General features: G+C 66.7%; 203 protein-coding genes, 1 tRNA gene and 1 pseudogene (2 of these 205 cut by a window edge). 99 read left to right on the top strand and 106 right to left on the bottom strand.

Features of this window, described 5'->3' with window-relative positions:
- Positions 1-194, top strand: partial view of a tryptophan halogenase family protein gene (locus tag ACEN8G_RS02655; protein WP_413416418.1) — the final stretch only. The gene continues 1,330 nt to the left of window position 1, outside the view; the window shows 194 of its 1,524 coding nt (coding positions 1,331-1,524); the start codon falls outside the window, past its left edge; the stop codon is at positions 192-194.
- A gap of 256 nt (positions 195-450) precedes the next feature.
- Here the strand turns inward: ACEN8G_RS02655 and ACEN8G_RS02650 are convergent, their stop codons facing one another.
- A complete protein-coding gene (locus ACEN8G_RS02650; protein ID WP_413416417.1) occupies positions 451-1,659 on the bottom strand; it encodes an alginate export family protein in 1,209 nt (402 codons plus the stop codon).
- Between the two features lie 65 nt (positions 1,660-1,724).
- Positions 1,725-3,104 carry a cation:proton antiporter gene (locus tag ACEN8G_RS02645; protein WP_413416416.1) on the bottom strand — a complete coding sequence of 460 codons (1,380 nt, stop codon included), beginning with the start codon at positions 3,102-3,104 and terminating at the stop codon, positions 1,725-1,727.
- A gap of 205 nt (positions 3,105-3,309) precedes the next feature.
- Between ACEN8G_RS02645 and ACEN8G_RS02640 the strand changes: the two genes are divergently transcribed.
- The 3 genes from ACEN8G_RS02640 to ACEN8G_RS02630 all read left to right on the top strand — a co-directional run bounded on the left by ACEN8G_RS02640 (position 3,310) and on the right by ACEN8G_RS02630 (position 4,643).
- Positions 3,310-3,534 (top strand): type II toxin-antitoxin system Phd/YefM family antitoxin, encoded by a 225-nt coding sequence (locus tag ACEN8G_RS02640; protein ID WP_413416415.1) that lies wholly within the window; start codon positions 3,310-3,312, stop codon positions 3,532-3,534.
- Positions 3,534-4,031, top strand: coding sequence for a PIN domain-containing protein (locus ACEN8G_RS02635; protein ID WP_413416414.1), 498 nt, complete (start codon positions 3,534-3,536; stop codon positions 4,029-4,031). Before ACEN8G_RS02640 ends, ACEN8G_RS02635 begins: the two co-directional genes overlap by 1 nt.
- 78 nt (positions 4,032-4,109) lie before the next feature.
- On the top strand, positions 4,110-4,643 hold the full coding sequence (locus ACEN8G_RS02630) for a GAF domain-containing protein (protein ID WP_413416413.1): 534 nt from the start codon (positions 4,110-4,112) through the stop codon (positions 4,641-4,643).
- Positions 4,644-4,853: 210 nt separating this feature from the next.
- On the opposite strand, the gene ACEN8G_RS02625 is transcribed toward ACEN8G_RS02630, so the two are convergent.
- Together ACEN8G_RS02625 and ACEN8G_RS02620 are read right to left on the bottom strand one after the other, a co-directional pair.
- Entirely contained in the window at positions 4,854-5,243 is a 390-nt protein-coding gene (locus tag ACEN8G_RS02625) for a response regulator transcription factor (protein ID WP_307117820.1), read from the bottom strand.
- Positions 5,244-5,246: 3 nt separating this feature from the next.
- Positions 5,247-5,618 carry a response regulator gene (locus ACEN8G_RS02620; RefSeq protein WP_307117819.1) on the bottom strand — a complete coding sequence of 124 codons (372 nt, stop codon included), beginning with the start codon at positions 5,616-5,618 and terminating at the stop codon, positions 5,247-5,249.
- Between the two features lie 169 nt (positions 5,619-5,787).
- On the opposite strand from ACEN8G_RS02620, the gene ACEN8G_RS02615 reads away from it, so the two are divergent.
- Entirely contained in the window at positions 5,788-8,328 is a 2,541-nt protein-coding gene (locus ACEN8G_RS02615; protein WP_413419207.1) for an ATP-binding protein, read from the top strand.
- A 128-nt stretch (positions 8,329-8,456) separates the two neighbouring features.
- On the opposite strand, the gene ACEN8G_RS02610 is transcribed toward ACEN8G_RS02615, so the two are convergent.
- The 3 genes from ACEN8G_RS02610 to ACEN8G_RS02600 form a co-directional block, all read right to left on the bottom strand.
- Positions 8,457-9,611, bottom strand: coding sequence for an acyl-CoA dehydrogenase family protein (locus ACEN8G_RS02610; protein WP_413419416.1), 1,155 nt, complete (start codon positions 9,609-9,611; stop codon positions 8,457-8,459).
- 136 nt (positions 9,612-9,747) lie between these two features.
- Positions 9,748-10,635, bottom strand: a complete 888-nt coding sequence (locus ACEN8G_RS02605) for a crotonase/enoyl-CoA hydratase family protein (protein WP_413419093.1) — start codon at positions 10,633-10,635, stop codon at positions 9,748-9,750.
- Positions 10,635-12,053 carry an aldehyde dehydrogenase family protein gene (locus ACEN8G_RS02600; RefSeq protein ID WP_413419095.1) on the bottom strand — a complete coding sequence of 473 codons (1,419 nt, stop codon included), beginning with the start codon at positions 12,051-12,053 and terminating at the stop codon, positions 10,635-10,637. The genes ACEN8G_RS02605 and ACEN8G_RS02600 overlap by 1 nt, the downstream gene beginning before the upstream one ends.
- A gap of 145 nt (positions 12,054-12,198) precedes the next feature.
- On the opposite strand from ACEN8G_RS02600, the gene ACEN8G_RS02595 reads away from it, so the two are divergent.
- The 3 genes from ACEN8G_RS02595 to ACEN8G_RS02585 all read left to right on the top strand — a co-directional run bounded on the left by ACEN8G_RS02595 (position 12,199) and on the right by ACEN8G_RS02585 (position 15,302).
- Positions 12,199-13,374: an acetyl-CoA C-acetyltransferase gene (locus tag ACEN8G_RS02595; protein ID WP_413419097.1), complete on the top strand. Its 1,176-nt coding sequence runs from the start codon at positions 12,199-12,201 to the stop codon at positions 13,372-13,374.
- Positions 13,375-13,392: 18 nt separating this feature from the next.
- Positions 13,393-14,175, top strand: a complete 783-nt coding sequence (locus ACEN8G_RS02590; RefSeq protein ID WP_413419099.1) for an SDR family NAD(P)-dependent oxidoreductase — start codon at positions 13,393-13,395, stop codon at positions 14,173-14,175.
- Between the two features lie 110 nt (positions 14,176-14,285).
- Positions 14,286-15,302, top strand: coding sequence for a CaiB/BaiF CoA transferase family protein (locus ACEN8G_RS02585; RefSeq protein ID WP_413416398.1), 1,017 nt, complete (start codon positions 14,286-14,288; stop codon positions 15,300-15,302).
- Between the two features lie 110 nt (positions 15,303-15,412).
- Here ACEN8G_RS02585 and ACEN8G_RS02580 read toward each other — a convergent pair whose 3' ends face one another.
- Entirely contained in the window at positions 15,413-15,667 is a 255-nt protein-coding gene (locus ACEN8G_RS02580) for a hypothetical protein (RefSeq protein ID WP_413416399.1), read from the bottom strand.
- Positions 15,668-15,704: 37 nt separating this feature from the next.
- On the opposite strand from ACEN8G_RS02580, the gene msrB reads away from it, so the two are divergent.
- Positions 15,705-16,148 carry a peptide-methionine (R)-S-oxide reductase MsrB gene (gene msrB, locus ACEN8G_RS02575; RefSeq protein ID WP_413416400.1) on the top strand — a complete coding sequence of 148 codons (444 nt, stop codon included), beginning with the start codon at positions 15,705-15,707 and terminating at the stop codon, positions 16,146-16,148.
- A 184-nt stretch (positions 16,149-16,332) separates the two neighbouring features.
- Positions 16,333-17,229 carry a CPBP family intramembrane glutamic endopeptidase gene (locus ACEN8G_RS02570; RefSeq protein ID WP_413416401.1) on the top strand — a complete coding sequence of 299 codons (897 nt, stop codon included), beginning with the start codon at positions 16,333-16,335 and terminating at the stop codon, positions 17,227-17,229.
- Between the two features lie 48 nt (positions 17,230-17,277).
- On the opposite strand, the gene ACEN8G_RS02565 is transcribed toward ACEN8G_RS02570, so the two are convergent.
- The 4 genes from ACEN8G_RS02565 to ACEN8G_RS02550 all read right to left on the bottom strand — a co-directional run bounded on the left by ACEN8G_RS02565 (position 17,278) and on the right by ACEN8G_RS02550 (position 21,551).
- Entirely contained in the window at positions 17,278-18,420 is a 1,143-nt protein-coding gene (locus ACEN8G_RS02565; RefSeq protein ID WP_413416402.1) for an acyl-CoA dehydrogenase family protein, read from the bottom strand.
- The gene (locus tag ACEN8G_RS02560; protein WP_413416403.1) at positions 18,420-20,033 is read right to left on the bottom strand and encodes a fatty acid--CoA ligase; all 1,614 of its coding nucleotides are present in this window, start codon (positions 20,031-20,033) and stop codon (positions 18,420-18,422) included. The genes ACEN8G_RS02565 and ACEN8G_RS02560 overlap by 1 nt, the downstream gene beginning before the upstream one ends.
- Before the next feature lie 86 nt (positions 20,034-20,119).
- Positions 20,120-20,770: a TetR family transcriptional regulator gene (locus tag ACEN8G_RS02555; protein ID WP_413416404.1), complete on the bottom strand. Its 651-nt coding sequence runs from the start codon at positions 20,768-20,770 to the stop codon at positions 20,120-20,122.
- Between the two features lie 49 nt (positions 20,771-20,819).
- A complete protein-coding gene (locus tag ACEN8G_RS02550) occupies positions 20,820-21,551 on the bottom strand; it encodes a helix-turn-helix transcriptional regulator (protein ID WP_413416405.1) in 732 nt (243 codons plus the stop codon).
- 125 nt (positions 21,552-21,676) lie between these two features.
- Here ACEN8G_RS02550 and ACEN8G_RS02545 point away from each other — a divergent pair, with 125 nt between their 5' ends.
- The 3 genes from ACEN8G_RS02545 to ACEN8G_RS02535 are packed head-to-tail and all read left to right on the top strand — an operon-like array spanning position 21,677 to position 26,744.
- Positions 21,677-24,160 carry a TonB-dependent receptor gene (locus ACEN8G_RS02545; protein ID WP_413416406.1) on the top strand — a complete coding sequence of 828 codons (2,484 nt, stop codon included), beginning with the start codon at positions 21,677-21,679 and terminating at the stop codon, positions 24,158-24,160.
- 5 nt (positions 24,161-24,165) lie between these two features.
- On the top strand, positions 24,166-25,080 hold the full coding sequence (locus ACEN8G_RS02540) for an oxygenase MpaB family protein (RefSeq protein ID WP_413416407.1): 915 nt from the start codon (positions 24,166-24,168) through the stop codon (positions 25,078-25,080).
- On the top strand, positions 25,080-26,744 hold the full coding sequence (locus ACEN8G_RS02535) for a GMC family oxidoreductase (RefSeq protein WP_413416408.1): 1,665 nt from the start codon (positions 25,080-25,082) through the stop codon (positions 26,742-26,744). The genes ACEN8G_RS02540 and ACEN8G_RS02535 overlap by 1 nt, the downstream gene beginning before the upstream one ends.
- Positions 26,745-26,776: 32 nt before the next feature.
- Here ACEN8G_RS02535 and ACEN8G_RS02530 read toward each other — a convergent pair whose 3' ends face one another.
- The 3 genes from ACEN8G_RS02530 to ACEN8G_RS02520 are packed head-to-tail and all read right to left on the bottom strand — an operon-like array spanning position 26,777 to position 30,005.
- A complete protein-coding gene (locus ACEN8G_RS02530) occupies positions 26,777-27,925 on the bottom strand; it encodes a CaiB/BaiF CoA transferase family protein (RefSeq protein ID WP_413416409.1) in 1,149 nt (382 codons plus the stop codon).
- Positions 27,922-28,539 carry a glutathione S-transferase family protein gene (locus tag ACEN8G_RS02525; protein ID WP_413416410.1) on the bottom strand — a complete coding sequence of 206 codons (618 nt, stop codon included), beginning with the start codon at positions 28,537-28,539 and terminating at the stop codon, positions 27,922-27,924. Before ACEN8G_RS02525 ends, ACEN8G_RS02530 begins: the two co-directional genes overlap by 4 nt.
- Positions 28,536-30,005, bottom strand: a complete 1,470-nt coding sequence (locus tag ACEN8G_RS02520; protein WP_413416411.1) for an acetyl-CoA acetyltransferase — start codon at positions 30,003-30,005, stop codon at positions 28,536-28,538. The genes ACEN8G_RS02525 and ACEN8G_RS02520 overlap by 4 nt, the downstream gene beginning before the upstream one ends.
- Before the next feature lie 145 nt (positions 30,006-30,150).
- On the opposite strand from ACEN8G_RS02520, the pseudogene ACEN8G_RS02515 reads away from it, so the two are divergent.
- A pseudogene (locus tag ACEN8G_RS02515) lies at positions 30,151-31,696 on the top strand (acyl-CoA synthetase).
- Between the two features lie 178 nt (positions 31,697-31,874).
- Here ACEN8G_RS02515 and ACEN8G_RS02510 read toward each other — a convergent pair.
- Together ACEN8G_RS02510 and ACEN8G_RS02505 are read right to left on the bottom strand one after the other, a co-directional pair.
- A complete protein-coding gene (locus tag ACEN8G_RS02510) occupies positions 31,875-33,890 on the bottom strand; it encodes a hypothetical protein (RefSeq protein WP_413416412.1) in 2,016 nt (671 codons plus the stop codon).
- Positions 33,891-34,165: 275 nt separating this feature from the next.
- Positions 34,166-34,744 (bottom strand): DUF3617 domain-containing protein, encoded by a 579-nt coding sequence (locus ACEN8G_RS02505; protein ID WP_413419267.1) that lies wholly within the window; start codon positions 34,742-34,744, stop codon positions 34,166-34,168.
- Positions 34,745-34,863: 119 nt separating this feature from the next.
- On the opposite strand from ACEN8G_RS02505, the gene ACEN8G_RS02500 reads away from it, so the two are divergent.
- Both ACEN8G_RS02500 and ACEN8G_RS02495 read left to right on the top strand, forming a co-directional pair.
- Entirely contained in the window at positions 34,864-35,607 is a 744-nt protein-coding gene (locus ACEN8G_RS02500) for a helix-turn-helix transcriptional regulator (RefSeq protein ID WP_413419269.1), read from the top strand.
- Between the two features lie 226 nt (positions 35,608-35,833).
- Entirely contained in the window at positions 35,834-36,916 is a 1,083-nt protein-coding gene (locus ACEN8G_RS02495) for an acyl-CoA dehydrogenase family protein (protein WP_413419271.1), read from the top strand.
- 152 nt (positions 36,917-37,068) lie between these two features.
- On the opposite strand, the gene ACEN8G_RS02490 is transcribed toward ACEN8G_RS02495, so the two are convergent.
- Genes ACEN8G_RS02490 through ACEN8G_RS02480 form a run of 3 tightly spaced genes read right to left on the bottom strand, consistent with a single transcriptional unit; the run spans position 37,069 to position 40,053 of the window.
- The gene (locus tag ACEN8G_RS02490) at positions 37,069-38,271 is read right to left on the bottom strand and encodes an acyl-CoA dehydrogenase family protein (RefSeq protein WP_413414860.1); all 1,203 of its coding nucleotides are present in this window, start codon (positions 38,269-38,271) and stop codon (positions 37,069-37,071) included.
- 11 nt (positions 38,272-38,282) lie between these two features.
- Positions 38,283-39,272: an NAD(P)H-dependent flavin oxidoreductase gene (locus tag ACEN8G_RS02485; protein WP_413414861.1), complete on the bottom strand. Its 990-nt coding sequence runs from the start codon at positions 39,270-39,272 to the stop codon at positions 38,283-38,285.
- Positions 39,273-39,285: 13 nt separating this feature from the next.
- Complete coding sequence (locus ACEN8G_RS02480) at positions 39,286-40,053, bottom strand: SDR family NAD(P)-dependent oxidoreductase (protein ID WP_413740724.1); 768 nt, start codon at positions 40,051-40,053, stop codon at positions 39,286-39,288.
- Positions 40,054-40,129: 76 nt separating this feature from the next.
- Between ACEN8G_RS02480 and ACEN8G_RS02475 the strand changes: the two genes are divergently transcribed.
- The 7 genes from ACEN8G_RS02475 to ACEN8G_RS02445 all read left to right on the top strand — a co-directional run bounded on the left by ACEN8G_RS02475 (position 40,130) and on the right by ACEN8G_RS02445 (position 50,974).
- Positions 40,130-42,217: a 3-hydroxyacyl-CoA dehydrogenase NAD-binding domain-containing protein gene (locus ACEN8G_RS02475; protein ID WP_413414863.1), complete on the top strand. Its 2,088-nt coding sequence runs from the start codon at positions 40,130-40,132 to the stop codon at positions 42,215-42,217.
- 21 nt (positions 42,218-42,238) lie between these two features.
- Positions 42,239-43,381: an acyl-CoA dehydrogenase family protein gene (locus ACEN8G_RS02470; protein WP_413414864.1), complete on the top strand. Its 1,143-nt coding sequence runs from the start codon at positions 42,239-42,241 to the stop codon at positions 43,379-43,381.
- A complete protein-coding gene (locus ACEN8G_RS02465; RefSeq protein WP_413414866.1) occupies positions 43,378-44,046 on the top strand; it encodes a nitroreductase in 669 nt (222 codons plus the stop codon). Before ACEN8G_RS02470 ends, ACEN8G_RS02465 begins: the two co-directional genes overlap by 4 nt.
- 273 nt (positions 44,047-44,319) lie before the next feature.
- Positions 44,320-47,481, top strand: a complete 3,162-nt coding sequence (locus ACEN8G_RS02460; protein WP_413414867.1) for a TonB-dependent receptor — start codon at positions 44,320-44,322, stop codon at positions 47,479-47,481.
- 261 nt (positions 47,482-47,742) lie between these two features.
- The gene (locus ACEN8G_RS02455; protein WP_413414868.1) at positions 47,743-48,447 is read left to right on the top strand and encodes a SapC family protein; all 705 of its coding nucleotides are present in this window, start codon (positions 47,743-47,745) and stop codon (positions 48,445-48,447) included.
- The gene (locus ACEN8G_RS02450) at positions 48,444-49,481 is read left to right on the top strand and encodes a cupin-like domain-containing protein (protein WP_413414869.1); all 1,038 of its coding nucleotides are present in this window, start codon (positions 48,444-48,446) and stop codon (positions 49,479-49,481) included. Before ACEN8G_RS02455 ends, ACEN8G_RS02450 begins: the two co-directional genes overlap by 4 nt.
- An 11-nt stretch (positions 49,482-49,492) precedes the next feature.
- Complete coding sequence (locus ACEN8G_RS02445) at positions 49,493-50,974, top strand: tryptophan halogenase family protein (RefSeq protein ID WP_413414870.1); 1,482 nt, start codon at positions 49,493-49,495, stop codon at positions 50,972-50,974.
- Positions 50,975-51,004: 30 nt separating this feature from the next.
- Here the strand turns inward: ACEN8G_RS02445 and ACEN8G_RS02440 are convergent, their stop codons facing one another.
- Complete coding sequence (locus ACEN8G_RS02440; protein WP_413414871.1) at positions 51,005-51,403, bottom strand: DUF3597 domain-containing protein; 399 nt, start codon at positions 51,401-51,403, stop codon at positions 51,005-51,007.
- Between the two features lie 155 nt (positions 51,404-51,558).
- On the opposite strand from ACEN8G_RS02440, the gene ACEN8G_RS02435 reads away from it, so the two are divergent.
- Positions 51,559-52,125 (top strand): DUF4142 domain-containing protein, encoded by a 567-nt coding sequence (locus ACEN8G_RS02435; protein WP_413740723.1) that lies wholly within the window; start codon positions 51,559-51,561, stop codon positions 52,123-52,125.
- Between the two features lie 35 nt (positions 52,126-52,160).
- On the opposite strand, the gene ACEN8G_RS02430 is transcribed toward ACEN8G_RS02435, so the two are convergent.
- From ACEN8G_RS02430 to ACEN8G_RS02415, 4 genes are all read right to left on the bottom strand, one after another.
- On the bottom strand, positions 52,161-52,352 hold the full coding sequence (locus ACEN8G_RS02430) for a hypothetical protein (RefSeq protein WP_413414873.1): 192 nt from the start codon (positions 52,350-52,352) through the stop codon (positions 52,161-52,163).
- On the bottom strand, positions 52,336-52,635 hold the full coding sequence (locus tag ACEN8G_RS02425; RefSeq protein ID WP_413414874.1) for a hypothetical protein: 300 nt from the start codon (positions 52,633-52,635) through the stop codon (positions 52,336-52,338). Before ACEN8G_RS02425 ends, ACEN8G_RS02430 begins: the two co-directional genes overlap by 17 nt.
- On the bottom strand, positions 52,632-52,820 hold the full coding sequence (locus ACEN8G_RS02420) for a hypothetical protein (RefSeq protein ID WP_413414875.1): 189 nt from the start codon (positions 52,818-52,820) through the stop codon (positions 52,632-52,634). The genes ACEN8G_RS02425 and ACEN8G_RS02420 overlap by 4 nt, the downstream gene beginning before the upstream one ends.
- A 103-nt stretch (positions 52,821-52,923) precedes the next feature.
- Positions 52,924-54,009 (bottom strand): Gfo/Idh/MocA family protein, encoded by a 1,086-nt coding sequence (locus ACEN8G_RS02415; protein ID WP_413414876.1) that lies wholly within the window; start codon positions 54,007-54,009, stop codon positions 52,924-52,926.
- A 92-nt stretch (positions 54,010-54,101) separates the two neighbouring features.
- On the opposite strand from ACEN8G_RS02415, the gene ACEN8G_RS02410 reads away from it, so the two are divergent.
- From ACEN8G_RS02410 to ACEN8G_RS02385, 6 genes are all read left to right on the top strand, one after another.
- Complete coding sequence (locus ACEN8G_RS02410; protein WP_413414877.1) at positions 54,102-55,157, top strand: LLM class flavin-dependent oxidoreductase; 1,056 nt, start codon at positions 54,102-54,104, stop codon at positions 55,155-55,157.
- A 319-nt stretch (positions 55,158-55,476) separates the two neighbouring features.
- Positions 55,477-56,229, top strand: a complete 753-nt coding sequence (locus tag ACEN8G_RS02405) for a phytanoyl-CoA dioxygenase family protein (RefSeq protein ID WP_413414879.1) — start codon at positions 55,477-55,479, stop codon at positions 56,227-56,229.
- Positions 56,226-57,473 carry an MFS transporter gene (locus ACEN8G_RS02400; protein WP_413414881.1) on the top strand — a complete coding sequence of 416 codons (1,248 nt, stop codon included), beginning with the start codon at positions 56,226-56,228 and terminating at the stop codon, positions 57,471-57,473. The genes ACEN8G_RS02405 and ACEN8G_RS02400 overlap by 4 nt, the downstream gene beginning before the upstream one ends.
- Before the next feature lie 36 nt (positions 57,474-57,509).
- On the top strand, positions 57,510-59,063 hold the full coding sequence (locus ACEN8G_RS02395; protein WP_413414882.1) for a sulfatase: 1,554 nt from the start codon (positions 57,510-57,512) through the stop codon (positions 59,061-59,063).
- 92 nt (positions 59,064-59,155) lie between these two features.
- The gene (locus ACEN8G_RS02390; RefSeq protein WP_413414883.1) at positions 59,156-61,432 is read left to right on the top strand and encodes a TonB-dependent receptor; all 2,277 of its coding nucleotides are present in this window, start codon (positions 59,156-59,158) and stop codon (positions 61,430-61,432) included.
- 160 nt (positions 61,433-61,592) lie between these two features.
- Positions 61,593-62,762, top strand: a complete 1,170-nt coding sequence (locus ACEN8G_RS02385) for an SGNH/GDSL hydrolase family protein (RefSeq protein ID WP_413414884.1) — start codon at positions 61,593-61,595, stop codon at positions 62,760-62,762.
- A 45-nt stretch (positions 62,763-62,807) separates the two neighbouring features.
- Here ACEN8G_RS02385 and ACEN8G_RS02380 read toward each other — a convergent pair whose 3' ends face one another.
- From ACEN8G_RS02380 to ACEN8G_RS02360, 5 genes are all read right to left on the bottom strand, one after another.
- On the bottom strand, positions 62,808-63,374 hold the full coding sequence (locus ACEN8G_RS02380; protein WP_413414885.1) for a hypothetical protein: 567 nt from the start codon (positions 63,372-63,374) through the stop codon (positions 62,808-62,810).
- Positions 63,375-63,450: 76 nt separating this feature from the next.
- Positions 63,451-64,617, bottom strand: coding sequence for an exo-alpha-sialidase (locus ACEN8G_RS02375; RefSeq protein WP_413414886.1), 1,167 nt, complete (start codon positions 64,615-64,617; stop codon positions 63,451-63,453).
- Between the two features lie 229 nt (positions 64,618-64,846).
- Positions 64,847-67,567: a TonB-dependent receptor gene (locus ACEN8G_RS02370; protein WP_413414888.1), complete on the bottom strand. Its 2,721-nt coding sequence runs from the start codon at positions 67,565-67,567 to the stop codon at positions 64,847-64,849.
- Positions 67,568-67,685: 118 nt separating this feature from the next.
- Positions 67,686-68,495, bottom strand: a complete 810-nt coding sequence (locus ACEN8G_RS02365; RefSeq protein ID WP_413414889.1) for a FadR/GntR family transcriptional regulator — start codon at positions 68,493-68,495, stop codon at positions 67,686-67,688.
- Complete coding sequence (locus tag ACEN8G_RS02360) at positions 68,492-69,541, bottom strand: family 43 glycosylhydrolase (RefSeq protein ID WP_413414890.1); 1,050 nt, start codon at positions 69,539-69,541, stop codon at positions 68,492-68,494. The genes ACEN8G_RS02365 and ACEN8G_RS02360 overlap by 4 nt, the downstream gene beginning before the upstream one ends.
- A gap of 108 nt (positions 69,542-69,649) precedes the next feature.
- Between ACEN8G_RS02360 and ACEN8G_RS02355 the strand changes: the two genes are divergently transcribed.
- The 5 genes from ACEN8G_RS02355 to ACEN8G_RS02335 are packed head-to-tail and all read left to right on the top strand — an operon-like array spanning position 69,650 to position 76,933.
- Positions 69,650-70,714 (top strand): family 43 glycosylhydrolase, encoded by a 1,065-nt coding sequence (locus tag ACEN8G_RS02355; protein ID WP_413414891.1) that lies wholly within the window; start codon positions 69,650-69,652, stop codon positions 70,712-70,714.
- A gap of 38 nt (positions 70,715-70,752) precedes the next feature.
- On the top strand, positions 70,753-73,671 hold the full coding sequence (locus tag ACEN8G_RS02350) for a glycosyl hydrolase 115 family protein (RefSeq protein ID WP_413414892.1): 2,919 nt from the start codon (positions 70,753-70,755) through the stop codon (positions 73,669-73,671).
- A 5-nt stretch (positions 73,672-73,676) separates the two neighbouring features.
- On the top strand, positions 73,677-74,786 hold the full coding sequence (locus tag ACEN8G_RS02345) for a hypothetical protein (protein ID WP_413414893.1): 1,110 nt from the start codon (positions 73,677-73,679) through the stop codon (positions 74,784-74,786).
- A gap of 51 nt (positions 74,787-74,837) precedes the next feature.
- Entirely contained in the window at positions 74,838-75,962 is a 1,125-nt protein-coding gene (locus tag ACEN8G_RS02340; RefSeq protein ID WP_413414894.1) for a hypothetical protein, read from the top strand.
- Between the two features lie 29 nt (positions 75,963-75,991).
- A complete protein-coding gene (locus tag ACEN8G_RS02335; RefSeq protein ID WP_413414895.1) occupies positions 75,992-76,933 on the top strand; it encodes an alpha/beta hydrolase in 942 nt (313 codons plus the stop codon).
- A gap of 24 nt (positions 76,934-76,957) precedes the next feature.
- Here the strand turns inward: ACEN8G_RS02335 and betI are convergent, their stop codons facing one another.
- On the bottom strand, positions 76,958-77,554 hold the full coding sequence (gene betI / locus ACEN8G_RS02330) for a transcriptional regulator BetI (RefSeq protein WP_413414896.1): 597 nt from the start codon (positions 77,552-77,554) through the stop codon (positions 76,958-76,960).
- A gap of 50 nt (positions 77,555-77,604) precedes the next feature.
- Here betI and ACEN8G_RS02325 point away from each other — a divergent pair, with 50 nt between their 5' ends.
- Positions 77,605-78,786, top strand: a complete 1,182-nt coding sequence (locus ACEN8G_RS02325; protein ID WP_413414897.1) for an aromatic ring-hydroxylating oxygenase subunit alpha — start codon at positions 77,605-77,607, stop codon at positions 78,784-78,786.
- A 16-nt stretch (positions 78,787-78,802) separates the two neighbouring features.
- Positions 78,803-80,410 carry a phytoene desaturase family protein gene (locus tag ACEN8G_RS02320; RefSeq protein ID WP_413414898.1) on the top strand — a complete coding sequence of 536 codons (1,608 nt, stop codon included), beginning with the start codon at positions 78,803-78,805 and terminating at the stop codon, positions 80,408-80,410.
- Here ACEN8G_RS02320 and ACEN8G_RS02315 read toward each other — a convergent pair.
- Positions 80,396-81,697 (bottom strand): amino acid permease, encoded by a 1,302-nt coding sequence (locus ACEN8G_RS02315; protein WP_413414899.1) that lies wholly within the window; start codon positions 81,695-81,697, stop codon positions 80,396-80,398. The two genes, ACEN8G_RS02320 and ACEN8G_RS02315, sit on opposite strands and share 15 nt — an antisense overlap.
- A 306-nt stretch (positions 81,698-82,003) precedes the next feature.
- Between ACEN8G_RS02315 and ACEN8G_RS02310 the strand changes: the two genes are divergently transcribed.
- A complete protein-coding gene (locus ACEN8G_RS02310; RefSeq protein ID WP_413414900.1) occupies positions 82,004-83,584 on the top strand; it encodes a sulfotransferase in 1,581 nt (526 codons plus the stop codon).
- 184 nt (positions 83,585-83,768) lie between these two features.
- Positions 83,769-86,204 carry a TonB-dependent receptor gene (locus ACEN8G_RS02305; protein WP_413414901.1) on the top strand — a complete coding sequence of 812 codons (2,436 nt, stop codon included), beginning with the start codon at positions 83,769-83,771 and terminating at the stop codon, positions 86,202-86,204.
- A 150-nt stretch (positions 86,205-86,354) separates the two neighbouring features.
- Here the strand turns inward: ACEN8G_RS02305 and ACEN8G_RS02300 are convergent, their stop codons facing one another.
- The 5 genes from ACEN8G_RS02300 to ACEN8G_RS02280 form a co-directional block, all read right to left on the bottom strand.
- Entirely contained in the window at positions 86,355-87,947 is a 1,593-nt protein-coding gene (locus tag ACEN8G_RS02300; protein WP_413414335.1) for an alkaline phosphatase D family protein, read from the bottom strand.
- Positions 87,948-88,054: 107 nt separating this feature from the next.
- Positions 88,055-91,240, bottom strand: a complete 3,186-nt coding sequence (locus ACEN8G_RS02295; RefSeq protein WP_413414334.1) for a TonB-dependent receptor domain-containing protein — start codon at positions 91,238-91,240, stop codon at positions 88,055-88,057.
- A 299-nt stretch (positions 91,241-91,539) separates the two neighbouring features.
- Entirely contained in the window at positions 91,540-93,876 is a 2,337-nt protein-coding gene (locus ACEN8G_RS02290) for a transketolase (protein ID WP_413414333.1), read from the bottom strand.
- Positions 93,877-94,517: 641 nt separating this feature from the next.
- Positions 94,518-94,922 carry an Arm DNA-binding domain-containing protein gene (locus ACEN8G_RS02285; RefSeq protein WP_413414332.1) on the bottom strand — a complete coding sequence of 135 codons (405 nt, stop codon included), beginning with the start codon at positions 94,920-94,922 and terminating at the stop codon, positions 94,518-94,520.
- Between the two features lie 651 nt (positions 94,923-95,573).
- Positions 95,574-95,750 carry a DUF3606 domain-containing protein gene (locus tag ACEN8G_RS02280; RefSeq protein ID WP_413414331.1) on the bottom strand — a complete coding sequence of 59 codons (177 nt, stop codon included), beginning with the start codon at positions 95,748-95,750 and terminating at the stop codon, positions 95,574-95,576.
- A gap of 391 nt (positions 95,751-96,141) precedes the next feature.
- Here ACEN8G_RS02280 and ACEN8G_RS02275 point away from each other — a divergent pair, with 391 nt between their 5' ends.
- From ACEN8G_RS02275 to ACEN8G_RS02265, 3 genes are all read left to right on the top strand, one after another.
- Complete coding sequence (locus tag ACEN8G_RS02275; protein ID WP_413414330.1) at positions 96,142-96,435, top strand: hypothetical protein; 294 nt, start codon at positions 96,142-96,144, stop codon at positions 96,433-96,435.
- Positions 96,436-96,497: 62 nt separating this feature from the next.
- The gene (locus ACEN8G_RS02270; RefSeq protein ID WP_413414329.1) at positions 96,498-96,728 is read left to right on the top strand and encodes a hypothetical protein; all 231 of its coding nucleotides are present in this window, start codon (positions 96,498-96,500) and stop codon (positions 96,726-96,728) included.
- A 39-nt stretch (positions 96,729-96,767) separates the two neighbouring features.
- Positions 96,768-96,971, top strand: coding sequence for a hypothetical protein (locus ACEN8G_RS02265; RefSeq protein WP_413414328.1), 204 nt, complete (start codon positions 96,768-96,770; stop codon positions 96,969-96,971).
- A 43-nt stretch (positions 96,972-97,014) separates the two neighbouring features.
- Here the strand turns inward: ACEN8G_RS02265 and ACEN8G_RS02260 are convergent, their stop codons facing one another.
- The 3 genes from ACEN8G_RS02260 to ACEN8G_RS02250 all read right to left on the bottom strand — a co-directional run bounded on the left by ACEN8G_RS02260 (position 97,015) and on the right by ACEN8G_RS02250 (position 98,154).
- On the bottom strand, positions 97,015-97,182 hold the full coding sequence (locus ACEN8G_RS02260; protein ID WP_413414327.1) for a hypothetical protein: 168 nt from the start codon (positions 97,180-97,182) through the stop codon (positions 97,015-97,017).
- Between the two features lie 68 nt (positions 97,183-97,250).
- Positions 97,251-97,601, bottom strand: a complete 351-nt coding sequence (locus tag ACEN8G_RS02255; RefSeq protein ID WP_413414326.1) for a hypothetical protein — start codon at positions 97,599-97,601, stop codon at positions 97,251-97,253.
- The gene (locus ACEN8G_RS02250) at positions 97,594-98,154 is read right to left on the bottom strand and encodes a transcriptional regulator (protein WP_413414325.1); all 561 of its coding nucleotides are present in this window, start codon (positions 98,152-98,154) and stop codon (positions 97,594-97,596) included. The genes ACEN8G_RS02255 and ACEN8G_RS02250 overlap by 8 nt, the downstream gene beginning before the upstream one ends.
- Before the next feature lie 315 nt (positions 98,155-98,469).
- Between ACEN8G_RS02250 and ACEN8G_RS02245 the strand changes: the two genes are divergently transcribed.
- Entirely contained in the window at positions 98,470-98,751 is a 282-nt protein-coding gene (locus ACEN8G_RS02245) for a hypothetical protein (protein WP_413414324.1), read from the top strand.
- A gap of 56 nt (positions 98,752-98,807) precedes the next feature.
- Here the strand turns inward: ACEN8G_RS02245 and ACEN8G_RS02240 are convergent, their stop codons facing one another.
- Both ACEN8G_RS02240 and ACEN8G_RS02235 read right to left on the bottom strand, forming a co-directional pair.
- Positions 98,808-100,004, bottom strand: coding sequence for a DUF2252 family protein (locus ACEN8G_RS02240; RefSeq protein ID WP_413414323.1), 1,197 nt, complete (start codon positions 100,002-100,004; stop codon positions 98,808-98,810).
- 10 nt (positions 100,005-100,014) lie between these two features.
- Positions 100,015-100,521, bottom strand: coding sequence for a hemerythrin domain-containing protein (locus ACEN8G_RS02235; RefSeq protein WP_413414322.1), 507 nt, complete (start codon positions 100,519-100,521; stop codon positions 100,015-100,017).
- 288 nt (positions 100,522-100,809) lie between these two features.
- Between ACEN8G_RS02235 and ACEN8G_RS02230 the strand changes: the two genes are divergently transcribed.
- The 3 genes from ACEN8G_RS02230 (at position 100,810) to ACEN8G_RS02220 (ending at position 106,663) form a co-directional block, all read left to right on the top strand.
- A complete protein-coding gene (locus tag ACEN8G_RS02230; protein ID WP_413414321.1) occupies positions 100,810-103,974 on the top strand; it encodes a helicase-related protein in 3,165 nt (1,054 codons plus the stop codon).
- A gap of 207 nt (positions 103,975-104,181) precedes the next feature.
- Positions 104,182-106,326 (top strand): catalase, encoded by a 2,145-nt coding sequence (locus ACEN8G_RS02225; protein WP_413414320.1) that lies wholly within the window; start codon positions 104,182-104,184, stop codon positions 106,324-106,326.
- Positions 106,327-106,399: 73 nt separating this feature from the next.
- A complete protein-coding gene (locus ACEN8G_RS02220; RefSeq protein WP_413414319.1) occupies positions 106,400-106,663 on the top strand; it encodes a hypothetical protein in 264 nt (87 codons plus the stop codon).
- Positions 106,664-106,796: 133 nt separating this feature from the next.
- Here ACEN8G_RS02220 and ACEN8G_RS02215 read toward each other — a convergent pair whose 3' ends face one another.
- The 4 genes from ACEN8G_RS02215 to ACEN8G_RS02200 form a co-directional block, all read right to left on the bottom strand.
- Positions 106,797-107,336, bottom strand: coding sequence for a hemerythrin domain-containing protein (locus ACEN8G_RS02215; RefSeq protein ID WP_413414318.1), 540 nt, complete (start codon positions 107,334-107,336; stop codon positions 106,797-106,799).
- A gap of 102 nt (positions 107,337-107,438) precedes the next feature.
- Positions 107,439-107,750 carry a PQQ-binding-like beta-propeller repeat protein gene (locus tag ACEN8G_RS02210; RefSeq protein ID WP_413414317.1) on the bottom strand — a complete coding sequence of 104 codons (312 nt, stop codon included), beginning with the start codon at positions 107,748-107,750 and terminating at the stop codon, positions 107,439-107,441.
- Positions 107,751-107,834: 84 nt separating this feature from the next.
- Positions 107,835-108,713, bottom strand: a complete 879-nt coding sequence (locus ACEN8G_RS02205; RefSeq protein WP_413414316.1) for an NAD(P)H-hydrate dehydratase — start codon at positions 108,711-108,713, stop codon at positions 107,835-107,837.
- Positions 108,710-109,486, bottom strand: a complete 777-nt coding sequence (locus ACEN8G_RS02200; protein ID WP_413414315.1) for a histidine phosphatase family protein — start codon at positions 109,484-109,486, stop codon at positions 108,710-108,712. Before ACEN8G_RS02200 ends, ACEN8G_RS02205 begins: the two co-directional genes overlap by 4 nt.
- Positions 109,487-109,611: 125 nt before the next feature.
- Here ACEN8G_RS02200 and ACEN8G_RS02195 point away from each other — a divergent pair, with 125 nt between their 5' ends.
- The 7 genes from ACEN8G_RS02195 to ACEN8G_RS02165 all read left to right on the top strand — a co-directional run bounded on the left by ACEN8G_RS02195 (position 109,612) and on the right by ACEN8G_RS02165 (position 114,515).
- Positions 109,612-110,577, top strand: a complete 966-nt coding sequence (locus tag ACEN8G_RS02195) for a methyltransferase (RefSeq protein ID WP_413414314.1) — start codon at positions 109,612-109,614, stop codon at positions 110,575-110,577.
- Entirely contained in the window at positions 110,578-111,498 is a 921-nt protein-coding gene (locus ACEN8G_RS02190; RefSeq protein ID WP_413414313.1) for a dimethylarginine dimethylaminohydrolase family protein, read from the top strand. It begins immediately after the preceding gene.
- A 91-nt stretch (positions 111,499-111,589) separates the two neighbouring features.
- Positions 111,590-112,192: an SRPBCC family protein gene (locus ACEN8G_RS02185; RefSeq protein ID WP_413414312.1), complete on the top strand. Its 603-nt coding sequence runs from the start codon at positions 111,590-111,592 to the stop codon at positions 112,190-112,192.
- 34 nt (positions 112,193-112,226) lie between these two features.
- Entirely contained in the window at positions 112,227-113,417 is a 1,191-nt protein-coding gene (locus ACEN8G_RS02180; protein WP_413414311.1) for a zinc-dependent alcohol dehydrogenase, read from the top strand.
- Positions 113,418-113,422: 5 nt separating this feature from the next.
- Positions 113,423-114,205 carry an SDR family NAD(P)-dependent oxidoreductase gene (locus ACEN8G_RS02175; protein WP_413414310.1) on the top strand — a complete coding sequence of 261 codons (783 nt, stop codon included), beginning with the start codon at positions 113,423-113,425 and terminating at the stop codon, positions 114,203-114,205.
- Positions 114,206-114,210: 5 nt separating this feature from the next.
- Complete coding sequence (locus tag ACEN8G_RS02170; RefSeq protein WP_413414309.1) at positions 114,211-114,369, top strand: hypothetical protein; 159 nt, start codon at positions 114,211-114,213, stop codon at positions 114,367-114,369.
- A complete protein-coding gene (locus ACEN8G_RS02165; RefSeq protein ID WP_413414308.1) occupies positions 114,366-114,515 on the top strand; it encodes a hypothetical protein in 150 nt (49 codons plus the stop codon). The genes ACEN8G_RS02170 and ACEN8G_RS02165 overlap by 4 nt, the downstream gene beginning before the upstream one ends.
- A gap of 225 nt (positions 114,516-114,740) precedes the next feature.
- Here the strand turns inward: ACEN8G_RS02165 and ACEN8G_RS02160 are convergent, their stop codons facing one another.
- Both ACEN8G_RS02160 and ACEN8G_RS02155 read right to left on the bottom strand, forming a co-directional pair.
- A complete protein-coding gene (locus ACEN8G_RS02160; protein ID WP_413414307.1) occupies positions 114,741-114,878 on the bottom strand; it encodes a hypothetical protein in 138 nt (45 codons plus the stop codon).
- On the bottom strand, positions 114,878-115,141 hold the full coding sequence (locus ACEN8G_RS02155) for a DksA/TraR family C4-type zinc finger protein (protein ID WP_413414306.1): 264 nt from the start codon (positions 115,139-115,141) through the stop codon (positions 114,878-114,880). Before ACEN8G_RS02155 ends, ACEN8G_RS02160 begins: the two co-directional genes overlap by 1 nt.
- Positions 115,142-115,536: 395 nt before the next feature.
- Between ACEN8G_RS02155 and ACEN8G_RS02150 the strand changes: the two genes are divergently transcribed.
- Both ACEN8G_RS02150 and ACEN8G_RS02145 read left to right on the top strand, forming a co-directional pair.
- Positions 115,537-115,749, top strand: coding sequence for a hypothetical protein (locus ACEN8G_RS02150; RefSeq protein WP_413414305.1), 213 nt, complete (start codon positions 115,537-115,539; stop codon positions 115,747-115,749).
- Between the two features lie 53 nt (positions 115,750-115,802).
- Complete coding sequence (locus tag ACEN8G_RS02145) at positions 115,803-116,153, top strand: hypothetical protein (protein WP_413414304.1); 351 nt, start codon at positions 115,803-115,805, stop codon at positions 116,151-116,153.
- 150 nt (positions 116,154-116,303) lie between these two features.
- Here ACEN8G_RS02145 and ACEN8G_RS02140 read toward each other — a convergent pair whose 3' ends face one another.
- Genes ACEN8G_RS02140 through ACEN8G_RS02125 form a run of 4 tightly spaced genes read right to left on the bottom strand, consistent with a single transcriptional unit; the run spans position 116,304 to position 121,300 of the window.
- On the bottom strand, positions 116,304-117,422 hold the full coding sequence (locus ACEN8G_RS02140; RefSeq protein ID WP_413414303.1) for a glycosidase: 1,119 nt from the start codon (positions 117,420-117,422) through the stop codon (positions 116,304-116,306).
- Entirely contained in the window at positions 117,419-118,204 is a 786-nt protein-coding gene (locus tag ACEN8G_RS02135) for an SDR family oxidoreductase (RefSeq protein WP_413414302.1), read from the bottom strand. Before ACEN8G_RS02135 ends, ACEN8G_RS02140 begins: the two co-directional genes overlap by 4 nt.
- Before the next feature lie 50 nt (positions 118,205-118,254).
- Positions 118,255-119,409, bottom strand: coding sequence for a mechanosensitive ion channel family protein (locus tag ACEN8G_RS02130; protein ID WP_413414301.1), 1,155 nt, complete (start codon positions 119,407-119,409; stop codon positions 118,255-118,257).
- 4 nt (positions 119,410-119,413) lie between these two features.
- On the bottom strand, positions 119,414-121,300 hold the full coding sequence (locus tag ACEN8G_RS02125; protein WP_413414300.1) for a hypothetical protein: 1,887 nt from the start codon (positions 121,298-121,300) through the stop codon (positions 119,414-119,416).
- A 6-nt stretch (positions 121,301-121,306) separates the two neighbouring features.
- Between ACEN8G_RS02125 and ACEN8G_RS02120 the strand changes: the two genes are divergently transcribed.
- The 6 genes from ACEN8G_RS02120 to ACEN8G_RS02095 all read left to right on the top strand — a co-directional run bounded on the left by ACEN8G_RS02120 (position 121,307) and on the right by ACEN8G_RS02095 (position 128,879).
- A complete protein-coding gene (locus ACEN8G_RS02120) occupies positions 121,307-121,714 on the top strand; it encodes a hypothetical protein (RefSeq protein WP_413414299.1) in 408 nt (135 codons plus the stop codon).
- Positions 121,715-121,955: 241 nt separating this feature from the next.
- Positions 121,956-122,156 carry a hypothetical protein gene (locus tag ACEN8G_RS02115; RefSeq protein WP_413414298.1) on the top strand — a complete coding sequence of 67 codons (201 nt, stop codon included), beginning with the start codon at positions 121,956-121,958 and terminating at the stop codon, positions 122,154-122,156.
- Positions 122,157-122,330: 174 nt separating this feature from the next.
- Complete coding sequence (locus ACEN8G_RS02110) at positions 122,331-123,434, top strand: ATP-dependent DNA ligase (RefSeq protein WP_413414297.1); 1,104 nt, start codon at positions 122,331-122,333, stop codon at positions 123,432-123,434.
- A gap of 122 nt (positions 123,435-123,556) precedes the next feature.
- Positions 123,557-125,263, top strand: coding sequence for a histidine kinase famiy protein (locus ACEN8G_RS02105; RefSeq protein WP_413414296.1), 1,707 nt, complete (start codon positions 123,557-123,559; stop codon positions 125,261-125,263).
- Between the two features lie 264 nt (positions 125,264-125,527).
- Positions 125,528-128,407, top strand: coding sequence for a PAS domain-containing protein (locus ACEN8G_RS02100; RefSeq protein WP_413740722.1), 2,880 nt, complete (start codon positions 125,528-125,530; stop codon positions 128,405-128,407).
- Positions 128,408-128,687: 280 nt separating this feature from the next.
- Positions 128,688-128,879 carry a hypothetical protein gene (locus tag ACEN8G_RS02095; RefSeq protein ID WP_413414294.1) on the top strand — a complete coding sequence of 64 codons (192 nt, stop codon included), beginning with the start codon at positions 128,688-128,690 and terminating at the stop codon, positions 128,877-128,879.
- Positions 128,880-129,160: 281 nt separating this feature from the next.
- On the opposite strand, the gene ACEN8G_RS02090 is transcribed toward ACEN8G_RS02095, so the two are convergent.
- The 3 genes from ACEN8G_RS02090 to ACEN8G_RS02080 form a co-directional block, all read right to left on the bottom strand.
- Positions 129,161-130,648, bottom strand: a complete 1,488-nt coding sequence (locus tag ACEN8G_RS02090; RefSeq protein WP_413414293.1) for a phytoene desaturase — start codon at positions 130,646-130,648, stop codon at positions 129,161-129,163.
- 52 nt (positions 130,649-130,700) lie between these two features.
- A complete protein-coding gene (gene ispH / locus ACEN8G_RS02085; RefSeq protein WP_413414292.1) occupies positions 130,701-132,560 on the bottom strand; it encodes a 4-hydroxy-3-methylbut-2-enyl diphosphate reductase in 1,860 nt (619 codons plus the stop codon).
- 112 nt (positions 132,561-132,672) lie between these two features.
- The gene (locus ACEN8G_RS02080; protein WP_413414291.1) at positions 132,673-133,260 is read right to left on the bottom strand and encodes a PAS domain-containing protein; all 588 of its coding nucleotides are present in this window, start codon (positions 133,258-133,260) and stop codon (positions 132,673-132,675) included.
- A 116-nt stretch (positions 133,261-133,376) separates the two neighbouring features.
- Here ACEN8G_RS02080 and ACEN8G_RS02075 point away from each other — a divergent pair, with 116 nt between their 5' ends.
- Positions 133,377-134,312, top strand: coding sequence for an NAD(P)/FAD-dependent oxidoreductase (locus ACEN8G_RS02075; RefSeq protein WP_413414290.1), 936 nt, complete (start codon positions 133,377-133,379; stop codon positions 134,310-134,312).
- On the opposite strand, the gene ACEN8G_RS02070 is transcribed toward ACEN8G_RS02075, so the two are convergent.
- The 3 genes from ACEN8G_RS02070 to ACEN8G_RS02060 all read right to left on the bottom strand — a co-directional run bounded on the left by ACEN8G_RS02070 (position 134,309) and on the right by ACEN8G_RS02060 (position 139,307).
- Complete coding sequence (locus ACEN8G_RS02070) at positions 134,309-135,682, bottom strand: cryptochrome/photolyase family protein (RefSeq protein ID WP_413414289.1); 1,374 nt, start codon at positions 135,680-135,682, stop codon at positions 134,309-134,311. The genes ACEN8G_RS02075 and ACEN8G_RS02070 overlap by 4 nt on opposite strands.
- 127 nt (positions 135,683-135,809) lie before the next feature.
- On the bottom strand, positions 135,810-138,635 hold the full coding sequence (locus ACEN8G_RS02065; RefSeq protein ID WP_413414288.1) for a PAS domain S-box protein: 2,826 nt from the start codon (positions 138,633-138,635) through the stop codon (positions 135,810-135,812).
- 432 nt (positions 138,636-139,067) lie between these two features.
- Positions 139,068-139,307, bottom strand: coding sequence for a DUF6894 family protein (locus ACEN8G_RS02060; protein WP_413414287.1), 240 nt, complete (start codon positions 139,305-139,307; stop codon positions 139,068-139,070).
- 181 nt (positions 139,308-139,488) lie between these two features.
- Between ACEN8G_RS02060 and ACEN8G_RS02055 the strand changes: the two genes are divergently transcribed.
- From ACEN8G_RS02055 to ACEN8G_RS02030, 6 genes are all read left to right on the top strand, one after another.
- On the top strand, positions 139,489-140,208 hold the full coding sequence (locus ACEN8G_RS02055; protein WP_413414286.1) for a Crp/Fnr family transcriptional regulator: 720 nt from the start codon (positions 139,489-139,491) through the stop codon (positions 140,206-140,208).
- A gap of 453 nt (positions 140,209-140,661) precedes the next feature.
- Positions 140,662-141,558, top strand: a complete 897-nt coding sequence (locus ACEN8G_RS02050) for an iron-containing redox enzyme family protein (protein WP_413414285.1) — start codon at positions 140,662-140,664, stop codon at positions 141,556-141,558.
- Positions 141,559-141,830: 272 nt separating this feature from the next.
- Complete coding sequence (gene cphA, locus ACEN8G_RS02045; RefSeq protein WP_413414284.1) at positions 141,831-144,536, top strand: cyanophycin synthetase; 2,706 nt, start codon at positions 141,831-141,833, stop codon at positions 144,534-144,536.
- The gene (locus ACEN8G_RS02040; protein ID WP_413414283.1) at positions 144,529-145,425 is read left to right on the top strand and encodes an isoaspartyl peptidase/L-asparaginase family protein; all 897 of its coding nucleotides are present in this window, start codon (positions 144,529-144,531) and stop codon (positions 145,423-145,425) included. Before cphA ends, ACEN8G_RS02040 begins: the two co-directional genes overlap by 8 nt.
- Complete coding sequence (locus ACEN8G_RS02035) at positions 145,415-146,224, top strand: cyanophycinase (RefSeq protein WP_413414282.1); 810 nt, start codon at positions 145,415-145,417, stop codon at positions 146,222-146,224. The genes ACEN8G_RS02040 and ACEN8G_RS02035 overlap by 11 nt, the downstream gene beginning before the upstream one ends.
- An 85-nt stretch (positions 146,225-146,309) precedes the next feature.
- Positions 146,310-146,606, top strand: coding sequence for a DUF3606 domain-containing protein (locus ACEN8G_RS02030; RefSeq protein ID WP_413414281.1), 297 nt, complete (start codon positions 146,310-146,312; stop codon positions 146,604-146,606).
- A gap of 26 nt (positions 146,607-146,632) precedes the next feature.
- On the opposite strand, the gene ACEN8G_RS02025 is transcribed toward ACEN8G_RS02030, so the two are convergent.
- Complete coding sequence (locus ACEN8G_RS02025) at positions 146,633-146,920, bottom strand: UvrB/UvrC motif-containing protein (RefSeq protein WP_413414336.1); 288 nt, start codon at positions 146,918-146,920, stop codon at positions 146,633-146,635.
- 384 nt (positions 146,921-147,304) lie between these two features.
- Complete coding sequence (locus ACEN8G_RS02020; RefSeq protein ID WP_413414280.1) at positions 147,305-147,496, bottom strand: hypothetical protein; 192 nt, start codon at positions 147,494-147,496, stop codon at positions 147,305-147,307.
- 321 nt (positions 147,497-147,817) lie between these two features.
- Here ACEN8G_RS02020 and ACEN8G_RS02015 point away from each other — a divergent pair, with 321 nt between their 5' ends.
- Complete coding sequence (locus ACEN8G_RS02015; RefSeq protein WP_413414279.1) at positions 147,818-148,573, top strand: Crp/Fnr family transcriptional regulator; 756 nt, start codon at positions 147,818-147,820, stop codon at positions 148,571-148,573.
- 435 nt (positions 148,574-149,008) lie between these two features.
- Here ACEN8G_RS02015 and groL read toward each other — a convergent pair whose 3' ends face one another.
- Together groL and groES are read right to left on the bottom strand one after the other, a co-directional pair.
- Positions 149,009-150,628: a chaperonin GroEL gene (gene groL / locus ACEN8G_RS02010; protein WP_413414278.1), complete on the bottom strand. Its 1,620-nt coding sequence runs from the start codon at positions 150,626-150,628 to the stop codon at positions 149,009-149,011.
- 52 nt (positions 150,629-150,680) lie between these two features.
- Positions 150,681-150,995, bottom strand: coding sequence for a co-chaperone GroES (groES, locus tag ACEN8G_RS02005; protein ID WP_413414277.1), 315 nt, complete (start codon positions 150,993-150,995; stop codon positions 150,681-150,683).
- A 485-nt stretch (positions 150,996-151,480) separates the two neighbouring features.
- On the opposite strand from groES, the gene ACEN8G_RS02000 reads away from it, so the two are divergent.
- Together ACEN8G_RS02000 and ACEN8G_RS01995 are read left to right on the top strand one after the other, a co-directional pair.
- Positions 151,481-151,750 carry an usg protein gene (locus tag ACEN8G_RS02000; protein WP_413414276.1) on the top strand — a complete coding sequence of 90 codons (270 nt, stop codon included), beginning with the start codon at positions 151,481-151,483 and terminating at the stop codon, positions 151,748-151,750.
- Between the two features lie 53 nt (positions 151,751-151,803).
- Positions 151,804-152,142 (top strand): hypothetical protein, encoded by a 339-nt coding sequence (locus ACEN8G_RS01995; protein WP_413414275.1) that lies wholly within the window; start codon positions 151,804-151,806, stop codon positions 152,140-152,142.
- Between the two features lie 423 nt (positions 152,143-152,565).
- Here ACEN8G_RS01995 and ACEN8G_RS01990 read toward each other — a convergent pair whose 3' ends face one another.
- A complete protein-coding gene (locus tag ACEN8G_RS01990) occupies positions 152,566-152,832 on the bottom strand; it encodes a GlsB/YeaQ/YmgE family stress response membrane protein (RefSeq protein ID WP_413414274.1) in 267 nt (88 codons plus the stop codon).
- A gap of 317 nt (positions 152,833-153,149) precedes the next feature.
- Here ACEN8G_RS01990 and ACEN8G_RS01985 point away from each other — a divergent pair, with 317 nt between their 5' ends.
- A complete protein-coding gene (locus ACEN8G_RS01985; protein WP_413414273.1) occupies positions 153,150-153,845 on the top strand; it encodes a helix-turn-helix transcriptional regulator in 696 nt (231 codons plus the stop codon).
- Here ACEN8G_RS01985 and ACEN8G_RS01980 read toward each other — a convergent pair.
- On the bottom strand, positions 153,828-154,412 hold the full coding sequence (locus ACEN8G_RS01980) for an SOS response-associated peptidase family protein (protein ID WP_413414272.1): 585 nt from the start codon (positions 154,410-154,412) through the stop codon (positions 153,828-153,830). The genes ACEN8G_RS01985 and ACEN8G_RS01980 overlap by 18 nt on opposite strands.
- Before the next feature lie 91 nt (positions 154,413-154,503).
- Here ACEN8G_RS01980 and ACEN8G_RS01975 point away from each other — a divergent pair, with 91 nt between their 5' ends.
- Together ACEN8G_RS01975 and ACEN8G_RS01970 are read left to right on the top strand one after the other, a co-directional pair.
- On the top strand, positions 154,504-155,025 hold the full coding sequence (locus tag ACEN8G_RS01975; RefSeq protein WP_413414271.1) for an SOS response-associated peptidase family protein: 522 nt from the start codon (positions 154,504-154,506) through the stop codon (positions 155,023-155,025).
- 93 nt (positions 155,026-155,118) lie between these two features.
- Complete coding sequence (locus ACEN8G_RS01970) at positions 155,119-155,451, top strand: hypothetical protein (RefSeq protein ID WP_413414270.1); 333 nt, start codon at positions 155,119-155,121, stop codon at positions 155,449-155,451.
- 4 nt (positions 155,452-155,455) lie between these two features.
- Here the strand turns inward: ACEN8G_RS01970 and ACEN8G_RS01965 are convergent, their stop codons facing one another.
- Positions 155,456-155,683: a hypothetical protein gene (locus ACEN8G_RS01965; RefSeq protein ID WP_413414269.1), complete on the bottom strand. Its 228-nt coding sequence runs from the start codon at positions 155,681-155,683 to the stop codon at positions 155,456-155,458.
- Between the two features lie 75 nt (positions 155,684-155,758).
- Complete coding sequence (locus ACEN8G_RS01960) at positions 155,759-155,965, bottom strand: DUF3606 domain-containing protein (protein ID WP_413414268.1); 207 nt, start codon at positions 155,963-155,965, stop codon at positions 155,759-155,761.
- 75 nt (positions 155,966-156,040) lie between these two features.
- On the opposite strand from ACEN8G_RS01960, the gene ligD reads away from it, so the two are divergent.
- Together ligD and xth are read left to right on the top strand one after the other, a co-directional pair.
- Entirely contained in the window at positions 156,041-157,918 is a 1,878-nt protein-coding gene (gene ligD, locus ACEN8G_RS01955) for a DNA ligase D (RefSeq protein WP_413414267.1), read from the top strand.
- Positions 157,915-158,730, top strand: coding sequence for an exodeoxyribonuclease III (xth, locus tag ACEN8G_RS01950; protein WP_413414266.1), 816 nt, complete (start codon positions 157,915-157,917; stop codon positions 158,728-158,730). Before ligD ends, xth begins: the two co-directional genes overlap by 4 nt.
- A 171-nt stretch (positions 158,731-158,901) precedes the next feature.
- Here xth and ACEN8G_RS01945 read toward each other — a convergent pair whose 3' ends face one another.
- From ACEN8G_RS01945 to ACEN8G_RS01920, 6 genes are all read right to left on the bottom strand, one after another.
- The gene (locus ACEN8G_RS01945; RefSeq protein ID WP_413414265.1) at positions 158,902-162,213 is read right to left on the bottom strand and encodes an error-prone DNA polymerase; all 3,312 of its coding nucleotides are present in this window, start codon (positions 162,211-162,213) and stop codon (positions 158,902-158,904) included.
- Positions 162,214-162,692: 479 nt separating this feature from the next.
- A complete protein-coding gene (locus tag ACEN8G_RS01940) occupies positions 162,693-162,923 on the bottom strand; it encodes a hypothetical protein (protein ID WP_413414264.1) in 231 nt (76 codons plus the stop codon).
- A gap of 64 nt (positions 162,924-162,987) precedes the next feature.
- Positions 162,988-163,488, bottom strand: coding sequence for an Hsp20 family protein (locus ACEN8G_RS01935; RefSeq protein WP_413414263.1), 501 nt, complete (start codon positions 163,486-163,488; stop codon positions 162,988-162,990).
- A 251-nt stretch (positions 163,489-163,739) separates the two neighbouring features.
- Positions 163,740-165,296 carry a DUF6504 family protein gene (locus ACEN8G_RS01930; protein WP_413414262.1) on the bottom strand — a complete coding sequence of 519 codons (1,557 nt, stop codon included), beginning with the start codon at positions 165,294-165,296 and terminating at the stop codon, positions 163,740-163,742.
- Positions 165,217-165,948, bottom strand: coding sequence for an ImuA family protein (locus ACEN8G_RS01925; protein ID WP_413414261.1), 732 nt, complete (start codon positions 165,946-165,948; stop codon positions 165,217-165,219). Before ACEN8G_RS01925 ends, ACEN8G_RS01930 begins: the two co-directional genes overlap by 80 nt.
- A 151-nt stretch (positions 165,949-166,099) precedes the next feature.
- The gene (locus ACEN8G_RS01920; protein WP_413414260.1) at positions 166,100-166,285 is read right to left on the bottom strand and encodes a hypothetical protein; all 186 of its coding nucleotides are present in this window, start codon (positions 166,283-166,285) and stop codon (positions 166,100-166,102) included.
- Here ACEN8G_RS01920 and ACEN8G_RS01915 point away from each other — a divergent pair.
- Positions 166,284-168,818 carry a TonB-dependent receptor gene (locus ACEN8G_RS01915; RefSeq protein ID WP_413414259.1) on the top strand — a complete coding sequence of 845 codons (2,535 nt, stop codon included), beginning with the start codon at positions 166,284-166,286 and terminating at the stop codon, positions 168,816-168,818. The two genes, ACEN8G_RS01920 and ACEN8G_RS01915, sit on opposite strands and share 2 nt — an antisense overlap.
- Positions 168,812-170,923: an Atxe2 family lasso peptide isopeptidase gene (locus ACEN8G_RS01910; protein WP_413414258.1), complete on the top strand. Its 2,112-nt coding sequence runs from the start codon at positions 168,812-168,814 to the stop codon at positions 170,921-170,923. The genes ACEN8G_RS01915 and ACEN8G_RS01910 overlap by 7 nt, the downstream gene beginning before the upstream one ends.
- Before the next feature lie 45 nt (positions 170,924-170,968).
- Here ACEN8G_RS01910 and ACEN8G_RS01905 read toward each other — a convergent pair whose 3' ends face one another.
- The 13 genes from ACEN8G_RS01905 to ACEN8G_RS01845 form a co-directional block, all read right to left on the bottom strand.
- Positions 170,969-171,094: a hypothetical protein gene (locus ACEN8G_RS01905; RefSeq protein ID WP_413414380.1), complete on the bottom strand. Its 126-nt coding sequence runs from the start codon at positions 171,092-171,094 to the stop codon at positions 170,969-170,971.
- A 19-nt stretch (positions 171,095-171,113) separates the two neighbouring features.
- On the bottom strand, positions 171,114-172,889 hold the full coding sequence (locus ACEN8G_RS01900) for an asparagine synthase-related protein (RefSeq protein WP_413414381.1): 1,776 nt from the start codon (positions 172,887-172,889) through the stop codon (positions 171,114-171,116).
- Positions 172,886-173,536 carry a lasso peptide biosynthesis B2 protein gene (locus ACEN8G_RS01895; protein WP_413414382.1) on the bottom strand — a complete coding sequence of 217 codons (651 nt, stop codon included), beginning with the start codon at positions 173,534-173,536 and terminating at the stop codon, positions 172,886-172,888. The genes ACEN8G_RS01900 and ACEN8G_RS01895 overlap by 4 nt, the downstream gene beginning before the upstream one ends.
- 516 nt (positions 173,537-174,052) lie before the next feature.
- A complete protein-coding gene (locus tag ACEN8G_RS01890) occupies positions 174,053-174,682 on the bottom strand; it encodes a GntR family transcriptional regulator (protein WP_413414383.1) in 630 nt (209 codons plus the stop codon).
- Positions 174,679-175,584: a phytanoyl-CoA dioxygenase family protein gene (locus ACEN8G_RS01885; RefSeq protein WP_413414384.1), complete on the bottom strand. Its 906-nt coding sequence runs from the start codon at positions 175,582-175,584 to the stop codon at positions 174,679-174,681. Before ACEN8G_RS01885 ends, ACEN8G_RS01890 begins: the two co-directional genes overlap by 4 nt.
- The gene (locus ACEN8G_RS01880; RefSeq protein WP_413740721.1) at positions 175,584-176,147 is read right to left on the bottom strand and encodes an acyl-homoserine-lactone synthase; all 564 of its coding nucleotides are present in this window, start codon (positions 176,145-176,147) and stop codon (positions 175,584-175,586) included. The genes ACEN8G_RS01885 and ACEN8G_RS01880 overlap by 1 nt, the downstream gene beginning before the upstream one ends.
- A 123-nt stretch (positions 176,148-176,270) precedes the next feature.
- Positions 176,271-177,026, bottom strand: coding sequence for a LuxR family transcriptional regulator (locus ACEN8G_RS01875; RefSeq protein WP_413414386.1), 756 nt, complete (start codon positions 177,024-177,026; stop codon positions 176,271-176,273).
- Positions 177,027-177,637: 611 nt separating this feature from the next.
- Positions 177,638-178,525: an alpha/beta fold hydrolase gene (locus ACEN8G_RS01870; protein WP_413414387.1), complete on the bottom strand. Its 888-nt coding sequence runs from the start codon at positions 178,523-178,525 to the stop codon at positions 177,638-177,640.
- 269 nt (positions 178,526-178,794) lie between these two features.
- Positions 178,795-178,977: a DUF6771 family protein gene (locus tag ACEN8G_RS01865; protein ID WP_413414388.1), complete on the bottom strand. Its 183-nt coding sequence runs from the start codon at positions 178,975-178,977 to the stop codon at positions 178,795-178,797.
- 426 nt (positions 178,978-179,403) lie between these two features.
- Entirely contained in the window at positions 179,404-181,050 is a 1,647-nt protein-coding gene (locus ACEN8G_RS01860) for an FAD-dependent oxidoreductase (protein WP_413414389.1), read from the bottom strand.
- A gap of 19 nt (positions 181,051-181,069) precedes the next feature.
- The gene (locus ACEN8G_RS01855) at positions 181,070-183,988 is read right to left on the bottom strand and encodes a TonB-dependent receptor (RefSeq protein ID WP_413414390.1); all 2,919 of its coding nucleotides are present in this window, start codon (positions 183,986-183,988) and stop codon (positions 181,070-181,072) included.
- Positions 183,989-184,046: 58 nt separating this feature from the next.
- The gene (locus ACEN8G_RS01850; protein WP_413414391.1) at positions 184,047-185,057 is read right to left on the bottom strand and encodes a FecR family protein; all 1,011 of its coding nucleotides are present in this window, start codon (positions 185,055-185,057) and stop codon (positions 184,047-184,049) included.
- Positions 185,054-185,635: an RNA polymerase sigma factor gene (locus ACEN8G_RS01845; protein ID WP_413414392.1), complete on the bottom strand. Its 582-nt coding sequence runs from the start codon at positions 185,633-185,635 to the stop codon at positions 185,054-185,056. The genes ACEN8G_RS01850 and ACEN8G_RS01845 overlap by 4 nt, the downstream gene beginning before the upstream one ends.
- A 663-nt stretch (positions 185,636-186,298) precedes the next feature.
- On the opposite strand from ACEN8G_RS01845, the gene ACEN8G_RS01840 reads away from it, so the two are divergent.
- Together ACEN8G_RS01840 and ACEN8G_RS01835 are read left to right on the top strand one after the other, a co-directional pair.
- The gene (locus tag ACEN8G_RS01840) at positions 186,299-189,151 is read left to right on the top strand and encodes a TonB-dependent receptor domain-containing protein (protein WP_413414393.1); all 2,853 of its coding nucleotides are present in this window, start codon (positions 186,299-186,301) and stop codon (positions 189,149-189,151) included.
- 583 nt (positions 189,152-189,734) lie between these two features.
- Entirely contained in the window at positions 189,735-189,929 is a 195-nt protein-coding gene (locus tag ACEN8G_RS01835; RefSeq protein WP_413416538.1) for a LysR family transcriptional regulator, read from the top strand.
- Here ACEN8G_RS01835 and ACEN8G_RS01830 read toward each other — a convergent pair.
- The 3 genes from ACEN8G_RS01830 to ACEN8G_RS01820 all read right to left on the bottom strand — a co-directional run bounded on the left by ACEN8G_RS01830 (position 189,921) and on the right by ACEN8G_RS01820 (position 192,608).
- Entirely contained in the window at positions 189,921-191,243 is a 1,323-nt protein-coding gene (locus ACEN8G_RS01830) for a tyrosine-type recombinase/integrase (protein WP_413416539.1), read from the bottom strand. The two genes, ACEN8G_RS01835 and ACEN8G_RS01830, sit on opposite strands and share 9 nt — an antisense overlap.
- A gap of 169 nt (positions 191,244-191,412) precedes the next feature.
- Positions 191,413-191,487, bottom strand: a tRNA-Gln gene (locus ACEN8G_RS01825).
- Between the two features lie 23 nt (positions 191,488-191,510).
- Complete coding sequence (locus ACEN8G_RS01820; RefSeq protein WP_413416540.1) at positions 191,511-192,608, bottom strand: branched-chain amino acid aminotransferase; 1,098 nt, start codon at positions 192,606-192,608, stop codon at positions 191,511-191,513.
- A gap of 68 nt (positions 192,609-192,676) precedes the next feature.
- Here ACEN8G_RS01820 and ACEN8G_RS01815 point away from each other — a divergent pair, with 68 nt between their 5' ends.
- A complete protein-coding gene (locus ACEN8G_RS01815; RefSeq protein ID WP_307119952.1) occupies positions 192,677-193,162 on the top strand; it encodes a MarR family winged helix-turn-helix transcriptional regulator in 486 nt (161 codons plus the stop codon).
- Between the two features lie 113 nt (positions 193,163-193,275).
- Here the strand turns inward: ACEN8G_RS01815 and ACEN8G_RS01810 are convergent, their stop codons facing one another.
- Positions 193,276-193,938, bottom strand: a complete 663-nt coding sequence (locus ACEN8G_RS01810; protein ID WP_413416541.1) for an O-methyltransferase — start codon at positions 193,936-193,938, stop codon at positions 193,276-193,278.
- Between the two features lie 96 nt (positions 193,939-194,034).
- On the opposite strand from ACEN8G_RS01810, the gene ACEN8G_RS01805 reads away from it, so the two are divergent.
- Positions 194,035-194,667 carry a TetR family transcriptional regulator gene (locus ACEN8G_RS01805; RefSeq protein ID WP_413416542.1) on the top strand — a complete coding sequence of 211 codons (633 nt, stop codon included), beginning with the start codon at positions 194,035-194,037 and terminating at the stop codon, positions 194,665-194,667.
- Between the two features lie 121 nt (positions 194,668-194,788).
- On the opposite strand, the gene ACEN8G_RS01800 is transcribed toward ACEN8G_RS01805, so the two are convergent.
- The 10 genes from ACEN8G_RS01800 to ACEN8G_RS01755 all read right to left on the bottom strand — a co-directional run bounded on the left by ACEN8G_RS01800 (position 194,789) and on the right by ACEN8G_RS01755 (position 202,202).
- Positions 194,789-195,274 carry a DUF6941 family protein gene (locus tag ACEN8G_RS01800; RefSeq protein WP_413416543.1) on the bottom strand — a complete coding sequence of 162 codons (486 nt, stop codon included), beginning with the start codon at positions 195,272-195,274 and terminating at the stop codon, positions 194,789-194,791.
- A complete protein-coding gene (locus ACEN8G_RS01795) occupies positions 195,271-195,675 on the bottom strand; it encodes a helix-turn-helix domain-containing protein (protein ID WP_413740720.1) in 405 nt (134 codons plus the stop codon). Before ACEN8G_RS01795 ends, ACEN8G_RS01800 begins: the two co-directional genes overlap by 4 nt.
- Entirely contained in the window at positions 195,647-196,132 is a 486-nt protein-coding gene (locus ACEN8G_RS01790; RefSeq protein WP_413416567.1) for a hypothetical protein, read from the bottom strand. The genes ACEN8G_RS01795 and ACEN8G_RS01790 overlap by 29 nt, the downstream gene beginning before the upstream one ends.
- 485 nt (positions 196,133-196,617) lie before the next feature.
- On the bottom strand, positions 196,618-197,859 hold the full coding sequence (locus ACEN8G_RS01785) for a dienelactone hydrolase family protein (RefSeq protein WP_413416545.1): 1,242 nt from the start codon (positions 197,857-197,859) through the stop codon (positions 196,618-196,620).
- 276 nt (positions 197,860-198,135) lie between these two features.
- The gene (locus ACEN8G_RS01780) at positions 198,136-198,744 is read right to left on the bottom strand and encodes a hemerythrin domain-containing protein (protein WP_413416547.1); all 609 of its coding nucleotides are present in this window, start codon (positions 198,742-198,744) and stop codon (positions 198,136-198,138) included.
- A gap of 242 nt (positions 198,745-198,986) precedes the next feature.
- A complete protein-coding gene (locus ACEN8G_RS01775) occupies positions 198,987-199,772 on the bottom strand; it encodes a pyrroline-5-carboxylate reductase family protein (protein WP_413416549.1) in 786 nt (261 codons plus the stop codon).
- 72 nt (positions 199,773-199,844) lie between these two features.
- Positions 199,845-200,345 carry a YbjN domain-containing protein gene (locus ACEN8G_RS01770; protein WP_307119945.1) on the bottom strand — a complete coding sequence of 167 codons (501 nt, stop codon included), beginning with the start codon at positions 200,343-200,345 and terminating at the stop codon, positions 199,845-199,847.
- 106 nt (positions 200,346-200,451) lie between these two features.
- Positions 200,452-200,763 (bottom strand): accessory factor UbiK family protein, encoded by a 312-nt coding sequence (locus tag ACEN8G_RS01765; protein WP_413416551.1) that lies wholly within the window; start codon positions 200,761-200,763, stop codon positions 200,452-200,454.
- An 18-nt stretch (positions 200,764-200,781) separates the two neighbouring features.
- A complete protein-coding gene (locus tag ACEN8G_RS01760; RefSeq protein WP_413416553.1) occupies positions 200,782-201,339 on the bottom strand; it encodes a TspO/MBR family protein in 558 nt (185 codons plus the stop codon).
- A 128-nt stretch (positions 201,340-201,467) separates the two neighbouring features.
- Positions 201,468-202,202, bottom strand: coding sequence for a TlyA family RNA methyltransferase (locus ACEN8G_RS01755; RefSeq protein WP_413416555.1), 735 nt, complete (start codon positions 202,200-202,202; stop codon positions 201,468-201,470).
- A 93-nt stretch (positions 202,203-202,295) separates the two neighbouring features.
- On the opposite strand from ACEN8G_RS01755, the gene ACEN8G_RS01750 reads away from it, so the two are divergent.
- The 8 genes from ACEN8G_RS01750 (at position 202,296) to ACEN8G_RS01715 (ending at position 211,518) form a co-directional block, all read left to right on the top strand.
- Complete coding sequence (locus ACEN8G_RS01750) at positions 202,296-202,763, top strand: lysozyme (RefSeq protein WP_413416557.1); 468 nt, start codon at positions 202,296-202,298, stop codon at positions 202,761-202,763.
- Positions 202,764-202,872: 109 nt separating this feature from the next.
- Entirely contained in the window at positions 202,873-203,550 is a 678-nt protein-coding gene (locus ACEN8G_RS01745; protein WP_413416559.1) for an RBBP9/YdeN family alpha/beta hydrolase, read from the top strand.
- Positions 203,551-203,712: 162 nt separating this feature from the next.
- Positions 203,713-204,693, top strand: coding sequence for an alpha/beta hydrolase (locus tag ACEN8G_RS01740; protein WP_413416561.1), 981 nt, complete (start codon positions 203,713-203,715; stop codon positions 204,691-204,693).
- A 146-nt stretch (positions 204,694-204,839) separates the two neighbouring features.
- Positions 204,840-205,226, top strand: coding sequence for a MerC domain-containing protein (locus ACEN8G_RS01735; RefSeq protein ID WP_307119938.1), 387 nt, complete (start codon positions 204,840-204,842; stop codon positions 205,224-205,226).
- 37 nt (positions 205,227-205,263) lie between these two features.
- Entirely contained in the window at positions 205,264-205,722 is a 459-nt protein-coding gene (locus ACEN8G_RS01730; protein WP_413416563.1) for a Fur family transcriptional regulator, read from the top strand.
- 84 nt (positions 205,723-205,806) lie between these two features.
- The gene (gene dxs / locus ACEN8G_RS01725) at positions 205,807-207,732 is read left to right on the top strand and encodes a 1-deoxy-D-xylulose-5-phosphate synthase (protein ID WP_413416565.1); all 1,926 of its coding nucleotides are present in this window, start codon (positions 205,807-205,809) and stop codon (positions 207,730-207,732) included.
- A 241-nt stretch (positions 207,733-207,973) separates the two neighbouring features.
- Positions 207,974-210,331 carry a penicillin acylase family protein gene (locus tag ACEN8G_RS01720; protein WP_413419210.1) on the top strand — a complete coding sequence of 786 codons (2,358 nt, stop codon included), beginning with the start codon at positions 207,974-207,976 and terminating at the stop codon, positions 210,329-210,331.
- A complete protein-coding gene (locus ACEN8G_RS01715) occupies positions 210,328-211,518 on the top strand; it encodes a serine hydrolase domain-containing protein (protein WP_413419212.1) in 1,191 nt (396 codons plus the stop codon). The genes ACEN8G_RS01720 and ACEN8G_RS01715 overlap by 4 nt, the downstream gene beginning before the upstream one ends.
- 122 nt (positions 211,519-211,640) lie before the next feature.
- Here the strand turns inward: ACEN8G_RS01715 and ACEN8G_RS01710 are convergent, their stop codons facing one another.
- Together ACEN8G_RS01710 and ACEN8G_RS01705 are read right to left on the bottom strand one after the other, a co-directional pair.
- Positions 211,641-213,182 carry an N-acyl-D-amino-acid deacylase family protein gene (locus ACEN8G_RS01710; RefSeq protein ID WP_413417188.1) on the bottom strand — a complete coding sequence of 514 codons (1,542 nt, stop codon included), beginning with the start codon at positions 213,180-213,182 and terminating at the stop codon, positions 211,641-211,643.
- An 81-nt stretch (positions 213,183-213,263) separates the two neighbouring features.
- Positions 213,264-214,982: an arylsulfatase gene (locus ACEN8G_RS01705; protein ID WP_413417190.1), complete on the bottom strand. Its 1,719-nt coding sequence runs from the start codon at positions 214,980-214,982 to the stop codon at positions 213,264-213,266.
- A gap of 225 nt (positions 214,983-215,207) precedes the next feature.
- On the opposite strand from ACEN8G_RS01705, the gene ACEN8G_RS01700 reads away from it, so the two are divergent.
- The 7 genes from ACEN8G_RS01700 to ACEN8G_RS01670 all read left to right on the top strand — a co-directional run bounded on the left by ACEN8G_RS01700 (position 215,208) and on the right by ACEN8G_RS01670 (position 220,056).
- Entirely contained in the window at positions 215,208-216,236 is a 1,029-nt protein-coding gene (locus ACEN8G_RS01700; protein ID WP_413417216.1) for a COX15/CtaA family protein, read from the top strand.
- Positions 216,233-216,547 carry a divalent-cation tolerance protein CutA gene (gene cutA, locus ACEN8G_RS01695; RefSeq protein WP_413417192.1) on the top strand — a complete coding sequence of 105 codons (315 nt, stop codon included), beginning with the start codon at positions 216,233-216,235 and terminating at the stop codon, positions 216,545-216,547. The genes ACEN8G_RS01700 and cutA overlap by 4 nt, the downstream gene beginning before the upstream one ends.
- Entirely contained in the window at positions 216,547-217,311 is a 765-nt protein-coding gene (locus tag ACEN8G_RS01690) for a hypothetical protein (RefSeq protein ID WP_413417194.1), read from the top strand. The genes cutA and ACEN8G_RS01690 overlap by 1 nt, the downstream gene beginning before the upstream one ends.
- 45 nt (positions 217,312-217,356) lie before the next feature.
- Positions 217,357-218,304 (top strand): hypothetical protein, encoded by a 948-nt coding sequence (locus ACEN8G_RS01685; RefSeq protein ID WP_413417196.1) that lies wholly within the window; start codon positions 217,357-217,359, stop codon positions 218,302-218,304.
- A 143-nt stretch (positions 218,305-218,447) separates the two neighbouring features.
- Positions 218,448-218,927, top strand: a complete 480-nt coding sequence (gene rplM, locus ACEN8G_RS01680) for a 50S ribosomal protein L13 (protein WP_413417198.1) — start codon at positions 218,448-218,450, stop codon at positions 218,925-218,927.
- On the top strand, positions 218,927-219,484 hold the full coding sequence (gene rpsI, locus ACEN8G_RS01675) for a 30S ribosomal protein S9 (protein ID WP_413417200.1): 558 nt from the start codon (positions 218,927-218,929) through the stop codon (positions 219,482-219,484). Before rplM ends, rpsI begins: the two co-directional genes overlap by 1 nt.
- Positions 219,485-219,570: 86 nt before the next feature.
- Positions 219,571-220,056 (top strand): hypothetical protein, encoded by a 486-nt coding sequence (locus ACEN8G_RS01670; protein WP_413417202.1) that lies wholly within the window; start codon positions 219,571-219,573, stop codon positions 220,054-220,056.
- A 16-nt stretch (positions 220,057-220,072) separates the two neighbouring features.
- Here the strand turns inward: ACEN8G_RS01670 and ACEN8G_RS01665 are convergent, their stop codons facing one another.
- The 5 genes from ACEN8G_RS01665 to ACEN8G_RS01645 are packed head-to-tail and all read right to left on the bottom strand — an operon-like array spanning position 220,073 to position 223,731.
- On the bottom strand, positions 220,073-221,677 hold the full coding sequence (locus ACEN8G_RS01665; protein WP_413417204.1) for a DUF4166 domain-containing protein: 1,605 nt from the start codon (positions 221,675-221,677) through the stop codon (positions 220,073-220,075).
- Complete coding sequence (locus ACEN8G_RS01660) at positions 221,674-222,075, bottom strand: thiol-disulfide oxidoreductase DCC family protein (RefSeq protein ID WP_413417206.1); 402 nt, start codon at positions 222,073-222,075, stop codon at positions 221,674-221,676. The genes ACEN8G_RS01665 and ACEN8G_RS01660 overlap by 4 nt, the downstream gene beginning before the upstream one ends.
- Entirely contained in the window at positions 222,072-222,434 is a 363-nt protein-coding gene (locus ACEN8G_RS01655) for a hypothetical protein (protein WP_413740719.1), read from the bottom strand. The genes ACEN8G_RS01660 and ACEN8G_RS01655 overlap by 4 nt, the downstream gene beginning before the upstream one ends.
- Positions 222,435-222,466: 32 nt before the next feature.
- Positions 222,467-223,153: a DUF4166 domain-containing protein gene (locus ACEN8G_RS01650; RefSeq protein WP_413417210.1), complete on the bottom strand. Its 687-nt coding sequence runs from the start codon at positions 223,151-223,153 to the stop codon at positions 222,467-222,469.
- Between the two features lie 17 nt (positions 223,154-223,170).
- Positions 223,171-223,731: a GbsR/MarR family transcriptional regulator gene (locus ACEN8G_RS01645; RefSeq protein ID WP_307119921.1), complete on the bottom strand. Its 561-nt coding sequence runs from the start codon at positions 223,729-223,731 to the stop codon at positions 223,171-223,173.
- A 246-nt stretch (positions 223,732-223,977) separates the two neighbouring features.
- Here ACEN8G_RS01645 and ACEN8G_RS01640 point away from each other — a divergent pair, with 246 nt between their 5' ends.
- Positions 223,978-225,672, top strand: a complete 1,695-nt coding sequence (locus ACEN8G_RS01640) for a DUF1800 domain-containing protein (protein WP_413417212.1) — start codon at positions 223,978-223,980, stop codon at positions 225,670-225,672.
- Positions 225,673-225,683: 11 nt separating this feature from the next.
- Positions 225,684-226,327: the 5' end (the start) of a DUF1501 domain-containing protein gene (locus tag ACEN8G_RS01635; protein WP_413417214.1), read on the top strand. Its footprint extends 736 nt past the window's final position; the window shows 644 of its 1,380 coding nt (coding positions 1-644); it begins with the start codon at positions 225,684-225,686; its stop codon lies off the right edge, out of view.

Below are 226,327 nucleotides of genomic sequence, written 5' to 3'. Positions count from 1 at the left end.
AGAGCTTCGCCTTCTTCAATTACCAGTACATCCTCTACGGGATGGACTTCCGCACCGACCTGTCGGGCGGGCGCGGGGACTTCCCCAATGTCGCGGCGGCGGAGAAGCTGTTCGCGCGGATCCGGGGGTTTTCCGAGCGGGCGACCGAGGACTTGCCGACGCACCGCGCGCTGATCCGGGCGATCAACGGCTGATCTCAGGTGCGCGGCACCAGGAAGAATTGGTTCACGCGAAGACGCGAAGATTTTTGTTCGCGCAGAGGCGCAGAGAACGCAGAGATGCCTGTCGACACGTAGCGCGTGAATCACCGATAGGTTCAGCCTTGGCGCGCCGTTTCCGGGAGAGGCCGCTGCCGCGGCAAAGGTAACTCTGCGCTCTCTGCGCCTCTGCGCGAACCAATTCTCTTTTTCTTCGCGCCTCCGCGCCTTCGCGTGAATCGATCTTTCTGCCCTAGAGCGTCCAATCCAGCTGGAGCCAGAACTTGTCGGTGTCGGTCGCGAAGCGGTCCGCCTTGTAGTGGGCGTAGCGAGCCGACAGCGCGTAGTGGCCGCGCTTCACGCCGGCGATCAGGTCGAGCTCGTCGCCATAATGCTGGTCGAGCCGGTCGCTGCGGAAGCGATGCCAGGTCGCGCCGATATTGACCGCGTCGAGCGGGCCGACCTTCTTCCAGACATAGCCCGCCGTGCCGTAGAGATCGTGCAGGCCATTGGGCGGCGTGGTGGCGAACTTGCTTGCCCAGCCGTTGAACTTGAACAGCGAGGCAAGCGGCGTCTGGACGCTGGTGAGCGCCACGCCCTTGTCGGCGCCGAGCACTTCATAGCCGGCGGTGAGGCTGAGCGCTTTCGCGGTCAGGGTCAGCTCGCCGAGCCAGTAATCAGCGGCATAGCGATTGGGGTTGCGGTGCCAGTCGCTCTGGCGGGCCCAGCTGGCGGCATAGCCCAGCGCCACATCCTTTGCGAGCGCCTGCTTGCCGGCGAAGCGCACGCCGTAGGTCTGGCTCGACAGGCGGAAGCCCTGCAGCGCCGCCTCGTCCTGGTCGACCAGATAGGCGAAGGTGCTGAGCGTGCCTGCCCTGGTGCCATAGCCGAGGACCGCGAAGAGATTGTCGCCGCCGATCGCCTGGGGCCGCACGGGCGTGCCCTTGCGGCCGTTCACGGTGAGCGCGTTCCAGCTATAGGCGATGTCGGCATTCAGCCCGAGCGGCTTGCCATACTGGACGCGCACCGCATCGAAGGTCTGCTCGCTCTGGCGCCACGGCGCATTGCCGACGAAGCGGTCGTCGGCGAAATTGAGCCGCTGGCGGCCGGCGGTGAGCGCCAGCCCGTCCTTGCCGGCATAGCGGAGCTGGGCGCGGTTGAGCTCGATATTCTCGGCATCGCCGACCAGCGGATAGCGGGTCTTGCCGTTGAACCCGTCATTATAGCCGGTGGCGAGCGCGACCACGGCATCGGCCTCGACCAGCGCCGACCAGCCCTGCCAGCTCGCGGCCAGGCCGGGGCGGACGCGCAAGGTCAGCGCATCGGCGTCCTCGGGCAGCCCGTCCTGGTCGACATGCTCGTAGCGCAGCCGCACCTCGGCGGTGGGCGTGAGCTTCACGTCCTGCGCATGCGCCGTGCCGGCGGCGAGCAGCCCCGTGGCGCAGAGGAGCGCGTGTTTCATCCTGTGTCTCCGACAAAGAAAACCCGTCCCGCGCGGGTGGGCGCGGGACGGGGGAGGAGGACCTCTTAGGCGGCTGCGAGCTGCGGCTCGGGCTCGGCTTCGCCGCGGGCACCCAACTCGCCGGTCTCGCGGGCCTTGCGGCCATAGACCAGCTCGAACAGCGGGGTGGCCATCACGGTGGTGACGATCGCCATCAGCACCAGCATCGAGAACAAAGTCGGGCCGATGATGCCCTTTTGCAGGCCGATATTGATGATGATCAGCTCCATCAGCCCGCGCGAGTTCATCAGCGCGCCGATGCCGAGCGCGGTGCGGTTGTCCTCGCCGGCAAGGCGGGCAGCGCCCCAGCAGGCGCCGAACTTGGCGAGGATCGACACCGCCAGCACGCCCAGCGCGATCAGCAGCAGCTCGACCGAGTTGACCATGTCCATCCGGGTGTTGAGACCCGAATAGGTGAAGAACATCGGCAGCAGCAGGACGACCGCGATCGGCTCGACCTTGCGCTGGAGCTCGCGGACGAACAGGCCGCGCGGCATGCAGACGCCCATCAGGAAGCCGCCGAAGATCGCATGGATGCCGATCGCGTCCATGAAGAAGGCCGAGGCGCAGAACAGCATCATCGTGACCGCGAGCATGCCCGTGGTCATCTCGCCCTTTTCCTCGACGATACGGCCGAGCGGGGCGAGCAGCTTGCGGCCCCAGAGCAGCATGAAGGTGGTGTAGATCACCGCGCCGCCGATCGCGAGCACGGCCACGCCCGGGCCGGCGCCGAAGGTCGCCAGCACCAGCGCCAGCACGCACCAGGAGGCGGCATCGTCGAACGCGCCGGCGGTAAGAGAGAGCGTGCCGAGCGACGAGTTGGCGAGGCCGTTCTCGTTGATGATCCGGGCGAGCATCGGGAAGGCGGTGAGCGCGATGCAGGCGCCCATGAACAGCGTGGCATTCGACTGGCTGATGCCCGGCGTGAACAGGCCCGGCACGGTCAGCAGGAACGGCGTGATCAGCGCGGCGAGCAGGAAGGGTGCGGCAATGCCGGCGGCCGAGACGCCCGCGGCGCTCTTCGCCTTGGACTGGAAATGGTCGAGCCGCAGCGTGAGGCCGACCATGAACATGTAGAGGCCGACGCCGAGCTGCGCGCCGGTATAGAGCACGTTGCGCGTCTCCTTGGGGAAGATCGCGAGCTGCAGGTCGGGGAAGAACAAGCCGAACAGCGACGGGCCGAGGACGACGCCGGCGATCATCTCGCCGACCACCTGGGGCTGCTTGAGGAGCTTCTGGCCGAGCCAGCCGACCACCCGGCAGGCGAGGATGATGATCGCCAGCTGCAGGAAGAAATGGATGCTGTAGTCACCGGGCGCATAGCTCTTCGCGGCGTTCACCGCGGGGCCGTGCGGACTGAGCACATCGGTCAACGCATGCCAGGCACTGTTCAGTAGATCGAGCATTAAACCTCCCCCGAAATTCCGTCTGCGCGGCGCTTTGGCACCTGTCGCAGGCCCTCAGGGAGCGTTGGGCTGCGGGTTCGTGCAACTGTAATTTGTCGGGGCAGATGCATTTTTCCGGCTGCGGCGCGCTTTGTGTTGCAACCAGCGCACACAGTAGTAACGTACCTACATGACAACGCGGACAATCTAGGTACGTAGGTACGAAATGAAGGTCATCACCAGCCGCGAATTCAACCAGGACGTCAGCGCCGCCAAGCGACTCGCGCGGGGCGAACCGGTGTTCGTCACCGACCGCGGCCGGCCGACGCATGTGCTGATGAGCATCGACCAGTTCCGGCAGTTGAGCGGCCAGCGCGAGAGCATCGTCGACCTGCTCGCCATCGCCCCCGGCACGCCCGATGCCGAGCTGGCGCCGCCGGGGCGCTGGTGATGTTCCTGCTAGACACGCCGATCGTCTTCGAGCTGCGCAGGGCGCGGGCCGGCACCGCCGAGGCGGGGCTGACCGCCTGGGCATCGGGGGTAGCGCGCGAGCGGCTGTTCCTCTCGGCGATCAGCCTGGTCGAGCTGGAGACCAGCGCGGCGGAGACGGCACGGCGCGACAAGGCGGCGGGCGCTGCGATGCGGAGCTGGATCGACGCGCAGCTGCTGCCGGCTTTCGAGGGCCATGTGCTGCCGCTCGACGCGGCGGTGGCGCGGCGGCGCGGCCAGCTTGCCCTTGCCGAGACGCGCGACGCGCTGCTTGCCGCCACCGCGCTCGAGCATGGGCTCACTCTGGTCACCCGCAACACCGGCGCCTTCAAGGGCGCAAAGGTGAAGTTGTTCGACCCGCGCGGCTACACGCCCGATGCCGCGGAGGACGAAGGCGACTGGCGCGATGCGGCCAGGACCGGACCACTTTGGCTCAAAAATCTGTTCGTCCGGGCCTGATCCTGCATCCAATGCACGCGCAGGCGCGTATTTCCTGCTTCACCAAGAGTTAGAACAATCTGTGGCAAAGGAGCTGCCATGGGGCCCAAGCTTAAACCGATCTTCCATGCACTCGCACCGCTTTTGCGCGGCGAGAAGCAGCGCCAGGCCGCAGTGGACAAGCACCGCGACGCGATCGGCAAGCACTCGCCGGCGCTCCAGGTGATCGTCGACGAGGTGGCCGAGCTGTTCGGCGCCGAATCGGGCGTGGTCACGATGATCGACCGCCAGACCCAGCATATCCTTGCCTGCCATGGCCCCGAGCTGACCTCGGGCCCGCGCGATATTTCCTTTTGCGGCCACACCATCGCCAATCCCAAGGAAATCATGTGCGTGTTCGATGCGGCGAACGATCCGCGCTTCGCCGGCAACCCGCTGGTGCTCGGCACGCCGAACATCCGCTTCTATGTCGGCATGCCGATGATCTCGCCCGAGGGCGAGGCGCTGGGCGCGCTGTGCGCGATCGATTCGCATCCGCGGATGAAGCTGCTGCCCGAGCAGAGCAAGCGCCTGCGCGAGCTGGCCCTGCAGGCGGCCGAAGTGCTCGCGGCGGAGAGCCGGCAGGGGGATTAGGTCGTCTGGCAATCAGGATTGAAAGATTGTCACAGCCCCTATTCTACCGTCACCCCGGCCTTGTGCCGGGGTCCACGGTGCCGCACGCGCTGAACCGGAGCCTCAAGTCTGGCCCTCGCCGCCCGGTAGACCCCGGCACAAGGCCGGGGTGACGAGGTTTTTTTGCTCAGGAATGGTCCTTGAACTCGAGCGTCGATACCAACCAGGTTATCAGCCGCTACGTGCCGCGAAACTGTTGTTGCGCAGCACGTCGGCGACGCGGCGGACCAGTTCCTCGGGCTCGAACGGCTTGGGCAGATAGTCGTTCGCCCCCGCCCCCATCGCCTCGTCGATCGCCTGCTCGCTGCCCTTGGCCGAGAGCATCAGGATCGGGGTGAGGTAGAGCGCCGGCAGCCGGCGCAGCGCCTTGAGGATGTCGACGCCCTGCATGCCCGGCAGCGACTGGTCGAGGATCACCAGATCGGGCTTCTTGAACGCGATCGTGTCGAACGCCAGCGTGCCGTGGTTGATCACCCCGACGATGTGGCCCGCCGCGCTCAGCACCTGCTGGACCACGGCGCCGACCAGCTCGTCATCCTCGACATAGATGATCCGTGCCATGGCTCAGGCCGCCTTTGCCAGCATCTCCTCGACCCGGAAGACGAGCTCGTCCGGATCGAAGGGCTTTTTGAGATATTCGTTGGCGCCGGCGAAGCGCGCCAGCTCCTCGTCGCGCTCGCTGCGGCGGCCGGTGAGCATCATCACGGGCAGATCGGCGAAGTCCGGCATCTTGCGCAGCTCCTGGACCAGCAGAACGCCCGACAGCTCGGGCATGTTGCAATCGAGGATCACCAGATCGGGCCGGCGCGCCTTGATCACGCGCAGCGCCTCCGCGCCGTCCTTGACCAGACCGGCACCATGCCCCGCCGCGATCAGCGCGTCGCGGGCGATCTCGCCGACGATCTCGTCGTCATCCGCAATGATGATACGCGCCATTATTCCTCACATATCCGCACGGTTCGCCGTCATCCCAATCTAAATTATAACGCTCGGAACGGATATGGTTGCGCCCCTGTGCCGAAATTTGTGACGACTATGTCTTTCCGGCGTTTTGCAGGAAACCGCAGAACACGGCGTTAAGGCTTTTTTCCTAGGGATCGCATCGATGGCCGAGATACTGACGCGCCGCTCCCAATGGATTCTGGCCGCTGCGCTGGCGCTGCTCGCCTTCACGGCCGGTTCCGGCGTGTGGCTGTTCGCGCAGAAGCAGAATGCCGACAATTGGGTGCGTCACACCTTCCAGGTCTCCGACCGCCTCTCGCGCGTGCGGATTCTGACGCTGCGCGCCGAAGTCTATCGCCGCGGCTATCTGCTCACCGGCGATCCCGATGCGCGCAAGAATATCGAGGCGCTCAAGCGCGCGCTGCCGGACGAGTTGGCCGGTCTCGAGGACATGACCGACGACAATCCGCGCCAGCGCGAGCGCGTCGCCTATTTCGCCGCGCTGATCCGGCAGCGGCTGGTCGAGACCGAGCAGACGCTGGCGCTGCGCGGCGCCAATCGCGCAGCGGAGGCGACGTCGATCCTCGCAAGCGAGGCGAACCGCCAGGAAACTGCCCGGATGCTCGCGCAGATCAACCAGATCCGCGACGAGGAGCAGCGGCTGCTCCAGGAGCGCCTCGACCGGGCGCGGGGGTTCGAAGCGCCGATCCAGCTCGCCGGCATCGTCAGCGGGCTGCTCGTCCTGCTGCTCGCCTGGCTGATCTCGCGCGAGCGCCGCGAGCGGGTGACGATCCTGCGCGATGCCAATCGCCGGCTGCACGACGACATCACCCGGCGCCAGGTGGTCGAGGCCGAGCTGGCGCTGCTCGCGATGAACGCGACGGACGCGGTGCTGCGCTTCGACCTGGACGGCTGCTGCATCTATGCCTCGCCTTCCACCGAGCCGGTGCTGGGAGTCGAGCCAGCGCATATCCTCGGCAAGCAGATCGGCTTCGGCGTGTCGGCCGAGCACCGGGCCGAGATGTACGAATTCCAGCACCTGCTCACCACCGGCGAGCTGGAGCGCGGCGTGATCACCTATCGCACCCATATGCTCGACCCGACCGCGCCGGCGCAGTGGATCGAGGCGCATTGCGGGCTGGTCCGCGATCCCGCCACGGGGGCGCCGGCCGAGATCATCGCCTCCTTGCGCGACGTCACGCGCCGCAAGGAGCTGGAGCATGAGCTCGATGCCGCGCGCGGGCGGGCCGAGGCGGCGGTGCAGGCCAAGTCGAGCTTCCTGGCGAACATGAGCCACGAGATCCGCACCCCGATGAACGGCGTGCTGGGCTTTGCCGACCTGCTGCTCGCCAGCGACCTGCCGCCCGAGCAGCACCGCCATGCCCAGTTGATCGTCGATTCGAGCCGGGCGATGATGCGGCTGCTCAACGACATCCTCGACCTGTCCAAGATCGAGGCCGGGCAGATGCAGGTGAGTGCTGAGCGCGTCGACCTGCGCCATGCGCTCAGAGGTTGCCTGAAGCTGATCGAGCCCGCCGCCGCGCAGAAGGGGCTGGCGCTGGAGTTCCATATCGACCCCGCCCTGCCCCGCTTCGTGATGGTCGACGGGCTGCGGCTGCGCCAGATCGCGCTCAACCTGCTCGGCAACGCCGTGAAGTTCACCAGCCAGGGCCGGGTGACGCTGTGCGCGGACCGGGTGACGCGGGACGACGGCAGCGCAGGCATCGACATCGCGATCGCGGATACCGGCATCGGCATCCCGCCCGACCGGCACGCCGCGATCTTCGAGCAGTTCGTCCAGGCCGAGCAATCGACCGCGCGCCGCTATGGCGGGACGGGTCTGGGCCTGGCGATCAGCAGCCGGCTGGCCGGGCTGATGGGCGGCGAACTGGGGCTGAAGAGCGAGCCGGGCCAGGGCAGCATTTTCACCCTGTGCCTGCCGCTGGTCGTCGCCGAGGGCGAGGAGAGCGACGGGGCGGTCGCGCGCGGACCCGAGCGCGCCGTGCACGCGCTCAACGTGCTCGTCGCCGAGGATCACGACGTCAACCAGTTGCTGATGCAGGAGATGCTGGGCCGGCTGGGACATGACGTGACGATCGTCACCGACGGCGCCGCCGCGCTCGAGGCAGTGACGACGGCGGACGGCGGGGAGCGGCCTTTCGACCTGGTGCTGATGGACATGCAGATGCCGGTGCTCGACGGGATCGGCGCGGCGCGGGCGATCCGCGGTGCGGGGATCGCGGCGGCGCAGCTGCCGATCCTGGCCCTCACCGCCAATGCCTATGCCGACGACATCGCCGCCTGTCTCGAGGCCGGGATGCAAGCGCATCTCGCCAAGCCGATCCAGCTGGCCGATCTTGCGACCGCGATCGCGCGCTGGGCGCCAGCGGTTGCGGAGGCGCCGGCCGCGCCGGTTGCCGCGGTGGAGCCGGCGATGACGATCTCGCCGGCGCTGTGGGAGAAGTTCGCGGCGCGCAAGGCCGAGCTGCTCACGGCGACCGAGGCATTCCTTGCGGGCAAGCAGGGCGATACGGAGGCCGAGACGCTTGGCGGGCTGCTCCACAAGTTCGCGGGGTCTGCCGGGCTGTTCGGCCAGGCGGCACTGGGCAGCAAGGCGTCCGCACTGGAGGATGCGCTGGAGACGGCGCCGGCTGCAGAGCGTGGCGGGCTGGTCGGGGCGTTCCTCGCGGAGCTTCGGGATTAGGCTTTCCCCGGCGAAGGCCGGGGCCCAGACTAAGCAGTGCGCGGCGAAGACGCGCCAAGGCGCGTGACTTTCAAGTCTGGGCCCCGGCCTTCGCCGGGGTAAGAAGAGGAGTTCCTTCTACTTCTGGCCTACCCCGCCATCCCCGCCAGCGTCTCGCGCTTGATGCGCTTGGCGAGGCTCCATTTGTGGACCTCGGTCGGCCCGTCATAGATGCGGAAGGCGCGGATCTCGCGGAAGACCTGCTCGACGATCGTGTCGCCCGAGACGCCGGTGCCGCCCATCACCTGGACGCAGCGATCCGCCACGCCGAACAGCAGGTCGGACACCGCGACCTTGGCCATCGAGCTTTCGGCGATGCCCGGCGCGCCGCCGTCGAGCACCCCGGCGCACCAGTCGATCATCAGCCAGGCCTGTTGCAGCGCAATCCGGTTGTCGGCGAGCATGAAGCCGACGCCCTCATGATCGATCAGCGGCTTGCCGAAGGCGTGGCGCTTGACGGCATAGGCGCAGGCGATCTCGTGCGCGCGGGTGGCGGCGCCGAGCCAGCGCATGCAATGGGTGAGCCGTGCCGGGGCGAGGCGGACCTGGGCATAGTCGAAGCCCTTGTGGGGCAAGCCGAGGATCTGGTCGGCGGGGACGCGGAGCCCATCGATCGCCACGATCGAATGGCCGCCGGGCATCGAGCTGTCGATCGTGTCGAGCACCCGCTCGATGCGGATTGCGGGATCGGGCAGGTCGACGAGGAACAGAGTGGCACCCTCTTCGGTCCTGGCCATGACGATGCCGACCCTGGCACCCTGCGCGCCGGTGATGAATGCCTTGCGGCCGTCGATCACCCAGTGATTGCCGTCCTGCCGGGCGGTGGTCTGCATCATCGAGGGATCGGAACCCGCGCCGCCGTCGCTCGCGGGCTCGGTCATGAAGAAGGCCGAGCGGGCAGTCCCGGCGATGAGCGGATCGAGGAAGCGCTGTTTCTGCTCGAGGGTCGCAACCCGGCCGAGAAGATACATGTTGCCTTCGTCGGGCGCGGCGACGTTGAGCGCCACCGGGCCGAGCGGCGAGAGGCCGGCGGCGCGCAGGACGTGGGCGGTCTCGCGGTGGGTGAGATGGGTGCCGTCCGCAATGTGCGGGGTGAGCAGCCCGGCTGCGCGGGCCTTGGCGCGAAGTTCGGTGACAAGGTCCTCGGACGGGCCGTGCGGGGTGCAGCGCGGGTCGCGCTCATAGGGGGCGATGGTTTCGCGAACGAAGCTCTCGACCCGGGTGGCGATTTCGGAGGGGTTCATGGGCGACCTCTTACCTGGAAAAGCCCCTCCTCTTCAGGGAGGGGTTGGGGTGGGGGCTGTCCGCGCAGACTTCGGTCTCGGTGAGGCACCTGCCCCACCCCCAACCCCTCCCCTGAAGGGGAGGGGCTTATGGAAATCAGAAATACCCCGGCTCTTCCCACCAAGGGAAGAAATCCGGCATCCCGCTCGACACGCGGTCCGGGAACACCGCCGCGCGCTTCTCGAGGAACGCCATCACCCCCTCCCGCGCATCGCCGCTGCGGCCGCGCGCCAGCACGCCGCGGCTGTCGACCCGGTGTGCTTCCATCGGATGCGCCATCCCGAGCCCGCGCCACAGCATCTGGCGGGTGAGCGCGACCGAAACCGGGGCGGCATTGTCGACGATCTCCTGGGCGAGCGCGCGGGCGGCGGGGAGCAGGTCGTCGGGCGCGTGTAGCGAGCGGACCAGGCGACCGGCATGGGCTTCCTCGGCACCGAGCAGCCGACCGCTCATGCACCATTCGAGTGCGCGATCGATCCCGGCGATGCGCGGCAGGAACCACATCGACGCGCCCTCGGGAACGATGCCCCGCCTTGCGAAGACGAAGCCGAAACGCGCGGTGTCGCTGGCGAGGCGGATGTCCATCGGCAGCAGCATCGTCGCGCCGATGCCGACCGCCGGGCCGTTGACCGCCGCAATCACCGGCTTGAGGCTCTCGAAGATGCGCAGCGTCAGGCGGCCGCCATAGTCGCGGGCATGCGGGCTGGAATAGTCGATCGAACCATCCGCGCGGATCGGCGAGCCCGGGCCGCCGGCAGCATCGAACACCTTGGCACCCATTTCGAGATCGGCACCGGCGCAAAAGGCCCGCCCCTCCCCCGTCACGATCACTGCGCCGACTTCATCGTCCGCATCGGCGCGATCGAACGCATGGATCATCTCCTCCATCATCCGGATCGAATAGGCGTTGAGCTTGTCGGGCCGGTTGAGGGTGAGCGTGGCGATGCCGTCGACGACTTCGTAGCGGATCTGCGCGTACTCCATCACTTGCGCACCGAGATCGTCTGGGCGTTGGTATATTCGAGCAGGCCCTCGGTGCCGTTCTCGACACTGATGCCCGATTGCTTGTGGCCGCCGAACGGCGCCCAGGGGGTGACGTGCTGCGCCTCGTTGATCCAGACGGTGCCGGTGTCGAGCCGCTCGGCGATGGCGAACGCGGCGTCGGTGTCGGCCGACCAGACCGAGCCGGCCAGGCCATAGTCGCTGTTGTTGGCGCGGGCGATGACGTCCTCGACATCGTCGAAGCGGATCAGCGGGAGGACGGGGCCGAACGCCTCCTCGGCAACGACGCGGCTGCTCTCCGGCGGGTTGTCGACCAGGGTGACGGGGATGAAATAGCCCTTCCCTTCGGGCACCTCGCCGCCGGCGAGGAAGGCCAGCCCCTCCGCCTTCGCACCCTCGACCAGCGCCTTGACCCGCTCATACTGCGCGCGGTTCTGAACCGGGCCGAGATCGGTGCCCTGTTCCAGCCCGTTGCCGGTCTTCACCCGGTTGGCGATCGCGGTCAGCTCGGCGGCGAGCGCGTCATAGGCAGCGTCATGGATATAGAGCCGCTTGGTCGCGATGCAGACCTGGCCGTTGTTTCCGAAGGCCGACCAGAACAGCGGCTCGGCGACCTTGGCGACATCGACATCGCCGAGCACGATCGCCGCGTCGTTGCCGCCCAGCTCGAGCGTGACGCGCTTCAGATTGGCGGCGGCGCTGGCCATCACCCGCTTGCCGGTGGCGGTGGAACCGGTGAAGCTGATCTTGTCGATGCCGGAATGCGCGGTCATCCACGGGCCGAGCTGGTCGCCGCCGCTGACCACGTTGAACACGCCGGCCGGCAGGTGCGGGCGCATCAGCTCGCCGAGCTTGAGCATGGTCAGCGGGGTGAAGGGCGACGGCTTGATCACCAGCGTGTTGCCGGTGAGCAGCGCGCCGGCGATCTTCCACACGCCGAGCAGCATCGGGAAGTTCCACGGCACGATGCCGCCGACCACGCCGATCGGCACCCGGCGCGTCTCCGATCGGCGATCGGGCGTGTCCTCGTTCACCAGCACCGGGATTTCCTGTTTGGCGACGCTCGCGGCCCAGAAGGCGGCGCCCAGCAGTTCCTCGGTCGCCTTGGCGACGGGGCGGCCCTGTTCCAGGGTGAACAACCGGGCGAATGCGTCGAGATTGGTGGAAATCACTTCGGCGATCTTCGCCACCGCGACGCGGCGCTGGTCGATCGGAGTTGCGCGCCAGCCAGGAAAGGCGGCTCGGGCGGCGGCGACCGCCGCGTCGAGCTCGGTCGCCGTGCAATCCGGGGCTTCCGCTACGGCTTCCTCGGTTGCCGGATTGAGCACCGGGATCGTCGCGCTGCCGGGCACCGGCTGGCCGCCGATCGTCATGGTGAAATCGCGGTCGAACGCGGTCATTTCCCTCTCCTCCAGACTCTGTTTGGCGCGAGCATAGAGTTACCCCGCAAAGACGGCCACTATTTACTTAGTCAGGTGATTAACGCCGTTGATCGCGTTAGCCGGGGCTGGTACCGCTGATTCGAAAACACACAGGAGCAGGATGATGGCAGCACCTACCGCCTATATTGTCGAAGCCGCGCGCACGGCGGGAGGGCGGCGCGGCGGCAGGCTGGCCGGATGGCACCCGGCCGACATGGCGGGCGAGGTCCTCAACGCCGTCGCCGATCGCAGCGGCATCGATCCGGCGGCGATCGAGGACGTGATCATGGGCTGCGTGAGCCAGGGCGGCGAGCAGGGCTTCCAGGTCGGCCGCAATGCGGTGCTCGCCTCGCGCCTGCCGGAGAGCGTGCCGTCGGTTACGATCGACCGCCAATGCGGCAGCTCGCAACAGGCGATCCAGTTCGCTGCGCAGGCGGTGCTTTCGGGCACGCAGGACGTGGTGATAGCGGCGGGCGTGGAGAGCATGACCCGCGTGCCGATGGGATCGACCGGCGCCTTGTTCGCCCAGGCTGGGCTCGGCGGCCCCAAGTCGCCCAGGCAGGAAGCGCGCTATCCGGGCGTGCAGTTCAGCCAGTTCATGGGCGCCGAGATGATGGCCCGGAAGCACGGCTTCACCCGCGAGCAGCTTGACGCCTATGCACTGGAGAGCCATCGCCGCGCGGCGGCGGCGACCGAGCGCGGCGATTTCGATGCCGAGATCGTGCCGCTGGAAGTCGAGACGCCCGAGGGGCCGGCGCTCCACACCCGCGACGAGGGCATCCGCGCCGATGCGACGCTGGAGAACATCGGATCGGTCAAGCTGCTCGCCGAGGGCGGAATGATCAGCGCGGCCAATGCCAGCCAGATCTGCGACGGCGCCAGCGCGGTGCTGATCGTGTCCGAAGCCGCGCTCAAGGCCCACGGTCTGACACCGCTGGCGCGCATCCACAACCTGACCGTGACCGGCGGCGATCCTGTGATCATGCTCGAAGAGCCGCTGTTCGCGACCGACCGGGCACTCAAGCGCGCGGGCATGTCGATCGACGAGATCGACCTGTACGAAGTCAACGAGGCGTTCGCGCCGGTGCCGCTGGCCTGGCTCAAGCATGTCGGCGGCGATCCGGCAAAGCTCAACATCAATGGCGGCGCGATCGCGCTGGGGCATCCGCTCGGTGCCTCGGGCACCAAGCTGATGGCGACGCTCGTGCACGCGCTCCACAAGCGGGGCCTGCGCTACGGGCTGCAGACGATGTGCGAGGGCGGCGGCCTGGCCAATGTCACGATCGTCGAGCGGCTTTGAGATCATAGGAGGGGATGGATGAAGCTCGATAACAACGTGGCCGCGGTGGTGACCGGCGGCGCTTCGGGGCTCGGCGCCGCGACCGCGCGGGCGCTGGCGGCCAAGGGCGTGAAGGTCGCGATCTTCGACCTGCAGAAGGAAAAGGGCGAGGCCGTCGCCGCCGAGATCGGCGGGGTGTTCTGCGAAGTGAACGTCACGTCCGACGAAAGCGTCGATGCCGGCTTCGCCAAGGCGCGGGCGGCGCATGGCCAGGAGCGCGTGCTGGTCAATTGCGCAGGCACCGGCAATGCAGTGAAGACCGCGAGCCGGGCGAAGGAAGACGGATCGATCCGCCACTTCCCGCTCGAAGCGTTCAACTGGGTGATCCAGATCAACCTGGTCGGCACCTTCCGCTGTATCGCCAAGTCGGCGGCGGGGATGCTGACGCTCGATCCGATGGAGGACGGCGAGCGCGGGGCGATCGTCAACACCGCCAGCGTCGCGGCCGAGGACGGGCAGATCGGCCAGGCGGCCTATTCGGCGTCGAAGGGCGGCGTGGTCGGCATGACCCTGCCGATCGCGCGCGACCTGATGGGCGAAGGCATCCGCGTGAACACGATCCTGCCGGGCATCTTCGACACGCCGCTGCTCGCCGCCGCGCCGCAGCCGGTGAAGGACGCGCTGGCGGCCTCGGTCCCCTTCCCCAAGCGGCTGGGGCGGCCGGAGGAATATGCGAGCCTGGCGCTGTGCATGATCGAGACGGGCTATTTCAACGGCGAGGATGTGCGGCTCGACGGCGGCATCCGGATGGCGCCGCGGTAAAGCTCCCCTTCCGCTTGCGGGAGGGGCTGGGGGAGGGCCTGTCTCGTCGGTGGGGATTAACAGCCCCTCCCCTAGCCCCTCCCGCAAGCGGAAGGGGAACGAGGAGCGTCGTGATGCAGCCGCTAACCGGCATCCGGATCGTCGAGATGGGCGGGATCGGCCCCGCGCCGTTCTGCGGGATGATGCTCGCCGATCATGGGGCGGAGGTGCTGTACGTCCACCGCCCCGGCCAGCCGCCCAATCCGCGCGACCCGTTGCTGCGCGGGCGGACGCCGGTCGAGGTCGACCTCAAGTCACCCGAGGGGATCGCCCGGGTCCGCGAGCTTGCGGCGGGGGCGGACGGGTTGATCGAGGGGTTCCGGCCGGGGGTGATGGAGCGGCTGGGCCTGGGTCCGTCCGAATTCCACGCCGCCAACCCCCGGCTTGTCTATGGCCGGATGACCGGCTGGGGGCAGACCGGACCGCTCGCCCAGGCGGCCGGGCACGACATCAATTACATCGCACTGGCCGGCGCGCTCCACGCCTTTGGCCGGGCGGGCGAGAAGCCGACGCCGCCGGTGAACGCGGTGGGAGATTTCGGCGGCGGGGGCATGCTGCTCGCCTTTGCGATGAGCGCGGGGCTGCTTCAGGCGAAGACCCGCGGCCAGGGTAGCGTGATCGACTGCGCGATGACCGAGGGCGCTGCGCTGCTGATGAGCATGGTATGGGGATTCCGCCAAACGCTCGGTTGGCGCGACGAGCGGGGCGTGAACATCCTCGATACCGGGGCGCATTTCTACGACAGCTACGAAACCGCCGACAGCAAGCATGTCGCGATCGGGGCGATCGAGCCGCAATTCTATGCCCAGCTGCGCGCGGTGACCGGGCTGGACGCGGATCCCGACTTCGACGCGCAGATGAATCCGGCGGCCTGGCCGGCGCTCAAGGCGAAGCTCGCGGCGGTATTCCGGACGAAGACGCGCGAGGAATGGTGCGCGCTGATGGAAGGGACCGACATCTGCTTCGCGCCAGTGCTGTCGATGGCCGAGGCGCCGGCCCATCCGCACAACCGCGCGAGGGGTGCTTTTATCGAGCGGGAGGGCGTGGTGCAGCCTGCGCCAGCGCCACGGTTCTCGGCGCCCGTCTGATCCCTCCTGTCGTCATCCCCGCGAAGGCGGGGATCCAGGGCTACTCTGCCCGGACAGTCCTGCTTGGCTCTGGATCCCCGCCTGCGCGGGGATGACGGAAGAGAGAAACCTCAGCTCTCCACCAGCTCGACCACCTCGAAATCATACCCTTCCCAGCCGCGCTGCCTCGCCGCTTCGGCCAGCGCCGCCTTCTTGCCGGTCGCTTCCTTGAGCGACTTCGCATGCCCCCAGAACACCTCGGTCTTGCCGCCGCCCAGGTGCGCAACGATGCGCCAATAGTGGGTGAACGGCGCGTTGGTCGGGCCGATCGTCTTCACATAGCCATCGGCCATGGTTGCGGTGAGGAAGCGCTTCTTCTTTGCCATGCGGCACCCCACATAGCGCAGCGAAACGGAGATTTGCATGACCGACTATCGCAAGACCGACGAAGCCATCGCCGCGCTGACCCCCGAGCAGTTTCGCGTCACCCAGCAGAACGGCACCGAGCGCCCGGGCACCGGGCCTTTGCTCTACAACAAGGCGCCGGGCATCTATGTCGACATCGTCTCGGGCGAGCCGCTGTTCGCCTCGTCCGACAAGTTCGAATCCGGCTGCGGCTGGCCGAGCTTCACCAAGCCGATCGCCAACGTCACCGAGCTGCGCGACACGACCCACGGCATGATCCGCACCGAGGTCCGCTCGGCGCATGGCGACAGCCATCTCGGCCATGTCTTCGACGACGGCCCGCGCGATCGTGGCGGGCTGCGCTACTGCATCAACTCGGCCTCGCTGCGCTTCGTGCCCCGGGCCGAGATGGAGGCGCAGGGGTACGGCGCGTATCTCGACCAGGTCGAGGACGTCGCCTGACTTGAGTTGGCGCCGAACCCCAATCGGATTTGGGGATCAGCGCCAAGCGGCGGCGGATTTCACCAGAGACTGCACGACCCGTCAGCGCCGCCCCCAGCGCCGGCGGGTCGTTTCGCATGTGGCACGGGCCTTGCGAACGCTTTGGCAAACGTCACGGCATTCGCATTTCGAGGGGGGACACAAGTTGAGCATTTCTTCCGGCATTCCGATCGCGCTTGGCGAGCGGCGCATCCTGCAGCCCGGGCGGCTGCGCTGGCTGCGGGCAGTCGCCTGGATGGCCGGCATGGCCGTGCTGATCGGACTTTCGCTGCGTGTGGCGATGGTGCCGGTGCAGCAGTGGCTGCCCAAGGGCGATCCGGTGCTGGGCCTCGCCGCCAGCGGGGCGGCCTGCCTGATCGCGCTTGGTATCTACACGCTGCTCGTGCGGCTGGGCGAGGATCGCTGGCCAGGCGAGCTGGCGCTGAAGCCGGCGGCGGGCCAGCTCGCCATCGGCCTGGGGCTGGGCTCGGCGATGTTCGTGGCGGTGATGACGATCCTGATCGGGGCCGGCCTCTACAGTTTCGAGTGGCACGGCGTGGCGCCGGCATGGCGCGGGGCGGGCCTCGCGATGCAGTCGGCGGTGGTCGAGGAACTGCTGGTGCGCGGGGTGATATTGCGGTTGTTGTGGCGCGCCTTCGGGCCGGCGGTCGCCTTTGCCGCATCGGCGGCGCTGTTCGGGCTCGGCCATGCCTTCAATCCCGGCGCGACGGTGATGAGCGTGGTGTGCATCGCGCTCGAGGCGGGCATCATGCTGGGCGCGCTCTATGCGCTGACCGGACGGCTGTGGATGTCGATCGGGGTGCATGGCGCGTGGAACTTCACCCAGGGCTATGTCTTCGGCGCGGCGGTGTCGGGGAGCGACTTCGGGCCCTCGCTGGCGCGGAGCGTGGCGCGTGGCGACGCGAGTGTGTGGCTGAGCGGCGGCGGGTTCGGGCCCGAGGCTTCGCTGCCGGCGCTGCTGGTATGCGGTGCGGTCGGGGTGGTGACGCTGTTGCTGGCGGCTCGGGCCGGGCGGTTTCGGAGGGAGGCTGCGGCGGAATAGGCCCCTCTCCCCCGCCCCCTCCCCGCAAGCGGGGAGAGGGAGAAGTGGCTACAGTCCCCGCCCGATCACTTCCTTCATGATCTCGTTGGTCCCGCCGAAGATCCGCGAGACACGCGCATCGCGCCAGATCCGGGCGATCGGATACTCGTTCATGTAGCCGGCGCCGCCATGGAGCTGGAGCGCCGCGTCGATGATCTGCCACTGGGTGTCGGTATGCCAGAGCTTGGCGGCCGAGGCTTCCTCGGGCGTCAGCGCGTGGCGGAGGTGCCGGGCGAGCGCCCAGTCGACATGCGCCCAGCCGATCTGCAGCTTCGCCGCCAGGTCGGCCAAAGTGAAGCGGGTGTTCTGGAAATCGAACACCGTCTTCCCGAACGCCTTGCGCTCCTTCACGAAGCCGAGCGCCTCGTCGAAGGCGCGCTGGGCGCTGGCCTGGGCGCCGATCGCGATGGTCAGCCGCTCCTGGGGCAGGTTGCGCATCAGATAGGCGAAGCCCCGCCCCTCCTCGCCGAGCATGTTGGTCGCGGGCACGCGGACGTCCTCGAAGAACAGCTCGCTGGTGTCAGCGCCATGCAGGCCGATCTTGTCGAGGTTGCGCCCGCGCGCGAAGCCCGCCCGATCCGCCTCGACCAGGAACAGGCTGGTGCCCCTGGCGCCGAGCTCGACGTTGGTCTTGGCGACCACGATCACGACATCGGCGGTCTGGCCGTTCGAGATGTACGTCTTGGTGCCGTTGAGGACATAATGGTTGCCGTCGAGCCGCGCGGTGGTGCGGATCGCCTGCAGGTCCGACCCCGCGCCGGGCTCGGTCATCGCGATCGCCGCGACCTTCTCGCCCGAAACCATGCCGGGCAGCCATTCGCGCTTCTGCTCCTCCGAGCCATAGGCCAGGAAATAATCGGCCAGCACGTCCGACTGCAGCGTGATCCCCGAAGGCACCCGCGCATAGGCGTGCTCCTCGGTGACGATCGCATTGTAGCCGAAGTCGAGGCCCGGGCCGCCATAGGCCTCGGGCACGGTCGGGCAGAGCAGGCCGGCGCTCCCGGCCTTGGTCCAGAAGTCGCGATCGACGATGCCGGCTTCTTCCCAACGATCGAGATGCGGCACACCCTCGGCGGCGAGGAAGCGGCGGACGCTTTCGCGGAACAGGCCCTGGCTCTCGTCCTGGCCGGTGCGGCGGGCGGTATCGAGCATCAGTTCACCCCTCGGTCGCGGCCGGCCCAGTATGGATCGCGCAGCGCGCGGCGCATCACCTTGCCCGAAGGGGTGCGCGGCAGCGCCTCGACGAAGTCGACCGACTTGGGGACCTTGAACCCGCCGATCCGCTCGCGGGCATAGGCGAGGATCGAGGCCTCGTCGGCCTCGGCGCCGGGCCGGGCCACCACCACCGCCTTGACCTCCTCGCCCCATTTCGCGTGCGGCACGCCGATCACCGCGACTTCCTGTACGGCGGGATGGCCGTAGATCGCGCTCTCCACCTCGGCGGGATAGATGTTCTCTGCGCCCGAGCAGATCATGTCCTTGAAGCGGTCGCAGATGTAGAGATAGCCGTCCTCGTCGAGATAGCCGGCGTCGCCGGTGCGCAGCCAGCCGCCGCCGTCCACCGTTTCCGCCGTGGCCTCGGGCAGGTTCCAGTAGCCGACCATGTTGGCGACCGAGCGGGTCTCGACCTCACCGACTTCGCGGACCGCCAGCGGGGTGCGCTCGGTCGGGTGGACGACGCGGATCTCGACGCCCGGCATCGGCAGGCCGGCGCCGCGCATCCGCTCGTTGCCGGCGGGATCGTGATCCTCGGGCGGGAGGTAGACGATCGTGCCGCAGGTTTCGGTCATGCCATATTGCTGGGCGAAGCCGCAGCCGAACACTTCGGTCGCCTCGCGCAGCAGCTCGAGCGCGATCGGCGAGGCGCCGTAGAGGATGTAGCGCAGCCGGCTGAAATCGGCGTCGCGCACGCCCGGCAGCATCAGCAGCATCTGGAGCGCGGTGGGCACCAGGAACATCTTCGTCACGCCGCCCTTGGCGATCGCCTCCAGTACCGCGGCGGGCACGAACTCGCGGTGGATGATCGAGGTCGCGCCGTTGAAATAGCCGACGATCGCCCAGCCCACGCCGCCGATATGGCCGAGCGGCAGGGCGACGAGGTTGACGTCGCCTTCCAGCCACTCGTTCCACGGCATGGGCTGCGTCATCGAATCGGTGCGGCCGCGCAGCAGATTGGCGTGGCTGAGCATCACGCCCTTGGGCTCGCCGGTCGTGCCCGAAGTGTAGAGCTGGAGCGCGACGTCGCTCGCCTCGACATCGTCGGGGATGGGTTGGTCGGGCGCGGCATCGCGCCAGTCGGCGAAGCGGCGGAAACCCTCGGCGCCGTCCTCCATCGCGATCGTCTCGCGGATCAGGTCGTTGGCGCATTCGGCAGCGCGGCCGATCTGGTCGGGGCCGGCGAAGAGCAGGCTGACCTCGGCATTGCCGAGGATCTTGCAGATCTCGGCGGTGGCGAGTCGCCACTGGACCGGCACGATCACCACCCCGGCGCGGGCGGCGCCGAACAGCAGCTCGAAGAATTCGTCGCTGCCCTTGCCGAGATAGGCGATGCGGTCCCCTACCCGGCAGCCGGCGGCGCGCAGCGCGCGGGCGACCTGGTCGCTGCGCCGGTCGAGCGTGGCCCAGTCGGTATCGCGCCCCTCGAAGCGGGTGGCGACCGCAGCGGGGCGATGCCGAGCGTGATAGGCGGGGATATCGCCCAGCCGGGGCATCGCCTCGAAATCGATCCAGCCCGACGAGGCTTCCGCAACCAGTGACTCACCCATATGCCGCTCCTCTCCGAGCCGGTTCGAACCGCGGGGCGTTATCGCCCTCGAGCATTGTTTAATCGCTTGATTAAGCGATTCGCAAGTCAGGCGTCGGTTTCGGGCTTCACCAGCACGCTGCGCATCAGCAGATCGGTGACGTGCACGGCATAGGCCTTGCGCAGATCGTCATCGATGTCATCGACGCCGAACGCATATTTCAGCGAGTGGCGGCCGATGAAGAGATGGTCACACATGCCGATCAGCGAGAAATAGAACAGCATCGGATCGATCCTGCGAAACAGCCCCTCGGCCTCGCCCTGCTCGAGGATCGACTTCTGCGCCGCCGCCAGCGGGCGGCTGAACCGCTCCGAGATGAAGCGCGCCGTCTCGCTGTCGGTCTCCACCGCCAGCGCCGCGACCAGGCGGTTCATGTACGGGTAGCGATAATAGACCTTGATGATGCCGTGGATGTGGTGGCGCAGCTTCTGCCCGGCATCCATGTCGGCCTTCACCAGCCGCTCGAGATCGTCGAACGTGCCGCCGGCATCGCGCTCGAGCAGCGCCATGAACATGCCGAGCTTGCTGCCGAAATGATAGCGGATCAGCGCGGCGTTGAGCCCCGATTTCTCGGCGATGTCCGCGAAGGTGATGTCGACGGTGTTGCGCTCGATCATCAGCGCGCTGGTCGCGTTGAGCAGCTGATCCGCCGAGCTTGCCTCGATCCGCCCGACCGGGACTTTTGCGTTGCTTGCCATTTCCGTACCTTAACCGGCGCGACACCGCCGCGCCAACCTCCCATCCTTGTCAGTTCGGCCGCGCAAAGCCCAGCGCCACCGCGCGCTGCACCGTGCGCAGCCGGCCATTCTCGCCCAGCCGGCTGCTCGCGCGGCGCATGTGGAAGCGGATCGTCGGCACCGACAGGCCGAGGATCGTGCCGATCTCGCCATCCGTCTTCCCCGCCGCGGCGAGCTTGAGGCACTGGACCTCGCGCCGCGTCAGCCGGTGCTGGACGATCTCGGTCGAAGCGTCCGGCCCCGCATTGCAGGTGGCGATGAAGCGCAGCGCCAGCGGGTGCAGCACCGAAGCCTCGCGCTCGAAGATCGCCTCGACGTCGAGCCCCGGCGTGGTCGATGCCCACACCACCGCGCCGATCACCCCGGCGGGCAGGTGCACGGGCGCGACGATCGCGCTTTCCACCCGGTAGCTGCGCTGCATCGCCTCGCGCTCGATCTGCGGCTCGATGCGCAAGGGGCGCCAGCTGCGGATCCGGCCCTGGTCGTAATAAAAGGGCTCGGCGAGATGCCGCGCGACCGAGACGATCGCGTTGCGCAGCGCGAAATCGCCCTGCGCCCAATAGGCCCCGGCATCATGGGTGAATTCGAACAGCGCGCTGACCGGCGTGCCGTCCGCCAGCTGCACCGGCCGGGCGCTGCTGATGTCGGCGCAGGCGGCGATCAGCGGCAGGCCCATGCGGCGGCCATGCTCGACGATCCGCCCGGCCAATTCATAGGGCATGTTCTCTGTGTCGCCGGCCATATCCGCCCCTGTCACATGCGATAGCTGCACAGCGCCTTCCCTAAAGCTAATTATTCAAACAAACAACAGCCGGAAATCGACCCCGAAAACCTGGGCGGCGCGGCGACATGGAGGGGAAGAGGGATATGGCGATCAAGGCAGGCCTGCTGATGGGATCCGCGCTCGGGCTGCTGCTCGCGGTGCCCGCGCTGGCGCAGGAAACGCAAGAGGCGCCCGCGCCCAGGGCGGAGGGCCCGCAGAGCAAGAGCGACGAGATCGTCGTCACTGCCCAGCGCCGCTCCGAATCGATCAACAAGGTGCCGCTGGCGGTGCAGGCGCTGTCTGCCGACACGCTGAAGGACCTGCAGATCACCGATGTCGAGTCGCTGGCCAGCTCGGTGCCGGGCCTGCAGGTCGCCCCCGCCTATTCGGGCGTGCCGATCTTCACCCTGCGCGGCATCGGCTTCAACACCACCAACATCACCGCCACTTCGACCGTGGGCATCTACCAGGACGAGCTGGCCTATCCCTATCCCTCGATGGCGGGCGGGCCGATCTACGACCTGGAGCGCGTCGAGGTGCTCAAGGGGCCGCAGGGCACGCTCTATGGCCGCAACACCACCGCCGGCCTGATCGACTTCATCACCGCCAAGCCGGGCAAGGATTTCGCCGCGGGCGGCACGATCGAGGGCGGCAACTACAAGACCTATAATGTCGAGGCCTATCTGAACGTGCCGCTGGGCGACAATGCCGCGCTGCGCATCTCGGGCCGCGACGAGAATAGCGACGAAGGCTGGCAGATCGACCAGAGCCGCGGCGAGAAGCTGGGCAAGGTCAAGCGCTGGGGCGCCCGCGCCTCGCTGAGCTTCCAGCCGTCGAGCAAGTTCGAAGGGCTGATCACCGTCTCGGGCTGGCGCGATCGTTCGGACACCCAGGCAGGCCAGGCGATCAGCCTCAACCTGACCAACCGGCTCTCCGCCGCCTCCCCCGCCGTCGGGCCGGGCGACTTCAATTCGGCCGCCCTGCTCGCCTATCTGCAGAACAACCAGCCGACCCGCGCGAGCGACGCCGGCTGGCAGCCCGCCTCGGCACGTGCCGCCACGGTCGGCCTCGCCACCGGCATGGGGCCGCCGCGCGCCAAATCCGACTTCGTCTCGGCCCAGATGCGGCTGACCTGGTCGCCCAACGACCAGCTCTCGGTGATCTCGCTGACCGGATACAACGACTTCACCCGCAAGGACGTGGTCGATTTCAGCGGCGCGCCCTGGGAAATCGTCTCGACCCAATATGACGCGCGGATCAAGTCCTTGTCGCAGGAGCTGCGCTTCGAGGGGAACGGCCCGGGCTTCCGCTGGACGGTGGGCGGCTATTTCGCCCATGACGATCTGCGCGAGAACAGCCGCTTCCTGATCGGCGAGAACAGCTCGGTCGTCTATCTGCGCCTCGCCGCGCTGGGCATCCTCGCCAATCCGGTGACCAATGCGGTGTTCAACAGCGCCGGCTATACCCCCGCCCAGGTCGCCATCGGCTTCCGCGAAGGCGCGGGCCGGGCGAAGGGCTATAACGAGACCTATAGCGGCTTCGCCACCACCGAGTTCGACCTGGGCAGCGGCTTCAAGATCAATGCCGGCGCACGCCTCGGCATCGATCATGGCGAGCTGGACGGCTGCTCGGTCGACTATAACGGCAACTACCTGCCGATCGTGAACACCGCCGGCCGCGCCGTGATCTTCCAGAGCTATGGCGTGCTGGCGCCGATGGTACAGAAGGATGGCTGCACCACCTATGATCCGGCCACCAACTCGGACACGCTCGTCCATTCGGTGCTCGACGAGAGCAATTTCTCGGGCCGCTTCTCGCTCAATTACCAGGCGGCGCCCGGCACCCTGCTCTATGCCTCGATCGCGCGCGGCGTGAAGTCGGGCGTGGTGCCGATCGTGCCGGCCAACCGCGCGGTGCAGTTCACCCCTGCCCGGCAGGAGAAGCTGACCGCCTATGAGGCCGGCATCAAGACGGCGGTCGGCGGCCGCTTTGCCCAGGTCAATGTCAGCGGCTTCTATTACGACTATACCGACAAGCAGTTCAGCTCCTACGTCGCCGATCCAACCTTCGGCGCGCTGCAGCGGTTGGTGAACATCCCCAGCTCGCATGCCTGGGGCATCGACGGCGAGATCACGCTGCGGCCCTCGCCCGCCTTAACCCTCGCCTGGAACGCGACGTACCTGAAGACCAAGATCACCGACTATACCGGCGCCAATGCGGCGGGCATCCCGACCAATTACGACGGTTCGGAGTTCTCCTTCGCGCCGGAATTCTCGACCAGCGGCACCGCGACGCTCAACCTGCCGATCTCGTCGAGCCTGAACTTCCAGGCGACGGCCAACGCCACCTATCAGAGCGAGACGCACAGCGACTTCGGCGAGGATCCGCTGTTCCGGATCAAGGGCTATGCGCTGGTCAATGGCAGCATCGGTATCGCCAGCGCCGACGGGAAATGGGGCCTGACGATCTGGGCGCGCAACCTGACCAACGAATATTACTGGACCTCGGTGGTCGACAACCAGAACCTCAATGTCCGCTATGCCGGCCGTCCGCGCACCTTCGGCGCCTCGCTGACCGCCGGCTTCTGAACCCGATGCGCGAGCAGGCCATCCCGCTTCCGCCCGACCCCGCGCCCGCCGCGGCGCCGGGCGGAAAGCGTATCCTGCCGCGCATCGACTATACCAATCCGCCAGGCGCGGCGGCGCTCTACCCGGCAGACTCGGTGGCCTGGGCGGTGTTCAAGAACCCCGTCGCACTATTCGTCGGGGGGATCGCGGCGGTACTGCTCGAGCTGGGCGAGCCGCGGGTGCGCTCCGGCGCGTGGGAACATTCGATCTTCCCTACCGATCCGCTCACGCGGCTGCAGCGCACCGGCTATGTCACCCATGTCAGCGTCTATGCCCCCGCCAGTGTCGCCACCAAGGTAATCACCGGCGTGACGCGGATGCACGAGCGGGTGCGCGGGCAGACGCCGCATGGCGAGGCCTATCACGCCAATGATCCCGAACTGCTGAATTGGGTGCAATGCACGGTCGGCTTCGGCTTCATGGAAGCCTATTCGGCCTATTGCCGCACGCTGACCCGCGAGGAGAAGGATCGCTCCTATGTCGAGGCCAAGCCCTCGGCCGACCTGTTCCTCGCGCATGGGGCGCCACGCTCGGTCGCCGAGCAGCAGGCGCAGTTCGCGGCGATGCGGTCCCGGCTGGAGCCGCACGCGATCATCCGCGAGTTTCTCGATATCATGCTGCACACCAAGGGCGTGCCGCTGCCGCTCCGGCCCTTCCAGGGGATGATGGTCCGCGCCGCGATCGCGCTGCTGCCCGACTGGGCACGCAAGACGCTGGCGCTGGACGGCGAGGAATGGCGGCTGCGCGGCTGGGAGCGTCGCACCGTCCGCACGCTCGGTGCCCTGTTCGAGCGGCTCGCCATCCCCGGCACCCCGCCGGTCGAGGCAAGCAAGCGGCTCGGCCTGCCCGCCAACTATCTCTATCGCCGCCGGAAAGCCTGATGCCCGAGAGTTTCGAAGCCGATTATGTGATCGTGGGCGCCGGTTCGGCCGGCTGCGTGCTCGCCGACCGGCTGAGTGCCGACGGCCGGACCCGCGTGCTGCTGCTCGAAGCGGGCGGCGACGACCGCCCCCTGCGCGAGCGCGGGCAGTTTCTGTCCAACCTGATGATCCATGTCCCCGTCGGCTATGCGCAGACGCTGAAGGATCCCAAGGTCAACTGGCTCTACCGTACCGAGCCCGATGCCGGCACCGAAGGCCGTCGCCATATCTGGCCGCGCGGCAAGGTGCTGGGTGGCTCCTCCTCGATCAACGGGCTGCTCTATGTCCGCGGCCAGCGCGCCGATTATGACGGCTGGCGGCAGATGGGCTGCACCGGCTGGGCCTGGGACGACATCGCCCCCTATTTCCGCCGCTCAGAAGACCAGCAGCACGGCGCCTGCGAGACGCACGGTGCTGGCGGGCCGCTGAGCGTGACCGATCCCGCCGGCTCGCACCCGGTGTCCGAGGCAGTGGTCCAGGCCTGCGAAGCACTCGGCCTGCCCCAACGCGACATCAACGGCCCGGAGCAGGAAGGCGTGGCCTGGTACCAGCTGACCGTGCGCAACGGCCGGCGCTGCTCGGCGGCGGTCGCCTATCTCCATCCGGCGATGGAACGACCGAACCTCCGCGTTGTCACCCATGCCCAGGCGACGCGGGTGGCGATCGAGGAGGGCAGGGCGACCGGTGTGGAGTTCATGCGCGGCGGCGAGAAGCTGGTGGCGCATGCGGCGCGCGAAGTGATCCTCGCCGGGGGCGTGATCAATTCGCCGCAGTTGCTCCAGCTCTCGGGCATCGGCCCCGGCGACGTGCTGCGCGAACAGGGCATCGCCGTGGTGCGCGACCTGCCCGGCGTCGGCGAGAACCTTCAGGACCATCTGCTGATCTCGGCCAATTACCGGCTCAAGCCCGGCACCGTCTCGGTCAACGAACTGAGTCGCGGCCTCCGGCTGCTCGGCGAAGTCGCGCGCTATGCGGTGGCGCGCAAGGGGCTGCTGACCCTGTCCGCCGCGCATATCGCAGCCTTTTGCCGCTCGCGGCCCGATCTCGCCTCGCCCGACATCCAGTTCCACATCCTGCCCGCCACGGTGGACGGCGATGCGCTGGCGCGGCTGCAGAAGATGCAGCTGGAGAAGCTGCCGGGGATCAGCATCGCCGCCTGCCAGCTACGCCCGGAATCGCGCGGAAGCGTGCGCATCCGCTCGGCCGATCCGCTGGCACCGCCGCGGATCATGCCCAATTACCTCAGCGATCCGCTCGACCAGGAAGTGATCGTTGCCGGCCTGCGCTGGGGGCGACGGATCGCGGCGCAGCGGCCCCTCGCCGACTTCATTGAGCATGAGCTTCAGCCGGGCGCCGAGCTGCAGAGCGACGCAGAGCTGCTCGCCCATGCGCGGCGGGCTGGAACGACGCTCTACCACCCGGTCGGCACCTGCATGATGGGGCATGGCCCGCGCGCGGTGGTCGATCCGGAGCTGCGCGTGCACGGCGTGGCGGGGTTGCGCGTGGTCGATGCGAGCATCATGCCGCGGATCGTCTCGGGCAACACCAACGCGCCGACGATCGCGATCGCGGAGAAGGCCAGCGACATGATCCTGGCGGCGGCGAAGGCGCGGGTGGCGGCTTAAAGCCCTCTCCCCGGTGGGGAGAGGGAGAAGAGCTAGCTCAGCTCGCGCCTTATCGCGTCGCCGTCCGCATCGATGCCCGGCGGCACCGCGCCCTCAGGCACGTCCCGCACCCCGAAGCGGATCGGCAGCGGCATCTCGACATACGCCCCCTCCTCCGGATGCGTCCGCGCGCGGAAGAAGCCCGTTGCCGCGAGATGCGGATCCTCGCGGATCGCGTCGAGATCGCGGACCGGCATGCAGGGCACACCGCCGGCGTTGAGTATCCGCACCCACTCCGCGCTGGTCTTCGCCGGGGTGTACCGCGCGATCTCGCCATAGAGCGCGCTGATGTTGCGCAACCGGTCCATCGGCGTGGCGAAGCGTGAGTCCTCGAACACCTCCGTCGCGCCAAGCAGTTCGAACAGTTTGGCGATCGTCGCCGGCGTATAGGGCACGATGCTGACATGGCCGTCGGCGGTCGGGAAAGGCTGGCGGTTCGGGTCGATCTGGCGCGGATAGCCCGCAGGCTCGAGCGACGGATCGAAGGCGGCGCCGAACAGATGCTCCTGCAGCATGAAATGCGCGAAGCTCTCGAACAGCGGCACCTCGACGAACTGCCCCTCCCCGCTGCGCAACCGGTGGACCAACGCGCCGAGCACGGCCTGGGCGCCGTAGAGCCCGGCAACCTTGTCGGCGATCAGCGAGGGCAGATAGCGCGGGGCGGGATTGCCATCGGCTCGGGGCAGCAGAGTCGCGGTGCCGGTCGCCGCCTGGATGACGTCGTCATAGGCCTGGAGCCCCTCATACGGTCCGCCCGAGCCGAAGCCCTGGCAATGGGCATAGACGATGTCGCCGCGCAGCCCGCGCACCGCCTCGTATCCGAAGCCCAGTCGCTCCATCGCCTCGCCGCGGACATTGTGGATGAAGACGTCGGCGGTGGCGAGCAGGCGGCGCATCGTCTCGGCGTCTTCACCCACCTTGAGGTCGAGCGCGATCGCGCGCTTGCCGCGGTTGAGCGTGCAGTGCACCGGCCCCATCTGCCGCGCTGCCGCGCGCGAGCGACCGAACTGCCGGGTCTGGTCGCCGCCCGGCGCCTCGACCTTGATCACCTCGGCCCCCATGTCGGCGAGCATCTGCGTCGCGTAGGGGCCAAAGACGATCGTCGTCATGTCGACGATACGGATTCCCTCCAGCATTTTCATGACTGGGCCGCCTTGGCGCGGGCAAAGGCGGGGCGGGTGCGCAATCGCTCCCAATAGGCGGCGATGCGGGACAGGCCACCATCGCCGATGCGAAGGAACTCGGCGAGCATCAGCGCATAGCCGACCGAGATGTCCGCCGCGGTGAACCGATCGCCCGCGACATGGTCGGCGGAGGCGAGCATCGCGTCGAGGCCCCGCAGGCGGGCGAGATACCATTGGCGGTAATCGTCGGCGACCTGGGGCAGGCGCCGCGCCTCCGGCTCGAACATCGCGTAACGCAGCACCAGGGTCTGCGGGAAGGTCAGCGTCGCCTCGCCGAAGGAAAGCGCGTCGAGATAGGCCGCATAGCCCGGCTCGCCCGGGCCCACCGCGAACCGCCCGTCGCCGCGCGTCGTCGCCAGATAGTGGCAGATCGCAGCGGACTCGGTCATCCGGGCATCGCCTTCGAGGAAGAGCGGGATCGTGCCAAGCGGATTGAGCGCGAGATATTCGGGCGCGCGGTCGCGCGGCGGAAAGGGCAGCAGTTCGAGCCGGTACTCCGCCTCCAGCTCCTCGAGCATCCAGAGCACCCGGAACGAGCGCGCGTCGCGGCAGTGATAGAGAGTGGCGGTCATTTGGGGCTCCACGCGCCTTGCTCGGTGATCGTGCCGATCAGGCCGACCGGAAAGCGTGCATCGCCGGCGATCAGGGCGAGCGTCTCGCGATCCTCGGCCGGCACGGTGGCGAGGGTACGGGCGCCGTCGAGGGTGCGCAGCACCACCACGCCGCGATCGACCGAACCGTCACGCTGATAGAGGATCGTCGCGCTTTCGAGCGTCGCCGGGCCGGGCTCGGGCTCGACCAGTTCGGGCACCGGCCCGCGCCGGGAGTCGGCTGCAGCCTGGACCGAATAGTCCGGGGCGATCGGTGCGCCGGGTTCACCGGAAAGCACCAGCGCGTGATGCTTGGTGACGAACTCGCCCTGGCCGTAGAGCAGCCCGGTCCCGCCGCCGCGCAGCACACGCACCATCGCACAGGCGGCGTGCAGCATGTAGTTGCTGAGCGGCCCGCCGAAGAAGGTAAGCCCACCGGTGACGGTAGGTTCGACATCGGAGCCCAGGCCCAGACTGCGTCGCGCCATCTTCGGCACGCAGGGGAAGCAGGAATAGAGTTCGAGCGCGTCGAAGCCTTGGGGCGCCAGCGCGGATGCTGCGGCGAGCACCGCGTCCTGCGCGGGGCTGCCGGCAAAGCCGTCGCGGGCGAGGAAGTCGCGCGGCTCACTCGCCGCTGCGCCGCCGAGGATATGGACGAGGCGGTCCTCGGGAATGCCGGCTGCCCGCGCGACTTCGAGGCTGGCGACGATCACGGCCGCGCCCTGGTTCACCGCCGGATTGGCGACCATCAGTTTGGTATAGGGCCAGGCGATCAGCCGGTTGGCTTCGGTGGGCGTGACGATCTCGTCCGCGGAGGGCGCCTTGCGCATCCAGGCGCGCGGGTTCCCGGCGGCGACCTCTGCGTAGCGCGCCCAGAGGGTGCCCGATTCCGCCCGCGCCTCGGCAGGATTCTGGCCCCAGGCGGCGGCGCTCGCCATCTCGAACAGCGGATAGACCTGGGTGGGCGTCGACAGGCCGTGGCGCAGCGCCAGCGGGTGGGCGATGTCCGCGCCTCGTAGTGGCGAGGGCGCGTCCCTGGCAAAGGGCGTCCAGGGCGGCATCTCGCCTTCGCGCCTCGCCCGTGCTGCGCTGTGCTGCGCCTCGGCGCCGCAGACCAGCGCGACCTTGCTCTCGCCCCGCGCGATGCGCAGCGCCGCTTCGTGGATCAGGCGGACCGGCGATTCCCCGCCAACCGCGTGATTGGCGCGCAAGGCCGGCGCGATGCCGAGTTCCGCGCACAAGGACGCTGCAGCATCGGAATAGCGCCAGCTGACGATGCTCACCACGTCGAGCGCATCGACCTGGGCGAGCAAGCCGCCGCCGGCATCTTCCCCGGCGGCGTGCACTGCGTCCGCCATCAGCGCCAATGGCTCCCTGGCCGAGCTGATCGCGAAGGGGCGGTCGATCGATTCCCCGATGCCCAATATCACGGGCGTGTGTGGCGCCATCTTCCTCTCCCTGGTCGCCCGCCCGGTATCGCCGTGCGCACCTCCGCGCGGAACTATCACTAGCGATAGCAGCGCATTTCCGCGGTTCGGCTATGCTGCGCATCGGAGAGCGGAAACCGCTTCCGAGGAGAGGAGTAAGGGCCGAATGCATCCCTGCGTCCACGCCGAAACCGCGCCGGAGAAGCCCGCGCTGATCCTGGCCGAGACGGGCGAGAGCCTGAGCTATGGCGAACTGGAGGCGCGCTCGAACCAGGCCGCGCAGCTGTTCCGCGCCCTGGGCTTCCAGCCGGGTGACGCCGTGGCGGTGCTGCTCGAGAATCACTTCCGCTTCCTCGAGATCGCCTGGGGCGCGCAGCGCGCGGGGCTGTATTTCGTCGCGGTCTCCTCGCGGCTGACTGCGAGCGAAGCGGCGTTCATCCTCAAGGACAGCGGCGCGCGGGCGTTGATCTCCTCGGCCGCACTGGCATCGGTGGCGAGCGCGGTTGCCGCGGAGGTGGCGCTGGACGACGTCGCGCTGTTCATGCTCGACGGCACGGTACCGCCCTTCCGCAGCTGGGAAGCCGAGGCCGGCGCGATGCCGAGGACGCGCATCCCCGACGAGCGCGCCGGCACCGACATGCTCTATTCCTCGGGGACCACCGGCCGGCCCAAGGGCATCCGGCCGCAGCTGCCCGAGACCGACATCACCATGCCCAATGCGATGGTCGGCATCGCTCGGCATGCGGCGGTGGATGCCGACACGATCTACCTCTCCCCCGCTCCGCTCTATCATGCCGCCCCCCCTGCGCTGGTGCATGGCAGTGCACCGGCTGGGCGGCACGGTGGTGGTGATGGACAAGTTCGACCCCGAGCGCGCGCTCGCGCTGATCGAGCGGCACCGGGTGACGCATGCGCAGTGGGTGCCCACCCACTTCATCCGCATGCTCAAGCTGCCCGAGGAAGCGCGCAGCCGCCACGACCTGACATCGCTGCGCATGGCGATCCACGCCGCGGCACCCTGCCCGGTGCCGGTCAAGCAGGCGATGATCGACTGGTGGGGGCCGGTGCTGCTCGAATATTATGCCGGAACCGAAGGCAATGGCCTGACGATGATCGGCGCGAAGGACTGGCTGACGCATCCGGGTTCGGTGGGCCGTGCGGTGCTCGGTACGATCCGGATCTGCGACGAGGCAGGCGAGCCGCTGGCGCCGGGCGAGACGGGCCTGGTCCATTTCGAGGGCGGGCCGGGCTTCCATTATCACAACGATCCCGGGAAGACCGAGGCGGCCGCGAACAAGCATGGCTGGACCACGCTCGGCGATGTCGGCCATGTCGACGACGAGGGCTATCTCTATCTCACCGACCGCAAGAGCTTCATGATCATCTCGGGCGGGGTGAACATCTATCCGCAGGAGATCGAGAATCTGCTCGTGCTGCACCCCAAGGTGGCCGATGTCGCGGTGATCGGGGCGCCGCATGCCGATATGGGCGAGCAGGTGGTGGCGGTGGTGCAGCCGGCCGAGGGCGTGGCCCCTTCCCCTGCCCTGGCCGAGGAGCTGGCCGAGTGGCTGGCGCCGCAGCTCTCACGCGTGAAGCAGCCGCGGCGGATCGACTTCGTCGCGGAGCTGCCGCGGCATCCGACGGGGAAACTGTACAAGCGGCTGTTGCGGGATCGGTATTGGGAAGCGGCGACGGAAACCGCGGTCGGCTAAACACCGTCATCCCCGCCATCTTCAATCCTCCCCCGCCAGGGGGAGGGGGACCAGCGAAGCTGGTGGAGGGGGAGGTAAGCAACGCACCATCGGCTCGCTTACCTCCCCCTCCGTCGCGCTGCGCGCGCCACCTCCCCCTGGCGGGGGAGGATTTCTGCACGACGCTGCCTAAGCACCTTCACAGCGTCTTCAGATACTCGATCAGCGCCAGCCGTTCGGTGTCGGTGAGCGATTGGGTGAAGGTGTGGCCGCCATTGCCGTCGCCATAGAGGTTGCTGTTGAAGCTCATGCGCGAACGGATCTGCTGGTCGGTGATCGGCGGCGGCGTCTGGTACGCCAGGTTCAGATACCCCGCCGCCGCATTGGAGAAGGCCGAGTAGAGGCGATCCGGCGTCGCCTGGCCGTTGCAGGGCTGATAGGGCGGGACCGAAGCCGAACTGCTGCAGTTCAGCGTCTCGTACTTCCAGCCGAGCTTGGCGAAATCGTACGAGGCGTAGCTATAGTCATAGCCCTGGTTCTTGCCGCCGATGCCGGCGGGCGAATAGGGCCGCTTCCAGACCGCCGGGCGGTCCGCCGGCTTCAGGATGCCCCAGATATCGGGCACGCTGCCATTGTGGAGGAACGGGCCCGAAGCCCATGCGCCATAGAGCGGCGGCGAGACATAGCCCTTGGGCTCGACCCATTCATTCGGCCCGAGCGGCGAGTAGATCGGCCCGCCATTGTCATAGACCGCGCGATAGACCCGGCGGATCGAGCTCGCGAGCAGCGATTCGACCGGATAGCCATACCAGCTCGGGCTGAGTGAGTTGTACGCCCACCAGCTGCTGTTCCACGCCCGGCGCTGGCGCGGGTCGGCGAACAGGTTGAAGCGGCGCGGATCGGTCTGGATCGTCGCGATTGGCGTGACGTTGCCCGGCAGGCCCTTGAGCCGCGGATCAGGCAGATAGGCGGTGTCGTTTGCATAGCGCGGCGAATAGACGCCGTGGCAGCTCGCGCAGGAGCCGTTACCCGGCTGGCGCGGAATCTCGACATTGGCGCCGTTCGCCCAGAGGTCGCGCTCATGGAACACCACCGCGCCCTGCTCGGCCAGCGGCCGGTCGATCGTGCCCGGATATTTGGGTGCCGAGAGCGAGAGCAGGAAGTTGTTGATGTCCTCGAACTCGGTATCGAGCGCGCGCCGGCCCGAGGCGTCGCGGGTGATCGAGGCGACGCCGAACGCCATTTCCGAATGGACATTGTCCGAAGTGAGCGAGCCGTCCCAGAACTGCCGCGTCTTGAAGGCGCGGTTGAACCAGTTGGGCGCCTTGGTCATGCCGCCGGCCGGCGTGTCGGGCGTATATTCGAGCAGGCTCGGCGCCAGCTGCAGCGTGTCCATGTCGAACAGCGCAGGCAGCAGGGTGATCAGCCCGATCGCGTCGCTCGATCCGCGGCCGTCGCTCCACGGGATCGGCAGCGCGAGGCCGAGCCAGGTGACCGGGCTGGTGCGGAACAGGTCGGAGGCGAGCAGGCCCGCATCATTGGCGCTGTTGGCCAGGCCCCAGGTGAAGCCCGCCTCGTTCGTCGTGCCCAGCCGCGAATCATGGCAGGCCGAGCAGGAGGCGGTGATCGTGCTGGTCCATTTGCCGTCATCACCCTTGCCCTGGACCAGGCCGAGCGGGAGCTGGCCCGAGCCGCCATTGGTCCTGTTCGGATCCTCGCCGGGGAGCGGATAGGGGTTGCGGAACGGCGAGGGATAGAAGCCGTAGCGCTTCTCGACCTGCTCGTTGAAGTCGGCGGGCTTGGCGCTGAGGCCCCAGACCGCCCAGAGCCGGTCATAGTCCTGCGCCAGCGAGAAGGGCAGGAAATATTGCCGGGTCTCGAGGTTCTGGCGCCCGCGCGCGACGCTGGCGCGCCAGGCGCCGCAGGTGGTGGGGCGCGGCGGCAGGCGCTTCACATAGGGCGCCGGCGGATTGTGCAGATCGGTGAAGAAGGAATTGAAGCGGACCGCGCCGTTGGGATTGCTGTTCACGCTGGGGGTGATCAGCGTGCGCGGATCGACCGGCAGCGGCGTCGCATCCGACTTGCCGTTGCAGCCCGCGGCCAGCGGCGAACGGATCGCGGCTTCGTCGAGCAGCGGCTGGGTCTGTGCCAGCGCGGCGGGGGCAAGCGCCAGCGGTATGGCAGCGCTCGCGAGCAGGGCAGTCCAGTTGGCCATCGCACCTCTCCCATGTCGCCGGGCATCGTGCGGAAGCCGCATGTGCCGGCATTTGATCGGAAAATGCTGGGAAGGCGGCGGGGCAACAAGCTGGCGAACGTGGCAGGTTTGGGTGGCGAACAGCGGCGCCGCTATTCATATCCTCCCCCGCCAGGGGGGGGGGGCGCGCGCCGCGCGACGGAGGGGGAGGTAAGCGAATCGATAATTCGTAGCTTACCTCCCCCTCCACCAGCTTCGCTGGCCCCCCCACCCCCTGGCGGGGGAGGATAGATGCCCTACAACCGCGTCAGCGGCCTTCCTTCCGTCCCCAAACACTGCCCCGAACGCCGCGCATCCATCGTCATCGTCACCGAGACCTTGCCCGCGGCGCCCGCCTGCTGCGCGCTCTGGCTGTCTGTGGTGACGACGAGCTTGTAGGTGTCGCGGCCATAGCTGCCCGACATCGCCATCGAGCGGGTACCCATCTGGTCGGTGCAGCGCAGCACCCCGTCGATCCGGCCTTTCCCCATCGCGAAACGCTCGTAGCGGCAGGCCTTGTTCTCCTCGCCGACATAGAAGGCGCCCTTCTTCACGTCCTCGGCGGTGAGGCAGCTGGCGGCGGTCTGGGGCTGGCGCATCTGCGCCTTGAGCTTCTCGGTGAACGCCGCCGGCATGCCGGGCGCGTCGACCTGGTTGAGGGTGATCTTCGTCTCCCAGCGCCCGGGCTGGGCGAAGTCGCTACCGGTCGCGACCTTGCGGATCTGCTCGGCCACGACTGCTCCGGATTCATTGCGCAGATCGACGCTGGAACCCCAGTCACAGCCACCCAACAGCAACAGGAAGGGGATCGCCGATCCGAAACGAAACCGCGTCATCCAACTCTCCCATTTCGCTCCGTTTTCCGGCTTTCGGAGCCCGTTTATTTGCTGCAGACCATCGCCTGCCGGCAGAACAGATCAAGCTGGTACCCGTCACAGGGTTTCGGGAGAGAGGCATGGCGATCGAGCGCGACCGGGCGTGGGCGGAGACCAATTCGCTGATCGAGGCAGTGCGCGAGGCGGGGATCGAGATCGGCCTGCCCTTCGTCGCGGCGCAGGGCGACATCGCCGATCCCGAGCCGATGCGCGACGCCGATGGCCGTCCCTATGCCGAGACGCATTTCCAGTGGCTCGATCCGACCGACCATTATTGGCACAATCGCCGCCTCGCGCTGCACGCCCCTTTCCTCCAGGCCGCGCGGGTGATGGCGGAGCCGTGCTTCTATGCCGGCGGAAAGCTCGGCACCTGGCGAACCAGCGCGCTGCTCGACGCGATCGACTGCCGCCAGGTGACCGCGACCACCGGCATCGCCGCGGCGATCATCGCGCCGGTGCACCTGCCGCGCGCGATCGTCGGCGCGGTGGTATGGGCAGCGCGCGAGCCGGTCGCGGTCGAGACGGTGTTCGCGAACCACGCGGTGCGGCTGCAGGGGCTGGCGCTCAAGCTGGTCGCCAGCCATGCCGAGGCCTCGTCCCGCCTGCGCGCGCCCGCCGCGCCGATGGTGCTGACAAGGCGCGAGGTCCAGTGCCTGCGCTGGGCGGCGGCGGGCAAGACCGATGGCGAGATCGGCATCATCCTCTCGCTCTCGACTTCGACGGTGCGCTTCCATCTGCGCAACGCCGGCTCGAAGCTGGGCAGCACGGGGCGGGCCCAGGCGATCCAGATCGCGGCGGGGCTGGGGTTCGTCAGCGCGCGGTAGGCACACCAACCATTCCGCCCACCGTCACCCCGGCCTTGTGCCGGGGTCCACCGTGAGACGCCTACCGGACAAGAGGCTCCTGCCGCATGGGGTGAGGCTTGGTGGACCGCGGCACAAGGCCGGGGTGACGAAGAAGAAACAGACGGCGTCGCACCGAACCCGCCCTAGCACTTCTCGCAGTTGCCGCATCCGCCTGCTTCGCCAAGGCTTTACCGGTGGAGGACCGGTGGTGAATTTCGAGCTTTCCGAAGACCAGACGATGCTGCGCGACATGCTGCAGCGCTACCTGCGCGAGCAATACGACTTCGAGACGCGCCGCGCGCGGGTGCGCGCCGGGCGCGGACAGGACGCTGCGCTGTGGCAGGGCCTGGCCGATCTCGGCATCCTCGCCGTGCCGCTGTCCGGGACGGCGGGCGGGCTGGGCGGCGGGCCGGTCGAGACGATGGTGGTGATGGAGGCGCTGGGCGAGGCACTGGTCGCCGAGCCCTTTCTCGAGACCGTGGTGATCGGCGGCGCGCTGCTCCAGGCGCATGATGCCGAGCTGCTCCCCGGAATCGCCGGAGGCGCCGTCCGCATCGCGGCCTCGCTCGAGCCCGCCGCACTTGCCGCCGAGCCGGCGCCGGGCGGCTGGCATCTCACCGGCCACGCGCCGGTCGTCATCGGCGCGCCGGGGGCCAGCCACCTGATCCTCGCCGCGCGCACTTCGGGCGATGGACCCTCGTTGTTCCTGGTCGAAGGCGGCACGCCCGGCATCACCCTGCACGGCTACCAGTTGATCGACGACCGCCCGGCCGCCGATCTCGACATCAACGTGCACCTGCCCGCCGAAGCCCTGCTCGGCACCCCGGGCACCGCCGGTCTGCTGATCGAGACGGTGCTCGACACCGCCCGCGCCGCGCTCTGCGCCGAGGCGGTGGGGGTGCTGCGCCGGATGCTCGACGACACCGTGGCGTTCGCCAAGCAGCGCCGCCAGTTCGGGCAACCGCTGGCGAGCTTCCAGGCGCTGCAGCACCGGATGGTCGACATGTTCCTGGCGCTGGAGCAGGCGGTGTCCGCGAGCCATCTCGCGACGCTCAACCTCCCCACCCCGCCCGAGACCCGCGCCCGCGCGGTCGCCGCAGCCAAGGCGACGATCGGCAAGGCGGCGCGCTTCATCGGCGAGAATGCGGTGCAGCTCCACGGCGCGATGGGGATGACCGACGAGCTGGCGGTCGGGCATTATTTCAAGCGAGCGACGGTGATCGCGCAGAGCTTCGGCAGCACCGATGCGCAGGTGGCGCGCTATGCGGCGCTGATGCGGGCTGCTTGATCCTACTACCGGCAAACCAAATAGCCGTCATCCCGGCGAAAGCCGGGATCTCAGGCGAAGGCACAAGCGGCAGGACAAGAGCCGCACGAGATCCCGGCTTTCGCCGGGATGACGGTTTGGGGCGGCGTTGCCGGGCACAGCGGTTGGGGCGGCTATAGCCCCAACACCGCCTTCGCCAGGATGTTGCGCTGGATCTCGTTCGACCCGGCATAGATCGAACCCGCCCGCTCGTTGAGGTAGCGCAAAGGCGCCAGCGCCTGCCACGGCGCGCCGGTGGCATAGCCGTCCGCCGGCGCGGCATAGGCCGGCACCGCGCCGCCCGGCATCACCGCGTGCGGCTGATAGGCCAGCCCCTCCGCCCCCGCCGCCTCGAGGTGGAGCGCCGCCAGGTCCTGCGCCAACTCGGTGCCGAGGATCTTCATCATCGAGGCGAGCGCGCCGACACTGGCGCCTTCGCTGGCCGAGAGCAGGCGCAGCTCCATCATCTCGAGCACGTCGATGCGGATGCGCAATTCAGCCAGCCGGGCCGCGAAGAGCGGGTCGTCGAGCCGCTCGCCCGCGGCAGCTTCGATCTCGCTCACCCGCACCTGCAGCGCCGGCGCGTAAGAGCCGCCCCGCTCGAACTCGAGCAGATATTTCGCCACCGACCAGCCGGCATCGACCTCGCCCAGCACGTTCGCGCGCGGAGCGCGGACATTGTCGAAGAAGATCTGGTTCTGCACATGCTCGCCCGAAGTCATCAGGATCGGGCGGACCTCGATGCCAGGCAGGTCCATGGGGACGAGCAGGAAAGTGATGCCCTGTTGCGGGCGGCCCTGCTTGGACGTGCGGACGAGGCAGAAGATCCAGTTCGCCTCGGTCGCGTGGGTGGTCCAGATCTTGGAGCCATCGAGGAGGAAATCGTCGCCGTCGGGCTCGGCGCGCATCTGGAGCGAGGCGAGGTCCGATCCCGCGCCGGGCTCCGAATAGCCTTGGCAGAAGAACACCTCGCCGGTGAGGATGCGGGGGAGGAAATACGCCTTCTGCTCGGGCGTGCCGAAGCGGATGATGACGTGCGCGACCATGTGGATGCCCATCGGCGAGAGCGAGGGCGCCCCCGCCGCGATCCGCTCGCGATTGAAGATGTAATGCTGCGCCACCGTCCAGTCGCAGCCGCCATGCTCGACCGGCCAGTGCGGTGCGGCCCAGCCGCGTGCGTGGAGGATGTGCTGCCAGGCCATGCTGGCCTCGTGATCGGGATAGACGCTGGTCGCCAGCGTGCCGGCGCGGCGGATCTCGGGGGTGAGCTTGTCGACGAGGAAGGCGCGTACCTCGTCGCGGAAGGCGAGCTCGGCCTGGGTCCAGTTCATGTCCATGCGGAGTCTCCTCAGGCGGCGACGGGTTCGGGGACGAGCATCGCCGCCAGGCGCCGGGCGATGATTGCCTCGGCATCCTCGACGATCCGCTCGACCAGTTCGCGGACGGTGGGGACATCGTGGATCAGTCCCTGGATCATGCCGGCGGTCCAGATGCCGTGATCGGTATCGCCGCTCTCGAGCCCCTCGCGGCCGCGCGCGCCCTTCACCAGCGCCGCGACGTCCTCGAACGGGCGGCCCTCCCGCTCGATCGCGACGACCTGTTCGGCGATGCGGTTGCGGGCGACGCGGGCGCTGTTGCGGTAGGAGCGGAAGATCAGCGCGGTCGCGCGCTCGTCATTGGCGACCATCGCCGCCTTGAAATTGTCGTGGATCGGCGCCTCGCGCGTGGCGCAGAAGCGGGTACCCATGTTGATGCCGTCGGCGCCCAGCGCCAGCGCCGCCGCGAGCCCGCGGCCGTCGCCGAAGCCGCCGCTGGCGAGGATCGGGACCTTTACCTTGTCGGCAGCGGCGGGGATCAGGATCAGGCCGGGGATGTCGTCCTCGCCCGGATGGCCAGCGCATTCGAAGCCGTCGATCGAGATCGCATCGACGCCCATCCGCTCGGCGGACAGCGCGTGGCGGACGGCGGTGCATTTGTGGATGACCCTGATGCCGGCGGCCTTGAAATCGTCGACATGCTCCTGCGGCTTGTAGCCGGCGGTCTCGACGATCGCGATGCCGCTCTCGATGATCGCGCGGCGATATTCGGCGTAGGGCGGCGGGTTGATCGAGGGGAGGATCGTGAGGTTCACCCCGAAGACCTTGTCGGTGCGGTCGCGGACGCGGGCGATCTCCTTGACCAGCGCCTCGGGCGTCGGCTGGGTGAGCGCGGTGAGGAAGCCGAGCGCACCGGCTTCGGCGACGGGGGCGACGAGATCGGCGGTGCCGACCCACATCATCCCGCCCTGCACGATCGGATGCTCGACGCCGAAAGCCTCGGTGAAACGGGTGCGGATCATCGACTTTTCTCCCTTAGAGCGACTGGCCGTCATCGACGGTGACCACCGATCCGGTGACGAAGCGGCTCGCCGGGCCGCAGAGATAGGCGACCGCGCCGTCGAGCGCGTCGCCCTCCATCAGCCGGCGGCGGGGCCATTTGGCGATCTGCTTGTGCCCGGCTTCGGTGCCGAACCAGTCGGCGTTGAGATCGGTCTCGATATAGCCGGGGCACAGGATGTTGAGGTTGACGCCCTTGTTGGCCCAGTCGCGCGCCAGCACCCGGCCGAGCTGGAGCACCGCGGCCTTGGAGGCGCTGTACGCGGCAAGGCCGGGCGAGACCGATTGCGCGGTGATCGATGAGACGATCACAATCCGCCCGTCCGCCTCGACTGCGATCATCCGCCGAGCCCCTTCGCGCACCGTGAGGAACACGCCGCGGACATTGACCGCCATCACCTGGTCGAACGCCGCGACATCGAGGTCGAGCGCGGGGCCTTCCATGTTCATCCCGGCATTGGCGATCACCGTGTCGACCGGGCCGAAGGCGTTCTCCGCCTTGTCATAGGCCGCCCGGACAGAGGCTTCGTCGGTCACGTCCATTGACACGCCGAGCGCATGGCCACCTGCCGCCTCGATCGACTCGCGCACGTCGGCGAGCAGCGATTCGCGGCGCGCGCCCAGCACCAGCCGGGCACCGCGCGTGGCCAGGACGCGGGCGAACCGCGCGCCCAGTCCCGAGGACGCACCCGTCACCAGCGCCACGCGCCCTTCCAGATCGCGTTCCCCGTTGCCCACGCCCATCCACTCCGCTAGTTGTTCTTCGATTTAATTATCCGAATAAATGCGAACGAAACAAAGCGCGAGAGGAAATTTAGTCATGCAGATAAATTCGGTCGCACAGCTCGACACTGCGGACGGGATCGCGACGCTCACGCTCAACTCGCCGCCGGTAAACGCGCTGTCGGCAGCGGTGCGCGACGGGCTCGACCAGGGCTTCCGAGCGGCGATCGAGGACGCGGCGGTGCAGGGCATCGTGCTGATCTGCGCCGGACGCACCTTCATCGCGGGCGCCGACATAAGCGAGTTCGACAAGGCACCGACCGGCGCACCGCTGCACGACGTGCTCGCGCTGATCGAGGGATCACCCAAGCCGGTGGTCGCTGCGATCCATGGCACCGCGCTGGGCGGCGGGCTGGAGACGGCTCTGGTGTGCGACTACCGCGTCGCCACCCCTTCGGCGAAGCTTGGCCTGCCCGAAGTGGCGCTCGGCCTGCTGCCCGGTGCCGGCGGCACCCAGCGCCTGCCCCGCGTGGTCGGTGCCGAGGCGGCACTGGAGATGATGGCGATCGGCAAGCCGGTGCGCGCAAGGGATGCGCTGGCGATGGGACTGGTCGATGCGATCACCAGCGAAGACGCACTGCATGCGGATGCGGTGGCGTTCCTCATGGGCAAGCTCGACGCCCCGCGAACCCGCATCCGCGACCGGACCGACAGGATCGCCGGGCAGGACCCCGCGCTGTTCGATGCGTTCCGCGCCAGGCATGCCCGCGCCTTCAAGGGCTTCAAGGCGCCCGAGAACATCATCAAGGCGGTGGAGGCGGCGGTCACCCTGCCCTTCGAAGCGGGCATGAAGCGCGAGGCGGAATTGTTCTGGGAGCTGTTTCGCAGCCGCGAATCCACCGCGCAGCGCTACTTCTTCTTCGCCGAGCGCCAGACCGCCAAGGTGCCGGACCTGCCCGCAGATCTGCCCGAGATCCCGGTGAAGCGCGTCGGCGTGATCGGCGCGGGCACGATGGGCAGCGGCATCGCGATGAACTTCCTCAATGTCGGACTGCCGGTGACGATCGTCGAGCAGGCAGAGGAAGCGCTCGATCGCGGCGTCGCGACGATCCGGCGCAACTATCAGGTCACCGTCGACAAGGGACGGATGACCGCAGAGCAGCTGGAGCAGCGCATGGCCCTGCTCACCCCGAGCCTGGAGTTCGAGGCGCTCGGTGACGTCGATCTGGTGATCGAAGCGGTGTTCGAGAAGCTGTCGCTCAAGCAGGAGATATTCGCACGGCTCGACAAGGTGGCCAAGGCGGACGCGATCCTCGCCACCAACACGTCCTTCCTCGACGTCGATGCGATCGCTGCCGCCACCGAGCGCCCCGAAAGCGTGGTCGGCATGCACTTCTTCTCGCCGGCCAATGTGATGAAGCTGCTGGAGGTGGTGCGCGGGGCCGAGACCGACCCGCAAGTGGTCGCCGCGGCGATGGCCATCGGCCGCAGGATCGGCAAGGTCGCGGTGCTGAGCCGGGTGTGCGACGGCTTCATCGCCAACCGGATGATGGCGCCGCGCATGGCCGCCGCCCAAGCCTTGATCCTCGAAGGACCGCTGCCCTGGGAGATCGACCGCGTGATGCTCGATTACGGCTTCCCGATGGGGCCGTTCGCAATGCTCGACCTGGTCGGGCTCGACGTGATCGGCTGGGATGCCGCGACGAGCAGCTCGTCGAGCGTGGTGGAAATACTGTGCGAGATGGGCCGCTGGGGGCAGAAGAAGGGTGGCGGCTATTATGACTATGACGAGAAGCGCCGCGCCGCGCCCTCGCCGGTCGCCGAGCAGGTGATCCGCGACTTCGCGGCGAAGGCCGGGGTGGTGCAGCGCAGTTTCAGCGACTCGGAGATCGTCGCGCGGCTGCTCTACCCGGTGGTCAATGAAGGCGCGAAGATCCTCGAGGAAGGCGTGGCGATCCGCGCCTCCGACGTCGATGTCGCGCTGGTCTATGGCTATGGCTGGCCGGTCTTCACTGGCGGGCCGCTGTTCTGGGCGGACGGCGTGGGGCTGGCGAAGATCGCCGAGGCGCTGGAGGAAATGGGACACGTTCCTTCCCCGCTGCTGCGCGCGCTTGCCGAACAGGGCAAGCCGCTCCACCAATATCGCAGCGCCGCGCCGGCAGCGCGCGTCGTCGAAGTGGCCTGAGACCACAAAGGGAGACGGGATGTGCTGAACACCAATGGCCGCACCGCCTATGACGAGAACCACGCGCTGTTCCGCGATCAGGTGCGCAAGTTCTTCGATGCCAGGCTGACGCCGAACCTCGAGCGCTGGGAGGAGCAAGGCATCGTCGATCGCCAGTTCTGGCGCGATTGCGGCGAGGCCGGGCTGCTCTGCCCGACCATGCCCGAGGAATATGGCGGGCTCGGCCTCGACTTCGGCTACAACGCCGTGGTCGGCGAGGAGCTGGCCTGGTCGGGTTCGTCGGCCGGGATCACGCTGCAATCGGACATCGTCGCCGACTATATCCTTCACTACGGATCAGAGGAACAGAAGCGGCAATGGCTGCCGGGGATGATCTCAGGCGAGGTCGTCACCGCGATCGCGATGACCGAGCCGGGCGCGGGATCGGACCTGCAGGGCGTGAAGACCAGCGCGCGCAAGGACGGCAATCATTATGTCGTCAACGGCTCCAAGACCTATATCACCAACGGCCAGAATGCCGACCTGATCATCGTCGTCGCCAGGACCGATCCCGAGGCGGGGGCGAAGGGCATCTCGCTGATCCTGGTCGAGGCGAACCGCGAAGGCTTCGCCCGCGGGCGCAACCTCGACAAGATCGGCCAGCATAGTGCCGACACGTCGGAGCTGTTCTTCAACGATGTCCGCGTGCCGATCACCAACTGCCTGGGCGAGGAAGGGCGCGGCTTCGCGTACCTGATGAACCAGCTCCCCCAGGAGCGCCTGTCGATCGCGGTCGGCGCCCAGGCCGCGGCGCAGCGCGCGTTCGACGAGGCGCTCGGCTTCGTCAAGGAGCGCAAGGCGTTCGGCAAGACGGTGTTCGACTTCCAGAACACCCGCTTCGTCCTCGCCGACCTGGCAAGCAAGCTGCAGGTCGGCTGGGCGCATCTCGACTGGGCGATCCGGCGCCATGTCGCCGGCGAGCTGACCGCGGTCGAGGCCTCGGCCGCCAAGCTCTGGCACACCGACCTGCAGGGCGAGGTGTGCGACGCCGCGCTCCAGCTCCATGGCGGGGCCGGATACATGAACGAGTATCCGATCGCCCGGCTGTGGCGCGATGCCCGGGTGTCGCGCATCTATGGCGGCACCAACGAGATCATGAAGGAAGTGATCGGGCGGTCGCTTTGAACGTCAGCGAAGCCGTCGCCAGCCGCCGCTCGGTCCGGGCGTTCCTCGACAAGCCGGTCGACATCGCCCTGCTCGCCGAGCTGATCGAGCGCGCCGGGCGAGCGCCCTCGGGCGGCAATCTCCAGCCCTGGCATGTCCATGTCGTGTCCGGCGACGCGATGGCGCGGCTGAAGGCGGTCCTGCGCGCCCGGCTTGCCGAAGCCCCGTTCGGTGACCCGCCCGAATATCCCGTCTACCCCCAGCCGCTCGGCAGCCCCTATCGCGACCGCCGCTTCGCGGTCGGCGAGGCGATGTACGCCAGCCTCGGCATCCCGCGCGAGGACAAGGCGGCGCGCCTGCGCTGGTTCGCCGCCAACTGGCAGTTCTTCGGCGCGCCGGTGGGACTGTTCTGCACGCTGCGCCGCGATCACGGGCCGCCGCAATGGTCCGACTGCGGCATGTTCCTCCAGACGCTGATGCTGCTCCTGCGCGAAGCGGGGCTCGACAGCTGCGCGCAGGAAGCCTGGTCGGTCCACCACGCCACGGTCCGCAGCTTTCTCGACATCCCCGAGGAGCAGTTGCTGTTCACCGGCATGGCGATCGGCTTTCGCGATCCCGAGGCGCCGATCAATCTTTTCCCGGTCGAACGCGCGCCGCTCGCCGATTGGACGCGCTTCCACGCCTGACTGCGCCGACTCGGCAGCGGCGAACGGCACCGATCCGGACCGAAAAAGCCCGACTCTCCAGCAACCTGCGCCACAAAACCGGGCAACGACTCGTCACAATCTGTCGCAGCGATGCAACAGTTTGCATCAATCCGCACGTGGAAGCGGTTCCAATTTATTCGACCCGATTGACAGACGGATTGTCGATGATAGCGATAACATCCGGGAGGCATTTCGCTCGCCCGTAAATAATAAAATGTCGCGCCCTAACAGGGGGCGCGCTGAGGAGGGGTTATGACTAGCTTCAAGCGCACGCCTATACTTGCGCGTTCCGCATCCATCTTCGCCGTTGCCGTCGGGCTCGCCCTGCCCAGCTTCGCCCATGCGCAGACCGACAACGCTGTCAGTGCGCAGGCCAGCGACGGCGGCCAGGTCGCCGAGACGCCGCAGGACGACGGCGCGATCGTCGTCACCGGCATCCGCGCCAGCCTCGAGCGCTCGATCCAGATCAAGCGCGAGGCGCCGGGCATCGTCGACGCGATCTCGGCCGAGGACATCGGCAAGTTCCCCGACACCAACCTGGCCGAATCGCTGCAGCGCATCCCGGGAGTGTCGATCAACCGCACCAATGGCGAAGGCTCGCAGGTCACTGTCCGCGGCTTCGGCCCGACCTACAACATGGTCACGCTGAACGGCCGCCAGCTCGCCACCGCTGCCGTGTCCGTCGTCGGCGGCGACCAGAATTCGGACGGCGCCCAGGGCACCAGCCGCTCGTTCGACTTCTCGAACCTCGCGACCGAAGGCGTCCGCACCCTCGAAGTCTACAAGACCGGCCGCGCGGCCGTTCCCTCGGGCGGCATCGGCGCGACGATCAACGTCGTCTCGCGCAAGCCGCTCGATGACAACAAGACCGGCCTGCACGGCAGCATCGGCGCCAAGGCGGTCTATGACACCAGCGTCAACGACTGCATCGATTGCGGCTCGAAGGTCACCCCGGAATTCTCGGGCGTTGCCAGCTGGAGCGATCCGGAGCAGCGCTTCGGCGTGATGCTGTTCGGCAGCTATCAGAAGCGCAACTACACTTCGATCGCCGCCACGTCGAACGACTGGAACATCATCCCCTACAGCACCTTCCTGACCGGCGGCTTCGCCCGGTCGGGCGGCGCCTGCCCGACCTCGACCCCGGGGCCGACCTGCACCGTGGTCAACAACGCGCCGACCAACCCGAACCAGCTCGTCGCGATCCCGAACGACAGCCGCTACCACTATGCCGAGGGCTCGCGCGAGCGCATCAACGGCCAGGCGGTGGTCCAGTTCAGGCCCACCGACGCGCTGACCATCACCGCCGATGCGCTCTTCGCGCAGAACAAGCAGCGCGAGACCCGCTCGGACCTCTCCAACTGGTTCAGCCGCCCGTTCGACGTGGTGACCTTCGACGGCAACACCACCGTCGCCACCGCGCAATATCTGCACGAGACGATCAACGGCCAGAAGGACGAAGGCTTCGAGGCCCAGTCGCGCGCGCAGAAGGGCAAGCTCGAGGATTACGGCCTCAACCTGGAGTGGCAGTTCGCCAGCAACTTCTCGCTGAAGCTCGACGGCCATATCTCGACCTCGTCGAGCACGCCGGACAACGCCAATGGCAACTCGTCGACGCTGGTCGGCATGGGCGCCAACGTCGTGTCGGCGCACTCGGTCGACTATTCGAACGGCATCCCGCAGCAGGACATCACCCTGGGCGCGAGCGGCCCGCTCGACGTCAACGATGTCGGCTCGCAGGTCGGCCGCACCTTCCGCTCGACGCAGCGCCAGAAGGTGAAGGAGCTGCGTGCGGACTTCGGCTGGGATCTGGGCGGTGACAGCCGCTTCGACTTCGGCGGCAACTATCGCACCACCGACATGCACCAGACCTTCCAGGCCACCCAGCAGACGCTGGGCGACTGGGGCATCACCAGCCCGGGCGACGTCCAGGCACGGGCACCGGGTGCGCTCCAGGCCTTCTGCCTCGAATGCAAGTTCCACAAGTTCAATCCGGGCGGCGATCCCGAATCGCAGATCGCCTTCCGCGGCGTCGCCTCGGACCTCTACTCGATCCTCTCGCCCTATTATGCGGGCCTGGGCAAGGCGGTTGGCATCACCAGCAGCCAGGACAACCGGGTCAAGGAAGAGATCTGGGCGGCCTATGGCCAGCTGACCTGGAAGGGTGAGCTGGGCGGTGCGCCGGCACGCCTCGTCGCGGGTGTCCGCTACGAGCACACCAAGTCGACCACCACCTCGCTCGAAGCCATCCCGGCGGGCATCGCCTGGGTGTCGGACAACGACTTCACCGTGTCGATCTCGAACAACACCCAGTTCGTCGTCGATGGCGGCAGCTACAGCAACATCCTGCCGCAGGTCGACTTCCAGGTCGAGTTCGCACCCAACCTGATCGGCCGCCTGTCGTACAGCAAGACGATCGCCCGGCCGAACTACAACAACCTCTACACCGCGACGACGGTCGGCGGTCCGCCGCGTCCGACCAACAATGGCGGCATCCCCGGCGCATCGACCGGCAACGCCCGCCTGCGCCCGCTCGAATCGGACAACTTCGACGCTTCGCTGGAATGGTATTTCAAGCCGGACAGCTATGTGTCGGTCGCGTTCTTCGACAAGCGCGTGCGCAACTTCATCGGTAACGGCCAGTTCACGTCCGACCTGTTCGGCCTTCGCGATCCGAGCTCTGGCGCGGCGGGCAGCCGTTCGGGCCAGGCCAAGACCGCGCTGGGCGGCCTCGGCGCGGATGTCAGCGACGTGAACCTGTTCGTCATGTCGGCGCTGATCCAGGCAACCGGATCGGTGGCGGCGGCGACCGCGCAGTTCTCGGCGAACTACAACCCGGCAACCCGGTCGCTGAACGACTCCTTCGTCCAGTCGATCAACAACACCTATGATCTGTCGGGCAACGCCAGCGATCCGCTCTACCAGTTCCAGGTGACGCGGCCGATCAACAACAAGGACGCCGAGATCTACGGCGTCGAGCTCGCCGGCCAGTATTTCCTCGGCTCGACGGGCTTCGGCATCGCGGCGGCCTATACGCTGGTGCGGGGCGATGTGGGCTTCAATCTGGGTGCCAACCCGGCGGAAGACCAGTTCGCGCTGCTCGGCCTGTCGGACACGTTCAGCGGCACGCTGATCTACGAGAAGCACGGCCTCTCGGCCCGCGTGGCCTATAACTGGCGCGACAAGTTCCTCTCGGGGATCAACCGCCAGGGCTCGCGCAACCCCGAGTTCACCGCACCGTTCGGCCAGCTCGATGCAACGATCAGCTACGAGTTCACGCCGAACATCGCCGTGACGCTCGAGGGCATCAACCTCACCGAGACCGCGGTGCGGACCTATGCCCGCAACGAGAAGCAGCTCTGGTTCGCGCAGGAGCTCGACCGGCGCTTCCTGCTCGGCGCCCGCTTCAAGTTCTGATCGTAGCCGGTAGCGAGGTGAAGCCCCTTCTCCCTCTCCCCATCAGGGGAGAGGGTCGGGGAGAGGGGCATATCGAGGGGACGGCGCACTGCCCCTCTCCCGGCTTCGGCGACACCTCGCCACCCTCTCCCCGATGGGGGAGAGGGAGATAAAAAGGGGGAACTGGGGCTGCCGCCATGTGCGGCGGCCCCTTTCTCCTGATGATTGAGGCCCGGCGCGCTTTGCGCCATGCTGGCCTTCCACAGCTGGATTTCCATCACGATGACCCGACCGGTCGCGCTCGACAATGTCGCCCATGCCGATCTGCGCGTCGCGCTACGCCACGGCGCCGCCTATGGCGATTCAGTCAACCAGGCGCTGCTCTTCCCCACCGAATTCGCCGACGCCCAGCGCGACTTCCCGATCCTGTTCAACCGCGATCCCGCCGAGGGCCTCCAGGCGGTCGCCCTGCTCGGGCTCGACCGTGACGAGAATCTGTTCCTCGAAGGCGATCGCTGGGCGAGCCGCCACATCCCGCTGATCCTCCAGCGTGGCCCCTTCCTGATCGGCCTGACCGAGGAGGGCGCGGGCGCCGTGATTCAGATCGACTTCGACGACCCCCGGGTCGACGCCGAGGACGGCGAACCGCTGTTCCTGCCGCAGGGCGGGCAGACCCGCTATCTCGACCATGTCGGCCGCATCCTCGCCGCGATCCATGTCGGCATGGGCGAGGCCGCGGCGATGTACGCCGCGTTCGATGCGCTCGGGCTGATCCAGCCGGTCGCGCTCGAGCTGATGCTCGACGAGGAGCGCCGCTACATGATCGCCGATCACGAAGTGCTCGCCGCCGAGCGGCTCGACGCGCTCGATGCCGCGCAGCTGGGGGAACTGCACCGCGCCGGCTATCTCGGCCCCGCCTTCCTGATCGCCGCCTCGCTCGGCAACATGTCGCGGCTGATCGAGCGCAAGACCGTGGCAAGCGCGTGAACCTGGTCGCGGACAGCGCCCCGCGGGTCCGCGAGCTGCACGGCGTCTCGCTCGGCGCCATTCCCTATGCCGAGCTGCTCGAAGCGCAGGCGCCGGTGATCCTGCGCGGCGTGGCGCGCGACTGGCCGCTGGTCGCCGCCGCGCGCGAGGGCGACGCCGCCGTCATCGCCTATCTGGAGCGCTTCGATTCCGGCCAGCCGGTGGTCGGCTTCACCGGAGCCCCCGCGATCCAGGGCCGCTTCCACTATAATCCCCAGTTGACCGGCTTCAATTTCGAAGGCGCCCGGGTCGGCATGACCGATTTCCTCGAACGGCTGCGCGCCGGGCTCGACGCGCCCGATCCCGAGAGCCTCTATATCGGCTCTACCGATCTCGACCGCTATCTGCCCGGCTTCCGCGCCGAGAACGACCTGCCGCTCGGCGATCCGATGTTCGCGCACGGCGTGCTCGCCAGCATCTGGATCGGCAACCGCACCACCGCGCATGCGCATCACGACATGTCGCACAACATGGCGATCTGCGCGGCCGGGCGCCGGCGCTTCACCCTGTTCCCGCCCGACCAGGTCGCCAATCTCTATCCCGGCCCGCTCGAGCCGACCCCCGGCGGCCAGGTGATCTCGATGGTCGACTTCGCCGCGCCCGACTTCGCCGCCCACCCGCGCTTCCGCGAAGCGATGGCCGCGGCGCAGGTCGCCGAGCTGGAGCCGGGGGACCTGCTCTTCTACCCCGCGCTCTGGTGGCACCATGTCGAGGCGCTGGCGCGCTTCAACGTGCTGGTCAATTACTGGTGGAACGAGGCGCCGGCGTTCCTCGACACGCCGCAGACCACCCTGCTCCACGCGATGCTTAGCCTGCGCGACCGCTCGCCGGCGGAGAAGGCGGCGTGGCGGGCGATGTTCGACTATTATGTCTTCGGTCCCGCGGATGAGGCCGCGGCGCATCTGCCGGCGCATGCCCAGGGACCGCTCGCGCCGATCGACGCAACGTCTGCACGGCGCTTGCGCGCGCAGATCATCAACAAGCTCAATCGCTAAGGGGAACGGGGATGGACCAGGCACCGGTCAGGCGCGTCGTGATCGCGGGCGGCGGCACCGCCGGCTGGATCGCCGCGGCAGCGCTCGCCAAGACGCTCGGGCCGCTGCTCGAGATCACCCTGGTCGAGAGCGACGAGATCGGCACGATCGGCGTCGGCGAGAGCACCATCCCCACCGCGCGCACCTTCCACCAGCTGCTCGGCATCGACGAGAAGGCGTTCCTCCGCGAGACGCTGTCCACCTTCAAGCTCGGCATCCTGTTCGAGGACTGGGCGCGAGAGGGCGACCGCTACATCCACAGCTTCGGCCAGATCGGCAAATCGACCTGGATGGGCGACTTCCACCATTTCTGGCTGGAGGCGCGCGCGGAAGGCTGGGGCGGCGATCTCGGCGACTATTGCTTCGAGCTGCAGGCCGCCAAGGCCGAACGCTTCGCCATCCCCGAGCAGGGGCACATCAACTATGCCTATCATCTCGATGCCGGCCGCTATGCCCGGTTTCTGCGCGCTTTCGCGGAACCGCAGGGGGTAAACCGTATCGAGGGCAAGATCGAAAGCGTCGAACAGCACCCCGAAACCGGCTTCGTCACCGCCCTCAAGCTCGCCTCGGGCGAGCGACTGGAAGGCGACCTGTTCATCGACTGCACCGGCTTTCGCGGCCTGCTGATCGAGCAGACATTGCACGCCGGATACGAGGATTGGGGCCATTGGCTCCCCACCGACAGCGCGCTTGCGGTGCAGACAGAATCCGTAGGCCCCGCAGTACCTTACACCCGCGCGACGGCGCATGAGGCGGGCTGGCAATGGCGCATTCCGCTCCAGCACCGGGTCGGCAACGGGCTGGTCTATGCGAAGGATTTCCTCGACGACGAAAAGGCCCGCGCGCTGCTCGACAGCCGGATCGAAGGCAAGACGCTGATCGAGCCGCGCCTGATCCGCTTCAAGGCCGGCCGCCGCAAGAAAGTGTGGGACAAGAACGTCATAGCCCTTGGTCTCGCCAGCGGCTTCGTCGAGCCGCTGGAATCGACCAGCATCCACCTGATCATGATCGCGATCACCCGGCTGGTGCAGCTCTTCCCGTTCGGCGGGATCGGCGAAGGCGTCGCGGCGCGGTTCAATGCGCTCAGCCATGTCGAGATCGAGCGGATCCGCGACTTCATCATCCTCCATTATCACCTGAACCAGCGGAACGACGGCGGCTTCTGGGATCATTGCCGGACGATGGAGATCCCCGACTCGCTCGCCGAGCGGATCGAGGCGTTCCGCGACGGCGCGATCGCCTGGCAGGCATCGGACGACCTGTTCCGGGTCGACAGCTGGGTGCAGGTGATGCTCGGCCAGCGGCTGGAGCCGCGGAGCCATCATCACATGGGCCGGATGATCGTAGAGGGCGAGTTGCAGACCGCGCTCGGCGAGCTGAAGTCCGGCATCGCGCGCAGCGTGGCGCAGATGCCGGGGCACCAGCAGTTCCTGGACCGCTATCTCGCCGCCTGAGCGAACGGGACAGCGGTCCCGGCAGGCACGTCAGGCGTTGCGCAGGCTGTCCGGCACCACGCCGCCATTCTCGGCGAGCTTGGCCATCACCGCCTTGTGCAAGGCGATGTTCTGCTCGGCGCTGCCATGCTCGCCCGCATGCACGTTCAATTCCTCGGCGAGCTCCTTGCGCGCATCGAGGCTCGAATCGAGGTCGAGCAGCTTGAGCAGGTCGACGATCGACGTCTGGTAGTTGCCGCCGCCGCCCTTCATCTCGGCCATCTCGGAAAGCACCGCGCCGACATCGACCTGCGCGGCCGGCTCGGGCACCGGCGCGGGGGCCGGCGCAGCCGCCGCCTCGGCGGGGGCAGGCTCGGGTGCGGGGGCCGGTGCGGGCGTGGCCGATTTGTGCCCGAAGATCTTCCCCATGATGTTGCCGAAGATGCTCATCTCTTCCTCCCGTCCATGCGCCGACACGGCGCCCCTGCAGAACGCACGCACCATCAAAGGGTTCGGGCGGAACGGGCGATAAAGGTGGGCGTTCCCCTGACAGCCCCTCCTTGCGGGGCCATGCCAGGGAGGTACGGATGCCAATAGTTCGTTGGATGACACTGGGCGCCGCCGCGCTCGCGCTCGCCGGCTGCGGCTCGAAGACCGAGACCAGCAGCACCGACACCACCACGACGACCACGACCACCAACACCGACATGGGGATGATGGCCAACGGCACGGACATGGCGCCCGCGCCGGCAGTCTCGGCAGGCCAGGCCTTCGCCAATGCCGCAGCGTCCAGCGACGCCTTCGAGATCGCCAGCTCGCAGCTCGCCGAAGGGCAGGCCGCGTCGGCGGCAGTGAAGAAATTCGCCGCGGCGATGATCAAGGCGCACACCGAATCGACCGCCAAGCTCAAGACCGCCGCCGGCGCGATCACCCCCGATCCCACGCTGACCGCGGAGCAGCAGCAGACGCTGGATTCGCTGAAGCCGCTCAAGGGGCCCGACTTCGACAAGGCCTATGCCGCCGCCCAGGTCGATGCGCACGAGAAGACGCTCGCCGCGCTCAAGGTCAATGCCGCCGACACCAATGTGCCGGCCCCACTGCGCGACTTCGCGACCAAGCTGAGCCCCACGGTCGCCGCGCATCTCAACATGGCCAAGGGCCTGAAGCTCTAGGCCCGAAAAGGGCGGCCGCGCCTCGGCGGGCCGCCCTATTTGCGCTTGTGCTCCGAGCGCGCGAATTCCGCGACCACCTCGGAGAAGTCGCCGTCGCTCACTTCGGCCAGCGGATCCTCCTCGCCGGTCATCGGGATGTCGTCCGGCTCGGCGCCGGCGAGCGCATCGGCCGCGCCCTCGCGCGGCGGCGGCCCCTGCTGGTCGTTCGGCTTAGGGTTCTGCTCCATCGCTTCCTCCGTCAGGCACCCGCGGCGCCACCGGCCGCCCGCGCGCCCGCACCGGCTCGCCCCGCGCGGCGCGGCTCAGCTGGTTGAGCTGCCGGCGCAGCGACGGCCCGTCCAGATGCGACGCGACGTTCGAATAGCCTTCCGCATTCAACTGCCGTTCGATCTGATCGATCCGTTCATAGCTTCCCGATTTGGCCAGTTCGATGGCGCGCTCGATCAGGGTCTTTCCATGCATGCGCCCGTTGTGGACGCGATCGCCGGCGCTGGCTTCAACATAGGTCAAGATATGCGGGCGGCACGCGAGGACTGCATCAGGTTGCGGAGCTGCTTGCGGAAGGTGGGTGCCGAGAAATGCTGCGCAGCATTCGAATAGCCTTCGAACGACACTTCGCGCTCGATCTCCTCGATGCGGCGATAGGCGCCGGTATTGGCCAGCTCCAGCCCGCGCTCGATGATCGACTTCGACATGGCGTCCTCCCTGCATGGTCGCATATGCCCGGGAGAACTCGGTGCCCGGCATCGGGGTTCCTGCAAAACCGCCGGGATTCACATGGATCAGGCACGTTCCACGCTAGGCGCCCAGCAACTCCCGCAGCTCGACGACGCGGCGCTCCCGCGCGCTGATCTCGGCAGCGGCACCGATCGCGACCGCGAGCAGACCGTCCCGCGCGGTGACTTCGACCGCGCCTTCCCCGCGCACCGCCCGGGCAAAGGCTTCGTGCTGGTGGAAGGTCGCGCCGTGATGCGAGCCTGCCGCCATCGCGACCTCGTCGACTGCCACCAGTTCGCGCTCCACCTGCTTGGGTGCGCGCAGCGGCACCCGTGGCGAGAAGACCAGCTCGCCCGGCGGCACCAGCACGTCGAGCCGCGCCCGGTCGCCCGTCGCCGACAGCGCCTCCTGATGCTCCACCCCTTCGGCGAACATGCACAGGTCGAGCATCGCGCGCGTACCGTCGGCGAAATCGACCACGGTGAAGCTGTTGTCGAGGATGTCCGGCGTCTCGCCGCCATAACGCTCGTCGCGGTGGTTCACGTCCATCGCGCCCGAGCAATAGACGCGCACCGCCTCGCTGCGCGTGATCAGCCGCATCAGGTCGAAGAAATGGCAGCATTTCTCGACCATCGTCCCGCCGGTGTTGCGCGCGAAGCGATTCCAGTCGCCGACCTTGGGCAGGAACGGGAAGCGATGCTCGCGCATCGACACCATCTGCAGCTTGCCGACCCGGCCGCCATGGACCTGCTCGACGAAGCGCGCGACCGGCGGCATGTAGCGATACTCCATGCCCGTCCAGAACGGCGCGGCGCGCCCCTCGGCCTGCTCGACGATCCAGCGGGCATCCTCGATGGTCGTCGCCAGCGGCTTCTCGCACAGGATCGCCACGCCCCGGTCGAGCAGCGGCGGCAGCACGTCCCGATGGGTGTTGTTGGGCGAGGCGATGATAACAGCGTCGATCTCGCCCTGCTCCGCCAGCGCCTCGACCGAGCGGAACCGGGCGGGCCGTTCCTCCCCCAGGAACGCATCGGCCCAGCCGAGCGACGCCTCGACCGGATCGGCGATCGCGGTGATCTTCGCGCCCGGAATCAGGCGGATGTTGCGGATATGCTCGCAGCCCATCATGCCGGTGCCAACGATGCCGTAGCGGATTGTCTCGACCATAATTCCTATGCCCGTGCTGGGATTAAACTTCTTGGCGCGAACCGCCGGGGAAGCGCAAGACTGGCCCGGCGGACAACGGGAGAAGATTTTCTATGGGCAGGTGCGAAGTCAGCTGGTTCTCGGCCCTGTGCGACGATGACTACGAGTTTCTCGGCGTCCCCGAGCCCCGGCTCCAGTCGAGCTGGGAGCATTGCCGCGACATCGCCCTGCAGGCCGAGAGCCTCGGCTTCGACAATATCCTGCTGCCTTCCGGCTACGCGCTCGGCATCGACACCACGGCCTTCGCCGCCGCGATCGCCACCTGGGTCCGCCGTATCCGGCTGCTGATGGCGGTGCGGATCGGCGAGAACTGGCCGCCCCAGCTCGCCCGCCAGATCGCCACGATCGACCAGATGCTCGGCGGCAGGCTGGCGATCAACATCATCTCGAGCGACCTGCCCGGCGAGACGCTGGACAGCGCGCCGCGCTATGCCCGCACGGTCGAGGCGATGGCGATCCTGCGCACGCTGCTCAACGGCGAGCCGCTCGACCACGATGGCGAGTTCTGGAAGCTGAAGCTCAAGCCGCCGCGCATCGCCACCGTCTCGGGCCGGGCGCCCCAATTCTATTTCGGCGGGCTATCCGAACCCGCGCGCGACGCCGCCGCCAAGGGCGCGGACGTCTATCTGATGTGGCCCGACACGCTGCCGGCGGTGCGCGAGACGATCGACGACCTCCGCGCCCGCGCGGTAAAGGAGGGCCGCAGCCTGCGCTTCGGCTACCGCGTCCATGTCGTGGTGCGCGAGACCGAGGAAGAAGCGCGCGCCGCCGCCGACCGGTTCGTCTCGCACCTCGATGCCGGAACCGGTGCCCGCATCCGCGCCAACTCGCTCGACAGCAGCTCGGCGGGCGTGCGCCGCCAGGCGGAGCTGCGAGAGGCGGCGGGCGGCGAATATATCGAGGACAATCTCTGGACCGGGATCGGCCGGGCCCGCTCGGGCTGCGGCGCGGCGATCGTCGGCGATCCGGACCAGGTGCTCGCCAAGCTCCAGGCCTATCAGGCGGAGGGGATCGAGGCGTTCATCCTGTCGGGCTATCCCCACGCCGCCGAAGCCGACCTGTTCGCCCGCCACGTCCTGCCCCGGCTCGATCACGGCCCGCTGGGATAAACGCCCGTCCCAATGGCTCCCTCCCGCCTGCGGGAGGGGAACGCCTTTGATCAAGTCGCGACCAGGCGCCCCTCCTCCGTCATCCCCGCGTAGGCGGGGATCCAGGGTAGCGAAGGACAGCCGGCGGAATAGCAAGGCGATCGACGAAGCCGCCGAAACGCACCGCGGAGGTTTCGTACCTGGCCCTGGATCCCCGCCTTCGCGCGGATGACGGCAAGATAGCCTCTCGCCAGCCCAGCCCCGCAATCCCCATCGCACAACTAGGGATTGATAGATTTTCTTGGTGGCCCCGCCGCACCCGCGGCCTAGCATCCGCCCCATGAGCTATGCGCGCCAGTCAGAGCAGTTCGCGGAACAGGGCTATGCCGTGTTCGAAGGCCTGCTGAAGGGCGAGCTGCTCGAGCTGCTGCGCGCGCAGTGCGACGCCTTTGTCGCGCGCGAGGATGCGCGGATGGACGCCGCCGGCACCGACACGCTCGGCATCAGCCATCGCGGCCGGCGCTATTTCGCCAATGAATGCCAGCGCGAGCAGCCGGCGTTGCGGCGCATGCTGTTCAGCCCGCAACTGGCCGAGCTGTGCCGGGCGACGCTCGGCGACACCGCCTATTTCTTCTTCGACCAATATGTCGTGAAGGGGCCCGAGGGTGGCCTGCCGTTCAGCTGGCACCAGGATTCGGGCTATGTCGTCGGCTATGGCGGACCCGCCGACCATCTGCCCTATCTCACCTGCTGGTGCCCGCTCGACGATGCGACGGTCGACAATGGCACGGTGCGCGTGGTGCCGGGCAGCCATCTGCGCGGCATCGTCCCCCATGTGAAGCGCGAGGGTAGCAACGACCTCGCCGCCGAGGTCGACGAAGCGGACAGCGTCGCGATCGAGGTGCCAGCGGGCAGCATCGTCGCCTTTTCCAGCCTGACGCCGCACGCCACCGGCGCCAACCGCACCGACAGGCCGCGCCGCGTCTATCTCGCGCAATACACCGCCGAGGCAATGCTCAACCCCGGCACCAGGCAGCTGCGCCGCAACGCCATCCCGCTCGTCCAGGGCGGCCGTCAGGTGAGCTTCGCATGACGTTGTCGCCGGGACGCCGCTGGGCCCTGTTCGCGCTGCTGCTGGTGGCGGGCATCCTCAACCTGGTCGATCGCCAGATCATCTCGGTGCTCAAGCCGGTGATCTCCGCCGATCTCGGCTGGAGCGACAATGACTATGGCACGCTCGCCGCCTGGTTCCAGGGATCGGCGGCGGTCGCCTTCCTGTTCACCGGCTGGATCGTCGACCGGGCCGGGGTCAAATGGGCCAATCCGCTCGGCGTGGCGGCATGGAGCCTCGCCGCGATCGGCCATGCCTGGGCCGTGACGATGGGCCAGTTCGCCTTTGTCCGCGCGGCGCTCGGCGCGACCGAGGCGATGGGCACGCCGAGCGGCATCAAGACGATCGCGACGATCTTCCCGCCGCACCTGCGCTCGACCGGCTATGGCATCGGCAACGGCGTCAACAGTTTCGGCGGCATCCTCGCCCCGCTGCTGATCCCGCTGCTCGCCGCCGGCTATGGCTGGCGCGCGGCATTCGTCTTCGCCGGGGTGGTCGGCCTTGTCTGGGCCGGCGCCTGGCTGGTTGCGGTCCGCGGCGTGAAGTTCGAGGACACCCCGGCACCAACCGACGCGGCGGACGCACCGGTCTATGGCCCGATCCTCCGCGAGCGCCGCACCTGGGCGATCGCCGTCGCCAAGATCCTGTCGGATTCGACCTGGTGGCTGATGCTGTTCTGGATGCCCGACTTCTTCCATCGCCAGTTCGGCCTCCAGGGCACCGCGCTCGGCCCGCCGCTCGCGATCGCCTATACCGGCTCGGCGATCGGTGCGATGATCGCGGGCACGCTCGCCACCCGGCTGCTGGTCCGCGGGGCAAGGCTGGACCGGGTGCGCAAGGGCGCGATGCTGCTTTCGGGCCTGTTGGTGCTGCCGGTGCCGCTGGCGCTCTATACCGGCGAATTGTGGCAGGCGACGGCGATCCTCGCCCTCACCATGGCGGGGCACCAGGCCTTCTCCACCACGCTCTTCGCGACGATCGCCGATGTGACGCCGCGCGCCAAGGTCGGCCGGGTGACCGCGTTCGGTGCATTCTGCGGCAATGTCGGCGGCATGGCGATCGTCAAGGTGGCCGGCGCGGTGCTGGCGGCGGGGCTCGGCTATCTGCCGCTCTTCCTATTCGCCAGCATCTCCTATCTGCTCGCCCTCGGCTGGATCCATCTGCTGCTGCCGCGCATCCGCCGCGCCGAGCGCGATGCCGGGTCCGATATCGTCGTGGCGCATTGACGCCATTGTTTCCAGCGCACGTAATGAGGTGACGGGATGACGGACAGGATCGATCGCCGCGGGGTATTGCTGGCGGGAAGCGGCGGCGCGTTCGGGCTCTATTCCTGGCAGGCCGAGGCCAAGGCGAACCGACGGGAGCGGCGCCAGCAACGCCGTCTGAAGCGTCTGCCCGGCGTCAAGCCGCGCAACATCCTCTTCGTCCTGACCGACGACCATCGCTACGACGCGATGGGTTTCATGAAGGCCCAGGATTTCGGCGAGACGCCGACACTGGATCGATTGGCGCGCGAAGGCGTCCACTTCCGCAACGCCTTCGTCACCACTGCGCTCTGCTCGCCGTCGCGCGCCTCGATCCTCACCGGCCTCTATGCGCACCAGCACCGGGTGGTGGACAACAACCACCCGATCCCGCCCGGCCTTGTCTATTATCCCGAGTATCTGCGCGAGGCCGGCTACGAGACTGCCTTTATCGGCAAATGGCACATGGGCGCCGAGACCGACGCGCCCCAGCCGGGCTTCGATCATTGGGTGAGCTTCAAGGGCCAGGGCAGCTACCTGCCCGATGCGAACGGACTGAACGTCGATGGTCACACTGTTCCGCAAAAGGGCTACATCACCGACGAGCTCACCGAGTACGCGCTCGACTGGATCGGCAAGCGCGACGGCAAGCGCCCCTGGATGATGCACCTCGCCCACAAGGCAGTGCATTCCGAGTTCATCCCGGCGCCGCGCCATGCCGGCAAGTACGACAAGGAGACGTTCCGCTACCCGGCCTCGATGCAGCCTGGCGTGCCCGGCCGGCCGATGTGGGTCGAGAACCAGCGCAACAGCTGGCACGGCGTCGATTTCGCCTATCACGGCACGCTCGATGTCGCCGATTACTACAAGCGCTACATGGAGACGCTGCTCGCGGTCGACGAAGGGCTGGCGCGGATCATGGACCTGCTCGCGCAGCGCGGCGAGCTCGACGACACGCTGATCGTCTATATGGGCGACAACGGCTTCATGTTCGGCGAGCATGGGCTGATCGACAAGCGCACCGCCTATGAGGAATCGATGCGCGTGCCGCTGCTCGCGCGCTGCCCCGCTCTGTTCGGGCACGGCGCAGTGGAACAGGTGGTCGCCAATATTGACATCGCCCCGACGATGCTTGCCGCAGCGGGCCTCGAGGCACCTGCCGGGCTGGCCGGTGCGAACATGCTGCCACTGGCGCGGGGGCAGAAGCAGCTGCCGTGGCGCAGCGAGCTGCTCTACGAATATTATTGGGAACGCAATTTCCCGCAGACCCCCACCGTCCACGCGCTGCGCGAAGACCGCTACAAATACATGCACTTCCACGGCATCTGGGACCTGGACGAGCTGTACGACCTCGCCGCCGATCCGCACGAGACCGACAATCTCCTGGCGAGGCCGGGGCACGAGGCGCTCGCCCAGCGGATGAGCGAGCGGCTGTTCGGGATTCTCGAGGAAACCGGCGGCATGCAGATCCCGCTCAGCGCCGATGCCGGGGGCCGGAATGAACTTCGGAATGCGAAGGGACCGCTCGGCGCACCCTTCCCGCCACGTTTCCTCCAGCCGCCCAGGCCCTGACCCGAAGCCCGGCCCGCTGTCCCCCAAAGCAAAAGTTTATTTTCCTACCGAATTGGTAGGATATCTTCTCCCGGAACCTCAGGGAGTGAACAATGCAACGAAAGGGATATGGTCGGGTCCGCTCGGCGTCGCGCCTGGCCATGCTGGCGGGGAGCGCCCTGGCGGCCCTCGCGCCGGCGCATGCGCAGGAGACGAATGCGGCTCCGGCGGCGCAGGACAATGGCGAGATCGTCGTCACCGCGCGCTTCCGCACGGAGTCGCTCACCGATGTGCCGATCGCGATCACCGCGCTGAAGGGCGACACGCTCGCCGCCCAGAATCTCAATACCTTGCAGGACATCGCCCAGACGGTGCCGACGCTCGACTTCCGCGCGGGATCGTCGAACAAGGACCGCTCGACCTTCATCCGCGGCATCGGCACGATCACCACCTCGCCCGGCGTCGAGCCGTCGGTCGCAACGGTGATCGACGGCGTCGTCCTCGCCCGTCCCGGCCAGTCGACGCTCGACCTGCTCGACATCGAGCGCGTCGAGATCCTCCGCGGCCCGCAGGGCACGCTGTTCGGCAAGAACGCCTCGGCCGGCGTGATCAACATCGTCTCCAAGGAGCCCGCCAAGCAGCTCGGCTTCAACGCCCAGCTTGGCCTCTACGAAGGCGGCGAATACCGCGTCCGCCTCGGCGCCTCGGGCCCGATCGGCGACGACTGGGGCTTCGCCGTCACCGGCCTGGTCGGCGGGTTCAAGGGCAATGTCCGCAACGTCACCACCGGTGACTGGGTCAATGGCTATGACCGGCAGGGCGGCCGCGCCAAGCTGGTCTACCAGCCGGCGCAGAACCTGAAGTTCACCCTCGCGGGCGACTATGTCTTCACCTACGAGAATGTGCCGACCGGCGTGTTCATCGCGACCTCGCGCGTCGCCTATCCCACCGGCACTGTAACGCCCAACGCCGACCTCGCGGCGATCCTCGCCTCCTCCGGCATCGTGCCGAACGCGAACAACACCCGGGTCGCGCCGAGCTTCGACGCGGACGTGCGCGACAAAAATTACGGCGGCTCCTTCACTGCCGAGATCGGCATCGGCGACCACACGCTGACCGCGATCACCGCCTATCGCGGCTGGAAGAACCGCCAGCACCAGGACTGGGACGGCACCGGCACGCTCACCGCCGCGACTGCCCGCGGCGAGGATATCGGCACGGTCGATTCCGACCAGTTCTCGCAGGAGCTTCGCCTCACCTCGCCCAAGGGCAAGCTGATCGACTATGTCGTCGGCCTCTATTATTTCCACACCGTCGCCCGCGAGCGCTACCAGCGCGGCGTCACCCGCCTCGTCGCCGGCGCGCCCGTCTTCGACCTCGGCGTCGCCAACTACCGCACCGATCTCGACAATTATTCGGTGTTCGGCGAGGCCAATATCAACATCACGCCCCGGTTCCGCGCGATCCTGGGTGGGCGGCTGATCCATGACGACCTCGCCTATGAGCACGCCCGCGTCGCGACCACGGCCACCGGCGTGGCAGGCATCCGTCCCTCCTATTCGAGCTCGGGCGACACGAAGCGGACCGACTTCAGCCTGCGCGCAGGCCTGCAGTACGACCTGAGCGACCGCCTGAACCTCTACGCCACCTATTCGCGCGGCTATAAGGGCCCCGCCTACAACGTCTTCTTCAACATGCAGGCGTTCGACGTGAACCCGCTGGCGCCCGAGACCTCGGACAGCTTCGAGGCGGGCCTGAAGGGCAGCAGCGGCAACGGCGCGGTGACCTACAGCCTGGCCGCCTACCTGACCAAGTTCCACGGGTTCCAGGCGAACTTCCAGGACACCTATCTCGGCACGCTGGTCACCCGCCTGATCAACGCCGGAGACGTTTCGTCGCGCGGCGTAGAGGGCGATATCACCCTGCGGCCGGTGCGCAACCTGAGGCTGAGCGGCGCCTTCGCGTACAATGACGCGCATATCGACCAGTTCCTCTGCCCCGCCTCGGCAGGCGGCGCCTGCGCCAATGTCGACGGGCAGCCCCTGCCCTTCGCGCCGAAGTGGAAGTTCCACGTCGATGGCGGCTACCGCGTGCCGGTCACCGACACGCTGGGCATCGACCTCCAGACCGACTTCAGCTGGAAGGACGACACCCAATATTCGATCACCCAGACTCCCGACACGGTCCAGCCCGCCTATGGCATCTGGAACGCCTCGGTCGGGTTGGTGAGCGATGCCGGCAAGGGCTGGGAAATCCGCGCGGTGATCAAGAACATCGCCAACCAGCACTATTCGCCAGCGATCGGCTATGGCGCGGTGGCGGGCGGCTCCCGCTTCGTGCCGCGCGACAACAGCCGCTATGTCGGGATCAACGCCAACCTGAACTTCTGAAGCAAATGAAAATAGCGGGCGGGCGCATGTCCGTCCGCTTTTTGCTGTCCGTGGCGGGCCGCCCCAGCCCATAATTGGCATTCCATGCGCGTGCAAAAAGCAATATAAGACTGATCAGATAATATTGCTGCCAACAGCCTAGGGGAGACATATGCACTGGATGCCACGCGGAGCCTTGATCGCGCCGTTCCTTCTCGCAGCCGTTCCGGCCGACGCCCGCCCGGGCCCCGACACCTGGACTCCCGCCTGGACGGCAAGCATGTGGCAGGCGACCCAGCCCGCCCAGCGCGTCTCCGTCGAGAATGCGACACTGCGCATGCAGGTGCGTGTCGGCGCGGCCGGCAGCAAGATCCGCATCCGGCTGGCGAACGACTATGGCCCGGCGATGCGGATCGGCGCGGCGAGCGTGCGGATCGCCGGCGGCAAGCCGGTGCGCGTGACGTTCGACGGGCAAGGCGAAGGCAGGCTGCGCAACGGCGCGCCGCTGGTGAGCGATCCGGTGGCGCTGCCGGTCAAGGCCTTCGACCTGATCCAAGTCTCGCTCTACATGCCCGACAAGGTCGATATCGACACGGTGCACGGCGCAGGCGGGGCAAAGACCGCGATCTCGCCGGCCGGCGATTTCACCGACAAGGATTTTGCGCCCGCAAGCCAGTCGGGCCCGCGGCCGCTGCTCGCCGGAGTCGATGTGCTGGGCGCGAAGCAGCGCCCGGTGATCGTCGCCTATGGCGATTCGATCACCGACAATACCGGCTGCGCGGACGATGCCGTGCCGGTGTGCCGCTGGGGCGATGTGCTCGGCCGGCGGCTCGCCGCGGCGGGCATGCCGCATGTGGTGGTGACCCAGGCGATCTCGGGCAACCGTATCCTGTCGAGCGGTGCCGGCCCCAATGCGCTCGCCCGCTTCGACCGCGACGCGCTGGCGCTGCCGGGGGTGACGCATGTCGTGGTGCTCGAAGGGATCAACGACATCGGCGGATCGGGCCGCAACAATGGCCCGGTGGTCAGCGCCGAGGACCTCAAGTCGGGCTTCCGCCAGCTCGTCCAGCGCGCGCATGCGCATGGCATCAAGGTGATCGGCATGACGATCCTGCCGTTCGAAGGCGCGGGCTATCAGACCCCGGCGGGCGAAGCGCTGCGCGTCGAGGTCAATGACTGGATCCGCACCTCGGGGACGTTCGACGCGGTGGTCGACATGGAGAAGGTCGTCGCCGATCCGGCCAACCCGAAGCGGCTCGCCGCGCCGCTGCAGGGCGGGGACAATCTCCACCCCAATGGCGCGGGCGAGACCAAAATGGGCGAAGCGATCCCGCTGAAACTGTTCAAATAGGCGGGATAGGATGCGGCCGCCTGCCATCCTGCAGGCGGCCGCAGCTTATTTTGGGACCGGGGCGCGCCGGTAGTAGATGACGAACGCCTCCCGCACCCGGCCGGTCCCGAAGGTCGTCGCGTCGCGTTCCAGCCCCTCTGCCTGGAGGCTGGCGCTGGCGGTGTCGCGCTCGAGCACCTCCCAGGCCGGGTTCATCGACCCACTCGGGTCTTCCTCCGCCAGGCCCGAGACTTCGCACAGGCTGGTCGAGCACCTGGCCGCGAGGGAGCGGGCATCGACATGGGCGAGACCGCGCAGAAAGGCGAGCAGGCGCGCCTCGCTGCGGCTTGCCCAGGCGCGATCCCGTGCCTCGCGGGTGACCAGATACTGGTTCGCGTCGGCCAGCTCCGAATTGCGCTGCGGGGTGAGTGGGGGGCGTTTTGTGGCGAGTGGCGCCGGAAGGGGGGTGGCTGCCGGCTGCAAGCCGCTGTCCGCAATCGTGACCACGCCGGCTTCCCGGGACGCGGGTTCGGACGGCCATGCCATCCAAGCGAGCGCGATCCCCGCGGGAAGCAGGAATGCCGCACCCCATAGCCAGCGCCGGCCGCGCGTCGCATTCGCCAGGCTCTGCATGACTGCTCTCTCTCGATCGATTCCGATGCGAGGGACCGGCCACCGACAGGCAGCGACCGATCCCGATCTTCAGGCCTTAGTTGCTCGGCCCGCTCGCGAAATAGACATTGCATACGCCGCCCACGTTGCGCGTTTGCAGCTCGACAAAGGTGGCGCCGGTGCCCACCCATTGCAGCCCGGGCGAGAAGCCCTCGCAGCCATTGGTGACCGGAGTGGGCAGCGTGACCGGCGCGGCCAGCGTGGTCCAGGGACCGTTCGGATTGCCGCTCGCGCTCTTGAACAGCACGGTGCCGTTCAGGCCCGAGGGCGAGCCATCGGCGACGCGCATATATTGGCCGATCCACAGGATCGAGCCGTCGGGCAGCACCTTGTTCACCGGCGTGTTCGAGAAGAAGCGGTCCAGCGAGTCCTTCATCCGCGTGCCCATCACGTTGACAGGGCCATAGTTCCAGCCGTCGCTCGAGGTGCGATAGTAGCTCGCGCAATTGAGCGGCGCGGCCTGGCCGCAGATCTCATAGGTCATCAGCCGCGTGCCGTCGGCGAGGTTCGACACCACCGGCATGCCGGGGCGCAGCGGCCAGGTCGCGTCGGCATTGCTGTTGGAAAGCTGGACGTCGTTGGTCTGGTCGATCCAGTGGACGCCATCATAGGTGCGCCGACGCGCGATCTTCTGGCTGCAGCAGGGGCTGCTCTCATCGGCATAGTGCATCACGATCGCGCCGTCGGTGGCCATCGAGAAATCGGGTTCCCACAGGCCCTGGCTGTTGGCCGACTGGACGGCGATCGAGACGAAGCTCCAGTTCCGGCCGTTGTCGGTGCTCTTGTAGATGTTGATCTTGGCCAGGCTGCTCGCGGTCTTCTGGGTATCGACCACGACGCCGAGGATCAGCGTGCCGGCGGTCAGCGATCCCACGGTCTGCGGCACGCGGAACAGGCTGGGGCTGCTTGCCTTCAGCGTCTGGAATTCCGGGTCGTTGATCGTGCCGACCTGGGTGAAGGAGGCGCCGCTGTCGGTGCTGGAGAAGATCTTGATGTGATCATCGCCGGTGAACGAGAGCACCGAGGCGACGAGTTCGCCATTGGGGAGCAGGCGGATACGCGGATAGCGGGAATTGGCGGCAAGCAGGGTCTGGGCCTGGGCCGCGACGACAGATGCGCCGACAAGGGCAAGGCCGGCGAGGAGCCGCGCGGTGCGGCCGAAGGTGCGCGTACGGTTATGCTGATTCTGTGATCGCCTGATCATATCGCTCTCCTGTTTTCCCGCGGTTCACATCGGGGCGGCAGGAGCGGGCAACCTGCCACCTTGCCTCGAAGTCACTTGGGACGGGTCACCTCATTCGATCGGCGGAACTGTGGACGGCACGGCTCTCCTGCGCCGGAAGCAAAGGGCTCCGGCGGGGCGGGGTTTTCGGGAAAGGACGCCGCATGGGTTGGCCCATGCGGCGCCAAAGTTACCGACGGGGAGTCGGTTTTCAGAAGCGGAAGCGGACGCCGAGGCGGTAGACGGTCTCGAGGTAGCGGACCTGCGCGGCGTAGGTGTCACCCTTCGCGTTGAACGCACGGTAGGTGCGCTGCTGGGAGCCCAGCAGGTTCGCGATGGTGAAGTTCAGCGACACATTGTCCGTCGGATTGAGCGAACCCGAGAAGTCCAGCGTGCCGCGGCCCTTTTCGACCGTCGGCAAGGTGAGCTGGGTGGTCACCGCGGGATCGGTCACCACGCCATAGGTCTGGAAGCTCGAGCGGTAATTGTACGAAACGCGCAGCGACAGCGGCTTGCTGTCATAGAAAAGCTGCGCATTGGCCAGGTGCGAGGATACGCCGCTGAGCGGCTGGACGCCGGGCAGCGTCGCGGCAGCGGTGGGCGACAGCTCCGAACCATGATCGAGATAGGTGTAGTTCGCCAGGATGCCGAAATTCTGCATCCACTGCGGCAGTGATGGGATCCGGAAGAAGGTGCGGAAGCCCGCCTCGACGCCCTGGATATAGCCCTTCTGCCCGTTCTCCGGCCGATCGACGCGGAGCGTGCCCAGGTCCGGATCGTTCAGGAAGCTCGTCGCATTGTTGATGAAGCCGGTGACGTCGCGGCGGAAGATCTGGACGGTCGCCGATCCCGAGCGCGAGAAATAATATTCGAGCGACGCGTCATAGTTGGTCGATTCGACCGGCTGGAGCTCCGGATTGCCGCCGCTTGCGGTGCGATAGCAGGTCGGCGGGTTCGTGCTGTTGTCGCAGGACAGCGTATCGTTGACGGTCAGCGTCGGGTTCAGCGAGCCGAAGCCGGGCCGCGTACGCGTCTTGGTGAAGGACAGGCGCGCCTGGAGGCTGCGCGACAGCTTCAGCCGGGCACTGACATTGGGCAGATAGTCGAGATAATTGTTGGTCTTCGCATAGGGCGTGCCGGCGCCGTTGCCGATCTTCAGCGTGCCGCTGACATCGTTGGTGGTGCGCACCACGCGAAGGCCGATCTGGCCGTCGAGCTCCATCGATCCGATCGGGAATTTGTAATGCGTCTGGAGATAGGCGGCATAGGCCTTCTCGTTCGCGCTATAGACCCAGCCCAGCGCCGGATAGCCTGCCGGCTGACCGACCAGCATGCGCAGATAGTCCGCATTGTGGATGATGCTCTGGCGGGTCGGCGTGATCCAGGTCCGCGGGTGCACCGTCGGGTCACCGCGGAAGCCGATCATCGACATGTCGAAGTCGAGCGGCAGGTTGACGTACTGGATCCGCGGATCGGTAGCGCCGAGGACCGGCGTGCGGTTCTCCGCCGGGTCGTTGTAGGAATCCGCATCGCGATTGCTGTAGCGGACCCCGGCCTGCAGCCGGTCGAAGATGGCGAAGTCGATCGGCAGATCGGCATCGAGCCGGCCTTGGAAGCTGCGGCCGTGATTGTCCGCGCCATTCTCCGCGAAGTTCAGCATGCGCCACGAGCGAGGATCGGACAGGTTGATGTCGGTCACATAGGCCGAGGCGCCGCCGCCGCCCGACTGGTCGTTGAAGTTGAAGACGCGGGTGCCGAGCGAATTGGTGAAGATGTTGAACTGCATGTTGCGGTTCCAGTTTCGCGAATCGGTGATCGCGACGTCGCCGGTAATCCGCCCCCCGCCGGGCACCTTCCAGATAAAGCCGGTGCCGCCCTGATAGGTGTCGGTCTTGTTCCACTGGGCGACCTGGTAGCCGGTGATGCCGTTACCGGCGCCGCGCATCGTCATCTGGCAGACCAGGTCGGTGCTGCCCGGGCACATGGTCACGTCGTAGAGCGGCGCGTTGCTGCCCGTGTCGAAGTGCAGCGCGCTCGACTCGCCGGCCGCGCGGAAGCCCTGGAACAGGAAGTCGGCATAGAATTCCAGCGCCTGGCTCGGCCGCCACTGGACCGCCGCCGCCGCCGAGGGGCGGAAGCGGTTCGAGCTCGGATATTGGAAGGAGACGCGGGTGGGATAGCGGACGGCAGGATAGTTGGGCTGTCCGTTTACCACGACGTTCGAGGCGTGCCGCAGGATCTGCGTGTTGTTGTCCCGGTAGGAATCGACGAACTTGTTGTCGGTGTAGCTGCCCTCGATCAGCACGCCGATCTCGCCGATCCCAGTCTCCCAGCGGTTGCTGACCAGCAGATTGGCGTCGATGCCGAACTCCTGCGACTGGCGCCAGTGCAGCCCGGTGATGCCGCCGACGATGCGGCTGCCCTTGAAGTTGAACGGCTTGTTCGACTTCACGTCGATCTCGCCGGCGATGCCGGCCTCGACCAGATTGGCGCCCGCGGTCTTGAACACGTCGAAGCGCGAGACAGACGCCGCCGGGAAGTCCTGGAGCGCCACGTTGCGGCCCTCGGCGGTGAAGATCTCGCGGCCATTATAGGTGGTGGTGATGTCAGGCAGGCCGCGCAGGCGCAGGCCGCCTGCCTCGCCGTTCAGCCGGTCGACCTGCACGCCGGTGACGCGCGCCAGCGATTCGGCGGCGGTGGAATCGGGCAGCTTGCCGATGTCCTCGGCGACCAGCGAATCGACAATGTCGTCCGAGTCCTTCTTAACCGCCTGCGCCGTCTCGAGGCTCTTGCGGAAGCCGCTGACGACGATCTCTTCACCGACATCACCGAACTGCGGGACCGTGGTTTCCTGCGCGGCGGCCGTGCCTACCGTGGCGATCAGAGCCAGTCCCGATGCGCCGATCAGGAACCTTGGCTTGCGATAGTTCATCCTTCCCCTCCCATATGGTCCGAGTTGTTCCACTCGGTGCTTATCTATCCGAATTATCATACTAAAATTGGCCTGACAATATGGAGACAGAGGCCTGACACAAATCCGTGCAAGTGCTTCATGTCAGGTCGAAATTCTGCGCATTTCCGCCAAATGCCGCGATCGACTCGGATTGGCCTGTCGTGCCGGCGAGCGGGAAAACGCCGCTGACGATGGCCTGCATCGCTTCCCCCGCATGCTCCCAATCGCCGCCGGCGATGGCGTCGCGGACCGCCACATAGGCAGCGAGTTCGAGCGCCGGCTCGCCCGCCCTGCGCCGCATCCGGTTCGCGATGCGCAGCGCCGTGCCGACCGCATCCTGGAACTGCGCATAGAAGGGATTGCGCGAGGCCTGGAGGATCGCCGCGTGGAAGGCGATCTGCGGCTCGATCGGCTCTTCCTGGTGTCGCTCGCACAGTGCGATCTCTTCCAGGCAATCGGAGATGCGCCGCACGCCACGCGGCCAGGCGAAGCGCGCCGCCAGTTCCGCCGCAGCCGGCTCGATGGCGATGCGCAGCTGGTCGAACTGGCCGAGCACGTCGGTCGCGTGGCGCCGTTGTAGCAGCCAGCGCAGCACGTCGGTGTCGAGCAGGCTCCAGCAGGCGACGGGACGGACGCGCGTGCCTTGGCGCGGACGGCTGGCGAGCAGGCCCTTGGCGGTGAGCATCTTCACGGCCTCGCGCGTCACCGAAAGGCTGGTGCCGTACCGCCCGGCCAGCTCGGCCTCGGCCGGAAAAGGCTTGTCGTCATAATCGCCCGCAGCGATCGCGCCGCCAATCGCGTGGAGCAGCCCGAAGGTGAGGTTGTGCCCCAGCTGCGGCCGCTCCTGCGCGCCCTTGTCCGGCGCCCCGGCAAAGGCCACTCCCGCGAACTGCGCACGCACGTTCACTGCTGGGCCGCCTCGGGAAACGCCGCGACGATCGCGTCATATTCCTTCCGACTGATCTCCAGCATCGATCCATGCCGCGTGCCGTCAGGCATCTCGAAGCGATTCCACCTGGCAACCCCGCTATTGCCCTGCAGCTGGAACCATGGCCCCTCGAGCCGTGGCGCCTTGGAGACGCCATAGCTAACGCCTGCATATTGCTCGTAATATATCAGCCAGTCCCGGCCGCCGGGCGCACGGATCAGCGTCGGCGCCTCGCGGAAGTTCGGGCTGATCGAGGGGCCCGGCATCGGATAGGGGCCGAGCAACGACGGTGCGCAGCTGATCCGCACCGTCTTGCCGGTCGGCCAGTTGTACGACGGATAGCGCTCGTCCTTGACCACCGCGCAATAGCCCTTGCCGTCGTCGCCGGGCGTGATGAAGGTATCGATCGTCGCGATGTCCCAGTCGAACAGCAGGCGGGGCGGACCGTCGAAGCTTTTGAGGTCGGGCGAAAGGACATAGAGCGTGCGCTGGCTCGCCCAGTAGCGCTCGGGATCCTCGGGCACATGCGGCACATTGGGCGTGTGCCAGCTCAGCAGGAACTTGCCCGTGGGCTTGTCGAAGAACAGCTTGGGCGCCCCCAGGCGCTGGAGCGGATTGCGGAAGCCGCGCACCTTGGAGAGGTCGGGCTGATAAGTGCCATAAGGCGTCCAGTGGATCAGGTCCGCCGAACTCCAGAAGCGGATCAGCAGATCGCTGTCACTCTTGTTGCCGACCAAGATGTAGCGCCCGTCCGGCCCGCGCGTGATCGAGGGATGGCCGTGATATTCGGGAAAGACCGGCTGGCCGCCATTCAGCCGCCGCCAGTGCAGACCGTCCAGGCTGACCGAATAATAGAGCACGCCATAATGCTCGCGCGTCATGTGCGCGAACAGATAGGCCCGAGCCGGATCCGCATAAGGAATGACCGGCGCGCCCGGCGGCGTCTCCACCGGCCCCTGCTGCGCCGCCGCCGCCCCGCCGAGCAGCAACGCGCCGGCCAACCCTCCCAGCAGATAGCGCGACATAGTTTCTCCCCCTGACGCTTTCGCCAATTGCCGACCCTGTACGATTCCGGCTAGATTGGTCAGATAAATGTTACTATATTGGCCTGACCAATACAAGGAGGGGTCTGAATGAGCATCAGAACGCGCCGAGCGCATGTTTTCCTGGCCGGCGCGGGGCTCGCCGCGGGGCTCCCGGCCTTCCCGATCGGAGCGGTTTCGCAGCAGGCGCCGAAGCAGGACGCGCCGGTGAAAGAGGCGAAGCTGATCGCCAGCTATTCGGACAGCAGCCGGCTGGGCACGCCCTGGGCCAAGGACCCCTCGGTCATCCGCTTCGGCGGGCGCTTCCTGATGTACTATACGCTCCCGGCACCGCGAGTGAATCCGGTCGGCGTGAAGGACTTCCCCAAGGGTCTGGCGATCGGCATCGCCGAAAGCCGCGACCTCAAGAGTTGGACCAAGGTCGGCGAGATCCTGCCGAAGCAGCAGCCCGAGGCGAACGGCATCGCCGCACCCGGCGCGGTGGTGATCGGCGGCAAGGTCCACCTGTTCTACCAGACCTATGGCAACCGCGAGAAGGACGCGATCAACCATGCCTGGTCGTCGGACGGCATCGTCTTCGAGCGCGATCCCGGCAACCCGGTCTTCCATCCGGATCCCGCCACCGCGAAGTGGAGCGTCGGCCGCGCAATCGATGCCGAGGCCTTTGTCCAGGGCGACCGGCTGATGCTCTATTACGCCACCCGCGATCCCGAGTTCAAAGTGCAGAAGGTCGGCGTCGCCAGCGCGCCACTCGGCTCGAAGTTCACCCGGGGCGACTTCACCAACATCAACAACGACAAGTCGATCCTCGAGCCCGAGCTGCCCTGGGAGCGCAACTGCATCGAGGCGCCGAGCGTCATCCGCCGCGGCGGCAAGCTCTACATGTTCTACGCCGGCGGCTATAACAACGAGCCCCAGCAGATCGGTGTCGCAGTGAGCACCGACGGGGTGAAGTGGAAGCGCCTCTCCGACAAGCCCTTCCTCGCCAACGGGCCGAAGGGCAGCTGGAACAGCTCGGAATCGGGCCATCCCGGCATCTTCCAGTACGGCAACCGCACCTTCCTGTTCTTCCAGGGCAACAGCGACCGCGGAAAGAGCTGGACGCTCGCCGCCACGGAGATCGGCTGGAACGCCACGGGGCCGTATCTGAAATAGGCGCGGTCGCGCCCCACAACGATAAGCAGGAGAGTAAATTGGCCCTTGTCCGCATCCTGGCCGCGCTGAGCCTTGCCGCCACTGTTCCCGGCCTGATGCCGGCGGAGGCGCTGGCGCAGCGGTTGCCCGCCCCTGCCCCGGGCTTCGACCTGGTCGCCGGGGGCACCGCGCCGACGATCTTCGTCAGCGCCGGAGACGCGCCGGTGGTGGGGATCGCCGCGCGTGCCTTTGCCGGCGATGTCGAGCGCGTTTCGGGGGTGAAGCCGCAGGTCTCGGAAGCGACACCGAGCGGACGTCTCGCGATCCTGGCGGGCACGATCGGCGGCTCGCCGGTGATCGACCAACTGATCGCGGACAAGCGCATCGCGGTCGACAGGGTCGCGGGCCAGAGCGAGGCCTATACGATCGCGCTGGTAGAGAATCCGCTGCCCGGCGTCGCCCGCGCGCTGGTTGTTGCCGGCGCGGACCGGCGCGGCACCGCCTACGGCATCTTCCGCCTGTCCGAGCAGATCGGCGTGTCGCCCTGGGTCTGGTGGGCCAATGTCACGCCAGCAAAGCGCGGCAGCCTGCGCCTGGACGGCAATGCGATCGTCCAGGGTTCGCCCTCGGTGCGCTATCGCGGCCTGTTCATCAATGACGAGGATTGGTCGATCCGCCCCTGGGCGACGGCGAACGATCCGACCGGCGACATGGGGCCGACCACCTATGCCCATGTCTTCGAGCTGCTGCTACGCCTGCGCGCCAATTTCCTGTGGCCGGCGATGCACAAGGTCAGCTCGGCCTTCAACCAGGTCGCGGGCAATGCCGAGATGGCGGACCGCTATGCGATCGTGATGGGCGCCAGCCACGCCGAGCCGATGCTGCGCGACAATGTCGCCGAGTGGAATTTCGAGCAGCGCGGCGAATTCAACTACGCCAAGAACGGCAGGAACATCCTCGACTATTGGCGCGACCGGGTGAAGGCCAATCACCAGTATGAGAATGTCTACACGGTCGGCATGCGTGGCATCCACGACAGCCCGGCGGAGATGAACAAGGGCTTCGACGGCGTCCGGCTGCTCGAGAAGGTGGTCAGCGACCAGCGCGGGCTATTCACCGAAGTCGGCCAGGACCCGACCAAGGTCCCCCAGATCTTCGTGCCCTACAAGGAAGTGCTCGACATCTATCGCAAGGGCATGAAGGTGCCCGACGACGTCACCCTCGCCTGGGTGGACGACAATTACGGCTATATCCGCCAGCTCTCGACCAAGGCGGAGCAGCAGCGCCCCGGCGGCGGCGGCGTTTATTACCACATCTCCTATTGGGGCGTGCCCAACGACTATCTGTGGCTCGACACGACGCCGCCGGCACTGATCGGCGAGGAGATGGGCAAGGCGTACGCCACCAATTCCCGGCGCCTCTGGGTGGTCAATGTCGGTGACATCAAGCCCGGCGAGAAGGGCCTGAACTATTTCCTCGACCTGGCTTACGACTATGAAGGCACCGCGAAGCTCGGCCAGCAGGGCTGGCTGAAGCGCTGGGCGACCGAGAATTTCGGGCCGGAACAGGCCGATGCGATCGCCGCGCTGCTCGACGACTTCTACCGGCTCAACTATGATCGCAAGCCCGAGCATATGGGCTGGAACGACGCCGAGACCGCGCCGCGCCCGACCGAGTTCTCGCCGGTCGCGTACGGCGACGAAGCGGGCAAGCGCACCGCCGAATTCCGCGCGCTCGACAGCCGCGCCGAGGCGATCGCCGCGAAGCTGCCGGCGGAGAAGCGCGACGGCTTCTACCATCTCGTGCTCTATCCAGTGCGCGGCAGCGCGATGATGAACGTGAAGATGCTCGATGCCGACCGCAGCTTCCTCTACGCGCACCAGGGCCGCGCCAGCGCCAATCTCTATGCCGAGAGCTCGGCCGGCGCCTATCGCCGGATCAAGCAAGCAACCGCCGCCTACAACCAGATCGGCGATGGGCGCTGGGCGCACTTCATGCATGACGAGCCGCGCTACCAGTCGGTGTTCAACGCCCCGCCGGTCGGGCATGTGACGCCGGCTGCTACGCCGGGTCTGGGTGTCGCCGTCGAAGGGGCGATCGATGCCTGGACGGCGCAGCGCGCGAAGACCTTCGAAGCCGCCGACACTGCGCTTCGCGTCCAGCGCTGGCGCAATCCAAAGGCGGCGAACGACCGCTTGCCGCAGTTCGAGCGCGCCACCGACGCGCGCCACTTCATCGACGCGTTCAACACCGGCGCCGGCACGCTCGACATCGCCGCAGAGCCTTCGGCGCCCTGGATCCGGATCGAACGCGAGGCGCAGCCGGGCAGCGACCAGCGGCTCTGGGTCTCGATCGACTGGTCGAAGCTCAAGGCGGGCGAGACCGCGACCGGCAGCGTGACCGTGTCCGCCGCCGGGGCCAGCCGTAACATTGCGATCATCGCACACAACGTGACGGCGCCGAAGGGCATGCTGGTCGAGGATACCGGTGTCATTGCCTTTTCTGCGCAACGTTACGCGAAGCTGCAGCCGGTCGCCGGGCGCGGCTGGGAGGCGGTGCCCGGCCTTGGCCGTTCGGGCCGGGCGCTGCAGAGCAGCGTGGATCTGCCCAGTGCGAGCGATCCGGCGCGCGCGCCCTATGCCGAATATCGCTTCCGGGTGACCAATGCCGGCGCCGCGAAGCTCCGCACCACGCTGATGCCGAGCTTCGCACTCAATGCCGAGACCAGGCTGCGCTACGCGGTGTCGATCGACGGTGGGCCGATCCAGCTGGTCGATGCCGAGGCCAAGCGCGACTGGAGCGACGGCGTCGAGCGCAACGCGATCACTTCGGTCACCGATTGGCCGGCGCTCGCCGCCGGCGACCACCGGCTGCGCGTCTATGCGCTCGATCCCGGCGTGGTGCTCGACTCCTTCGTCATCGATCTGGGCGGGCTGGCCAAGGCCTATCTCGCCCCCCCCGAGACCGTCGCGAAATGAGCCGCATGAAGATCCTCGCACTCTGCGCGGCGCTGCTGACCAGCGGTGCGGCGCAGGCCCAGGGCACGCTGGGAGCGAACTACAACGAGCATTTCGAGGACGTGGACTATCGCGACCTCGAAAAGGCCGGCGCGCATTGGGTGCGGCTTTTCGTCACCATGCCCGAGCTGGACCGCGTGCCCGCCGCCGAGCATGGCGCGGTCAAGGCCATCCTCGACGCCGCGACGCACGGCTATCGCACAATCCTGTCGCTGAAATTCCCGCGCAACCGGCAGGATTTCCCCAGGCCGGGCAGCCCGGAAATGGCACGCGAGATCGCCTGGCTCGACCAGGTGCTGCCCGAGGTGATGGGCAAGGTCGACATGCTCGTCATCGGCAACGAGCCCTATATCGAGAGCCGCCGCGAGGACCGCGACCTCGATCTCAATGCCTATTACGAGGCGATGGCGGACCGAGCGATCGCCTATCAGAAGCAGCATTGCGCCAAAGGCTGCAGGACGCGGCTATACATGGGGGCGCTCAACCGGCTCGACCTGGAGATCAACCGGACGCCCTCGACCGAGCGCTGGATGGCGTTCGTCAAGGCGACGCCCGAGATCGACGGCGTCGATATCCACCCGCATCTGCCCGAGATCGAAGGCTCGAAGGTCTTTGTCGACTATGTGGTCGCGCGGATGCGGCCGGACCAGAAGTTCATCGCCACCGAATTCTCGATCGTTCGCTGGTGGGAGCAGCACATGCAGGCGGCGATCCCCGCCGGGTTCGCCGATGCCCATCATCTGCCGCGCGAGACCAAGAACTGGCAGCTCATCAAGACGGCACTCGAGAACCCGTTCCCCAAGGCGGAATGGGACGCGTTCCTTGCCCAGAGCCCGTGGTTCGAGAGCCGGAAACACTATCTGCGCAACCAGATGAAGATCTTCCGCGATTCCGGCCGCCTTGCCGTCGCCGCCTATGGCTTCAGGCAGGGCAGCTCGATGAGCCGGATCTTCGGCCCGAACACGACGCCCTGGCTGCTCAACAGCGTCTTCGCCGCGCGCACTGTCCGGCCCAATCCGGATGGCAGCGCCGCGTTCAACTACGCCTGGATCGAGGATTTCAAGGCACTGCAATGATCCGACCGCGGCCCGCGCGGCAGTTCGACAGATCTCAAAGGGGGAGGCAAAATGTTGAAGGTCCTGAGGATCGGCGCCGCGCTGCAGTGCGCTGCCATCGCACCCGCCGCGCATGCCCAGGGCGCGCTCGGTGCCAGCTATAATGACCAGTTCGGCGAGCTCGACTATCGCGATCTCGAAAGGTCCGGTGCGAAATGGGTGCGGATGTCGCTGCCCCTGCCCCAGCTCGATCGCGGCGTCGGCAGCAACGGCGTGCTCAACAAGATCCTCGAGGCCTCCGAGCGGGGATACAGCACTGTCCTGTCGCTCAAGCTCGGCTATGTCGGCACCATCCCGCCGCAGCTGGGCAGTGACGCCTGGCGGAAGGAGGTCGCTCGGCTCGATGCGGTGCTGGCGCTGGTGACCGGCAAGGTCGACGTGCTGGTGATCGGCAACGATCCCTTTCTCGAAGTCCCCGAGAAGAACCGGGACGAAAGCTTCAACGCCTATTACGAAGCGGTCGCACGGCAGGTGATCGCCCACCGCGCGAAGAACTGCGCCGCAGCCTGCAAGACGCGCCTCTACATGGGCGCGCTCGTCCGGCTGGAGATGCCGGCCGAGCGCAGCAAGGCGGTCGAGCGCTGGATGGGCTTCGTGAAGGCGACCCCCGAGATCGACGGCGTGGCGATCCAGACGCATGTCGGCGAAGTCGACGAGTCCAAGGCCTATCTGAAGTACATCCTGCCGCGCCTGCGCCCCGAGCAGAAGTTCGTCGTGACCGACTTCTCGCTGGTCAAGGCCTGGGAGCAGAACATGCGCGGCGAGATCCCCAGGGCGTTCGCCGACAAATATGGCGCGCCACGCAACGCGCAGAACTGGCAGATCGTGAAAGCTTCGCTGGAGACGCCCTTCTCCAAGGCGCAGTGGGACGAGTTCCTGTCGCAGAGCCCCTGGCTGGAGAGCCGCAAGCATTTCGTGGCGAACCAGATGCAGGTCTTTCGCGACACCGGCCGCCTCGCCGTCGCCACCATCGCGTTCACCCAGGGCGCCGCGCCAGCGGACAAGCTCAGCCCGGGCGCTGCCGCATGGCAGCTGAACAGCGTCGTCGTCCGGCGCTCCGCCAAGCGGAATCCGGACGGCAGCGCGGCATTCAACTATGCCTGGATCGACGATTTCAAGGCACTGCAGAAGCAATAGCGCTACCGCGAACGAGAGGCCCACGCGACATGGACGTCACCCGCAGAACCCTGATCGCCGGATCGGCCCTGGCCACGGCGATGCCGTTTTCCGCCGTCGCCGGGCCGATCGAGCGCTTCCCGATCTGGCCGGGATCGCCGCCGGGCGGCGAAGGGCTGAACGTGCGCGACGAGACGGTGCGGCGCTCGGCAAACGGCCCGGCGGACGACATCGCCTGGCCGCATGTTGCGACTCCGATGCTGAACGTCGTGCCCGCGCCACAGCCCAATGGCGGCGCACTGCTCTATGTCCCGGGCGGCGGCTATGCCCGTGTCGCTTTGGGGCGAGAGGGATCGGGGATTGCGCGGGCATTCGCCGCACGGGGCTTCACCGTGTTCGAGCTGCTGTACCGGTTGCCGCATGACGGCTGGGCCGCAGGTGCCGACGTGCCATTGCAGGATGCGCAGCGCGCGATACGCCTGATCCGCGCGGGCGCAGCGAGATGGCGGATCGATCCGGCCCGGGTCGCGGCGATCGGCTTCTCCGCCGGCGGGCATCTCACGGCACGGCTGGCCAGCCGCCCGGCGCTCAGGACCTATGAACCGGTCGATGCCGCCGATGCGCAATCGGCGCGGCCGACGGTGGCGGGGCTGTTCTTCCCGGTCATCACCATGACCGAGCCCAATGCGCATGCCCATTCGAAGCGCGAGCTGCTGGGCAGTGACACCAGCCCGGATCGGATCTCCCGCTTCTCCGCCGAGGCCGGCCTGCCCGCCGACATGCCGCCGACCTTCGTCGCGCATGCCGCCGACGATCCGGTGGTCAGCCCTGCCAACAGCCTGATGATGTTCGCCGCGCTGCAGGCCGCGAAGATCCCGTCCGAGCTGCATATCTTCGAGAAGGGCGGCCATGGCCTGCCCCTGAGGGAGGCAGGCAGCGAGCATCCCTGGCCGGGCCTGTTCGAGCGCTTCGCGCGCAACCACGGCCTGTAGCCCTGGGCCTGGTGCCCGGGGCCTTCAGGCTTCGAGCAACGCGGCGATCTGCGCTTCCGCGATCGCGCGCGCTTCGTCCGCATCGAGCACCGTGGGAGAAAGGCAGAGCTCGAGCCACAGGCCGTCGACCAGCGCGGCAATCGCGATCGCCGCGCGGCGCCGCGCAGCCGGGCGGAGACCGCATGCGGCCAGCAAGGCCTCCAGCCCCTCGCGATAGCGGGCATATTGCACGTCGTGGAGCGCCGCGATCTCGCCGCGCGCGATCACCAGTCCCCAGAATGCCGTCCAGGTGGCAAGCAGCGCACGGTCGGCAATCGGCGGTGTGAAGCTCGCTGCGACATAGGCCAGCAGCCGCGCGTGCGGATCGTCCCCGGCCGCCTCCATCGCGCTTTCGAGCGCTGCCGAGACCTGCTCGCCGACATGCGCATAGGTCGCCGCGATCAGCGCATCGACGCCCCCGAAATGGTGCGCGACCAGCCCCGGCGAGACGCCCGCCTCCAGTGCGATCGCGCGCACCGACGCACCGCTCGCCCCGTCGCGCGCCAGCACGCGCGCCGTCGCCTCGATCAGCGACAGGCGCCGCGCATCGGGTTCGGCGCGGGTGAAGCCGGGCTTGCTCATCGTGCGAGCCTATTATACGATCGTACAACAAGCAACGCCTGGAGCCGGCCATGGCAACCTTCGCCCCCTTGCCCGAACCGGGTCGCGACCCCGATGCCGACTGGTCGCTGCCGGGCTGGATCTATACCGATCCCGAGTTCCTCGAGCTCGAGATCGCGCATATCCTGCGCCCGTCCTGGCAGATCCTCTGCCACGAGAGCGACCTGGCCGAGCCGGGCGACTGGCGCACGCTTTCCTATCTGGGCGAGAATGTGGTCGCGGTGCGCGGACGCGACGGCGTGCTGCGGGCCTTCCACAATGTCTGCCGCCACCGCGCGATGCGGATCGTCGAGGGCGACAGTGGCTGCACCCGGAAGCTGATCTGCCCCTATCACGCCTGGGCCTATGAGCTGGACGGGCGGCTGTCTGGCGTGCCGATGCGGCAGGACTATCCGGCGCTCGACATGGAGGCGAGCGGGCTCGTGCCGGTCGACCTGTCGATCTGGCGGGGCTTCGTCTTCGTCCGGCTCGAGGATGACGGCGGGCCGTCGGTCGCCGAGATGATGGCGCCCTACGAGGCGGAGATCGCACCCTATCGCTTCGAGGCGATGCGGCGGATCGGCGATGTCCGGACGCGCGACCGCGCGGTCAACTGGAAGAATGTCGGCGACAATTATTCGGACAATCTCCACATCCCCGTCGCGCATGACGGGCTGACCCGGCTGTTCGGCAAATCCTATGCGATCGAGGCCTCGGGCTGGGTCGACAAGATGTCCGGCCAGCTCGTCGACCGCGCCTCGGCCAATCCGTGGGAGGCATTCTACCAGCGCCATCTGCCCCGCGTCGATCACCTGCCCGAGGCCAACCAGCGGCTGTGGCTCTATTACAAGTTGTGGCCGAACATGGCGTTCGACATCTATGCCGACCAGATCGACTTCATGCAGTGGCTGCCGGTATCGCCGACCAGCTGCGTGCTGCGCGAGATGGCCTTCGCGCTGCCGGACGGGCGCAGGGAGATGAAGCTGGTCCGCTACGCCAACTGGCGGATCAACCGCGTCGTCAACGCCGAGGACACCTGGCTGATCGAGCGCGTCCAGCAGGGCATGGCGTCGCGCAGCTATACCGCCGGGCCGATCGGCGCGAGTGAAGTGTGCCTGCGCAGCTTCGCCGCCAAGGTCCGCGCGATCATCCCCGAAGCCCGGCTGCACCGCGCGCCGGCACCGGGCTGGTCGCGCCGGCCGCGCACCATCTGAGTCTCGGGGAGGAAGCATGAAGCGATACGACGCGATCGTCATCGGCGGCGGGCATAACGGACTGGTCTGCGCCTTCTATCTCGCCCGGGCAGGCCTCAAGGTCCGCGTGCTCGAGCGCCGGCACGTCGTCGGCGGGGCGGCGGTGACCGAGGAATTCCATCCCGGCTTCCGCAACTCGACCGCCAGCTACACGGTCAGCCTGCTGCGGCCCAAGGTGATCGCCGACATGAAGCTGCACGCGCGCGGCTTCCGGATCATCGAGCGGACGATCAGCAACTTCTTTCCGTTCGAGGACACCTATCTCAAGCTCGGCGGCGGCACAGCGCGAACCCAGGCCGAGTTCGCCCGCTTCTCGCAGAAGGATGCGGACGCCTATCCGGCCTATGACGCCGCGCTCGAGAAGGTCGCCCAGGTGCTGCGCGACCTCGCGCTCAAGACGCCCCCCAATGCCGGCGGCGGGCTGCGCGCGCTGCTGAGCGGCGCGGCCCAGGGCTGGCCGCTGTCGAAGATGGGGATCGAGGCGCAGCGCGACCTGCTCGACGTGTTCACCAAGTCGGCGCGCGACTTCCTCGACGGCTGGTACGAGGACGACCACGTCAAGACCGCCTTCGCCTTCGACGCGGTCGTCGGCAATTATGCCGGGGTGTCGACCCCCGGCTCGGCCTATGTCCTGCTCCACCACGTCTTCGGCGAAGTGAACGGCAAGCTCGGCGCCTGGGGCCATTCGGTGGGCGGCATGGGCGCGATCACCCAGGCGATGGCGCGCGCCTGCGAGGATGCCGGCGTCGAGATCAGCCTGGAGGCGCCGGTCGCGAAGGTGCTTGTCGACGGCGGCAAGGCGGCCGGCGTGCGGCTGGAGAGCGGGGAAGAGATCGCCGCGGGGATCGTCGCCGCCAATGTCGGGCCGGCGATGCTCTATCGCCAGATGCTCGACACCAACGACCTGCCCGCCGACTTCAACAAGCGGATGCGGAGCTTCAAGACCGGCTCGGGCACCTTCCGGATGAACGTCGCGCTCAGCGAGCTGCCGGACTTCAGCGTGCTGCGCGGCAAGGAGAAGGCCGAGCATCACACCGCCGGGATCATCATCGCGCCGGGCATGGACTATATGGACCAGGCATTCGACGACGCGAAGGCGCAGGGCTGGTCGAAGAAGCCGATCGTCGAGATGAAGCTGCCGACCACGGTCGATGACAGTCTGGCGCCCGAGGGGATGCACATCGCCAGCCTGTTCTGCCAGCAATTCGCGCCGCAGCTGCCGGACGGGCGCAGCTGGGACGATGCACGCGAGGAAGTCGCCGACCTGATCATCGACACGGTCAACGACCACGCCCCCAATTTCAAGGCGAGCGTGATCGCCCGGCAGATCCATTCGCCGCTCGACCTCGAGCGCAAGTTCGGGCTGATCGGAGGCGACATCTTCCACGGCACGATGGGGCTCGACCAGCTCTGGGCGGCGCGGCCGGTGCTGGGGCATGGCGACTATCGCGCACCGGTTTCGGGGCTCTACATGTGCGGGTCGGGCACGCATCCGGGCGGCGGCGTGACGGGTGCGCCCGGGCACAATGCCGCGCACGAGATCCTGCGCGACCGTTCGCTGGTGCGGCGGCTATTGCCGATCTGACCGGCCTCGCCGCACCCAGAGGAATACCGGGATGCCAAGCACGAGCAGCCCGAGGCCCCATGCATTGGCGTGCAGACCGAGCCCGTAGATCATCCACAGCACGAAGCCGGCGGAGGCGATCGCGGCCAGCTGGGCCGGGCGGTCGCCGGCAAGCAGCCTGAGCCCGGCCAGCGCGCTGACGAAATAGGCGAGCATGCCGGCGGCGAGGCTGATCGTCGCGATCTCGGCGAACAGCGCGCCGGTCGATCCCGTATAGTTGAGCGCCATCACGATCGTCACCAGCACGCCCGAGACGAGATGCGCGCGCGCCGGGGTGCCGTGGCGGCTCTCCTGGGCGAACCAGGCCGGGAAGACGCCGCCGCGCGCCATCGCCCAGGGCATCTCGCCCTGCAGCAGGACGAAGCCGTTGAGCGTTCCGAGCGCGCTGATCGCGGCGAAAAGGGCGACGACCTGCAGCGCTCCGCTCCCCCATGCGCGGCCAAGGAACTCGGCGAGCGGCGCGGGCGAGGCCGCGGTCACGTCCGCGGGCATCATCAGCCCGATCGAACCCGCGACCAGGACATAGACCATTCCGGTCAGCGCCGTGCCGAGCAGCGTGGCGAGCGGCACCGTCCGCGCCGCGTTCCTGACCTTGTCGGCGGGAACAGTCGCGGATTCGACGCCGAGGAAGCCCCAGAAGGTGAGCGCCACCGCGCCGGCAATGGCGTTGGCGCTGATCGGCACCGCCGGATTGGCGGCGATCGCGGCGCTGCCCTCGCGGGCCAGCAGCCAGAAGGCGAGCAGGACCACCGCGACGAGCGGCGCCAGCTTCAGCACTGCGGTCACCAGCTGGATCCGCCCGGCCAGCGCGACGCCGCGGATGTTCACGGCGACGGCGGCCCAGATCAACAGGAGCGCCGTGACGAACGCAGGCATGCCGCTGCCGAGCCGAGGGAACGGCACGCTGAGCGCGCTCACCACCGCGATGGCGAGCGCGCCATTGCCTGCCCAGACCAGGATCCAGTAGCTCCATGCCACCGCGAACCCCACCGCCGGCCCGAACGCGGCGTCGGCAAAGGCATAGGGGCCGCCGGCACAGGGAATCCGGGCCGCGAGCCGGGCAAACACGAAGGCCAGCGCCATGGCGCCGAGGATCGTCACGCCCCAGCCGATCAGCGCATTGGCACCGAGCGGCGCCAGCGTCGCGGGCAGCAGATAGATGCCCGAGCCGATCATGTTGCCCACCACAAGCGCCAGCGTCGGCCAGAAGCCGAGCGCGCGCCGTGGCGGAGAGAGCGTGTCGCTCACGCCGTCGTGACGGCGATGATCGCGCGCCCGGCGACCGGCATAACCGCCCCGACCGACGGGCTCAGCAGTTGCCGCCGCCGTTCGGGCACATATCCGCAACTTGCGTGTTGAAACCGAAGAAGAGTGCGAACAGCAACGCCAGGTCTTCCATTGACCGATCCTCTGCACGGTGAGCGAGGCCGGCAGCATACACGCTGTTCGACGCAATGCCATTGCATTCGCCGCCGTTGGAATGGCCAACCCTAAGGCCCAGGCCAACGCGTCTTCCCGCTTGATCGCGCGGCGCGTGCGTGGTCACATCGCGCGATGCTGGCGACGCGCTTTCCTCCCGACCTGCTGGACGCCGCGCTCGCGCTGCACGACAATCGTCTTCCGGAAGCCGAGCGGGGTCTCAAGGCCTATCTCAAGCGCGATCCTTTCGATGCCCGCGCGATCCGCATGCTCGCCGAACTCGCCGGCCGGATCGGCCGGCTGAAGGATGCCGAGAATTTGCTGCGCCGCGCGGTCGAGATCGCCCCGGCCTTCACCGCGGCGCGCGCCAATCTCGCGCTGGTGCTCTACCGCCAGAACCGCGCGAGCGAGGCGCTCGAGGAACTCGACCAGCTGATCGCCGCCGAGCCCGATCATCCCGGCCATGCCAATCTCAAGGCCGCCACGCTCGGCCGGCTGGGCGCATTTGAGGAAGCGATCCAGCTTTACGAGCATGTGCTCGCCACTGCACCCGACCAGCCCAAGCTGTGGATGAGCTATGGCCATATGCTCAAGACCGTGGGCCGCCAGGCCGACGGCATCGCCGCCTATCGCCGGGCGATTGCGCTGCGCCCCGAACTGGGCGAAGCGTGGTGGAGCCTCGCCAATCTCAAGACCGTGCGCTTCGACGATTCCGACATCGCGGCGATGGAAGCCGCACTGGCCGACAGCGCCATCGGCGACGAGGATCGCTTCCATCTCGATTTCGCGCTGGGCAAGGCATTCGAGGACCGGCGCGAGGCCGACCGTGCCTTTGCGCATTATGCCGCGGGCAACCGGCTGCGCCGCACCCAGCTCGTCTATGATGCCGACGAGACCGAGCGCTTCGTCGATGACTGCATCACGCTCGCCACCGGCGATTTCCTCGCCGATCGCGCCGGCTGGGGCTGCGATGCGCGCGATCCGATCTTCATCCTCGGCATGCCCCGCGCAGGCTCCACCCTGGTCGAGCAGATCCTCGCCAGCCACAGCGCGATCGAAGGGACGACCGAGCTTCCCGACCTGCCCGCCCTCGCCCGCCGCATCCCCAATTACCCGCACGGGCTGGCCGAGCTGACGCGAGACCAGGCCCGAGACCTTGGCGAGGAATATCTTCGCAGGACCGCGGTCCAGCGCAGGACCGACCGGCCCTTCTTCATCGACAAGCTGCCCAACAACTGGGCGCATGTGCTGCTGATCCGCCTGATCCTGCCCAACGCCGTGATCATCGACGCGCGCCGCGAGCCGCGTGCCTGTTGCTTCTCCAACTTCAAGCAGCATTTCGCGCGCGGCCAGGCGTTCAGCTATGCGCTCGACGATATGGGCCGCTATTATCGCGACTATGTGCGGATGATGGCGCATCTCGACCGCGTCCAGCCGGGCAGCGCGTATCGCGTGATCCATGAGGCGCTGGTTGCGGATACTGAGACCGAGGTCCGCCGGTTGCTGGAGGCCTGTGGCGTCGGGTTCGAGCCCGGCTGCCTTGCCTTTCACGAGACCGAGCGCGCGGTGCGAACCGCGAGCTCCGAGCAGGTGCGCCAGCCGATCTTCACCGGCGGGGACAGCGCCTGGCGCCCCTTTGCGCCGCATCTGGATCCGCTCGTCGCCGCACTGGGCGATGTCGTCGATCCCTATCCGCAGGTGCCCGGCAACTTGTAACGTTGCAGAAACATCACGGTCCCCAAGATTTCACACGCGTTTCCGGCACGCCGATTGACGGCTGCTGCATCGCAGCACAGTCTCCCATGACATTGAGATTACACTGGGGGCTGCGATGATATTATCCGTGCGCCGTGCCGTGATTTCCGGGTTGCTCGCTTCGACGGCCCTGTCCCTCCCCGCCATGGCGCAAGCCCAGAGTACCCAGACAACCTCTTCCGAACTTCCCCCCGATCAGGACGAGATCGTCGTCACCGCGCAGAAGCGCGACGAGAATATCCAGTCGGTCCCGATCAGCATCCAGGCGATCGGCACGCGCAAGCTCGACCAGCTCAATATCTCGAACTTCAACGAGTTCACCCAGCTGCTGCCCTCGGTGGCGTTCCAGACCTCGCAGCCCGGCGTCACCACCGTCTATATGCGCGGCGTGGCCTCGGGCGGCGACGGCAACCATTCGGGCTCGCTGCCCTCGGTCGGCAGCTATCTGGACGAGCAGCCGGTCACGACGATCGGCGGCACGCTCGACGTCCATATCTACGACATCGCCCGGATCGAGAGCCTCGCCGGGCCGCAGGGCACGCTCTATGGCGCGTCGAGCCAGGCGGGCACGATCCGCATCATCACCAACAAGCCCGACACCTCGGCGTTCGAGGGGCGGGTAGATGTCGAGGGCAATACGGTCGCGCATGGCGGCCAGGGCGGCAAGATCGAGGGCATGATCAACGCGCCGCTGTCGAGCTTCGCGGCGCTCCGCGTCGTCGGCTTCTACCAGCGCGACGCCGGCTATATCGACAATGTCCCCGGCACGCGCAGCTTCCTGCCGACGCCCGGCGGCATCACTGTCAACAACAACGCGTTCGTCAAGAAAAACTACAACGACACCGATACCTGGGGCGGCCGCGCCGCGCTCAAGGTCGATCTCGACGATGTCTGGACGGTCACGCCGACCGTGCTCTACCAGGAGATGCGCGGGCATGGCAGCTATGCGTTCGACCCGCGGGTCGGCGACCTTCAGGTCCAGCATTTCTATCCCGAGAGCCGCCGCGACCGCTTCATCCAGGGCGCGCTGACGATCGAGGGCAAGATCGGCAACTGGGACCTGACCTATGCCGGCGCCTATCTCGACCGCAAGGCCTATTCGGCGACCGATTATACCGACTATTCCGAGGCTTACGACAATCTCTATGCCTCGGTCGGCGGGCTTGCCGGCTATTTCTACTATCAGGACAATGCGGGCAACACGATCGACCCGCGCCAGTGGGTGATCGGCACCGACCATTTCAAGAAGACCAGCCAGGAACTGCGCGTGGCCTCGCCCTCGACGGATCGCTTCCGGATCGTGGCGGGCATGTTCTACCAGCGCCAGTCGAACCTGATCCACCAGGACTACAAGATCCCCGGCCTCGGTACCGCCGTATCGGTCAACGGCTCGCCGGGGACACTCTGGCTTACCCAGCAGCACCGCGTCGACAAGGATTACGCGATGTTCGGCGAAGCGAGCTTCGACATCTCGCCCAAGCTGACCTTCACCGCGGGCGCGCGCGTCTACATCTATGACAACTCGCTGATCGGCTTCTTCGGCTTCGGCCGGAACCCTGGCGTCGATCCCGGCGACGGGCGCCCCTACAGCGCATCGCCGTTCAACGCCGCCGGCAGCTCGCGCACCGGCGTGGCGAGCTGCTTCATGGCCGATGGCAGGACGCTGCGCGACGCCTATCTCGACGGCAGCCCCACCAACACGCTGCTGCCCGCGATGGTGGCGGGCGGGCCGTGCACCAATCTCGCCACCTATGCCAGCGGCAAGCTGATCCCCAAGAAGACGATCGACCAGGGCATAACCTATCGCTTCAACCTGACCTGGAAGCCGACCGACGACCTGCTGTTCTACGCCGTCGCCTCCAGCGGCTTCCGCCCCGGCGGGATCAATCGGCGCGGGGACGTCGCGCCCTATTCCACCGACACGCTCTACAATTACGAGCTCGGCTGGAAGACGACGCTGGCCGATGGCAAGCTGCGCTTCAACGGCGCGATCTATCAGCAGAACTGGAAAGCCTTCCAGTTCTCGTTCCTCGGGCCGAACAGCTTCACGATCATCCAGAACGGACCCGATGCGCGCATCCGCGGCGCCGAGATGGATGCCAACCTCTCGCTGGGCGGGCTCAACCTCACCGTCGCGGGATCGTACACCGATGCCAAGACACGCGAGGACCTGTGCGCGACGCAGGTCTGCATCGGCGACGGCAGCGACGTGCTCGCGCCCAGCGGCACCCGCCTGCCGATCACCCCGCGCTTCAAGATCAGCAGCACCGCGCGCTACTCGGTCCCGCTGGGATCGGGCCGCGGCTATGTGCAGGGGCTGATCGCGCACCAGAGCTCGGCCTCGTCGGACATCCGCGTCGCCAAGGCCGCCGCGCTTGGCCGGATCGAGGCCTATACGACCGGCAACCTCGCCTTCGGCTTCGAGCTGGCCCGCTACAGCCTCGAGCTGTTCGCGCAGAATATCTGGGACGAGCGCGGCCAGATCTCCCGCTTCCAGCAATGCGGCGCCTGCGACCAGCGCCCCTATATCGTCCCGATCACGCCGCGGACCATAGGCATAAGGGCGGGGGCGAGGTTCTAGGGAGCGGGGCGGGACTGGCCGCGGCTTGGGCGGGGACCTGCGCGTCGCCAAGGCCATCGGTACGTGGATTGCTGGCAGACGCTTCCGCGCATCGTGAAATCGATGGCGGAAGCGCCTCGAGCCGGACGGGCAGCCCATACCCGGTAGCGATCAAAGGCGATGCAACGCAGCCTTGTCCGGCTCGACCGCGAAACGGGCCAGCGTGCTGAGCGTCCCGCCAGGCGACTGGACCCGGTCCAGCACCTTCACGTCCGTCCGCCAATCCTTCGCGGTAATATCGAACATCTGATAGCCGCGCTGGTTGTTGAGCAGCGCGACATTGGGGCTGGCCTCGCGCAGCGCCTTGTGCCGCGGGATCTCGCCCGGCGTGCCGTCCCCGCCCGAGGTGACCGAGGTGGCGAGGAACTCGACGGCCGCGGCCGGGCCATCCGGTGCATCGTCGCGCATCGGCACGGTGCCGATCGCATGGATATGCGCGTCGCCGGTGGCGATGACGACATTGCTGAGCTTGTGGCGCGCAATCGACTGGACGAGCCGCGCCCGCGAGGCGGGATAGCCGCTCCAGGTATCCGGCCCGGGTCGCAGCTGCCGCCCGCCATCGGCGCCGGCGCCATAGAGCGGCATGACGAAGACCTGTTGCGCGATCAGGTTCCAGCGCGCCTTGTTGGCGAGCCCCTGGTCGAGCCAGGCTTCCTGCGCCTTGCCCATGATCGTCGCCTCGGGCCCGTCGGTGGCGCGGCAGGCAGTCTCGCCCGGCTTCTCGCAGAGCTGGTCGTCGCGGTAGCTGCGGGTATCGAGCACATGCATGCGTAGCAGCGAACCGAAGTCGAGCCGGCGATACATGGTGATCCCGCCCGGCCCCGGCATCTGCGCCCGGCGCACCGGCATATGCTCGTACCAGGCCTGCATCGCAGCGTAGCGGCGAAGCAGGAACGCCTCGGGCGGGGTACCGTCCTGATCGAACTTGCTCGCCCAGTTGTTGTCGACCTCGTGATCGTCGAACGACATCACGAACGCCGCCGCGGCGTGCGCCGCCTGCAGGTCCGGGTCGCTCTTGTACTGGGCATAGCGCCGCCGATAATCGTCGACGCTGTAGATCTCGTCTCCGAAATGATCGCGCGAAACCAGGCTGCCCGCCGCATCGCGGATCAGCATGTTCTTCGTCGGCGGATGCATCGCGCTTTCATAGATGTAATCGCCATAGTGGAAGACGGCGTCGAGATCGCTTTCCTGGCTGATGTGGCGCCAGGCTTCGTACCAGCCCTGCGGATAGGCCTGGCAGCCGGCGACCGCGATGCGCAGGCGATCGACCGCCGCGCCGGTGACGGGGGCCGTGCGCGCCATGCCGACCGGGCTCGCTTCGGCGCCCTCGACAAGGAAGCGGTACCAATAGGGCCGGCCCGGCTTGAGGCCGGCGAGCTCGACATGCACCGAATGGCCGAGCTCCGGCCGGGCGACCGCCTCGCCCTTCTGCACGATCCGCGCGAAGCGCGCGTCCTCCGCCACTTCCCAGCGCACCGGCACGGCGACCATCGGCATGCCGCCATGCTCGGCAAGCGGTTCGGGGGCCAATCGGGTCCAGATCACGAACCCGTCGGGCCAGGGATCGCCTGCGGCGATGCCCAGCGAGAAGGGATAACGGCTGAACCCCGCCGCCGCCCAGGAGGCAGGCGCCAGCCCGGCGAACAGGGCAAGGCCGCCGGCCCCGGCAAGCAGCTTGCGGCGATCGAGCACGAGGGTCATTCGGTTATCTCCGGTATCGAAGGTTAGGAGTGCGCGCAGGCCGACGCCCAATCGCCAAAACTCGAGTTCGATCTCGACGGATTGGGCGCCGGCCAGGCATGAGGGTTCTAGAAGCGGCCGCGGATGCCGATGGTGCCGGAGCGGCCGAACCAGTTCTCGATCGCCGTGTGGTTGGGCAGCGTGGGATCCGCGGTCTGCGTGCCCGGGGCATTGCCGGGGACCACGACATTGTACGGCTTGTTGAGCAGGTTCGACATGGTGCCGAACAGCTCGAAATGCTTGTTCACCTTGACGCGCAGGTTCGCGCTCAGGTCGGTGCGGGCCTGGAACCAGCTCGGCGTGGTCGAGCGCAGCTTGTCGTCGTTCCACAGCAGGTTGACGTAGAAGCGCACCGGCCCCTTTTCGTACATCACTGCGGCCGAACCGATATTGTTGCCCAGGCGCAGCAGCGGGTCGTCGCCGTGCGTGTTGGGCTCGTTGTGCATGAAGGCGCCGCGCACCGACAGGCCGTTGAGCGGCGAGGGCAGCCAGCTGAAGCTGTGCTGAAAGCTCGCCTCGATGCCCTTGATGGTTACCAGGCTCACCTGCTTGTAGGTGGTGAACAGGATGCCCGTCGGATCGTCGATGCCCAGCTGCGCCAGCGCCTGGGTCGCGGCCGGGCCCGCCTCGTCGGCGGTCAGGTTCGCCTGGGCGACCGCCAGGCCCTTGATCCGGTTGTAATAGACCCCGACGTTGAACAGGCCGACGCTCTTGAAATAGCGCGAGTAGCGGGCCGAGAAATTGTCCGACGTCGCCGGCTGCAGTGCCGGGTTGGGGATGGTGATCAGCCCGGTACCCAGGTCGCCGCCGAGCGGATCATAGCTGGCATTGCCCGCGGTCGCGTTCAGGCCGGGGCGCAGGATCGTGTGGCTGTAGCCCGCGTCGATGTCGTTGCTGTCGCCGAAGGTCCACTTGATCGAGGCCGAGGGGAACAGGTTGAAATAGCTGCCCGTCGTCTTCTGGACCCCGTTGCTGCCATATTGGATGTCGACGCAGGGGATGGTGGTGGCGATGCCGGTGGTGGCGACCGCGCAGGCCTTGCCGGTCGCCGGATCGGTGTGCGTCTTGAGCTCCGCCGCCGGCATCTGGGTGTAGCCGAACGAGGTGTTGCTGGTCCATTCGGCGCGCAGGCCGGCGCGGAACTTCAGCCGCGGCGCGATCTCCGCGGTCGCCATGCCGTAGACCGCCTTGATGTTCTCCTGGAACCGCGTCTTGTTGTTGTACGCCGCCGCCGCGTAATTGGCTGCGGTCGGCACCGCCTTGGACCAATTGCTCGGGTTGTTGGCGAAGTCGAGATAGAGCTTGTGGGTGTCGAAGGTCGGGATATAGTTCGATCCCGAGAGCGAATAATGGTAGGATCCCGACTGATCGTACACCGTCCGCTGATAGGGATTGACGAACGCCTGGATGAACTGCGCGTTCGTCATCGGCCCGACATAGTTGTATATGCTGTCGAGGAAGGTGTCGTCGCCAAAGCGGTAGTTGACGTTGCTGATCTTGAATCCCGACTGCAGCGTCAGCGGCACATTGCCGAGATGCCCCTCATAGCGCGCATTCATCTGGCCCGATTTCTCGTAGATGAAGGCGTCCTGCCCGCCGCTGGTGCGGATCTGCGGCGCGCTGATCGTGTAGTTGGCCGGGTTCGACCAGTCGAGGCCGGCGGTCTGGGTCACCGTCCAGTCGGTACCCATCAGCCCCCGGCTGTTCTTGACCATGCTGAACTGCGGTGTGCCCGACAGCGTCAGCGTCGGCGCGGTGCCCACCTGCTCGCGGTGCGGCGTGTCGTAATAGCTGTGGCTGTCCGAATAGGCGAAGCTGCCGTCCAGGTGGAAATTGCCGCTCTTCCATTCGAAGCTCGGCGCCAGGATGTTGCCGTTGTTGACCTTGTATTGCCCGCCGCCGCTCACCGTCATCTTGGCACCGGTGGTGGTGGTGAAGTTGCTCAGCGGATCGCCGATCACGCCATTGCGCGCGCCGGTGGTGTAGGTCACGTCGCCGGTCGTGTTCTGGTACACGTCGCCGCGATAGGCGATCGCGAGGAAGCCGAAGTTCAGCTTGTCGTTCGCTTTGAAGTCGAGCTGGAGCGAGCCGGTGCGCCGCGTGGTCTGGCGCGGGTTGGCGGCAGTCTCATAGGCAGTGAAGGCCAGCGGCGACGGGCTCTTCGCCGTCGGCGCGTAGCTGCGGCTCATCGTGTTCTGCTCGTAGCCCAGATACTGGTCGTTGAAGCCCAGCGAGAACATCACACCCAGCCGGTGGTTGAAGAAACTGTCGGCGAAGAACAGGTTCGCATTGGGCAGGAAGCGCTTGCCGCCCCAGCCGTCGGACTTCGGCCCGGTATGCCGATACTTGTCCAGCATGTCGTCCGACGTGAACGCGCTGAGCGAGAAGGTCAGCACCGGCTTCTTGCGGTTATAGGCGTGCTTGGTGCGCAGATCGACGATGCCCGCCGGCGCGTCGGCATTCTGGTTGGCGCCGACCGTCTTGTAGAGCACGATCGAATCGATCGCCGAGACACCGATCGCCTCATAGCTGAACACACGCGCCGCCGCGGCCGAATTGGCATAGCCGGTGGGCGAGTTGGCGTTGGCCGAGATCACGTCCATGCCGTTCAGCTGGGTGCGGGTGAACTCGCCCGGCAGGCCGCGCAGCGAGGCGTAGATCGCGGTGCCGTTGGTGCCGTCCACGTCGACGCCGGGCATGTACTTGATCATCTCCGCCGGATTGCCGCCGGCGACGTCGCCATAGGCCTCGGTCGAGATGATGTCGGCGATCTGCATTTCGCGGCGCTGCGCCTGGATCGAGCTGGCCTGGCCCTCGCGCTCGCCGTTGACGATGATCTCGTTCTCGCGCGCCGCCTGGCCGCCCCGCCCGCTCTGCGCCAGGTTGAAGTCTAGCCGGGCCGTACCGCCGGGCGCGATCACCACGTCCTGGGTCTGGGTGACATAGCCGACGAATTCGACCGTCACCGTGGCCGGGCCGGCCGGCAGGTCGCGTACCGTGTAGGACCCGTCCTCGTCGCTAACGCCCTTGTACTGCTTGCCCCCGGCATCGACCGTGATCACGGCGTCGCGCAGCGTGTCGCCGCCGACTTCCTTCGCGATCACGCCGGTGACCGTGCCTTCCCCCACGGCGCGCTCGCCGGTCTGGGCGGGCACTGCGCTGCCCTGCGCCTGCGCAAGCGCCGGCGATGCCATTGCGATCGTGATCGCGGCGATCGCCGAACCACCGAACAGAACCGAACGATCCGATTTCATATACCCCCCAAAGCTCCAGTCGCAGCGCGCGTGCGCTGCCCCTTGGGAGCCGTCGGGGCCGGTTTTCCGCCATTGCGGTGCAAAATTTTCCTGGAGGTCGCCCGTTCTGCGGCGAGGGCTCTTGGGCGAGAGCGGTCATGCCGCGAAGGCCCGGAATCCGGTCTTCAGCCTCCGCTCGGCATCGAGCGTGTTGCAGACTTCATGAGCCAGTCCCTGGAATTGGGAACGGCGCGCGGCGGCCCAGCCCCCTCCCCGCCGCCGCGTCCGGACGACGGCGGGAAGTCATCCCCGGATCCGACCTAGAGGAACAGCTCGGCCGCGGCGTCGTGGATGGCGTCCTTGTCGAGGCGATAGGCCCGATACAGGTCGGGAAGATCTCCGGTCTGGCCAAAGCGGTCGATCCCGAGCGGGCTGACGCGGTGCCCCATCACTCCGCCGATCCAGGACAGGGCGGCGGGTGCCGCGTCGATGACCGTGACCAGGCCGGCGCCGCGCGCGAGCGGGGCGAGCAACTGCTCGATATGGCTTCGCGCCGCGCCCCGGCCTTCCCAGCGCGCCGCCCGTGCCGCGCTCCAGTCGCGGTGCAGCAGATCGGGCGACGTCACCGCCAGCAGGCCGAGGCCGGGGATATCGTCGGCGAGCTCCGCCCAGGCCTGGAGCGCTTCGGGCGCGACGGCGCCGCAATAGACGATGGCCGCCTCGACGCCGTCCGCCGGACGCCGGAGCCAATAGCCGCCCTTGAGAGCGTCCTGGCGCCAGCTATCGTCCTCGCGATGCGGCTGGGCCTGCTCCCGCGTCGAAAGACGCAGATAGACGGAGCCGCCCTTGTCCTCCTGGAGATGGCCGAACGCCCATTCCATGCAGGCCGCGAGTTCGTCGGAGAAAGCGGGTTCGAAGCAGGTCAGGCCAGGCTGGCCCATCCCGATCAGCGGCGTGTTGATCGACTGGTGCGCGCCGCCCTCCGGCCCGAGCGTCAGCCCCGAAGGCGTCGCGACGAGCAGGAAGCGCGAGTCCTGATAGCAGCCATAGTTGAGCGCATCGAGGCCGCGGGCGATGAACGGATCATAGACGGTGCCGACCGGCAGGAGCCGCTCGCCGAACACGCTCCCGGAAAGCCCGAGCGCCGCGAGCATCAGGAAGAGGTTGTTCTCCGCGATGCCGAGCTCGATGTGCTGGCCCGCGGCGTGGCCCGCCCATTTCTGCGCCGAGACGATCCGCGAGGCGTGGAAGACGTCCTTCAGCTCCTGCCGGCGGAACAGGCCGCGCAGGTTCACGAAGCCTCCCAGGTTGGTCGATACCGTCACGTCCGGCGACGTCGTGACCAGTCGGTCGGCGAGCGGATCGCCCGACTTGGCAAGGTCGTGGAGGATGCGCCCGAACGCCCACTGCGTCGACATGGTGCCCTCGGGCGTCGGGATCGCGGGAACGGTGATCCTGGCCGCGCCCGAACGGTCGCTTTCGGCCGCGAAGGGCGCCGAGGCGACGAAGTCCTCCAGTGCCCGTGCGGCATTGTCGCCCAGGCCGGCCCAGGGCTGCCATTCCTCCCCTTCGGCGATGCCCATCGCGTCGCGCAGCGTCGCGATCTGGCTGGGGTTCATCAGGCCGGCGTGATTGTCCTTGTGGCCGGCGAAGGGCAGGCCGTAGCCCTTGATCGTATAGGCGATGAACAGGGTCGGCTTGTCGTCCCGGGCACGATCGAACGCGTCGAGCAGGGTCTCGATGCAATGGCCGCCGAGATTGGTCATCAGCTCGCCCAGCGCTGCGTCGTCGAAGCTCGCAAGCAGGTCGAGTGCCTGCTGCTCGCCCGCCAGGTCCACGGACAGCCTGGCGCGCCACGCCGCGCCGCCCTGATAGGTGAGCGCCGCGTAATCCGCGTTCGGACAGGCATCAATCCACCGCGCAAGCGCCGCCCCGCCCGGCCGTTCGAATGCCTCCCGCTGCCAACGCCCATGCTTCAGCGTCACGACGCGCCATCCGCAGGTCGCGAACATGTCGTCGAAGCGGTTGAACATCCGATCGGCCGTGGTCGCGTCGAGCGACTGGCGATTATAGTCGACGATCCACCAGCAATTGCGGATGTCGTGCTTGTAGGCTTCGATCAGGCACTCGTAGATATTGCCTTCGTCGAGCTCGGCATCCCCCATCAGCGCGATCATGCGGCCCGCCGTGTCCGGGTCCTTCCAGCCATGGGCGATCAGATAGTCCTGGACCAGGCTGGCAAAGGCCGTGATCGCCACGCCCAGGCCGACCGAGCCGGTCGAGAAATCTACCGGAATCTGGTCCTTGGTCCGCGACGGATAGCTCTGCGCACCGCCAAAGCCGCGGAAGCGCTCGAGTTGCTCGCGCGACTGGTTGCCGAGCAGATAGTGGATCGCATGGAGGATCGGGCCGGCATGCGGCTTGACCGCAACTTTGTCATTGGGTCCGAGCGCGCCGAAATAGAGTGCCGCCATGATCGCGCTGATCGAGGCGCAGCTGGCCTGATGCCCGCCGACTTTGAGGCCGTCACGGCTGTCGCGAAGATGATTGGCGTTGTGGATCGTCCAAGAAGCGAGCCAGCGAAGCCGCTGCTCGATGCGCTCGATATGCGCGATCGTCTCGGCATCGCGTCGGATTTGAATCACCTGGTCGTTCATGCTGGCCCTTTTTCCATCCCGGCGAGGACGTTGCAATTGTTACTATGCGAGCGGATCCAACCTCCCGGCTTGAGGAAGACGAGCGAGGCGCCTCGAACCACAGTGCGGTTTCCGGACCCTCAAGCGTCCTGCAATCAGGCCAGCGGACGAAACCTGCCGCTGCCTGCGTCCCTTGCCTGGCTTTCCCGGCAGCAGCTTCATTGTTGCATTGGGCTGTAGGCGATGCCGGCCTTTAATCCCCCGCGCGGGAATGCGAGGATCGTGCGGGCGTCCAGACTCATCTCGCCCGGCCCCATGCGAGCTTCGTCGGCGCGTGTGCCGCCAACCACCGGCCGGCCTCGCCATGCAGCCATGCCGCCCAGGCAGCAGCGCCACCTCGCTGGATGGGGCGTACCCGCCTCTGGCCCGGACGGTGTGGCACAGCCGCGCGCGCCGCCGATCGCGGCGGCGGCATCGATCACGATCGGAAGATCCATGGAGCCGGCAGCTGGCACGTGAAGCAAAATCGGAGCGGTACCCGATTCCCTGCCCATCCCCAATCCCCGTACATGGCGATGTATGAATGCCTCGACAGTTTCGCCGCCTTTGAACGCTATCTGGAGGACAGCGGCCCGGACCTCGATCCCGCAGTGCGGTTGCTGCTATCGGAATATTGCCGACATGCGCTCGACCGCGGCTGGTTCTACTATCCCCTCGGCCCGCTCCTCCCGGGTGATCTTGACGAACCACTCCTCGGCGACGCCCTTGAAGGTGACGTTCGCGCCGATCTGGGCGCGAAGCTTCCGGCGCTTTTTCTCGACCATAGGGTCGACACCGTCGTCGATCATCCTGCGTGCAGAGTCGCGCTTCACGCGGGCATCGGCCAGGCTGACCTCGGGCCATACGCCGAGCGCAATGACCTTCTGCTTGTCGAGAAAACGATAGCGGAAGCACCAGTATTTGGCGCCGTTCGGCATCACCAGGAGGAAGAGGTAGCGCCCGTCTCCGAGCTTGTATTGCTTGGCTTTGGGCCGGGCGTTTCTGATCGCGAGTGCGGTAACAGCCATGGTGGTATCTCCGTCCGAAAACGGGCGAATCCACCGCCGATTTATACCACCAAAATTGATGGCATGTCCGCGGACCCGCCCAAACCCGTCGGAAAGATATTGGGAAAAATGCTTTTAAACCAGCCACTTACGCGACTCTTGCGGACGTCACCGGACTGGGAAAATGGTGCCAGAAGAGAACTAAATAAAATTTGATATCAAATTGAAACTTCTTCCGTAAAAAGTAACTCAACATAATTCATGCCCACAGATATAGCCTAAAAATAACATGCAGACATGGAGTGAGTTCTCTTCGACTAAATCCAAACTATCTTTCCGACCCGTCGGCATATACTACTAGTATGCCAACTTGTCCACGTGAATTCGAGCGGATGCGTTGGCACACCTCTTAGTGAAACTTACCATTCCGGCTGGCGGAAGCGTCACGTTCCGAACGGGCAAAAGGTGCGACGTAAAGCGGTCGATGGCGCCAGGCAGTTCGCTGTCGTTCCAGTCGCTTCGGCACAAGCCCATCCACGCGACTGGCCTTGATCGCCTCGCCCCGAGCGCGAGAGTGCCGCCACCGTCTCTGGCGGCGACGCTCCGACATGAAGAGAGCTCTGAGTTGCTCTCCGCCTTCGTCCGTCTAGGCCAGGCCTCGACGGTTTCCGTCTATTTATTCAGATAGGCGCGTACAGCGTCGGCGCTGTTGCCGACCGCCGAGACCGCCTTGCGCAGGCGCTCTTCCGAGACGCCGAAGCTCTCGGTCCAATCGCGGATTTCGTAGTCCTCGGACAGGCTAATGCGATCGCGGTCCGGGGAGCCGGTGTCGGTCTTGTTGTCGGCCATTGTCTCTCTCCTTCGAGCGCTTAACGCGTTCGATTCACGCGAGTTTCCGAATGCCTACGGCACCTTGGGGCAGCGAAGGATGCTACCACGAAAAGCGAAGGGCCGCCCTCGCGGACGGCCCTTCCATTGTCGTGCCGTGGCGCGACGGCTCAGCCGAGCCGGGCTCCCATGGTGGCAGCCATGCTCGATAATCCCGCCGCGTGCGGCGCGTGACAATGAGACATTCGACCACCTCCTTTCCGTTGTTGACGATGGTCGTGATTTGGGAACCACTCGCCCGAAATTCAATCGCAAGCCGCTGTAAGGTCGAAGGAAATTTGGGCGCGCGATCCTGCTACCTCCAGGGAACGCGACCGTCGGGCAGATGGTTTGAGATGGCGGGAGACTAGCCATGTCCGATCACGAACCGAGCGAAGCGAAGCCGAGCGATTTCCACGAGAGTGCGGAGCGGAGCCAAGCCGCCAATATCGCCGACGAGAGCGCGGGCTATGCCCTGGCTGCCGTTAATACAGACAGCGACGGCGTGCCGGCCGAGCCTGGCGTCGCCGAGCCCACCGATGGGTCGGACACGCCGCCGCGCGACGACAGGACGGACACCAGCGACAGTATCGAGCCGTTCCATATTCCCGGCTCCGCGGAGGATATCGAGGTCGCCGGCGAGACGGGACCTGGGCCGAGCGGCTGAGCGCCGCAGCACGAAGAGCTGAAATCGAGAGCCGCGTCTCGTGACATGGAAGGACAGATCATATGGCTGGCGGCAACGAACTCGAACCCAATGATTCGCGCAACGTTACGGGCAAGGCGCATACGCCCGATGGGCGCTGGAGCGGCGACGAGCAGGAAGGCCCGGGCGGCGAATACGAGCCCCGCGATTCCCGCAATGTGACCGGCACGGCGAAGACCGAAGATGGCCGCTGGCCGGAGGCGGAAGCCCAGCCGGGCGAGCCCGGCCCCAAGGACGACAAGCCGGAGGCCTGAGCCACGGCAACCGCTTCAATTCAGAACCAGGAGATACGGATGGCCGAAGCAACTACCGCTACCACGACCCCGGCTTCGACCGGGAAGACCGCGCTGACCGATGCGTTCCTGAAGCATTTTTCAGGCGATGCCCCACTGACGGAGAAGGTGAAGGGCTTCGCCAAAGAGCGTCCCTGGACCAGCGCGGCATTCGCCGGGATCGCGGCCATCATGGCAGCGAACGTCCTGCGCGGACGGATCTAACCTTTCTCGGAAGTGGGGGCTCCTTGAGCCCGCACTTCCGACCCTAGCCAAGCACGACCGCGTCGGCGTGGCGCTGCGCGAAGCCACGCGCGCGCCGCTCATATTCCTGTGCCATTCCCATGTGCGCGCGAAAGCTGGGCATGCCCTTGGCTTTCATAGCAGCGCTGCGTGCTGTGTCCGCGCGCTGCGCGAAATATGCGCTATCGACCATTTGCGCCTCCTGTCTGTCCATATCGGATATAATCCGATCTGACCTAGGCTGCAGTTGCGGAAGAACCCCTAGGCCTGTTTGCCGAGCGCAGCGAACCACTCCGCATAGGGCGTATTGCGCGCCAGATGGCGGTTATAGTCCGGGGCACCATCGTCCCACCAAACTGGACCGCGCTCTCCCAAGGCGTGCTTTGCCTTGTCGACAGCGGCGCGAGCCTCGGCCTCGGCATCACTATCCTGACCGCGGCGCGCCTCGCCAACCGCGCGCCTGGCGCTCATCAGTTCGCGGACCAACTGGTCCCGGACTTCTGGCTCGAGATCGGGATTGGTGGTTCGCCATAGTCGCTCACGCACGGCGAAGTACCGGCCATCGGGCGTGACCGGATAGGCCTTGGCATCGGATCTACGCCTCTCAGCCATTTGCCCGCAGCTGCCGGCCCAACTCCTCCGCCGCGCTTCGGACCCCGATCCACCGAGCACGCTCGACCTGCGCATCAGCAAGCGCCCGGTGCGCGGGTATATGCCGGCTCACGGCTTCGCTGCGCGCGAGCAACCCGGAAACCAGGCCTTCCAGTTCTCCCGCGGGTACCAACGGTGCGAGGATCGCGCTGGCGGTCTCACGCTGAGCGTCGTCGGTGTCGCGCAACCGCAAGCTGTGGCGCGGCAAGCCAGCGGCGCGCAGCAGCGCACTCATCCACTTGCCGTCCCAGGAGGGCGCGCTCGCGAGGAGGTCATGGCTCGTGAGCTCCTCGATCATGCGATGGGCGACCTCATCGTAAGGCGTGCCTTGGGCCACGAGCGTCTCGCGCGGGATTCGGTGGATCGCCTCTGCAGCGGGGTCCCAATCGGTCCAGTCCGGCGCCGGATGGATCAGAAAGCTTTCCGAACGCCCGTCCTCGAACACCCAGGCGACTTCGATCGGGTAGCTGCGCTTTGCGAGCGAGGAGGCTTCAAAATCGAGAAAGACCAGCATCGGCAAGAGAACGGCACAGGCGGGATTTGGCTTCAAGGGGCGCCAATGCCCCGAAAATGAAAGACCCGCCGGCTGGGGGGAAGCCGGCGGGTCGATTTCGGTGAGACCGCTGAGCGGGGGGTGGATTGCGATCTCGGAAGCATGAACTGCCCGCTTAGCACTTGGTTCCGCTGGATTTTTGCGACGGGCCGCAGCAATTCGGCCGATCTAACGACAGCTCCCTGGGCGCCACAGCCTATCACGCAGAATTCTGCGCTGTCGGGGCCCATATCCTCTTCTGGCTGGTTCTGAGGGTATCGAGTGGCGGAGGTGCGCATGTCGGAAATCTTGGGCTGGTGGTCCCTGGGGCTGGAAAGCTGGCGACTCGGTATGGACGCCACCAGCGTCATCGCGATGCGATCGGCCAAGATCGCCGCGGGTGGATCGGCCGCGGCGCGCGAAAGCCAGTTGATGGTGGCGGAAAAGCTGACTGCGGCAGCTGAAATCCAGCTGGCGCTCATGACTTGCGGGCTGGGCAACAGCCCACGGGCGATCTCGCGCAATATCGTTCGGGCGTACGGCGCCAAGGTCCGCAAGAATCGCCGCCGGCTGCGCTGATCTTCGGCCGCGCGATGCCGGGCTGAGTCAGTGGCCCTTGGATGACGGGTGCCCGGTCAGCCGCCACCGACCGCGTACCGGCGACAATGCTCGAGATAGGCCGCCTCGTGCCTGCCCATCAGCTTTACAACGCTGCGCCACAACCAGGGCGGTGCGTCCAGGTTGCCGAACGAAGTCGCGCGAAGTTCCTCGACCCAGGCAGCCCGGGCATCGTTGTCCAGCTGGCCGGCATGCGCGCGCCCGACCACATAGGAGAGATAATAAGCGGCACGGATCGCCTCGGGCCGGGTGAACTGATCGGCCTCGATCTTGAGATCCTGCGGCCGTAGCTCCCGCAACACATAGGACTTCCCCAGGAGTCGCACCGGCAACATGCGCTCGCCGAGATTGGGCGACAGTGCTCGGGCGCCGCCGACGATCCGCTCGGCATTGTCGCGCGGCAGCCGCGTCCGGGGCGCCTTCAGGGCAATCGGGGCAAGGGCTTGCTTCAGGTCGATCAGTGCGCTCGTCCGGCGACCGGAATTGCCTTCGACTTCGACCAAGGCGGCATAGCGGCCGGCACCCAGCGAGCTGCATCCCTTCACCCAATAGGCCGCGTCACGCAGATGCAGGCGGCGCGCGGAGTTGCGCGCGCTGAGGCGCAGCAGCAGCGAGACGATCTCCGGCTCGGCAAAGATGCCTTCGATCCCCTCGCGCTCTTCGTCGCTGAGCTTCCAGAAGCGCTTGCCGATCGGCAGCTTGGTCGCCGCGTCGAGGCGCTCTCGCGCGAGGTGGCGCCATTTCCGCCCTAGCGCACGCTTGTGCACCGCGCGGACGAGTTGCGGCTGAAGCGTCTCGTCGGGCGCGCGGCGCAGATCGAGGGCGCGCGTATAGCCATCGATCATCGCCTCGACGATCCGCGCCGTCGCGATGCCCGGCAAGTCCGAGCCACGCGCAGCCGATGCCAGCGACAATGCAAGCCTTATCAAGTCATAGGCGGGATTGCCGATGACCGTCTGGTCCAGGTCACGGATCTGGATATCGATCCGGCCCTCGGCATCGGCAAGCGGGCCGAGATTGCCGAGATGGCAGTCGCCGCAGATCCACACCGGAGGTCCCTGGGGGATATCCTTCGCAAGATCCGCGACGCTCAGCCAGTTGTAGAACAGGTCGGTGCTGCCGCGCACGAAGGCATGAGCGGAACGCGCCATCTTGCGTACACGGCAGGCGTCGAGCGAAATGCCCCGCTCGGCGGGCTCGGTCGGGGCCAGCATCCAGTCGTGGTCAGGCGACGATGAGGTTGACGGCGTGCGGCTGTGCCAGCGGGAGCCCCGCCGACTTTTCCTGGGCCATCAGCTCCTGCTTGCGCGCAAGCATCACATCCCGCAGCGCGACCAGGTCGACATCGGTCTTGCGGCACTGGGCGAACATGCCCTCCGAGGGCATTTCCTCCTCATGGACGTGGTGCTTGATCTCCTCGGATAGGACCTTGACCTTGGCGTCGTAGAAATCGTCCTCGGGGCTGCCGGCCTCGATGTCGTTGATCAGCACCTTGGCGCCGTCATGCTCGACATAAGCCTCGTCGAGCATGTCGTCCTCGATCTTGCCCTTGAACGCGGGGTAGAAGATTTCCTCCTCGATCATGGTGTGGATTTTCAATTCCACGCAGATCTGGTGCGCGAGCTTCTTCTTGGCCGCCGAACCGCCGGCTCCCTCATATTGCTCGAACAGGTCCTCGACCTTGCGATGGTCGGCCTTCAGCAACGCGATTGCATCCGTGAACTCAGCCATGTCTCATCTCCAGCCCTGGTCGAGGCTTGAAGCGTCTGAGAAAGCTTTGGTTCCGGCTGCGAATCAATCGCAGAAACCGCGCCAGTTTCTCCATATTCCAAGTGCTTGCAGCCAGGTGCCGCTTACCCACGAGCTATGGAGTAAGCATACGATTGCTGCCCGCTTCCCACTTGCCCGTCCGCCGATGACCGTGCGGAATCCCGTGCGCTAGCAGCTTACGGCACGCGGACCTTTGCCGTCACTCGCCGGTTCTGGCGACATGATCGCTCTTGCTTCCTTCCGACACCGGTGACGAACACGTCCAGCGCGCCGGCGGGCGCGACCGAGCTTCTTCCCATTGGCCCTGCCGCGGCTCGCCTGGCAGAGGCGCTGGGGAAGACCGACATCCTCTTCGTCGCATCGAACGAGCAGCGCGCCGAGGCCGTCTGGCGTGCCCTCGCGGCGGCCTCACCAGACACGGCCGTTCTCCACACCCCTTCGAGCGACGCGCTGCCGGGAGACGCGGCGCCAGCATCGCCTGCCAATATCGGTCGGCGCGTCACGGCGCTGCACCGGGCACGCCTCGCCACGACTTCAGGCAAGCGCGTAGCGCTGGTCACGACTGCCGAAGGTGCTGCACGACTATTTCCGCCGCCCGCTGCCTTCGAAGTGGTGCCCCCGGTCCTCACGCAGGGAGATGTGCTCGACCTGCCGACGCTCCAGGCTGAGCTGACCGCGCTCGGCTACATCGCGGACGAGCGCGTCGACGAGCCCGGCGAAATGGCGGTACGTGGCCAGGTCGTCGATATCTTCCCGGCCGATGCCGGCCTGCCTGCGCGCATCGAAGTCGACGACGGACGCATCGCGGCGATCCGCGCCTATGATCCTGCGACACAAATGAGCACCGAACCGCTCGACCGGCTGGAAATCGGACGCGCAGCCGAGCCCGAGCTCGGCATGGACGCGGTATCCCTTTTCGACCACCTCCCCGATGCTGCTATCGTGTTCGATCCCGATGTCACCCTTCGTCGAGATCGCTTCCTCGCCCTCGCCGCCGATGCGGGATCATCCGGGCGAGCCGAACGGGTAGTCAGCCCCGCCCAATGGGACGCCGCGCTGGCCGGGCGAGACCACAACGAATTGGTGGCGACCGAGGAAGGCGACGTGCCACGATTTGCCTCGAACCGGGCGCCAGCGCGAGCCTTCGCGCACTTCGTGAAGGAGGCGGTCGCGCGGGGCGATCCTATCATCCTGGTCGGAGGCGAGCGCGACCTGCGCTTCCTCTCCCCTCGCCTCGGGACCCGGTTCGGGCAACCGAAAGCGTTGAGAAGCTGGAGCGAGGCTCGAGCGGCGGCGCCCGGCTCCATCGCCACGCTCGTCATGCCGGTCGAGCGCGGCTGGCGCGTGCCGGGGCTCGTGGTGGTCGCAGCGGCCGACCTGCTCGGCAGCCGCGCGAGTGTGGATGCCGGCTCGGGCGCATCGGCACATCCTCTGCAGGGCCTGGATACCGAGATCAGCCTCGGCGACGTCGTGATCCATGAGGATTTCGGCATCGGCGTGGTCGCCGGCCTGGAGCCCCTCGTCGTCGATGGCGAAGATGCTGGCGACGGGATCGTGCTCGACTATGCCGCAGGGGCACGCCGCCTCGTCCCGGTAGCCGACGCCGACCGGATCTGGCGTTACGGCGCGGACGCCGACGCGGTCTCCCTCGACAAGCTGGACGGATCTAGCTGGCAGAAACGCCGCGCCGCGATCGACACCGCGATCGCCGAAAGCGCCGTCGCCCTGACCGAACTCGCTGCCGAACGGGCGAAGCGCATTAGCGAGCCATTGGTGCCAGATCCCGTAGCCTATGAGCGCTTTGCCGAAGGCTTCGCCTATACGGAGACTCCGGACCAGGCGCGTGCGATCGGCGCGGTCCGCGCCGACCTCGCTTCCGGCAAGCCGATGGACAGGCTGGTGATCGGCGATGTCGGCCTTGGCAAGACCGAGGTTGCGCTACGCGCTGCGGCACTTGCCGCCCTGGCCGGCAAGCAAGTCGTCGTGGCAGCGCCGACTACCGTGCTTGTGCGCCAGCACCTGGAAGTCTTTTCTCGTCGCTTCGAGGGTACCGGCATCTCGGTCGCGGCGCTCTCGCGCCTGTCGAGCGCGGCGGAGAAAAAGGCGGTGAAGGCCGGACTCGCAGACGGATCGATCAGCGTAGTGATCGGCACCGCGGCGGTGGCCACCAAGGGTACGGTCTATCGCGACATCGGGCTCGTGGTCATCGACGAGGAACAGCGCTTCGGCACGGCGGACAAGGCCAGGTTGCGCGCGCTCGGCGCGAATTGCCATGTCCTGACGCTGAGCGCGACGCCGATCCCGCGCACGTTGCAGACCGCCCTGGTCGGTCTCCAGCAACTATCGGTGATTGCGACCCCACCGGCACGGCGACAGCCCATCCGCACCAGTCTCGGCGATTTCGACGAAACGATCGTGCGTACCGCGCTGCTTCGCGAGAAAGGACGCGGCGGTCAGAGCTTCGTCGTCGTGTCGCGTATCGAGGACATGGCGCCGATGGCGGAGAAGCTGGCCCGCCTCGTGCCGGACCTTGCTGTGCGCCAGGCGCACGGCAAGATGCCGGCGGCCGAGATCGACGAGGCGATGGTGTGCTTCGCGGCCGGAGACGGTGACGTGCTGCTCGCCACCAATATCATCGAGGCGGGCCTAGATGTGCCGCGCGCGAACACGATGATCGTCTGGCGCGCCGACCGGTTCGGGCTGTCCCAACTGCATCAACTGCGCGGCCGGGTCGGGCGCGGCAGCAGGCGCGGGCAAATCCAGCTTCTGACCGATCCCGCGCATCCGATCGCGGAGGCGACGCTCAAGCGTTTGCGGGCGCTCCAGGCATTCGATCAACTCGGCGCTGGCTTCGCGATCAGCGCACGCGACCTCGACATGCGCGGTGCCGGCGACTTGATCGGCGAGGCCCAGGCTGGCCATATGAAGCTGATCGGCACCGACCTTTACCAGCATCTCCTCGAAGGCGCGCTGCGCACCGCGCGCGGCGAGGTCGTCGACCGCTGGCGGCCGGAGCTGCATCTCGGAATCTTCGGGCGATTGCCCGAGGCCTGGGTGCCGGAAGTGGACGTTCGCACCGTTCTCTACGGCCGGTTGGCACGGATCGCCGATGCCGCCGCGCTGGATATGTTCGAGGCCGAGCTTGAGGATCGGTTCGGGGCGCTGCCGAACGAAGCGCGCAGCTTGCTCGACGTCGCGCGTATTAGGCTGCTCGCACGACACGCCCTGATCGCCCGGATCGACGCCGGTCCCGCCGCGATCGCGCTGACGCCGCATTCGGGGTTCGCCGGCGATATCGCCGCGGCAGGCCTGGTACCCAAGAACGACCGGCTGATACTGGCCGAGGCAATCGACGATCCCGGCGCGCGCCTCGCCGGGTTGGCGGAAGTCCTGGAAACGCTGATCCCCGACTAGCGTAGCGGCGCGTGGTCGCGATTGGAGCCTTCTTTGCGCGCTCGGCGAGATCTCTGAGATCTGCCACGTGCTGAGATGCTCCGCCCGTGACCCGGCTGAAGTGGCACGAGTGAAATCGCCCTAACTCAAATCAATCAAAGAGATTTTTTGCAACTGCGTTAATTCCGATCGGTTTGTCGGCAGCCAGCGAAATCGAGGGAGTGCACCATGGCCGGGCCGACCAATGACAAGGTGATCGAGCAACAAACTGCCGAATATGCAACCGAGATCGGCGACGGTGGTGAGCTGCATCAGCTGGCCGGCGAGGACCAGGAGACGCTCACCACCCAGCAAGGCGTGGCGGTGGCGGACGACCAGAACACCTTGCGCGTCGGCGCGCGTGGTCCGGCTCTGCTCGAGGACTTTCATTTTCGCGAGAAGATCTTCCATTTCGATCATGAGCGCATCCCGGAGCGGGTGGTCCATGCCCGGGGCTATGGCGTCCATGGCACCTTCACGTTGACGGAGTCGCTCGAGGAATTCACGACCGCGCGCATTCTCACCGAAGTGGGCGAACAGACGCCGATGTTCACCCGCTTCTCGACTGTAGCCGGCAGCAAAGGCTCGTTCGACCTGGCGCGCGACGTGCGCGGCTTCGCCTGCAAATTCTACACGAAGCAGGGCAATTGGGACCTGGTCGCCAACAACATCCCGGTCTTTTTCATCCAGGACGCGATCAAGTTCCCCGATCTGGTCCATGCGGCAAAGCCGGCGCCCGACCGCAACTTTCCCCAGGCTCAGACCGCGCACGACAATTTCTGGGACTTCATCAGCCTCACGCCCGAGGCGATGCACATGATCATGTGGACCATGTCGGACCGTGCCATCCCGCGCTCGTTCCGCTTCATGGAGGGCTTCGGCGTGCACAGCTTCAGGCTGATCAACGCCGCAGGCAAATCGACCTTCGTCAAGTTCCACTTCAAGCCGAGGCTCGGGCTCCAGTCGGTGCTCTGGAACGAGGCGGTGAAGATCAATGGTGCCGACCCCGATTTCCACCGCCGCGACCTTTGGGATGCGATCGACATGGGCACGCCGCCCGAATGGGACTTCGGCGTCCAGCTAATCGACGAGGCATTCGCGGAGAGATTCGAGTTCGACATTCTCGACCCGACAAAGATCATTCCCGAGGAGCAGGTGCCCGTGCGGATCGTCGGCAAGTTCGTGCTCGACGGACTGGTCGACAATTTCTTCGCCGAGACCGAGCAGGTCGCCTTCTGCACCCAGAATGTCGTGCCGGGGATCGGCTTCTCGAACGACCCCCTGCTCCAGGGCCGCAACTTCTCTTATCTCGATACGCAACTCAAACGGCTTGGATCGCCGAACTTCACGCACATCCCGATCAACCAGCCGCACGGCTGCCCGGTCCACAATTTCCAGCAGGACGGCCATATGGCGATGCGCAATCCCAAGGGACGCGCGAACTACGAGCCCAATAGCTGGGGCGGCCCCCGCGAGAATCCCGAGACCGGCTATCGGCACTTTCCGGCCGAGGAGAGCGGAGCGAAGGTCCAGCTTCGGCCGGAAAGCTTTGCCGATCATTACAGCCAGGCACGGCAATTCTTCGTCAGCCAGACGCCGATCGAGCAGAAGCACATCGGCGACGCGCTCGTCTTCGAGCTGTCCAAGTGCGTGCGCGTCGATATCCGCGAACGCATGGTCGGGCATCTTCGCAATATCGACAACAAGCTCGCCACGGTCGTGGCGGCCGGCTTGGGACTCCAGACGCTTCCACCGGCAGCGAAGCCCGCCGCGCCGCTGCGCGCCGACCTGCCGCCCTCGGACGCGCTCAGCATCGTAAAGCGTGGACCCGGCAGCTTCGCGGGCCGCAAACTCGGCATCCTGGTGAGCGATGGAGCGTCGGCCGAACTCATCAATGGGCTCACCAAGGCCGTCGCGGCGCTTCCTGCCGTCTTCGAACTGGTCACGCCCAAGGTGGGCGGGGTCGTGCTCGACGACGGCTCGCTGGTCGAGGGCAAGCAGAAGATCGATGGTGGCCCGTCCGTCCTCTACGACGCGGTGGTGCTGGTCCTGTCCGAAGAGGGCGCCAGCCTGTTGTCGCGGGACGCGGCGAGCCGCGACTTCGTCGCCGACGCCTTCGGCCACTGCAAGTTCATCGGCTTCACGCCGGAAGCGGTACCGTTGCTGCGCAAGGCCGGGATCGAGGAAGCCGATATGGACGAAGCGATGATGCCGCTCACTCTCGAGGGCGACGCCTCGGCGTTTCTTGAGCGCTGCGGATCGCTGCGCTTCTGGGACCGCGAGCTCACCGTCGACCTCGATGCCGCTGCGTTCCTCGCCCCCGCCGATGAGTGACCAGCGGCATCGGCTGCCCGCGCGCCTGGCTCATTTCGGCCCGAGACGCGCGGGCAGCCTCACCTAGGTTGGGGTGAAGCAGCTTGCGCAGGCGCATGCATCCCGCATGCATGGAAAAAGCCTGATCGAACGCGCGCTGGAACTGGCGGGTGCCGGGGAAAGCATCGAACGCATCGAACGTCAGTTGAACGCCGAGGGCTATTCGAACGTGCTTCAGCACCTCGATAGCCGATCCCTGCGACGACAACTTCGAGAGGTGAGCCGCGCCGCCCTCGGCAAACCACGGGTCGTGCGCGGGCGCCCTCCCAGTACGCCCGGCACGTCGCCGGATGCTTGAGGAGAAGTGATAGCGACGGCGCCGAGGGTTGTCTTTCGACATATTCCGAACTTGTTGCGCGTCCGGAGCGAAGGGTAGCGGCGGGAGGCGGATGGTCAGGCCGCGCGACCCGACGCCGCGCGGCCGATCCGACTTACGATACGCTCCCCATATAGCGGGCATATTCCTCCGAATAGCGTTCGGCGATGCGCGCCTGTTCGGCTGCATCCGCGCTCTCGGCGAGCTCGGTGAACCAGGTCCCTTCCTCCGAATAGACATGGTGGGCCACGGCGCCGCGGATATGTTCGAGCTTGTCGAGATAATCGTCGCTCATCGGATCGAGCCGCTCGAGCAGGCCCATCTCCATCTTGGCCGCCGACTGCTCCTGATAGGCGAGTTCGGCATGGCCGACCTGATGGTCTGCCGCCAGAGCTGGGTAGACCGCCGCTTCCTCGGCCAGCGAATGACCGGTGAGAAGCAGGCCGAGCTTCTCCTGTTCCGCCCGACGGCTGGAGGGGTCCCCTGCCGCCTTCACAGCAGCGAACTGCGCTTCGATTTCCTTGTGATGCCCGAGGATCTGGGCGAGCCAGGTTGCGGAGGTCGCGGCCGCCTCGGCTTTCTGCCGGGCCCTGGCACGCGCCTCGTCGCTCTCCGGCGGAGTGATCGCGGCAATAGCCTTGTCGAGAATGCTCATCTTGGTCTCCGGTCTCTCTTGGTTCAGCCCCCGCCGATTGGATGCGCCGGCCTCAGCCGCGCGGCAGCGCGAACACGAACAGCGTGCCCGCGCCCTTGTTCGTCACCTTTTGAGGTCCGCGGTCATGTTGCCCCAGCCTTTGGCGGCAGTGGGATCGCGGGGATCGAGGTTGTGCGAGATCATCGCGCCGATCCAGCCACCGATGCCCGAGATGATCGCGACATATTCGCGCCCGTCCGGCCCTTTGAAGACGGTGGGCTGGCCGATGATCCCCAAGCCGGTCTGGAACTGCCAGAGAAGCTTGCCGGTATCGGCATCGACCGCCTTGAACCAGCCGTCCAACGTTCCGGAGAAGACCACGCCCGAGGCGGTGACCGCGGCGCCGCTCCAGACCGGCCAGCGCTCCTCGATCACAGCCCGCGTCGAAGGGATCGGATAGCAGGACGAACCGCACCCTGCCGCAGAGGCATCCACCGCGCATCGGCATCGCTTCTTCGCTCATGGCTTCGCATGCCGTTCCATAAGGGCGGGAACCTGCCCGGCGATCTCGCGCGCCAGGAAGCCCGTCGATCCGCGCCGTGCGAGGCTGCGGCCAGCCTCGCCGTGCAGCCAGACGGCCCAACCGGCAGCCACGCTCGGCGCCGTGCCGCGAGCCAGCAGGCCGCCGAGGATTCCGGCCAGGACATCGCCAGAGCCAGCCGTCGCCAAGCCCGGCCCGCCGCCGCGATAGTGCAGCGCTTCCTCGCCCGGCGCGGCGATCCAGGTCTCGGCCTGCTTCAGCACCACCACCGCGCCGAAGCGCTCGGCGGCCCGGGTCGCGAGGGCGGTTGGGCGATCGCGCACCTCCGCGTCGTCGCATTCCATGAGCGCCGCCATTTCTCCCGGATGGGGTGTCAACACGACCTTTCCGCGCGAGCGGATTCCCTCCGCGCATCCGCGGGCGCCGGCAATGGCGGCTGCGTCGATCACCATGGGAACCGCGGCTTCGTCGCTTGCCAGGACGCGGCGCAGGATCGGGGCCGCAGCCGATCCCTCGCCCATGCCCGGTCCCAGGACGAGGCTGTCGAAGCGGCCGAGCAGCTTTGCGAGGCCGCCGCCGGCATCGGCCGCCAGCTCACCTTCCTCATTGGCCGGAAGGCCGAAGACCGCCGCCTCCGGCATCGCCATCCCGAGAAGCAGCGCAGCGGGATCGACCGTCGCCAGCTGCACCTTGCCCGCGCCGGCGCGCAGCGCCGCTTCGCCGGTCAGTCGCAACGCGCCGGGAACCATGGTCGAGCCTCCGGCGGCGAGTACCCGGCCGCGTGCATTCTTGTTCGTATCGTCCTCGACTGCAGGCAGCGGGTGGCGCGTCAGCCAGTCCGCGTCGATCTCGCTCATCCCCGCGCACCCACCACGGCGTCAGGCGCGCTGGTGACCTCGGCCTGCGCATCTTCCTCGATCGGTGCGACCTCATTGTAGCGCTCGAGCCGGAGCCCGCCGTCCTTTCCCATCGCCGCGTCGAACGCATATTCGGTGACCGAGCAATTGGCGACGTCGCCGGCGGCGTCGATCGCGAGGATCTCGGCCTCGCTCAGATTCTCGATGACATATCTAAGGCACAGCACGACGACCTGGTGTCCGACGATGAGAACGCGGCGTCCGCCATAATGCAGCGACACCGTGTCGAGCAGGCTGCGAAGCCGGAGGATGACGTCGGCCCAGCTCTCGCCGCCGGGCGGGCGGTGATAGAATTTCCCGAGGAGCCGGCGAAACTCCGCCTGTTGCGGCTCCTGCGCCGCGACGCCCGCGGTGGTCAGTCCGTCGAGGATACCGAACTCCTTCTCGCGAAGCCGCTCGTCGACGCAGACCGGCTCGTCGGGATCGGCGCCGCCAGCGTCGCGGAACCGCCGTGCCGTCTCTCGGGCGCGCACATACGGACTGGCAAGGATCACCTCGGGCAGCCCGTGGCCGTTTCCCTGCGCGAACCAGCGGCCGAGCGCCTCCGACTGTTGCTCACCCAATGCCGACAAGGGTACGTCCACGTCCCGGAGGGTGAGCGGGATGCGCTCCAGGCCGGCCGCGTGTGCCTCGTCGCGTGCGACATTGCCGGCACTCTGGCCATGCCGCACGAGCCATAGCCTGGCCGGCCAGCGATGAGTGGAGTCGCCCAAATTGCCATGCCTCCCTGTCCTGGGCCAATCCAACGACCGGCGCGCTCGCGCGTTCCGCATGCGCAAGGCGCTGAAAAATCACGCCAATCGGAACGGCGATCAAAGCACCGTGTTGGAACGGTACGATGAAGCAACCCGACCAGATCATCGAGCAAAGCCGAACCGAGGATCTCGAGGCGCTGCTCCGGGCGCTCCGAGCCCGGGGATATCGCTTCGTGCCGCCAACCCCGGCAACGCATGCCCGCGTGCTCGCGCGCGATCCAGGTCGCAGGGCCTGCTCGCTTACGGCCATGCTGGGGTGGAGCCTGCCGTTCACCGCCGGCAGCGTGGATCCCGAGATCGAGATGCTGCTCACGCGTGCCGGCGCGATCGAGCGGGTGGGCGACCGGCTGAAGAGCCGCTTGCGGGTCGCGACGCTCGAAGACGATCTCTACCTCCACTCCGCCTACCCGACCACCAGCCGCGATTCGGTCTTCTTCGGGCCCGATAGCTATCGGTTCGCGCGCCTGATCCGCGCCGAGCTCGAGCGATCGCGCTGCCTGCCCGGCGCGACTGTCGTCGATATCGGCAGCGGAGCGGGCGTGGGCGGGATCGTCGCCGCGCGGCAGATCGCGGATGCCGAGCTGGTGCTGACGGATATCAACCCCGCAGCCCTGCAGCTCGCGCAGGCGAACGCCGCCGCTGCAGGCATCACGGTCGCGTTGCGCGAGGGCTCGCTGCTCGCCGGCTTTGCGGGATTCATCGATCTGGCCGTCGCCAATCCGCCTTATATCGTTGACGACGATGCCCGCGCCTATCGCGATGGTGGCGGCCTGAACGGCGCCGCGCTTTCAATCGACATGGCAGGAGCGGCGCTGCCCCGGCTCGCGCGCGATGGCCGGCTGATCCTCTATACCGGCAGCGCTATCGTCCGCGGCGAGGATGCGCTCGAGCCGGAGCTCGCCACGCTCGCCCGGCGGCATGGCTGCACCCTCGACTATGCCGAGATCGATCCCGACGTGTTCGGCGAAGAACTCGAGCGCGACGCCTATGCCGAGGTCGATCGCATCGCGGTGGTTTCGGCGATCTTCACGCGCGAACGGGATGATTGAATGAGACCGGAGTTCCTGCGTGTTCCCACCGACCGGGTTGCAGCATCGGCGCGCTGGACCGTGCGCGGCGAATGCGATCGGCTGACCGACGTCCTCCTATGCGGCCCGGCCTATCTGAGTCCCGTGCCGTGCTGCTCGGCGACGCGCGAGAGCCTCGAGCGCGGCTTTTCGACCGACACCGCTTTGGCGATACGCCAGCATCGTCGCCTTCGCGAGGTCCTGGAAGAGCGCGGGGTGCGCTGCCACCAGATCCTGCCGGCGCCAGACTTGCCCGACCTCTGCTTCACGCGCGACTGCGCGGTGACGACGCCCTGGGGGCCTGTGCTGCTCAATCCTGCAATGCCGCATCGGCGGCGCGAGGTGCGGCATGTCGAGCGTCATCTTCTTTCCCTGGGCATGCGGCCGCATCGGGTGACCGGGGGTGCGATCGAGGGCGGTGACGTCTGTGTCGCGCGCGAAGGACTTGCGATCATCGGGATATCGGGGGAGCGGACCGGTCCTGACGGTGCTGAAGCACTGGCGACCGTCTTCCGCGCGCATGGCTGGGACGTGATCCTCTGTCACTTCGATGCCTATCACCTCCATCTCGACACGATCTTCTGCATGCTCGATGCGCGTCACGCCCTGGCCTGTATCGAGGCGCTGCCGCAGCAGTTCCTCGATGCGGTCCGCGCGCGCGGCATCCGGTTGCTCGATGCGTGCCACGCCGAGGCGCGCGCGCTCGCCTGCAATATCGTGTCCCTGGACGGCCACGCCGTGCTGGTGGCGGCGGGACAGCCGCGACTGTCCGCACTGCTCCTGAAGTCCGGCTTCGACCCGGTCGAACTCGACATCTCGCAATTCGGTGCCTGTGGCGGTGGCCTGCACTGCTTAACCATGCCGCTCGCACGCATATCCGACCCATCTTTGCGACCTGGCTGAGCACCGAGCCAGTTTATCGGCGATCGGCGCTTTTCGGCGGAACGTCGGCGTCATCGCTTTGTTCTATCGGCATAATCTAAGGAGATGCCCGATGAGCGATTCGCTCCGGTCGAGGGACGATGCGCCCCTCGCGGCCTCTAAGCATGTCGGCGCGGCGGCGGACGCCGCCACCGACGCACTTATCGACAAGCCCAGCCAGGGCGATGCCGACATGCTGGTCGGCCGCGCCGTGACGATCAATCGGCCGCGGGCGGAGCTGTTCGCCTATTGGCGCGACTTCGCCAATCTCGCGACGGTGATGGAAAATGTCGAGCGCGTCGAAACGCTCGACGACCGGCGCTCGCACTGGGTGGTCAAGGCACCGGGCGGCAGGACGGTCGAATGGACGGCGGCGATCACCGAGGAACAGGACGGCAGCTTCATCGCCTGGGCGTCCGAGGAGGGCGCCGACGTGCCCAATAGCGGCCGGATCGATTTCAGCGACGCCCAGGGCGGTCGCGGCACGATCGTCACCGCGACGATCCTCTACGATCCGCCTGCGGGCACGATCGGCAAGCTCATCGCCAAGATGTTCCAGCGCGAGCCCGCCATCCAGGCGCGCCGCGATCTGCGCCGCTTCAAGCAGCTGATGGAAACCGGCGAGATCGCCACCGGCGCGCGCAACCAGCGTCTCCAGAACGAGGGGAAGAACTGATGCGCGCGCGTCTTTTTGAAGAGGGAGCACGCTGATGCGCGCACTGGCATGGCACGGTAAGCACGACGTCCGCGTCGACACGGTCGACGATCCCGAGATCCTCAATCCCCGCGACGCGATCATCAAGGTGACATCCACCGCGATCTGCGGCTCGGACCTCCACCTCTATGACGGCTATATCCCGACGATGATGGCCGGCGACATTCTCGGCCATGAGTTCATGGGCGAGGTGGTCGAGACGGGTCCCAAATCGACTCTGAAGAAGGGCCAGCGCGTCGTGGTGCCGTTCACCATCGCGTGCGGCAGCTGCTATCATTGCGGCAAGCATCAGTACTCGGCGTGCGACAACGGTCTGCCTGCCGACAATCAGGACATCGCGCAGGAAGCCTATGGCCAGCCGATGTCCGGGCTGTTCGGCTACAGCCACATGACGGGCGGCTATTCCGGCGGCCAGGCCGAATATGTCCGCGTGCCGTTCAGCGATGTTGGCCCGATCGTGGTGCCCGACGGCGTCGAGGACGAGAAGGTCCTGTTCCTCTCGGACATCCTGCCGACTGGCTGGATGGCGGCAGAGAACGCCCAGATCGAGCCTGGCGACACGGTGGCGGTCTGGGGCTGCGGCCCGGTCGGTCTGTTCGCGGTCCAGTCAGCGTTCCTGATGGGCGCCGAGCGGGTGATCGCGATCGACCATTTCCCGCACAGGCTAGAGCTGGCGAAGCGCTTCGGCGCGGAGACGATCAACTTCGAGGAAAGCGCGACCTATGAGGCGCTGATGCTGATGACCGGCGGGATCGGCCCCGATGCGGTGATCGATGCCGTCGGACTCGAGGCGCACGGCTTCTTCGTCGACAATGTCATCGACCAGATAAAGGCATCGACCTTTCTCGGCACAGATCGCACCCATTCGATCCGCCAGGCGATCCATGCCTGTAGGAAGGGCGGCCGCGTCTCGATGCCCGCAGTCTATGGCGGCTTCGTCGACAAGTTTCCCTTGGGCGCGTTCATGGAGAAGGGGCTGACGCTCAAGACCGGGCAGACACATGTCCAGCACTACATGCCCGGGCTGCTCAACGCGATCATGGAAGGCAAGATCGATACCACCTTCCTGATCAGCCACACCCTGCCGCTCGAGCAGGCACCCGATGGCTACAAGATGTTCCACGACAACCAGAACGAAGTGACCAAGGTCGTGCTCAAGCCCGGCCTGGCGCTCGCAGCGGAGTAGGCGAAATGGCGAACAAGCTAGCGATCGTGACCGGCGCGTCGACCGGCATCGGCTTTGAACTGGCGACGCTGGCCGCGAAGCAGGGCTATGACCTGCTCGTCGTCGCCGACGAGCCGCTGATCGACGCGGCGGCGGCGGATTTCCGGCAGTTCGGCACCGACGTCCAGTCGGTCCAGGCCGACCTGGCCACCATCGACGGAGTCGATACGCTGCTCGCCGCAGCCGGTGGCCGGCGGATCGACTTGGTCTGCGCCAATGCCGGGGTCGGCACGGGCGGCCCGTTCCTCGAGCAGGACGTCGCGACCTGGCGCCATTCGATCGACACCAACGTCACCGGCACCGTCTACCTTCTCCAGAAGGCACTGCAGACGATGGTCGCGCAGGGCTCGGGCAAGCTGCTCGTGACCGGTTCGATCGCCGGCTATATCCCGGGCAGCTTCAACGCCGTCTACAACGCGACCAAGGCGTTCGTGGACAATTTCACCGAGGCGCTGCGCAACGAGATCAAGGAGGTGGAAGGCGTCACGCTCACCACCTTGATGCCGGGGCCGACCGACACCGAGTTCTTCGCACGGGCGGAGATGCTCGACACCAAGGTGGGCCAGCAGGACAAGGCCGATCCCGCCAAGGTCGCAAAGGATGGCTGGGACGCGCTCATGGCAGGCAAGGGACACATCGTCTCTGGCCTTTCCAACAAGCTTCAGGTCGCCGGATCGGGGGTGGTACCGCAGTCGATGCTCGCCGAGATGCATCGCGGCATGGCCGAACCCGGCTCGGGCAAGGAGTGAATGCAATGGACCGCGATCCTTCAGAACCGCCCGCCGATGCGGGCCAGGACCCGAACGAGCAGACACCAGGGAGCCTAAAGCCCGAAAGGGTCGAGGATCGGCCGGGCGTCGGCATCGTGAAGCCTGAGGATTACCCCGAACCCGCGGCAGGAGAGAATACATGACCGACAAGCGCGATCAGGGCCCGAACGAGGACGAGCGCGTCAATCCGGGCAGTACGGAAACCGATCCTTCCGCCAAGTCCGCCGAGACCCCGGCGGAAGGCGCGGACGACGTGCCGCCGCGTGAACCCGGGTCGCCTGCCGGCTGACCGACCGGGCCTTGAAGCTTTCAGCCCGGCGACACCCCAGTTTGGCCAACCACGCGGCATAGGGCATGTTGCGCACGAGATAACGGTTGAAGTCGGAAGCTTCGTCCGCCCACCAGACCCGCCCACGCTCGCCAAGGGCGCGCTTTGCCCGATCGACCGCGGCGCGGGCCAGCGCCCGGCCATCGTGATGGCGCTTCGACTACAATACCGCCGGGCGCGCCGCCATTATGCCTGCACCAGTGCATCGCGCTCGTGCGCGGCCACGTCCGGATTGGCCATTCGCCTCAATCGGCCGCGCACGACGAAATAGCGGCCGTCGGGCGTCACCGGATATTTGCCCGCGTGCCGCATCGCCTCGGCCATCAGCGCAGCTGGCTGTCCTTGCTGCCCCGCCGGTTGATCCCGGTCGATCGGACCGCGGCATCGCGGTCCGACTGACACGCGATGCAGGTGCGGCTCGCCGGCTGCGCCTTGCGCCGGGCCTCGGGAATTTCCTCCCCGCAATCCTGGCAGGTGCGGGAGCCCTCACCGGTTGCGAGCCTCGCACGCGCAAGGCTCACCGCGTCGGTGAACGTGTCCTCGATCTGCTCCTGGACGGCGCCGTCCTGCGCCCAGCCATTGGCCATGTGCGATCCTTCCTTTGCGAGAACGCGCGGCAGCGGGCGCGAGTGCCGGCCACCCGAAAAGCGAAAGGCCGCCCTTTCGGACGGCCCTTCCATTGTCATCCGAACGCGGACGGCTCAGCCGAACCGGACCCCCGCGGTGGAGGTCATGCTCAGAATTCCCGCCGCGCGCGGCATGTGACAATGAGACATCCGACCACCTCCTTTCCGTTGTTGACGATAGCCGGGATGTGGGACGCGCAGGCCGTCATTTCAATCACAAGATTCTGAGATCGCATATGTTTTTTGAAATCGCCCGCCCTCGACGAACGGAGCAAGTGCATGGCGGATGGCCCTGGCGTCGATCAGGAACCTGCTCGATCCCGCCTCGTTGTGTTGGTGGGGGCACGGAGCATGCCATGACCGAGATCGACCGCCTCATCGCCAAATCGGAAGCGGAGCTTCGCCGAGCGAAGGCCGCGCAGTCCATCGAGAAGCGCGACCGTCACGTGATGTGCTCCGAGCGCCTGCTCGACCAGGCCTGGCGCCTGAACGAGGCGGATGCGGCTCTGCCCCCGCTCGAGAGCAGCCTGTGGCGTGCGGGTGTCGATGCGATGCGCGAGGCTGCCTGAGAGCGGCAGAACACGCGCTGGGCGGCGCGGCGAGAATCCCAAGGAGAGATGTCATGACCCATCATGTTCCCGGCGAGCCGGGGCCGCAGGATTTTCGCGAGAATGCCGAGCACAGTCGGGATGCCGGCACCGCCGACGAGAGCGCCGGCAATGCCAATGCGGCCACCTCGGCCGATGCGGAGCGCCAGGATGCCGACGGCATTCCCCAGACCGGCGAGGAGGACCCGCTCGCGCAGGTGAGCGACGGCGAGTCGAGTGCCGGGGCTGCCGAGTTTGCGCGCGGGGAGCGCGCCGACGCATCGGGAGGCTCGGTCGACGGAAGCTACAGCATCGAGCCCGGCCATATCCGGGGCTCCGCAGAGGATATCGTGGCCGGGGGTACGGGACCGGGCCCGAGCGGCTGACCGCCGGTCAGGGTTATTGCTCCGCGCAAGGTTGAGGCGCTCGGGCGCAGGGATGGTGCCCTGGCTATGTACCCAATCGGGGTTTGCGCCCGGGGCGCACCATCCCGGCCGGAACTGCCGGTGAACCATCCGGCTGGAGACGCGGTGATATCAGGCGAAGGCCGCTTTCGGCACATGGGTGATACGCGACGCCAGGTCGGCCTCGCCCGATGCGATCACATAATGGTCCTCGGCATCCGCAATCCCCGTCGTGAACACGACGTCGCGGACGTACATCTTGTCCTCCAGAGGACGGGTGAGCTCCGGCGCGGCTTCGAGCAACGGCATGTGCTCGGTTCGCACGACCCGCGCTGGATCGTCACGGTCGAGGATCGACCAGTAGGTGCGATAGATGCCGACGATCTCCTTGGGCTCGACGCCGTGCCACAAGGTCAGCCAGCCTCGATCGGTCAGGATCGGCGGGGTGCCGCCGCCCATGCGGGCAGTATGCATTGTGGTGGCGTGCGGGCGGATGCCGGGTTCGATATGGGGTTTCCAGTGGAGGGCATCGGGCGAGGTAGCGAGATTGATCGAAGGTCCGCCACGCCATTCGCTGCCGGGCGGGTAGGTGAAGTACAGGTCGCCGAGCGGCCGGGTCTGGGCCCAGTATTTGCCGCCGATCAGGCCCTCGAAGATCAGCATGTCCTTGTTCTGGTGATCGAGGATGATGTCCTCGAAGGCGAAATCGAGCCCGTTGCCCGAGCTGTACAGCGTGGTCGAATGGCGCTCGGGACTGACCGAGCAGGTGGTCATGAGCCAGCGATCGCCCACCCTGGACACTCGCGCATCCTCGATGCCGTAGCATTGGTAGCTGCCTTGCGGTGCGATAGCCTTGCCATAGTGGACGGCGACGATCTCAAGTCCGTCCGGTGTCAGCTCGACCGGCAGGATCCAGGACAGCGAGGTCAGCGCCATCACCTTCCAGCGCCCGCCGCGGATCAGGAACTTGCGAGGGTCGGAGGTGTCCGTGAGCTCGAGCGGCCAGGCATCGAGCACATACTTTCCCGCCTCCCAGCGGATCGCATGAATTTGCCCGTCGAAGATCGGCCTGCGCAGTGCTTCCGCAACGCGCACGAAGATCGCGAGGTTGCCGTTGGGCAGTCGCGTCAGTGCCGGATTGAATGCGCCGAGCACATAGGTCTCGGCATCGAAATGCCCCGCCAGAGGCGACCGGGACAGATCTACATCGTCGGGACCGAAGATCAGCCGGTCGACTGCATAGGCGCTCATTCCGCACCCCGCGCGCGCGGCGCGATCGATATCTGCTGCACTACCGAACGGCGCGGCTGGGTGAGGACGTAGTGCACGCCGACCGCGATGTCCTCGGCGCGCAGCATCGTCTCCTTGCGATTCTCCTCCGCCTGTTCCTCAGCCGTGAAGCTCGGATACTGAAAATCCGCGCCGGTCTTCGCCGGCTCGATATTGCAGACCTTGATGCCCTTCGGCCCGAGTTCCTTGCGCACCGCCTCGGCAAAACCAGCAATGCCGGCCTTCATGCCGGCATACACGCTGCCTTCGGCCCCGAGCAGGTGCGCGGAAACAGAGCCGATAAAGACGATGTCGCCGTGATCCCGCATCACCTCGACCGCCGCATAGGCCGTTGTCAGATAGGCCGTGAAGTCGACGGCGATGGCGTAGCGAAGCTCGTCGGCGCGCATCGTCGTGAGCCCCTTGGCCGGAATCGCCGCGTTGATGATCGCAATGTCGAAGCCGCCACCGAAATACTCCTTGGCCGCTGCGACGAAGCGCTCCACGCCGTCGATCTCGGCGAGGTCGATATTGATCCCGTCGCCCCGGCCGACTTCGCGGATGCGCTGCAGGCCATCTTCGAGATGCTGGGGATCGCGCCCGCATATGAAGACATCGACACCCTCGGAGGCGAGCAGCACGGCAATGGCGCGGCCGATGCCCGTGGTCCCGCCCGTGATGATCGCCTTTCGGCCGTCCAGCCCGGGCATGTCGGTATGCGCATCGGACAGGTTGGTGACGGGCGGTTCGGCCGGATCGGTCATCGCTTCACTCCTCTTGAGTCGACAGGGTTGGCAGGGCCCGGTTCCCGCGTTCACGCCGCTTCATCGCGGACCGTCGCGGGCGGTGTCGGCTTGGTCTTTTCCGCGAGCAGATTCACCATCGTCGGGTAGGCAAAGCTGACCTGGTTATCGCGAAGGCAGGCGAGCAGCGCGGCCGCGACCCTGTCGCGCGCCTCGGGCGGGAAATCGGTTTCGATCGATTCGAACTCGACGTCGTAGCTCAGGCCGTTGTCCGAAAACCCGTTCACGCCGCCATGGACCAGCGTGTAGCCCTCGCTCTCGACGACCTCGCCGAACAGCGATGGCAGCCGCCTGATCAATTCCGGCGGCGTTGCGTAGCCGAGATGGAAATCGAACTTGAAGCGGTTGCGCGCGCGCCGGGTGGTATTGAGGATCTCGAAATCGAGCAGTCGGCGATTGGCGATGATGCGCTCCTCGCCGTTCGGACCGCGGATACGGGTGGATTTGAGCCCGATTGCCATCACTTCGCCCGAGCCGGCGCCCTTGTCATAGGAGATCGAATCTCCGAGCCGGAAAGGTTTGTCGAAGATGATCGCCAGCGCGGCGAACAGGTCGGCAAAGATGCCCTGCGCGGCGAGGCCGATCGCGATGCCGCCAACGCCGAGCCCGGCGATCAGGCCGGTGACGTTGACGCCCAGGTTGCTGAGCACGACGATGACTGCGACCGCGAACAGGGTGATGGTGACGAGCAAACGGATGATTCCGAGCGCGCTGGCCAGGCCTTGGCCGCGATACCCCTGTTCCTGGGTGCGATGCTCGATCGCGCCGAAGATGATCTCGCGCGTCCAGATCGCGGCCTGGAACACCGCCGAGATCGTGAACAGGAACGCGACTGTCGTTTGGACCGCCGGCGGCGGACCGGCATAGCCGCTCACCAGCCGCGCCGATGTCATGATGATGAAGAACTGGCCGGTCCTGGCCAGTGCCCGGCCCAGAATGCTGTACCAGGTGGCGACGCCCTGGCCCTTCTTGCAGAGCCGCAGACCCCAGCCTTTAAGGAACTGGAGCAGGACGAAGATCAGCGCGCCGGCGACGAGCGCGACGACGATCTCGAGCCAGTGTGAGCCGATCCATGCGGACCCGTCGGCGGTCAGCACGTCTATCCGATCGGACAGGTTGCGGCGCGCGAACGTGGTGAGCGACGGGGTGGCGGCAGCGTCTCCCATCGTCTCACTCCCAGGTCAGGATGACGCGGCCATTGGCGGGCACGCGGTAATCGACGCGATCGGCGGATTGGGTGTGCGCCCGCAGCACGTCGCCGCCCGCGGTCGTCACGCGCAGGCCCGGCAGTTTCCGCCGCGGTAGCCGAACGAAGCTCAGTCCCGCGCTGCAGGTCTCGCCGCCGTCGAGCGTCAGCGTCAGCGCGCGGTCGCCGGTGCGCTCTCGCGCCCGAACGAAGTGATCGCAGTAGAGCCGGAACGGCGCGCCCTCGACCTGGTGGAAGGCGCGCGTGGCGAAGACGAACGCCGCGCCGGCGCCATAGACTTCCTGGCCGACCTGGCCGGCCGGCTGGCCGTCCGGATAGAGATCCTCGAGCGGGAAGCTCAACGTGCGATCGACATGTCCGTTGGCCTCGCGCTGCTTGGGCGAGATCGCCTCGGGCGGCAGGGCGTCGGGATAATAGAACCAGGCGCGATCGAGTGCATATTTGCAATATTCGGCGATCAGCATCCGGGCGGCCGGCTCCAGATCCGGGCCGCTGTCGCTCAGGTAGAGTTCGAATGCCGTGTACGAATCGAAGCATTCGTAGATGGCCATATAGGGCGCGTCCTGCAGGCAGGTGACGCCCAGGAAATTCTTGTAGTGCCTGGCAAGTTCGAGCTCGCTCTCCCAGATTTCGCAATTGTGGAAGAAGCTGGCGAGGTAGACGTAGCTTTGCTCAAGATAGACCGGTTCGTTCGTGATCCGCCACAGCCGCATGCAGGCCGCAGCACCCCAGGCGGTGAGGTTGGCCTGGTAATTGACGTCGAAACGCAGCCCCATCGCCGCGTCGATTGCGGCGCGGGCCTCGTCGAGATACTGCTTGTCGTCGGTCAGTTCGAATGCCTGGAGCATCACCCAGGCATAGACGCCCCCGACATCGGTCTGGCCGCGCCCGTCCGCGCCCGCGACCTCGACGATCACCGAAAAGTCCGTGACCTTGTACTGGACGGGCCATTCATAACCGAAATGATGCGCGGCCTTGATCCCGTAGCCGATCGATTTGAGGAACAGTCGGCGCGCGGCCGCATCCCCATCCAGTGCCAGCCGCCCGAGATTGAGCATCGGATGGTAGAGATACCAGCTGTCGACCGCGTCCGGATCCTTGTCCGCGCCGACATTGGGCAGGTGGCGCCGCAGAGCCTCGAGCCTGGTGTCGTAGAATTTGTCGAGGCCCGCCTTGAACTCTTGCTCCAGAGGATGGGGTTCGCCGTGCCATTTCCCCCAATCATGGATCGCCGCGACGATCGACATCTGTACCATGATGTCAGGATATTCGGCAGCGGTATAAGGGTGAACATAGCGGTGGCCGTAATGACGGATCGTGGCTTCGGGTGCCTGATCGAGATCGCGGAGCGTGCGTTCTGCGCGCCTGATCCAGTCGCGATATTCGGTGTGCGGCAGCTCGATCGACCTGTACGCGGTGCCGAGCATCTGGAGGAACTGGCGCGCCGATTCCCGCTCGTGGCGCGGCGCCTCGTGGCGGAAGACCAGGATGGCGTCGGACAGGGTGACTTCCTCGCCCGGCATAAGCGGGTTGGCCGGCGGGACGCCGTTCTGCGGCGGCGTGGGTGGCAGATAACCGAGTTCGGGCCAGTTGCCGCCGACCACTCCGTCCGGCTTGGTCTTCGTCGCGAGAAAATAGGGATTCAGCGCGGTCAGGTTCTGGAAATAGAGGACGTTGCCAAAGGCCGGCTCCTCGATCCGGAAATAGACGATGCCCGCGTTCAATCCGCGCTGCCCCGCCTCGATGATACCGGTGGCTCCGAGGGGATCGTCGTCGGCGTCGAGCGGATAGAGATCGCGCGGCACGTATGGCGACAGCAGCTTCACGGCCGGCGTGAACCGCACCGTCATCCGCATATGCTCCAGCGCATCCATGCCGCCGCGAAGGACCAGGAGATGCGTACCCAGAACGCTATCGACTTTGATCCGGGCGGCCTCGCCGGCTTCGGGCTTGAGGCTGACGCACTCGAAGTCGACCATGAGATATGCGGCACGCAGCGCAAGGCCGCCCCGGTTCTCGCGCCGAACTACGACCCACAGGGAATCGGAAGCGGTGCAGATGTCGACCGACAGCTCGCCAACCTCGAAGCCGGCGAGTTTCTTCACGCCGCGCGAGAACGCTTCTCGCACCGCAAGCGTGAATGCGCTCACTTCTGCAAGGTTGGCCTTCGCGGCAACCGTCGTCATCCAATCACCTCAACCAGCGCGAGCACAAACCCGCGTTCGGTGAACCGGCGCTTTCCGACGATGTTCCTGAATTTCTGACCGGTCTAACCTGCATTAGGACGATTGGAGTTCGCCGCCGGCTGGAACCCATTAACGAGCAGGACGGCGTCCTCGGGGGAAGGCGTGCGGGTGATGGACATGAGGAACCCCGAGCCGAAGAATTCGAACATAATGTGAACGAAACTCCCTGTCTCGCGCCCGGTATCCGGGCCGTCCAAGCGGCCGCAGGAGAATGCGACGGGCTGCGGGACATTTGCGTGGCGCAATCCGTTTTTCGCTCATGTCCCGCAACAACCATCGCCTCGACCCGATCGTCGCCATCGGCTTGCTGACCCGGCGTGACCTGGACCGGCTCGGCGCCGCCTTCGAGGGTGCGATCCCCATCGCCGAGGACGACATGTTCGGCGACTTGCTGGCCCAGCTCGACCGGCTCGAGGTAGAGCCTCTCGGAAAGGGGATCGTGATCCGCCCCGGGGGATGACGAGACTGGCAACACTGCGCCGTGCCGGAACGTGCAGCCGGCCGTGCTTCCGTTCAAGCGGAGCAAGACAGACTCGCAAGGGCTGGCGTCCGGAACACGCGCGAAGCCTGGCTCGACGTCCCGCGAAACGCATCGGGCGCCCGACAGTTGGTCCCCGGGAGGCGAGGAGTGCCGATGGCTGTACGCAAATCCCTGAAGACGAATGCGGGCGACGCGCCTCCGGCCGTCGCGCCCATCGCGCCGATGGAGGCGCTGCTGGTTGAGGCGCTGCCCGAGCCGCCGGGCTGGCAGTACGAGCCCAAATGGGACGGCTTCCGCGCGATCGTGACGCGCGACGGCGACAGGGTCGAGATCTGGTCCAAGTCGGGTAAGCCGCTCGGCCGCTATTTCCCGGAAGTGCTCGAAACCGTGCGCGGGCTCGACGAGACGCATCTCCTGCTCGATGGCGAGCTGGTCGTGCCCATCGGTACCCACCTGTCGTTCGATGCGCTGCAGGCCCGGCTGCATCCGGCGGCGTCACGTATCGCCAGACTGTCGCGCGAGACGCCCGCCCGGCTGATCCTGTTCGATTGCCTGGAAATCGGGGACCGGCTGCTCGCCGGCGAACCTTTGAGCGATCGCCGCGCGGCGCTGGAGGCGCTGGCGACGCGCTTCGCGACCCCGGCGCTCGTCCTGTCGCCGGCATCATACGCGTTGGATCAGGCCAGGACCTGGCTCGCCGAGAGCGGCGGGGCACTGGACGGGGTCGTCGCCAAGCCGCTTGGCCAGCCCTATGCTGCCGGCGCCCGAGCAATGCGCAAGGTCAAGCAGCTGCGTACCGCGGACTGCGTGGTCGGCGGCTATCGCAAGACCGCCAAGGGCGGCGTCGCGTCGCTGCTGCTCGGGCTGTTCGACGAAGCAGGGCGACTGGATCTGGTCGGATTCTGTTCGGCCTTTGGCAGCCAGGAGCGCGAGGCGCTGGCCAAGGCCCTCGCTTCGCACGAAGGCGGGCCCGGCTTCACCGGCAGGGCGCCGGGGGGCCCCAGCCGCTGGAACCCGGCGAAGACCGCCGCCTATATCGCGCTCGGCCACGATCTCGTCGCCGAATTCGTCTACGACCAGGTCACTGCCGGGCGTTTCCGGCATGCGACCCGCTTCCTGCGCTGGCGCCCGGACAAGGCGGCGCGGCAATGCACGACCGATCTGCTCGTCCGCGAACTCGCGCCGGCCGAGATGCTGGAGCTGACCGGCGTGGTGGAGACCGGCGGGCGCGCACATGCCGGGGGGCCGTCGGGCTAGCGCGGCTGTCGTTTCGGATCGCCTGCCCGCAGTTGGCCTTGGATTCCGGCCAACCTGCAGGTGCCTTGGAAACCGAAACGCGCCGCGAACATTCTTATCAGAGATTTTCTTCGAGGATCAGGGTGACGAGCAAGGACCACGGCGAAGCCGATATTGCCCAGCAAGCGACCGGCGAGCCGGCGGGCGATCTCAAGGACCCAACGTCGTACAGCCCGACGGGCAACAAGGGGGAGCGGCACTGGAAGCGTTCCACCGTGGCCGAGCCTGGGCTCGACCAGCGTGGCACCGTCTTCTTCGCGGCGCTTCAGATGACACGCATGCCGATGATCCTCACCGATCCCCGGCAGGACGACAACCCGATCGTCTTTTCGAACAAGGCCTTTCTCGACCTGACCGGCTATGCGGAGGCAGAGGTGGTCGGGCGCAATTGCCGCTTCCTTCAGGGCGCCGACACCGACCGGGAGACGGTGCGCGAACTCCGCGACGCGGTCGCCGCGGAGGAAGCGATCTCGATCGAGATCCTCAACTATCGCCGTGACGGCTCGGCCTTCTGGAACGCGGTGTTCGTGGCGCCCGTCTACGACGCCGATGGCCAGCTCATCTATTTCTTCGCCAGCCAGCTCGACGTGACGCGCCGGCGCTCCTCCGAACAGGCCTTCCGCCAGGCGCAGAAGATGGAGGCGATCGGCCAGCTGACCGCCGGCCTCGCCCATGACTTCAACAACCTGCTTCAGGTCGTCGCGGGCAATCTGGACCTGCTGCACGGTGATACGCTGACCCAGCGGCAGCACCGGCTGATCGACAACGCCGCACGTGCCGCTGACCGCGGGTCAAAGCTGACCCGGCAGTTGCTTGCCTTTGCCCGCAAGACCCGCCTCGAGCCCAAGCGCACCGATCTCAATGGCCTGATCCACGCCTTTGGCGACCTGATCGACAATACCGTCGGAGCACAGGTCCGCCTGATCACCACGCTCGAGCGCCGCCTGCCCGAGATCGACATCGATCCGACTCATCTGGAAATGGCAGTGCTCAACGTGCTCATCAACGCACGGGACGCCATGCCCCAGGGCGGCAAGGTGACGATCGCGACCGAACTGTGGAAGCTCAACGGCAATGCCGCCGCGCACCAGCTTCCCGAGGGCGACTATGTCGTGCTCGCGATCACCGACGAGGGGGCAGGCATGAGCGAGGAAGTCCGCCAGCGCGCGACCGAGCCTTTCTTCACTACCAAGGGCAGCGAGCGCGGTACCGGTCTCGGCCTCGCCATGGTGCACGGCTTCGTCCAGCAATCGCGCGGTCGGCTCGAGATCGATTCCGAGCCCGGCCGCGGCACCACTATCCGCATGCTGTTCCCGGTGGCGGGCACGGAGAGCGTCGCGGCGCCCGCGCCGCGTGTCGACAGGGCCAGTACCGGCGGCAGCGAGACGATCCTGCTGGTCGAGGACAGCGACGACGTACGCGCGCTCGCCCAGGAACAGCTCGAGGCGCTCGGCTATACTGTGCTGGTCGTATCGAGCGGCGAGGAGGCGCTGGCCCTGCTCGGGAACCGGCAAGTCGATCTCCTGTTCACCGATATCGTGATGCCGGGCGGGATGAGCGGCCTGGAACTGGTCGAGCAATTCCAGGCGCTGCGGCCAGAGACGCCGATCCTCATGACCACGGGTTACAACGAGGACCTGGTCGCCGACATTCCGCGCGGCAGCCGCCTCGACGTAATCGGAAAGCCCTATCGCCGCCAGGAGCTCGCGGACCGTATCCGCATCGCACTCGATCGCCATTCGTCCGGCGAGCGTTCTGTCGAACAGGGCTTCGGGCACAAGGAAGGCTGACAGCTCCGCTGCGTACGGGATAACGGACTGGCGTTGTAATAATGCTCGCCCTGTAGCGGCCGGGGGGGGCAAGCGTGCCGCCGCTTGCGGGCCTGCATCCTCCCCGCCGACGGGCTAGCCACGACGGCTGGCCCGATGACTGAGATGCTGTAATATCAAGCAGATATTGGCTGGTGACGGTCGTCGCGGCCAGAGGGGGATGACGAGATCGTGACACCTTCCGGCCTTGTTGGCGGCGGCAGCACCGGCGACCTCATTCGCTCGATGAACTGGAGCGACACGTCGCTCGGTGCCATCGAGGCGTGGCCGACAGAGCTGCTGGCGCATGTCCAGATCGTTCTGGCGTCCCCGGTACCCATGGCGCTGCTCTGGGGCTCGGATGGCATTCTCCTCTACAATGACGGCTATGCGGAGGTCTGCGGGCCTCGGCATCCGGGAGCGCTTGGCGCCAGGTTGCTCGAAGCCTGGCCGGAGGCGAGCGCGTTCAATGCGCGCGTGCTGGACGCCGGGATGCGCGGCGAATCCCTCAGCTTTCATGCCCAGGAACTCGAACTGTGGCGATATGGTCATCCCGAGAAGGTCTGGATGGACCTCGAATACCTCCCCATTCGTGATGGGGCCGGACAACCGGTTGGAATGCTCGCGCTGGTCTTCGATATCACGCAGCGAATCCTCGCCGAGCATCGGCTTGCGCGCAGCGAAGAACTGTATCGTTTCCTCGACGAGCTCAGCCAGGCAGTGACGCCGTTGCACGACGCCCAGCAGGTTCTCTCGGTTACCGTGCGCATGGTCGCGGCGCATCTGGCGGTAACCAACTGCGCCTATGCCGACATGGACCCGGATGCCAATGGCTTCACCATCCGTGGAAACTGGCACGCTGAGGGCTCACCCTCGATCCTGGGCCATTACAGCCTCGCCGATTTCGGACGGCTTGCCGTATCGGAGCTGAGCGCCGGCAGACCGCTGATCATCAACGACAATATGATCGAGATCGCGCCCGAGGAGGCCAGGACCTTCCAGGATATCGGGGTCGCCGCGACGGTCTGCATGCCACTGGTAAAGAACGGCCGCCTGACTGCCCTGATGGCCATTCACGACAAGGTGCCGCGCCGCTGGAGCGACTATGAGCTGACCGTCATGCGCGAAGTGACGAGCCGTTCCTGGGCCCATGTCGAGCGGGTCGCAGCGGAAGCCGGTCTTCGAGCGAGCGAGGAGCAGCTTCGTCTTGCGCTGGACGCCGCAGAGATCGGGCAGTGGGACGTCGATATTGTCGCGGAAACCCTGTTCTGGCCGCCGCGGCTCAAGGCCATGTTCGGCATCTCGCCCGACGTCCCGATCTCGATGAAGGACTTCTATGCTGGTCTGCATCCCGACGACTTTGAAGCTGTCGTTGCGGCCTATGCTGCCGCTGCCGATCCCGAGCGCCGCGCGGTATATGACGTCGAGTATCGCACGATCGGCAAGGAGGACGGTCTAGTCCGCTGGGTCGCTGCCAAGGGGCGCGGGGTATTCGAGGAAGGTAAGTGCGTCCGCATAATCGGCACTGCCATCGATATAACCGCGCGCAAGCGGACCGAGCGCGCGCTGCGCGAGCTGAACGAGACACTGGAACTGCGCGTGGCCGAGGGACTGGCCGAGCGCAAGCTCCTTGCCGACGTGGTAGAGAACACGACCGCGATCATCTTTGTCGCCGACCTCGATTATCGCTGGCTGGCGGTGAACCGCGCCGCAGCCAGGGCCTTCGAGGCGGCTTATGGTGTGACACCTCGTATCGGCGCCTCGATGCTCGATGTGCTGGCCGATCTACCCGAACACCGCGAGCAGGTGCGGCGGACCTGGGGGCGGGCGCTTGCCGGTGAGGAATTCACGATTGTCGAGGAGTTCGGTGACCCGGACCGCGAGCGACGCTTCTTCGAGATCAATTTCAACGCGCTCCGCGATGGCTCGGGCCGGCAAATCGGCGCCTATCAGATCGTACACGATGTCACCGAGCGCATCGCCGAGCAGCACCGCCTTGCCCAGGCGGAGGAGCAGCTGCGCCAGTCCCAGAAGGTCGAGGCGCTCGGCCAGTTGACCGGCGGCGTCGCGCACGACTTCAACAATCTCCTGACCCCGATTATCGGTTCGCTGGACTTGCTCAGCCGCAAGCAGCTCGGCAACGAGCGCGAGCAGCGGCTCGTGGCAGGCGCACTCCAGTCGGCAGAGCGCGCCCGTACCCTGGTGCAGCGCCTGCTGGCCTTTGCGCGGCAACAGCCACTCCAGCCGACGGCGATTGATGTGGCAGCCCTTGTCGCCGGCATGGGCGACCTGGTCGCGAGCACGACGGGCCCGCAGGTTCAGGTGCTGGTCGAGGCGCCCAGTGACCTTCCTCCGGCCATGGCCGACTATAATCAGGTCGAGATGGCACTGTTGAACCTGAGTGTGAACGCGCGAGATGCCATGCCCGATGGCGGCACGCTCCGCATCAGCGCCGCCTCGCGCGAAGTGGCAGGCAGGGAGTCGGGCGAGCTGCGACCCGGGCCATATGTGATGATCTCGGTGGCAGATACCGGGAGCGGCATGAATCCCGAGACGCTGGCGCGCGCCATCGAACCTTTCTTCTCCACCAAGGGTATCGGCAAGGGCACCGGTCTCGGGCTCTCGATGGTCCACGGCCTGGCGCAGCAACTGGGCGGTGGCATTCGCATCTTCAGCACACCAGGGGTTGGTACCAATGTCGAGATCTGGCTGCCCGCCGCGGCAGAGGGCTCGATACCACTGCCGGCAGGCACCGCGAAGGTGGTCACGGAACGAGGACACCGGGGCCGAGCCCTGCTCGTCGACGACGAGGAGGCGGTACGTGCGAGCACCGCGCATATGCTGGAAGAATGCGGCTTCGACGTGGTGGAGGCGGAATCCGCCGAGGTCGCTCTCAGACGCCTGGAGGGCGGCCAGGAATTTACGGTGCTCGTGACCGATCATCTCATGCCAGGCATGGACGGGACCCAGCTCGCCAAGGCTGTCCACGCGATTCGGCCCGGGCTGCCTTGCCTCATCGTGTCGGGTTATGCCGATGTCGAGGAAATCGCCCCGGACCTGTCGCGGCTGACCAAGCCGTTCCGCGCGAGTGAGTTGCGCGAAGCGCTGGCCGGGCTTGGCCTTTGAGAGACTGTCCGGACGTGCGTCTGGCGCATTCACCGGGCCGGCGCGCCTGCGGCAGCCGGAGCGAACCCGTTGCATGGCTCCACATCGAGCAGGACCCGCTGGAGGGCCAAATTTCAGGACCGGGCGGGCGGCTTCGACTTGACCTGCGCCAATGGCCCGGCAGGATAATGGAGCGATATCGGGCGAGGACGACGGCGCGGGGCGCGCTGGCCGTTCGAACCGTTCGATGTCGTGGAGATTTGCGGCACGTGGCTCGAAGGACACAGGACAGGGAGCAGCAATGAAACAGATTGGCGGTGACGGATCGACTCTTTTCTCGCTGACGCCGGCGGAGTGGGATAAACTGCGAGAAGGGATCGAGAGCAATCGGCTGGCCTCCCCCGTTTCCATTCACCCGGAGGGCCCCGCCGGGGGCCTTGTCCGCTTTCATTCGCTCGAGGACGCTGACCTCGCGCTGCTCGCCATTGCCTGAGGTCACCGTCGCACCCTCGGCCTGATCGCTTCATGTCAGAAGCTGATCGAGCCCGATGCGGAGCAACAATGTTTTCTGAAATCGGCGTCGAGGACCGGAACTCCGGCAGGACGGGGCAGTTTCGTATGGACCGGGCCGACGCGGGGCCAGTGCCGCGATCGGCCCGGACCAGGGCGCCGGCGGATTCGGATGATGCGCCGTTTGGATGTCCGCTACCGAAGCCGGTTTCTCACCAACACTGAGTTTAGGGTGCCGTCGCAAGGTCGTCTTCATCTGCGCGCTTAGCGCGAGCCGGGGCGATGCCTGTCGAGGATCAGGGACGCCGTCGCCTTGGCGCTTGCAACGACGCCTGGGATCCCGGCACCCGGATGCGTGCCAGCGCCGACGAAATAGAGGTTTGGAAAATGGTCGTCGCGATTATGGGCGCGAAAATACGCGCTCTGCGTCAGTAGCGGCTCGAGGCTGAAGGCGTTGCCCAGATGCGCGCCGAGATCGGCCGCGAAGTCGGCGGGGCTGTAATGGAAAACAGTGGCAATTCTGCTGCGTACATCCGGGATGAGCGTTTGCTCGATCCGGTCCAGCACGGTTTCCCGGTAGTTCATGCCGAAGGTCTGCCAGTCAGGATCGGCCGCGCCGAGGTGTGGAACCGGCGCGAGCGCATACAGCGTCGAGCACCCCGGAGGAGCCAGCGAAGGGTCTGTGGCGCTTGGATGATGCAGATAGAGGGACGGGTCGCCCGGCAGGCGACCTCGATCGTAGATATCCTCCAGGAGAGGTTTGTAGCGATCGGAGAACAGGATCGTATGATGTGCGACCTGTGGCAGACTGCCACGCAGGCCGAGATGCAGCACGAACAGGCTCGGCGAGAAGCGCTTGCGCTTCAGAGCGCGGGCCTTCGCTGCGGCGTGGCGGCTGCCCGCAATCAGTCCGTAGCTGTGCACCAGGTCTCCGTTGGAGACGACAGTTTCCGCCTTGAGGACAAGGCCGCTGCGTGTCCGCACGCCAGTGACGGTTCTCTCCTCATGGCTTATCTGCTCGACCGGGTCGGAGAGGATCAGCGTTCCGCCAAGGCGCTCGAACTGCCGCGCCATGCCGCTGACAAGCGCATTGGTCCCGCCCCTGGCGAACCAGACGCCTCCGCGCTTTTCGAGAGCGTGGATGAGGGCATATATGCTGCTCGTGCGCATCGGGTTTCCACCGACCAGCAGAGTGTGGAAGGAAAAAGCCTGTCGCAGCTTCTCGTTGGCAATGTGTTCGCTGACAGCCGCATAGACCGAGCGCCAGGCGCGGCGCCGTACCAGGGCCGGGGCGGCGCGGGCCATATCTGCCGGCCGCAGGAAAGGTTTTGCACCAAGCTCGACATAGCCGGTCCGGTACACTGCTTCGGAATAGGCCAGGAAGCGCGCATAGCCGGCGATATCGTCCGGCGCGAAACGGGCAATCTCGGCCCTGAGCGCAGCCTCGTCGTTGGAATAGTCGAACCGGGAACCGTCATTCCACAGCAGCCGGTAAAAGGGCGATACGGGCAAGAGATCGACATCCTGCTCGATGCGACTGCCTGACAGCGCCCAGAGCTCGCGCAGGCAGTCCGGATCCGTGATCACGGTCGGCCCGGCGTCGAAAGTGAAGCCATCGCGTTGCCACATATAGGCCCGCCCGCCCGGTCGATCGCGGGCTTCGACGATGGTGGTGGCGATGCCCGCGCTTTGCAGGCGCAGGGCGAGCGCAAGCCCGCCAAAGCCGGCACCGATGATCAGGGCAGTGGTCATGGGAGAAAATTCCAGCTCTGGAGGACGCGTTGCCGGGCATATCGCCCGAAGCTCAATGGGTGCGCGAAATCGCGAAGCCGGTGATCTCGCGAAGCCGGTCGGCGCGGGCGCCGAACTGCTCGAGATCCTCCAGACACGCCTGGGCGAGCGATGCCGAACGGTGCCGTGCGCCTTCCAGCCCCAGAATCTCGATCGCCGTGCGTCTGCCGGCAGCCCGGTCCTTGCCGACGCGCTTGCCCATTTCAGCTGCGGAGCCGACCCGGTCGAGGATATCGTCCCGGATCTGGAAGGCGAGGCCGAGCTTCTGCGAGAAGCGCAAAAGCCGGTCGCGATCCGCGCCGTCGCAGCCCGCGATGAGCGTGGCTCCTTCGACACAGAAACCCAGCAGATTGCCGGTCTTGAGCTGCTCGCATCGCTCGATCTCAGCCGCCGGGGCGTCGATGTCGGGGTAGAGGTCCATCATCTGCCCCAGAGCCAGCCCATCCTTGCCGATGGTCCTTGCAAGTGCGCTGACAAGACCCGCGCGTATCGCCGGATCGGAATGCGCACGCTCGTCGGCCAGCATCTCGAACGCGAGCGCAAGCAGCGCGTCTCCCGCAAGCACGGCAGTGGCTTCGTCGTAGGCACGGTGCAGGCTGGGCTTCCCGCGCCGGAAATCGTCATTGTCCATGCAGGGCAGATCGTCATGCACCAGCGACTGCGCATGGAGGCATTCTATCGCCGCGGCGATCCAGATCGCATGCCGGTACTCCGCGCCGAGCATCTCGGCGACGAGCACCGTCAGCAAGCCGCGAAGCCGCTTGCCGCCGCCCAGGACCGCGTAGCGCATTGCATCGCAGAGCCGCGGCTGAGCGCCTGGTGAAACCGGCACGAGGACGCGTTCGAGACAACGCTCGACGTCACGCCGGACGGCCTCGCTGCGCGCATCCAGCGAGATTTCATCCATCGGCGTCATCGGCACCGGCCTGAATGAGGCCGCCTCGATCTTTCCGCCAGTCTCCTGCGCCACATAACCGAGCGTCTCAAGGCGATCGACAACGGCCCCGATTGCCTCGCCGGGCGCTGAAGCAGCTGCGGTGAGTGCCACGATGTCGACGCCGGCCAGGCGGCCGCTGTCGAGCGACTGGGCATCGGGCACGAGCTGGGCATCCGGGCACCCGGCTGCCAAAGACACTTCGACGAGACGTCGCGCATTGGAGGACAGAGGATCGCCGACCACGATCACGTGACCCGCCTTCGCCGCCAGGGCTTGGATCGCTTCCTGGCGATTGGAGGTCGCGTAACAGATGTCGCTTGCGCGCGGGACCGAAACGTCGCGGAAGCGAGCCTTGATGGCGGCGATGATGGTCGCCGCCTCATGCGCCGCGAAGGTCGTCTGGATCGCATAGCCGACCGCGATATTGTCGGCGAGCCCCAGTCCGCTCACGTCTGCCGGGGATCCGACCACCGAGATGGCGCCTGGCGGTACCTGTCCCAGCGTGCCGATGATCTCCGGATGCCCCTGATGACCGATAAGCAGCACATGGCGGCCGGCATGATATTCGTCGAGCACATGCGCATGCACCTTCGCGACCAGTGGGCAGGTCGTATCGAGCGTCCGGAGGCCGCGTTCACGCGCCTCGCGCAGAACGGCCTGCGGGACGCCATGCGCCGACAGGATCGTGACGGCGCCTGCCGGAATTTCGGCCAGCTCGGACACGAATATGGCGCCGCGCGCCATCAGCCGGTCGACGACATGCTGGTTGTGGACGATGTGGCGGCGCACATAGACCGGTGCGCCATGAAGGGTGAGTGCGTCCTCGACCGCTGCGATCGCCCGCTCGACGCCGGCACAGAAGCCGCGCGGATTGGCCAGCAACAGGATCTTGCCGCCTTCGGTTTCTGGGCGTGGCGCGGCGCTGTCGTGCGGCATGCAGGTTCCCGGCATTGGCCCCACGCTGCCAGCCAGGGCGTCGCGGGGTGTTGAACGGGATCGAAGCTAGGGCGGCTGAACCGCACCACCAGATGTACTTAGGGGCAGCTGCTCAGTAGCCGGCTTCCACGGCTATGCGAATTGCGTCCGCGCTGGAGGTGACGCCAAGCGCGTCCAGCAACGCAGCCCGGTGCATCTTGACGGTGCGCTCGCTGACCTGGAGCAGGTGCGCGATCTGCTTGTTCAGTTTGCCGGTCGACAGCAGCATGAGGATTTCGCGCTGCCTTGGGCTGAGCCTGGCGACGCGCTCGCGCGCCAGACTCCGCTGCGGCCGGTCCGCGCCTTCGGGATCGGCCAGAGCGACCTGCGAACCCAGGAAATACTCCACTTCGCCGTCGGCGTCGAAGATCGGCGCCACCATGACCGCGTTGCGAAAGCTGGAGCCGTCTTTCCGGTAATTCAGGATTTCCACCATGACGGGCTGACGCGCGCGGATGCCGGCGCGCAGGGTTTCGCTGAGTGCCGGTTCGGTGCCCGGGCCGCTGAGAAAGCGGCAGTTCCGGCCAAGAACCTCCGTTTTCGAATAGCCGGTCAGGGCCAGAAACGAAGCATTGCACGCGATGATCGGGTTGTCGGGCAATCGCGGGTTGCTGATCACAGCGGCGGTCGCGCTGGTCTCGATCATGTCCAGGATCACCATGAGCGAAGCGTAGCGCCTCGGAGCGAGCAATCCAAGCATTGCCCTTTTGGTCAGGTTGGAGTGCTGGTGCGCCGGTGGCACGGCTGCCCGGAAGCGCGGCGAGACGGAGACGATCGATGCGGGTGGCGATCATTGGAGCCGGGCTCGCTGGATTGACTTGTGGCGCCCGGCTTCAGGCTTTGGGGCTACGCGTTTTCCTGTTCGACAAGGGACGCGGCCCCGGGGGAAGGCTTGCAACCCGCCGTCTGGAGACGCGCGCAGGAATGGCGAGCTTTGACCATGGCGCGCCCGCCCTCGACGGCAGAGGCCCTGATTTTCGCAGCTGGCTGGAGAGCTGGGGGACGAGAGGCGCGGCGGCGCACTGGCCCGAGGGCGGGCAGGCAGCCTGGACGGGCACCCCCGCAATGAATTCCCTGCCCAAGGCGATTGCGCGGGAGCTCCCGGTGACTAGCGACTGCTTTGTCCGCGGCCTTACACGCGACGTTGGTGGCTGGCACCTGGTTCGGGACCAGGGAAGACTCGGGCCATTCGACACAGTTGTCATTGCATTGCCTGCGGAACAGGCAGCGCCGCTTCTGGCGCTACAGGACCTGCGCATGGCAGCGGTGGCAGTCAGCGCTCCCTCCGCCCCTTGCTGGTCGGCGATGTTTGCACTCGCACGCGGGATCGGCGGGCCATCGACATTCGCGACAGGAGAGATTGTGCGCTTCGCCGCGTGCGGAGCCACCAAGCCGGGCCGGACCGGCCCCGAGGCCTGGACCGTGCACGCCTGCCCCGTCTGGAGCCGGCGGCATCTCGATGATGCGCCGCCCCTGGTGCAGGCAGCGCTACGGGACGCGTTCCAGCGCCTGGTCGGGCGTGCCGCTCTCGACATAGCCGCGGCCGACGTTCATCGCTGGCGTTTCGGCATTTCCGGATCCGCAGGAGAAGGGGCGCTCTGGAATCCCCGGATCGGCCTCGGCGCGTGCGGCGACTGGCTGATCGGCCCGGGCGCCGAGGCCGCCTGGCGTTCGGGGATGTTGCTCGCCGGCCTCATTGCCGGTTCTGGTTAGCCACCCAGCGCCTGCCAGGCACCAAGGGCACGCCCACGTGCCTCCTGATGGCCGATCAGCCTCGCCGGATAGCCGGGCACCGCGGCGCCGTCGAAATGCAACGCATGAATATCCGCGTCCGATAGGGCAGCCAGCTCGGGAACCCAATGACGGACATAGTTCGCCATGTCGAACTTTTCGCTTTGCAGATGCGGCGCCATGATCCGCGAGAAGACCGGCGCGTCGATGCCTGTCCCCGCGACATATTGCCAGTTCATGGCATTCGAGCCCAGATCCGCATCCAGCAGCGTATCCCAGAAGCAGCGTTCTCCGCGGCGCCAGTCGATCAGCAGATGCTTTACCAGGAAGGACGCCACGACCATCCGCACCCGGTTGTGCATCCATCCGCTTTGCCACAGCTCTCGCATGCCGGCGTCAACGATCGGATAGCCCGTCCTGCCGCGCGTCCAGGCGAGAAAGTCGCTGTCCGCTGTCGTGCCGCTGCGCCACGACAGCCGCTCGAACACTTCCCGGCCGTTTCGATCCGGATAGTGTGCCATCTGGTCGAGAAGGTTGGCGCCGTGGTCACGCCACGCCAGTTCCTTCCGGAAGGTAGCCGCGCCGGATCCCGCGCGTTCCGCCAGCGCGGACCACAGAGCCCGCGGCGAGATCTCGCCGAAATGAAGATGCGGCGACAGGCGCGAGGTGCCTGCAATCGCGGGATAGTCGCGGTCGTGCGCATAGCGCTCGAGCAGCGCGTCAAAGTCGCGCCAGCGTCGCCAGGCACCTTTTTCCCCGGGACACCAATCGGAAAAGCCGGTCGACCAGTCCGGCGCACGCGGCAAAAGCTGCCAGGTCTCGAGGTCTTCCGATGCCGGAACATTTGAGGGTGTCGCGATCCGATCGGGTGCGGGAATTGGCGGCAATGGCTCCAGTGTCTCGGAGAGCTTGCGATACCAGGGCGTGAAGACCCGGTATCGTGCGCCGCTGCCGTTGCGAATCCTGTCCGGCGGCAGCAAGTGGTTTCCGTCGTGCAGGTGCAGATCGATCCTGTCGGCAAGCGTCCGCTGTGTCTCCTGGTGCCATGGCTCATAATGGCGGATCGCATGGACCCGGTCGGCGCCGGCCTCCCGGGTGAGAGCGACCAGCTCGCGTACGGTATCGCCACGGCGCAGGATCAACGCCGAACCCCGCCTGCGCAGGCTCAGGTCGAGGGCCTTCAGGCTGTGGTGGAGCCACCAGCGCTGGGCGCCTCCCATTGACCAGGCACCCGCACTATTCTCGTCAAGAACATAGACCGGCAGCACCGGTCCGGTTGCCAATGCAGCAGCAAGAGCGGGCTGGTCGGTGAGGCGAAGATCCTGGCGCAGCCAGAGCAGCGAGATGGGCACGGTATGCGAGCCTCCGTTGATCGGGCGACCAGCTAGCCCGCACCGTCACGCATCAACATCCTCCCTTAATGACAGGTCTCCTGGCCGAGCCACGAGCTGCGGTGCGGAGGCCAGATCGCATTTATCTTCAGCCGCGGCGCTCCAGGGCCTGGCTGAGGGCGCGCGCGAGATGGGCCTGGGTGAAGGGCTTGCTCAACCGGATGACCCCCGGGTCGCCGATCTCGACGCCTTCGCCGTAGCCGCTCGCGACGATCGCCGGAAGGTCCGGGCGAAGCGCCCTGACCGCCGCGAGCAGGTCCACACCGGTCATGCCCGGCATCGCCTGGTCGGTGATGATCAGGTCTATATCGTCCTGGGTCTCTAGCAGCGCGAGGGCCTCAGCGCCGGAATCGGCCTCGACCACGCTGTGTCCGAGATCCTCGAGCAGGGCCGCGGTATTGATCAGCACCAGTGTGTCGTCGTCGACCGCCAGCACGTTGAGCCGGGAAAGTGCGGGTACCTGCTCCTCGGACGGGACCACGATCGCCAGCTCGGGCTCAGCGGTGTCGACGGGGAGCCACAAGGTCGCCGTCGTGCCGCTGCCGGGGCTGCTCTTAAGTTCGAACGTGCCGCCGATCTGTTGCGCCATGCCGTGGACCATCGGCAGGCCCAGGCCCGTGCCCTTGCCGACACCCTTGGTGGTGAAGAAGGGCTCGGTCGCCCGCCGCAGCGTCTCCGCGTCCATACCGGCGCCGCTGTCGGTCACGCTCAGACAGACATAGCGTCCGGCGGCGAGCTGGGGTGTGCCGGGACCGGGGACGCCCCGGGCGCCGGCGGAAATCAGGATCTGCCCGCCCGACGGCATCGCGTCCCGCGCGTTCACGATGAGGTTGAGCAGGGCCATCTCGAGCTGGTTGGCATCCGCCCGGATCGCCGGCAAGCCAAGCGGCAGGCTCGTCGAGATAGGCCATTCCGGCCCGATCGAGCGCTGGACGAGATCGCTCATCCCCGAGAGCAGGCCCGGTACCTCCACGCGGTCCGCCTTCAATTCCTGGCGCCGCGCGAAGGCGAGCATGCGCTGGGTAAGCGTCGCGCCGCGCTGCGCGCCCTCGGTCGCATTGTCGAGCAGGCGGACCGCCACCGCATCGCCCCCCGGCAGGCGCTTGCGCAGCAGCGCCAGGCTGCTCTGGATCGCCATCAGCAAATTGTTGAAGTCGTGCGCAACGCCGCCGGTCAGCTGGCCGATTGCCTCCATCTTCTGAGACTGGAACAGTGCCTCGCGCGCCACTTCGAGGTCGCGCTGCGCCTGGTCGCGCTCGGTGATGTCCCGGGTGATCTTGGCGAAGCCGATGAGCTCGCCGGCATCGTCGCGCACCGCATCGATCACCACGCTCGCCCGGAAGCGCTCGCCGTCCTTGCGGACCCGCCAGCCCTCGGCCGCGAACCTGCCTTCCGCCCGCGCGGTCGCCAGCGCCTTGTCCGGCTCGCCGCTCTCGCGGTCCTCAGGCGTATAAAAGCGGGAGAAATGCGCGCCGATGATCTCCTCGGGCTCATAGCCCTTGATCCGCCGGGCGCCCGCGTTCCAGCTCGAAACATGGCCCTCGGTGTCGATCATGTAGATCGCATAGTCGACCACCCCCTGTACGAGGTGCCGGAACTGGTTCTCGCTGGTCCGCAGGGCGATCTGGGTCTGCTTGCGCTCGCTGATGTCGCGGCCATAGGCATAGATAAGCCCGTCTTCCCGCGACGTGTGCCAGGCGATCCAGCGGTCGTCGCCGTCATGCCGCTCCATGCGGGTCTCGTAGTCGGTGAGTTCCCCTTGCGCCGCGGCGTCGCGCAGCGCGTCGCCCGCCGGGGAAGCGGCGTCGGGCCGCACGAAGTGCTCGAACGGGTTGCCCACGACGTCCTCTACCGCGTGGCCGAGGATGCGCGTCCAGGCGGGGCTGGCCGAGCGGATACGGCCATCCTCGCCGATCACCACCATCAGGTCGCGGGCATGGGTCCAGATGCGGTCGGCCCGGCGGCGCTCGGCGTCGAGCGCCCCGATATTGGCGAGCGCGCCGCTGATCTGCCCGGCGATCAGCCCGGCGAAGTCGCCGATCTCGGAATCGTCGGGCCGATTGGGATTGAGGCCGAGGATCAGCGTCCCGAGCGCCTTCTCGCCCGAAGGGCCGGAAATGGCGATGGCGAGTGCCTCGCGCGGCGGGCTTACCCAGTCTCCGCTCGGCCAGCCCCGGTCCGCGTCCAGCGCGATCGAGCGGGCCGTGTCGCCGGCGGCACCAATGGCGTGCTGCCAGTTCAACCCGAGCAAGGCAGCGGCGTCCTCGGTGCAGGCAAAGCTGCATTGCGGCGCGAGGAAGAGTGCAAAGGGGAAATCGCGTCGGTTGGAACCGAGCACCGCGCGGACCGCGCCGTGTACCGACGCCTCGTCCGCGGCGCCCACGAGCGCCATGCCGAGCTGGCGCAGCGTCCCTAGCCGGCGCTCGTCGATGATGCGCTTGGTCTCCTCGCTGACGATGCAGAGCATGCCCCCGACCGTCCCGTCGGCATTGCGCAGGGGGCTGTACGAGAAACTGTGATAGGTCTCCTCGGGATACCCGTTTCGCTCGAGGAGAAGGAGGAGCGCCTTGTTCCAGGTGGATTCGCCGGCACGCACGCGCTCGACCTGATCGGCGACGTCTTCATAGACTTCGGACCACACCTCGCGAAAAGGCCGTCCGAGCATGACCGGATGCTTGATTCCGAGCGTGGGAATATAAGCATCGTTGTAGAAGAAGTGGAGGTCCGGCCCCCAGCCGAGCCACATCTCGAAGCGCGAGGTCAGCAGCATGCGCAGGGGAATCGTGAGCGCCTCGGGCCAGGCCTCGGGCGGCCCCAGCGGCGTGGCCGCCCAATCTTGCGCGCGCATTGTCTGCGCCATCACGCTGTCGCCCGGGAAGATATCCTCCAGCGTGCTTCCATAATCGACTGTCATTCTGCCCCCGTCACAATCCTCTCCAAACGTACCTGGAGTGTTTTGGATGCAATCCGGAATTCAGGTCCGCGAAGTGCTCAACTTAGCCGAGGCCCTGGCGATCAAATCCGGTCAAGAAGCAGCCATCTGCTCGTCGCGCTCGGTACGCATGCAATATTATCCTTGTAAAACGATCGCTTACGCAAAGGGTTCGGTGAGCGGCGCAATAAAGTCACGCCCAGGAAAGCGCTACCGAACACGGGAGATGCGGCGCTGTCACTTAAAGCAGGCGAGATCGCCGCGAGCCGCAGATGGCAGCCTGCGTGACGTGCGCGCACCGCCTTTCGCGGCCGATGTCAGCAGGAACTGGTTCGCGGGAAGCTTCGCACCTCGGCCGGGACGGCGGCACGATCTCCGCGCGAATGCCCTTCCGGCTTTGTCCACTCCAACAAATCAGTCCCGGATCGTCACCACATCGCCAAAGCGAACGGTAGCCACTTTTCGCCCTGCTTCGTCGAGCACCTGCACATTATGACTCAACACCAGGTGGCGGTGCGCGGTGATCGAGGCGGCAGCCATGGCGACCGCCTCGGCCTGCGCCCTCGCAATTGCCGTCATATCGTTCGGACAGTCGGTGCCGTCCTCGTCGATCGTGTCCACATCATTGTAGAGGTGAAAGAAATATCGCGCCATTCCAAGGCCCTGCACAAACCATCGTCTTGTGCGAAAACGGAGTTTTCCCACGATGGTTTCGCCTCTTGATTTGAATCAGTCCGAAGCGCGCCGGGGCTGCCGAAAGGTAGCACGGCCGGGAAACTTGTGACGAGGGGCCGGTGTTGGTGCCAGGCATGGCAATCTTCGCACGAGGCTCCCGATGATTGAAAACCATCTTGCGCGGTTACGCTTCCGGCACCGGATCGACGCGGAGGAAGAGGCCGCCATTCGCGGAATGATGGGAGAACGCCGCCGCATCGCTGCGGGGACAACTGTCGTCCGCCCCGGTGAAGCCCTGACCCGCAGCACGATGCTGCTGAGCGGCTTGCTCTGTCGCTACCGGGACCTGCGCGGAGGCGAGCGTCAGATCTCCGAATTGCAGATACCCGGCGATTTCGCCGACCTCCACAGCTACACGCTGAAGCGGCTGGATCATGGCATCCTGGCGCTGACGGCATGCGAGATCGTCGAGGCCTCGCATGAAAAAATTCGCGCCGTCGTCCGGGCATTTCCCCGGCTCGCCGACATATACTGGTTTTCGACGAACCTGGATGCGGCAATCCACCGCGAATGGATGGTGTCGCTCGGACGTCGAAAGGCTGTGGCGCGCGTGGCAGCCTTGTTCTGTGAACTGCAGGTCCGTCTTTCGATCGTGGGTCTGGCGGACGATACCGGCTACACGCTCTGGCTCAGCCAGTACGACCTCGCGGAATGCATGGGCCTGACCTCGGTGCATGTGAACCGCACGTTGCGCGAGCTGCGTGAAGCCGGCCTCGTCACCTTTCGTGACCGGCGTGTCCAGATTCACGACCTGGATGGCCTCAGGCGGGTTGCCGAATTCGATCCCGCCTATCTCTATCCGGGGCAACAGCCGCTCTGAGCCCGCGACATCGGAAATCACCCGCTGGACGGCGCCGTCGCGCGCTGTCGCCCCCGGCGCGCGGGCGGCGGCTCTCCCCGGGCGGCGTTCCCCAGTTCGCGCAACTGTCGCCGCAGGGTTGGCGAGTCGAGATGGGCCAGTATGTCGGTGTACCCCTCGTGCCTCAACTGCCGCTCCAGCTCGTCCAGCCGCGCGTAGTCTCCGGTTCTGGCCAGATCGAGGGCGCGTTCGATTATCGTCTTTCCATGCATCGCGAGCAGCTTTGACCGCCGGCGCCCGGGCGCGCCTCAATATAGATTAGCGTCGCCGGAGCGCAGTCACAGCAATGGCACCGCGGTCACCCGTCGCCTTGCCCGCTCCTCCAATCCGGACCGGCCAGCTCAGCACCCTCGTGGCGGAACGACGCCCAAATGCCAGCGTTGCCGGGAAACAGGTGTTCATGGAGAGTGTTACGTGCTTGCCCGTGCAGATCGACGAACGACTTTTGATTCGCAATTCCTGACCGACAGCTTTCAGCGTGGACTGGCGCACTGGAATCGCGAGCGGCTTGAACCTGGATTTCCGAACGACGACTGGCAAAGGACCTTCGAGCGCGATGTGAAGATGCAGCGGCTGGAAGGCGCATTTCTCGAAGAACTGCGCGCCGAGGTGGCCGAGGAGGCGGCCGAGGCACCGACCGATGTCGATGGTTTTCTCGCCTGGTTTGAAGGGCTGAAGGCGAGCGGGCCGGGACAAGGCGACCTGCTGTTTCCCTGGCTCGCCGAGAAGGCCGACCGTGATCAGCTCCGCTGGTTCTTCGAACAGGAAGCCGCTGGCGAAGCAGGTTTCGACGATCTCGTGGCCATGACCCAGGTCAAATTGCCCGTGCGGCCCAAGCTCGAACTGGCACGCAATTACTGGGACGAGATGGGCCATGGCACCGCCAAGGGCATGCACGGCCCGATGCTCGATGCGCTGGTCGAGACCTTGCAGGTGGAGCCCGTGATCGAAAGCACGATCTGGGAAAGCCTCTGCCTCGCCAATGCGATGACTGCCATGGCGACCAACCGGCGCTACGCGTGGCATTCGGTGGGTGCGCTCGGGGTAATCGAGCTGACCGCGCCGGGGCGTTCGGCGCTCGTCGCACAGGGGCTCAAGCGCGTCGGGCTCACGCCCAAGGAAGCGCGATACTTCACGTTGCACGCGGTTCTCGACATCAAACACAGCGAGGACTGGAACCGCGAGGCGATCCGGCCCGCCGTGACCGAGGATCCCCGACGCGCCACCGCCATGGCCGAAGGGGCGCTGATCCGCCTGCGATGCGGCGCGCGCTGCTTCGAGGCCTATCGAGCGCGGCTCCGGTGTAGCTAGCCCAGCCAACCGCGCCGCGCCTGAGCGTTGCCCGACATCCCGCAAAGGCTTTTCATCGCAATGGCTTAAACAAGATCAGCGCCGTGGAACGCTTCCCAAATCACGCGGTTGAGCCTGCAGGAGCGCCGGTCCTGGCCGTTCCCGAGGAACCAACTATGACTGCGTTAGAGCATCGGGCGATTGGGCATCGTCCAGAGACTGCCGGCGCGTGCGGGATGAGGGTGTTGGAGCGAGCCGTGTATCGCGGCCCCCATCTTTACAGCGCGCGACCGATGATTCGCATCCAGGTGGATCTGGGCGAGCTTGAGAACTGGCCGACCGACCGATTGCCTGGATTCAATGAAAGGCTTCTCGCGCTCCTGCCGGGGCTCGCCAACCACGGATGCAGTTATCGCGAGCCCGGCGGGTTGGTGCGTCGCATGGCCGAGGGCACCTGGCTCGGCCATGTGGCGGAACATGTCGCGCTCGAACTGCAGACGCTGGCGGGCAGCCCGGTAACCCGTGGCAAGACCCGTTCGGTTCGCAATCGGCCGGGCGTCTACAACATCCTGTTCGCCTATCGCGACGAGGCGGTTGGCCTCGCGGCCGGCGCCCACGCTTTGCGCCTGGTTGCCTCGCTTCTCCCGGAGGGGCTGAACGAAGTCGCGGGCCTCGCGGTGCTGCGTGTCCCTGCGCGTTCCAATTCCCAGAACATCCCCGAAGCGGTCGACGAGCTGGCGGAGCTGGTTCGGCGGAACGCACTTGGCCCGACGACGCGCGCGCTTGTCGAGGCGGCGGAGCGTCGCGGCATCCCGGTCGCCCGCCTCGATAGCCAAAGTCTGATCCGGCTGGGTTCCGGAAGCAGGCAGAAGCGCCTCCGAGCCAGCATCACGGGGCACACATCGCAAATTGCCGTGGACATCGCCGGCAACAAGGATCTGGCGAAGCGCCTCCTTGCCGAGGCGGGCCTGCCGGTGCCGGAGGGCGTCGTTGTCCGGAGCGAGGAGGAGGCCGTTCTCGCCGCGGCCCGGATGAAAGGAAAGGTCGTGATCAAGCCGCTCGACGGAAATCACGGTCGCGGCGTCACCACCGATCTGGTCGCCGAAGAACAGCTTCGCGCCGCCTACCGGCTGGCTGCCGCTCATGGCCGCCGCGTGATCGTCGAGCGCCAGCTGCCGGGCAACGATCACCGGATCCTCGTGGTCGGCGGAAAGGTAACCGCGGTGGCGGAGCGCGTTCCGGCGCAGGTCATCGGGGATGGCTGCCGCACTATCGGCGAGCTGATCGACGAACTCAACGCCGACCCCCGGCGCGGCGTTGGTCATGAAAACATCCTGACGCGCATCGTGCCGGACGCAGCGATGGAAGCCGTGCTGCGAAAGGCCGGCAAGTCGCTGGAAACCGTACCTTCCGGACACGAAGTTGTGCGCCTGCGGGATACCGCGAACCTGTCGACCGGCGGGATCGCGATCGACCGGACGGATGCGATCCACCCAACCAACATTGCGATCGCCGAGCAGGCGGCCGCGGTAGTCGGCCTCGATGTGTGCGGGATAGACTTTCTGTCACCGGACATCCGCCGGCCCGTAGGCGAAACCGGGGGCGGTATCGTCGAGGTCAACGCGGCACCCGGATTTCGCATGCACCTCGAACCGTCGGGCGGACAGGCGCGCGACGTCGCCGGGCCCGTCATCGAGGCGCTCTTTCCCCGCCGTGCGGCGAGCCGGATACCGATCTTCGCGATTACCGGGACCAACGGAAAATCCACGACCGCGCGGATGGTCGCGCGTATCCTTCGCGAGGACGGCTTGCGGGTCGGCATGACCACGACGAGCGGCATCTATTTCGATGGGCATCTGATGAAGGAAGCGGACGCCAGCGGACCCAAAAGCGCCCGCATGGTTCTCGCCAACCCGGCGGTGGATGTCGCAGTGCTCGAGACCGCGCGTGGCGGGATCCTGCGCGAAGGGCTCGGCTTCGACCGCTGCGATGTAGGTGCCGTGCTGAATGTCACGGAGGATCATCTCGGCCTGAAGGGTATCGATACGCTCGAGCAACTCGCCGACGTCAAGGGCGTGGTTGCCGAAAGCGTGGGGCGGCGCGGCCACTCCATCCTCAACGACGATGACCCGATGTGCCTTCGCATTGCGCGTCACGCCGGAGGCACTGCGGTCTGGTTCACGCTTCGCGGCGGCCTGCTGCTCTCCGACCGGCTGCGGCGACATATTGCCGAGGGCGGGATGGCGGTGGTCCGCGAGCCCGGCGCACAAGGCGGTTCGATCGTCATCTACCGCGCTGGCGAGCGCCTCGAGGTAATGAAGGCGGCCGAAATCCCCGCCACGCTGGAAGGAATGGCGGAATTCAACATAGCCAATGCGCTTGCCGCGATAGCGATGTGCGCTGCCCAGGGCATCGACCTCGTAACTATCCGCCGCGCGCTTTCACAGTTCGGCACGTCGTTCGAAGAGAGCCCTGGGCGGCTCAATCTGCACGATGCATATGGCATGCGTATCGTCCTCGACTATGCCCATAACCCCGCTGGACTCGTGGCACTTGGTCAGGTGATCGCGCAGATGCGCACTTCGCATCGTCGCGTGATTGGCATGGTGAGCATTCCAGGCGATCGCCGGGACGAGGATATCATCGAGATGGGCCGGATCGCGGCAGGCATTTTCGATGAGATCGTCTTTCGGGAGGCGCCGGACGGCCGGGGGCGCCCACCGGGTGAAACCAATGGGCTCATGTCGCGCGGCGCCGTACTCGCGGGCATGCCGGTCGAGCGAATTCACCGCGTGGTGGACGAGTTCGAGGCGGTCGCCGATACGCTCAAGCGTGGCGCACCGGGCGACCTGCTGGTGATCCTGCCGACCTCGGTGGCCGCGGTGTGGGATCAGGTCCGCGCGTTCGTGCCGAGCTGCTCGCCAGGCTGTTCGCCTCATATGACCACTTGCCAGGATGTCGCACCTTCGCAGCTGGCGGAGGTGCTGGCCTATGGCTGAGAAGAGGCGCTGGGCAATCATCGTCCATGGGGGTGCAAAGGCGATCGACGCGTCGCTGCTGGAACGAAATCGCCAGGGCTGTGCCGAGGCCGCAGACGCTGGCGCGACTGTGTTGCGGCAGGGCGGCACCGCGCTCGCGGCTGCGAAGTGCGCTATCCGGGTGCTCGAAGACAACCCGATCTTTAACGCGGGCATCGGCTCGGTGCGCAATGCCGCCGGCAATGTCGAGATGGACGCGGCCCTGATGGATGGAGAAAAGCTGCGGCTGGGCGCGGTCACGGGCGTTTCCCGGGTGCGCAATCCGATCCTGGCTGCCGCTGCGATGCTGGACGACACGCCGGTCCTGCTCGCGGGCGAAGGGGCGGAGCGCTACGCGCAGGCGCACGGCGTGCTGCTCTGCGCCGACGAGGAAATGCTGGTCGACGAACCGCTCGCCTCGGAATATTCCAAAGCGCACGACACCGTCGGGTGCGTGGCGCTGGACATTACCGGCCACGTTGCCGCAGCGACCTCCACGGGCGGACTTCCCGGAAAATATCCCGGTCGTATCGGCGATTCTCCCCTGTCCGGCTGCGGCCTTTACGCAGATGACGATGTCGGCGGCGTCGCCTTGTCCGGGGACGGCGAGAGCATAATCCGCACGATGCTCGCCGCGCACGCCATCCAGGCGATGCGAACGCTGCCGGCGAACAAGGCGGTGGCGACTGCCCTGCGCCAGATTAGCCGCGTCGGCGGAGAGGCGGGCCTGATCGCAATCGATGCGGTGGGCCGGATCGGAATATCGCACAACAGCGAGCATTTCGCCGTTGGCGTTCACGCTGAAAACATGATGCGCGCGCACGGCGCCGTTCATCGCGAGGAACTGGAGGAACTGCTCGATGCCAGGTGAGCCCGGACCGCTCCTCATCATCGGTGGCCATGAGGACAAGGAAGGCGACAAGCGCATCCTTCGCGAAGTCGCCAGTAGATTGCGAGGCGGCAAGCTCGTCATCGCGACCGTCGCCAGTCATCAACCCGATGGCTATTTCGAAGCCTATCAAAAGGCTTTCGGCGACCTCGGCGTGCACGAACTCGTGGAGCTCTATGTCCATGAGCGGGGCGAAACCCTGGAGTCGGGAGCGGCCGACATCCTCGCGGACGCCGCAGGCATCTTCTTCAGCGGCGGCGACCAGCTGCGCATATCCAGCCAGATCGGCGATACGCCGGTCGAGAAGATGGTGCGGGAGTTGCACCTTCGCGGCGGCCTGGTGGCGGGCACCTCGGCGGGCGCGTCGGTCATGAGCGAGACCATGCTGGTCAAGGGTGCTAGCCAGGAGTCGCACCGGATCGGCGATCTCCATATGGCGCCGGGGCTGGGCCTGGTGCGCGACGTCATCATCGACCAGCATTTTGCCGAACGCGGGCGTATCGGACGCCTGCTGGGAGCGGTGGCCCAGAACCCGCGGGTACTCGGGATCGGTATCGACGAGGACACCGCGATCCTCCTGGAAGGCAGCGCATTCGATGTGCTCGGCGCCGGGGCCGTCTACATCGTCGATGGCGCGGAAGTGACTCGCTCGAACATTTCGGAGGCGAGCCCGGACAAGACGCTTTCGATGCACGATGTGCGCCTGCACGTCCTGAGCGAGGGGGACCGCTTCGACCTCGAGGCGCGCGCGCCCGGTCCCCTGTCGCCAGCGCCGGCCTGAGGGCGAGCCGGCCGAACCGGACAGTGCATGACCAGACCGTCTGCGGGACGTCCGCGGTGGCGAAACTACGGAAGGAGCTGAGAAGATGACAGGTCTGACGAATGACCGCGCGGGAAGCGGTGCGACGCCGGAACAGGAACGGCACTTACCCAGCGATGGAGACGCGGCCGCAGGGCTCGATGCAGCCGCCGCCGCAGCCGCTCCGCGCGAATGCCCCGAGGAAGACCGCCCCCGGGTCGAGATCGGATCCGAGGAACTGACGGGGCAATGGGCGGACAAGTTCAATGTTACGCGCGCGCAGCTGGAGGAAGCGGTGAGCGCGGTCGGAAGCGACGAACATGCCGTCGCGACCTATCTGCGTGGTCAGGGCGGCGGGGACTGAGACCCGGCCTCGCCGCCCATACCCGCTCAGCCGGGACGCTTGCGCTTGCGACTGCTACCCTTCGTCATCGGGTCGGGCTTCGGTGGAGGGCGCCAGCCGGCCGGTGGCCTGATCCTCTGCTGGCTCGTGCCAAGGCCCATGGCGCCGGGTTGCTGCCGCGTGAGGCCCGAGGTGTCGATATCCTCGACCTCCGCGGCCGACGCACCGCCGCGCAGGAGATTGATCCGGTCGCGCAGTTTGCGCGCCAGCTCGAAGTCCAGCGCTTCCGCCGCGTCCTCCATCATCCTGTGAAGCTCGGAAATCTTCTCGGACATCACTTTCACAACGCGGAGTGTTCCTCCCGGTTCAGCGGCCACCCGGACGCCGACGATCCGCGTTGCGAAGTTCGGGCTGGTCCGGTGGCGATGATCGGGTTGGCACATCCTGCTTGTCACCGACGCGCCATATCGCTGCCGACACAAGACCTTCGGCCCAGACACCAGCGCTTGGAAGGCGCGCCTGGAGGGTATGCCGCAATTTGGCCGGAAGGTCGCGCCGGCACCGATTACCCGCATGGAGCGCATCAGCGCGCCAGCAGGCGCATCACCCAGGAGCGTCTTGAGATCGTTGCGCGACGTCGCTCGTTGCGCAGCCTTATCCATCGCAACGTCTGCGCAATTTTCACCTCTCCGGCTTGCTGATCCATCCGTTCTGCGCGCTTAGATAACCGCATGGCCATTCCGGAACTGCGGCTCGACCTGAGAGGCAATCAGCGCCTGTAGCTTACGCTCATACGCTCGAGCGAACTCGGTATGCGCGCGGTAGCTGGAGGGGTCGCGAGCGTGCTCCGCCCTGTCACGCTCCTCCTCGACCCGGCGGCTGAGATATTCGATGTCATTCTCCTTGGCCATTTCGTGCTCCATATGCCCCCGGAGCCCGGTCCCGATATAGCAGCCGCTCCTCTATCGAGTCGTGACATAGGTTAAGTCGCTGCGATTAGCCCAGAACGCGCTGCAGTGCAGAACCGGGTTCATTGCCAGCTTGACTGGGATTGTCCTCGAAAGTCCACTGGCGGGGCGCACACGCGCTCGGGATGATTCTATCCTGGATTGAGCACAGTCGAGCTAATCTGAGTGATCGATTGCAGGTTTTCAGGCGTTCCCATTGATCGCCATTCTCGTGCCCCGGGCTCCGGCGTCGAGGTTATCCTCGCCCAGACAGGGAAATATCCGATGTCCATCGCGACCCCATTAAGTCCGATGGTGGAGAAGCTCGGCAGGCGTGCAGCGCTCACCGAGGTCGACCGCGATGCGCTCTCCTCCTTGCCCCATCGCATCAGCGAGGTGGATCGGGATCGATATTTCGCGCGCGAGGGAGATCGCGCCGGCCATTGCTGCGTTCTCATCTCCGGCTTTGCCATGCGCCACAAGATCACGGGCGATGGTGCACGCCAGATCGTGGCGATCCATGTCCCTGGCGACCTGCTCGATGCGCAAAATGGCGCCACCGACTATTCTGTCACCAATGGCCAGAGTCTAACCGGAGTGCGCATAGCTATAATCGCGCGCTCGGCATTGCTGGAGCTGGCGGATGCGCATCCCTCCATCGCGCTGGCGCTCTGGGCCGATGCCGGCGCCAATGCGTCCATCCTCGCCGAGTGGCTGTTGAATATCGGGCGGCGCGATGCGCGGTCGCGGATCGCGCATCTCCTGTGCGAAGTGAAGCTGCGTCAGGAGGGCATGTCGCACCCGTCCAATGCCTGCGCCTCCTGGCTGATGACGCAGGAGCAGCTCGGAGATGCGACCGGACTGACGTCGATTCATGTGAACCGGACGATCCAGGGTCTGCGACGCGAAGGATTGCTCGGTTACCAGCAACGGGAACTGCAAATCCTGGACTGGGACGGGCTCTGCCAGGTCGGCGACTTCACTCCGGATTATCTCCTGCTGGATGCTCCCGAGGCGCAAGCGCCCGCGCCGGTGCACTGATCGGGGCGGACAGTTCTCGGCCTCCGCTTTCAGGTCCCGGTCTCCGCGTTCAGGCTGCACGCTCGGTTTCCGGCTATTCGGGGACACTCGGCCGACCTGCCGAGGTTTCAATTTGAGTGAGAGCCCGGCATCCCGATGTCACGAGGCCAGGGCATGGCCCATCGAAAGGGCCGCATCTCCCGTTCGGGAGCGCGAGCGAGCAGGTGATGCGCCTTCGGCTAGCGCGTGTCCGGGCCGATCGTTCGCTTCCGGTCCGTCCAGGCGGGGAGCTGCCAGGCCGCGCCGAGTATCGAACTGGCGCTCGGTACTGGCAGTATGCTTGGCCTCGGCCGTACATCGCGACGGTCGCTCAGGTGCTGGGAAATAGCTGGGAGCTGGTGATCCAATCCTGAGCGAAGCCGAAAAGGGCCCGGCCGAAAGGCCGGGCCCTGTCCCTCAATAGTCCATCGCTGGCACTGCGGAGGGCTTTTCTTCCTTCGGCAACTCGGCGACGAGCGCCTCGGTGGTGATCAGCAGGGAAGCGACGGAGGCCGCGTCCTGGAGGGCGGTACGCACGACCTTGGCAGGATCGATCACGCCCGACTTGACCAAGTCCTCATAGGTGCCGGTCGCAGCATTGAAGCCCTGGTTGTAGTCGTCACCCTCGAGCAGCTTGCCGACGATCCAGGCACCGTCCTCACCGGCATTGTCGGCGATCTGCCGTGCCGGCGCGCGCAGCGCCCGGCGGACGATATCGATGCCCGACTGCTGGTCGTCGTTCGCCGCCTTGAGGCCGTCGAGTGCCTTCAGCGCACGCAGCAGCGCGACGCCGCCGCCAGGCAGGATGCCTTCCTCGACCGCGGCGCGCGTCGCGTGGAGCGCATCGTCGACACGGTCTTTCTTCTCCTTGACCTCGACTTCGGTCGCGCCGCCTACGCGGATCACCGCGACGCCGCCGGCGAGCTTGGCGAGCCGTTCCTGCAGCTTCTCGCGGTCATAGTCGCTGGTCGTGACTTCGATCTGCTGGCGGATCTGCGCGACGCGGCCGTCGATGTCCGCCCTGGCGCCAGCGCCGTCGACGATCGTCGTGTTGTCCTTGTCGATGACGACCTTCTTGGCACGGCCGAGCATGCCGATCGTGACATTCTCGAGCTTGATGCCGAGATCCTCGCTGACGAGGTTGCCTGCGGTGAGGACTGCGATATCCTCGAGCATCGCCTTGCGGCGGTCGCCGAAGCCCGGCGCCTTGACCGCGGCGACCTTGAGGCCGCCGCGCAGCTTGTTCACCACCAGGGTGGCGAGCGCCTCGCCCTCGACGTCCTCGGCGATGATCAGCAACGGCCGACCCGACTGGACCACCTGCTCGAGCACCGGCACGAGCGCCTGGAGGTTCGAGAGCTTCTTTTCGTGGATGAGGATATAGGGGTCGTCGAGCTCGACCTTCAGCTTCTCGGCATTGGTGACGAAATAGGGCGAGAGATAGCCGCGGTCGAACTGCATGCCCTCGACCGTCTCGAGCTCCGTTGCCAGGCTCTTGGCTTCCTCGACGGTTATGACGCCCTCGTTGCCGACCTTCTCCATCGCCTCCGCGAGGATGCGGCCGACCTCGGCATCGCCATTGGCCGAGATGGTCGCAACCTGGGCGATCTCGCTGTTGGCGCTCACCTTCTTCGCATGCGCCTCGAGGTCCTTGACCACGGCACCGACTGCGAGATCGATGCCGCGCTTGACGTCCATCGGGTTCATGCCGGCGGCGACGGCCTTGGAGCCTTCGCGCACGATCGCCTGGGCGAGGACGGTCGCGGTGGTGGTGCCGTCGCCTGCCTTGTCGTTCTGCTTGCTGGCGACCTCGCGCAGCATCTGCGCGCCCATATTCTCGAACCTGTCGGCGAGCTGAATCTCCTTGGCGACGGTGACGCCGTCCTTGGTGATGCGCGGCGCGCCGAAGCTCTTCTCGATCACGACGTTGCGGCCCTTGGGCCCGAGCGTGACCTTCACTGCGTTTGCAAGCGTATCCACGCCGCGCAGCATGCGATCACGCGCGTCCGACGCAAACTTCACTTCCTTGGCAGCCATGATGGCTCAACTCCTTTCCTTGGTTTCCTTCCTGATGGTCTGAGGGCGGCGGTTACGCCGCCTGCCTGAGCTCGGCCTGGGTCTCGACCACGCCGAGAATATCGCTCTCCTTCATGATGAGCAGGTCCTCGCCGACGATCTTGACCTCGGTCCCCGACCATTTGCCGAACAGGATGCGATCCCCCGCCTTGACGGACAGCGCGACGAGATTGCCCCTATCGTCGCGCACGCCGGGGCCGACGGCGACAACCTCGCCTTCCTGCGGCTTTTCCTTCGCGGTGTCGGGGATGATGATGCCGCCCGAGGTCTTCTCCTCGGCTTCGATGCGGCGGACGACCACACGGTCGTGCAAGGGGCGGAAATGCATGGCAAAACCTCCAGTTGCAAAAGCATGATGTCAATGTGCCCGACGCTCCCTAGCAGCGGCGGGCGGCGGCGAATTAGGGACCTCGATTTTTCCGTTCAAGTCCCGGAGCGAAAATTTTTCACGGATCGGGTCGCTGCATGAAAGTCCATGATCTGAGTTGCTTGACGCAATGCGAGGCTCTTGACGAAGTCCGCCGAACGACCAAGATTTCCGACCGGCCACAGGCCATGAGAAAGGAGCGACCGCAAGGAAAGGAGGACGACCATGTCGCAACCCGTCTCCCGTTTTCTCCACCCGTTCGAGGTAACCCATCCGAGCTTCGAACCCGAAGTCGAGCGCGCAATCCTCGCCCGATGGGCAGCCAGGCACCCGGAAATTCCTGCGAGCCCATTGTTGTCGCGGGGTCCCGGACGCAGCGGAGATGGATCTGCAAGCAAGCCTGGATCGACGTCGCGCAGGTCCGACGATGCGGGCACCGCGCGCCCATGACCGACCGCGCTTTTTCCGCCCAGCTGAACGGGCACGGGCTGACCACCGCCGAGGTACGTTATTTCCGTCCCGACGCGCCGTCCCTGATCCAGCTGTTCGTCTGGCAGGACTATGACCTGGCGCCGGACTTTCCGGCGCTGTTCGGTTTCCTCGAGCATTGGCACCGCGAGATCGAAGCCGCCCTTCATTCGGTCCGGATCGCGCACGCGCATCTCATCCGCCCGGCGGAATGGCGTGCCGTCGATGGTGAGTTCCGGCTGTCATGAGCCGCGGTCCTATCCTACGCTGGCGCGAGCGCGGAAATCGAACGGTGCGCCTCATGCTTCCGTTCGACGACATCATGGAGTTCGCGCTCGCGCTTCTGTCGGTCTCCCCGGCAGAGCTTCGTACGCTGGGCTGGACGTTTGCCGACCGCAAGCGCCTGCTCGACCATTGCCTTGCCAGTGGGAGGGCAGCGCAGGCGGCCGATCCTGCGTCACTTGGTACAACGCCGATCGAGCTCAGCCTTCCCCAGCGCGACGTCGACAGATTGCAGGTCTTTGCCCGACGGGAATTGCCCAGGGCGGCGAGCAACGCGGCAATGCTCGATCGCGTGCTGGCGGCTCTAGACGCCGCTTCACACAGGCCGGCAGCCCCGCCGACAGAATTAGGCGCCTAGGAATTGGCGCCCGAAACATGCGCTGGCTGGCAACGTCTCACCGCGAGCCTCGCTTGCAATGTTGGAACGTTAAGTGAACATATCTCGACTCCAGTGAAAGGAGTATTGAGATGCTTATCCTCAGCGATGGCTTTCTACTTGGCTTGGCGTCGCTTGTCACGGCAGTGGCCGGCCTCGTCTGGGCAGCGCGGCGCAAACCCTGAACGCGGCCTGTGCAGCAGGGGCGCGGGCGGTTTCGCAACTGGATAGAATGACCGGGTGGAGAAGCCGCTCGCACCCAGCCTGGTCGCGGCGTACTCGGACGCCATGCTGGCCCCCGCCGCTCCTCGAATCCCTTCACAGCTGGGGGCACGCCAGCGAGCGGACAGCAAATTCCCGTCCATCGAAAGGCCGCCAGATCCATTTCTGGCGGCCCTACCCGCATCAGCGCACGCGGTTGCGCTGGACCAGGTTGAAGATGCCGAGCAGCACCACCGCGCCGACAAAGGCAATGACGAGACCGGTCAGCGAGAATTCCTGGACACTGCCCCGGATGCCGAAGAGCGGACCGGACAGCCAGTTGCCGATGACCGAGCCCACACAGCCGACGACGATGTTGAGGACGATGCCCATCGAGGCGTTCCGGCCCATCACCATGCTGGCGAGCCAGCCCGCGATACCGCCGACGATCAGTGCGATGATCCAACCCATTTCGATTCTCCCTGTCTTGTAGATGCTGGAGCAATTCGCGGAGATGGGCTTTGTTCCGCCCCTGCAACGCTAGCGGAGCAAGCGCGCGCCCGGCCTGGCGATGCCGGGCATCTCGCTTCAACGCCGTGAACTGCCTCGCGCAAAGGCCGGGCGTAGGTTTCGGCGGGGTGCGTCCGGATGCGGCGGAGCGCACTATTCGGTTATGATATCAGCGAGCTCCAAGTGTCGGCGCGGCCGCGCCGAGTGCGTGCCTTTGGGCTCGGCATATCGGAGATGAGCCTGGAACGACGGTTTGGCGCCCCGGGTTTGGCGATGCGATGCGTCATTCGCATCGCCCTCGGGCACAGGCCGCTTCCCATGAGTTTCCGAAAGCCGCTCAAATGCCAGACACCCCTCGAAATCACTTTCTCCGCATGAAGGAGGTGCGTCAGCGCACCGGTCTGTCGACATCGACGATCTATCGCAAGATTCAGGAGGGCACGTTTCCGCCTGGCCATAGTCTGGGCGCAAAGGCCCGGCGATGGCTGGACAGCGAGGTTCAATCTTGGATCGAAGCGCAGCTCGCCTCCGCGCCGGAGATTGAGCCGTGGCGACCGCCATTGCCGCCTGCGCGGCGTGTTGGGGAGAAGAAGCCTCCGCCCCTGGTACCGAACGAGAAGGGCGCGGAGGCAGCAGCCAAGGTTGCCGGTGTGGTTGGTCTCGCCGTTCCGGACGGCGAGGTACCATGCGATCGTGAGATTGCCCTGCGTTTTCCCGACTGGCCGGAAATGATGCGGCAGCGAACAGCGGCAGCGAACAGCGGCCGCTTATCTCGACTTGTCCGAGTCCGCGTTCATTCGCGAAGTGTATCGCGGCGTTCTGCCCAACCCGGTCCTGCTCGGTGGGCGGCAGAGCTGGAGCCGCCAGCAATTGGACAAGGCGCTCGCCCGATTGCTGGCCGGTTAGCGGCGCCGGCATCCAATCCACCGCATCCTTCCGGCTGGAGGCGTATCGACTCAGATCAGCAGTTGTGAGCCCAAGGCGGGCGGTGCGCCGTGGACCTGCTGCACGGCCAAGCTCCCCGGCGGCAGGATGCGGAGGACATCGGCCGCCGGGACGGCCGGATCGAGCCACACGGCCCACTGGTCGCGCGCGAGCGGTATGATCTGACGGTGATGGTAAGGCGCGACGTCAGGGCCAGCGTCGAGCGTCAGCATCGTGAACGCTTCGCCGGCGGCTGGATGCCTGCGCCAGATGCCCGCGATCGCGAACCAGTCATGGTCCTGCATGGTGAAGAGCCACTTGTTCTGTCGCTTCTGCTTGGGATCGTCCGACTTGGTGAACTCGTAGAACCCGTCAGCCAGGATCAGGCAGCGGTTTGACAGGAAGTCACGCCCCTCGGCGCGGTAATTATAGACGGGCTTTCCCGTCGGGCCGGGCCAACTCCATCGGCGATTGACCAATGCGCCGTGCCTGGCAGTGCCATCGACGGCGACCACGATCGGCGCGACATCGGTGATCTTGATATCCTCGCGCGCAGCGACGTTAGGCTTACCCTCCGGCGTGTCGATCGCGATCTCCAGCTCCTCGAAGTCTTCCATGATCGAGGCGATGTCGACTTCGAGGCGATAGTCATTGCACACGAGCGAACTCCGATTTGCAGGCCATGCCTGTTCGCATTATGTTCTCGCCATGGAAGCGAGACCTTTCGAGTCGGATGCACCTTTTGGCAGCCGCAAGATCATCATCCGGCGCAACCCGCGCACGGGCAAGCCGCAGGCCATAGACGCAAGCTGGGGCCTGGAGCCGTGGGAGCCCGAGGGCAAGCCGTTCAAGTTCATTCGCGCCGAAGGCCGGTCCTTTCCGCATCAGCGGTGCCTCGTGCCGGCAAGCGAGTTCCAGGTGACCAACGGCGATCGCAAGTTCCGCGTCATGCTCGACGACGGCAACTTCTTCTACCTGGCAGGAATCTGGCGGCCTTCGTCGGGCGAGCGCGACGTCAGCTACGCGATCATCACGATCGAGGCCAATCCGGACATTTTCTTCTATCAGGAGCGCCAGGGTGCCGTGCTCCTGCGACGGCAGAACATGGCGTGGCTCGACCTCACCCAGCCTGAGTCCGACCTGCTGCGTGCGCTGCCCAAGCACAGTTTCCAGATCGAGGAAGTGGGCAAGCGCGGTCTTGTCGATCGCCAGCAAATGTTGGCCTTGTAGTCGAGGAAGCCTTCGATGTTCTGTCAAACGTACCCTGTTACCTCGGACGCGGATGATGGCCGCGACGCAGCCGAACTGCTCAATGGGGTAGGATTGAGCGGGCCGCAGATTGCCGCCGCGCTCGAGGTGCTGGCGTTGCTGCCCGAGGAGCAACGGCACGATCCTCGCTCGCAGGCCATGGCGCTCCAGGCCTATGCGATGGATGCCGGCTTCCCCGACGAGGCGCTGGCGGGGGCAGCGCTTCATGCCCGGATCACCGCGCTCGCAAAATGGACCAAGGCGCATGACCCAGAGCGCCAGTCGGATCCACAGGCAGTGATCGAGGCAGCGGCGCGCCATCCACTGGTCGATGGCGCGGGCGGCATCGGCTTCGAAGGGGCTGCTTTCCAGGAAATGATCCTCTTCATCGAGGAATTGCCCTGGTGACGATTCATTCTTCCGGGATGAGGCTGCGGATCGCGTCGCCGACGATGGTCCGGTCTGCGACCGTGATCGAATAGGCCCATAGCGCATCGTCCGGATCGCTGAGGGCGATCCGGACCATCTTGGCAAGCGGGCCGTCGCCGATCTCCTCCATGGGATAGCGGCTTAGCTCCTCGCGCCAGTCGGCGCGAGACCGCCACAGCCTTGCGGGCAGCATCATGTCGAGCTTCGCCATGTAGCGAACAGACCGTAGCTGCAGGGCCCTGGTCAAGCGCGCGCAACCGCGGTTCGGCGCCGCGAGTGAAGCGGGCTACCGCTTGAAATAGGCTTCGATCGCGCCAGCTCCATTGCCGACGGCATCGACCGCCTCCTGGAGCCGCTCGCGGCTGACACCGAACTTGTCGGTCCAGTATGCAACCTCGTAATCTTCTCCCATCGCTACTCGCGAGCTGTCTTGCGGTGCGCGCAGGGTCTTGTTGTCCGACACTTCAGCCTCCTCTTGTTCCAGCAAGACCAACGTTCTCGATTCTCCTGAGTTTCCGTGGACTTGCATTCCAGGGAACGAACCGCTGCCGAATCGAGTCTAGGCAAGATGGCACGCCGAGCCGGCCTTCCAACGGGATCGCGCAGAAACCGCGCCACCGGGGCGGCTGCGCTCAAGCCACCGCCGTTCCGCCCGGTCCAGCTCGCGCAGCTCGTCGATACCGTGCCAACCGGCGATCGGTGGCTGCACGAGATGAAATATGACGGCTATCGCACCCTGATTGCGATCGGCGGCGGCGAGGCGCGCGCCTATACCCGTTCGGGCCTGGACTGGTCGGATCGCTTCGCCGGCATTCTCGACGAAGCCCGCGCGCTGGATCTCGGCTCGGCGCTGATCGACGGGGAAGCCGTCGTTCTCGACGCGAACGGCCGGTCGAGTTTCCAGGCGCTGCAGGGCGCGCTCAAGGGCGCACCGGCCAGCATCGACTATTTCGCCTTCGACCTGCTCGAACTCGACGGCAAGGACCTGGCCGGCCTGCCGCTGGTAGAGCGCAAGGAGAAACTCCGCGCGATTCTGCCCGCGGGCAATCTGCGGCTGCGCTACTCCGACCATATCGTCGGCAATGGCGAGAAGCTCCTCAACCAGTTCTGCGCCGCCAATCTGGAAGGTGTCATCTCCAAGCTCGCGACGGGCAAATATGTCGGTTCGCGGGGTGGCGGCTGGCTCAAGACCAAGTGCATCAAGCGGCAGGAATTCGTCGTCATCGGCTGGACGCCGTCGGACAAGTCGCGGACCTTCCGCTCGCTGATCCTCGGCGTCCATGAAAAGGGCGCGTTGCGCTATGCCGGCAAGGTCGGCACCGGCTTCGACAATGCCGAGCTGTTCCGGCTGATGGAGATCATGGCGCCGCTCGAACGCGAGGAACCTACGGTGAAGGCGCCGCGGGCGGAAGTGCGTGGTGCGCATTGGCTCGAGCCCCGGCTCGTCGCCGAGATCGCCTATACCGAGATGACCAACGAGGGGACGCTCCGCCACCCGAGCTATCTCGGCCTGCGCGAGGACAAGAAGCCCGAGGCCGTCGTGCTCGAAACCGAAATGGCGCCGGATGCGCTCGACGCCGCGACCTCCGGCGTGAGGATCAGCAACCGCGAGCGCGTGATCTATCCCGAGACCAACATCACCAAGGGCGAGCTCGCCGACTATTACGAAGCGGTCGCCCCGATCATGCTGCCCTGGCTGGGATCGCGCCCGATCAGCCTGGTCCGCTGCCCCCAGGGCCGGGCCAAGAAATGCTTCTTCCAGAAGCATGATGCCGGCAGCTTCGGCGACGCGGTCCATCATGTCGGCATCCGCGAGAAGGACGGGCATGAAGAGCCCTATCTCTATATCGACACCCCGGCGGGGCTGATGACCTGCGTGCAGATGGGAACGATCGAATTCCATGGCTGGGGCGCCAGGATCGAGGATGTCGAGAAGGCAGACCGGCTGGTCTTCGACCTCGATCCCGATGTCGGGCTCGATTTCGAGAATGTGCGCACCGCCGCCTTCCATTTCCGCGACATCCTGAAGTCGATCGGGCTCGATACCTTCCCGATGCTCACCGGCGGCAAGGGCGTCCATGTGATCGCGCCGCTGACGCCGCGCGCCGAATGGCCCGAGGTGAAGGACTTCGCGCACCGGCTGGCGCTCGCGGTCGGACAGGCGGATCCCGAGCATTTCACCGCCGCCCTGCCCAAGGCACAGCGCAAGGGGCGCATCTTCGTCGACTATCTGCGCAACCAGCGCGGCGCGACCGCGGTCATGCCCTATGGTGTCCGCGCCCGCGAGGGAGCGCCGGTCGCGGTGCCGATCACCTGGAAGGAAATGGAGACGATCGACACGCCTTCGCACTTCTGCATCCGCGATGCGGAGAAGCTCCTTCGCCGCGCGGGTTCGAAGGCGCTGGCGGGCTGGGGCCGCGCCGATCAGGAACTGCCCGACCTGTGAAGATCGCGACCTATAATGTGAACGGCGTCAACGGGCGGCTGCCCGTGCTGCTCAGATGGCTGGAACTGGCCGAGCCCGATATCGTCTGCCTGCAGGAGCTGAAGGCGCCACAGGAGAAATTCCCCGAAAAGCCGATCCGGGACCTGGGCTATGACGTGGTCTGGCACGGGCAGAGCCGGTGGAACGGCGTCGCCCTGCTGAGCCGGGTCGGCGATATCCACGAAACGCGACGCGGGCTGCCGGGCGATCCGGACGACGTCCAGAGCCGCTATATCGAGGGAGCGATCAACGGCGTGCTCGTCGCCGGGCTCTATCTGCCCAACGGCAATCCGCGGCCTTCCGCGAAGTTCGACTTCAAGCTGCGCTGGTTCGAGCGGCTGCACGACCACATGGCCGGGCTGGTCGGGCTCGACGCGCCGGTGATCGTTGCCGGTGACTATAACGTCATGCCCACCGACCGGGATGTCTATGTCCCGGACCGCTGGCGCGACGACGCGCTGTTCGCGCCGGAAGTGAAGGCCGCCTATTTCCGGTTGCTCGAGCAGGGCTGGCTCGACGCGCTGCGGCATATGCATCCCGACGAGACCATCTACACCTTCTGGAAGTATCTGCGCTTCGCGTTCGAACGCGATGCCGGGCTGCGGATCGATCATCTGCTGCTCAACCCCGCCGCCGCCGACAGGCTGGTCGCAGCCGAGGTCGACAAGCGTCCGCGCGGCTGGGAGAAGACCAGCGATCACGCGCCGGTCTGGGTCGAGCTGTCGGACTCGCCGCCTCGGATAGGCGCTACCAGGCGACGCGAGCCAGCCTGATCAGGCTGTGGTGCGACAGGCCGTCATTTTGATGGATCTCGCCAGGGCCGAGTGGCGCATCGCTGGGCAGGTGTCGCGGTCTCGAGCGGCATTCTGCCCTGGCCGCGCCATCGCCGGCCCGGGAGATCGGCTGGGGCGCGGGGCGAGCCTGGGTCTTCCGATCGGGATTTGTCAGCTGAAGTCGCGCGGCTTGATCTTGATTCCCTCGGTCGGCTGTCCCGGGATAATGCCGGAGCCCAGCCGGAGGTCGGGGATGTAGATGTCGCGCGGGTTGCGGCCGAGCGGGCGCTCGGCAGGATCCCGGGGATCGGGAGCCATGCCGTTCTTCACCACGTCCGCGCGCGACACGCGATAGATGTCGGCGACGTCGCTGCGGCTGCCGACGCTTGCCAGCAGCGGCGACAGGTCATCGAGCCGCTCGGCGATGACATGGATCACGTCCCCTTCGCGCTGCACCTTGCCGCGCAGGCCGATCATCGAGGCGCCGAGCACGACGCGGCGATACTTCTCGAAGACGTTGGTCCAGACGACGAGGTTGGCGATATCGGTCTCGTCCTCGATCGTGATGAACATGACGCCCTTGGCCGAACCCGGCTTCTGCCGGACCAGGACTAGGCCGGCGAGGTCGATCCAGCGGCCGTCCTTCATCGTCCGGGCCGCCGAGCAGGGCTGGATCTTGCGCTGCGCGAGCTCTTCGCGAAGAAAGGCGAGCGGATGGGCGCGCAGCGACAGGCTCGTGCTGCGATAGTCCTCCACGACTTCCTGGCCCTCGCCCATCGGCATAAGGCGCACCTCGGGCTCGACTGCTTCGTCGCGCCAGGCCGCGTCGCGCCGGTCGGCAGCGGCGAACAAAGGCAGCGGTGCATCCGCCAGGCCTTTTACCTGCCACAGCCCCGCGCGGCGCGTCCGGTCGAGCGAGCCGAATCCGTCCGCCTCGCCGATCCGGTTGAGGGCGCCGGCGCCTACCCCGGCGCGGCGCTGGATTTCCTCGACGCCGGCATAGGGGCCGTCGCCTCGCGCCGCGACGATCGCGGCGGCATCGTCATTGGCCAGGCCGCGCACCAGGCGCAGCCCCAGGCGCACCGCCTTGTACCGGCCCGCCGTCTCCTCCAGCGTGCAGTCCCAGCGGCTGGCATTGACGTCGACCGGCCGCACCTCGACCCCATGCTCGCGGGCGTCGCGCACGATCTGGGCGGGTGCGTAGAAGCCCATCGGCTGGGCGTTCAGCAGCGCCGCGCAAAAGGCGTCGGGATGATGGCATTTCATCCAGGACGAGGCATAGGCGATGAGCGCGAAGCTCGCGGCATGGCTCTCGGGAAAGCCGTAGGAGCCGAAGCCCTCGATCTGCTTGAAGGTCTTCTCGGCGAAGTCATGGGCGTAGCCGCGCGCAACCATGCCGCCGATCAGCTTGTCGCGGAAATGGCTGACCCCGCCGGTGAGCTTGAAGGTCGCCATCGCCCGGCGCAGCAGGTCGGCCTCGGAGGCCGTGAAGCCGGCGCACTCGATCGCGACCCGCATCGCCTGTTCCTGGAACAGCGGCACGCCGAGCGTCTTCTCCAGCACGCGGCGCAGTTCCTCCTTGGGATAGGTCACCGGCTCCTTGCCTTCGCGTCGGCGCAGATAGGGATGGACCATGTCGCCCTGGATCGGCCCGGGCCGGACGATCGCGACCTCGATGACGAGGTCGTAGAAGGTCCGCGGCTTGATCCGCGGCAGCATCGCCATCTGCGCGCGGCTCTCGATCTGGAAGACGCCCAGGGTGTCGGCCTTCTGGATCATCTTGTAGGTGGCCGGATCCTCGGCAGGGATGGTCGCCAGGTCGACCTTCACGCCCTTGTCCGCCTCGAGCAATTCGAAGGCGCGGCGCATGCAGCTCAGCATGCCGAGTGCGAGCACATCGACCTTCATGAAGCCCAGCGCGTCGATATCGTCCTTGTCCCATTCGATGACCTGGCGGTCGTCCATCGCGGCGGGCTCGATCGGCACCAGCTCGTCGAGCCGGTCGCGGGTCAGCACGAAACCGCCTGGGTGCTGCGACAAATGCCGCGGCGTATTGATCAGCTGCCGGGCCAGCTCGAGGGTCAGGGCGAGCCGCTTGTCTCCCGTGTCGAGGTTGAGCGCCTCGGCGTGCCGCTCCTCGACGCCCTCCCGGCTCCAGCCCCAGACCTGGCTGGAGAGGCCGGCTGTCATGTCCTCGCTCAGCCCCAGCGCCTTGCCGACCTCGCGCACCGCGCCGCGTGCCCGGTAGCGGGAGACCACCGCCGTCAGCGCGCTGCGGTCGCGGCCATAGGTCTCGTAGATCCACTGGATCACTTCCTCGCGCCGCTCGTGCTCGAAATCGACGTCGATGTCCGGCGGCTCGCGGCGTTCGGCCGATACGAACCGCTCGAACAAGAGTTCTGAGCGCACCGGGTCGATCGAGGTGATGCCGAGGCAGAAGCACACCGCCGAGTTCGCGGCCGAGCCCCGGCCCTGGCAGAGGATCTCCCGGCGCCGGGCCTCGGCGACGATCGAATGGACGGTCAGGAAATAGGGCGCATAGTCGAGCTGGGCGATGAGCTTGAGTTCATGCTCGAGCTGGGCGCGGATCTTCGGCGTGACCCCCTCGGGATAGCGCTCGGGCGCCTTTTCCCAGGTCAGCCGCTCGAGCTCCTGTTGCGGCGTGCGGCCGGGCACGCGGATCTCGTCGGGATATTGGTAGCGCAGCTGCTCCAGGTCGAAGGTGCAGCGCTCGGCGATCTCGAGGCTGCGGGCGACGGGCCGCGTGTCGCCGAGATTGCGGCGGAACAGGCGCTCCATCTCGGCGGCGGTCTTGAGATGGCGATCGGCGATCGCCTCGCGCCGCTCGCCCAGTTCGTCGATGGTGCACTTCTCGCGGATGCAGGTGACGACGTCCTGGAGCAGCCGGCGCTCCGGCGCATGATAAAGGACGTCGCCGGTCGCGACCGTCGCGACCCGCGCCCGGGCGGCCATCTCCGCCAAGTCGCACAGCCGCACGGGATCGCGCGGACGGCGACGAAGCGACAGGGCGAGATAGGCGCGATCGCCGAAGATCCGGCTGGTCCGGTCCAATGCCGCCTGAGTATCGGCATTGGCCCGGTCCGGCACCAACATGCCGATCAGCCCCGCGTTCCATTCCTCGACGTCGCTCCAGTCGAGATGACAGGCGCCCTTGCCGGCGCGGCTCTTGCCGATCGACAGCAGCCGGGTGAGCCGGCTCCAGGCCGCGCGGTCGCTCGGATAGACGAGCAGCGCCGTGCCGTCGGCGAGGTCGAGCCGGCACCCCGCGATCGAGCGAACGCCAGTTGTCTTCTGCGCATCCCAGGCGCGCACGATGCCGGCGACCGAGTTGCGATCGACCACGCCCAGCGCCGGGAGCCCGAGCAGTGCCGCCGCGGCGAACAATTCTTCCGGCGAGGAGGCGCCGCGCAGAAAGCTGAAATGCGTGCTTACTTGGAGTTCGACATAGGAGGCGCTGGACATGGTACGAGCCGGCAAGAGGAACAATGTTCCTTATATGTTCCGGCCTCGCAAGTCGATTCCATCCTCGGATATCGGTCGTCTTGTCGACGCCGGCGGCTCGGGCAGCGACACGCCCGGCGGTCGTCTCGCTGCCCGGCGCGGCGGTCTTGCTCGGCACCGTCAATCTTGTGCGGCGCGGGAGCCTCGCCAAATTCCGGCGCGGCCGATCGGGCCGCGCGCTGTTCCCGAAAGTTCGAACGCCACTGGCGAGCCCAGCCGGCGTCTTGCGTCAGGGAACACCCTCCAGGGCGGCACGCGCCACGCGGATTGCCTCCGTGGCCACCCGGTCCCGTGCCGACGGCCCCGGCCATCTGCCGCGCCCGAGCGCGGTCTCGAGGTCGCACCGTATTCGCTTCGCCACCCGCTCCAACTCGGTTTCGCTAGGCTGGCCGCCGCGCGCAATGCACGCGACGATCTCAGGGGCAATCGTACCGGCCATGTCAGGCGGCTCCCGGATGCCCCGCGTCGAGCTGCCGGAGCGCTGCCGGCATGTCACCCGCGGGGACGCGATCGCGCAATTCGGGCGGCTTGCGCAACCTGGGTCGCGAACGGACCGAAGGGGCATCGCAGACCGAGGACTCCCGGATGGAGCGCCTGACTTCCGGCTCGAGTTGCGGACGCTCGACCAGTTCCCGCGGACGGCGCAGCAGCCCCAGGAAATTCAAGGTCATCGTCGATCCTCCTCGATGCTTGTCGGACGAGACATGCCCGCCCTTGCCGGGCGGGCATGCAGGCTTACGCCGCTTCCCGGTCGGCGGGCTCGCCTTCCTGCGCGGAAGGGCCCGCGAGCCGGTCGTTCGCGGGCGCGGAAGCCGTGCCGCCGATCGCGATGCGCCGGGGCTTCATCGCCTCGGGGACCTCGCGCTTGAGCGCGATCCGCAACAGGCCATTGTCGAACTGCGCATCCTCGACGACAACGAAGTCGGCCAGCTGGAACCGGCGTTCGAAGGCGCGCGTGGCGATGCCGCGGTGCAGAAAGCGGCCGGTATCGCCGTCCTCCTCTTCCTTGCGGCCCGTCACGGTAAGCTGGTTGCTCTGCGCCACGATCTCGATTTCGTCGGGACGGAAACCTGCCACCGCCAAGGTGATGCGATAGCGGTCTTCGCCGGCCTGCTCGATGTCGAACGGCGGGTAGCTGTCGGTCTCGCCGCGCGCTCCGGCCTCGAGCAGGTCGAACAGACGGTCGAAGCCAACCGTCGAGCGGCGATAGGGAGAAAAGTCGAAAGCGGTCCTCATATCCAAACCCTCCATATGAGCAATTTGAGCACGAGGCGCACCGGGAGAGCCGGTGCCCTCAGGTCCTGCCGGACCGAGATTTCGCGTCCGGCGGCGCGTAGATGGTTTTCGCGGGGGCGGCTTCAAGAGCCCTTTTGAAGAAATTTTTCGCCGTATCGCCGGGCTCGTCGCCGGAACGCAGGCGGCGCACCGGCATGCGCTCGCCCGGGACCGGCTTATGCCGTCGTGGCTCCTGAGCCGTCACGGCACGATCAGGCGAAGGCGCCATGAATGAACCAAGTCATCGGGCCGGTGGCCGCCCGTTCGCCTTGTCCCAGCCGGAAGATCCAGTAGCGGCCGCCGCTTTCGACCTCGACCTGGAAATAATCGCGCACCGCATAGGGCGTCTCGGCCTCCTGGCCGGCCTCGCGCCACCATTCGCCGTGCAGCCGCTCGGGACCATCGGCCTGGGTGACGCGGTAGCGCCGGCCCCCCCAGACGAACATTGCCGGGGGATGGTCGGGAAGCATGGCAGTGACCTGGATCTCCTGGGGAGGGTCGATCAACCTGCCCGGGCGCGGCAGGTCGTCGGCCCAGCGAAGCCCGGCAGCCTGGCCGAGCGCAGGGACCGACGAGACCGAGCGCTCGGGCATGCCGCCTGGATGCGGCGCCGCGCGGTGCAGACTATGCTGGCCGAATCGATTGGCAAGCGCGTCGATCAGGCCGCCGATATCCGCCTCGCGCCTTCCCGCGCGGGCAAGGTCGCTCTGGCTGGGACCGAGTGCCTCGGTAAGCGGCGCCACCAGCGCCATCGCCTCGATCCCGAGCCCCGGTTCGATTTGGTCGACGCGCGCGACGAGCAGCTTGGCGAGATGGGCGGTATCGCGGCTGGCAGCCGCAGTGCCGATGCGGATCGCCTGGACCCGACCATCGACGCGGTGGAAATAGAGGTCGAGCCGGCGGGCGCCATGGCCCATGCGTACGAGCTGCCCGCCCAGGTCCTCGACGAGGTCCCCGATCACCCTGGCGAAGGCTTCGGGCGTCGCGATCGGCTCGAGAAGCCCGCGGCGGCACCGCGGGACGTGCGGCGGGAAGATCGGTTCGATCGCCTCGGGGGCATGGCCGAGCGCCTGGTCGAGGCGCTGGTGAAGGATACGGCCGAACCGCCGTGCGAGCGGAGCGCGCGGCGTATCGATCAGCTGCTCGACGGACACGAAGCCGAGCTTGCGCAGGCCCTCGACGATGTCATCCTCGAGCCGGAGCGCGGCGATCGGCAGCAGCGCCATGGCCTTTCGCTGGTTGCCGGGATCGATGGTGGTCGGGCGGCCGGCGGGAACATGGCGCGCGACCGCGTGCGCGCAGCCCGGCGTGTCCGCGACGGCGACCTGCACCGCATAGCCGGCCCGCGCGACCCGGCGATACAGGTCCTTGAGCAGGCCGCGTTCGCTGCCGAACAAGGCGGCGCAGCCGCTGATATCGATCCAGATGCCGTTTGGCGGGTCCGGCGCGACGAAGGGCGAATAGCGGCCGCACCACAGCGCCAGGCGCCGGAGCGAAGCGAGGTCGCCTTCAGGGTCCGCGTCTACGACCTGCAGCTCGGGCGCCAGGCCGCGCGCCCTGGTGACGGTCATGCCGGGGGTGATGCCCAGGGCGCGCGCAACTGCATCGACCGAGGCGACGATCTTGCGGCCATGGTCGGGGAGCGCAGTGACGAGCGGCCGGTCGCCGGCCGGTGCGGCGTCGCGAGTCTCAGCTCGCGAGGCGCCGCTCTTCCGCCGCAGCCGGTCGGTCGACCAGCTTGGCAGGTAGAGCGAGACGACCCTGCGCATCGCAGGCCTCCACGATCCAGGACCTGGGTTCGCCGCCGCGCACCCGCTCGAGCCGCACGTCCCAGCGGGCGCGGCCGAGGCTGGGGATGCCCAGGGGCTCGCTGGGCGCGGCGAGCACGCGCCAACGGGTGACCGCCGCGGTGCCTTCCGCGATCGCATCGACCGGCGAGGCGCGGCGGAAAACGAAGGCCGTGGTACCCGAGCTCTCGGCGGCGAGCTGCAGGCGCTTCGACGCCGTGGTCGAAAGCTTGGCGACTTCGCCGACCACCCCAGCCAGTCCAGGATGGCGCAGGCATTCCTCCATCGCCAGCAGGACGTTGGTGTCGCTGCCCGCCTCGACATGGATGACGCGGTCCGGATGCAGGCCGGCCAGGTCGAGCGCCGGCGCGAAAAGATCGCGCCATCTCAGGCACCAGAAGACCGGGCCCTCGATCCGGGCGAGGACGCCGGCAAGGAAAACGGTGGCTGCGGCATCGTCGCACAACGCGCTGCTGCCGGCGACTTCGTGGAGCGCGCCCATCGCCAGACCGCCGCCCGGGAGCCGATCGTCGAGCGCCGCGAGACCGAACGGCACCGCCGCATGCCGCTGCCCGACGCCTTCGATGGCGGCGATGCGCGAACGCAGATCGGCGATGACAGCTGGCTGCCGCATGAAGGTCCACGACTCGACAAAGGGTTGATTCGTTCCCTTTTTGTTCGGAAGAATGCCGGGCCGTCAAGAACAGGGCCTGACGTCGAGGTGCGGGCCACCGTTGCGCAGGCCGTCCGCCCAGCCGTTCGCGCCGAGACGAATCTCCGGGTCGTTACGGCACCGTCCGCTGTCGAAAAATATTTTCGCAGCCGACCCCGTGATTCGCCGTCTCGCCCGTCAATCCGCCCAACGCCGCACGAAGCTGGCGATTTGGGAGGGTGGAAATGAGAGTCTCGAGAAAAGCATTCTGCGCCGCGCTGCTCGGCGCGACGGCGATCCCTGCAAACATGGTGATCATGCCGGCGAGCGCACAGGAGGCTCCGATCGCCTTCGAGCTGCCGCCGCAGGACCTGGGCGTGACGCTGCGCACGCTTGCCCGGTTGGGCGGCCGCGAGATCCTGTTCGCCGAGGACGACGTCCGCGGCAAGCGATCGCCGGCGGTCCGGGGCCAATTCACCATCGCGCAGGCCGTGCGCCTCGCCCTCGGGGACAGCGGGCTGATTGTCGAAGAGCAGGCCGGGGCGCTCGTCGTGCGGGTGCGTCCCCAACCGGGCGAGGCAGCGGAGCGCAGCGCGAACAACGCGGCGATCATGGTGACGGGCACCCGCATCCGCGGAGCGACCGGGCCATCACCCGTCATCGTCATGACGCGCCGGAGCCTGGAACAACAGGGACTGCCGGACCTCGCCAGCGTTTCGCGGATCATTCCGCAGAATTTCACCGGAGGGCAAAACCCCGGGGTCGCGGGGGGCGGTGACCAGGGCGGCTACAACAACATCAACAACGCGACGACGCTCAACCTTCGCGGGTTGGGCTCGGACGCGACGCTGACGCTCGTCAACGGTCACCGCCTTCCTTACGACGCCGTCAACCAGGGCGTCGACATCTCGGTCATCCCGCTCGCCGCGCTCGAGCGCATCGAGGTGATTACCGACGGCGCCTCGGCGCTCTACGGTTCGGACGCGGTCGGCGGCGTCGCCAACCTGATCCTGCGCCGCGACTATGACGGCCTCCAGACCAGCGCCCGCGTCGGTGCCTCGACGCAAGGCGGCAATGTCCAGCAGCAATATTCCGGGGTCGGTGGCAAGCGCTGGACCGGAGGCGGCTTCATGGCCGCGCTCGACTATAGCAAGGCGACCCCGATCTACGCCGACGAGCGGGAGTATTCGCGCGGCCTCCATCCCACCCAGATGATCGCCACGGGAAGCCGGCAGGTAAGCGGCGTGCTTGCCGGCCACCAGGAACTCGCGAGTTGGGCATCCTTCGAGCTGGACGCCCAGCTCGCCGATCGTCGCGCGCGCAAGACCAATGTCTTCTCCGTGACCGCGCCCGTCACCTATTTCGGGCAGATCAATCTTCCGGTGGTGCGCTCCTACGCGATCACGCCGTCGCTGCACCTGCGGCCCGGCGGCGGCTGGGAGGCGACGCTCGAGGCGACCCAGGGCGAGAGCGCCACCGTCAGCACCGCGCTGCGCTATACCAATGGTGCCCTGCTTGTCGGGCGCACGGCCTATGACGACTATCTCACCAATTTCGAGGCAAGCGCAGAGGGGCCGCTCGTCCGCATGCCGGGCGGCGACGTACGCCTCGCTTTGGGCGGCGGCTATCGGCGCTTCCGGCTCGCCTTCAACGTCCGGGCGACCAGCGGCGGCGCGACCCAGATCTTGCGCGATGCGGTCGAGCGGCGGGAAAGCCTGTTCGGCTATGGCGAGCTGTCGGTGCCGCTGGTCGGTGCCGCCAACCGCATGCCCTTCCTCGACGCGCTGCGGCTGAGCGCCGCGGTCCGCTACGAAAGCTACAAGGGCATCGACGCCGTCGCCACGCCGAAGCTCGGCCTGGTCTATGCGCCGCATCCCGACATCACGCTGAAATATAGCTGGGGCCGCTCGTTCAAGATTCCGACGCTGCAGCAGGTGAACCAGTCCCGCGAAGCCATCCTGCTCGACGAAAGCCTTTTCGCGCCGCAGCCGGTGCCGCCGCTGCCCCCAGGCTCGACCGTCCTGCTCCTGGCCGGCGGCAATCCCGATCTGCGCGCGGAACGGGCGACGAGTTCGACCCTGTCGATCGAGTTCAGGCCGCGCTTCCTCGCCGGCCTGCGCATCGAGGCGAGCTATTTCGACATCGACTATCGCGGCCGCATCGCAAGCGGGGTCAGCGACTTCACCACCGCGCTGACCAATCCAGTCGCCGCGGACTTCGTCACCTTTGGGCCCAGCGCGAGCCTGTTGCAGCAACTGATCGCGGCTGCGCCCCTCGGGCTCGAGAACCAGAGCAGCGTGGCCTATGATCCCGCGCAGGTCGCGGCCGTGGTCGATGAAAGCCTGCGCAACACCGCACGCGAGCATGCCCGCGGCGTCGACCTCGCCATCGACTATAGCGCCGCGCTCGAGGGCGGCGGCCAGCTCCAGCTGGCGGCATCGGCAAGCTATCTCGACGGCAAGCGTCAGCCGGTCGCGGGCGCACCCTATGAAGGCCGCGCCGGATTGATCTTCACGCCGCCCCACTTTCGCGCGCACGGGTCGGCCAGCTGGCAGCGCGGCGGTCTCCAGCTCGCGGCTTCCCTCAACTATGTCGGCAGCACGCTCGACAACCGCTTTCCCCAGGTCGAGAGGATCGGCGCCTTCACCACGCTGGACCTGAGCGGCGCCATCCGCCCCGCCATCGAGCATGGTCCGCTCGCCAATCTGGAATTCCGGCTCAACCTCCAGAATCTGCTGGGCGAGCAGCCGGACCGAATCCGAAACGCGGCGGCATCGTCCATCCCCTTCGACTCGACCAACCAGTCGCCGATCGGACGGTTCGTCAGCTTCTCGGTGACCAAGCAATGGTGAGCCACCGCCTGGCGCTCGCCGCCGCCGCCTCGCTCCTGGCGCCCGCGGCGGCCTGGGCCGCCCCGGACTGCAGCGACCTGTTGCCGTCCGGGGCAAGCTTTCCGGTCCGCAACCTCGTGCCGGAAGACCTGGTCCGCCTGCGCGACATCGGGCCGGTCGATCCCAACCAGCAGGACGAGGGCCTGTTCTCCGTATCGCCGGACGGCACCCGTGCCGCCTTCCAGCTTCGCCGCGGCGATCCCGTCGCCAACGGCTTCTGCCTCGCGATGCTGGTGGTGGATCTTCGAAGCGGCACCGTGCAGGTGGTCGACCGCGGCGGCGACTTCATGCGCCTGCGCTTCGATGCCCGCGGCGCTGCCGGATTCCCGAGCGGCTACGCGGACCCGGTCACGCCGCGCTGGTCGCCCGACGGGAAATCGATCGTCTACCGCCGGCGCGACCGGGGCGTCGTCCAGTTGTGGCGAGCCCCGGCGGACGGCAGCGGCGGCGCGGCGATCACCAGCAGCGCCGACGACGTGGACGACTTCCGCATCACCGCCGACGGGCGGGGCGTGGTCTATGCGACCCGTCCGGCATTGCGGGACGCGCTCGCCGCGATCGACCGGGAGGGCCTGTCCGGCTTCCATTATGACGATCGCTTCGTGCCGGCGGCGAGCAGCCGGCCGTTCCCGGAGGCACCGATCGCGCGCATGGTCTCGCACCTCGACCTGGCGAGCGGGACTGTGCGTGCGGCAACGCCCGAGGAAGCCGGCCTGCTCGACACTTCGTCGATGCAGGAAGGAAGCTGGAGCGAGGCGACTTCCCCGGTCGGCGACCGGGCGTGGCTGCAGGTCCCGGCCAGGTCGCTCTATGCCGCGCGCGGCAGGCTGGTCGTGACGACCCGTACGCACACATTATCGTGCGGCGCGCCGGCCTGCGCCGATGCGAGCCAGCCCTGGTGGACAGGCAGCAAGGTCCGGTTCCGGCGCCACGAAGGCTGGTCCAACGGCGTCACCGCAATCTACGAATGGACACCGGGCGCACGCACCGTGCGCCGGCTCTACGGCACCGAGGACCTGTTCCTCGGCTGCGTACCCTCGGGCAAGACACTCGTCTGCCTGCGCGAGGGGGCGCTCCAGCCTCGCCGGCTCGAGCGGCTCGATCCGGCGAGCGGCAGGCGCACGTTGCTCTTCGATCCCAACCCCGAATTCGCAAGTCTGAAGCTGGGCCAGGTCGAACGACTGCGCTCGCGGAACAGCTTCGGTGCGGAATCCTTCGCCGACCTCGTCCTTCCGGTCGGCTACGTGCCGGGACGGCGCTATCCGCTGGTCGTCGTGCAGTATAACTCGCGCGGCTTCCTGCGGGGCGGGACTGGCGACGACTATCCGATCCAGGCATTCGCCAATCGCGGCTTCGCAGTGCTGAGCTTCGACCGGCCGCGCGCCATCGGCTTCAAATCCACCACCGACATCCTCGAAGTGGACAAGGTCAATCTCAAGGATTTCGCCGACCGCCGCAGCGTGCTGGAGGCGATCGAGACCGCGGTGCGAACGGCGATCGCGCGCGGCATCGCCGATCCCGGGCGGATCGGGATCACCGGGCTCAGCGACGGCTCCTCCACGGTCCAGTATGCGCTGCTCCACAGCAGGTTGTTCTCGGCCTTTGCGACGAGCAGTTGCTGCTGGGATACCAACCTCGCGCTCCGGGTCGGCCCTCGGGCGGCGCGGCAATTCGCGTTCATCGGCTATCCGAAGACGGTCGACGACAGCGCGGAAGCCAGGGCCTTCTGGCGGCAGTTCGCCGTCTCTCGCAACGCCAGGGAGATACGAGCGCCTGTCCTCGCACAGCTGGCCGACGACGAATTCTGGGTCGCACTGCAGAGCGTCACGGCGCTGCGCGAGCTCGACCGTCCCGTCGATCTCTACGTCTTTCCTGGCGAGCACCACGTCAAATGGCAGCCGGCGCACCGGCTCGCGGTCTATACCCGCGCGATCGACTGGTTCGACTTCTGGCTGAACGGCGTGAAGGCACCCGGTCGCCCGCAGGAAATCGCGCATTGGGAAGCGCTGCGGCGCGCCCGGTCGGGTCCGGTAGAAGCTCCCGACGGCGCGGCGCCGCCCCCCTGAAGCAGTCAGGTTCGAGCGGGCGCCTCGGCGCCCGCTCGCCCCGCGTCAATCGTCGTGCAGGCCCAGGGGCCGCATCCATCCGAACTCGTTGTCCGCGATCCCCATCACGGATCCGCGAGTATCGGCGCTGACGCTGCCGAGCTCGACCAGCTTCGTCTCTTCGGTACGCATCTTCTTTCTCCTGTTCAGGTCATGTGGTGCCCGGGCCGGCGACCGTCGTGCCGATGGAACGCGACGACCATGCGGTCGCCCATGCCTCGACATTGATCAGCTCGAGCAGGCGCGCATTCTCCTCCCCGGCCGTCAGTCGATCCGGCCGCAGAGCCTCCTCGATCGCGCGCGTATCGAGAATTCGGTGCCTGGCGAGCAGTCCATTCATCAGCCGCTCGCGCAATTCCTTGCCCCTGCGCCGGATGATCTCGCCGCAGAACGGGTCCGGCGACCCCTTGACCCGCCGCTCGACGATTACGGGCGGAAGCCGGTCGGCAAAGGCCGCCCGCGCCATCGACCGGTCGCGCCCGCCCTCGCGCCATTGCCAGCTCGGGATGGCGAGGCAGGCCTCGATGACCGGCTGCGACAGCAAAGGGTTTATCACCGGCGCGAACCGGCTGCGGTCGGACTCGAGCGTCGGATGCGCACGCGCGATCCCGGCGATGTGCGCTGCCTTGCCGGGCAGCGCCCAGGGCGGCGCTTCGAGCCAGGGATGCGAAAGCTCGAGACCTCGCAGCGAGGCGATGAGGTCGGGGTGGAGAAAGGCGGGGCTCGGCTTCCACGGATAGGCGGCCGGCCGCCTCGCGATCGCCACCGCCGCGCGCGTGACCCGCAGGGGCCCTGCGCCGGTCTGCCGGCAGATATCGCGCAACGTCGCGAACGCGCCTGCCCCGGGCCCTTCGTGCAATGCCCGGTCCGCCAGGGCGGCAGCGGACTGGGAGAAGCCGAAGACATTGTCGCCGCCATTCCCGGTGAAGAACGCGTCCGCGCCGATAGCGGCGGCGGTTTCGCGGTGCGCCTTTTCATAGGGCTGCGCCTCCGCCCGCCCCAGCGGCCGTGGGAGATGCGCCCCGAGCGCGTGACCAAGGTCCACGGCGTCCAGGTCGTAGCGCCGCTCGACGAGCGGCAGCGCGAGGCTGCTGCTCACTGCCTGGGCAAACCCGCGCTCGTCGCCGGCCACGTCGTCGGTGAACATGGTGATGCAGGTCGCGCTGCTCCCGCTCCGGGCAAGGCTCGCGGTGACGATCGAGGAATCGAGGCCACCGGAGAGGCTCACCAGCGGGTGCCGATAGAGCGATGCCCAGGCGGCGACGCACTGCTCGACCACACGGCGGAGACGCTCGGCCGTGGCGAAGGACTCCTCCCCGGCGCAGGGCGCGACGAAATCCCAGGGCGACCATCCGGGAAGCGATCGCTCGGAGCGGCCCCGCAGCGCGACGCCGGTGCCGGGAAGCAGCGTCGTGATCCCGCCGAGCGCCGTCTCGACGATGGGAAGACCGCAGGAATAGAGGATTCGCCCCAGCCTGTCCCAGGCAACGCCCCCCGGCGCGCATCCCGCCATCTCCAGGAGCTCGACATCGGATGCGAGCATCGCCAGATCGCCCGCCACCCCCCTGTAACAGGGCAGCGCCCCTGAGGGATCGCGCAGGATCTGAAGCTCATCGCCGCGTGCCCGAACGGCGACATAGCCGCCCCAGAAGGATCGCAGCAGCGCGTCATGGCCTTCTTGCGCCAGCGCGCTACGCTCCGCCTCGCCCAGGGTTTCGATGACGCGCGCGGGCCCGTGCCGGTGGAACAGCGTGCCGATCACCACGCCCTGGGGATCGACTTCGAGGCACCGGCAGGCATCGCTGACCAGCACGGCAAAGCGTGGCGCCGATCGCGCCAGCCGCAATCCTGTCCGCCCGGCAATACGCTCGGCGGCCTCGGCGAGGTCTGCGCCGGCCGACAGGAGGACGAGGTAGCGCGGTCTCATGGCAGCACCAGGATCGGTGTGTACAACCGCACATGCTCGAGGTCGCCGACGACCACTGCGTCGTCGCACTGGACCCAGCTATGGGCTGCGAAGGGATTGAGGCGCACCCCGAACACGAGTGCCGCCGCCTGGCCGTGCCTCTGGCATAGCCGCCGCGCCGCGATCGCCCGGGGCAGGCACTGGTCGCTGGCGCGCAGCAGCATCGCGCTGGTCACGAACGCGCCCGCGACCTTGCGCAGCCTTGCTTCGTTCCTAGCGTCACCGGTGGCGGGACGCTCACCCGCGAGGCGGGCGGCGATACTGGCCATCGACCGCAGCTTCAGCCAGCAGCCTGCCCGGAGCTGCCCGGCGATCGCCGCCACCACATCGGTGGTCGAACTGCTGCGCCGATTGTCGAGGGCAAAGTCCCGCGTCGCGGCCGGGTGCGTCGTCGCGGCCTTTCGGCCGCCGTCCCCTGTCTCGAGCAGTCCGCAGTCGATGAGCGGCGCCAGCACGTCGGGCGGCAGCGGCTCGCCTGCGGCCCAGCGCCGGAACAGCCCGTCGGGGATCTCCGGCAGGCAGAAATAGCGATTGGACGTCAGGTCCAGGAACACGGCCTGGCCGGCGCAGATGCACCACGACAGTCCGGGGCGGAGGGTGAGCGGCATGATGCTGCGCCGGAAGGGCGCGCGCCCTTTTGGGGCACGCGCCAGGTCCGTCAGTCGTCGCTGAGGCCGATCGGCTTCTGATGGCTGAACTCCGTGTCGACGGCGCCGACCGGAAGGCCCTTGGTGTCGGTGCTCACGACACCGAGCTCGATGGTCTGTTCGATTTTCATGGCATTCCTCCATTCACGAGAAACGTCATGGCCATGACCAGACCCAATGTAGCGACCGTCTCGATTATGAGAACATTATAATCCATTTATAATTCGATTGTTTTGGGCAAGTTTTCCATGCCGATTAAGAACCGGGCGGGAAAAGCACGCTTGGGCGTGCGCCATCACCTTTAGCCGAAGCCTGGACATAGTGGTGGCCACCCGGCCGCATTCATCTATTCACAACTATATTGCTGCTTTATTTTCGCAGGCTCACGCAGAACGGACTAAATTTCCAGCGCACGCGCAAATGCCAATTCCCGGCATTCGCCTGCGACAACCCGGTCGGTTTAAATCACAAGGACGCTCACTTACGGCGATGATCAGACGATCCGAGACCAGCAGCCAACACCATGATGTCAGCAGTGGCAACAATTCGGCGCCGATGATATCGCTTGAGCGCGCCTGTGAGCGCTCTCCGGTCGCCGGAGGCGATAATTTGCAAGAGACCCAAGAATTCTTCTGCAGTCGACCTGAGCGTACTGTTCTCGGCGGCGCGGAATATTGCCAAGCGGTCATTGAGTGACGAAACCACGCCGGTCAGCTCGCTGCTTCCGGCCGAATGGGCGATCTCGAGGAAGAGCGTCGCGGTCGACGTTGCGATGTCGGCATCCGTGCGGGGCGAGACGACGGCTTTCTGATGCTGCGACATCTCGGCTCGCTTCGCTACGAGCTCGAGCACAAGGCCATTCCAGCTGTAGAGATCGCGTAGTCCTGCCTCCGTCGGCAAGGGCACGCGAAAGCCATTATGATTGGGCGCCTCGACCAGGCGTTCGCCGGTCAGGCGGTGGAGCGCGTCGCGGATAGGCGTGATGCTCGAGGCAATCTGCTTGCCGATGATTGCGGGTTCGATCGGAGTTCCGAGCGGCAGCTCGCCTTCGACAAGCATGCGCTTGAGCTCGCGGTAGACGCGCTCGAAAGTTGCGCCGGGGCTCATTGCAGGTCTCCGCCTCGCTGGCCGGAGACGTGTGCAGCCACCAGCACCTGCTGGTCCGGGCGCAGCGCATCAATCGCCCCGATCGAGCGGGTCGTTGCCTCGCGGAGCAAGATCGAGGGACACTGGCCTTCATAGTTGCCGAGATTTGGACGGTGCTGGCGGTAGCCGACGAGCTGGGCGAGCTCCGGCGGGAAGCGACGCGCGGTCTCGGGCGGATATGCAAGCCACTGGTTCTCATAGGGCTTGAGCCAGCCCAGGCAGTAGCTGATGATCGCGCCGCGGCGAACGGTTTCGGTGGTGTTGCCGCCGGCTCCGTGGAGCGTCGAGCCGAGGAAGATGAGCGCGTCGCCCGGGTCGAGTTCGACCGCGACCGGCGCGGCGTCGGGGTTGGGCGCGAGCGCCCTGGGTCCGTGGCTATGGGGCCAGATAAGCGTCGTACCGTTTATCTCGCGATAGGGCGTGAACGGCCACATCACGTTGAGAAGGTATTCGGTCTCGCCGATGGCGCCCCGCCACATGTCCTGGTCGCGGTGTGGCAGCTGCGGCAGCGCGCCGGGGTAGAGCGCGATAGCCTGGGTCAGATTGAGCTGCAGGCAGTCGCACCACGGACCAAGCACCTGCTCGGCGATGCCCAGCATCTCCTTGTGCAGCACCAGGTCGGCAGCATGGGTGCTGCGGGCGAGCAGCCGGCCGAAGCGCTTGGTGCGCTCGCCGTAGAAGCCGCCCTGGCAGAAGGGCGTCTGTTCGAAGGCGTCGGCGAGGTCGGCGCTCAGGGACTCGATCCCCGCCGAGGGAAACGCGCCCCTGAGGACGAGATAGCCCTGGCCGAGCAACTGGCGGGCGGGGTCCATCGGGGTTAGCGAATCGGCCGCCTGGTGCGGCGCTGGTACCGGGTTCGCCATCACGCCGCCTCGGCCCGGAACGAGCTCGCCGGTGCCAGGATGCCATTGGCGGCGAGCAGTGCGGCGGTGTCCGGGGTGATCTCGATCTCGAGCGCACCGAGGAGCTTCGTCCCGACGCGCCGGGGCTCGCCGAGGCGCCGGGCACGCCAGCCGAACTTCAGGATCTGCTCGAGCCAGCTCTGCTCGGCGACACCAATATAGCAGGTGATGCTATGGGTCAGTGCATAGCTGGCGAGCGCCGTGACCAGGGCGTCGCGCCAGCGCCGCCGCTCGGTAGCCCGCAGCGATCGGTCAAGGCAAAAGCGGGTAATCTCCCAAGTGCCGGCCCCGCTCGGCGGGGCCTGGTCGCACAGCTCTGCGTAGTGCTCGCCGAGCAGATGTGGTCGGGTGGTCGGCAACAGGCGCGCGGAGGCAAGGTGGCGCTGTGCCTGGTCCGCGAGGATCAGGTAGCTGGCATGCGCGTCGTCATACTGGTCGACTTCGTATTTGTCGGCGAGAACCGGCAGGTCCCAGCCGAGCAGGTCGACGAAGACCCGCTTCCTTGCCTCGAACATTGCGCGCATTACGGCATCGCCGGCGGCGTGCTTTTGGTCTTGGGTGAACAGCATCTTCTGGCTCCCCTGGTTGTGGGAGCCCGATGCTGTGCCTGTCGGTCTAACCAGACCACTCCCCAGAAATGGGGAGGTTTACTTCCGCATCGCATCGGTGAACGTGAGCGCCCCGTCGTAGAGGGCATGAATCGCGAGCTGCGTCTTGTTGAAGACGCCGTAGCGCTTCCGCGCCTCCTTCATGTGCTGGACCGCCGTGCCATAGCCTATGCCGAGTATCTGTGCCGTCTCCCACTCGGACTTGCCCCTGACTGCCCAGTAGATGCAGTCGAGCTGGCGGTCGCTGAGCCTTGGCCTATGCAGATCCAGGCGCCGGATGCCGGAAAGACGTCGCGCACCTTCGAAGGCGGCAGTGCCGACGAACTGGACAAGCGGCAACCATTCCATGCGATAGCCGCGCCCGGTAACGGTCGCGAACGAGCAGGATCCTTCCGCCTCACCCGGGATGTGCGTTGGCACGGTATAGCCGTCCGCAAGCCCCGCGCGCCTGGAGCGCGCGATGATTTCCTCGTCGCGCTGGGTCATTTCGATCAGCTCGCGAAGGATCGCCCAGGGGAAGCCGAGATTGCGAAGGTGACTCGCTCGGTGCACCGGATCGGAGCGGCCGAGCCCCTCGGCATCGAAGAACGCTTCCCATTCGGCTGGATAATTGTGCAGGCGAATTACCGGTCCGGGCGTCCGTGGCACATCGACATGATGCGTCAACGCGAAATAACGAAAGCCCATCTCTCGCGTGATCGCGTCGAGCAGGGCGAAGAGATCCCTGATGGTCGCGGCTGTGGCCGCCGCCTCGGCGAACGCCTGCGCTGTGGCAATTACCATCTGCCGTGCCAATCCGATGCACGACGCGCCCCAAGCCGCAGCGTCCCTGTTCCTGCCCTGCCGGCACCACGTACGTCGCTTTTCCCTCGGCGCCGCGGACGGATCGATGAAGATTCGATTCTAATCGTTTCGCGCTTGCAGAGCAAATCGGAGTGCCGAACGCCGCCTTTACGCTTTTGCCGGGGGCGGGCTCCGGGCAGTAATGCGGCGATAGAGCGCAGACCTGACGGCCCCTCCCGGATTTTCTATCCAACGGACTTCGTGTCGCCCAATGGATTGAAACATTGCGTGTCGGCGACCCGTCGCGGCGGACGCGCCCGATCGCGAGATTGCAGTCTTGCTCTACGAGAAGCCGATCGTGCGCACCGAGTGGAAAGGGCGTTCGGATTTCCTGATGCACCAGATGCGGCAGCGCTTGGCGAATGCCGGAACGACGGCCGCGGGAGGCTGGCGGGCATTGCCGGGAACTAGAACATAGGTTCACAATGTCCGGTCCGACCGCCGCCAATCGAGACTTCGACACTAAGCTAGTCATTTTGGGCTGGGTACGGATTGGCAGGTTCCGTCGGACTAGGCCAGGACGCTTTCGCGCCGGGCTCAAGGCGCGACGGCCATACGCCCCATTATCGAACTGCCTGTTCCCGGACCGCCGCGACGCCTTGGAGGATGTTGTCGACTACGAACTTCGGTGCTTCGTGCGGCAGGCCATGGCCTGCGCGTTCGGCGACGTTCTGATGCGCATTGGCCGACAGCGACAGGTACGCGCGCTGCATGCGCTGCGTTGCGTCTTCCAGCTTGACTGCGAGCGACTCCGACAATCCGGGCACCATCCGGAAGCGGGGGCTGTGCGTAGCGATGATGACCGGCTTGCTGCCGAGCGAGGTGAGGAGATGTGCTTGTCTGGCGCTTTCTCGCATATCCAGGCGTTCTTCGTTCTTGCTCGGATCTGTCTGCATGCTGATGAGGAAGGCGCGTGCGTGGGTGACGGCCTGTTCCTCCCCTTGAGCGGGCGCGGGCAACAGCGCGAGCCATTTCGAAAATTGATCGGGATGGGTCGTCGACACGAGCACGAGCCCGGCGGTGTCGGCTGGATATTTGGCTGCGAACACCTGCGCATGCAGCCCGCCCACGGAGTGGCCGACCAGAAGATAGGGACCCTTTATCCCGGCTGAGGACAGCGCGGCATGAAGGTCATTTGCGGAATCCAGGCTGGAGCGCGAGCCTGCCGGTGCCGGATCGCTCCCCCCGAGACCGGCGCGATCGTGCAGGCAGACCTGCGTCACCAAGGCTACTTGGTCGGCGATGGCCTGCCAGCCGGGGTCTTCGACAGGCGCGGTTCCCATTCCCGCGTCGATGACCACGGAGGGACTGCCTGTGCCCTTGCAGGCTAGACGTATGGAGCGCCCGCCTACATCGAAACGGCCGTCGATCGCTTCGTCGCCGGTAGCAGCTGTTGCGGGCAACAGGAGGGCAACGCAGGCGATGAGCTTCGCGACTAGTGTCTGGTGCATGCTGGTTCCCGGTCGAAAGCAAAACATAAGCGGCTGCACGGACCCATGACAATGTCCGCTTTCGAAGACAGCTTCCGTCAAGCTGCCCGCCTGCAAGCTCCCAATCTCGGGCATTCCCGTGCTGGCTAGGTAAAGCCAGAACCCGCCCGACGCTTCCGCCTTAATGTCAGTGGTTTAGCGTGATAAGTGCGATGCCCGAAAGCCGTCAATGATGGGCTGCGACAACGAGATGCCTTATCCCGCCCGGCGTGCAATGAAGGACGCCTAGTTTATATCGGACGCGGCTTAGTTTTTGGCTCGCTTGCTTCTCCAAGCGTGCCGGCGATCATGGCAGCCAGCGCTTCCTCGGCTCGTTTACGTATGGCGTGATCCTTGGAAGCCGACTCTTGGCGGATCCACTCAGGTGCACGCGCGATCACGGAAGCGATCGCAGATTGCAGGATATCGCTCATTCCAACCACTCGGCCGTCCTCGTGAATAGTATGCCTACATCTACTGGGCCACGCCGTTCAACCTTGGGCATCCTTAGTATCCGTCCCCCTACGTCTTAGATGGGGCGCAAAGCTGCCGACCGGCACCCTTCATTTCACCTTCATCCTCTTTCCCGCACCCTTCCCTGCCCGCAGCCGATCAACACCCCTCAGGGCCAAGATTCAGCGCAGGGGCGGGCAGCCGTCCTCCCAAAGGGACGCGCCTTCCACCACGCCCCCTCCCGCAAACGCCTATCATCAACGGCCGCAGCCAGCGCAAACGCGCGGTAGATGTGGCGCGGGCGGCTCAAAGATGGCGGTCAGGCGTTCGACATCGCCATCTTCCAGTTTGATGAGGCATCAATCGAACCCGGACAGATTCAAGGCTGGCCTAATGCTGTGTCGGCACTATTGCGTGAGGTCGAGGATTTGCCCCTCGCGCACAAGCTGCGCGCGAAGTTTCGAATAATCGACATCCTGAACGGGCGATCGATCCTCGATAGCGATCGAGGCTGCGACCGATGCCGACTGGCCCAGGATCATGAAGACCGGCTCCATCCGGATCGACCCATAGGCGATATGCGAGGCCGACAATGCCACAGGTACGAGCAGATTGGTGACCTCGCTCCTGCGTGGGACGATCGCGTCATAGCTTATCGGATAGGCTCGGCCGGGACTGATCTCGATATTGCCTTCATTGCGGACGAAGCCGCTCGCGTCGACGATCCGCTGCACATTGTGCGAGTCCATGTTGTACGAGCCCATCCCGATCGGCCGCGGCGTCGGGCTTGCGCCTCGCAGGTGCCGCTCCGCCATCACGAAGTCGGATACCATGCGGCGCGCCTCGCGCACGTACATTTCGCGGGGCCAGTGGCCATTACGCGTGAACTCGTCCTTGCAGAGACCCCATTTCGACATCTCCGTGCGCGTATCCGCCGGCACGTCGGGATCATGCGCCATGAACCAGAGCAGCCCCTGCTGATAGCGCGTGTGCTCGCGCGCGATCGCCTGTCGTTCGGCGTCGCTACCCTCGGGATAGCGATAGTTCATGCCGATATTGTCAAAGGAGAAGGCGCCGAAGTTGTTCGTGTCGGTCTTGCCGTTTGGAATCCGGTCGAACTTGCGGAAGAAGTCGCGATAGCCCGCGTCCATGTAGCGCTTGAGCAGCGCATATTGGCCGGCGTCGTAGCCCCGCGGCCTGGAAAAGGCCACCCGATTGGCCGGCACGTCGGTCAGGCACATCCGGTAGGTATAGGCCTGAATCCTGGCATCCGCGCTGCCATCCGGCGCCGGGCGCTCCGCGCTGATCCGCGGCAGCAGGCCGCTGGAAGGATCCCCCGCAACGCGATAGGGGTCTATGTCGAGCGTGAACTGGTGGTTGGTCGTGTTCTTCAGCTGCACGCCATTCAGCGTCTCGCCATAAGCCGCATTGGCCTCCCGGCCGACCGTGAACCGGACCCCGGCGCCTGCCATCAGATCGCCTTCATAGGTCGCGTCGATAAAGACCTTGCCTTCGAACCGCTGCCCCGTATTCGAACGGAAAGCGACGACGCGCCGGTTCGCGACCTCAACCCCGCGCTTCGAGCGGTCGAGCGGCTGGTTGCGGACGATCGTCACCCCTGCCGCGCGCGCCCAGTCTTCGTAGATCCGTTCGCCGACCCCGGGTTCGAACTGCCACATCGCCTCGCCATCGACGAAGTTCTCGGCGCGCACCGGCCGGGGCGCGTGCACCCATATCTTCGGGTCGTCATAATGGCGCTTCACCTTGCGATAGAATTCGAGCGACAGACCGCCGATCGCGCGATGATTGCCGGTATCCGACCATCCCAGGCCGTTGGTCGACATGCCCCCGAGATAGTCTTCTCGACACACCAGCAGCACGGATCGCCCCAGGCGCCGCGCCTCGATGGCGGCGATCACGCCCCCGGAGGTGCAGCCATAGATCACGATATCGGCGCGCCTTGGCGCCGCCACCGCATCCGGCACGCCCAGGGCCAGGGTGAAAGACGTGGCACAGGCGACAGCCAGGACGCGGCGAAGTGTACGTTCGATCATGTTCCCCTCTCGTCCCTTTTCAGAAGCTCGCGGCCAGGCCGAAGAAGATGCGGCGATCCTCGCGCGCCGAGAAGGTCAGGCGATCCCGTTCACCCAGATACTGGGAGTCGATCTCCTTGGTGAGATTGATCCCCTCGAGCGTCAGGCGCAAATTCGGGGTCAGGTTGATCTGAACAGATGCGTCGAGCTGCCCGCGTCCGTTGACATAGTTGTTTCCGCCGCTCGCGGCGGCGCCGACGCTGTTCAGATAGGCGCTGCGATAGGTATAGGCCGCCCGCAGCGAGAATATCTTGTCCTCGAAATAGCCTATCAGCGTGAAGCTGTCGCGCGAGAGCCCCGGAAGCGGCAGGCGCTCGCCGGTGATCGCGTCCCGGAGCGGCGTGCGGCTGTCGACATAGGTATAGTTGGCCTGGATGCCGAGGCCGTTGAACGGCGCCGGCAGGAAGCGCAGGGCCTGTTGATAGGCAAGCTCGAACCCCTTGATGCTGCCATCCTCGCCATTCTGGGGCTGCGAGATGTCGAACAACCCGAAACGCTCCGAAAAGCCCGGGACGAATTCGCGGCTGACCGTGTTCACCGTGAAGGAATCGACCTTCTTGTAGAAGACCGCCCCGGTCAGCGAGCTCGCCTGCGCGAAGTACCATTCGAGCGTGGCATCGGCCTGCATGGCCTCGAACGGCCGCAGACCGGGATTGCCGCGCGATCCGGTCATCGAGACGGTGTTGGGGACGAAGCTGACGCTGACCTGGTTGAGGCTCGGCCGCGAGACCACCTTGGCGGCGGCGAGCCTCAGGGTAAGGTCCTTGTTGAAATTGACCGCCAGATTGGCGCTCGGCAGCCAGTAGCCGAAGTCCGATTTGATCACGTTGGTCTGGGTCGCCGACAAATAGCCCAACGTGGAGCGGGCGGTCTCGATATAGCGGAGGCCGGCGTTGCCGGTATAGTCGACAGCGCCCAGGGTGCCCTCGAAATTCGCCTTCACATAGGCGCCGAGCGTCTCCTGCGTCACATCCTTGATCGACGTCGGCCCCACCGTGATGCTGGTGTCATAGGGATTGGGAGCCGCGAGGCCCAGTCCTGCACGGGCAGCACGCTTGTCGAGCGCCCCGCCGAGCAGATCGCGTGGAAAGTTTCCGGCGACACCCGGGAAGAACGCACCATAGTCCCGGCCATAGCTCAGTCCGGGCAACTCATCGACGGTCAGGATCCCATCGCCGTTGCGATCCCCCTTGCCCAGAAGGCTTGCTGCCACGGGCAGGTTCTGCGGATCTGCGGCGAGCAGCTCGACGCGCTCGTAGCGCATTCCGGTCTCGACGGAGGCGAGGATTCCCCACTCCGTCTTGTACTTCCAGTCGAGCCGCGCATCGTAGCCCTTGTTGTCGGTTACGGCATCATAGTCGAAGATCGACAGCAGCTGATATTGCGCGGGATCGTTCGGGTTGAAGTTGGCGGATATCGACAGGTCCGGCACGGCATTGCCGCCGCGCAAGTCGTAGCTGGCACTCGCCACGTTCCCGGCGCGCGGAACCACGACATAGGCGAAAGACGCGCCCGGACCGCCATCGCTGCCCTTGCCGCGGCTGTAGGACATGTCGACGGTGACGCGCGCCCGATCATTTTCCCATTTCACCGATCCGCCGAGGAGCGTCGATTTCAGGTCGGTCGGCTCGTCATAGATCAGCGGGCGGACGGTTACGCCGGTGAAGGTGCCGGCAACCACGGTGCTCTTGCCGTTCACCGTGGCGGTCGTGTCGTTGTTGTTGAACAGCACCTGATAGTTGACGCTGTTCCGACGCCGCTTGAGATGATTGTAAGTGGCGTCGAGGATGATCTCCAACTCGTCCGTCGGCCGCCATTGCGCGGTGCCGTTGAGCGTCAGCCTCTTCTCGGTGCGGTCGAATATGCGCGCCATGAAACGGTTCGGGCGAAAGAGCCCGGGGTCGTCGACCCCGTCGCCATTGCCGTCTATGGCGCCGGTCTGGGTCCAGCCCCCACTGTCGAAGCTGTAGCCCAGGGTCTTGGTGTCCGAATAGGCGACGCTGGCAAGCACGCCGAACCGGTCGCCGAGCTTGGTGGAGACCAGCGCCGAGCCGCGATAGCCGACATGGTCGGCCTGATCAGCATAGGCCCCCTGGAGCCTTCCGGCCGCGACGAAGCGCGCGAGCTCGAGCGGACGCTTGGTGCGCAGGTTGACCGTCGCGCCGAGCGCGCCCTCCGGCATGTCGGCGGTGGGCGACTTTATGACCACGATCGACGACAGGATTTCGGGGCTGATCGTCTCCAGCGCGGCATTGCCGCCATTGCCCGGACCGATAAAATTGCGGCCGTTGATCTCCAGCCGGTTCTGCGAAATGCCACGGATCGTGAAGCTGGAGCCATCGCCTTCACGCCGGCTGATCTGCACGCCCGTCACGCGGCTCAGCGATTCCGCGACATTCTGGTCGGGCAGCTTGCCAATGTCCTGGGCGGTGATCACATCGACGATGCTGTCGGCACCCCGTTTCACATTGATCGATTGCTGCAGCGACCCGCGGATTCCGGTGACCACGATTTCCTGCTCGGCTGCCTCCGAGGGCGTTTCGGCCTGGGCGCTTTCCCGGGCAGGCGAACTAGCGCCGGCGGCCTGTCCGTTTCCCAGGCGGACGATCGCGATCGCGCCAGCCTCGCCGTTCCGGCTGCCGAATCCTGTGCCGCGCAGCAGCGCAGCCAGGGCATCTTCGGGAGAACCAGCCCCCCGGAACCCGGCGCTGTTCAGGCCTGCAATATCCTCGACACGGTAGATCACCGGCCTGCCCGATTGCCGGGCGAATGCGTCCAGCGCCGTCTTCAGCGTACCGGGCCGGATATCGAAGTTTCGCTGTTGCGCCTGGGCCGGCGCCGCAATCGCGAACATGCAGGTGCTAGCGGCAAGCGCCGCAGCGAGGCTGGTGAACCTCATCCTCTTCCCCCTTTTGCGCGGGTGCTCCATAGCCGCCCGTCTCCAGGGATTAGGACAATCAATGATCCGTCGGCTGTAATGCACTTTTCTGAATTTTGATTTCCGTGTCCGTTTCCGCGATCTCGAGACCATAGGCATCACGGAGCAGCCGCGCGAATGCGCGCGGCTCCGACGCCGGGAAAGTGCCACCGATGCGGATATTCGACGCTGCCGGATCGTCGATGACGATTTTCTTGCGATTGTAGCGATTGAACTCGAGGGCGATGTCGCCAAGCCGTTCGTGATCGAAGCCCAGCATGCCTTCCCGCCAGGCCAGCGCCTGATCGAGGCGCTCGGGCGAAGCTGCGGTCACCAGCGTCGCCGCACCGTCGCTCAGCGCCACGCCACCTGCGGCGACGATCGCCGAACGTGCCGCGCTCGCATGCTCGGCATTGTCGACCCGCACGCGGCCCTCGCGCACCCAGACCACCACCTTGTCCCCCACCCGGCGTACGGAAAACTTGGTGCCGAGCACCGTGATCTCGCGGGGGCCGGCGTGCACGACGAACGGCAATCCGTCGCGGTGCGCCACTTCGAAAAACGCTTCGCCCTTCTCCAGCCACACGGCGCGGCTCCCGCCGCCGATCGCCGTCCTGACCCGGGTATCGGTGTTCAGCTCCACGCGGCTGCCATCGGTGAGCCCGACCAGTCGATGTCCGCCCACTTCCGTCGCGAAGGTAGCGGCCGCCATGCTGCCGGTTTCGGCTTTTCCACGGTGCCCGTCATGAACGACGACGCCGATGACTGCAGCCATCGAGGCGGCAAGGGCGGTCAAGCCGCCCCAGAATGCCGGCCGCATCCGGAAAGCATATCCACGCTCGCCCCCTGTCACAGGGGCGCCGCCCCGAAGCGCGGCAACGCGATCGGCCTCTCTCCAGCTGTGTTCGAGACGCCAATAGGCCGCCTTGTTCAGATCGGATTCCTCGAGCCAGGCGTCCAGCGCCGCCTGATCGCCATCGGACCAGTCGCCCTGCTCGCGCGCGAGAATCCAACGGGCGGCGCGGTCTCTGGTTGAACCGGCGTCGCTCACGACTCGCCCCTTTTCGTCCGTTGTGCCGAATATCTGCGCCTGACGATCTTGCCCGCCCCGCCGAGCATATGGTCTGCCAGCGCCTTCATTCCCATCGCAAGCTGGTGGTTGACCGCATCCTTGCCGATCCCGAGCCGCTGCGAGGTTTCGGCGACGTCCAGCCCCTCGACCTTGCGCAGCAGCACGATCTCCCGGACGCGCGGCGAAAGCTTGTCGATGCCCGCCTGCACCCGGCGCAGCGTGTCGCGCGCGTGCAGCTGGCGTTCCGCTTCGAAGATGTCGATCTCCGTCGCAACGGTCTCAAGGTCGGCCACGAGTTCGAACGAGACGATGCGCGCCCGCTTTGCACGGTTGATCAAGTGATTGCGTGCGACGGCGAACAGGAAGCCTGCCGTATTGTGGGGGATCGCATTCCGGGCGCCGGTGATCGCGAGCTCATAGACATCGTGCATTAGATCAGTCGCATCGTCCGCAGCCGGCCAGTTTCTTCGGATGAAGCGCAGCAGCGCTCCTTCGAGGGGGAGCACCTCCTCGCAGAACCAGGTCCGGACCACCTTATCCCTGTCCAAATTGCTCAACCCGGTTATCGCCGCAGATCGGCGCCTCACTGACCCAGACAAATCAGGCAGGAGAAGCTGTAACGCAATTCTGAGTTCGTCGGCATTCTGACGCCGCAATCAGTCAAATAGTTGGAGCGCGAGATCGTTTGGCGCGGATCGGGCAGTCCTAATATCGCCGCCCCTTCCGCCGACACCCGCGGACAGAATGCTGCTCGCAGCTGACCAAATTGTCCGGGCCAACGACATATCGCACATCGAGCTGATCCGCACCCCGGAGAGCGGAGGCAAAGCCGCAATTCAGCACGCCCCCCTTTCGTCCGGAAACGCGCGGTCGATCCCATCGCGAGGCTACGCGACGCCTGAAGAAATTGCCATTGCCGGGCGCCTATCCGGATATAACTTCCTTCCAGTCCCAAGGTGTCGCGGCGGCGCCCGAAAAATCCCTGCCCGCTCAGTGGTTGCGGATCGGAGACCGGTCGCAATTCTACAGCGAAATGCGTTTAATTTGACCGCGCCTATCCATCTTGACTTGTACTTCCCGCTGTAACGCCAAAGCCACACTTACCGAATGATCGCGCCACTTTCACCCAATTGCCATTGCGGGAAAGCCTACCGTTTGTTTCTCTACTGTGACCAACAAAAAAGAGGATGTCTCGCCAAAGGCCCAGTGGAGGATCGACCATGCGCGATATCATGTTGTGGAAGAATGTCGGCATCGCAACTACGGCGCTTGCCACTGCCTTGGTGGCGATGCCCGCCCGGGCGCAGACGACACAGACCGGTGATGTTCAGGTGACCGATGAGGAAATTGTCGTCACCGGGTCGCGCATCCGACGAAGTCCGCTTGATCAAGCCAAACCCGTAACCACGGTCGATGAGGCTTCTATTGCCCGCACAGGCCTGAGTTCGGTCGCCGACGTCCTTCAGCGCCTGCCAAGTGCCGGCGGCGGACTGAACACCAAGGTAAACAACGCAGGCAATATCGGCGGCCCGCCCGACGGAACCGGCGTGAGCTCGGGCTCGGCAGAAATTGACCTGCGGTACCTCGCTGCCAAGCGCACGCTCGTGCTCGTCGATGGGTTGCGCTATGTCAACGGTACGGCGGCAGGCGGCATTCCGGCCTCGGTCGATCTCAATGCGTTGCCCACCAGCATGATCGAGCGCGTCGAAGTGCTCCAGTCCGGGGCATCCCCGCTCTACGGGACCGACGCGGTGGCGGGCGTGGTCAACATCATTACCAAGCAAGGCCAACAGGGCCTGCGCGCCTCGGCGCAGTTCGGGACCTACCGCCAGGGCGACGGCCATACCCAGACCTACGAAGCGAGCTACGGCATCCAGTCCATCAATACTGGAACATCGGTAGTATTCGGCGGCTATTATACCAAGCAGGAAGGCATCAGCACCGCCGATCGCTCGATCTCTCAGTTCCCCACCCCTGGGGCGACAAGCTGCGCCGCGGGAGGTTGCTCAAGCGCGATACCCAATGGCCGCTTCGACGTGCTCGGCCAGAGCCTGACGCTAGTTGCGCCGGTTATTGGGCGGAAGCCCGTCTATCCCGCCGATTTCAGGGCCTATTCGTCGGCGAACGACTCCTTCAACTTCGCCCCGTTCAATTACCTGCTGACACCATCGGAGCGCTATGGCGGCTTCGTCAACTTCAAGCAGGAAATTGGCGAGAACATCAACATGCGCGCCAAGCTGGTGGCCAACCACCGCCAGTCGACCACGAAGGCAGCGTTCCTTCCCTTGTTCGTCGGTCCCGACGCGGGCAACGGCAATTTGCTCGACACGATCTCGATCGACGCGACCAATCCCTACAATCCCTTCGGCGTCACGCTCTCGCCGGGTGCCAACGGGTCGCCCGCCAATTATTCGACGGTGCGCCGCCGCTTCGTCGAGGCGGGGCAGCGCGTGTTCAGCCAGACCGTCGACACGCTTTCCGCCACACTCACGTTCGATGGCTCCTTCGACCTCGGCGACCATAAATGGTATTGGGACGTTAATGGCGTCTACGGGATCAACGACGCGCACCAGCTGTTTACCGGTAACGTCAATGCGCAGAACCTCGCCCGCGCGCTCGGACCTGTCGCTGCCTGCACCGGCAGCTGCGTGCCATTCAATATCTTCGGCGGCGCCGGCTCAGTTACCAAAGCCATGCTCGACTACGTCACCTTCGACGAGCGGGACAAGAGCAGCCAGAGGCTATGGGACTTCACGGCCAATTTGTCGGGTGAGCTGTTCAACCTGCCTGCCGGTCCGGTGGGCATCGCCCTCGGCTATGAGCATCGGGACCAGCACGCCAGCTATGATCCCGATCCGATCATCGTCGCGGGGCTTGGCGCGGACGTGCCGACCAGCCCGGCGCGGGGCGGGTTCAATGTCGACGAAGTCTATGGCGAGCTTCGTGTACCGCTGCTGGCGAACACGCCCTTCTTCCACTCGCTCGAACTGAGCGGTGCGGTGCGCTATTCCGACTATTCGTCGTTCGGTAGCAACACCACCTTCACGGCCTCGGGGCTGTGGAAGCCGGTGCCGGACCTGCTCTTCCGCGGTGGCTATGCGGAGAGTCTGCGCGCGCCGAGCATCGGCGAGCTCTATGCCGGCCCCTCGCGCTTCGACGCGACGATCGACGACCCGTGCACCAGCGCACCGGGGGGTTCTTTCCAGACCAACGCAACCGTCCGCTCCAATTGCATTGCCAACGGCGTTCCGGCCAATGGAAGCTATGCCGAACCCACAGGCGGCCAGCTCGGCGTCTTTTCGCAAGGCAACACCGCGTTGAAGCCGGAAACCGCGGAGACCTGGACGGCGGGCGGCGTGTACAGCCCGAGCTGGGCACGCGGCGGCTTTGCCAGCGCGCTGAGCCTTGAGGTCAATTGGTACAGCATCAAATTGCGCAATGCGATCGACTCGGTCCCGGCGACGCTCACGCTCTCGCGTTGTGCGTTCAACGCCGATCCGGTCAGTTGCGCGGCAATCACGCGCACCGGTAGCGGTGCAGTAGCCTCAATCAATGCGCGGTTGCTCAACCTCAATGCGATCGAGACCTCGGGTGTCGACTGGACTCTGGCCTTTCGTTCCGCCCAGTTCGGCGGTGGATCCGTCGGGCTAAACGTCAACGCGGCACATCTGATCAAATACAACATCGTACCGCCTTCGGACCTCAACGCGCCGACGCAGAAATATGCCGGTACCGAGCGGGGGAGCCCGGATCAGGCCTATCCGAAGTTCAAGCTGAACGGCACGATCGACTGGTCGGCGCCGGCCTACGGCATTTCATTCACAGGACGATACATCTCCTCGGTCGACGAGCGTGACGGCGTGCATCGCATGGGCAATGTCTTCTATGGGGACGTCCAGCTCTATTTTTCGCCGGGTTGGATGGATCATCGCCTACGGCTCACCGCCGGGGTGAACAACGTGTTCGACCGCGATCCGCCGCAATGCTTCACGTGCGACAGCGCAAATTTCGATCCAACCACCTACGACCTGCCGGGTCAGTTCGGCTACCTGCGTCTCTCGTACGGGTTCTGACCTCGCCGCGAGAAACTGTGGTCCGGGCGTCATTACGCCCGGACCTCTTATCCTGAACCCGTTCACAACGGCGACTTAGGGGCCGGTTGCAGACTGACAGGTTTAAGACGATCGAAGATAGAAGCTGCCGTTATGAGCTTAGCCATACGTCCAGCCGCAGCCGCCGCTCGAAGTAGCGCGCCAGCCATTCCGATGTCTCCCTGAGGAGTCGGCGATACGCTCCGCCATGGCCATTCTGGCAGCTTCCATGAGGCTGCTCCAGCTGTCCGGTGCGGTCCGGGATGGCCGCTCATGACTGACCGGCGCCGTGCCAGGCGGCGATGCTGAGATAAATGTCGACAGAAAGTCCGAGCGCATGACCTCTTATTCGCGCGGCAAGCGATGTTGGTCACTCAATGTCGAACTTTTCTGTCGAAATTCCCTTCAGCCTGTGCCCCTCTCGCTGCGGTCGGCCCTGACTTCGGCCATGGTGCCAGCCTGGCAATCGGCAGGGATGGGGAGGCGGAAAGGCAGAAAGATCGATGCGCGATTATTCGAAGAGATGCCGGGCTCTACCCCGCAGTACTACGCGTGAGGACATGGGATGGAGTGGAGCGACGTTCGTATCTTCATAGCCGTGGTGCGGGCCGGCACGCTGGGCGGCGCTGCCCGCTCGCTGCGTCTCAGCCATCCCACAGTCGGCCGGCACCTCCGTGCGCTCGAGGATCTAGGATTCCTCCCGCGAACCCCACTATGGCCCCTTTGCATCGCCCAGCCGAACTACTCCCGTCTATGCTGATCCTCTCTCGGCGAGGAGGTCATTGTCGTTCGCACTTTTGGGTGCTGGGCAGCCGAGCAGATCGGCGACGCCTGCCTTACGGGCTAGGCCCAATATCTCATTCTCCCATCTCAGGAACCAAGCCCGCTTTTCTTCCTCGAGCTCGTAGAGATCGTAGGTACGCTCCAGGCCCTTCTTGACGTGATTCATCATCGCTTCGGCAGTCTCGAAGTCCACATCCAGCCGCTTAGTGTTTGAGCGAGCAGTGCGGCGGAAATCATGGGGGGTGAAGTTCTCGAGCTTCCGCCCTGCGAGCTTCTCCATTCGATCATGCACCCGGTCTCGCGCCTTGTACCATCCCGACCGTCGCGGCCCATCGACCCGCTCAGCGGGGAACACCCATTCATTATTGGTTCGCATCAGGCGCTGGCCCCAAGGGCCCAGCGCTATCCTATGAGCCATAGAGTTCTTCGCGCGGCTCGCAGGGACCGTCCAAACTCCGTCGACAACTTCGTCAGCACGGGCTCGCACAACCTCCGAAATGCGCGCTGCGGTGAGGAGCCAGAGGATCATCCCACGACGGAGATCACATTCCTCCTGCGCGACAGCACACAGAAACCATTCGATTTCCTCCAGGCTCAGCTTTCGCGAGCGGGGCTCCTCTGGAAACCGCAAATCCCCAAGACGCCGCGATGGATCGGATTCCAACCCGACAACGGTCCCGCGGAGCGACGTCGCCCAACCGAAGAAGACCTTCAGTTCGGCAGCGAGCCGGTTCGCCCGGACCTGCGCCCGCTCGCCCTTCGCCTGGACAAGGGAAACAAGGTCTCTTTCACTGACGTCATAGATCACCCGGTCGGCGAGAGCCGGCGCAATGTCGGTCGCATAGATGTAAAGCTTGTCCGTGATGGTGCGTGGCTTGTTCTTCCGCTTGGCGCGTGAGGCTCGTCCCTGCTCCACCGCAACCATGTACAGTTCGTGCGCCCTAGCTACGGTCATTGTCGCACGGAGTGCGGCCGCCCGCGCGACCTCATACTGCACCGCACGCTCTGCGGCTTCGGCTCGCTCAACTTCTCTCGGATCGACGCCCGCCTCGATTTGCTCGTTGAACACTCGCGCTCGAGCTCGCGCGTCAGCGATACTGTGCGCGGGAAACTGCCCGAGCGTGCGCTTAAAGAAGCCATCGCGGCCCTGCAGCCGACGATAGTATCTCCAGACCTTCTTCCCGCTCCCAAGCACCGCGATCGAAAGGCCGGGCGTTTGTGAATCCGGGATACACCCTTTCGACAGCACATCAATTGCGCTCGGCGTCAGGTCCTTAATCTTGCGTGCCATAACCGACTCCAGCCGGCCCCAGCACACTAAAAATCGGGATACAAATCGGGATACAATAGCCGTCGAATCCAGGCGAACCCGGTCCAACCGGGTCCAACTGAATTTCGAAGCAGCTGATCGAGATTGATATCTGTTTCAGTGTGTTAAAGCCGAATCACGAGGATTCGGTTGGCTGGGGCGGAAGGATTCGAACCTTCGGTACACGGTACCAAAAACCGTTGCCTTACCACTTGGCTACGCCCCAGCAGAGCGGGCGCTTATAGGGACTTAGCCGATGCGTTCAACCCAGCCGTGCGGATCTTCCGCCGTGCCGCGCTGGATGCCGCCGAGCTCGGCGCGGAGCTTCTCGGTGAGGATGCCCGGACCGCCATTGCCGATCACGAACTCATAGCCGCGCCCGCGCACCTTGCCGATCGGCGTCAGCACCGCCGCGGTGCCGCAGGCGAACGCCTCGCGCAGCTTGCCGCTCTCGGCATCGGCCTTCCACTGGTCGATCGAATAGCGCTCCTCGCGCACTTCGATCCCCTGCGCCCGCGCCAGCGTCAGCAGCGAATCCCGCGTGATGCCGGGCAGGATCGTGCCACCCAGCGGCGGGGTGACGATCGAGCCGTCGTCCATCACGAACATCACGTTCATCCCGCCCAGCTCCTCGACATAGCGGTTCTCGACCGCATCGAGGAACACCACCTGGTCGCAGCCCTCGCCGATCGCTTCCTTCTGCGCGATCAGGCTCGCGGCATAGTTGCCGCCGCACTTGGCCGCGCCGGTGCCGCCCGGCGCCGCCCGCGTGTAATGCTCCGATACCCAGAGCGTCACCGACGGCGCGCCGCCCTTGAAATAGGCGCCCGCCGGCGAGGCGATCACCATGTAGAGATATTCGCTCGACGGCTTCACGCCCAGGAACACCTCGCTCGCGAACATGAAGGGCCGCAGATAGAGCGAGCCGCCCTCGATCTCCGGAATCCAGTGCTGATCGACCTTCACCAGCTCGCGGATCGAGCTGAGGAACAGCTCGTCCGGCAGCGGTGCCATCGCCATGCGCTCGGCGGATTCGCGGAAGCGGCGGGCGTTCTCGCCGGCGCGGAACAGGGTCACGCTGCCATCGGGCGTGCGATAGGCCTTGAGGCCTTCGAAGATCTCCTGGGCATAGTGGAGCACGGCAGTCGCCGGATCGACCTGGATCGGGCCGCGCGGCAGGATCCTCGCGTCGTGCCAGCCCTTCTCGGCCGAATATTTGATCACCGCCATGTGATCGGTGAACACCTTGCCGAACCCAGGATTCGCCAGCACCGCGGCACGATCGGCATCGCCGACCGGATTGGGGTGCGCTTCGAATTCGAAATCCAGGATCGTGGTGTCGTGCATCTTGCCTCTTCCCGACTCTGCCTACAGCGGCTTGCAGCGAGTTAGGCGCGGTGGCAGAAAGCGTCAACATGGCTGCCCCAATTCCTGCATCCCCGCTGTTCCTTCGCGAGCCCGAGATCCGGCGCGGCGTCGAACTGCTCTATTTCGGGTACGCCCATCTGACCCGCTCGATCGATGCGGGCCTTGCCGAACAGGGCCTGGGTCGCGCGCATCACCGCGCGCTCTATTTCATCGCGCGCAAGCCGGACCTGACGGTGAGCGAGCTGCTCGCGATCCTGTCGATCACCAAGCAGTCGCTCGGCCGGGTGCTGACCGAGCTGGGCGACCGCGGCTTCGTCGAGACGCGCACCGGCGACAAGGACCGCCGCCAGCGCCTGCTGCGCCTCACCCCGGCCGGCGCGAAGCTGGAAGGCGAGCTGTTCGACGCGCTGCGCAGCAAGATGGCGGCGGCCTATTCGAGCGCCGGGCCGGGCGCGGTGGGCGGCTTCTGGGCGGTGCTCGAGGGGCTGGTGCCGGAGAGCGAGAAGCAGGTGGTGGCGATGCTGGGGCGGTAGTTTTATAAGCCCCTCCCCTTCAGGCGCATCAGGCCGGCCACGCCCCCGGCATGGCCTGAACAGCGCGGGGCGCTGTTCACCTTATTCGCCTGAAGGGGAGGGGCTTTTGAGTGTCACAGCCGGATCGACAGCTCGACCTCGTCATTGAACGGCATCGACATGTACCCGTTCACCACCGAACCGACCCGTTCCAGATATTCCGGGCAGTAATCGGCATTGTCGGCGATCAGGATCGTGCCGGGGCGCAACCGGCTCTCGAGCCGGTCGAGAATGTCCGAATAGAGCGCCTTGGCACCGTCGAGCAGCACCAGGTCGATCGTCTCCGGCAGATCGACCGCCAGCGTCTCCAGCGCATCGCCCTCGCGGAACTCGACCAGGTCGGCCAGGCCGCCCTCGATCAGGTTCGCCCTGGCGCGGGCGAGCTTCTTCGGCTCGAACTCGCTGGTGATCAGCCGGCCGCCGCCATTGTCGCGCAGCGCCGCCGCGAGGTGGAGCGTCGACAGGCCGAACGACGTGCCGAACTCGACGATCGAGGTGGCGCGCGTCGCCCGCGCCAGCATGTAGAGCAGCCCGCCCACCTCGGGCGTCACCGGCAGGGCGAAATCGGCGAGCTTCGCATAGAAGTCGCGGTACTGGGTCTTGCTGCGCATCATGTCGCGATGCTGCTCGGCGGTGGTGCCGGCAAAGGCCGGGCTCTGTGCCGGCGGATTGGCATCGACCTCGGCGAACAGGCGCGCGAGCAGGGGCGCCACGGGGGCGCCGGAAAGCGTCGTCATTTTGGGTTCTCCATGTGGAAGCAGGGGCTTGCCTGCCGGACCGGAAAATACGACTAGTTCGTCAGCTTTGACTATTCGCATTGGCGGAGAGCCCAGATGACCGACCGCCGGACCACCCACGTCGCCTCGCGGAAGAACCCCCAACAGGCCCGCTCGAACCAGCTGGTCGAGGCGGTGCTCGACGCCGCTGTTCAGGTTTTGACGAAGGAAGGCGCGCAGCGTTTCACCACAGCGCGAGTCGCCGAGCGCGCCGGAGTGAGCGTCGGCTCGCTCTACCAGTATTTCCCCAACAAGGCGGCGATCCTGTTCCGCCTGCAGAGCGACGAATGGCAGCGCACCTCCGCGCTGCTCCGCGGCATCCTCGAGGACCGGGCCACCCCGCCCCTCGCCCGGCTGCGCCGACTGGTCCATGCCTTCATCCGCTCGGAATGCGAGGAAGCGGCGATCCGCACCGCGCTGAGCGACGCCGCCCCGCTCTACCGCGACGCGCCCGAGGCGATCGCCGCCAAGGCGGAGAACGCCGAGATCTTCCGCACCTTCCTGCGCGAGACCCTGCCCGAAGTGCCGGAGGACCAGCGAATGCTGGCAGGCCGGCTGATCAAGATGACCTTCAGCGAAGTCGGCAGCAGCTTCTCCGAGACGCCGCGGACCGAAGCGGAGATCGTGGCGTGGTCGGACGCGCTGGCGGATATGCTGTGCGGCTATGTGGAGCGGTTGGCGGCGGGGTGAAGCCCGGAGGTGATTGCGCCACTTGGATCGTGAATGCGGACAACGGCTTTGGCGCTCGCGCCATGCTTGCCTGCTTCGCGCTACACTTCCGGACATTCATATCGGATCGCTCTGGGCTTGATCAGCCCGTGGCAGTGTCTGCTTCGTCGGCCTGCGGGGCGAAGCCAACCCTCAGTGCTCCCAGGTGAACTTCATCGTCTCCGATATAGGCACGGACCTTTACGCGCCCCGCCGATTCGAACTTGACGTTCCGCGCCTGCCAAGGGACCCGAAGACTGCCAAAGCGATTGGTGGTGCCAGCATCAAGCGGCAGCGGCGCCAGGTCCGCTTTCGTTTTCTCGGCCATCTTGAAATGACTTTCGCCGAGCAGGCGTTCGCCCACCGCGCTTTCGAAGGTTATGCGAAGCAAAACGTCGAGCTCGGGGTGAACAGGCGCAACGCGCAACGTGACAAGCGCAGCCAAAACCGGCGCACGACCGGGCGCGGGGCCATTATAAATCATTTCCCCGGAATACACGCCAACCAAGGTAAGTTTTCCACCCACCTCATGTCGGATGTCATCGCAGAATATCGTGTATCCGCTCGGCAAGCTGCTCTGGAAAATCATCCTTCTACAACGTCCACAAACTTTGTCCGCGATCCGGCGGGGGGCTGGAAACCACCCTCATCACCAAAGTCGAAATGGGCCCTGGTGTGAGGGCGCTCAATAGAGGCATCCCCCCAACTACTCTCCAAGTCCGCGGTCGTTGGCTTACGAAATTCCAGGACCGGCTCTCGCCCCATCGCAAAGGCCAGTTCCCCCACTCGTCCGAGGGAAATGTCCGCCCTGCCCTTCAATTCCCTCGTTATGACGGAACGGTGGACGTCGATCGTCCGAGCGATCTCCGCCTGTGTAAGGCCACGCTCGCGCCCCTCTTCATTGAGGGCGGCCAACAGCGCCCGGCGCACCCTGGCGATGAACCGGGCCGCGGCGAACCGGCTAGGGGAAAGAGTAATTTGAAACGACATTGTTCGGATCACTTCCAGTAATGAACGGCAGGCCCGCCAGCAGGCCCTGGGACCGGCGGCCGACCGCATTGCTGCAATAGGTCGGATAAAGCTTGTTCACCTTGATGTCCCCGGCGTGCCCGCCGTCATCGGCGATGAACACGTCCTTGAGAGGAAACCATCCAAAGACACGCACATCCGCAGTCTTCAACTCCCAAATGCCAGAACCAAGGTGCATGAGCGATTTGAGGTGCGGGCCGATCTCAAGAACCTCTCCCTCGCAGAAATCCGCCAGAAATGCCGCAATCTGTTCCGCCGGCGTCTCCTGAACGGTCCAGCTCGAAGACAGCCCCTGCAAATCGCCCCTTACGAAATCAACGAACGGCTGCAGCCCATATACATGCCTGTCATACACCTTCACTCCGGCGCGGTATTGGTGCAGAATTTCAGCATCGATAAGTTGCGCGATTGTTGACATGAAAGTCAACACCCCTGCGCTGGGAAGGTTCCTTCCCCGGGGAAAGTCCCGAAATTGCAGGAAGCTGCAGACTGGAAGGGGAAGGAAGCCGGCGCCGCCGCCCCTCCCGTCTCCCACAATGCGGCCTGCGAGGTTGGCCGGCTCGATTGCCCGAAGAGCTGCGTTATCGTTCCGAAAAGCCTGACCTGGAGCTGTGGGAATGCACTCCCAACCCGAAGGCCAATGCAAACGAAAACCATGAAGCTTGGGATGGTCAGGCTCATGTATAACAAGCTGCCGCAACACGGCGCTTTTCGCAACAGGAAGACAATCCATCAACAGGCGAGTGAAAAGCCTTATTTTCAACGTTCGCTTCTACATGTTCACCGGGAACGGTCGACAAGGGTCAGCGCACGAAAACTGCCCTTCCGCTTCCGACCCGATGACGATCATTCAAATGATGGATGGTATGGCCGCAAGGGAGGCGTCGACTAACGCCATCCCCCTCAATCCACCCGCACCACCGCCGTCGCCACCGAAGCCACATCCCCCCGCTCGCGCAGCGACTGCTCGATCGCCAGCCCGGTCCGCGCGACCTTGCCGGAATAGGCCGTCCGCCCGTTGACGATCACCTTCACCGGCCGGTCGAGGTTCAGCAGCCGGTCGGACAGGCGCAGCTCGGTGCCTGCCGGGACGGTGCCCGTCAGGGTGATCACCTGCCCCTCCACCGAAGCGACGATCTGGTCGCCCGCCTTGGCCGCCGCCGCGTCGGGGATGTGCAGCCAGTAGAAGCGGTCGTGCGTCACGTCGTCCTGCAGCCAGACGATACGCTTCGGCCAAGGGTTGCGGGTGAAGCCGGCCATCCAGGGCAGCGCCTCGGCGTCCTTGCGGTTCATCCAGTGCGGCAGGCCCGGATAGATGCGCGACATATGGACATAGCCGTCCGGATCGGCGGCGTGCAGCCGGTCGAGCTCGGCGGTCTTGTCCGCGGCGATCCTGTTGCGGTCATAGGCCGCGTCGGCACCGCCCATGAAGATCGCGAAGGGCAGGTTGCGCAGGCCGAGCACCGAGGATTCGTTCGGATGCCCCGCCATCATCGCCGCCGCGGCGAAGCGATCGGCCATGCGCGGCGCCAGCTGCCACACGCCGTCGCCGCCCGCCGAATAGCCCATCAGGTAGACGCGGTCCGGATCGACGCCGTTGATCGCCACCTGCGCGTCGATCAGCGCCTGGAACAGCGGGTCGATATGCCCTTCGTGCCACAGGTTCCACGTATCGGTCGGCGCGCGCGGCGCGAGATAGATGCCCTCGGCCGGCTCGTAGAGGCGGATCTGGTTGCGCCATTGCTGGTCGTTCACCGCCGGCTCGGCATTGCCGCCGCCATGCATCGAGATCCACAGGCTGCGCTTGCCCGGCGCCGCGTTGCCGAAGGTCTTGCTTTCCCATTTCAGCGTCTTGTCGCCGATGGTGATCTGCTTCGCGGCGACCGCATCGGCATAGCGCGCCGCGGTCGCGCGCAGATGCTCGGCACCAAGCAGCGCCAGCGCGCGGTCCGCCTCGGCGCGGCTGAGCGGGCGGGCGAGCGCGGGATCGTCGATCCGCCGCGCTGCATCGGGCCGGGCCAGCCATGCTTCGATGGCGGCAACCGGTGCCTGGGCGGCAGCGGGCCCGGCCCGGACCGGCGAAACGGAGAGGAGAAGAGCCGGGACGAGCGGGCTGGCGGCGAGCAGGAAACGGAGCGTGCGCATGCCGTTCCTCTAGCGAAACGGCACCGCCTGTCGACAAGCAATTGTTAGCGCTATCCTTTTCCTGCCGTCACAGCGGGAATGGCCTCAGGGCGTGTCGACATTCAACTATCCTCCCCCGCCAGGGGGGGAGGTGGCGCGCGTAGCGCGACGGAGGGGGAGGTAAGTGAACCGATAGTTGGCTGCTCACCTCCCCATCCGTCAGCCTAAAGGCCGACACCTCCCCCTGGCGGGGGAGGATACATCTCCGACAAGCCCTCGCTGAATGTCGATACGGCCTCAGGCCACCTTGAACCCTTCCTTGTTCATCGACAGCGTCAACGCCTTGTTCTTCTCGTCGCTCAGCCGGGCGCGCAGCATCGGGAAGAGGCGGAGTTCCTCTTCCTCCATATGCTCCTCGATCGCGGCGCGGAATTCGCGAACCTTGGCGATCCAGTCGGGCGAGGCCGTGGGCGTGTTCTCCAGCTCGTAGAGATACTGCTTCACATAGCCATGTTCCTTGGTGAGTTCGTCGGCAGCGTCGCGCTGGCCGGCCTCGCGCAGCGCCGGGTAGATGACGTTCTCCTCCTCCACCGCATGCTTCATCAGCGCGTGCTTGAGATGCGCGAGCAGCAGGTTGCGCTTGGTGGTGGAGCGTTCGTCGGTCGCCTCGATCTGGTCGAACACCTTGCGGGTCGCCTCATGCTCGGTGGCGAGTGCCTCGTCCCAATTGCCGGCGAGCGCGGTCGGCGCCTGGACCACCGCCTTGCGCCCGAGCAGCGCCAGCACGCCCAGCGCCATGCCGCCCGCCGCGGCGCCGGCGATCACGCCGAGATTGCTGGTCGCGCTGGTGCGCTTCGATCCGGTGAAGCGGCCGCTCTTGTCGCGGGTCGCGGTGGTGGTCGTCATGCTACGCCTCCGATGTTTCGCTATCTGCGGAACAACGGCGGAGGCGCGCGGGCGTTCCGGTAAGCGGACGCAACACGCAAGGGCACGGCGCACCAAATCCAATCCTCCCCCGCCAGGGGGAGGTGTCAGCCAAGGGCTGACGGAGGGGGAGGTAAGCTGCGAACAATCGGCTCGTCCACCGCCCCCTCCGTCGCGCTACGCGCGCCACCTCCCCCTGGCGGGGGAGGATTATAGGATTCCGGTCAGCGGCGGGCGGCGGCGGCCATTTCGGCGCTCCGGCGCGCCGATGCATCGAGCGTGGCGCGCAGCAGCGCCTTGATCGCATCACCGGCGTCGAGCACGTCGAGCCCCTTGCGGGTCGATCCGCCGGGGCTGGCGACCCGGTCAGCGAGCACCGCGGGCGACGCATCGGCCTGGGCGGCAAGCAGCCCCGCCCCTTCCACCGTGGCGACGGCAAGGCGCAGCGCCTGCTCCTCGCCAAAGCCGATCGACACGCCGGCCGAGGCGAGCGCGTCGATGAAGCGATAGACGAACGCCGGTCCGCAACCGGCGAGCACGCCGAGCCGGTCCAGCGCCGCCTCGTCGCCCCATTCGACCAGCCCGAGCGGCTGCATCAGCGCGTCGACGGCGTCGCTGCGGTCGCCCGCCAGCCCGACCACGCCCTTGCCGATCGCGACCGGCAGGTTGGGCATGGCGCGGACGATCGCCCCGGCCCGGAACCGGTCCGCGAGCGAAGCCAGCTCGACGCCGGCGAGGATGGAAATGAGCAAAGGCACGCCGGCGATGCGGGCGCCATGCGTCGCGGCGATCTCGTCGATCTGCTGCGGCTTCATGCCGAGCATCACCGCGTCGGGCAACGGCCCTTCGGGGAATGCGCGGCCCTGGCGCACGCCCGCGGGCAGGTCGCGGTCCTGGCGGTTGACGACGAAGACCTTGGCGGGATCCACCGTTCCCGCTTCGATCCAGCGGCGCAGCATCGCGCCGGCCATGTTGCCGCAGCCGACCAGCCAGAGACTAGAGAGTGTCATTTCCGATCCGTGCCAGACGAAGCCGTTCCCCGGCGAAAGCCGGGGAGCAGGAAAACGCAGCCGGCCTGGCGCTCACGCCTCGCCCTGGGTTTCGATGAGCGCGGAAGCCAGCGCGTCGGCCGGCGTCTTGCCGCCCCACAGCACGAACTGGAACACGGGATAGAAGCGCTCGCACTCGTCGATCGCGCTCTCGACCAGCAGCTCGGCCTGGTTGAGGCTGAGCGTCGGCTCGTCGCCGTCGATCATCGCGGCATGGCGGAACAGCAGGATGCCGCTCTGCGACCAGAGCTCGAAATGGCCGATCCACAGCTGCTCGTTGACCAGGCCGATCGTCTCATAGACCGCCGCGCGGCGCTCGTCGGGCACGCGGATGTCCGGGAAGGCGAGGAACTGAAGCACGCCGTCATCCTCGCGCCAGATCGCGCGAAGCTCATACTCCGTCCAGCTTCCCTTGACCTTCGCCACGATCTCGTCGTCCTCGCGGCTGTGGGTCCAGCCATGCGCGGCGAAATAGCTTTCGAGCATGTCGATAGGGGCTGCGTCGTCGCGGTCGAATTCCGCTTCGTCGAGCATCAGTTTCTCCACTGGGGCCGGATTGCTTGGCCAGAATCTGCCAACCGTACCGGGCCCGCACAAGCGCAGGGTTCGCAACCCTGCGCAAAAGCTGTGGACAAGGTGTTTATGCTTGTCCCGTAGGCTTCTTAGGCGATTTGGCCGCCTTGGGAGCCGCCGCCGCGGCGTTTCCGCCGCCCAGCTGTGCCTCCAGCGCGGCGAGGCGCGCGGCAAGCGCGTCATTCTCGTCGCGCGCGGCCACGGCCATCGCCTTCACCGCCTCGAATTCCTCGCGGCTGACGAAGTCCATGCCCCCGATCCACTCGCGGGCGCGCTCGCGCGCAGCGCCTTCGGTCTCGCGGGCGACGCCGGCCAGCGTGCCTGCCGCGCCGTTCACGAACTTCACGAAATCGTCGAACAGGCGGTTGTCGGTCTGCATGTCTCGTTCCTTACGCGATCACTTGATCTGTATTTCGTCAGCCGGACGCGCGGATACAAGGCTTCCGGCGTTCGGGTTGAGCTCGTGGATCTGATAGAGCAGGACGCCGGCAAAGGCGATCCAGGCCAGATACGGTACCAGCAACAGCGCCGCCAGGGTGCGGATGCGGGCGAAGAGCAGGAAGGTGATCAGCGCCAGCACGAACAGCGCGCCGATGATCGCCAGCGCCGCCACCACCTGGTGCATGCCGAAGAACACCGGCGACCAGGCGAGGTTCACCGCCATCTGCACCGCGAAGACGACGAGCGCCGGACCGCGCAGCGTCGATCCGCGCGCGTTGATGATCATCGCCAGCGCCAGCCCCATCAGGATGTAGAGCGTCGTCCAGGCGGCGGGGAACGCCCATTCGGGCGGCATGATCGCGGGCTTGGCCAGCCGCGCGAACCAGGGATTGTCGCTGCCCGACGGCGCAAGCCGCGCGGAGGTGAAGCCGAGCAGCAGGATGAACGGCACCGTGACCACGGCCCATCGCAGATAGGCGAGCCTCAGCTGCCCCTTCGATGCGATTTCCCTCAATGCGGCCTCCGGTTATTTCCTGCGGGCGCAAGGGCTATGTTGCAGCGCGCCGAAAGGCAAGCGTTGCCGTTATGTTTCCAGCTTTCGATCATCTCTATCCTCCCCCTGGCGGGGGAGGATTGGATGCATCACTCCCGCGTCGCGCCGATCAGGAATTCGACATTGCCCTCGGGCCCGGTGATCGGGCTGGTGGTGATGCCGTGCACCGTCCAGCCCTGCGCCGCGACCCAGTCGGACACTTCGCGACAGACGCGTTCGTGCACCGCGGCATCGCGGACCACCCCGCCCTTGCCCACTTCCCCGCGTCCCGCCTCGAACTGCGGCTTGATCAGCGCCGCCAGCCGCGCGCCGGGCTTGGCGAAGCGGAACGGCGTCTCGAGCACCTTGGCAAGGGAGATGAAGCTCGCGTCGCAGACGATGATGTCGACCGGCTCGGGGATATGCGCCTCGGTCAGGATGCGCGCGCTGGTCTGCTCGTGGACGATCACCCGCGGGTCCTGGCGCAGCTTCCAGGCGAGCTGGTTGGTGCCGCTGTCCACCGCATAGACGCGCGCGGCGCCCTTGCTCAGCAGCACGTCGGTGAAGCCGCCGGTGGAGGAGCCGACGTCGATCGCCACCGCCCCGGTCACGTCCCAGCCAAAATGGTCGAGCGCATGGGCGAGCTTGATCCCGCCGCGCGACACCCAGGGATGGTCGCGCCCCTTCACCTCGAGCTGGGTCTCTTCGGGGAATTGCTGGCCGGGCTTGTCGACCTTGCGGTCGCCGGCGAAGACCAGGCCGGCCATGATCAGCGCCTGGGCGCGGGTGCGGCTCTCGGCAAGGCCGCGATCCACGAGCATCTGGTCGGCACGCTGCTTGGGCATGGAGGCTCCTTAGGTGCAACCGCTTCGGATGCAAAGCCGCGCGCCTTTGCCGGGCGGCTGGGGCAGGATGGCGCGACAAGGGGAGAGCCGGATATGACGCCCAGCCAGAATTGCGTGTCGCTCGTCGAGGAGTTCGAAGGTTGCGCCCAGAAGCAGGCGGACGGCAGCTTCAAGGCCTATCCCGATCCCGGCACCGGCGGCGAGCCCTGGACGATCGGTTGGGGTTCCACCGGATCGGACATCACCGAGAGCACGGTGTGGACCCAGGCCCAGTGCGACGCGCGGCTGCAGTCGAGCCTCACCAGCTTCTCCGCCCAGGTCTCGTCGCTGCTCGAGGGGGGCGCGCCGACCAGCCAGAACCAGTTCGATGCGCTGGTCGACTTCGCCTATAATCTCGGCGTCGGGAATCTCTCGAGCAGCACGCTGCTCAAGCTCCACAAGCAGGGCGACTATGCCGGCGCCGCGGCGCAGTTTCCGCTCTGGGATCATGCCGACGGCAAGGTGATGCCCGGCCTGCAGAAGCGCCGCGCGGCGGAGCAGACGCTCTACGAAACCCCCTGATCAACGGCTCGGCGCAACCGGCCTTCGCCCCGGCGCAGCGCCTATTGCCTATCTAATTAGTAGGAATAAATTGCGCACTCCGGCCTGCTCTCCCTTGGAGTGCGCAACGATGACCATCTTCGCTCCGATTGACGACCATTCCCCGCTCGTCCTCACCGTCCCCGGGCTCGGTGGCTCGGGGCCCTCGCACTGGCAGACGCTCTGGGAGCAATCCCGCCCCGACACCAGCCGGGTCGAGCTCGGCATGTGGGACACGCCCCATCGCAACGCCTGGGTGACGCGCCTCGACCAGGCGATCCGCAGCGCCCAGGCGCCGGTGGTGCTCGCCGCGCACAGCCTCGGCTGCCTCGCCGTCGCCTGGTGGGCCGAGCTCTCGCCCCAGCCCTTTGGCTGGCCGGTGGCGGGCGCGCTGCTCGTCGCCCCGGCCGATGTCGACCGGGCGGAGGTGAAGCCCGAACTGGCCGGCTTCGCGCCGGTCCCCGCCAAGCCGCTGCCCTTCCCCTCGATCACCGTCGCGAGCCAGGACGACCCCTGGATCTCGATCGACCGCGCCCGCGATCTCGCCAAGCGCTGGGGCAGCTTCTTCGTCGATGCCGGCCCGCAGGGGCATCTCAACGCGGCCAGCGGCATCGGCTGGTGGCATGAGGGCCAGGCGCTGCTCGACCGGGTGCTCGATGCCGCGTCCGATCGTTCGGGCCGCGTCCGCACCGCCGCCGATGCGCGCTCGATCCTCGCGATCAACGCCACGGAAGCCGCGCAGGCCCATTATCTGGGCCAGCACGCATGAGATTCGGCGCGCCGGCGCTGCCGACCGGCGCACGACACTGGTAACTGCCCGCAAATCCTCTACATAGGAAATGCGGGCGTGGCCGGGTGGCGTACCCTAGAGCGTCACCCGGCCTACCCGCGCCCCTTTCCCTTACGTCCTGCTTGCGGCTAGACCGGCATCATGGATCGCCGAGACCTGCTCGCCGCCGGCCTGACCGGCCCGCTCCTCCCGCTCGCTACCAGGGCAGCGACCGGCGCGCCGTCCGGCCCGGTCAAGCCCGATGCCAGCTTCCCGATCTGGCCAAATGAGGCGCCCGGCCTGCTCGACAAGGGCCTTCAGGACCATGTCCTGGTCCGCAATCCCGATCCGAACTTCCCCGACCGGGCGATGGACCACATCCGCACGCCGCGGCTGGACGTGTTCCGCGCCGCCAACCCGAACGGCGCCGCGATGCTCGTCATCCCGGGCGGCGGCTATTCGCGGGTGGTGGTCGACAAGGAAGGCTATGAGCTCGGCACCTGGCTCGCCGCGCGCGGGATCACTGCCTTCGTGCTGTTCTACCGCCTGCCCGGCGACCCGTGGCGCAACAGCTGGAACGTGCCCTTTGCCGATGCCCAGCGCGCCATGCGGCTGATCCGCCACCGGGCCGCGCAATGGCAGGTCGATCCCGAGCGGATAGGCGCAATGGGCTTTTCGGCCGGCGGGCATCTCTGCGCCGATCTCGCGACCCGCATCGACGCCGCGGTCGGCCCTATGCAGGACGCGATCGACGCGGTCAGCGCCCGCCCGCTGCTGGCCGCGCCGATCTATCCGGTGATGACGATGGCGCCGCCCTTCGCCCATGCCGGCTCGCGAACCCAGCTGATCGGCAAGACGCCGAGCGCGACCGAGGTCGAGCTCTACTCGCCCGACAAGCAAGTCGATCCGAAGCGCACGCCGCCCTGCTTCCTCGTCCATGCCGAGGACGATGACGTCGTCCCGGTGGAGAACAGCCTGCTCTTCCGCGCCGCGCTCAAGGCGGCAAAGGTGCCGGTCGAGACGCATATCTTCGAGCAGGGCGGGCACGGCTTCGGCTGGGGCGCCCGCACCCAGGGCAAGCCGGCACACGCCTGGCCAGAGCTGTTCCTCGCCTGGGCGAAGGGCCACGGGCTGCTCGGTTGACACCCCTCCTTATTCCGTCATCCCGGCGAAAGCCGGGATCTCGTGCCGTATCGCGCCGCCGCCTGAGATCCCGGCTTTCGCCGGGATGACGAAGAAGTCGCGATGTTATGTTGTATCTTTAACCCGCTTGCCCTATATCCCCGTTCATGTCGGTGAGTCTCCCGCTGGCCCATGTATGGGGAAAGCTTGATGCGCGTCTCGATCGTATCGCGATCGGGATTAGCGGTTTGTGCCTGGTCCACTGCGTCACGACCACCATCCTGCTCACCGTCATCTCCTCGGCCGGCGGCCTGCTCAACCCGGCGATCCACGAGGTCGGCCTGACCCTCGCGATCGGCTTCGGCGCCTTCGCGCTGGTCAAGGGCGTGATGTCGCACGGCTATATGGCGCCAGCGATCGTCGGCGCCTTCGGCCTGGGCATCATGGGCGGCGCGCTCTCGCTGCCGCACGGCGATTTCGAGATCTTCTGGACGCTGGTCGGCGTCAGCCTGGTCGCGCTGGGCCACGACCTGAACCGCCGCGCCACCTACTGAGCTTGCCGCAAAGGCCCCGCGGGCCTACATTGAAACCATGCACGCGCACGATCACCACGAGCATCACGGCAACGAGCTGACCAAGGTCGCCCAGAGCACGCTGGAGAAGTCCGGCGAGCAATGGACCGCGATGCGCGAGCGCGTGTTCGAGGCGCTGGCCGGCTTCGACAAGCCGGCTTCGGCCTATGACATCGCCGAGGCCGTCTCCAAGGCCGAGGGCCGCCGCGTCGCCGCCAACAGCGTCTACCGTATCCTCGACCTGTTCGTCGGCTCGAACCTCGCCCGCCGGGTCGAGAGCGCCAACGCCTATATGGCGAACACGCACCCGGACTGCCTGCACGATTGCATCTTCCTGGTCTGCGACAGCTGCGGCCAGACCACGCATATCGACGACGACTCGATCACCAAGACGGTGCGCGCCGCCGCCAAGGGCACGGGCTTCTCGCCCGAGCGCCCGGTGATCGAAGTGCGCGGCAAATGCGCGGATTGCGACTGATCGCTCTCCTAGGGCGCCGCCTGCACCAAAAATCCACAACCGCAACGTTCGACTTCGTGAAAACGGAGGAGTAAGGGCAGTCGGATGGCCGATCTACCCAGCACGCCGCTGCTCGATACCGTCGACACGCCCGATGACCTGCGCAAGCTCCAGCCGCACCAGCTCCGCCAGCTGGCCGACGAACTGCGCGCCGAGACGATCAGCGCGGTAGGCACCACCGGCGGCCATCTCGGCTCCGGCCTCGGCGTGGTCGAGCTGACCGTCGCCATCCATTACGTCTTCAACACCCCCGACGACCGGCTGATCTGGGACGTCGGGCATCAATGCTATCCGCACAAGATTCTCACCGGCCGGCGTGACCGCATCCGCACGCTGCGCCAGGGCGGTGGCCTGTCGGGCTTCACCAAGCGCAGCGAGAGCGAATACGACCCGTTCGGCGCCGCGCACTCCTCGACCTCGATCTCGGCCGCGCTCGGCTTCGCGGTCGCCAACAAGCTGGCCGGCACGCCGGGCAAGGGCATCGCGGTGATCGGCGACGGCGCGATGAGCGCCGGCATGGCCTATGAGGCGATGAACAATGCCGAGGCAGCGGGCAATCGCCTCGTCGTGATCCTCAACGACAATGACATGTCGATCGCTCCGCCGGTCGGCGGCCTTTCCGCCTATCTCGCGCGGATGGTCTCGTCGTCCGAATATATGGGCCTGCGCAGCCTTGCGAAGCGCGCGATCCAGAAGTTCTCGCGCCGCCTGACCACCGCGGCGGGCAAGACCGAGGAGTTCGCCCGCGGGCTCGTCACCGGCGGCACGCTCTTCGAGGAGCTGGGCTTCTATTATGTCGGCCCGATCGACGGCCATAATCTCGACCACCTGATCCCGGTGCTGGAGAATGTCCGCGACAGCGCGGAGGGCCCGATCCTCGTCCATGTCGTCACCAAGAAGGGCAAGGGCTATGCCCCGGCCGAGGCGGCGGCGGACAAGTATCACGGCGTCCAGAAGTTCGACGTGATCACCGGGGCCCAGGCCAAGGCGCCGCCGGGGCCGCCCGCCTATCAGAACGTGTTCGGCGACGCGCTGATCGAGGAAGCCAAGCGCGATCCCAGGATCGTCGCGATCACCGCCGCCATGCCCTCGGGCACCGGCGTCGACCGCTTCGCTCGGGCCTTCCCCGATCGCAGCTTCGACGTCGGCATCGCCGAGCAGCATGCGGTGACCTTCGCCGCCGGCCTTGCCGCGCAGGGCATGCGGCCCTTCTGCGCGATCTACTCGACCTTCTTGCAGCGCGCATACGACCAGGTCGTGCATGACGTGGCGATCCAGAACCTGCCGGTGCGCTTCGCGATCGACCGCGCCGGCCTGGTCGGCGCGGATGGCGCGACGCATGCCGGCAGCTTCGACGTCACCTATCTGGCGACGCTTCCCAATTTCGTGGTGATGGCCGCGGCCGACGAGGCCGAGCTGGTCCACATGACCCACACCGCCGCGCTGCATGACAGCGGCCCGATCGCCGTGCGCTATCCGCGCGGCAACGGCACCGGCGTCGAACTGCCCGCCGTCCCGCTACAGCTGGAGATCGGCAAGGGCCGCGTGGTCCGCGAGGGCAAGACCGTCGCGATCCTCTCGCTCGGCACGCGCCTGGCCGAGGCGCTCAAGGCCGCCGACACGCTCGAGGCCAGGGGCCTGTCGACCACCGTCGCCGACCTGCGCTTCGCCAAGCCGCTCGACGAGGAGCTGATCCGCCGCCTGCTCACCACGCACGAAGTGGCGGTGACGATCGAGGAAGGCGCAATCGGCGGCCTCGGCGCGCACGTGCTGACCATGGCGAGCGACCAGGGCCTGATCGACGCCGGCCTCAAACTGCGCACCATGCGCCTGCCGGATGTGTTCCAGGACCAGGACAAGCCCGAGCTGCAATATGCCGAGGCCGGCCTCCAGGCCGAGAATATCGTCGACACGGTGCTCAAGGCACTGCGCTGGAACGAGACGGCCGTGAGCGACGGGGCGAGGGCGTAACCCTTCTCCCTCTCCCCGCTTGCGGGGAGTGGGTCGGGGAGCGGGGCAGTGTGTCCTGCCCACCCCCGCCGACCCTGAACGCTCAGTCCATGCCCCTCTCCCAACCCTCTCCCCGGAGGGGAGAGGCTAGATGAAGCGCCCCAATAGCCCGAGGTTATGTCCGTCGAACCTTTGTTCCGATGGACAGGTGCGCCCGCACCCATCACCCTCCCCGATCAAAGCGATACCCGGGGAATAGTCGATGCTGAACCGCCGTGCCTTCCTGCTGAGCTCCAGCGCGGCGCTTCTCACCAGCGCCGCCGCAGCGGCCAGGCCACGGCTGGTCACCACCCAGCAGCAGAGCGTCCGCGGCGCGAGTGCGCCGATCGAGATCGTCGACGACGAATGGGGCACGCCGCACATCCGCGCCGCGACCATCCCCGATGCATTCTTCGGCCAGGGCTATGTCGTCGCGCGCGACCGGCTGTTCCAGATCGACCTGTCGCATCGCCGCGAGCTCGGCCGCCTCGCCGAGGCGTTCGGCGCCCGTTTCGCCAGGCATGACGCCAACGCCCGGCTGTTCCATTATCGCGGCGACATCGACGCCGAGCTGCGCCGCGTGCCGGCCGACGTGCTCGCCTGCGCCAAGGCCTATATCGCCGGGATCAACGCGCGCATCGACGAGGTGATCGCCGACCCGTCGCTGCTCCCGCTCGAATATCGCATCCTCCAGGTCATCCCGATCCGCTGGGGCCTGCGCGACCTGGTCCGTGCCCGCGAGGCGGCAAGCGGCAATGTCGATGACGAGGTCCGCCGCGCCCAGCTCGCCGCGATGGGCATGCTCGATCTCGACGCGGTCATCGCGCCGCTCCGTCCGGCCTGGAAGATGCAGGTGCCCGAGGGGCTCGATGCCGGTGCGGTGAGCCCGGCCGATCTCGGCGTGCTCAATATCGACGGCCTGCCCTGGGCCGAGCTGACCGGCCAGGATCCCGCCGCCGCCTCGGCCGAGCGCGCCAATGCCGGCAGCAATGCCTGGACGGTCTCGCCGTCGCGCACCGCCACCGGCCGGCCGATCCTGGCGAACGACCCGCATCTCGGCATCGGCGGGTTCAGCCCGCGCCACATCGCCCATCTGACCGCGCCGGGGCTCGACCTGATCGGCGGTGGCGCGCCCGGACTGCCCGGCATCATGCAGGGCCATACCGATCGCTTCGCCTTTGGCCGCACCAATTTCCATATCGACCAGGGCGACCTGTTCATCCTCGAGCTCGATCCCGCCGACCCCGAGCGCTACCGCCACGATGGCGGCTGGAAGCGGTTCGACAAGGTCGAGGAAGCGATCGCGGTGAAGGGCGGCGCGCCCGCCAAGGTTACGCTTCGCTATTCGGTGCAGGGCCCGGTCCTCTCCTGGAACCCGGAAAAGCGCCGCGCTACCGCGCTCGCCACCATCGCGATGCAGCCGGGCGGCGACGGCGCCTTCGCGATGATCGCGATCAACCTCGCCAAGGACTGGAAGAGCCTGCGCAAGGCCTTCGAGCTGCACCCCTCGCCGACCAATTTCCATTATGCCGATGTCGAGGGCAACACCGGCTGGCAGGTGATCGGCTTCGCGCCGGTGCGGAAAAAGGGCGACGGACTGCTCCCAGTGCCCGGCGACGGCCGCTACGACTGGACGGGCCTCCGCAAGTATGAGTCGCTGCCAAGCGAGTATAATCCTGCGAAAGGCTGGTTCGCCTCGGCCAACCAGAACAACCTGCCCGCCGACTGGCCGCGCGACCGCATTCCCGCCTTCTCCTTCCGCGATCCCTATCGCTACGATCGGATCGCCGATGTGCTGAAGTCACAGGACAAGCACACGCTCGCCGACAGCGTCGCCCTCCAGCACGACACTCTGTCGACGCCTGCCCGCCAGTTCCTCGCGCTGCTGCCGGCGACCCCTTCCGCTGCCGCCAAGCCGGCGGTCGACATGCTGCGCGCCTGGAATGCCCGGATCGACCGCGACAGTGGCGCCGCCGCCTTGTTCGAGATGACCTGGCGCGATCTTGGCAAGCGGATGCTCGCCGCGATCGTCCCGCCGCGGGCAAAGGGCCTGATCCCCTCGATCGCCCCGTCGCTGCTGCTTGAGCTGCTCGCCCGGCCCGATGCGCGACTCGGCACCGACCCCGCCGCCGCGCGCGACGCGATGCTCGATGCGGCGCTGGTCTCGGCCTGGGCTTCGGCCCGCGAGAGGCTCGGCCCCGATCCTGCCGCCTGGCGCTATGGCACGCTCCACCAGGTTCGGCTGCGCCACCCGCTTTCGGCGATCCCCGCCATCGCCCGGGCCTTCCCGGCAATCGAGGGCGAAGGCTCGGGCGGCGACGGCTATACGGTGATGGCGCGCTGGCTCGGTTCGTCGAGCTGGCAGGTCGGTGGCGGCGCCTCCTATCTCCAGGTGATCGATGTCGGCGCCTGGGACAATTCGCTGATGCTGATCCTGCCCGGCCAGTCGATCGATCCGCGCTCGCCCCATTATCGCGACCAGTATCGCAACTGGGCCAACGGCCAGATGCAGCCCATGCCGTTCAGCCGTGCCGCGGTCGATGCCCGCGCCGCCAGCCGCACAACGCTGAGGCCGGCATGAGGCGCGCCGCGCTGCTCCTGCTCGCCCTCGCCGCCACCCCGGCGGCGGCGCAGGACCGCGAGCTCGATAAGGCCGTCGCCGATTTCCGCGCGCTGCACCGGGCCGAGGTGGCCAAGGCCGGGATCGCCGGCAGCAGCTTCTACCTGGTCCGCGACGGCCGCACGATCGTGGCCGACCATATCGGCGAGCAGGATGCCGATGCGCATGTGCCCGTCGATGCCGCGACGATCTATCACTGGGCGTCGATCACCAAGTCGATGACCGGCATCGCGATCATGCAGTTGCGCGACCGCGGGCTGCTCAAGCTCGACGATCCGATCATCCGCTATGTGCCCGAGCTGGCCGGGGTGCACGATCCGTTCGGCGATCCGAGCGCGATCACCATCCGCCAGCTGATGAGCCACAGCGCGGGCTTCCGGAACGGCACCTGGCCGTGGCGCGACAAGGAGTGGCAGCCCTTCGAGCCGCCGGGCTGGGAGCAGCTCAAGGCGATGATTCCGTACACCGAAGTGAAGTTCAAACCCGGCAGCCGGTTCAGCTATTCGAACCCGGGCATCGTCTATCTCGGCCAGGTGATCGAGCGGCTCTCGGGCGAGGATTTCGAAGTCTATGTCGACAAGAACATCCTGCGCCCGCTCGGCATGACCTCGAGCTATTTCGACCGGACGCCGCCCTATCTCCTGCCGCACCGCTCCCACAGCTATTACATCCGGGACGGCAAGCGGGTGGCGGCACCCTTCGATGCCGATACCGGGGTCACCGTGTCGAACGGCGGCCTCAACGCACCGCTGCCCGACATGGCGAAGTACATCGCCTTCCTGCTCGGCGACCCGACGAACGACCTGGTTCTCAAGCGCAGCTCGCTCGAAGAGATGTGGCAACCGCAGATCTCGGCGGGCGAGGACTTCACCCAGGGGCGGATGGCCAGCACCACCTGGAGCGGCCTGTCCTTCTTCCTCGATCAAGCAGACGGCATCCGCATCATCGGCCACAACGGCGACCAGAACGGCTTCCGCGCCTATCTGAGCCTGTGCCCGGACCAGCACATCGGCAGCCTGCTCACCTTCAACACCGAGACGCGCGGAGTGGAGAATGCCCCCGCCAACCGCGACATGCCGGAATCGCGTGTGGCGCTGGCGACGGACGGGCTGTGCAAGGCGGTGGCGAAGGGCGCCGGTTCGAAATGAGATTTTCCCCGGCGAAGGCCGGGGCCCAGACTTGAAAGTCACGCGCCTTGGCGCGTCTTCGCCGCGCACTGCTTAGTCTGGGCCCCGGCCTTCGCCGGGGAAAAGCAGGTGGGAAAACGCGGTTAGCGCGCCCGCAACAGTCGCCCGCTCTTGCCTACCCGCACGCCACCCTCATAGGCCACCGTGCCGCCCAGCATCACCAGGTCGAACCCCTCCGCCTTTGCGAACGGATCGACATAGGTCGAGCGCGCCTTGACCCGCTTCGGATCGAACAGGATCAGGTCCGCCTTCATCCCCGGGCGGATCACCCCGCGATCGGCCAGCCGCAGGATATGCGCGGGGAAGCCGGTGCCCTTGCGCACCATCTCCTCGATGCTGAGCTTCTGGTCGCGTACCACATATTCCTCGATCAGCTTGGCATAGGTGCCGGTCGCGCGCGGGTGGCGCATGCCAGGCCCGCCATCGGTCGAGAAGGCGACGAAGGGATCGACCAGCAGCACGTCCTGCAGTGCCTTGTCCTGAGTGAAATGCGCGCCCGATCCGCTCTGCGGGCCGATCTTGATCAGGAAGTCGGCATAATGGAGCCCGGCTTCCTGCGCCGCCTGGGCCAGCGTCTTGCCGGCATAGGGCGCGGTGCCGATCAGCAGCGCTTCCGGCCCGCCCCGGCGGGTCATCCGCTGGACCAGATAGTCGCGCAGCTCCTGCCGGCGCGCGGCCACCACCTTCGCATAGTCGGTCGGCGGCAGCGCCCATTTCGGGAAGAGGATCGCGATACCGGTATAGCCGGCCTCATAGGGATATTGGTCGGCGGTCAGGTCGATCCCCTGGCGGCGCTTCTCGGCAAGGAAGGCGAGCAGTTCGCGCGCCCGCGCCTCGCCCTTCCCGAACACCACCTTCAGGTGGGAGATATGCGGCCGCGCCGGCAATGACGAGGCGATCAGCTCGTCGATCGAGGCCTTGATCTCCTCGTCATTCTCCGAACGCATATGGCTCATCACCACGCCGCCATGGCGCGCGACGACCTTGCCGAGATTGGTCAGCTCGGCGGTCTCCGAATAGATGCCCGGCACATATTCCAGGCCATAGGACAGGCCGAACGCCCCCGCCTTCAGCTCGGCCTCCAATTGCGCCGCCATCCGCGCGAGTCCCGCGGCATCGACACGGCGAACCGTATCCGCCACGCCAGCCGCGCGGCGCAATGTCCCATGGCTGGCGAGCAGCGCGACGTTGACGTCGATCTTCGCCCGGTCGACCGCCTGCATCCAGGGTCGGGGATCGAGGTCCTTGCCCAGCCGTGGCCCGCTGCCGTCCTGCCCCAGCGTGATCGTGGTGACGCCCATCGCGAGGAACGCCTCGTAACTGTCCTCGAGCGGGTCGCCATGGCTGTGCATATCGATGAAGCCGGGCGCGAGCACCCGCCCCTCACCGGCGACGACGCGCGTCGCGTCACCCGTGGCGGAAGGCGGCTCGATCCCGATGATCCGGTCGTCCGCCACCAGCACATTGGCGAGCCGCGGCGCCCTGCCCGTCCCATCGATCAGCAGCACTTCGCGGAACAGCGTCGTCGACGCCCCCGCCAGCGTGGCGAGGCCGGGCCAGCTCGCCAGGCTGCCCGCCACCACCGCCCCGCCGATTGCCTGCCGCCGCGTCAGACGCTTGCCCATGTGCGATCCCCCTTGCCGACCCGTTTTGCCGGACTATGCGCGCAAGCCCGGCGCGCGCGAATCGCTAAAATTGGAATAGCGTCATGGCTTCAGCGCATAGGGTCGCGCGATCTTCTCCCAGCCGCCCCAGTTCTGCCGGGGCTGGCCGTTGCCGTTGCGGTCATATTCCTCGCGCCACGGATCGACATAGCTGCGCGCGGCCCAGGCATCCCATTGCTGCGCCATCTTCTTTGCCCGCTCGGGCTGGGCGGCAGCGAGGTCGTGCATCTCGGCGCGGTCCTTCGCCATGTCGAACAGTTGCCAGGGCTGCTGGAAGCGGGCGACCAGCTTCCACTGGCCATCGCGTACCGCACGGTTGCCCTCATGCTCCCAGAAGATCGGCTTGTCGCGGGTCAGCGGCTTGCCGGTGAAGGCCGGGACCATCGAGCGGCCTTGCATCGGCACGATATCGTGCCCGTTGAACTTCGTTGGATAGGTCGCGCCGCTCAGCTCGACCAGAGTCGGCATCACGTCGATCAGATGGCCGGGCGCAGTCACCTTCGTACCGCGCTGCTCCGCCGCGATGCCCTTGGGCCAATAGGCAATCAGCGGCGTCGCGATGCCGCCTTCCTCGGTGAAGTGCTTGAAATACTGGAAGGGCGTGTTCTGCATCGTCGCCCAGTTCATGCCGGTCCACACCACCGACTGGGCGCTGCCCGGCGTGCCCTTGCCGTTCAGCCGGCCATCGGGTCCGCTCTCGCCGTTTCCGCCATTGTCGCACATGAACAGGATCAGCGTGTTGTCGAGCTCGCCCGACGCCCGGAGCCGCTCGACCAGCGTGCCGATCGCACGGTCGACCCGGCTGATCACCGCGGCATAGACCGCCATCAGCGTGTCGAACCGCTCCTTGTCCTCGGCGGTCAGCTTGTCCCAATCATAGCTGTTGGCGAGTGCCGGCGGCAGCTCGGCATCGGCGGCGATGATCCCCAGTTTCTTCTGCTTCTCGAACCGCTCGCGCCGGATCACGTCCCAGCCGCGCATGTATTTGCCCTTGAACTTCGCGACGTCCTCCGCCGGCGCCATCAGCGGGAAGTGCGCCGCGGTGAAGGGCATGTAGAGGAAGAAGGCCTTGTGCTCGCTCTCGGCCTGTTTGAAGAACTTGGTCTGCCAGTCGACGAACATGTCCGACGAATACCAGTCGCCCGTGCCCACCCGCGGCGAATTGGCCGGCACCTTCTCGCCGTCGATGAACACGTTCTGCGCGATCGGCTGCGGCTGGTTCGGATAATAAAGCTCGCCATAGGGCGTGGTCAGCGAATGGTCGAAGCCGCGCTGCCAGGGCCCGACGCCGTGGCCGATGCCGACATGCCATTTGCCCGCCATCGCGGTGTAGTAGCCGGCCGACTTCGCCACTTCCGCCAGCGTCACCACCCGGTCGAGCAGCTTGCTCTTCAGCCCCTGCGATTCGGGTACGTCGACGCCCTCGAGATGGCCGAGTCCCGCCTGGTGCGGATAGGTGCCGGTGAGCAGCGAGGCACGCGACGGGCTGCACCGCGCGCTGTTGTAGAATTGGGTGAAGGAGAGCCCGCCCTTGGCCAGCGCGTCGATATTCGGGGTCGGCACCTCGCTGCCGAACGCGCCCACGTCCGAGAAGCCGACATCGTCGAGCAGGATGACGACCACGTTCGGCCGCGTCGGCTGCGGCTTGACCACGCCCGGCACGGTCTGCGCGCCGGTGTGGACCGGCAGCGCCGTCGCGGCGAGCGCGATCGCGGCGCCGCAGGCGCGGCTCAGGAAACGGCCGATATGTGCAGGCTTCATGGCGTACCCCTCTCACTTCTCCGGCCAATGGCGCCGGATCCTGCCCGGTCCTTGCCGGTGCAGCGCCCCAGACGTACATCACGATTAATTATCATATCAATAGCACATGTGTTTCCGATCTGTCGCAGGGCGCCGGATTTGCCGTCGGTCAAAGCCGTGCGCGCAGGACGGGCGCAGGACTCGCCATCGCCCATCTTCGGAACTACACCTCAGCCCGTGCTGCAGATGACTTCGCTTCCCGCCTCCGCTCGCCCCCGCGCCCTTGCCCATTGGCTGTTCGCCGTCGCGGCGCTGATCGTGCTGATGGTGGTGATCGGCGGCATCACCCGCCTCACCGAATCCGGCCTTTCGATCACGGAGTGGAAGCCGTTCACCGGCACCATCCCGCCGCTCACCGAAGCCGCGTGGCAGGCCGAGTTCGCCCGCTACCAGCAGATCGGGCAATATGAGCAGCTGAACCGCGGCATGACGCTCGCCGAGTTCAAGAACATCTTCTTCTGGGAATATCTCCACCGGCTGCTCGGCCGGGTGATCGGCCTCGCCTTCGCCCTGCCGCTGATCTGGTTCGCCATCCGCCGCGCCATCCCCAAAGGCTATGGCTGGCGGCTGGTTGCGCTGCTCGCGCTCGGCGGGCTGCAAGGCGCGCTCGGCTGGTGGATGGTCAAGTCGGGCCTCAACAAGACCAGCACCGCGGTCGATCATTTCTGGCTCGCCGCGCATCTGATGACCGCGCTGTTCACGCTGGGCGGCATCGTCTGGACCGCGCTCGACCTGCTGGCGCTCAAGCGCAATTCCCGCGCCCGTCCGGCCCGCCTCACCGGCTTCGCCACTGCGGTGCTCGCCATCCTCGCCATCCAGCTCTTCTACGGCGCGCTGGTCGCGGGCCTGCGCGCCGGGCTGGTGACCGACCAATGGCCACTGATGAACGGCCGGTTCTTCCCCGGCGTCAGCCAGGCCGGCCAGAGCCTCGGCCATATTCTTCTCTCCGATCCGGCAGTGGTGCACTTCATCCATCGCTGGTGGGCCTGGGTGACGGTGGCGGCGCTGGTCGTGCTTTCGCGCAAGGTGCGCATCGCCGACCGCCGCGCCTCGATCGCGATCCACAGCGCCTTCGGCACCCAGATCCTGCTCGGCATCGCCACGGTGATGGCCGGCATGCCGATCTGGCTCGCCGCGCTCCACCAACTCACCGGCGCGCTGGTGGTGATCGCCACCGTCTGGGGCGCCCATGTCGCGGGCAGCAACCGCGCTTGAGCGAGCTCGCGCTCTTCTACGTGACCTTCGCCACCAGGGCGGATGCCGAGCGCGTCGCCGAGACGGTGCTGACCGAGCGCCTCGCCGCCTGCGCCAATATCCTCGCGCCCTGCACCTCGCTCTACCTCTGGCACGGCGAGCTGGAGCGCGCCGAGGAAGTGCCGGTACTGTTCAAGACCCGCCCGATGCTCGCCAACCGCCTGCGCGAACGGATCGCCGCGCTCCATCCCTATGAGCTGCCGGTGATCGAGAGCTGGACCGCCACTGCCGGTGCCGATGTCGGCGCCTGGGTGGAAGCCGAGACGCGCTGATGCTGCTCGCCGCGATTGTCCTCCAGGCAAGCGTGGCCGGCTTCTCCCCGCCGCTCGACGCGCCGATGCACGTGGTCACCGAGCGCCGCGACGATGCCCGCATCTATCGCATGGAGCGCGCGCTCCGCTTCCTGCGCGAGGGCGAAGGCTATCGCGCCGAGGTGACCCTGCGCACCGCAACCGGCGACACGACCGACACCAGCGGGGCGCTCTATGAAGCCGGCTTCGGCGCGTTTGCCGGTCGGACGATCCTCTTCCATCTCGATCGTGCCGGCGCAGTCACCGCGATCGACGAAATGCCCGCGCTGTGGGACCGGTTCTGCCAGCGCGTCGCCGAGGCCGCCGCCGCGCGCCGTACCCTCGCCCCGCTGGAGCGCGAAAAGCTCGCGGCGCGTATCGCCGCGCCGCTGCGCGCAATGCCGGCCGAGCGCCAGCGCGCGATGCTCGCCTCGCTGGTGCTGGCGGTGATCCCCGACGAGGCGATGACGCCCGGCAGCGCCCCGGTCCGCCTGCCCGGCCGCTCGACCTATGGCGGCACCGCGCCGCTGGACGGCATGCGGACGGTCACGGCGCTTCCGGGCGGGCATGTGCGCAGCACCGTCAATGCCACCGGCGAAGGCGTGACGCTCGAGCGCATCACCGAAATGGATCCCCGCACCGGGCTGATCACCCGCAACAGCAAGACCCTGCGCATCCGCGCCGGCGGGCTGGAAAAGGTCAGCACCACGCTTCTCACGGTCGAGCCGGTCGCCGACGGGAATTGACTTGCCGCCGGGCCCATGGCCGTGTCCGCGACAAAGGGGAAATCCATGCGCTCGATTCTCGCCGGAGCAGCCGCCGCACTGCTCGCCTGCCTCACGCCAGCCATGCCCGCTGCGGCGCAGGCCGGCAGCACGGCCGAGCCGGCGACGATCGACATCGTCTTCAACCCGCCGCTCGATACGCCGCTGCGCTACCGCGTCGTCCGCGATCGGGCCGCGCGCCCGGGCCGGCCCGCCGCCGTGGCGAACTGGGTGGAGGAGCTCCGCTTCGCCAAGACGGCCGACGGGTTCCTCGCCTATTGGCGGATGGACGCCGCCTCACTGCCGCCCGAGATGCGCGCGCCGGCAGTCGCGCCCATGGTCGCGCCGTTCACCGGCGAGCCGATCGCCTTCGAGCTTGATGCCGAGGGCAATGTGCTGCGCGTCCACGACTGGCCGGCGGCACAGGCCCGGGTGATGGCCGCGGTTGAGGCCGCCACCACCATGATCCCCGCCGCGGATCGCGACAAGGTCCTGCCGCAGGTCCGGGCGATGTTCGCCGGCCTCACCGCCGAGACCGCGCCCTCGATGCTGCTGCGCAACGTCGAACCGCTCTTCGGCGGGGGCGGCCTGTCGATGGAGCCGGGCGAGGTGATCCGCTCGCCGATCGAACAGCCGGTGCCGCTGCTTGGCGGCAGCGTGGCGATGGACGTCACCGTCACCATGACCGCTGCCGAGCCTGGCCGCACCGCCACGCTCACCTCGCGCACCGAATATGATCCGGACTCGTTCAAGCAGCTGCTCGCCCGCGCCGTCGACCGTTTCGCGCCCGCGGACAAGGCCGCCCGCAAGCAGCAACTAGAACAGATGATGCCCGAAATGCTGCTCAGCGAAGCCTCGACCACGCTGATTGATCTGCCCAGCGGCATGCCGCTCCGCTTCGAGAACCGCCGCACCGCGAAGATCGACGGCAAGGACGTTCCGGTCGAAACGCTGGCCCTCACCTGGCTCCGCTGAGGGCAAATCGCCTTTAGGTATCCAGATACCCGTCAGCAAACCCGCGCTTTTCTTGACTTTTCCAATCCGAATCGTCAGAGGGCCATCAACCGCGCTGCCGGAAACGGCGGCGCGTTGCGTTTCATACTCGAAAGGTCTCGCCCATGAAGGCGCTGATGAAGACCACCAAGTCGGCCAAGCCGGCCGAGGTGGAGAAGAAGTGGCACATCGTCGATGCCGACGGTCTGATCGTCGGCCGCGCCGCGGTCGTGATCGCCAATGTGCTGCGCGGCAAGCACAAGACGAGCTTCACCCCGCACGTCGATTGCGGTGACAATGTCATCGTGATCAACGCGGACAAGATCCGTTTCACCGGCAAGAAGCTGGCCCAGAAGGTGTACTACAAGCACACCGGCTATGCGGGCGGCATCAAGGGCATCACCGCCGCCAAGGTCCTCGAAGGCCGCTTCCCGGAGCGCGTCCTGGAGAAGGCCGTTGAGCGCATGATCCCGCGCGGTCCGCTCGGTCGCCAGCAGATGCGCAACCTGCGCATCTACAATGGTTCGGAGCACCCGCATGAGGCGCAGAACCCCGAGGTCCTCGACATCGCCGGCATGAGCCGCAAGAACAAGGTGGGCGCATAATGTCCGACAACCGCCAGTCCCTTTCCGATCTCGGCGCCATCGCCGCCGGTGAGCAGGCCGTGGCCGCTGAGGCTCAGGCTTCGGCGAACAGCCAGGCCGATGCCTATCTGGCCGGCCAGATCGACGAGCCGTCGACCCCGGCCGTCCTGCGCCAGCAGGAGCTCGACAAGTTCGGCCGCGCCTATGCGACCGGCCGTCGTAAGGACGCCGTCGCCCGCGTCTGGCTGAAGCCGGGCACCGGCAAGATCACGATCAACGGTCGTGACCAGGAAGTCTATTTCGCGCGTCCGACGCTGCGCCTCGTCATCAACCAGGTGTTCGGCATCACCGAGCGCGAAGGTCAGTATGACGTGATCTGCACCGTCAAGGGCGGTGGCCTTTCGGGCCAGGCCGGCGCGGTGAAGCATGGCATCAGCCAGGCGCTCACCAAGTACGAGCCGGCGCTCCGCACCCCGGTCAAGCGCGCAGGCTTCCTGACCCGCGACAGCCGTACGGTCGAGCGTAAGAAGTACGGCAAGGCCAAGGCCCGCCGCAGCTTCCAGTTCTCGAAGCGCTAAGCGCCTCGGCAACTGCCAACGAATTGGGGCGGTCCGGCAGCGGGCCGCCTCTTTTCGTTTGGGGAACGCGCGGCTAGCCTTGCGCCATGGCGCTCGACCACCCCGACACACTTCGCATCCTCGCCTTTCTCGACGAGATCGGCATCCCCGTGACCCAGGGCAGGATCGAGGGCGACAGCTTCCTGCCCGGCATCGAGGTGCGCGACGGCGGGCTGGTGCTCGATCCCGAGCGCGCCTTCCATCCCGGCGACCTGCTCCACGAGGCGGGCCATATCGCCTGCACCGAGCCGGCCCTGCGCCCGACGCTCTGCGACGTGGAGAGCGATCCCGGCGAGGAGATGGCGGCAATCGCCTGGTCCTATGCCGCCGCCCGCGCGATAGGCATCGACACGCGCGCGCTGTTCCATGCCGATGGATATCTCGGCGGCGGCGAGGCCCTTGCCATCGCGTTCGACAGCGGCAAGGGGCCCGGCCCGCCCATGCTCCAATATTATGGCATGGCCGCCGAGCCGCATCAGGCCGAGACGCTCGGCCTGCCAGTCTATCCGCAAATGGCGAAGTGGCTGCGCTAGGGCATGCTGCGGCGGCCTAGCCCCGCATCAGCCAGCCAGTATAGCGCACTACTGGCCCGAGCAGCGGCATCGCCACGGCCACCTCGAAACGGAAGCGCCCGTCCTCCTGCCATTCGCGCGCGTCGATCCGCGGGCCCAGCCAGCGTGGCATTAGCACGCCGAATGCCGTCCAGCCGCGAAGCACCATCTTCAGCCCGTCCCCATCCGAAGGAAGGTCGAAGGCGAAGCGCAGCGGCCCGAACCGTTCGGCCACGCCCTGCCCCGCCTGGCTGAGTTCACTCGAAAAGGCATGCCCGCCGAAATCCCGCGTCCAGCGCTCCTTGCCGTCCCGCGCCGAGAAGGTGACGCGCAACGGCCAGCTGCCTTCGGGCGGAAAGCCCATCGCGCGTCCCACCAGCCAGGCCAGCCCCTTGCCGCGGCGCACCTCCCCTTCCCCCGAAGCCCCGGCATCGCCGATAAAGTCATGCATGCCGCGCACCGCCTCGGGCAGCCGTGCAAAGCGCGATCCCATCGCCCGGGCATAGAGCGGATCGACCGAGCGCTCGGTCACTTCGGTCCGGATCGCCAGTCCGGCGAACAACGGCGCGAATTGGTCGAGCGTCAGCAGCCCGCTCGCGTCCCCCGCGCCCGGCGCCACGCGGCCGGCAAGCACTTCCTCGGCGAGCAGCTGCGCGGCGAGCGTCGGAATCTCCGGCCCGTCGCCCTGCTCGGCGATCAGAGTCCAGCGCCGTTCGACGCCCGAGCCGGCGAGCGTCACCGTCATTGCCGATCGGTCGCTGCGCGCCCAGCCGGTGACACGCTGGAGCCGGTGCAGCCAGGGCGCGGCACAGCGCAGCCCGCCGATCCATCCCCAGCGCACCGGCCAGCTCATCGCCCATAGCCCGAGCATGTGCAGCCCCTGCTCGGTTCCCGCGCGGAAGGTCACCGCCGGCTTGCCCGGCAGCGCGTCGGGCATCAGGCTGAGATCGGGCACATCGGCCAGCGCGACCCAGCGGCGCAGCGGCGCGCAGCCGGGGATGGCGAAGGTCTCGCGGCGCAGCGCCTGCCAGCCCGTCGCCTGCGCCCAGCGCTGCCCGCGCCACACGCGCACCGGCCTGCCGACATAGGAGAGGATCGCCTCCGCCACCGCCAGCCCGGCCACCGCCCGGTTCGACGCGCTGAGCGCGATCTCGACGCGCTCCACCCGCGCCAGCCCCTGCGCGAGCTGCCGCGCCACTGCGCCCGACAGCGCCGGCAGGCTCGACGCACCGCTGACGATCGGCACCGTGACCGGCGCCCCCTTGTTCAGCCCGCCGATGCCAGCCACGAATTCCCGCGAATCCGCCAGGTCGAGATAGGGGATGCGCATCGCGATGCACGCCTCGGGCACGGTATAGCCGCTGCCCTGGAACGGCCCGGCTGCATCGATCACCAGGTCCGGCCGCTCGCGCGCCAGCACCATGCCGATGCCGTTGGTCCGGTCGGCCACCACCGGCTCGGCATCCTCCAGCCCCGCGCAGAACGCCGCCGCCTTGTCGAGGCTCCGCCCCGCCACCAGCACCTGATGCCCGGCCGCCAGCAACCGCCGGCTCAGCCGCGCCCCGAACCCGCCATAACCGCCGATGACCAGGATACGGCTCACAGGATGCGCGCCCTTTGCTCGGCACTCGGTACCCAGCAGGCCTCGCGCTTGCCGAACAGCCGGTAGCGATTGCGCGCCACGCGGCGGTAGAGCGCATCGCGCCAACGCCGCGGAACCACGCGCAGCACGCCCGCCGCCCGCCACGGCCAGCCGAGCCCCTCGGCGATCGCCAGCACCCCGTCGCTGTCGCGCCGTGCCCGGCCGCCCTCGATCACCAGCATCGTGTCGGGATCGTCCGGGTCCACCCCGAAGCGCCGGCACAGCGCCTGCCCCGCTTCGCTCTGCACCGAGGCGAGCTGGAAATGCCCGCGCCGGTCATGCCGCAGCACGAAGCGCGCATTCGCGGTGCACAGCACGCATACGCCGTCGAACAGGATGATCGGCCCCGCGTCGTTCATGCGCCGCCTTCCTGCACGACCACATCCTCACCCCGCACGAGGCAGAAGACCAGCCCGCCGACCAGTCCCGAAGCGCCGCAACAGGCCACGCCGGACAGCAGCGGCTCCAGGTCCAGCCGCAACACCAGGCCGAGCAGAAGCGTCGGCATGGCACCGATCGGCAGGCCGGCCAGCCCCGCATTCCACCAGCGCAGCGGCCAGCGGTCGAGCAATTGCAGGTAGAGGGGGAATGCCAGGAACACGGCATGCCCGAACGCGACGACCAGCGCGAAGAGGAGGCAGAAAAAGAAGAACCCGATGTCGGCTCCTCGCGCCGTCAGGGTGATCAGCAGCGCGCCGGTCACGGCCGAAGCCAGCACCGAGGCGACCGCCGCGAGAGGCCCCCGCCCGCTCATTCCGCCGGATCCGCGAACACGCAGAGCTGGTGGACCAGCTCGCCCAGCAGCGGATGCACCAGGTCGAGGCTGAACACGAAGCGCCCGCCGCCGATGTCCATATGCCCCACCGTCAGCCGGCCCGGCATCGCCCAACCGGGCAGCTTCACCCGCAGTTTGCCGAGCTTGAGGAAATAATGATCGCCGACGAACAGCAGCGCCCCGCCCGCCTCCTCCAGCCGCAGCGCTATCCCCACGCCAAGCCCCAGATATTCCTCGATTCCCGTCGGCCCGGCAAAGCGCTTGGCGCTGTGGATAACCTGTGGAAAACCCTGTGCACGACCATATTGCCGCGTCCAGTACTGGCCCTGTCCCTCGGCATCCGCCGTCACGCTGACGCTGGCCGAAACGCCGATATCCGTGCCCAGCGGCAGCGGCCCGCCGATCAGCCGCGCCACCTGCGCCAGCACGCGCCCGGCAAGGCTCATCCGGCACTCGGCCACTTCGCCCAGATAGGAGACGCAGGCACCGGCCCTGATCTTGCGCAGGAAGCGGCGGCGCGTCGCCGGCGGCAGGAACAGCCAGCGCTCGCCGAGCAGCCGCGCGAAGGGGCTGGCTTCGTCGTCGAGCCGCGGCGCCGTTGCCCGATGCCAATCGGCATAACGGGCCAGCGAACCCGGCGCATATCCGATTGCCGCACCCATGGGACCACTCCCTTCCGCTACGCGCTCTTGCCCTTGGGCAGGAAAGCCAGGACCTTCTTGCCCAGCCGGATCAGCATCATCAGCCGCCCCGGCGGCACGCTCATCATCTGCTGGTACCAATCGTCGATCGTCACGACGAAGTCCTGCATCGCCACGATCCGCTCGCGCGCCGTGCCGGAGATCGCCGCGTCGCGCTTCGCTTCCTCGGTGCAGATGCGCAGCGCCGCCACCGCCGGATCGATCTCGCGCTCCTTGCGCCCCTGGGCGATGCGCGTGAGCATCTGCATCAGATCGACCTCGGCCTCATAATGGTCGCGCCGGTCGCCCATCACCGGCACCCGGCGGATCAGCTTCCAGCCGAGCAGTTCCTTCAGGCTGTTCGACGTGTTGCTCCGCGCGATGCGCAGCGTGTCGCTGATCTCCTCGGCATTCAGCGGCCGGTCGGAGAGATAGAGCAGCGCATGGATCTGCGCGACCGAGCGGTTGACGCCCCATTGCCCGCCCATCTCGCCCCAGTGCAGCACGAACTGCTGCACCGCGATCGGCAACTGAACAGCATTGTCCGTAATTTCTGTCATAACAGAAATATGAGACGGAATTGCACGCGAGTCAATCGCCTTCGCCATCCGTCCCGCGCAAGCCTCGCCTCGTCGTCACGCGCACCGTTGCGATTCCGCAACCATCGGCCTGCCCCGCGGCGTTTGCGCGCCGCGCAATCGCGATGAAGATTTCCTTAGGTATTTCTGCAGGTTGTCCCGATTTTCCCGCTAAATTATTCAAAGACGTGCAGGTCGCGGCTTTTCCGCGGCCTCGGGGGACTTCGGGTGTTCGTACAACGCAAACTGGCCGTGCTCAGCGCGGCATTCGGTCTGCTCGCGCTCGCGGGCTGTGATGGCGGCGGCGGGGGCGGCTCGTCGTCGAGCGGCAGCGCCGGCGGCGTGGTCGCTGCGCCCAGCCCCACGCCCACCCCGGTGGTGTTCACCGATGGCGACGCCGCGCGTCTCGCCAAGCAGGCGAGCTTCGGCCCCACGCCCGATCTCATCGCCCGCATCAAGTCGCTCGGCGCCGCCGGCTGGGTCGACGAGCAGCTCGCCGCCTCTTCGAGCACCTATGCCGATCTCGCCGTCGAGGTCCGCCGCGACTTCTGCGTCAGCGGCGACACGGTGTGCAGCCGCGCCCATTTCAGCCGCACGCCGGTGGCGATGCGCTTCTATGCCAATGCCGTCGCGGGATCCGACCAGCTGCGCCAGCGCACCGCCTTCGCGCTCGGCCAGATGGTCGTCGCCTCCGAGGCCGAGGTGAACTCGACCGCCGGCATCGCTGCGTTCAACCAGATCTTCCTCGCCAACGCCTTCGGCAACTATCGCGACATCCTCAGCCAGGTCACGATGCTCGGCTATATGGGCGACTATCTCGACATGGCCGACAGCAACAAGTCGGGCCCGTCGGAGAACTACGCCCGCGAGCTGCTCCAGCTCTTCTCGATGGGCCCGGACGCGCTCAACATGGACGGCAGCCTGAAGCGCGACGGCGCCGGCGCGGCCATTCCCAACTACACGACCGACGACATCAAGGGCGTTGCCAAGGCGCTCACCGGCTGGACCTATGCCCGGGTCGGCGGCGCCGCGATCACCGACGGCAATGCCCGCGACTATTCCAGACCGATGATCCAGGTCGCGAACCGCTACGACAGCACCCAGAAGAATTTCCTCGGCACCAGCGTGTCGGCGGGCGCCAGCCAGGACGCCAGCGTCGCCGCCGTGGTCGATGCCGCGTTCAACAACCCCTCCACCGCGCCCTTCGTCGCGCGGCACATGATCGTCCATCTCGTCACCGCGAACCCCAGCCCGGCCTATGTCGCCCGCGTGGCGGCGGTGTTCGCCGACAATGGCGCCGGCACGCGCGGCGACATGAAGGCCGTGGTCCGCGCGGTCCTGCTCGACAGCGAGGCGCGGAGCGCGCCGACCACGACCAGCGGCAAGCTCAAGGAGCCGGTGCTGCTGATGACCGGTCTCGCCCGCGCGATCGGCTTCGCGACCGACGGCTATGTCTTCGTCACGCGCGACAGCGCCCTGGGCCAGCCGGTGTTCCGCGCGCCTTCGGTGTTCAACTTCTATCCGGACGATTTCCCGCTGCCCGGCTCGACCACGCTGAAGAGCCCGGCCTCGAAGCTGCTCAACACCTCCAACGTGCTGCGCTGGCATAATTTCGTCTATGACTGGACCGTCTCGGGCGATGCCACGCGCAGCGAATATGCGCTGGATTCGGGCCTGCCCATGTCCTCGCTCACCCAGCCGCTCTGGGCGCCCTGGGAAGCGATGGGCACCGATCTCGACGCGATGGTGGCGCGCATCGACCTGACCCTCTTCGCCAATACGCTGAGCCAGGCGCAGAAGGACAAGCTCAAGGCCGCCGCCACCGCCATCACCAATAGTGATGCCACCATCCAGGCGCGCCGCCGCGCCCAGATGATGCTCTACGTCGCGGCCTCGAGCCCGATGTTCCTGGTCGATCGCTGAGGAGCCCGGACATGACTTTTTCCCGACGCGATTTCATGAAGGTCACTGCCGGCGCCGGCGCGCTTGCCGCGATCGGCCAGCTCGGCCGCACCACCGCGATGGCCGCCCCGAACGGCAGCTACCGCGCCATGGTCGGCGTGTTCCTGTTCGGCGGCAATGACAGCTGGAACATGGTGATCCCCACCGATGCCCGGCACGCCGCCTATCTCGCCGCGCGCGGCAGCGTGGGCATCGCCGCCAGCCGGCTCACCGCGCTCACCGGCACTGCCTATGCGCTCCACCCGGCGATGGCCGCGCTTCGCCCGATCTGGGACGAGGGCAGCCTGGGCCTGGTGCTAAACGCCGGCACGCTCTACGCGCCGCTGACCAAGGCGACCTATCAGTCGCGTGCCGATCTGCGCCCGATGAACCTGCTCAGCCATTCGGACGAGCAGGCGCACTGGCAGGGCCTGCGCGCCCGCGACTTCGCCACCGACGGCTTCATGGGCCGCCTCACCGACCGGATGGGCGCCAGCTCGATCCCGTCGATGATCTCGATCGCCGGCTCGAACCTGGCGGTGATCGGCAAGACCAGCTCGGCGCTGGTGCTGCCCTCCACCGGCACGCTGGGCCGCTCGGGCTATTCGACCGGCACCAGCGCGGCAAACACCGCCAA

The organism is Sphingomonas sp. Sphisp66 (assembly GCF_047324325.1).
In the GTDB taxonomy this organism is placed as follows: domain Bacteria; phylum Pseudomonadota; class Alphaproteobacteria; order Sphingomonadales; family Sphingomonadaceae; genus Sphingomonas.
This window is presented reverse-complemented; position numbering and strand designations above follow the sequence as displayed.

Excerpts from the sequence above, each read along its gene's own strand:
- ACEN8G_RS02650 (WP_413416417.1), bottom strand. The coding sequence starts at position 1,659 with ATGAAACACGCGCTCCTCTGCGCCACGGGGCTGCTCGCCGCCGGCACG.
- ACEN8G_RS02645 (WP_413416416.1), bottom strand. The coding sequence starts at position 3,104 with ATGCTCGATCTACTGAACAGTGCCTGGCATGCGTTGACCGATGTGCTC.
- ACEN8G_RS02640 (WP_413416415.1), top strand. The coding sequence starts at position 3,310 with ATGAAGGTCATCACCAGCCGCGAATTCAACCAGGACGTCAGCGCCGCC.
- ACEN8G_RS02635 (WP_413416414.1), top strand. The coding sequence starts at position 3,534 with ATGTTCCTGCTAGACACGCCGATCGTCTTCGAGCTGCGCAGGGCGCGG.
- ACEN8G_RS02630 (WP_413416413.1), top strand. The coding sequence starts at position 4,110 with ATGGGGCCCAAGCTTAAACCGATCTTCCATGCACTCGCACCGCTTTTG.
- ACEN8G_RS02625 (WP_307117820.1), bottom strand. The coding sequence starts at position 5,243 with ATGGCACGGATCATCTATGTCGAGGATGACGAGCTGGTCGGCGCCGTG.
- ACEN8G_RS02620 (WP_307117819.1), bottom strand. The coding sequence starts at position 5,618 with ATGGCGCGTATCATCATTGCGGATGACGACGAGATCGTCGGCGAGATC.
- ACEN8G_RS02615 (WP_413419207.1), top strand. The coding sequence starts at position 5,788 with ATGGCCGAGATACTGACGCGCCGCTCCCAATGGATTCTGGCCGCTGCG.
- ACEN8G_RS02610 (WP_413419416.1), bottom strand. The coding sequence starts at position 9,611 with ATGAACCCCTCCGAAATCGCCACCCGGGTCGAGAGCTTCGTTCGCGAA.
- ACEN8G_RS02605 (WP_413419093.1), bottom strand. The coding sequence starts at position 10,635 with ATGGAGTACGCGCAGATCCGCTACGAAGTCGTCGACGGCATCGCCACG.
- ACEN8G_RS02600 (WP_413419095.1), bottom strand. The coding sequence starts at position 12,053 with ATGACCGCGTTCGACCGCGATTTCACCATGACGATCGGCGGCCAGCCG.
- ACEN8G_RS02595 (WP_413419097.1), top strand. The coding sequence starts at position 12,199 with ATGGCAGCACCTACCGCCTATATTGTCGAAGCCGCGCGCACGGCGGGA.
- ACEN8G_RS02590 (WP_413419099.1), top strand. The coding sequence starts at position 13,393 with ATGAAGCTCGATAACAACGTGGCCGCGGTGGTGACCGGCGGCGCTTCG.
- ACEN8G_RS02580 (WP_413416399.1), bottom strand. The coding sequence starts at position 15,667 with ATGGCAAAGAAGAAGCGCTTCCTCACCGCAACCATGGCCGATGGCTAT.
- msrB (WP_413416400.1), top strand. The coding sequence starts at position 15,705 with ATGACCGACTATCGCAAGACCGACGAAGCCATCGCCGCGCTGACCCCC.
- ACEN8G_RS02565 (WP_413416402.1), bottom strand. The coding sequence starts at position 18,420 with ATGCTCGATACCGCCCGCCGCACCGGCCAGGACGAGAGCCAGGGCCTG.
- ACEN8G_RS02560 (WP_413416403.1), bottom strand. The coding sequence starts at position 20,033 with ATGGGTGAGTCACTGGTTGCGGAAGCCTCGTCGGGCTGGATCGATTTC.
- ACEN8G_RS02555 (WP_413416404.1), bottom strand. The coding sequence starts at position 20,770 with ATGGCAAGCAACGCAAAAGTCCCGGTCGGGCGGATCGAGGCAAGCTCG.
- ACEN8G_RS02550 (WP_413416405.1), bottom strand. The coding sequence starts at position 21,551 with ATGGCCGGCGACACAGAGAACATGCCCTATGAATTGGCCGGGCGGATC.
- ACEN8G_RS02545 (WP_413416406.1), top strand. The coding sequence starts at position 21,677 with ATGGCGATCAAGGCAGGCCTGCTGATGGGATCCGCGCTCGGGCTGCTG.
- ACEN8G_RS02540 (WP_413416407.1), top strand. The coding sequence starts at position 24,166 with ATGCGCGAGCAGGCCATCCCGCTTCCGCCCGACCCCGCGCCCGCCGCG.
- ACEN8G_RS02535 (WP_413416408.1), top strand. The coding sequence starts at position 25,080 with ATGCCCGAGAGTTTCGAAGCCGATTATGTGATCGTGGGCGCCGGTTCG.
- ACEN8G_RS02530 (WP_413416409.1), bottom strand. The coding sequence starts at position 27,925 with ATGAAAATGCTGGAGGGAATCCGTATCGTCGACATGACGACGATCGTC.
- ACEN8G_RS02525 (WP_413416410.1), bottom strand. The coding sequence starts at position 28,539 with ATGACCGCCACTCTCTATCACTGCCGCGACGCGCGCTCGTTCCGGGTG.
- ACEN8G_RS02520 (WP_413416411.1), bottom strand. The coding sequence starts at position 30,005 with ATGGCGCCACACACGCCCGTGATATTGGGCATCGGGGAATCGATCGAC.
- ACEN8G_RS02510 (WP_413416412.1), bottom strand. The coding sequence starts at position 33,890 with ATGGCCAACTGGACTGCCCTGCTCGCGAGCGCTGCCATACCGCTGGCG.
- ACEN8G_RS02505 (WP_413419267.1), bottom strand. The coding sequence starts at position 34,744 with ATGACGCGGTTTCGTTTCGGATCGGCGATCCCCTTCCTGTTGCTGTTG.
- ACEN8G_RS02500 (WP_413419269.1), top strand. The coding sequence starts at position 34,864 with ATGGCGATCGAGCGCGACCGGGCGTGGGCGGAGACCAATTCGCTGATC.
- ACEN8G_RS02490 (WP_413414860.1), bottom strand. The coding sequence starts at position 38,271 with ATGGACATGAACTGGACCCAGGCCGAGCTCGCCTTCCGCGACGAGGTA.
- ACEN8G_RS02485 (WP_413414861.1), bottom strand. The coding sequence starts at position 39,272 with ATGATCCGCACCCGTTTCACCGAGGCTTTCGGCGTCGAGCATCCGATC.
- ACEN8G_RS02480 (WP_413740724.1), bottom strand. The coding sequence starts at position 40,053 with ATGGGCGTGGGCAACGGGGAACGCGATCTGGAAGGGCGCGTGGCGCTG.
- ACEN8G_RS02475 (WP_413414863.1), top strand. The coding sequence starts at position 40,130 with ATGCAGATAAATTCGGTCGCACAGCTCGACACTGCGGACGGGATCGCG.
- ACEN8G_RS02460 (WP_413414867.1), top strand. The coding sequence starts at position 44,320 with ATGACTAGCTTCAAGCGCACGCCTATACTTGCGCGTTCCGCATCCATC.
- ACEN8G_RS02455 (WP_413414868.1), top strand. The coding sequence starts at position 47,743 with ATGACCCGACCGGTCGCGCTCGACAATGTCGCCCATGCCGATCTGCGC.
- ACEN8G_RS02445 (WP_413414870.1), top strand. The coding sequence starts at position 49,493 with ATGGACCAGGCACCGGTCAGGCGCGTCGTGATCGCGGGCGGCGGCACC.
- ACEN8G_RS02440 (WP_413414871.1), bottom strand. The coding sequence starts at position 51,403 with ATGAGCATCTTCGGCAACATCATGGGGAAGATCTTCGGGCACAAATCG.
- ACEN8G_RS02435 (WP_413740723.1), top strand. The coding sequence starts at position 51,559 with ATGACACTGGGCGCCGCCGCGCTCGCGCTCGCCGGCTGCGGCTCGAAG.
- ACEN8G_RS02430 (WP_413414873.1), bottom strand. The coding sequence starts at position 52,352 with ATGGAGCAGAACCCTAAGCCGAACGACCAGCAGGGGCCGCCGCCGCGC.
- ACEN8G_RS02420 (WP_413414875.1), bottom strand. The coding sequence starts at position 52,820 with ATGTCGAAGTCGATCATCGAGCGCGGGCTGGAGCTGGCCAATACCGGC.
- ACEN8G_RS02415 (WP_413414876.1), bottom strand. The coding sequence starts at position 54,009 with ATGGTCGAGACAATCCGCTACGGCATCGTTGGCACCGGCATGATGGGC.
- ACEN8G_RS02410 (WP_413414877.1), top strand. The coding sequence starts at position 54,102 with ATGGGCAGGTGCGAAGTCAGCTGGTTCTCGGCCCTGTGCGACGATGAC.
- ACEN8G_RS02405 (WP_413414879.1), top strand. The coding sequence starts at position 55,477 with ATGAGCTATGCGCGCCAGTCAGAGCAGTTCGCGGAACAGGGCTATGCC.
- ACEN8G_RS02400 (WP_413414881.1), top strand. The coding sequence starts at position 56,226 with ATGACGTTGTCGCCGGGACGCCGCTGGGCCCTGTTCGCGCTGCTGCTG.
- ACEN8G_RS02395 (WP_413414882.1), top strand. The coding sequence starts at position 57,510 with ATGACGGACAGGATCGATCGCCGCGGGGTATTGCTGGCGGGAAGCGGC.
- ACEN8G_RS02390 (WP_413414883.1), top strand. The coding sequence starts at position 59,156 with ATGCAACGAAAGGGATATGGTCGGGTCCGCTCGGCGTCGCGCCTGGCC.
- ACEN8G_RS02385 (WP_413414884.1), top strand. The coding sequence starts at position 61,593 with ATGCCACGCGGAGCCTTGATCGCGCCGTTCCTTCTCGCAGCCGTTCCG.
- ACEN8G_RS02380 (WP_413414885.1), bottom strand. The coding sequence starts at position 63,374 with ATGCAGAGCCTGGCGAATGCGACGCGCGGCCGGCGCTGGCTATGGGGT.
- ACEN8G_RS02375 (WP_413414886.1), bottom strand. The coding sequence starts at position 64,617 with ATGATCAGGCGATCACAGAATCAGCATAACCGTACGCGCACCTTCGGC.
- ACEN8G_RS02370 (WP_413414888.1), bottom strand. The coding sequence starts at position 67,567 with ATGAACTATCGCAAGCCAAGGTTCCTGATCGGCGCATCGGGACTGGCT.
- ACEN8G_RS02360 (WP_413414890.1), bottom strand. The coding sequence starts at position 69,541 with ATGTCGCGCTATCTGCTGGGAGGGTTGGCCGGCGCGTTGCTGCTCGGC.
- ACEN8G_RS02355 (WP_413414891.1), top strand. The coding sequence starts at position 69,650 with ATGAGCATCAGAACGCGCCGAGCGCATGTTTTCCTGGCCGGCGCGGGG.
- ACEN8G_RS02345 (WP_413414893.1), top strand. The coding sequence starts at position 73,677 with ATGAAGATCCTCGCACTCTGCGCGGCGCTGCTGACCAGCGGTGCGGCG.
- ACEN8G_RS02340 (WP_413414894.1), top strand. The coding sequence starts at position 74,838 with ATGTTGAAGGTCCTGAGGATCGGCGCCGCGCTGCAGTGCGCTGCCATC.
- ACEN8G_RS02335 (WP_413414895.1), top strand. The coding sequence starts at position 75,992 with ATGGACGTCACCCGCAGAACCCTGATCGCCGGATCGGCCCTGGCCACG.
- betI (WP_413414896.1), bottom strand. The coding sequence starts at position 77,554 with ATGAGCAAGCCCGGCTTCACCCGCGCCGAACCCGATGCGCGGCGCCTG.
- ACEN8G_RS02325 (WP_413414897.1), top strand. The coding sequence starts at position 77,605 with ATGGCAACCTTCGCCCCCTTGCCCGAACCGGGTCGCGACCCCGATGCC.
- ACEN8G_RS02320 (WP_413414898.1), top strand. The coding sequence starts at position 78,803 with ATGAAGCGATACGACGCGATCGTCATCGGCGGCGGGCATAACGGACTG.
- ACEN8G_RS02310 (WP_413414900.1), top strand. The coding sequence starts at position 82,004 with ATGCTGGCGACGCGCTTTCCTCCCGACCTGCTGGACGCCGCGCTCGCG.
- ACEN8G_RS02305 (WP_413414901.1), top strand. The coding sequence starts at position 83,769 with ATGGCGCAAGCCCAGAGTACCCAGACAACCTCTTCCGAACTTCCCCCC.
- ACEN8G_RS02300 (WP_413414335.1), bottom strand. The coding sequence starts at position 87,947 with ATGACCCTCGTGCTCGATCGCCGCAAGCTGCTTGCCGGGGCCGGCGGC.
- ACEN8G_RS02295 (WP_413414334.1), bottom strand. The coding sequence starts at position 91,240 with ATGAAATCGGATCGTTCGGTTCTGTTCGGTGGTTCGGCGATCGCCGCG.
- ACEN8G_RS02290 (WP_413414333.1), bottom strand. The coding sequence starts at position 93,876 with ATGAACGACCAGGTGATTCAAATCCGACGCGATGCCGAGACGATCGCG.
- ACEN8G_RS02285 (WP_413414332.1), bottom strand. The coding sequence starts at position 94,922 with ATGGCTGTTACCGCACTCGCGATCAGAAACGCCCGGCCCAAAGCCAAG.
- ACEN8G_RS02280 (WP_413414331.1), bottom strand. The coding sequence starts at position 95,750 with ATGGCCGACAACAAGACCGACACCGGCTCCCCGGACCGCGATCGCATT.
- ACEN8G_RS02275 (WP_413414330.1), top strand. The coding sequence starts at position 96,142 with ATGTCCGATCACGAACCGAGCGAAGCGAAGCCGAGCGATTTCCACGAG.
- ACEN8G_RS02270 (WP_413414329.1), top strand. The coding sequence starts at position 96,498 with ATGGCTGGCGGCAACGAACTCGAACCCAATGATTCGCGCAACGTTACG.
- ACEN8G_RS02265 (WP_413414328.1), top strand. The coding sequence starts at position 96,768 with ATGGCCGAAGCAACTACCGCTACCACGACCCCGGCTTCGACCGGGAAG.
- ACEN8G_RS02260 (WP_413414327.1), bottom strand. The coding sequence starts at position 97,182 with ATGGTCGATAGCGCATATTTCGCGCAGCGCGCGGACACAGCACGCAGC.
- ACEN8G_RS02255 (WP_413414326.1), bottom strand. The coding sequence starts at position 97,601 with ATGGCTGAGAGGCGTAGATCCGATGCCAAGGCCTATCCGGTCACGCCC.
- ACEN8G_RS02250 (WP_413414325.1), bottom strand. The coding sequence starts at position 98,154 with ATGCTGGTCTTTCTCGATTTTGAAGCCTCCTCGCTCGCAAAGCGCAGC.
- ACEN8G_RS02245 (WP_413414324.1), top strand. The coding sequence starts at position 98,470 with ATGTCGGAAATCTTGGGCTGGTGGTCCCTGGGGCTGGAAAGCTGGCGA.
- ACEN8G_RS02240 (WP_413414323.1), bottom strand. The coding sequence starts at position 100,004 with ATGCTGGCCCCGACCGAGCCCGCCGAGCGGGGCATTTCGCTCGACGCC.
- ACEN8G_RS02235 (WP_413414322.1), bottom strand. The coding sequence starts at position 100,521 with ATGGCTGAGTTCACGGATGCAATCGCGTTGCTGAAGGCCGACCATCGC.
- ACEN8G_RS02225 (WP_413414320.1), top strand. The coding sequence starts at position 104,182 with ATGGCCGGGCCGACCAATGACAAGGTGATCGAGCAACAAACTGCCGAA.
- ACEN8G_RS02215 (WP_413414318.1), bottom strand. The coding sequence starts at position 107,336 with ATGAGCATTCTCGACAAGGCTATTGCCGCGATCACTCCGCCGGAGAGC.
- ACEN8G_RS02205 (WP_413414316.1), bottom strand. The coding sequence starts at position 108,713 with ATGAGCGAGATCGACGCGGACTGGCTGACGCGCCACCCGCTGCCTGCA.
- ACEN8G_RS02195 (WP_413414314.1), top strand. The coding sequence starts at position 109,612 with ATGAAGCAACCCGACCAGATCATCGAGCAAAGCCGAACCGAGGATCTC.
- ACEN8G_RS02190 (WP_413414313.1), top strand. The coding sequence starts at position 110,578 with ATGAGACCGGAGTTCCTGCGTGTTCCCACCGACCGGGTTGCAGCATCG.
- ACEN8G_RS02185 (WP_413414312.1), top strand. The coding sequence starts at position 111,590 with ATGAGCGATTCGCTCCGGTCGAGGGACGATGCGCCCCTCGCGGCCTCT.
- ACEN8G_RS02180 (WP_413414311.1), top strand. The coding sequence starts at position 112,227 with ATGCGCGCACTGGCATGGCACGGTAAGCACGACGTCCGCGTCGACACG.
- ACEN8G_RS02175 (WP_413414310.1), top strand. The coding sequence starts at position 113,423 with ATGGCGAACAAGCTAGCGATCGTGACCGGCGCGTCGACCGGCATCGGC.
- ACEN8G_RS02170 (WP_413414309.1), top strand. The coding sequence starts at position 114,211 with ATGGACCGCGATCCTTCAGAACCGCCCGCCGATGCGGGCCAGGACCCG.
- ACEN8G_RS02165 (WP_413414308.1), top strand. The coding sequence starts at position 114,366 with ATGACCGACAAGCGCGATCAGGGCCCGAACGAGGACGAGCGCGTCAAT.
- ACEN8G_RS02160 (WP_413414307.1), bottom strand. The coding sequence starts at position 114,878 with ATGGCCGAGGCGATGCGGCACGCGGGCAAATATCCGGTGACGCCCGAC.
- ACEN8G_RS02155 (WP_413414306.1), bottom strand. The coding sequence starts at position 115,141 with ATGGCCAATGGCTGGGCGCAGGACGGCGCCGTCCAGGAGCAGATCGAG.
- ACEN8G_RS02150 (WP_413414305.1), top strand. The coding sequence starts at position 115,537 with ATGACCGAGATCGACCGCCTCATCGCCAAATCGGAAGCGGAGCTTCGC.
- ACEN8G_RS02145 (WP_413414304.1), top strand. The coding sequence starts at position 115,803 with ATGACCCATCATGTTCCCGGCGAGCCGGGGCCGCAGGATTTTCGCGAG.
- ACEN8G_RS02140 (WP_413414303.1), bottom strand. The coding sequence starts at position 117,422 with ATGAGCGCCTATGCAGTCGACCGGCTGATCTTCGGTCCCGACGATGTA.
- ACEN8G_RS02135 (WP_413414302.1), bottom strand. The coding sequence starts at position 118,204 with ATGACCGATCCGGCCGAACCGCCCGTCACCAACCTGTCCGATGCGCAT.
- ACEN8G_RS02130 (WP_413414301.1), bottom strand. The coding sequence starts at position 119,409 with ATGGGAGACGCTGCCGCCACCCCGTCGCTCACCACGTTCGCGCGCCGC.
- ACEN8G_RS02125 (WP_413414300.1), bottom strand. The coding sequence starts at position 121,300 with ATGACGGTGCGGTTCACGCCGGCCGTGAAGCTGCTGTCGCCATACGTG.
- ACEN8G_RS02120 (WP_413414299.1), top strand. The coding sequence starts at position 121,307 with ATGCTCCAGCGCATCCATGCCGCCGCGAAGGACCAGGAGATGCGTACC.
- ACEN8G_RS02115 (WP_413414298.1), top strand. The coding sequence starts at position 121,956 with ATGTCCCGCAACAACCATCGCCTCGACCCGATCGTCGCCATCGGCTTG.
- ACEN8G_RS02110 (WP_413414297.1), top strand. The coding sequence starts at position 122,331 with ATGGCTGTACGCAAATCCCTGAAGACGAATGCGGGCGACGCGCCTCCG.
- ACEN8G_RS02100 (WP_413740722.1), top strand. The coding sequence starts at position 125,528 with ATGAACTGGAGCGACACGTCGCTCGGTGCCATCGAGGCGTGGCCGACA.
- ACEN8G_RS02095 (WP_413414294.1), top strand. The coding sequence starts at position 128,688 with ATGAAACAGATTGGCGGTGACGGATCGACTCTTTTCTCGCTGACGCCG.
- ACEN8G_RS02090 (WP_413414293.1), bottom strand. The coding sequence starts at position 130,648 with ATGACCACTGCCCTGATCATCGGTGCCGGCTTTGGCGGGCTTGCGCTC.
- ispH (WP_413414292.1), bottom strand. The coding sequence starts at position 132,560 with ATGCCGCACGACAGCGCCGCGCCACGCCCAGAAACCGAAGGCGGCAAG.
- ACEN8G_RS02080 (WP_413414291.1), bottom strand. The coding sequence starts at position 133,260 with ATGGTGATCCTGGACATGATCGAGACCAGCGCGACCGCCGCTGTGATC.
- ACEN8G_RS02075 (WP_413414290.1), top strand. The coding sequence starts at position 133,377 with ATGCGGGTGGCGATCATTGGAGCCGGGCTCGCTGGATTGACTTGTGGC.
- ACEN8G_RS02065 (WP_413414288.1), bottom strand. The coding sequence starts at position 138,635 with ATGACAGTCGATTATGGAAGCACGCTGGAGGATATCTTCCCGGGCGAC.
- ACEN8G_RS02060 (WP_413414287.1), bottom strand. The coding sequence starts at position 139,307 with ATGGCGCGATATTTCTTTCACCTCTACAATGATGTGGACACGATCGAC.
- ACEN8G_RS02055 (WP_413414286.1), top strand. The coding sequence starts at position 139,489 with ATGATTGAAAACCATCTTGCGCGGTTACGCTTCCGGCACCGGATCGAC.
- cphA (WP_413414284.1), top strand. The coding sequence starts at position 141,831 with ATGATTCGCATCCAGGTGGATCTGGGCGAGCTTGAGAACTGGCCGACC.
- ACEN8G_RS02040 (WP_413414283.1), top strand. The coding sequence starts at position 144,529 with ATGGCTGAGAAGAGGCGCTGGGCAATCATCGTCCATGGGGGTGCAAAG.
- ACEN8G_RS02035 (WP_413414282.1), top strand. The coding sequence starts at position 145,415 with ATGCCAGGTGAGCCCGGACCGCTCCTCATCATCGGTGGCCATGAGGAC.
- ACEN8G_RS02030 (WP_413414281.1), top strand. The coding sequence starts at position 146,310 with ATGACAGGTCTGACGAATGACCGCGCGGGAAGCGGTGCGACGCCGGAA.
- ACEN8G_RS02025 (WP_413414336.1), bottom strand. The coding sequence starts at position 146,920 with ATGTCCGAGAAGATTTCCGAGCTTCACAGGATGATGGAGGACGCGGCG.
- ACEN8G_RS02020 (WP_413414280.1), bottom strand. The coding sequence starts at position 147,496 with ATGGCCAAGGAGAATGACATCGAATATCTCAGCCGCCGGGTCGAGGAG.
- ACEN8G_RS02015 (WP_413414279.1), top strand. The coding sequence starts at position 147,818 with ATGTCCATCGCGACCCCATTAAGTCCGATGGTGGAGAAGCTCGGCAGG.
- groL (WP_413414278.1), bottom strand. The coding sequence starts at position 150,628 with ATGGCTGCCAAGGAAGTGAAGTTTGCGTCGGACGCGCGTGATCGCATG.
- groES (WP_413414277.1), bottom strand. The coding sequence starts at position 150,995 with ATGCATTTCCGCCCCTTGCACGACCGTGTGGTCGTCCGCCGCATCGAA.
- ACEN8G_RS02000 (WP_413414276.1), top strand. The coding sequence starts at position 151,481 with ATGACCGACCGCGCTTTTTCCGCCCAGCTGAACGGGCACGGGCTGACC.
- ACEN8G_RS01995 (WP_413414275.1), top strand. The coding sequence starts at position 151,804 with ATGCTTCCGTTCGACGACATCATGGAGTTCGCGCTCGCGCTTCTGTCG.
- ACEN8G_RS01990 (WP_413414274.1), bottom strand. The coding sequence starts at position 152,832 with ATGGGTTGGATCATCGCACTGATCGTCGGCGGTATCGCGGGCTGGCTC.
- ACEN8G_RS01985 (WP_413414273.1), top strand. The coding sequence starts at position 153,150 with ATGCGTCATTCGCATCGCCCTCGGGCACAGGCCGCTTCCCATGAGTTT.
- ACEN8G_RS01980 (WP_413414272.1), bottom strand. The coding sequence starts at position 154,412 with ATGGAAGACTTCGAGGAGCTGGAGATCGCGATCGACACGCCGGAGGGT.
- ACEN8G_RS01975 (WP_413414271.1), top strand. The coding sequence starts at position 154,504 with ATGGAAGCGAGACCTTTCGAGTCGGATGCACCTTTTGGCAGCCGCAAG.
- ACEN8G_RS01965 (WP_413414269.1), bottom strand. The coding sequence starts at position 155,683 with ATGGCGAAGCTCGACATGATGCTGCCCGCAAGGCTGTGGCGGTCTCGC.
- ligD (WP_413414267.1), top strand. The coding sequence starts at position 156,041 with ATGGCACGCCGAGCCGGCCTTCCAACGGGATCGCGCAGAAACCGCGCC.
- ACEN8G_RS01945 (WP_413414265.1), bottom strand. The coding sequence starts at position 162,213 with ATGTCCAGCGCCTCCTATGTCGAACTCCAAGTAAGCACGCATTTCAGC.
- ACEN8G_RS01940 (WP_413414264.1), bottom strand. The coding sequence starts at position 162,923 with ATGACCTTGAATTTCCTGGGGCTGCTGCGCCGTCCGCGGGAACTGGTC.
- ACEN8G_RS01935 (WP_413414263.1), bottom strand. The coding sequence starts at position 163,488 with ATGAGGACCGCTTTCGACTTTTCTCCCTATCGCCGCTCGACGGTTGGC.
- ACEN8G_RS01930 (WP_413414262.1), bottom strand. The coding sequence starts at position 165,296 with ATGCGCAGGGTCGTCTCGCTCTACCTGCCAAGCTGGTCGACCGACCGG.
- ACEN8G_RS01925 (WP_413414261.1), bottom strand. The coding sequence starts at position 165,948 with ATGCGGCAGCCAGCTGTCATCGCCGATCTGCGTTCGCGCATCGCCGCC.
- ACEN8G_RS01915 (WP_413414259.1), top strand. The coding sequence starts at position 166,284 with ATGCCGGCGAGCGCACAGGAGGCTCCGATCGCCTTCGAGCTGCCGCCG.
- ACEN8G_RS01920 (WP_413414260.1), bottom strand. The coding sequence starts at position 166,285 with ATGATCACCATGTTTGCAGGGATCGCCGTCGCGCCGAGCAGCGCGGCG.
- ACEN8G_RS01910 (WP_413414258.1), top strand. The coding sequence starts at position 168,812 with ATGGTGAGCCACCGCCTGGCGCTCGCCGCCGCCGCCTCGCTCCTGGCG.
- ACEN8G_RS01905 (WP_413414380.1), bottom strand. The coding sequence starts at position 171,094 with ATGCGTACCGAAGAGACGAAGCTGGTCGAGCTCGGCAGCGTCAGCGCC.
- ACEN8G_RS01900 (WP_413414381.1), bottom strand. The coding sequence starts at position 172,889 with ATGAGACCGCGCTACCTCGTCCTCCTGTCGGCCGGCGCAGACCTCGCC.
- ACEN8G_RS01895 (WP_413414382.1), bottom strand. The coding sequence starts at position 173,536 with ATGCCGCTCACCCTCCGCCCCGGACTGTCGTGGTGCATCTGCGCCGGC.
- ACEN8G_RS01890 (WP_413414383.1), bottom strand. The coding sequence starts at position 174,682 with ATGAGCCCCGGCGCAACTTTCGAGCGCGTCTACCGCGAGCTCAAGCGC.
- ACEN8G_RS01885 (WP_413414384.1), bottom strand. The coding sequence starts at position 175,584 with ATGGCGAACCCGGTACCAGCGCCGCACCAGGCGGCCGATTCGCTAACC.
- ACEN8G_RS01880 (WP_413740721.1), bottom strand. The coding sequence starts at position 176,147 with ATGCGCGCAATGTTCGAGGCAAGGAAGCGGGTCTTCGTCGACCTGCTC.
- ACEN8G_RS01870 (WP_413414387.1), bottom strand. The coding sequence starts at position 178,525 with ATGCACCAGACACTAGTCGCGAAGCTCATCGCCTGCGTTGCCCTCCTG.
- ACEN8G_RS01865 (WP_413414388.1), bottom strand. The coding sequence starts at position 178,977 with ATGAGCGATATCCTGCAATCTGCGATCGCTTCCGTGATCGCGCGTGCA.
- ACEN8G_RS01860 (WP_413414389.1), bottom strand. The coding sequence starts at position 181,050 with ATGATCGAACGTACACTTCGCCGCGTCCTGGCTGTCGCCTGTGCCACG.
- ACEN8G_RS01855 (WP_413414390.1), bottom strand. The coding sequence starts at position 183,988 with ATGAGGTTCACCAGCCTCGCTGCGGCGCTTGCCGCTAGCACCTGCATG.
- ACEN8G_RS01840 (WP_413414393.1), top strand. The coding sequence starts at position 186,299 with ATGCGCGATATCATGTTGTGGAAGAATGTCGGCATCGCAACTACGGCG.
- ACEN8G_RS01835 (WP_413416538.1), top strand. The coding sequence starts at position 189,735 with ATGGAGTGGAGCGACGTTCGTATCTTCATAGCCGTGGTGCGGGCCGGC.
- ACEN8G_RS01830 (WP_413416539.1), bottom strand. The coding sequence starts at position 191,243 with ATGGCACGCAAGATTAAGGACCTGACGCCGAGCGCAATTGATGTGCTG.
- ACEN8G_RS01820 (WP_413416540.1), bottom strand. The coding sequence starts at position 192,608 with ATGCACGACACCACGATCCTGGATTTCGAATTCGAAGCGCACCCCAAT.
- ACEN8G_RS01815 (WP_307119952.1), top strand. The coding sequence starts at position 192,677 with ATGGCTGCCCCAATTCCTGCATCCCCGCTGTTCCTTCGCGAGCCCGAG.
- ACEN8G_RS01810 (WP_413416541.1), bottom strand. The coding sequence starts at position 193,938 with ATGACGACGCTTTCCGGCGCCCCCGTGGCGCCCCTGCTCGCGCGCCTG.
- ACEN8G_RS01805 (WP_413416542.1), top strand. The coding sequence starts at position 194,035 with ATGACCGACCGCCGGACCACCCACGTCGCCTCGCGGAAGAACCCCCAA.
- ACEN8G_RS01800 (WP_413416543.1), bottom strand. The coding sequence starts at position 195,274 with ATGATTTTCCAGAGCAGCTTGCCGAGCGGATACACGATATTCTGCGAT.
- ACEN8G_RS01795 (WP_413740720.1), bottom strand. The coding sequence starts at position 195,675 with ATGTCGTTTCAAATTACTCTTTCCCCTAGCCGGTTCGCCGCGGCCCGG.
- ACEN8G_RS01790 (WP_413416567.1), bottom strand. The coding sequence starts at position 196,132 with ATGTCAACAATCGCGCAACTTATCGATGCTGAAATTCTGCACCAATAC.
- ACEN8G_RS01785 (WP_413416545.1), bottom strand. The coding sequence starts at position 197,859 with ATGCGCACGCTCCGTTTCCTGCTCGCCGCCAGCCCGCTCGTCCCGGCT.
- ACEN8G_RS01780 (WP_413416547.1), bottom strand. The coding sequence starts at position 198,744 with ATGACGACCACCACCGCGACCCGCGACAAGAGCGGCCGCTTCACCGGA.
- ACEN8G_RS01775 (WP_413416549.1), bottom strand. The coding sequence starts at position 199,772 with ATGACACTCTCTAGTCTCTGGCTGGTCGGCTGCGGCAACATGGCCGGC.
- ACEN8G_RS01770 (WP_307119945.1), bottom strand. The coding sequence starts at position 200,345 with ATGCTCGACGAAGCGGAATTCGACCGCGACGACGCAGCCCCTATCGAC.
- ACEN8G_RS01765 (WP_413416551.1), bottom strand. The coding sequence starts at position 200,763 with ATGCAGACCGACAACCGCCTGTTCGACGATTTCGTGAAGTTCGTGAAC.
- ACEN8G_RS01755 (WP_413416555.1), bottom strand. The coding sequence starts at position 202,202 with ATGCCCAAGCAGCGTGCCGACCAGATGCTCGTGGATCGCGGCCTTGCC.
- ACEN8G_RS01750 (WP_413416557.1), top strand. The coding sequence starts at position 202,296 with ATGACGCCCAGCCAGAATTGCGTGTCGCTCGTCGAGGAGTTCGAAGGT.
- ACEN8G_RS01745 (WP_413416559.1), top strand. The coding sequence starts at position 202,873 with ATGACCATCTTCGCTCCGATTGACGACCATTCCCCGCTCGTCCTCACC.
- ACEN8G_RS01740 (WP_413416561.1), top strand. The coding sequence starts at position 203,713 with ATGGATCGCCGAGACCTGCTCGCCGCCGGCCTGACCGGCCCGCTCCTC.
- ACEN8G_RS01735 (WP_307119938.1), top strand. The coding sequence starts at position 204,840 with ATGTCGGTGAGTCTCCCGCTGGCCCATGTATGGGGAAAGCTTGATGCG.
- ACEN8G_RS01730 (WP_413416563.1), top strand. The coding sequence starts at position 205,264 with ATGCACGCGCACGATCACCACGAGCATCACGGCAACGAGCTGACCAAG.
- dxs (WP_413416565.1), top strand. The coding sequence starts at position 205,807 with ATGGCCGATCTACCCAGCACGCCGCTGCTCGATACCGTCGACACGCCC.
- ACEN8G_RS01720 (WP_413419210.1), top strand. The coding sequence starts at position 207,974 with ATGCTGAACCGCCGTGCCTTCCTGCTGAGCTCCAGCGCGGCGCTTCTC.
- ACEN8G_RS01715 (WP_413419212.1), top strand. The coding sequence starts at position 210,328 with ATGAGGCGCGCCGCGCTGCTCCTGCTCGCCCTCGCCGCCACCCCGGCG.
- ACEN8G_RS01710 (WP_413417188.1), bottom strand. The coding sequence starts at position 213,182 with ATGGGCAAGCGTCTGACGCGGCGGCAGGCAATCGGCGGGGCGGTGGTG.
- ACEN8G_RS01705 (WP_413417190.1), bottom strand. The coding sequence starts at position 214,982 with ATGAAGCCTGCACATATCGGCCGTTTCCTGAGCCGCGCCTGCGGCGCC.
- ACEN8G_RS01700 (WP_413417216.1), top strand. The coding sequence starts at position 215,208 with ATGACTTCGCTTCCCGCCTCCGCTCGCCCCCGCGCCCTTGCCCATTGG.
- ACEN8G_RS01690 (WP_413417194.1), top strand. The coding sequence starts at position 216,547 with ATGCTGCTCGCCGCGATTGTCCTCCAGGCAAGCGTGGCCGGCTTCTCC.
- ACEN8G_RS01685 (WP_413417196.1), top strand. The coding sequence starts at position 217,357 with ATGCGCTCGATTCTCGCCGGAGCAGCCGCCGCACTGCTCGCCTGCCTC.
- rplM (WP_413417198.1), top strand. The coding sequence starts at position 218,448 with ATGAAGGCGCTGATGAAGACCACCAAGTCGGCCAAGCCGGCCGAGGTG.
- rpsI (WP_413417200.1), top strand. The coding sequence starts at position 218,927 with ATGTCCGACAACCGCCAGTCCCTTTCCGATCTCGGCGCCATCGCCGCC.
- ACEN8G_RS01670 (WP_413417202.1), top strand. The coding sequence starts at position 219,571 with ATGGCGCTCGACCACCCCGACACACTTCGCATCCTCGCCTTTCTCGAC.
- ACEN8G_RS01660 (WP_413417206.1), bottom strand. The coding sequence starts at position 222,075 with ATGAACGACGCGGGGCCGATCATCCTGTTCGACGGCGTATGCGTGCTG.
- ACEN8G_RS01650 (WP_413417210.1), bottom strand. The coding sequence starts at position 223,153 with ATGGGTGCGGCAATCGGATATGCGCCGGGTTCGCTGGCCCGTTATGCC.
- ACEN8G_RS01645 (WP_307119921.1), bottom strand. The coding sequence starts at position 223,731 with ATGACAGAAATTACGGACAATGCTGTTCAGTTGCCGATCGCGGTGCAG.